Annotated in this window: 203 protein-coding genes, 2 pseudogenes and 1 riboswitch (2 of these 206 only partly in view); of the genes and pseudogenes, 115 read left to right on the top strand and 90 right to left on the bottom strand. The window is 71.1% G+C overall.

Annotated features, from left to right (window positions below; all coding sequences use genetic code 11):
• Window positions 1-1,078, bottom strand: the 5' portion of a protein-coding gene (locus MRBLWS13_RS11920) for a DUF2252 domain-containing protein (protein ID WP_349425590.1). The gene continues 320 nt to the left of window position 1, outside the view; the window shows 1,078 of its 1,398 coding nt (coding positions 1-1,078); its start codon is at window positions 1,076-1,078; its stop codon lies beyond the left edge, outside the window.
• 54 nt (window positions 1,079-1,132) lie between these two features.
• Between MRBLWS13_RS11920 and MRBLWS13_RS11915 the strand changes: the two genes are divergently transcribed.
• Together MRBLWS13_RS11915 and MRBLWS13_RS11910 are read left to right on the top strand one after the other, a co-directional pair.
• A complete protein-coding gene (locus MRBLWS13_RS11915; protein ID WP_349425589.1) occupies window positions 1,133-2,227 on the top strand; it encodes an AI-2E family transporter in 1,095 nt (364 codons plus the stop codon).
• Window positions 2,228-2,272: 45 nt separating this feature from the next.
• On the top strand, window positions 2,273-3,373 hold the full coding sequence (locus tag MRBLWS13_RS11910; protein WP_349425588.1) for a DUF998 domain-containing protein: 1,101 nt from the start codon (window positions 2,273-2,275) through the stop codon (window positions 3,371-3,373).
• Here MRBLWS13_RS11910 and MRBLWS13_RS11905 read toward each other — a convergent pair.
• A complete protein-coding gene (locus MRBLWS13_RS11905; RefSeq protein WP_349425587.1) occupies window positions 3,362-4,705 on the bottom strand; it encodes an ion channel protein in 1,344 nt (447 codons plus the stop codon). The genes MRBLWS13_RS11910 and MRBLWS13_RS11905 overlap by 12 nt on opposite strands.
• A 114-nt stretch (window positions 4,706-4,819) precedes the next feature.
• Between MRBLWS13_RS11905 and MRBLWS13_RS11900 the strand changes: the two genes are divergently transcribed.
• Window positions 4,820-5,656, top strand: coding sequence for an ion channel (locus MRBLWS13_RS11900; RefSeq protein WP_349425586.1), 837 nt, complete (start codon window positions 4,820-4,822; stop codon window positions 5,654-5,656).
• 73 nt (window positions 5,657-5,729) lie between these two features.
• Here the strand turns inward: MRBLWS13_RS11900 and MRBLWS13_RS11895 are convergent, their stop codons facing one another.
• Genes MRBLWS13_RS11895 through MRBLWS13_RS11885 form a run of 3 tightly spaced genes read right to left on the bottom strand, consistent with a single transcriptional unit; the run spans window position 5,730 to window position 6,922 of the window.
• Window positions 5,730-6,083 carry an SHOCT domain-containing protein gene (locus MRBLWS13_RS11895; RefSeq protein ID WP_349425585.1) on the bottom strand — a complete coding sequence of 118 codons (354 nt, stop codon included), beginning with the start codon at window positions 6,081-6,083 and terminating at the stop codon, window positions 5,730-5,732.
• A gap of 11 nt (window positions 6,084-6,094) precedes the next feature.
• Window positions 6,095-6,511: a DUF6325 family protein gene (locus tag MRBLWS13_RS11890; RefSeq protein ID WP_349425584.1), complete on the bottom strand. Its 417-nt coding sequence runs from the start codon at window positions 6,509-6,511 to the stop codon at window positions 6,095-6,097.
• A 24-nt stretch (window positions 6,512-6,535) separates the two neighbouring features.
• Entirely contained in the window at window positions 6,536-6,922 is a 387-nt protein-coding gene (locus MRBLWS13_RS11885) for an SHOCT domain-containing protein (protein ID WP_349425583.1), read from the bottom strand.
• A 156-nt stretch (window positions 6,923-7,078) separates the two neighbouring features.
• Here MRBLWS13_RS11885 and MRBLWS13_RS11880 point away from each other — a divergent pair, with 156 nt between their 5' ends.
• Window positions 7,079-8,206: an AI-2E family transporter gene (locus MRBLWS13_RS11880; RefSeq protein ID WP_349425582.1), complete on the top strand. Its 1,128-nt coding sequence runs from the start codon at window positions 7,079-7,081 to the stop codon at window positions 8,204-8,206.
• 239 nt (window positions 8,207-8,445) lie between these two features.
• On the opposite strand, the gene MRBLWS13_RS11875 is transcribed toward MRBLWS13_RS11880, so the two are convergent.
• Both MRBLWS13_RS11875 and cls read right to left on the bottom strand, forming a co-directional pair.
• Window positions 8,446-9,312 carry a DUF559 domain-containing protein gene (locus MRBLWS13_RS11875; protein ID WP_349425581.1) on the bottom strand — a complete coding sequence of 289 codons (867 nt, stop codon included), beginning with the start codon at window positions 9,310-9,312 and terminating at the stop codon, window positions 8,446-8,448.
• A gap of 500 nt (window positions 9,313-9,812) precedes the next feature.
• Window positions 9,813-11,312 (bottom strand): cardiolipin synthase, encoded by a 1,500-nt coding sequence (gene cls / locus MRBLWS13_RS11870; protein ID WP_349425580.1) that lies wholly within the window; start codon window positions 11,310-11,312, stop codon window positions 9,813-9,815.
• Between the two features lie 93 nt (window positions 11,313-11,405).
• Between cls and MRBLWS13_RS11865 the strand changes: the two genes are divergently transcribed.
• Window positions 11,406-13,040: a SulP family inorganic anion transporter gene (locus MRBLWS13_RS11865; RefSeq protein WP_349425579.1), complete on the top strand. Its 1,635-nt coding sequence runs from the start codon at window positions 11,406-11,408 to the stop codon at window positions 13,038-13,040.
• A gap of 64 nt (window positions 13,041-13,104) precedes the next feature.
• Here the strand turns inward: MRBLWS13_RS11865 and MRBLWS13_RS11860 are convergent, their stop codons facing one another.
• On the bottom strand, window positions 13,105-15,441 hold the full coding sequence (locus tag MRBLWS13_RS11860; protein ID WP_349425578.1) for an arylsulfatase: 2,337 nt from the start codon (window positions 15,439-15,441) through the stop codon (window positions 13,105-13,107).
• A gap of 139 nt (window positions 15,442-15,580) precedes the next feature.
• Here MRBLWS13_RS11860 and MRBLWS13_RS11855 point away from each other — a divergent pair, with 139 nt between their 5' ends.
• Window positions 15,581-16,513: an HAD family hydrolase gene (locus tag MRBLWS13_RS11855; RefSeq protein WP_349425577.1), complete on the top strand. Its 933-nt coding sequence runs from the start codon at window positions 15,581-15,583 to the stop codon at window positions 16,511-16,513.
• Window positions 16,514-16,679: 166 nt separating this feature from the next.
• Here MRBLWS13_RS11855 and MRBLWS13_RS11850 read toward each other — a convergent pair whose 3' ends face one another.
• The 4 genes from MRBLWS13_RS11850 to MRBLWS13_RS11835 form a co-directional block, all read right to left on the bottom strand.
• Window positions 16,680-17,543, bottom strand: coding sequence for a formylglycine-generating enzyme family protein (locus MRBLWS13_RS11850; protein WP_349429045.1), 864 nt, complete (start codon window positions 17,541-17,543; stop codon window positions 16,680-16,682).
• 113 nt (window positions 17,544-17,656) lie between these two features.
• Window positions 17,657-18,328, bottom strand: coding sequence for a GAP family protein (locus MRBLWS13_RS11845; protein ID WP_349425576.1), 672 nt, complete (start codon window positions 18,326-18,328; stop codon window positions 17,657-17,659).
• Between the two features lie 63 nt (window positions 18,329-18,391).
• The gene (locus tag MRBLWS13_RS11840; RefSeq protein WP_349425575.1) at window positions 18,392-19,228 is read right to left on the bottom strand and encodes an LLM class F420-dependent oxidoreductase; all 837 of its coding nucleotides are present in this window, start codon (window positions 19,226-19,228) and stop codon (window positions 18,392-18,394) included.
• 13 nt (window positions 19,229-19,241) lie between these two features.
• Window positions 19,242-19,859 carry a hypothetical protein gene (locus tag MRBLWS13_RS11835; protein WP_349425574.1) on the bottom strand — a complete coding sequence of 206 codons (618 nt, stop codon included), beginning with the start codon at window positions 19,857-19,859 and terminating at the stop codon, window positions 19,242-19,244.
• A gap of 125 nt (window positions 19,860-19,984) precedes the next feature.
• Between MRBLWS13_RS11835 and MRBLWS13_RS11830 the strand changes: the two genes are divergently transcribed.
• From MRBLWS13_RS11830 to MRBLWS13_RS11820, 3 genes are all read left to right on the top strand, one after another.
• Complete coding sequence (locus MRBLWS13_RS11830; protein WP_349425573.1) at window positions 19,985-21,196, top strand: glycosyltransferase; 1,212 nt, start codon at window positions 19,985-19,987, stop codon at window positions 21,194-21,196.
• Between the two features lie 5 nt (window positions 21,197-21,201).
• Window positions 21,202-22,605 (top strand): glycosyltransferase family 4 protein, encoded by a 1,404-nt coding sequence (locus tag MRBLWS13_RS11825; RefSeq protein ID WP_349425572.1) that lies wholly within the window; start codon window positions 21,202-21,204, stop codon window positions 22,603-22,605.
• 209 nt (window positions 22,606-22,814) lie between these two features.
• Complete coding sequence (locus MRBLWS13_RS11820; protein ID WP_349425571.1) at window positions 22,815-23,837, top strand: helix-turn-helix domain-containing protein; 1,023 nt, start codon at window positions 22,815-22,817, stop codon at window positions 23,835-23,837.
• Between the two features lie 37 nt (window positions 23,838-23,874).
• On the opposite strand, the gene MRBLWS13_RS11815 is transcribed toward MRBLWS13_RS11820, so the two are convergent.
• Window positions 23,875-24,288 (bottom strand): hypothetical protein, encoded by a 414-nt coding sequence (locus tag MRBLWS13_RS11815; protein WP_349425570.1) that lies wholly within the window; start codon window positions 24,286-24,288, stop codon window positions 23,875-23,877.
• A 162-nt stretch (window positions 24,289-24,450) separates the two neighbouring features.
• On the opposite strand from MRBLWS13_RS11815, the gene MRBLWS13_RS11810 reads away from it, so the two are divergent.
• The 3 genes from MRBLWS13_RS11810 to MRBLWS13_RS11800 all read left to right on the top strand — a co-directional run bounded on the left by MRBLWS13_RS11810 (window position 24,451) and on the right by MRBLWS13_RS11800 (window position 29,297).
• On the top strand, window positions 24,451-26,115 hold the full coding sequence (locus MRBLWS13_RS11810) for a SulP family inorganic anion transporter (RefSeq protein ID WP_349425569.1): 1,665 nt from the start codon (window positions 24,451-24,453) through the stop codon (window positions 26,113-26,115).
• Between the two features lie 84 nt (window positions 26,116-26,199).
• Window positions 26,200-28,407 (top strand): AAA family ATPase, encoded by a 2,208-nt coding sequence (locus MRBLWS13_RS11805; RefSeq protein WP_349425568.1) that lies wholly within the window; start codon window positions 26,200-26,202, stop codon window positions 28,405-28,407.
• Between the two features lie 47 nt (window positions 28,408-28,454).
• Window positions 28,455-29,297, top strand: coding sequence for a UbiA family prenyltransferase (locus tag MRBLWS13_RS11800; RefSeq protein ID WP_349425567.1), 843 nt, complete (start codon window positions 28,455-28,457; stop codon window positions 29,295-29,297).
• A gap of 137 nt (window positions 29,298-29,434) precedes the next feature.
• On the opposite strand, the gene MRBLWS13_RS11795 is transcribed toward MRBLWS13_RS11800, so the two are convergent.
• From MRBLWS13_RS11795 to MRBLWS13_RS11780, 4 genes are all read right to left on the bottom strand, one after another.
• Window positions 29,435-30,574 carry an NAD(P)/FAD-dependent oxidoreductase gene (locus MRBLWS13_RS11795; protein WP_349425566.1) on the bottom strand — a complete coding sequence of 380 codons (1,140 nt, stop codon included), beginning with the start codon at window positions 30,572-30,574 and terminating at the stop codon, window positions 29,435-29,437.
• Window positions 30,567-31,271, bottom strand: a complete 705-nt coding sequence (locus MRBLWS13_RS11790) for a methyltransferase domain-containing protein (protein ID WP_349425565.1) — start codon at window positions 31,269-31,271, stop codon at window positions 30,567-30,569. Before MRBLWS13_RS11790 ends, MRBLWS13_RS11795 begins: the two co-directional genes overlap by 8 nt.
• Before the next feature lie 94 nt (window positions 31,272-31,365).
• Window positions 31,366-32,523 (bottom strand): type III polyketide synthase, encoded by a 1,158-nt coding sequence (locus MRBLWS13_RS11785; RefSeq protein ID WP_349425564.1) that lies wholly within the window; start codon window positions 32,521-32,523, stop codon window positions 31,366-31,368.
• A 172-nt stretch (window positions 32,524-32,695) separates the two neighbouring features.
• Window positions 32,696-34,198 (bottom strand): MFS transporter, encoded by a 1,503-nt coding sequence (locus tag MRBLWS13_RS11780; protein WP_349425563.1) that lies wholly within the window; start codon window positions 34,196-34,198, stop codon window positions 32,696-32,698.
• A gap of 57 nt (window positions 34,199-34,255) precedes the next feature.
• On the opposite strand from MRBLWS13_RS11780, the gene MRBLWS13_RS11775 reads away from it, so the two are divergent.
• Window positions 34,256-34,792, top strand: a complete 537-nt coding sequence (locus MRBLWS13_RS11775) for a winged helix-turn-helix domain-containing protein (RefSeq protein WP_349425562.1) — start codon at window positions 34,256-34,258, stop codon at window positions 34,790-34,792.
• Between the two features lie 195 nt (window positions 34,793-34,987).
• Window positions 34,988-35,455 carry a ribonuclease E activity regulator RraA gene (gene rraA / locus MRBLWS13_RS11770; protein WP_349425561.1) on the top strand — a complete coding sequence of 156 codons (468 nt, stop codon included), beginning with the start codon at window positions 34,988-34,990 and terminating at the stop codon, window positions 35,453-35,455.
• Between the two features lie 138 nt (window positions 35,456-35,593).
• On the opposite strand, the pseudogene MRBLWS13_RS11765 reads toward rraA, so the two are convergent.
• Window positions 35,594-36,336, bottom strand: a pseudogene (locus MRBLWS13_RS11765) (glucose-6-phosphate dehydrogenase); the annotation flags it as partial.
• A gap of 195 nt (window positions 36,337-36,531) precedes the next feature.
• Between MRBLWS13_RS11765 and MRBLWS13_RS11760 the strand changes: the two are divergent.
• Window positions 36,532-36,942, top strand: a complete 411-nt coding sequence (locus MRBLWS13_RS11760; protein ID WP_349425560.1) for a VOC family protein — start codon at window positions 36,532-36,534, stop codon at window positions 36,940-36,942.
• Window positions 36,943-37,020: 78 nt separating this feature from the next.
• On the opposite strand, the gene MRBLWS13_RS11755 is transcribed toward MRBLWS13_RS11760, so the two are convergent.
• Together MRBLWS13_RS11755 and MRBLWS13_RS11750 are read right to left on the bottom strand one after the other, a co-directional pair.
• A complete protein-coding gene (locus MRBLWS13_RS11755) occupies window positions 37,021-38,130 on the bottom strand; it encodes an ABC transporter permease (RefSeq protein ID WP_349425559.1) in 1,110 nt (369 codons plus the stop codon).
• Window positions 38,127-39,011: an ATP-binding cassette domain-containing protein gene (locus MRBLWS13_RS11750; protein WP_349425558.1), complete on the bottom strand. Its 885-nt coding sequence runs from the start codon at window positions 39,009-39,011 to the stop codon at window positions 38,127-38,129. The genes MRBLWS13_RS11755 and MRBLWS13_RS11750 overlap by 4 nt, the downstream gene beginning before the upstream one ends.
• A gap of 271 nt (window positions 39,012-39,282) precedes the next feature.
• Here MRBLWS13_RS11750 and MRBLWS13_RS11745 point away from each other — a divergent pair, with 271 nt between their 5' ends.
• Window positions 39,283-39,852 (top strand): NADPH-dependent FMN reductase, encoded by a 570-nt coding sequence (locus MRBLWS13_RS11745; protein ID WP_349425557.1) that lies wholly within the window; start codon window positions 39,283-39,285, stop codon window positions 39,850-39,852.
• A 93-nt stretch (window positions 39,853-39,945) separates the two neighbouring features.
• Here MRBLWS13_RS11745 and MRBLWS13_RS11740 read toward each other — a convergent pair whose 3' ends face one another.
• Together MRBLWS13_RS11740 and MRBLWS13_RS11735 are read right to left on the bottom strand one after the other, a co-directional pair.
• Window positions 39,946-40,710: a response regulator transcription factor gene (locus MRBLWS13_RS11740; RefSeq protein ID WP_349425556.1), complete on the bottom strand. Its 765-nt coding sequence runs from the start codon at window positions 40,708-40,710 to the stop codon at window positions 39,946-39,948.
• The gene (locus MRBLWS13_RS11735) at window positions 40,707-42,002 is read right to left on the bottom strand and encodes a sensor histidine kinase (protein ID WP_349425555.1); all 1,296 of its coding nucleotides are present in this window, start codon (window positions 42,000-42,002) and stop codon (window positions 40,707-40,709) included. Before MRBLWS13_RS11735 ends, MRBLWS13_RS11740 begins: the two co-directional genes overlap by 4 nt.
• 192 nt (window positions 42,003-42,194) lie before the next feature.
• Here MRBLWS13_RS11735 and MRBLWS13_RS11730 point away from each other — a divergent pair, with 192 nt between their 5' ends.
• The 4 genes from MRBLWS13_RS11730 to MRBLWS13_RS11715 all read left to right on the top strand — a co-directional run bounded on the left by MRBLWS13_RS11730 (window position 42,195) and on the right by MRBLWS13_RS11715 (window position 44,006).
• A complete protein-coding gene (locus tag MRBLWS13_RS11730; protein WP_349425554.1) occupies window positions 42,195-42,632 on the top strand; it encodes a VOC family protein in 438 nt (145 codons plus the stop codon).
• Entirely contained in the window at window positions 42,633-43,373 is a 741-nt protein-coding gene (locus tag MRBLWS13_RS11725; RefSeq protein WP_349425553.1) for a helix-turn-helix domain-containing protein, read from the top strand. It begins immediately after the preceding gene.
• 69 nt (window positions 43,374-43,442) lie between these two features.
• Window positions 43,443-43,853, top strand: coding sequence for a hypothetical protein (locus MRBLWS13_RS11720; protein WP_349425552.1), 411 nt, complete (start codon window positions 43,443-43,445; stop codon window positions 43,851-43,853).
• Window positions 43,854-43,877: 24 nt separating this feature from the next.
• Entirely contained in the window at window positions 43,878-44,006 is a 129-nt protein-coding gene (locus MRBLWS13_RS11715) for a hypothetical protein (protein ID WP_349425551.1), read from the top strand.
• Window positions 44,007-44,039: 33 nt separating this feature from the next.
• Here MRBLWS13_RS11715 and MRBLWS13_RS11710 read toward each other — a convergent pair whose 3' ends face one another.
• Entirely contained in the window at window positions 44,040-44,879 is an 840-nt protein-coding gene (locus MRBLWS13_RS11710; protein WP_349425550.1) for an exodeoxyribonuclease III, read from the bottom strand.
• Window positions 44,880-45,014: 135 nt separating this feature from the next.
• On the opposite strand from MRBLWS13_RS11710, the gene MRBLWS13_RS11705 reads away from it, so the two are divergent.
• The 5 genes from MRBLWS13_RS11705 (at window position 45,015) to MRBLWS13_RS11685 (ending at window position 50,441) form a co-directional block, all read left to right on the top strand.
• Window positions 45,015-47,294, top strand: coding sequence for a hypothetical protein (locus MRBLWS13_RS11705; RefSeq protein ID WP_349425549.1), 2,280 nt, complete (start codon window positions 45,015-45,017; stop codon window positions 47,292-47,294).
• Window positions 47,295-47,423: 129 nt separating this feature from the next.
• On the top strand, window positions 47,424-48,260 hold the full coding sequence (locus MRBLWS13_RS11700; protein ID WP_349425548.1) for a hypothetical protein: 837 nt from the start codon (window positions 47,424-47,426) through the stop codon (window positions 48,258-48,260).
• A 30-nt stretch (window positions 48,261-48,290) separates the two neighbouring features.
• Complete coding sequence (gene pyrE, locus MRBLWS13_RS11695) at window positions 48,291-48,869, top strand: orotate phosphoribosyltransferase (protein WP_349425547.1); 579 nt, start codon at window positions 48,291-48,293, stop codon at window positions 48,867-48,869.
• An 83-nt stretch (window positions 48,870-48,952) separates the two neighbouring features.
• Window positions 48,953-49,543: a carboxymuconolactone decarboxylase family protein gene (locus MRBLWS13_RS11690; RefSeq protein ID WP_349425546.1), complete on the top strand. Its 591-nt coding sequence runs from the start codon at window positions 48,953-48,955 to the stop codon at window positions 49,541-49,543.
• A gap of 10 nt (window positions 49,544-49,553) precedes the next feature.
• Window positions 49,554-50,441: an RNA polymerase sigma-70 factor gene (locus tag MRBLWS13_RS11685; RefSeq protein ID WP_349425545.1), complete on the top strand. Its 888-nt coding sequence runs from the start codon at window positions 49,554-49,556 to the stop codon at window positions 50,439-50,441.
• Window positions 50,442-50,559: 118 nt separating this feature from the next.
• On the opposite strand, the gene MRBLWS13_RS11680 is transcribed toward MRBLWS13_RS11685, so the two are convergent.
• Together MRBLWS13_RS11680 and MRBLWS13_RS11675 are read right to left on the bottom strand one after the other, a co-directional pair.
• On the bottom strand, window positions 50,560-51,132 hold the full coding sequence (locus tag MRBLWS13_RS11680; RefSeq protein WP_349425544.1) for a YdeI/OmpD-associated family protein: 573 nt from the start codon (window positions 51,130-51,132) through the stop codon (window positions 50,560-50,562).
• Window positions 51,133-51,141: 9 nt separating this feature from the next.
• The gene (locus MRBLWS13_RS11675; protein WP_349425543.1) at window positions 51,142-52,581 is read right to left on the bottom strand and encodes a PLP-dependent aminotransferase family protein; all 1,440 of its coding nucleotides are present in this window, start codon (window positions 52,579-52,581) and stop codon (window positions 51,142-51,144) included.
• Window positions 52,582-52,656: 75 nt separating this feature from the next.
• Here MRBLWS13_RS11675 and MRBLWS13_RS11670 point away from each other — a divergent pair, with 75 nt between their 5' ends.
• The gene (locus tag MRBLWS13_RS11670) at window positions 52,657-53,787 is read left to right on the top strand and encodes an aldo/keto reductase (protein ID WP_349425542.1); all 1,131 of its coding nucleotides are present in this window, start codon (window positions 52,657-52,659) and stop codon (window positions 53,785-53,787) included.
• 182 nt (window positions 53,788-53,969) lie between these two features.
• Here the strand turns inward: MRBLWS13_RS11670 and MRBLWS13_RS11665 are convergent, their stop codons facing one another.
• The gene (locus MRBLWS13_RS11665) at window positions 53,970-54,779 is read right to left on the bottom strand and encodes an HAD-IIA family hydrolase (RefSeq protein WP_349425541.1); all 810 of its coding nucleotides are present in this window, start codon (window positions 54,777-54,779) and stop codon (window positions 53,970-53,972) included.
• A gap of 40 nt (window positions 54,780-54,819) precedes the next feature.
• Between MRBLWS13_RS11665 and MRBLWS13_RS11660 the strand changes: the two genes are divergently transcribed.
• Complete coding sequence (locus tag MRBLWS13_RS11660) at window positions 54,820-55,761, top strand: SDR family NAD(P)-dependent oxidoreductase (protein WP_349425540.1); 942 nt, start codon at window positions 54,820-54,822, stop codon at window positions 55,759-55,761.
• Window positions 55,762-55,905: 144 nt separating this feature from the next.
• Here MRBLWS13_RS11660 and MRBLWS13_RS11655 read toward each other — a convergent pair whose 3' ends face one another.
• Entirely contained in the window at window positions 55,906-56,553 is a 648-nt protein-coding gene (locus MRBLWS13_RS11655; RefSeq protein ID WP_349425539.1) for a metal-dependent transcriptional regulator, read from the bottom strand.
• 51 nt (window positions 56,554-56,604) lie between these two features.
• Window positions 56,605-58,077, bottom strand: a complete 1,473-nt coding sequence (locus tag MRBLWS13_RS11650) for an Nramp family divalent metal transporter (protein WP_349425538.1) — start codon at window positions 58,075-58,077, stop codon at window positions 56,605-56,607.
• Between the two features lie 389 nt (window positions 58,078-58,466).
• On the opposite strand from MRBLWS13_RS11650, the gene MRBLWS13_RS11645 reads away from it, so the two are divergent.
• Window positions 58,467-59,102, top strand: coding sequence for an RNA methyltransferase (locus tag MRBLWS13_RS11645; RefSeq protein ID WP_349429044.1), 636 nt, complete (start codon window positions 58,467-58,469; stop codon window positions 59,100-59,102).
• Window positions 59,103-59,112: 10 nt separating this feature from the next.
• Here the strand turns inward: MRBLWS13_RS11645 and MRBLWS13_RS11640 are convergent, their stop codons facing one another.
• From MRBLWS13_RS11640 to MRBLWS13_RS11630, 3 genes are all read right to left on the bottom strand, one after another.
• Window positions 59,113-60,336, bottom strand: coding sequence for an FAD-dependent oxidoreductase (locus MRBLWS13_RS11640; protein WP_349425537.1), 1,224 nt, complete (start codon window positions 60,334-60,336; stop codon window positions 59,113-59,115).
• Window positions 60,333-61,394, bottom strand: coding sequence for an NAD(P)H-binding protein (locus tag MRBLWS13_RS11635; RefSeq protein WP_349425536.1), 1,062 nt, complete (start codon window positions 61,392-61,394; stop codon window positions 60,333-60,335). The genes MRBLWS13_RS11640 and MRBLWS13_RS11635 overlap by 4 nt, the downstream gene beginning before the upstream one ends.
• Window positions 61,395-61,490: 96 nt before the next feature.
• Window positions 61,491-62,810: an MATE family efflux transporter gene (locus tag MRBLWS13_RS11630; protein ID WP_349425535.1), complete on the bottom strand. Its 1,320-nt coding sequence runs from the start codon at window positions 62,808-62,810 to the stop codon at window positions 61,491-61,493.
• Window positions 62,811-62,955: 145 nt separating this feature from the next.
• Between MRBLWS13_RS11630 and MRBLWS13_RS11625 the strand changes: the two genes are divergently transcribed.
• The 3 genes from MRBLWS13_RS11625 (at window position 62,956) to MRBLWS13_RS11615 (ending at window position 67,219) form a co-directional block, all read left to right on the top strand.
• Complete coding sequence (locus MRBLWS13_RS11625; protein WP_349425534.1) at window positions 62,956-64,920, top strand: M13-type metalloendopeptidase; 1,965 nt, start codon at window positions 62,956-62,958, stop codon at window positions 64,918-64,920.
• Between the two features lie 64 nt (window positions 64,921-64,984).
• Window positions 64,985-65,896, top strand: a complete 912-nt coding sequence (locus tag MRBLWS13_RS11620) for a serine hydrolase (RefSeq protein ID WP_331906246.1) — start codon at window positions 64,985-64,987, stop codon at window positions 65,894-65,896.
• 210 nt (window positions 65,897-66,106) lie between these two features.
• On the top strand, window positions 66,107-67,219 hold the full coding sequence (locus MRBLWS13_RS11615; protein WP_349425533.1) for a 5-methyltetrahydropteroyltriglutamate--homocysteine S-methyltransferase: 1,113 nt from the start codon (window positions 66,107-66,109) through the stop codon (window positions 67,217-67,219).
• Between the two features lie 253 nt (window positions 67,220-67,472).
• Here the strand turns inward: MRBLWS13_RS11615 and MRBLWS13_RS11610 are convergent, their stop codons facing one another.
• From MRBLWS13_RS11610 to MRBLWS13_RS11595, 4 genes are read right to left on the bottom strand one after another with little or no spacing between them, the layout of a single operon-like run.
• On the bottom strand, window positions 67,473-68,420 hold the full coding sequence (locus MRBLWS13_RS11610) for a VOC family protein (protein ID WP_349425532.1): 948 nt from the start codon (window positions 68,418-68,420) through the stop codon (window positions 67,473-67,475).
• Between the two features lie 40 nt (window positions 68,421-68,460).
• On the bottom strand, window positions 68,461-69,627 hold the full coding sequence (locus MRBLWS13_RS11605; protein WP_349425531.1) for a 4-oxalomesaconate tautomerase: 1,167 nt from the start codon (window positions 69,625-69,627) through the stop codon (window positions 68,461-68,463).
• Window positions 69,614-70,330 carry a 4-carboxy-4-hydroxy-2-oxoadipate aldolase/oxaloacetate decarboxylase gene (locus tag MRBLWS13_RS11600; protein WP_349425530.1) on the bottom strand — a complete coding sequence of 239 codons (717 nt, stop codon included), beginning with the start codon at window positions 70,328-70,330 and terminating at the stop codon, window positions 69,614-69,616. The genes MRBLWS13_RS11605 and MRBLWS13_RS11600 overlap by 14 nt, the downstream gene beginning before the upstream one ends.
• 16 nt (window positions 70,331-70,346) lie before the next feature.
• Window positions 70,347-71,102: a PIG-L deacetylase family protein gene (locus MRBLWS13_RS11595; RefSeq protein ID WP_349425529.1), complete on the bottom strand. Its 756-nt coding sequence runs from the start codon at window positions 71,100-71,102 to the stop codon at window positions 70,347-70,349.
• A 146-nt stretch (window positions 71,103-71,248) separates the two neighbouring features.
• Between MRBLWS13_RS11595 and MRBLWS13_RS11590 the strand changes: the two genes are divergently transcribed.
• On the top strand, window positions 71,249-72,655 hold the full coding sequence (locus MRBLWS13_RS11590; protein ID WP_349425528.1) for an aminomethyl transferase family protein: 1,407 nt from the start codon (window positions 71,249-71,251) through the stop codon (window positions 72,653-72,655).
• A gap of 110 nt (window positions 72,656-72,765) precedes the next feature.
• Window positions 72,766-73,626, top strand: coding sequence for an IclR family transcriptional regulator (locus MRBLWS13_RS11585; RefSeq protein WP_349425527.1), 861 nt, complete (start codon window positions 72,766-72,768; stop codon window positions 73,624-73,626).
• A 69-nt stretch (window positions 73,627-73,695) separates the two neighbouring features.
• Here the strand turns inward: MRBLWS13_RS11585 and MRBLWS13_RS11580 are convergent, their stop codons facing one another.
• The 4 genes from MRBLWS13_RS11580 to MRBLWS13_RS11565 all read right to left on the bottom strand — a co-directional run bounded on the left by MRBLWS13_RS11580 (window position 73,696) and on the right by MRBLWS13_RS11565 (window position 78,882).
• The gene (locus MRBLWS13_RS11580) at window positions 73,696-75,318 is read right to left on the bottom strand and encodes a tannase/feruloyl esterase family alpha/beta hydrolase (protein ID WP_349425526.1); all 1,623 of its coding nucleotides are present in this window, start codon (window positions 75,316-75,318) and stop codon (window positions 73,696-73,698) included.
• A 155-nt stretch (window positions 75,319-75,473) separates the two neighbouring features.
• Window positions 75,474-76,253, bottom strand: a complete 780-nt coding sequence (locus tag MRBLWS13_RS11575; RefSeq protein ID WP_349425525.1) for a DUF1932 domain-containing protein — start codon at window positions 76,251-76,253, stop codon at window positions 75,474-75,476.
• 11 nt (window positions 76,254-76,264) lie between these two features.
• A complete protein-coding gene (locus tag MRBLWS13_RS11570) occupies window positions 76,265-77,194 on the bottom strand; it encodes an IclR family transcriptional regulator (protein WP_349425524.1) in 930 nt (309 codons plus the stop codon).
• Window positions 77,195-77,514: 320 nt separating this feature from the next.
• The gene (locus MRBLWS13_RS11565; protein ID WP_349425523.1) at window positions 77,515-78,882 is read right to left on the bottom strand and encodes an aminomethyl transferase family protein; all 1,368 of its coding nucleotides are present in this window, start codon (window positions 78,880-78,882) and stop codon (window positions 77,515-77,517) included.
• Window positions 78,883-79,108: 226 nt separating this feature from the next.
• Here MRBLWS13_RS11565 and MRBLWS13_RS11560 point away from each other — a divergent pair, with 226 nt between their 5' ends.
• Genes MRBLWS13_RS11560 through MRBLWS13_RS11540 form a run of 5 tightly spaced genes read left to right on the top strand, consistent with a single transcriptional unit; the run spans window position 79,109 to window position 83,938 of the window.
• Complete coding sequence (locus tag MRBLWS13_RS11560) at window positions 79,109-79,921, top strand: ABC transporter ATP-binding protein (RefSeq protein WP_349425522.1); 813 nt, start codon at window positions 79,109-79,111, stop codon at window positions 79,919-79,921.
• The gene (locus tag MRBLWS13_RS11555; RefSeq protein WP_349425521.1) at window positions 79,908-80,618 is read left to right on the top strand and encodes an ABC transporter ATP-binding protein; all 711 of its coding nucleotides are present in this window, start codon (window positions 79,908-79,910) and stop codon (window positions 80,616-80,618) included. The genes MRBLWS13_RS11560 and MRBLWS13_RS11555 overlap by 14 nt, the downstream gene beginning before the upstream one ends.
• Before the next feature lies 1 nt (window position 80,619).
• Window positions 80,620-81,501 (top strand): branched-chain amino acid ABC transporter permease, encoded by an 882-nt coding sequence (locus MRBLWS13_RS11550; RefSeq protein WP_349425520.1) that lies wholly within the window; start codon window positions 80,620-80,622, stop codon window positions 81,499-81,501.
• The gene (locus MRBLWS13_RS11545) at window positions 81,501-82,646 is read left to right on the top strand and encodes a branched-chain amino acid ABC transporter permease (RefSeq protein ID WP_349425519.1); all 1,146 of its coding nucleotides are present in this window, start codon (window positions 81,501-81,503) and stop codon (window positions 82,644-82,646) included. The genes MRBLWS13_RS11550 and MRBLWS13_RS11545 overlap by 1 nt, the downstream gene beginning before the upstream one ends.
• A 20-nt stretch (window positions 82,647-82,666) precedes the next feature.
• Window positions 82,667-83,938: an ABC transporter substrate-binding protein gene (locus MRBLWS13_RS11540; protein ID WP_349425518.1), complete on the top strand. Its 1,272-nt coding sequence runs from the start codon at window positions 82,667-82,669 to the stop codon at window positions 83,936-83,938.
• 184 nt (window positions 83,939-84,122) lie between these two features.
• Here the strand turns inward: MRBLWS13_RS11540 and MRBLWS13_RS11535 are convergent, their stop codons facing one another.
• Complete coding sequence (locus tag MRBLWS13_RS11535) at window positions 84,123-84,782, bottom strand: GntR family transcriptional regulator (protein ID WP_349425517.1); 660 nt, start codon at window positions 84,780-84,782, stop codon at window positions 84,123-84,125.
• A 301-nt stretch (window positions 84,783-85,083) separates the two neighbouring features.
• Here MRBLWS13_RS11535 and MRBLWS13_RS11530 point away from each other — a divergent pair, with 301 nt between their 5' ends.
• Window positions 85,084-86,580, top strand: a complete 1,497-nt coding sequence (locus MRBLWS13_RS11530) for an aldehyde dehydrogenase family protein (RefSeq protein WP_349425516.1) — start codon at window positions 85,084-85,086, stop codon at window positions 86,578-86,580.
• A gap of 1,111 nt (window positions 86,581-87,691) precedes the next feature.
• On the opposite strand, the gene MRBLWS13_RS11525 is transcribed toward MRBLWS13_RS11530, so the two are convergent.
• A complete protein-coding gene (locus MRBLWS13_RS11525; RefSeq protein ID WP_349425515.1) occupies window positions 87,692-89,752 on the bottom strand; it encodes an N-6 DNA methylase in 2,061 nt (686 codons plus the stop codon).
• A 1,236-nt stretch (window positions 89,753-90,988) separates the two neighbouring features.
• On the opposite strand from MRBLWS13_RS11525, the gene MRBLWS13_RS11520 reads away from it, so the two are divergent.
• Window positions 90,989-91,567, top strand: a complete 579-nt coding sequence (locus MRBLWS13_RS11520; protein ID WP_349425514.1) for a DUF998 domain-containing protein — start codon at window positions 90,989-90,991, stop codon at window positions 91,565-91,567.
• Between the two features lie 165 nt (window positions 91,568-91,732).
• Here the strand turns inward: MRBLWS13_RS11520 and MRBLWS13_RS11515 are convergent, their stop codons facing one another.
• The 5 genes from MRBLWS13_RS11515 to MRBLWS13_RS11495 all read right to left on the bottom strand — a co-directional run bounded on the left by MRBLWS13_RS11515 (window position 91,733) and on the right by MRBLWS13_RS11495 (window position 97,553).
• On the bottom strand, window positions 91,733-93,163 hold the full coding sequence (locus MRBLWS13_RS11515; protein ID WP_349425513.1) for a DUF222 domain-containing protein: 1,431 nt from the start codon (window positions 93,161-93,163) through the stop codon (window positions 91,733-91,735).
• 341 nt (window positions 93,164-93,504) lie between these two features.
• Complete coding sequence (locus MRBLWS13_RS11510; protein ID WP_349425512.1) at window positions 93,505-94,113, bottom strand: PadR family transcriptional regulator; 609 nt, start codon at window positions 94,111-94,113, stop codon at window positions 93,505-93,507.
• 187 nt (window positions 94,114-94,300) lie between these two features.
• The gene (locus tag MRBLWS13_RS11505; protein WP_349425511.1) at window positions 94,301-95,713 is read right to left on the bottom strand and encodes an aminomethyl transferase family protein; all 1,413 of its coding nucleotides are present in this window, start codon (window positions 95,711-95,713) and stop codon (window positions 94,301-94,303) included.
• A gap of 83 nt (window positions 95,714-95,796) precedes the next feature.
• Complete coding sequence (gene purU, locus MRBLWS13_RS11500; RefSeq protein ID WP_349425510.1) at window positions 95,797-96,672, bottom strand: formyltetrahydrofolate deformylase; 876 nt, start codon at window positions 96,670-96,672, stop codon at window positions 95,797-95,799.
• Entirely contained in the window at window positions 96,669-97,553 is an 885-nt protein-coding gene (locus MRBLWS13_RS11495; RefSeq protein ID WP_349425509.1) for a methylenetetrahydrofolate reductase, read from the bottom strand. The genes purU (MRBLWS13_RS11500) and MRBLWS13_RS11495 overlap by 4 nt, the downstream gene beginning before the upstream one ends.
• 334 nt (window positions 97,554-97,887) lie before the next feature.
• On the opposite strand from MRBLWS13_RS11495, the gene MRBLWS13_RS11490 reads away from it, so the two are divergent.
• From MRBLWS13_RS11490 to MRBLWS13_RS11470, 5 genes are all read left to right on the top strand, one after another.
• Window positions 97,888-98,871, top strand: coding sequence for an ABC transporter substrate-binding protein (locus tag MRBLWS13_RS11490; protein WP_349425508.1), 984 nt, complete (start codon window positions 97,888-97,890; stop codon window positions 98,869-98,871).
• 118 nt (window positions 98,872-98,989) lie between these two features.
• Window positions 98,990-99,823, top strand: coding sequence for an ABC transporter permease (locus MRBLWS13_RS11485; RefSeq protein ID WP_349425507.1), 834 nt, complete (start codon window positions 98,990-98,992; stop codon window positions 99,821-99,823).
• Window positions 99,820-100,644 carry an ABC transporter permease gene (locus MRBLWS13_RS11480; protein WP_349425506.1) on the top strand — a complete coding sequence of 275 codons (825 nt, stop codon included), beginning with the start codon at window positions 99,820-99,822 and terminating at the stop codon, window positions 100,642-100,644. Before MRBLWS13_RS11485 ends, MRBLWS13_RS11480 begins: the two co-directional genes overlap by 4 nt.
• Complete coding sequence (locus MRBLWS13_RS11475; RefSeq protein WP_349425505.1) at window positions 100,637-101,458, top strand: ABC transporter ATP-binding protein; 822 nt, start codon at window positions 100,637-100,639, stop codon at window positions 101,456-101,458. Before MRBLWS13_RS11480 ends, MRBLWS13_RS11475 begins: the two co-directional genes overlap by 8 nt.
• The gene (locus MRBLWS13_RS11470) at window positions 101,455-102,315 is read left to right on the top strand and encodes a PaaX family transcriptional regulator C-terminal domain-containing protein (protein WP_349425504.1); all 861 of its coding nucleotides are present in this window, start codon (window positions 101,455-101,457) and stop codon (window positions 102,313-102,315) included. The genes MRBLWS13_RS11475 and MRBLWS13_RS11470 overlap by 4 nt, the downstream gene beginning before the upstream one ends.
• A gap of 120 nt (window positions 102,316-102,435) precedes the next feature.
• On the opposite strand, the pseudogene MRBLWS13_RS11465 reads toward MRBLWS13_RS11470, so the two are convergent.
• The 6 genes and pseudogenes from MRBLWS13_RS11465 to MRBLWS13_RS11440 form a co-directional block, all read right to left on the bottom strand.
• A pseudogene (locus MRBLWS13_RS11465) lies at window positions 102,436-102,815 on the bottom strand (DUF3237 domain-containing protein).
• Window positions 102,816-102,892: 77 nt separating this feature from the next.
• A complete protein-coding gene (menE, locus tag MRBLWS13_RS11460) occupies window positions 102,893-104,419 on the bottom strand; it encodes an o-succinylbenzoate--CoA ligase (protein ID WP_349425503.1) in 1,527 nt (508 codons plus the stop codon).
• A 117-nt stretch (window positions 104,420-104,536) separates the two neighbouring features.
• Entirely contained in the window at window positions 104,537-104,989 is a 453-nt protein-coding gene (locus tag MRBLWS13_RS11455; protein WP_349425502.1) for a MaoC family dehydratase, read from the bottom strand.
• 60 nt (window positions 104,990-105,049) lie between these two features.
• On the bottom strand, window positions 105,050-106,255 hold the full coding sequence (locus tag MRBLWS13_RS11450; protein ID WP_349425501.1) for an acyl-CoA dehydrogenase family protein: 1,206 nt from the start codon (window positions 106,253-106,255) through the stop codon (window positions 105,050-105,052).
• Window position 106,256: 1 nt separating this feature from the next.
• A complete protein-coding gene (locus MRBLWS13_RS11445; protein WP_349425500.1) occupies window positions 106,257-107,159 on the bottom strand; it encodes an amidohydrolase family protein in 903 nt (300 codons plus the stop codon).
• A gap of 25 nt (window positions 107,160-107,184) precedes the next feature.
• Window positions 107,185-108,129 (bottom strand): SDR family NAD(P)-dependent oxidoreductase, encoded by a 945-nt coding sequence (locus MRBLWS13_RS11440; protein WP_349425499.1) that lies wholly within the window; start codon window positions 108,127-108,129, stop codon window positions 107,185-107,187.
• Between the two features lie 93 nt (window positions 108,130-108,222).
• On the opposite strand from MRBLWS13_RS11440, the gene MRBLWS13_RS11435 reads away from it, so the two are divergent.
• Entirely contained in the window at window positions 108,223-108,687 is a 465-nt protein-coding gene (locus tag MRBLWS13_RS11435; protein ID WP_349425498.1) for a MarR family winged helix-turn-helix transcriptional regulator, read from the top strand.
• A 222-nt stretch (window positions 108,688-108,909) separates the two neighbouring features.
• Here the strand turns inward: MRBLWS13_RS11435 and MRBLWS13_RS11430 are convergent, their stop codons facing one another.
• The 3 genes from MRBLWS13_RS11430 to MRBLWS13_RS11420 all read right to left on the bottom strand — a co-directional run bounded on the left by MRBLWS13_RS11430 (window position 108,910) and on the right by MRBLWS13_RS11420 (window position 112,689).
• Window positions 108,910-110,136: an MFS transporter gene (locus tag MRBLWS13_RS11430; protein ID WP_349425497.1), complete on the bottom strand. Its 1,227-nt coding sequence runs from the start codon at window positions 110,134-110,136 to the stop codon at window positions 108,910-108,912.
• A gap of 250 nt (window positions 110,137-110,386) precedes the next feature.
• The gene (locus MRBLWS13_RS11425) at window positions 110,387-111,571 is read right to left on the bottom strand and encodes a 4-hydroxybenzoate 3-monooxygenase (protein ID WP_349425496.1); all 1,185 of its coding nucleotides are present in this window, start codon (window positions 111,569-111,571) and stop codon (window positions 110,387-110,389) included.
• Window positions 111,572-111,936: 365 nt separating this feature from the next.
• Window positions 111,937-112,689, bottom strand: a complete 753-nt coding sequence (locus MRBLWS13_RS11420; protein WP_349425495.1) for an IclR family transcriptional regulator — start codon at window positions 112,687-112,689, stop codon at window positions 111,937-111,939.
• A gap of 436 nt (window positions 112,690-113,125) precedes the next feature.
• On the opposite strand from MRBLWS13_RS11420, the gene MRBLWS13_RS11415 reads away from it, so the two are divergent.
• The 14 genes from MRBLWS13_RS11415 to MRBLWS13_RS11350 all read left to right on the top strand — a co-directional run bounded on the left by MRBLWS13_RS11415 (window position 113,126) and on the right by MRBLWS13_RS11350 (window position 125,308).
• The gene (locus MRBLWS13_RS11415; RefSeq protein WP_349425494.1) at window positions 113,126-113,884 is read left to right on the top strand and encodes an IclR family transcriptional regulator; all 759 of its coding nucleotides are present in this window, start codon (window positions 113,126-113,128) and stop codon (window positions 113,882-113,884) included.
• Window positions 113,885-114,721: 837 nt separating this feature from the next.
• Window positions 114,722-115,591, top strand: coding sequence for a protocatechuate 3,4-dioxygenase subunit beta (gene pcaH, locus MRBLWS13_RS11410; protein WP_349425493.1), 870 nt, complete (start codon window positions 114,722-114,724; stop codon window positions 115,589-115,591).
• On the top strand, window positions 115,591-116,169 hold the full coding sequence (gene pcaG / locus MRBLWS13_RS11405) for a protocatechuate 3,4-dioxygenase subunit alpha (protein ID WP_349425492.1): 579 nt from the start codon (window positions 115,591-115,593) through the stop codon (window positions 116,167-116,169). Before pcaH ends, pcaG begins: the two co-directional genes overlap by 1 nt.
• Window positions 116,159-117,676 carry a lyase family protein gene (locus tag MRBLWS13_RS11400; RefSeq protein WP_349425491.1) on the top strand — a complete coding sequence of 506 codons (1,518 nt, stop codon included), beginning with the start codon at window positions 116,159-116,161 and terminating at the stop codon, window positions 117,674-117,676. Before pcaG ends, MRBLWS13_RS11400 begins: the two co-directional genes overlap by 11 nt.
• Window positions 117,673-118,521, top strand: a complete 849-nt coding sequence (locus MRBLWS13_RS11395; RefSeq protein ID WP_349425490.1) for an alpha/beta fold hydrolase — start codon at window positions 117,673-117,675, stop codon at window positions 118,519-118,521. Before MRBLWS13_RS11400 ends, MRBLWS13_RS11395 begins: the two co-directional genes overlap by 4 nt.
• Window positions 118,518-118,919 (top strand): 4-carboxymuconolactone decarboxylase, encoded by a 402-nt coding sequence (pcaC, locus tag MRBLWS13_RS11390; RefSeq protein WP_349425489.1) that lies wholly within the window; start codon window positions 118,518-118,520, stop codon window positions 118,917-118,919. The genes MRBLWS13_RS11395 and pcaC overlap by 4 nt, the downstream gene beginning before the upstream one ends.
• A gap of 38 nt (window positions 118,920-118,957) precedes the next feature.
• Window positions 118,958-119,392 (top strand): MarR family transcriptional regulator, encoded by a 435-nt coding sequence (locus MRBLWS13_RS11385; RefSeq protein WP_163616884.1) that lies wholly within the window; start codon window positions 118,958-118,960, stop codon window positions 119,390-119,392.
• Between the two features lie 96 nt (window positions 119,393-119,488).
• Window positions 119,489-120,856, top strand: coding sequence for a prolyl oligopeptidase family serine peptidase (locus MRBLWS13_RS11380; RefSeq protein WP_349425488.1), 1,368 nt, complete (start codon window positions 119,489-119,491; stop codon window positions 120,854-120,856).
• Window positions 120,857-121,108: 252 nt separating this feature from the next.
• Window positions 121,109-121,876, top strand: a complete 768-nt coding sequence (locus tag MRBLWS13_RS11375; RefSeq protein ID WP_349425487.1) for a 3-oxoacid CoA-transferase subunit A — start codon at window positions 121,109-121,111, stop codon at window positions 121,874-121,876.
• Window positions 121,873-122,580, top strand: coding sequence for a 3-oxoacid CoA-transferase subunit B (locus tag MRBLWS13_RS11370; protein ID WP_349425486.1), 708 nt, complete (start codon window positions 121,873-121,875; stop codon window positions 122,578-122,580). The genes MRBLWS13_RS11375 and MRBLWS13_RS11370 overlap by 4 nt, the downstream gene beginning before the upstream one ends.
• A gap of 1 nt (window position 122,581) precedes the next feature.
• On the top strand, window positions 122,582-123,754 hold the full coding sequence (locus MRBLWS13_RS11365; protein WP_349425485.1) for a thiolase family protein: 1,173 nt from the start codon (window positions 122,582-122,584) through the stop codon (window positions 123,752-123,754).
• A gap of 41 nt (window positions 123,755-123,795) precedes the next feature.
• Window positions 123,796-124,101, top strand: coding sequence for a type II toxin-antitoxin system VapB family antitoxin (locus tag MRBLWS13_RS11360; RefSeq protein ID WP_349425484.1), 306 nt, complete (start codon window positions 123,796-123,798; stop codon window positions 124,099-124,101).
• Window positions 124,098-124,502, top strand: a complete 405-nt coding sequence (locus MRBLWS13_RS11355; protein WP_349425483.1) for a type II toxin-antitoxin system VapC family toxin — start codon at window positions 124,098-124,100, stop codon at window positions 124,500-124,502. The genes MRBLWS13_RS11360 and MRBLWS13_RS11355 overlap by 4 nt, the downstream gene beginning before the upstream one ends.
• Window positions 124,499-125,308, top strand: coding sequence for an IclR family transcriptional regulator C-terminal domain-containing protein (locus tag MRBLWS13_RS11350; RefSeq protein WP_349425482.1), 810 nt, complete (start codon window positions 124,499-124,501; stop codon window positions 125,306-125,308). Before MRBLWS13_RS11355 ends, MRBLWS13_RS11350 begins: the two co-directional genes overlap by 4 nt.
• Window positions 125,309-125,453: 145 nt before the next feature.
• On the opposite strand, the gene purU (MRBLWS13_RS11345) is transcribed toward MRBLWS13_RS11350, so the two are convergent.
• Window positions 125,454-126,329: a formyltetrahydrofolate deformylase gene (purU, locus tag MRBLWS13_RS11345; protein ID WP_349425481.1), complete on the bottom strand. Its 876-nt coding sequence runs from the start codon at window positions 126,327-126,329 to the stop codon at window positions 125,454-125,456.
• Window positions 126,330-126,427: 98 nt separating this feature from the next.
• On the opposite strand from purU (MRBLWS13_RS11345), the gene MRBLWS13_RS11340 reads away from it, so the two are divergent.
• A complete protein-coding gene (locus MRBLWS13_RS11340) occupies window positions 126,428-127,471 on the top strand; it encodes an acyl-CoA thioesterase (protein WP_349425480.1) in 1,044 nt (347 codons plus the stop codon).
• A gap of 46 nt (window positions 127,472-127,517) precedes the next feature.
• Here the strand turns inward: MRBLWS13_RS11340 and MRBLWS13_RS11335 are convergent, their stop codons facing one another.
• Genes MRBLWS13_RS11335 through MRBLWS13_RS11325 form a run of 3 tightly spaced genes read right to left on the bottom strand, consistent with a single transcriptional unit; the run spans window position 127,518 to window position 130,343 of the window.
• A complete protein-coding gene (locus tag MRBLWS13_RS11335; RefSeq protein WP_349425479.1) occupies window positions 127,518-127,904 on the bottom strand; it encodes a MerR family transcriptional regulator in 387 nt (128 codons plus the stop codon).
• A 58-nt stretch (window positions 127,905-127,962) separates the two neighbouring features.
• Window positions 127,963-128,967 carry a hypothetical protein gene (locus MRBLWS13_RS11330; protein WP_349425478.1) on the bottom strand — a complete coding sequence of 335 codons (1,005 nt, stop codon included), beginning with the start codon at window positions 128,965-128,967 and terminating at the stop codon, window positions 127,963-127,965.
• The gene (locus tag MRBLWS13_RS11325) at window positions 128,967-130,343 is read right to left on the bottom strand and encodes an oligopeptide:H+ symporter (RefSeq protein WP_349429043.1); all 1,377 of its coding nucleotides are present in this window, start codon (window positions 130,341-130,343) and stop codon (window positions 128,967-128,969) included. The genes MRBLWS13_RS11330 and MRBLWS13_RS11325 overlap by 1 nt, the downstream gene beginning before the upstream one ends.
• Before the next feature lie 284 nt (window positions 130,344-130,627).
• On the opposite strand from MRBLWS13_RS11325, the gene MRBLWS13_RS11320 reads away from it, so the two are divergent.
• Window positions 130,628-131,587 (top strand): FAD-dependent oxidoreductase, encoded by a 960-nt coding sequence (locus tag MRBLWS13_RS11320; protein WP_349425477.1) that lies wholly within the window; start codon window positions 130,628-130,630, stop codon window positions 131,585-131,587.
• Here MRBLWS13_RS11320 and MRBLWS13_RS11315 read toward each other — a convergent pair.
• Entirely contained in the window at window positions 131,535-132,938 is a 1,404-nt protein-coding gene (locus MRBLWS13_RS11315; protein WP_349429042.1) for an MFS transporter, read from the bottom strand. The genes MRBLWS13_RS11320 and MRBLWS13_RS11315 overlap by 53 nt on opposite strands.
• Before the next feature lie 127 nt (window positions 132,939-133,065).
• Here MRBLWS13_RS11315 and MRBLWS13_RS11310 point away from each other — a divergent pair, with 127 nt between their 5' ends.
• Window positions 133,066-133,782 carry a GNAT family N-acetyltransferase gene (locus MRBLWS13_RS11310; protein WP_349425476.1) on the top strand — a complete coding sequence of 239 codons (717 nt, stop codon included), beginning with the start codon at window positions 133,066-133,068 and terminating at the stop codon, window positions 133,780-133,782.
• A gap of 133 nt (window positions 133,783-133,915) precedes the next feature.
• Here MRBLWS13_RS11310 and MRBLWS13_RS11305 read toward each other — a convergent pair whose 3' ends face one another.
• Entirely contained in the window at window positions 133,916-134,122 is a 207-nt protein-coding gene (locus tag MRBLWS13_RS11305) for a hypothetical protein (protein WP_349425475.1), read from the bottom strand.
• Window positions 134,123-134,124: 2 nt separating this feature from the next.
• Window positions 134,125-134,931, bottom strand: coding sequence for an SDR family oxidoreductase (locus MRBLWS13_RS11300; protein ID WP_349425474.1), 807 nt, complete (start codon window positions 134,929-134,931; stop codon window positions 134,125-134,127).
• 154 nt (window positions 134,932-135,085) lie between these two features.
• On the opposite strand from MRBLWS13_RS11300, the gene MRBLWS13_RS11295 reads away from it, so the two are divergent.
• Window positions 135,086-136,006: a cyclase family protein gene (locus tag MRBLWS13_RS11295; protein ID WP_349425473.1), complete on the top strand. Its 921-nt coding sequence runs from the start codon at window positions 135,086-135,088 to the stop codon at window positions 136,004-136,006.
• Between the two features lie 107 nt (window positions 136,007-136,113).
• Here MRBLWS13_RS11295 and MRBLWS13_RS11290 read toward each other — a convergent pair whose 3' ends face one another.
• Window positions 136,114-136,347, bottom strand: coding sequence for a hypothetical protein (locus tag MRBLWS13_RS11290; RefSeq protein ID WP_349425472.1), 234 nt, complete (start codon window positions 136,345-136,347; stop codon window positions 136,114-136,116).
• Window positions 136,348-136,492: 145 nt separating this feature from the next.
• Between MRBLWS13_RS11290 and menC the strand changes: the two genes are divergently transcribed.
• From menC to MRBLWS13_RS11250, 8 genes are all read left to right on the top strand, one after another.
• A complete protein-coding gene (gene menC / locus MRBLWS13_RS11285) occupies window positions 136,493-137,626 on the top strand; it encodes an o-succinylbenzoate synthase (RefSeq protein WP_349425471.1) in 1,134 nt (377 codons plus the stop codon).
• Between the two features lie 5 nt (window positions 137,627-137,631).
• Window positions 137,632-138,555, top strand: coding sequence for a hypothetical protein (locus MRBLWS13_RS11280; protein WP_349425470.1), 924 nt, complete (start codon window positions 137,632-137,634; stop codon window positions 138,553-138,555).
• A 228-nt stretch (window positions 138,556-138,783) separates the two neighbouring features.
• Window positions 138,784-140,619: a glycoside hydrolase family 15 protein gene (locus tag MRBLWS13_RS11275; RefSeq protein ID WP_349425469.1), complete on the top strand. Its 1,836-nt coding sequence runs from the start codon at window positions 138,784-138,786 to the stop codon at window positions 140,617-140,619.
• 82 nt (window positions 140,620-140,701) lie between these two features.
• Window positions 140,702-142,063: an alpha-hydroxy-acid oxidizing protein gene (locus MRBLWS13_RS11270; RefSeq protein ID WP_349425468.1), complete on the top strand. Its 1,362-nt coding sequence runs from the start codon at window positions 140,702-140,704 to the stop codon at window positions 142,061-142,063.
• Window positions 142,064-142,116: 53 nt separating this feature from the next.
• Complete coding sequence (locus tag MRBLWS13_RS11265) at window positions 142,117-143,991, top strand: substrate-binding domain-containing protein (RefSeq protein WP_349425467.1); 1,875 nt, start codon at window positions 142,117-142,119, stop codon at window positions 143,989-143,991.
• 2 nt (window positions 143,992-143,993) lie between these two features.
• The gene (locus MRBLWS13_RS11260; protein WP_349425466.1) at window positions 143,994-145,034 is read left to right on the top strand and encodes a hypothetical protein; all 1,041 of its coding nucleotides are present in this window, start codon (window positions 143,994-143,996) and stop codon (window positions 145,032-145,034) included.
• A gap of 69 nt (window positions 145,035-145,103) precedes the next feature.
• The gene (locus MRBLWS13_RS11255; protein ID WP_349429041.1) at window positions 145,104-146,489 is read left to right on the top strand and encodes a glycine--tRNA ligase; all 1,386 of its coding nucleotides are present in this window, start codon (window positions 145,104-145,106) and stop codon (window positions 146,487-146,489) included.
• 345 nt (window positions 146,490-146,834) lie between these two features.
• On the top strand, window positions 146,835-146,960 hold the full coding sequence (locus MRBLWS13_RS11250) for a hypothetical protein (RefSeq protein ID WP_349425465.1): 126 nt from the start codon (window positions 146,835-146,837) through the stop codon (window positions 146,958-146,960).
• Between the two features lie 27 nt (window positions 146,961-146,987).
• Here MRBLWS13_RS11250 and MRBLWS13_RS11245 read toward each other — a convergent pair whose 3' ends face one another.
• Together MRBLWS13_RS11245 and MRBLWS13_RS11240 are read right to left on the bottom strand one after the other, a co-directional pair.
• Window positions 146,988-147,410, bottom strand: coding sequence for a DUF1801 domain-containing protein (locus tag MRBLWS13_RS11245; protein WP_349425464.1), 423 nt, complete (start codon window positions 147,408-147,410; stop codon window positions 146,988-146,990).
• Window positions 147,410-147,991 carry an HhH-GPD-type base excision DNA repair protein gene (locus MRBLWS13_RS11240; protein ID WP_349425463.1) on the bottom strand — a complete coding sequence of 194 codons (582 nt, stop codon included), beginning with the start codon at window positions 147,989-147,991 and terminating at the stop codon, window positions 147,410-147,412. Before MRBLWS13_RS11240 ends, MRBLWS13_RS11245 begins: the two co-directional genes overlap by 1 nt.
• A gap of 61 nt (window positions 147,992-148,052) precedes the next feature.
• Here MRBLWS13_RS11240 and MRBLWS13_RS11235 point away from each other — a divergent pair, with 61 nt between their 5' ends.
• From MRBLWS13_RS11235 to MRBLWS13_RS11205, 7 genes are all read left to right on the top strand, one after another.
• Window positions 148,053-149,630, top strand: a complete 1,578-nt coding sequence (locus tag MRBLWS13_RS11235; RefSeq protein WP_349425462.1) for an FAD-dependent oxidoreductase — start codon at window positions 148,053-148,055, stop codon at window positions 149,628-149,630.
• 100 nt (window positions 149,631-149,730) lie between these two features.
• Complete coding sequence (locus MRBLWS13_RS11230; RefSeq protein ID WP_349425461.1) at window positions 149,731-150,120, top strand: hypothetical protein; 390 nt, start codon at window positions 149,731-149,733, stop codon at window positions 150,118-150,120.
• 4 nt (window positions 150,121-150,124) lie between these two features.
• A complete protein-coding gene (locus MRBLWS13_RS11225) occupies window positions 150,125-150,526 on the top strand; it encodes a phage holin family protein (protein ID WP_349425460.1) in 402 nt (133 codons plus the stop codon).
• Window positions 150,516-150,800, top strand: a complete 285-nt coding sequence (locus MRBLWS13_RS11220) for a hypothetical protein (protein WP_349425459.1) — start codon at window positions 150,516-150,518, stop codon at window positions 150,798-150,800. The genes MRBLWS13_RS11225 and MRBLWS13_RS11220 overlap by 11 nt, the downstream gene beginning before the upstream one ends.
• Window positions 150,801-150,984: 184 nt before the next feature.
• Window positions 150,985-151,830, top strand: coding sequence for a uroporphyrinogen-III synthase (locus tag MRBLWS13_RS11215; RefSeq protein WP_349425458.1), 846 nt, complete (start codon window positions 150,985-150,987; stop codon window positions 151,828-151,830).
• Window positions 151,831-151,836: 6 nt separating this feature from the next.
• Window positions 151,837-152,835 (top strand): 2-phospho-L-lactate transferase, encoded by a 999-nt coding sequence (gene cofD, locus MRBLWS13_RS11210; protein ID WP_349425457.1) that lies wholly within the window; start codon window positions 151,837-151,839, stop codon window positions 152,833-152,835.
• 1 nt (window position 152,836) lies between these two features.
• A complete protein-coding gene (locus tag MRBLWS13_RS11205; protein ID WP_349425456.1) occupies window positions 152,837-153,580 on the top strand; it encodes a sulfite exporter TauE/SafE family protein in 744 nt (247 codons plus the stop codon).
• A gap of 227 nt (window positions 153,581-153,807) precedes the next feature.
• Here the strand turns inward: MRBLWS13_RS11205 and MRBLWS13_RS11200 are convergent, their stop codons facing one another.
• From MRBLWS13_RS11200 to cofG, 5 genes are all read right to left on the bottom strand, one after another.
• Window positions 153,808-154,239, bottom strand: a complete 432-nt coding sequence (locus tag MRBLWS13_RS11200) for a cupin domain-containing protein (protein WP_349425455.1) — start codon at window positions 154,237-154,239, stop codon at window positions 153,808-153,810.
• A 59-nt stretch (window positions 154,240-154,298) separates the two neighbouring features.
• Window positions 154,299-154,910 (bottom strand): 2-phospho-L-lactate guanylyltransferase, encoded by a 612-nt coding sequence (gene cofC, locus MRBLWS13_RS11195; protein WP_349425454.1) that lies wholly within the window; start codon window positions 154,908-154,910, stop codon window positions 154,299-154,301.
• A gap of 122 nt (window positions 154,911-155,032) precedes the next feature.
• Entirely contained in the window at window positions 155,033-156,046 is a 1,014-nt protein-coding gene (gene fgd / locus MRBLWS13_RS11190; RefSeq protein ID WP_349425453.1) for a glucose-6-phosphate dehydrogenase (coenzyme-F420), read from the bottom strand.
• Window positions 156,043-157,635 carry an NAD(P)/FAD-dependent oxidoreductase gene (locus MRBLWS13_RS11185; protein WP_349425452.1) on the bottom strand — a complete coding sequence of 531 codons (1,593 nt, stop codon included), beginning with the start codon at window positions 157,633-157,635 and terminating at the stop codon, window positions 156,043-156,045. Before MRBLWS13_RS11185 ends, fgd begins: the two co-directional genes overlap by 4 nt.
• On the bottom strand, window positions 157,632-160,346 hold the full coding sequence (gene cofG / locus MRBLWS13_RS11180) for a 7,8-didemethyl-8-hydroxy-5-deazariboflavin synthase CofG (RefSeq protein WP_349429040.1): 2,715 nt from the start codon (window positions 160,344-160,346) through the stop codon (window positions 157,632-157,634). The genes MRBLWS13_RS11185 and cofG overlap by 4 nt, the downstream gene beginning before the upstream one ends.
• 112 nt (window positions 160,347-160,458) lie before the next feature.
• Between cofG and MRBLWS13_RS11175 the strand changes: the two genes are divergently transcribed.
• Window positions 160,459-160,923 carry a hypothetical protein gene (locus tag MRBLWS13_RS11175; protein WP_349425451.1) on the top strand — a complete coding sequence of 155 codons (465 nt, stop codon included), beginning with the start codon at window positions 160,459-160,461 and terminating at the stop codon, window positions 160,921-160,923.
• Window positions 160,924-161,092: 169 nt separating this feature from the next.
• On the opposite strand, the gene MRBLWS13_RS11170 is transcribed toward MRBLWS13_RS11175, so the two are convergent.
• Window positions 161,093-161,911, bottom strand: coding sequence for an ABC transporter permease (locus MRBLWS13_RS11170; RefSeq protein WP_349425450.1), 819 nt, complete (start codon window positions 161,909-161,911; stop codon window positions 161,093-161,095).
• Window positions 161,908-164,319, bottom strand: coding sequence for an ATP-binding cassette domain-containing protein (locus MRBLWS13_RS11165; RefSeq protein WP_349425449.1), 2,412 nt, complete (start codon window positions 164,317-164,319; stop codon window positions 161,908-161,910). The genes MRBLWS13_RS11170 and MRBLWS13_RS11165 overlap by 4 nt, the downstream gene beginning before the upstream one ends.
• A gap of 151 nt (window positions 164,320-164,470) precedes the next feature.
• On the opposite strand from MRBLWS13_RS11165, the gene MRBLWS13_RS11160 reads away from it, so the two are divergent.
• From MRBLWS13_RS11160 to MRBLWS13_RS11130, 7 genes are all read left to right on the top strand, one after another.
• On the top strand, window positions 164,471-165,544 hold the full coding sequence (locus tag MRBLWS13_RS11160) for an enoyl-CoA hydratase/isomerase family protein (protein WP_349425448.1): 1,074 nt from the start codon (window positions 164,471-164,473) through the stop codon (window positions 165,542-165,544).
• A 25-nt stretch (window positions 165,545-165,569) separates the two neighbouring features.
• On the top strand, window positions 165,570-166,418 hold the full coding sequence (locus MRBLWS13_RS11155) for an LssY C-terminal domain-containing protein (RefSeq protein WP_349425447.1): 849 nt from the start codon (window positions 165,570-165,572) through the stop codon (window positions 166,416-166,418).
• The gene (locus tag MRBLWS13_RS11150; protein WP_349425446.1) at window positions 166,415-166,963 is read left to right on the top strand and encodes a hypothetical protein; all 549 of its coding nucleotides are present in this window, start codon (window positions 166,415-166,417) and stop codon (window positions 166,961-166,963) included. Before MRBLWS13_RS11155 ends, MRBLWS13_RS11150 begins: the two co-directional genes overlap by 4 nt.
• 96 nt (window positions 166,964-167,059) lie before the next feature.
• A complete protein-coding gene (locus MRBLWS13_RS11145) occupies window positions 167,060-167,986 on the top strand; it encodes a DnaJ domain-containing protein (RefSeq protein ID WP_349425445.1) in 927 nt (308 codons plus the stop codon).
• 197 nt (window positions 167,987-168,183) lie between these two features.
• A complete protein-coding gene (locus MRBLWS13_RS11140) occupies window positions 168,184-169,158 on the top strand; it encodes an ABC transporter permease subunit (protein ID WP_349425444.1) in 975 nt (324 codons plus the stop codon).
• Window positions 169,155-170,147 (top strand): carbohydrate ABC transporter permease, encoded by a 993-nt coding sequence (locus MRBLWS13_RS11135; RefSeq protein ID WP_349425443.1) that lies wholly within the window; start codon window positions 169,155-169,157, stop codon window positions 170,145-170,147. The genes MRBLWS13_RS11140 and MRBLWS13_RS11135 overlap by 4 nt, the downstream gene beginning before the upstream one ends.
• A 61-nt stretch (window positions 170,148-170,208) precedes the next feature.
• Complete coding sequence (locus MRBLWS13_RS11130; RefSeq protein ID WP_349425442.1) at window positions 170,209-171,843, top strand: ABC transporter substrate-binding protein; 1,635 nt, start codon at window positions 170,209-170,211, stop codon at window positions 171,841-171,843.
• 67 nt (window positions 171,844-171,910) lie between these two features.
• Here MRBLWS13_RS11130 and MRBLWS13_RS11125 read toward each other — a convergent pair whose 3' ends face one another.
• Genes MRBLWS13_RS11125 through MRBLWS13_RS11110 form a run of 4 tightly spaced genes read right to left on the bottom strand, consistent with a single transcriptional unit; the run spans window position 171,911 to window position 177,623 of the window.
• Complete coding sequence (locus tag MRBLWS13_RS11125; protein WP_349425441.1) at window positions 171,911-172,999, bottom strand: mandelate racemase/muconate lactonizing enzyme family protein; 1,089 nt, start codon at window positions 172,997-172,999, stop codon at window positions 171,911-171,913.
• Window positions 173,000-173,035: 36 nt separating this feature from the next.
• Window positions 173,036-174,202 carry an ROK family transcriptional regulator gene (locus MRBLWS13_RS11120; RefSeq protein WP_349425440.1) on the bottom strand — a complete coding sequence of 389 codons (1,167 nt, stop codon included), beginning with the start codon at window positions 174,200-174,202 and terminating at the stop codon, window positions 173,036-173,038.
• Between the two features lie 42 nt (window positions 174,203-174,244).
• Complete coding sequence (locus tag MRBLWS13_RS11115; RefSeq protein WP_349425439.1) at window positions 174,245-175,222, bottom strand: acetylxylan esterase; 978 nt, start codon at window positions 175,220-175,222, stop codon at window positions 174,245-174,247.
• The gene (locus MRBLWS13_RS11110; RefSeq protein ID WP_349425438.1) at window positions 175,212-177,623 is read right to left on the bottom strand and encodes a glycoside hydrolase N-terminal domain-containing protein; all 2,412 of its coding nucleotides are present in this window, start codon (window positions 177,621-177,623) and stop codon (window positions 175,212-175,214) included. The genes MRBLWS13_RS11115 and MRBLWS13_RS11110 overlap by 11 nt, the downstream gene beginning before the upstream one ends.
• Before the next feature lie 136 nt (window positions 177,624-177,759).
• Between MRBLWS13_RS11110 and MRBLWS13_RS11105 the strand changes: the two genes are divergently transcribed.
• Window positions 177,760-179,985: an alpha-galactosidase gene (locus MRBLWS13_RS11105; RefSeq protein ID WP_349425437.1), complete on the top strand. Its 2,226-nt coding sequence runs from the start codon at window positions 177,760-177,762 to the stop codon at window positions 179,983-179,985.
• Between the two features lie 106 nt (window positions 179,986-180,091).
• Complete coding sequence (locus tag MRBLWS13_RS11100; protein WP_349425436.1) at window positions 180,092-182,587, top strand: X2-like carbohydrate binding domain-containing protein; 2,496 nt, start codon at window positions 180,092-180,094, stop codon at window positions 182,585-182,587.
• Between the two features lie 62 nt (window positions 182,588-182,649).
• On the opposite strand, the gene MRBLWS13_RS11095 is transcribed toward MRBLWS13_RS11100, so the two are convergent.
• Window positions 182,650-183,330 (bottom strand): FadR/GntR family transcriptional regulator, encoded by a 681-nt coding sequence (locus MRBLWS13_RS11095; protein WP_349425435.1) that lies wholly within the window; start codon window positions 183,328-183,330, stop codon window positions 182,650-182,652.
• A 74-nt stretch (window positions 183,331-183,404) separates the two neighbouring features.
• Between MRBLWS13_RS11095 and MRBLWS13_RS11090 the strand changes: the two genes are divergently transcribed.
• Window positions 183,405-184,253: an amidohydrolase family protein gene (locus MRBLWS13_RS11090; RefSeq protein WP_349425434.1), complete on the top strand. Its 849-nt coding sequence runs from the start codon at window positions 183,405-183,407 to the stop codon at window positions 184,251-184,253.
• A gap of 268 nt (window positions 184,254-184,521) precedes the next feature.
• Here the strand turns inward: MRBLWS13_RS11090 and MRBLWS13_RS11085 are convergent, their stop codons facing one another.
• Together MRBLWS13_RS11085 and MRBLWS13_RS11080 are read right to left on the bottom strand one after the other, a co-directional pair.
• The gene (locus MRBLWS13_RS11085; RefSeq protein WP_349425433.1) at window positions 184,522-185,295 is read right to left on the bottom strand and encodes an SDR family oxidoreductase; all 774 of its coding nucleotides are present in this window, start codon (window positions 185,293-185,295) and stop codon (window positions 184,522-184,524) included.
• Window positions 185,277-186,137: a fumarylacetoacetate hydrolase family protein gene (locus MRBLWS13_RS11080; RefSeq protein ID WP_349425432.1), complete on the bottom strand. Its 861-nt coding sequence runs from the start codon at window positions 186,135-186,137 to the stop codon at window positions 185,277-185,279. Before MRBLWS13_RS11080 ends, MRBLWS13_RS11085 begins: the two co-directional genes overlap by 19 nt.
• 135 nt (window positions 186,138-186,272) lie before the next feature.
• Here MRBLWS13_RS11080 and MRBLWS13_RS11075 point away from each other — a divergent pair, with 135 nt between their 5' ends.
• The 3 genes from MRBLWS13_RS11075 to MRBLWS13_RS11065 are packed head-to-tail and all read left to right on the top strand — an operon-like array spanning window position 186,273 to window position 188,962.
• Complete coding sequence (locus MRBLWS13_RS11075; protein WP_349425431.1) at window positions 186,273-187,568, top strand: enolase C-terminal domain-like protein; 1,296 nt, start codon at window positions 186,273-186,275, stop codon at window positions 187,566-187,568.
• Window positions 187,555-188,532: an aldo/keto reductase gene (locus MRBLWS13_RS11070; protein ID WP_349425430.1), complete on the top strand. Its 978-nt coding sequence runs from the start codon at window positions 187,555-187,557 to the stop codon at window positions 188,530-188,532. The genes MRBLWS13_RS11075 and MRBLWS13_RS11070 overlap by 14 nt, the downstream gene beginning before the upstream one ends.
• A 13-nt stretch (window positions 188,533-188,545) precedes the next feature.
• Window positions 188,546-188,962, top strand: a complete 417-nt coding sequence (locus tag MRBLWS13_RS11065; RefSeq protein ID WP_349425429.1) for an RbsD/FucU domain-containing protein — start codon at window positions 188,546-188,548, stop codon at window positions 188,960-188,962.
• Between the two features lie 42 nt (window positions 188,963-189,004).
• Here MRBLWS13_RS11065 and MRBLWS13_RS11060 read toward each other — a convergent pair whose 3' ends face one another.
• Window positions 189,005-190,768 carry a D-alanyl-D-alanine carboxypeptidase gene (locus tag MRBLWS13_RS11060; protein WP_349425428.1) on the bottom strand — a complete coding sequence of 588 codons (1,764 nt, stop codon included), beginning with the start codon at window positions 190,766-190,768 and terminating at the stop codon, window positions 189,005-189,007.
• Between the two features lie 58 nt (window positions 190,769-190,826).
• A riboswitch (TPP riboswitch) is annotated at window positions 190,827-190,938 on the top strand.
• On the opposite strand from MRBLWS13_RS11060, the gene MRBLWS13_RS11055 reads away from it, so the two are divergent.
• From MRBLWS13_RS11055 to MRBLWS13_RS11045, 3 genes are all read left to right on the top strand, one after another.
• Window positions 190,929-191,573: an ECF transporter S component gene (locus MRBLWS13_RS11055; RefSeq protein ID WP_349425427.1), complete on the top strand. Its 645-nt coding sequence runs from the start codon at window positions 190,929-190,931 to the stop codon at window positions 191,571-191,573. It overlaps the preceding riboswitch by 10 nt.
• 2 nt (window positions 191,574-191,575) lie before the next feature.
• A complete protein-coding gene (locus MRBLWS13_RS11050; protein WP_349425426.1) occupies window positions 191,576-193,093 on the top strand; it encodes an ABC transporter ATP-binding protein in 1,518 nt (505 codons plus the stop codon).
• Window positions 193,090-193,896 (top strand): energy-coupling factor transporter transmembrane component T, encoded by an 807-nt coding sequence (locus MRBLWS13_RS11045; RefSeq protein WP_349425425.1) that lies wholly within the window; start codon window positions 193,090-193,092, stop codon window positions 193,894-193,896. The genes MRBLWS13_RS11050 and MRBLWS13_RS11045 overlap by 4 nt, the downstream gene beginning before the upstream one ends.
• Window positions 193,897-194,271: 375 nt before the next feature.
• Here MRBLWS13_RS11045 and MRBLWS13_RS11040 read toward each other — a convergent pair whose 3' ends face one another.
• A complete protein-coding gene (locus MRBLWS13_RS11040) occupies window positions 194,272-194,778 on the bottom strand; it encodes an SRPBCC domain-containing protein (RefSeq protein ID WP_349425424.1) in 507 nt (168 codons plus the stop codon).
• Complete coding sequence (locus MRBLWS13_RS11035) at window positions 194,775-195,500, bottom strand: aminoglycoside 3'-phosphotransferase (protein WP_349425423.1); 726 nt, start codon at window positions 195,498-195,500, stop codon at window positions 194,775-194,777. The genes MRBLWS13_RS11040 and MRBLWS13_RS11035 overlap by 4 nt, the downstream gene beginning before the upstream one ends.
• 136 nt (window positions 195,501-195,636) lie before the next feature.
• Between MRBLWS13_RS11035 and MRBLWS13_RS11030 the strand changes: the two genes are divergently transcribed.
• From MRBLWS13_RS11030 to MRBLWS13_RS11010, 5 genes are all read left to right on the top strand, one after another.
• Entirely contained in the window at window positions 195,637-196,155 is a 519-nt protein-coding gene (locus MRBLWS13_RS11030; protein WP_349425422.1) for a hypothetical protein, read from the top strand.
• Between the two features lie 112 nt (window positions 196,156-196,267).
• Entirely contained in the window at window positions 196,268-197,029 is a 762-nt protein-coding gene (locus tag MRBLWS13_RS11025; RefSeq protein ID WP_349425421.1) for an SDR family NAD(P)-dependent oxidoreductase, read from the top strand.
• Between the two features lie 20 nt (window positions 197,030-197,049).
• Window positions 197,050-197,826 carry an enoyl-CoA hydratase/isomerase family protein gene (locus MRBLWS13_RS11020; protein WP_349425420.1) on the top strand — a complete coding sequence of 259 codons (777 nt, stop codon included), beginning with the start codon at window positions 197,050-197,052 and terminating at the stop codon, window positions 197,824-197,826.
• Window positions 197,827-197,843: 17 nt separating this feature from the next.
• A complete protein-coding gene (locus tag MRBLWS13_RS11015) occupies window positions 197,844-198,683 on the top strand; it encodes an NAD(P)-dependent oxidoreductase (RefSeq protein ID WP_349425419.1) in 840 nt (279 codons plus the stop codon).
• A 43-nt stretch (window positions 198,684-198,726) separates the two neighbouring features.
• Complete coding sequence (locus MRBLWS13_RS11010; RefSeq protein ID WP_349425418.1) at window positions 198,727-199,107, top strand: VOC family protein; 381 nt, start codon at window positions 198,727-198,729, stop codon at window positions 199,105-199,107.
• Between the two features lie 39 nt (window positions 199,108-199,146).
• Here the strand turns inward: MRBLWS13_RS11010 and MRBLWS13_RS11005 are convergent, their stop codons facing one another.
• Genes MRBLWS13_RS11005 through MRBLWS13_RS10995 form a run of 3 tightly spaced genes read right to left on the bottom strand, consistent with a single transcriptional unit; the run spans window position 199,147 to window position 201,158 of the window.
• A complete protein-coding gene (locus tag MRBLWS13_RS11005; protein ID WP_349425417.1) occupies window positions 199,147-200,037 on the bottom strand; it encodes a Cof-type HAD-IIB family hydrolase in 891 nt (296 codons plus the stop codon).
• A complete protein-coding gene (locus MRBLWS13_RS11000; RefSeq protein ID WP_349425416.1) occupies window positions 200,037-200,675 on the bottom strand; it encodes a LysE family translocator in 639 nt (212 codons plus the stop codon). The genes MRBLWS13_RS11005 and MRBLWS13_RS11000 overlap by 1 nt, the downstream gene beginning before the upstream one ends.
• A gap of 9 nt (window positions 200,676-200,684) precedes the next feature.
• Window positions 200,685-201,158, bottom strand: coding sequence for a GNAT family N-acetyltransferase (locus MRBLWS13_RS10995; RefSeq protein ID WP_349429039.1), 474 nt, complete (start codon window positions 201,156-201,158; stop codon window positions 200,685-200,687).
• A gap of 117 nt (window positions 201,159-201,275) precedes the next feature.
• Between MRBLWS13_RS10995 and rlmN the strand changes: the two genes are divergently transcribed.
• From rlmN to MRBLWS13_RS10960, 7 genes are all read left to right on the top strand, one after another.
• Complete coding sequence (gene rlmN, locus MRBLWS13_RS10990) at window positions 201,276-202,517, top strand: 23S rRNA (adenine(2503)-C(2))-methyltransferase RlmN (protein WP_349425415.1); 1,242 nt, start codon at window positions 201,276-201,278, stop codon at window positions 202,515-202,517.
• A 155-nt stretch (window positions 202,518-202,672) separates the two neighbouring features.
• Window positions 202,673-204,301 (top strand): DUF4407 domain-containing protein, encoded by a 1,629-nt coding sequence (locus MRBLWS13_RS10985; RefSeq protein ID WP_349425414.1) that lies wholly within the window; start codon window positions 202,673-202,675, stop codon window positions 204,299-204,301.
• Window positions 204,302-204,527: 226 nt separating this feature from the next.
• Window positions 204,528-206,261, top strand: coding sequence for an ABC transporter ATP-binding protein (locus MRBLWS13_RS10980; RefSeq protein ID WP_349425413.1), 1,734 nt, complete (start codon window positions 204,528-204,530; stop codon window positions 206,259-206,261).
• Window positions 206,258-208,408 (top strand): ABC transporter ATP-binding protein, encoded by a 2,151-nt coding sequence (locus tag MRBLWS13_RS10975; RefSeq protein ID WP_349425412.1) that lies wholly within the window; start codon window positions 206,258-206,260, stop codon window positions 208,406-208,408. The genes MRBLWS13_RS10980 and MRBLWS13_RS10975 overlap by 4 nt, the downstream gene beginning before the upstream one ends.
• Before the next feature lie 132 nt (window positions 208,409-208,540).
• On the top strand, window positions 208,541-209,554 hold the full coding sequence (locus tag MRBLWS13_RS10970) for an aldo/keto reductase family protein (protein WP_349425411.1): 1,014 nt from the start codon (window positions 208,541-208,543) through the stop codon (window positions 209,552-209,554).
• A gap of 32 nt (window positions 209,555-209,586) precedes the next feature.
• Window positions 209,587-210,069: an NUDIX domain-containing protein gene (locus MRBLWS13_RS10965; RefSeq protein WP_349425410.1), complete on the top strand. Its 483-nt coding sequence runs from the start codon at window positions 209,587-209,589 to the stop codon at window positions 210,067-210,069.
• A gap of 100 nt (window positions 210,070-210,169) precedes the next feature.
• Window positions 210,170-210,532, top strand: a complete 363-nt coding sequence (locus tag MRBLWS13_RS10960) for a VOC family protein (protein WP_349425409.1) — start codon at window positions 210,170-210,172, stop codon at window positions 210,530-210,532.
• 107 nt (window positions 210,533-210,639) lie between these two features.
• On the opposite strand, the gene MRBLWS13_RS10955 is transcribed toward MRBLWS13_RS10960, so the two are convergent.
• Window positions 210,640-211,020, bottom strand: a complete 381-nt coding sequence (locus MRBLWS13_RS10955) for a hypothetical protein (RefSeq protein WP_349425408.1) — start codon at window positions 211,018-211,020, stop codon at window positions 210,640-210,642.
• A gap of 19 nt (window positions 211,021-211,039) precedes the next feature.
• Here MRBLWS13_RS10955 and MRBLWS13_RS10950 point away from each other — a divergent pair, with 19 nt between their 5' ends.
• A complete protein-coding gene (locus MRBLWS13_RS10950) occupies window positions 211,040-212,506 on the top strand; it encodes a PLP-dependent aminotransferase family protein (RefSeq protein ID WP_349425407.1) in 1,467 nt (488 codons plus the stop codon).
• Between the two features lie 3 nt (window positions 212,507-212,509).
• Here MRBLWS13_RS10950 and MRBLWS13_RS10945 read toward each other — a convergent pair whose 3' ends face one another.
• Genes MRBLWS13_RS10945 through MRBLWS13_RS10930 form a run of 4 tightly spaced genes read right to left on the bottom strand, consistent with a single transcriptional unit; the run spans window position 212,510 to window position 216,078 of the window.
• The gene (locus tag MRBLWS13_RS10945; RefSeq protein ID WP_349425406.1) at window positions 212,510-213,040 is read right to left on the bottom strand and encodes a ribonuclease H; all 531 of its coding nucleotides are present in this window, start codon (window positions 213,038-213,040) and stop codon (window positions 212,510-212,512) included.
• A 10-nt stretch (window positions 213,041-213,050) separates the two neighbouring features.
• Window positions 213,051-213,521: a helix-turn-helix domain-containing protein gene (locus MRBLWS13_RS10940; protein WP_349425405.1), complete on the bottom strand. Its 471-nt coding sequence runs from the start codon at window positions 213,519-213,521 to the stop codon at window positions 213,051-213,053.
• Window positions 213,522-213,538: 17 nt separating this feature from the next.
• Window positions 213,539-215,158 (bottom strand): polyketide antibiotic transporter, encoded by a 1,620-nt coding sequence (locus tag MRBLWS13_RS10935; RefSeq protein ID WP_349425404.1) that lies wholly within the window; start codon window positions 215,156-215,158, stop codon window positions 213,539-213,541.
• On the bottom strand, window positions 215,155-216,078 hold the full coding sequence (locus MRBLWS13_RS10930; protein ID WP_349425403.1) for an ABC transporter ATP-binding protein: 924 nt from the start codon (window positions 216,076-216,078) through the stop codon (window positions 215,155-215,157). The genes MRBLWS13_RS10935 and MRBLWS13_RS10930 overlap by 4 nt, the downstream gene beginning before the upstream one ends.
• Before the next feature lie 157 nt (window positions 216,079-216,235).
• Between MRBLWS13_RS10930 and MRBLWS13_RS10925 the strand changes: the two genes are divergently transcribed.
• The 6 genes from MRBLWS13_RS10925 to MRBLWS13_RS10900 form a co-directional block, all read left to right on the top strand.
• Window positions 216,236-218,956: an FtsX-like permease family protein gene (locus tag MRBLWS13_RS10925; protein WP_349425402.1), complete on the top strand. Its 2,721-nt coding sequence runs from the start codon at window positions 216,236-216,238 to the stop codon at window positions 218,954-218,956.
• Window positions 218,953-221,724, top strand: coding sequence for an ABC transporter permease (locus MRBLWS13_RS10920; protein WP_349425401.1), 2,772 nt, complete (start codon window positions 218,953-218,955; stop codon window positions 221,722-221,724). The genes MRBLWS13_RS10925 and MRBLWS13_RS10920 overlap by 4 nt, the downstream gene beginning before the upstream one ends.
• A complete protein-coding gene (locus tag MRBLWS13_RS10915) occupies window positions 221,721-222,740 on the top strand; it encodes an ABC transporter ATP-binding protein (protein ID WP_349425400.1) in 1,020 nt (339 codons plus the stop codon). The genes MRBLWS13_RS10920 and MRBLWS13_RS10915 overlap by 4 nt, the downstream gene beginning before the upstream one ends.
• On the top strand, window positions 222,737-223,576 hold the full coding sequence (locus MRBLWS13_RS10910) for an ABC transporter ATP-binding protein (RefSeq protein ID WP_349425399.1): 840 nt from the start codon (window positions 222,737-222,739) through the stop codon (window positions 223,574-223,576). Before MRBLWS13_RS10915 ends, MRBLWS13_RS10910 begins: the two co-directional genes overlap by 4 nt.
• 113 nt (window positions 223,577-223,689) lie before the next feature.
• On the top strand, window positions 223,690-224,385 hold the full coding sequence (locus MRBLWS13_RS10905) for a GntR family transcriptional regulator (RefSeq protein WP_349429038.1): 696 nt from the start codon (window positions 223,690-223,692) through the stop codon (window positions 224,383-224,385).
• A 10-nt stretch (window positions 224,386-224,395) separates the two neighbouring features.
• Window positions 224,396-224,613 carry the 5' end (the start) of an MmgE/PrpD family protein gene (locus MRBLWS13_RS10900; protein ID WP_349425398.1) on the top strand. It continues 1,309 nt past the right edge of the window, so only the first 218 of its 1,527 coding nucleotides appear in the window; the start codon lies at window positions 224,396-224,398; the stop codon falls past the right edge of the window.

The raw sequence follows: 224,613 nt of genomic DNA, 5'->3' as shown, positions 1-224,613 counted from the left end.
CCGACACCGCCTGGAGGATGCGCTGCATCCCGACCACGCGCCCGCCGTCGCCGAACTGGTCGATGAACCGCGAGACGCCTTCCGGCTGCTCGGCCTTGCCGTGCTCGATGAGCACGCTCCTGCCCGCCTCCTTGCCCTGCAGCAGCAGGACGCCGTCGTCGCCGTCCTGCATGGCGATCACGAAGCACCTCGTCCCGACGCTGCCCACTCCCACCACACGCAGGGCGATGTCCGACAGACGGTACTTCTGCAGGAGCGCTCGGATGTCGATGTTCGCCGTCTGCACGTACTGGTCGAAGACGCGGAGGACGCGCTCCTCGGACTCGGCGTCGATGTGGGTCATCGTCGGCGGCGCCTCGACGAAGACGATCCGCCCGTCGGCGTCGAGCTGCGTCATCTTCTTCGCCGCCCGCGCGCCGGTGCGCTTCTCGGCCTCCTTGATCGCGGAGTCGATGGCGGCGCGCGTCTCGTCGTCGACGGCTCGCTCGGCGGCCAGGGCGTCGAAGCGGTCGTAGTAGCGCTTGAGGGGACTGCGCTTGGCGCCCGCGCCGATCGAGCGCGCGTAGACGCGCACCGCATCGAGCGACGCCTCGCGGACCACCGAGTCGGAGCGCCCGGTCGACTGCCCGGCGATGACGATGCTGGTGACCAGTCGCTTGACGTCCCACTCCCACGGCGCCCACGCGGACTCGTCGAAGTCGTTGAGGTCGAAGACGAGGGTCCGCTGCGGTGACGCGTACAGCCCGAAGTTGGAGACGTGCGCGTCGCCGCACGACCCGACGCTCACGCCGCTGCTCGGCGAGCGGGCGAGGTCGGCGGCCATGAGGGCGGCGGTTCCCCGGTAGAACGCGAAGGCGCTGGCCGCCATGCGCTCGGTGCGCAGGGGAACGAGCTCAGGGACGCGGTCCGCGTCCTGGGCGTCCAGGATGCCCATCGGATCGCGATCGTTCGTGGGCAGCTCGGCGAGCGCCTCGCGAGGGTTCTGCTCACGTGCGGTCCGACCCTCCGCCACGTGGTCGGCATAGGACGGCAGAGGAGCCCATGTGCGCCCGATCGGCGACTCGGCGGTGGTTGACATGCGCCCAGTGTGGCACTGCGGTGCACCGCTCGTAAGTGGCGATACCCTGACCGCGTGACCCGCCCCGCGCCCGCCCCTCCGCCTCCCGCTCTCTCGCCGGGGCTGCGCGTGCTCATCGTCCTCGCGACGACGGTCGTGATCCTCGCGGGCGTGTACTTCGCCCGCAGCCTCATCGGACCGCTCGCGCTCGCGGTCGTGCTCGTCGTCATCTGCGAACCTGTCCGCCGGCCGCTCGAGCGCCGCGGCTGGCCGCGATGGACCGGCACCACCGCCGTCATCCTCGTCGCCTACCTCGTGCTCGTGGTGATGGGACTGCTGCTGTGGGTCGCCGGCGTGCAATTCGCCCGGCTGGTCGCCGACTACGTGGACCAGCTGCGCAGCAGCGCCGACGGGTTCGTGTCATGGCTGCAGTCCGTCGGACTCGACGGAGAGGCGACGGATGCCGCGGCATCCGTCCTGGATCCCTCCGCGATCGTCCGGCTCGTCTCCAGCGTCGGCGGCACGGTGATCGGCATCGCGACCGCCCTCTTCTTCGTCGTGTCCTACATCATCTTCATGGCGGCCGACGCGGCGCGGTATCGCGATGCCGAGCGCGTGTTCGGCACCGGTCGCCGCCCCGCGCTGGCCCGGATCCGACGCCTGAACACCGGCATCCGTCGCTATTACGTCGTGAACGCATCGTTCGGCGCCGTCGTGGCGATCATCGACGGCCTGGCGCTCTGGGCGCTCGGCGTGCCGGCGCCGATCGTGTGGGCCGTGCTCGCCTTCGTGACCAACTTCGTCCCGAACATCGGCTTCGTGCTCGGCCTGATCCCGCCCGCCGTGCTGGCCTTCGTGGTCGGCGGATGGCCGATGCTGCTCGCCGTGATCGCGATCTACTCTGTCGTCAACGTCGTGCTGCAGGTGCTGGTGCAGCCGAAGTTCGTCAGCGACGCGGTCGACCTCAGCCTGACGCTGAGCTTCTTCTCGGTCATCTTCTGGACATTCGTGATCGGCCCGCTCGGCGCGATCCTGTCCATCCCCCTCACGCTCTTCGTCCGGGCGCTCGTGCTCGAGGGAGATCCGGGGTCGCTGTGGCTGCGGTGGCTGTCGGGCGACCGCACCGCTACGCCGGCCTCGGCGGCGCGCGATCCGCTGATGCATCCCTGATCGACCGCTCCACACCGTCCGCATCACATCCTCACGGAGGCAGTCATGACTCAGACCTCGCTCGATCTGCCCTCACCCGACGGGCAGCCGGCGGATCCGTCGCGGCCGCACCGGCCCCGCGTCTTCGACCGGGTCAGCGAGCGCTCGCTCGAGTCCCTCGCCCTCGGCGTCGGCGCGGTCTCGTTCGTCGTCGTGGCGCTCGTGGCGATGGTCGCGTTCGGCTTCCAGGCGGCGCCGATCTCGGGCGCGGGCTCGGTGGGGCAGTTCGCGGCGATCGCGTCGGGCGCCGTGGCGTTCCTCGCGGTGATCGGCGGCCGGATCCTCGCCCACCGGCAGGGCGCGCACCGGCGCCTGAAGCCCCTCGACTATCTCGACGTCGCGGCACTGGCCTTCGCCCACGCCGTCATCGCCCTGCTCGGCTGGACGCTGCTGGCCGTGATCCTCGAAGACGCGTTCATCGGTGCCGAGGTGTTCGCGCTGCCCGTGCTCATCCTCGCCGGCGCCACCTCGGCGATGACGGCGTATCTCGCGTTCTACTCCGCAACCCACATGGATCTGCAGCTGCTCGCGGTCGTCCTCGCGGTGTTCCTCGTCTTCGGCGTGCTCGCCAGCATGCTCACCGCCAGCGACCCCAACTGGTGGAAGGACAACCTCAGCGCTCTCGGCATGTCGTCCAACGTGTCGGCGTTCGCGTTCAACATCACGATCATCGTCGCGGGCTTCCTCGTGACCACGCTCGCGCGGTACTCCACGCGCGGCATCCCCACCACCAACCCCCACGGCATCGCCCGCGTGCGTGTCTCGCTCATCGTGGTCGGCGTGTTCCTGGGCATGGTCGGCTTGTTCCCCGTGGACCGGTTCTTCGCGCTCCACACCAGCGTCGCATCGGGCATGGTGGTCGCGTTCGGCGTGCTCGTCATCGCGCTGCCGCGGTGGATCCCGTCGATGCCGCGGGCCTTCGTCGCACTCGGCTGGCTCTTCCTCGCCGTCACGCTGCTGCTCGCGGTGTTCTTCTTCATCGGCTACTACACGCTGACGGCCGTCGAGCTCGTCGCCGGCATCCTGGTCTTCACCTGGATCGTGCTGTTCATCCGCAATGCGGCCGCCCTGGCGCAGGACGCGAGCCGCGAGCCGTCAGCCGGCTGAGCGGGCTCCGGTCCAGGGGAGCGGGGCCTCCGGGCGCTCGCGCGCGAGGTCGGCGGGGGTGATGAGCATCTCGCGCGCCCAGGTGACGACGAGCCAGGTGGGCAGCACGATGATGCACAGCATCGGCAGCACCGTGATGTCGCCGACCATCGCGACGGCCACGAACAGCGCCACCCAGCCGTCGCGGGCGATCGCCAGCACGAGGCCGAGCACTCCGCACGCCACGGCGAGCGACAGCGACAGGCCCGGCAGCAGCGCGCCGCCCAGCATGCCGGCCGCCACCCCGAGGAACACGGCCGGGAAGATGCGGCCGCCGCGGAAACCCGCGGACGCCGCGACCACGAGCGCCGCCATCTTGACGAGCAGGATCACCGCCAGCTGACCGGGCGGATACGCATCGGGGTCGGCGAGGAGCTCGCCGCTCTGCTCGAGGCCCTTGAACAGCGTGATCGGTCCGCCGATCATCCCCAGCAGCCCCAGCACCACCCCGCCGAGCGTGATGTAGAGCATCGGATGCCGCAGCGCGTGGAACGCGCGATGCACGAGCGGGAAGAGGTAGATGCCCACGAGCCCGAAAGCGGCGGCGGCGCACGCGACGATCGCGCCGAGGAGCAGATCGAAGGCCTGCGGCGTCCCGTAGGGGGCGAGGGGAGTCGCCGTGCCGAATCCGCCGCCGAGGAGGAAGGTCGTCACGGACCCGGCTCCGGCCGCGACGAGCGGGAGGAACAGCTTGTCCCAGAGCGACCCGCCCATCTTGAACTCTCCGACCATGCCGGTGAACACGAGCGCTGCGGCGACGGGGGTGCCGAAGAGCGCGCCGATCGTCGCCGAGATCGCGAGCGCGCCGGTGAGCTCGGGCGGCACCGCCTTGGCGATGCGCGCGACGAGCGCGATCGCGAGCGAGACGTTGACGGCGATGATCGGGTTCTCGGGGCCGAGGCTCACCCCGCCCGCGAGGCTGAGGATCACGACGACGACGAGGCCGGGCAGCACCCACAGCTGCAGCGGCTTCGCGGCGAGTTCGGTGGTGGCGGAGTCGGGGCCGGCATGGCCGGGAACGAGCCACACGACGAGGCCGACCGCGATGCCGGTCGCCGTCAGCACCGTGAAGATCCACCACGGTGCGTCGGGGGCGATGCCCAGCGCCTGAGGCGTGTTCGTCCACAGCACGTCGTCGAGCCGATCGGCGATCTGCTCCAGCAGCCAGAGCGACAGCGCCGACAGCACGCCGATCAGGAGAGCGGGGATCGACAGCAGCACCAGGCGTCGGACGGTCAGCTGCGGACCCGGCGGCGCGGCCGGTGCGGGCGAGGCGGCGGTGGGGCCGGGCATGGGGCACACGATAGCGGTCGCGGGGCGAGTGGGGCGACTGGCGCGCGAGGCGATCCTGCGCGGCGGCGGGCGCGCCGATGCGCCGGGTGGCGACATCCGGTGCACAATTCGCATGTGGAGGAGACCGCCTGGCACAAGCGCACCGAGGTGCCGCTGATGATCGCCTCACTCGCGTACCTCGTCGCGTACTCGTGGCGCGTGATCGCGGATCTGCACGGTCCTGGCCGGGCGGTCGCGTCGACAGTGATCCTGGTCACCTGGGCCATGTTCATCGCGGACTACCTCGTGCGCCTGGCGCTCGCGAAGAATCGGCGATGGTGGTTCCGCCATCACCTGTCTGCGCTGACGTTCGCGCTGATCCCCGTCCTGCGCCTCGTTCGCCTCCTGCGCTTCATGACCCGGCTGCCGGGGATGAAGACGACCGCGGGCGGTGTGCTGCGCACGCAGATCCTCGTCTACGGCGCCGGGGCCTCCGTCATCCTGATCTACCTCGCGTCGCTCGCGGTGCTCGAAGCAGAGCGTCACGCTCCCGACGCGAACATCACGACCTTCCCTATCGCGGTGTGGTGGGCGTGTGTGACCGTCACGACGACGGGCTACGGCGACTACGTGCCGATGACGGATGCCGGCCGCTGGGTCGCCGTGGCGCTCATGCTCGGCGGGGTGGCGCTGGCCGGCGTGATCACCGCGACCCTGGCCTCGTGGGTGCTCGAGCGCGCGTCGCGCGCACACGACGACCAGGAGCCAGCGACGCGTGCGCAGGTGCGGGCGCTGATGGAGAAGATCGACGCTCTCACGGCGCAGAGCTCCGCCGGCGGAGGCGGTGCGAGCGGTGCGGGCGCAGGCGGTGCGGGCGGTGCGGGCGCGGGCGGTGCGGCCGGCGAGGGCGCGCACCACGGCGATGACCACGGATCGCTCGGCGACGGCGGAGACGAACGCCCCGGCGGATGATCGCCCGCGACCGCAGCTGACACGAAGAAGGCCGCGTCCGGATGGACGCGGCCTTCTTCGTTCGAAGCGATGCTCAGGACAGCAGCTTCGCCTTCGCTGCGGCGAACTCCTCGTCGGAGAGGATGCCCTGTGCGTGCAGCTGCGCGAGCTGCGTGATCTTGGCCATCATGTCGTCGGCCGCCGGAGCGGCGGGTGCGGCCGGAGCCGCCTGCGCCGCCTGCGCGTTGGCGACAGCCTGGGCGGCGGCGGCATCCATCGCGGCCTGCTGCTGCTGGGCCTCGTACGCCTGCTGCTCCTGGGCGCCGGCGGCCTTCTCCTGCTGGTGGCGCTGCACGCTGCCCGAGACGGCCGTCGCCGTGCCGGCGACGACAGCGGTACGGGCGGCCATGCCGATCAGACCGGGACGGCCCATTCTTCTCAGTGGCATGTCTTCCTCCTTCAGTCGGCGTTCTCGGCGAGGAACGCGTTGACGATCGGTGCCGGGATGCCCTCGCGCGCGATGACGGCGCCGCCGGCGTCGTAGAGCGCCGATGCGAACGCCTTCGCCCACAGCAGCTCGATCACGAGGATGGCTGCGGACGAACCGGGCTCGAGGCTCTCCGCGAGGAACAGGATGTCGTCCTGCCCCGCGAGCCCCGCGAGGTCGAGCGACGGTGCGCCGTCGTCGATCGTGTCGGAGAGTTCGAGGACCTCGAGCTCTCCTTCCGGCGAACGCCGGGCGAAGACGAGGTCGAGCACGTTGACCGTGCCGGAGGCGACGAGGTCGTCGATCGCCTGGAGCACCGCCGGGCCGGGGCGGTCGCCTTCGAACGCGATCGCGTAGAACTCGATGGGGCCGTAATCGAAAGTCGTCATGTCTTCTCCTGTCTCGGGTGCCGGCTAGACAGCCAGCGCCTTGGCCTTGAGGCTGTCGAACTCGGCCTGGGTGATCGCGCCGGAGTCGAGAAGCGACTTCGCCTTGGCGATGTCGTCGGCGGCGCTCGCCCCCGAGCCCGCGGTCTGCCGGATGTACGCGTCCTGAGCGGAGCGCAGCTCCTGTGCCTGCGCGATCGAGCGCTTCTGCATGCCGTTGCCCCGCGCGATCAGGTAGACCAGCGCGGTGAGGAAGGGCACGAAGATCAGGAAGAGGATCCAGACGGCCTTGAGCCAGCCGTTCAGCTTGTCGTCGCGGAAGAGGTCGCCGATGATCGAGAAGATCACCATCAGGTACGCGACGAACACGAAGATCCAGAACATCCAGGCGATGAAGTCCCAGAAGCCGCCCATGGATACCAGCTTTCTCGACGGGGTCGACCCGTCGCTGTGCAGTTGTGGCCGCCGCGTCCCTCGCGGCTGCCCTGGTCGGAGACTACCGCCAAACACGCCGGACCGGGATGACCGATTTTCGAAGCTTTCCTGACCGCTTAGCGGCATCATGGCCCCATGACCGATGAACCTGAGGGCTCCGATGCCGACGTGGTGCCTGCGGTCGTCGCAGAGCGCCCCCGGCGCTTCTCCAACGTGATGGCGGCGCTCGATCATCCGCTCGCAACGGGTTTCCTCGTGACGATCGGCGTGCTGGCGGCACTCGTGCTCGGGTCGGCGATCGGCTCGATCTCGACGATCCTCGTCTACATCGTGCTGGCGATGTTCCTCGCACTCGGGCTCGACCCGATCGTGCGGATGCTCGAGCGGCACAAGGTCAAGCGCGGCGCGGGCATCGCCATCGTGTTCTGCGGATTCGCCCTCGTGGCGGTCGCGTTCTTCGTCTTCGTGCTCCCGCCCGTCATCGCGCAGATCGTGCAGCTGGTCGCGGCCATCCCCGAGGGCGTCGAGAACATCCCGCAGTCTGACTGGTTCGCGCAGCTCACTCCCGACGCACAGACCGCGATGCTCACGGGTCTGGGCCAGCTCGCCGACTGGATCTCAGCCCCGTCGACCATCGCGATGCTCGGCGGGGGAGTGCTGGCCGTCGGTGTCGGCTTCGTGGCGGGGATCTCGGCGAGCTTCATCGTGATCGCCCTGACCCTCTACTTCCTCGCGTCGCTCTCCGCGGCCAAGCGCGCGCTCTACGACCTGGCACCGGCGCACAGCCGCGTCCGCCTGGCGGACCTCACGGAGCGCATCACCGGCTCCGTGGGCAGCGCGCTGATCGGCTCGGTGACCCTCTCGTCACTCAACGCCGCGGCCGTCTTCATCCTGCATGTGGTGATCGGGCTGCCCTTTCCGGCGCTGATGGCGGTGATCGCGTTCGTGATCACCCTCATCCCGCTCTTCGGCTCGGTGATCTTCTGGATCTTCGCCTCGATCATCGCTCTGTTCTCGAGCCCCACCCAGGCCATCATCTTCTTCATCGCGTACCTGATCTACATCCAGCTCGAGTCGTACGTCATCAGCCCCCGCGTCATGAACAAGGCGATCGCGATCCCCGCCGCCCTGGTGCTGATCGGCGCCCTGGCCGGCGGGGCGCTGGCGGGCGTCGTCGGCGTGCTGGTGGCGCTGCCCGTCATGGCATCGATCCTGCTGATCATCCGCGAGGTCGTCGTCCCCCGCCAGAACCTCAAGGTCTGACCCGCCGCAGGGGACGGATGCCGCGGCCCGCGGCATCCGTGCCCTTCGGGGTATCTCCGGTTCCTCAACTGAGGATGTGCGCCGAAATGAGGGTGCTGTGGCGTTGTTCATTCCTCACCTCGGCTCGGATCCTCAATTGAGGACCGCGAGAACCGACTTCTGCGGGCGAAGCCGCGTATGTTCCTCCGGCGGCGGCGGCGGCGGCGGCGGGCGGCGGCCCGGCTCGAGCTCTGTGGCGCTCAGCGAGCGAGGTGCAGACCCTGCGCGACCGCGTTCATCACCAGCTGCTGCACGCCGGGCCAGTCGTCCATGACCTGGCGATAGCCAACCCTGATGACGTGATAGCCACGGAGGATGAGCTCGGCGTCGTGACGGTTGTCTGAATCACGCTGCGCGCCCACATGGTGGCCGCCGTCGATCTGAAGCACGAGCCGCTGTCCGAGAAGGAAGTCGACGCGATGGCCGTGCAGCCATGCCTGCGGCACGATCCGCACTCGCAGCCAACGAAGTCGGCGCGGCACGATCGTTTCGAGCCCGGAGTCGGCGAACGGAGTGGATTCGCTGAGCAGGTCGCGCGCGATCCGCGGCAGCTTCAGCCGCCCTATCACCTCCCGATCGGCGAGGCCGGTGCGGAACGCCGACTCCCACGTGGCGAGTGCGTATTCGAAAGGCCGGCACAATGCGATCGAGATGAGCGTGTTCTCGATGCCGTCCTCGAGGGTGTGCGGTGGCCGTGGCACGACCGGTGTGAACCAATGCACCGTCGCCTTCGGATTGTCCGCGTCGTCCTGTTCGATTCGAACCCCACCCGAGCACGGCGGCGCCGCAACGTGAGGCTTCGTGAAGTCTCCATGGACCCACAGCCCGAGCCGCTCCGCACGCGTGACGCAGCTGAGTGCAACCCCTGCGCGGGCGGCGGCGACCAGGAGTGGGTCGGCATCGGGCAGAGCGAGCCAGGATCGTCGGATGCGCACGAGCGCACCGCTCGCGACGGCATCCTTGAGTTCGCGTTTGCTCGTCTGCCGGCCGAGAAGCAGGGACTGGCGAGCGATGCCGTCATGTTCTCGCAGCGTGGTCAGCCATGCCGGGTCGATGGTCGTCTGCACGATTCGAGCCTCGCGCGCGAGCAGGATCGCAGGCGGTGCTCCAGGCCGGTTCTGGTGACAGACCGTGTCGGGCAGCGACTGTGGAGGAGGCGTTGGCGCTGGCCATGGCATCCCTCTCGCCGCAGCATGGATCGCCGGAATGAGGCGCTGCTCTCGGTCCCGTCCGACGGCATCACCACTTGGGTCCTCAGTTGAGGATCAGCGCCGGAATGCGGGCCGACACCCGCATTCTGTTCCTCAACTCGGCTCAGTTCCTCAAATGAGGGGCACAGCCCACGGCGTGGACCGCCCGCGCGCGACCGGATGGATCGCGCTCGAGCTCGACGCCGCCGCTTGTCGCCAGCGTGCCTCGACTGAGGATCAGCGCCGGAATGCGGGCCGACACCCGCATTCTGCTCCTCAACTCGGCTCAGTTCCTCAAATGAGGGGTCCTGGACGGATGCCGCGGCCCACGGCATCCGTGATTCTCGGCACGCCGCGGCCTGAGCGGGAGCGGCGGGTCAGTTGAGCGCGGAGGTGAGGCGCATCAGGCCGTCGAGGAACGTGGCCTTCGCGGGCTCGCGCCGCCACTCCTCCAGCGTGAGCTCCCGCCCGGCGTCGCGGTAGCCCTGCTCGACCTCGCGCATGCCGGCGACGAACGACTCGCCGCGCACCAGCAGCGAGACCTCGCTGTTGAGGCTGAACGAGCGGATGTCCATGTTGCTCGAGCCGATCACGGCGATGTCGTCGTCGATCGAGAAGTGCTTCGAGTGCAGGATGAACGGTGCCGGGTAGAGGAAGATCCGCACACCGGCTTCGAGGAGGGCGGTGTAGTACGACCGCTGCGCGTGCCACACCATGAACTGGTCGCCGATCTCGGAGACGAACAGCTGCACTTCGATGCCGCGCTGGCAGGCCGTCGTGATGGCATAGACCATCGCCTCGTCGGGCACGAAGTACGGGCTCGTCAGGATGACCTTCTCGGTCGCGCCGTAGATGAGCGACAGGAAGAGGCGCAGGTTGTTCTCGGTGTCGTATCCCGGCCCGCTCGGCACGACCTGGCACAGCAGGCCGTCGCCGGCGGTCGCCGGCTCGCCACCGGCGCCGCGCGCCGCCTCGATGGCGGCGGGGGAGAGATGCTCGGTCGCCGACAGATCCTCGCCCGTCTCGATGAGCCAGTCCGAAAGGAACACGGCGTTGACCGAGGAGACCACCGGGCCGGTCAGGCGGGTCATGAGCTCCTGCCACTTCAGCCCGCGCTTGATGTTCTTCTCGGAGTCGTAGTCGCGCGAGATCAGGTTCTGTGATCCCATGAACGCCACACGCCCGTCGACGACCACGATCTTGCGGTGGTTGCGCAGGTCGGGGCGCTGGTATTTGCCCTGGAACGGCATCACCGGCAGCATCCACGCCCACTTCACGCCGATGCGGTCCAGTTCCGCCAGCGTCGCCTTGCAGTTGCCGAGCCTGCGGGTCGACACGTAGTCGGCGAGCAGGCGCACGGTGACGCCCCGCGCCACCGCGCGTTCCATGGCGGCGAAGAAGCCGCGCGTCGTGTCGTCCCACGCGACGATGAAGAACTCGACGTGCACGAAGGTCTCCGCCGTGTCGATCTCGGCCGCCATCGCGTCGATCGAGGCCTGGTAGTCGCCGAAGAGCGAGGCGTCGTTGCCCCCTGACGCGGGCAGGGCGGTGAGGGTCTCGTTCTGCTGCACGACGCGCTGGAACCACCGCGGCCAGTCGGCCTCGATCTGCTGCAGCCCGTTCGCGTCCACCCTGTCGCGGATGATCCCGTCGATCCGCGCCTGCTCGGCACGCCGCTTCGCCGGCAGGCGCACGCTGCCGATCACGAGGTACAGCACCACGCCGATCCCGGGCAGGATCACGATCAGCAGGATCCAGGCCATCGCCGCCGTGGGTTTGCGGCCGCGGGGGATCACGATGAGCGCGGTGATGACGATCGCGGCATGCACGAGGACGGCGAGGGACCAGGACAGATTGGCGAGGAAGGTGGAGTCCACGTCCGTAGTGTGGCACCCTTCCGACGCCGGACACAGCAACGGGACACCGCGCCGGGGCGTCGGCCGGCCCCGGTCGCTGGGTAGATTCGGCTCATGACGACGACCGCGCCCGCCCCGCGTCCGCGCCGGGTGCTGCCGACCCTGGCGAGCTACCGCCGCGAGTGGCTCGTGCCCGACACCGTCGGTGGCCTCTCGGCGGGCGCCGTCGTCGTTCCCCAGGCGATGGCCTACGCGACGATCGCGAACCTCCCCGTCGAGATCGGCCTCTACACCTGCATCGTGCCGATGCTCGTCTACGCACTCCTCGGTGGCAGTCGCGCGATGAGCGTGTCGACCACCTCGACGATCGCGACTCTCACGGCCACCACCCTCGTGTCGGCAGGGGTCGCGGCCGCGGCGGACGATCCGCACGACGCCGTCGGGGCGCTGATGATGCTGACTCTCCTGGTCGGGGCGATCCTCCTGCTCGCACGCCTCCTCACACTCGGCTCGCTCGTCGAGAACATCAGCGGCGCGACCCTGCTCGGCATGAAGATCGGCGTCGGCGCGACCGTCGCCGTCGGCCAGCTGCCGAAGCTGCTGGGCGAGACCTACGATTTCTCCGGCCACGGGTTCCTCCGCTCGCTCGCTGCCGTCGGACAGGCGTTCGGCAGCGTGAACTGGCCGACCATCGCGCTGTCGGCCGGGTCGATCGCGACACTCCTCCTGCTCGCGCGGTTCGCGCCGAAGGTGCCGGGTGCGCTGATCGTCGTCGGGGCCGGCATCCTTCTCGTCGCCTTCGCCGGGCTCGAGGAGGCGGGCGTCGACCTCATCGCGCCGGTTCCCTCCGGCCTGCCCCTCCCAGGCCTCCCGGAGCTGTCGACGCTGCCGGCACTGGTGCCGGGGGCGCTCGCGATCGCCGTGATGGCCTTCCTCGAGTCGGCGGCCGTGGCCCGCGGCATCCGTCGTACCACCGAGCCCCAGATCGACAGCAACCAGGAGCTCATGGCGACCGGCGCCGCCAACGTCGCCGGCGCGTTCTTCTCCACGATGCCGGCGGCCGGCGGGTTCTCGCAGAGCGCCGTCAACCAGAGCGCCGGCGCCAAGACGCAGGTGTCGACTCTCGTCACGGTGGCGCTGGCGGTGCTGGTCGCGCTGTTCCTCGGCCCTGTGCTGAGTCTGCTGCCCCAGGCGACGCTGGCCGCCATGGTGTTCGTTGCGGTGATCGGTCTCATCGACATCCCGGAGCTCGTCCGCTGGGCGCGGATCAGCCCGACCGACTTCTGGATCGCCGTCGTCGTCGCCCTCATCGGGCTGTCGGCCGGTCTGCTCGCCGCCGTGGGTGTCGGGGTCGTCGTGACGCTCGTGCTGGTGCTCCGCGAGCTCAATATCCCGAAGCTCGAGGTGGACGAGCGGCGGGGCGACGCCATCGCGGTGCACCTCCTGCGGGCCCTGTACACCGCCAACGCGCTCGAGAACGAGCAGGCGATCATCCGGCTCGCGACCGACGAGCAGGCGACTGCGGTCGTGCTCGACCTCGAGCGTCAGGACGTCGTGACGATGACGGTCCTCGACATGCTCGCCGACCTCGACCGGGAGCTCGCCGGCCGGGATGTCGTGCTCCACCTCGCGGCGCTCCCCGACTCGGCGGCGAGCGTCGCTGGCAAGGACTCCTGGTACGCCGGCCTTCGCGATGCGGGGCGCGCACACGACACCGTCGAGGAAGGGCTGACGGCGGCAGCCGCCTGAAGCACCCGGGAACGAAGAACGGGACGGATGCCTCGGCCGAGGCATCCGTCCCGTTCGTCGTGATTCAGTCCCGCGACATCGCGGCGGCCAGATGCGCCTCGAGGTCGATGTACGCGTCGTCGGCGATGTCGAAGACGACCTTCTCGATCTCGCCGCCGGTGAAGTCGAACCCGTAGCCGTACAGCGACGACACCGGGTCGGCGCTGTCCCGACCGATCGTGAGGCCCTCACCGCACAGCGAGAAGTGACCCAGGACCGTCCGGATCTCCTGCTCGGCGACGAGCTGGTCGTCGATGTACAGCTTGAGCGGCCCGATGCCCTCGCGGTACTCGCCCATGCGCTCCTTCGTGAACTCGACCCCGATGACGTGCTTGCCCGCGGTGGGGACGGGCGCCTGGATGCGGTCCTCGGGCGGAATGCCGAGGAAGTTGTACGCGTACGTGATGGTGCCGTCCTTGACGAACAGAGCGTGCCCGCCGAACCGGGAACCGTGCGCGAAGATCACGCCCTCGGTGTCCGGGGTGAGGTCGACGGCCGCCGCGATCTTGTACGACACGTTGTGGACGTTGGCCGCGGAGCGCTCCGGCACCTCGGAGGTCCCCGGGTAGTAGACGAACTGCCCGCTCGGGGGCGCCGGCTGATGGAACTCCATGCCGACGAACGTCTCGAAGTCCTTCGCGTTGCCGATGATCTGCAGGTCGTTCAGCGGCAGCACGTCGTTGGCTTTCGCCTCCTCGAGCCACAGCGCCTTGAGCTCTTCCAGCTTCTCGGGATGCTCGGCGGCGAGGTCGTGCGCCTCCGCGCGGTCGACGTCGGTGTGGAACAGCTGCCACACGTCGTCCTCGAACCTCGCCATACCGGCCATCGGCCCGTGCTCGGCCACGGCTTTCCAGCCCTCGTGCCAGATGCCGCGGCTGCCGAGCATCTCGTAGTACTGGGTCTTCTTGTTGGTCGGCCCGTCGGCGTCGAACGAGTAGCGCATCGAGACGCCGGGCAGCGGCGTCTGCGCGACGCCGTTGTACTCGGCCGGCATCTCCACGCCGCAGACCTCGAGGATCGTCGGGACGATGTCGGTGCAGTGGTGGTACTGCGAGCGCACCTCGCCCTTGGCGGCGATTCCCGCCGGCCAGTGGATGACCAGCGGATCGCAGACGCCGCCCTGATACGAATACCGCTTGAACATCCGATACGGGGTCGAGAACGCCATCGCCCAGCCGGTGGGGTAGTGGTTGTAGGTGTCGGGGCTGCCGAGCTTGTCGACCAGACGCAGGTTGTCCTCCAGCGAGTCGGGATAGCCGCCGAAGACCTTGCCCTCGTTGACCGAGCCGTTGGGGCTGCCCTCGCCCGAGGCGCCGTTGTCGGCGCAGTAGAGGATGAGCGTGTTGTCGAGCTGGCCGGACTCCTCGAGGTAGTCGACGATCCGTCCGACCTGGGCGTCGGTGTACTCCGAGAACCCGGCGAAGACCTCGGCCATGCGGCAGAACATCGCCTTCTCCTCGTCGTTCAACTCGGCCCACGGCCGCACGAGGTCGGTCTGGGTGAACGTGCCGTCGGGCATCGGGTTCATCTGGGTGAGGTCGGTGCCCTCGGGCAGGATGCCGCGCTCGATCATGCGCGGCAGCACCCACTCGCGGTAGGCCTCGTAGCCGTCGTCGAACTTGCCCTTGTACTTGTCGATGTACTCCTGCGGCGCGTGGTGCGGTGCGTGGTTGGCCCCAGGGCAGAACCACAGGTACCAGGGCTTGTCGGGCTCGGTCTGCTTCACGTCGCGGATCATCTTCAGCGCCTGGTCGGCGAGGTCCTTCGACAGGTGGTAGCCGTCCTCCGGCAGGTACGGCTGGTCGATGTAGTGGTTGTCCTCGGCGAGCGAGGGGAACCAGTTGTTGGTCTCGCCGCCGATGAAGCCGTAGAAGCGGTCGTAGCCCTGCGCGAGGGGCCAGTTCTTCTTGGAAGCGCCCGCGGTCCACTCGTCGATGGGCACGTTGTGGTTCTTGCCGACCCAGAACGTGGCCCAGCCGGCATCCCGCAGCACATTCGCCATCGTCGCGTTCGTCGGCGGGATGTGCGAGTTGTAGCCCGGGAAGCCGGTGGACGACTCCGAGATCGTCGCGAAGCCGTTCTGGTGGTGGTTCCGGCCCGTCAGGAAGGTCGAGCGCGTCGGGGAGCACAGCGCCGTGGTGTGCCACTGCGAGTACGTGAGGCCGTTGTCGGCGAGCCGTTCCATGGTCGGCATGTTGATCCGGCCGCCGTAGGGCGACCAGGCGGCGGTTCCGGTGTCGTCGTAGAGCACCACGAGGACGTTCGGAGCGCCCTGCGGCGCCTTCTCGGACAGGAACGCCGGCCAGTCGGCCGTGGAGTCCCTGACATCGAGCTCGATCTTTCCCTGGAAGTCACGGGGCACAGGGGTCTCCTTCGTTCTCGCATCGAAAAGGGCCTCCCGGGGGCCCTTACCAGCGACACTATGCGCCCTCCGCCGAGTGAGGAAGGGCGACACGGGCGCCGGCATGGCGTCCCCTGAGAACGTCGCTAGAGTCGCGTGCATGACCGACCAGCTGCCGTCCTGGCGCGATACGGCGAGCCGCGCCGCGATCCTCGACTTCGTCGCCGCCGTCACCGCCGAAGGCGGCCCCGACTTCGTTCCCGCGGATGCCCGCGTCGCGGTGTTCGACAACGACGGGACGCTCTGGACCGAGAAGCCCATGCCGACACAGCTCCACTACCTGCTGGAGCAGTGGAAGGCGGCGGCCGCCGCCGATCCGGCACTCGCCGACCGGCAGCCCTATCGTGCCGCCGTGTCGGGCGATCTGGCCTGGCTCGGGGCGGCCATCGACAAGCACTACAGCGGCGACGACTCCGACCTGGGCGCCCTCATCGCCGCCGTCGCGGAGTCGAGTGCCGGTGCCAGCGTCGAGGACCACGAGGCCTCCGTCGCCGCCTTCTATCGCGATGCGCGCCACCTCTCGCTCGGCAGCTCGTACGCCCACACCGTCTACCAGCCGATGGTGGAGCTCATCCGGTTCCTCGAGGCGAACGGCTTCGGCGTCTACATCGTGTCGGGCGGCGACCGCGACTTCATGCGCCCGATGACACAGGACTACTACGGCATCCCGGCGGAGCGCGTGGTCGGCACCGGGATGGGCCTCGAGTACGACGGGGACGACAATGTGGTCCGGTACACGCCGAAGCTCGCGTTCTTCGACGACGGCCCCGAGAAGCCGGTCCGCATCTGGATGCGCGTCGGCCGGCGACCGATCCTCGCCGCGGGCAACTCGAACGGCGACATCCCGATGCTGCGGTTCGCACAGGGCAGTCCCCGCAGTCTGAGCGTGCTGATCCACCACGACGACGACACCGGCCGCGGCGATGCGCCGTACGACAAGGGCGCGGAGCAGGCGCTGGAGGCCGCATCCGCCCATGGGTTCACGGTCGTCAGCGTGCGCGACGACTGGTCGCAGGTGTTCCCCAGCGCGTAACGCGTTTCGTCTCGCTCGTTCCTCGCTCGCTCAACGACCGTGAGTCCCGGTCGTTCCTCGCTCGCTCAACGACCGTGAGTCCCGGTCGTTCCTCGCTCGCTCAACGACCGTGATCCTCGATCGCCGACGATCCGACTCCCCGCGACGAGGACCTCGTAGCGCAGAGTCAGGCGTCGCTGGCGCAGCGGAACCCGATGTGCGACATGCCGGTGTCCTCCGCCTGGGGCGAGCGCGCGGCGGGCCGGAAGCGCAGGCAGTACTCCGGCGAGCACAGGTGCGATCCGCCCTTGAGCACACGCCGCGGGATGGACGGGAAACCCTCCTGGGCGCTCGCCGCGGCGAGCAGGTTCGCGCGCTTGCCCGCGTCGACGGGCTTGTCCGACAGGCGCAGGTGCCGCGGGGTGTAGTAGTCGGTGGTCCACTCCCACACGTTGCCGGTCATGTCGTAGAGCCCGTAGCCGTTCGGCGGGTACGAGCCGACCGGCGCGGCGTCGCCCACGCCCTGGTTGTCGTACGGGAAGCGCCCGAGCCACGAGTTCGCCTGCGCCACGCCCTCGGGGTAGGGCTCGTCGCCCCACGCGAAGCGGCGGCCGTCGAGCCCGCCGCGGGCGGCGTACTCGTGCTCGGCCTCGGTCGGCAGACGCAGCCCCGCCCACTCGGCGTAGGCCGCGGCGTCTTCGAAGGCGATGTGGACGACCGGATGCCGCAGCCTGTCGTCGACGGACGACTCGGGTCCGAACGGCCGACGCCAGCAGGCGCCGGCCTCCCACCGCCACCAGTTGCGCCAGTCGCGCAGATCGACAGGCCCGGGCGTCGGGGTGAACACCATCGCCCCGGGCGAGAGCGAGGTGACATCGGCGCCCGGGAAGTTCGCGGGGTCGAGCTCGCGCTCGGCGACGGTGACGTAGCCGGTGTCGTCGACGAAGGCGGCGTACTGGGCGTTGGTGACCGCGTACCGGTCGATCCGGAAGGCCGCGACCGCACGATCGTGCACCGGCTGCTCGTCGGGGTAGAACTCGTCCGACCCCATGCGGAAGACGCCGCCGTCGAGGAGCACCTGGTCGTGGGTCGGCGAAGTCACGGATCCACCGTAGCCCGGGCGGGAGCGGCCCGGTCTCGGGTCAGAGGCGCGGTCGCCGCGGATCAGAAACTGCCGACGCCCTTGCCGATGATCGCGACGCCGATGACCAGCAGCAGCACGGCCATGATGACCGCGTTCTCCTTCGCGAGCCAGCCGCGCAGCGCGTCGAGCGGGCCCCGCAGCTTCTCGGCGGCGATGAGATAGCCGACGACGGGCACGAGGACGGTGGATGCCGCGATCACGGTGAAGACCGCGATCACGACCACGATCGAGCCGGCGTCGAGGCCGGCGGCCCCGATGGTCACGCCCGCGCTCGCTGCGAGGAGCAGGTTTTTCGGGTTGACCGCCGACAGCAGGAATCCGAGGCCCAGGGCCTTGGGGAAGGTGATCGTGTCGATCGCCTGCATCCACTTCGGCAGCGCCGGCTCCGCTCCGGCCTTCGGCCGGCCGCGCCACTGCCGCAGTGCGAGGAGCAGCAGCAGGACGCCGAGGACGAGCTGGATGACGCCCTTGATCGGCTGCGATGCGTCCTCGTCCCCCTCGGGGAGCACCGACGACAGCAGGGTGAAGACGGTCACCGCGACCACGATCCCGAGCACCCATCCGAGCAGGAATCCGGTGCCGGTCACCCGCGCCTTCGGGGACAGCAGCATCAGGATGGCCGCGATGATCGGGATCGGGCTGATCGCGACACCGAGGGCGAGCGTGAGGATGTCTCCGATGACGGCGCCCATGGGCGTGGCCTCCTGATGGTCTCGAGCGACGGCGGACGTGGCTACCGTACCGGCCCGCCGCGCTCAGGCGCCGTTGATCCGGTCGCGCCACTCCAGCAGGGGCGCGAGCGGCGAGAGGTCGTAGTCCGGGCCGTCGATCGCCGGGATGATGAGGCGGAAGCCCAGCTCGTACAGGCGGGGTGCGGCATCCGTCTCGAGGAGCGGGCCGAAGCCGCGGATGGTGTAGCCGGTCGACAGCTCGATCTCGGCGGGATCGCGGCCCTCCTGCGCGCACCACTGGTGGAGCACCCCGATCTTGCGCGGCATGTCGTCGAGCCGCGTGAACGTGTGCCAGATGTCGGCATGCTGCGCGACCATCCGCAGCGTCTTGCGCTCGCCCTGACCGCCGATGAGGATCGGGATCCGCCGGGTGGGTGCGGGGTTGAGCCGCTCCCAGCGTGAGCGGATACGCGGCAGGTCGTCGGCGAGGGCGTCCAGGCGTGAGCCGACCGTGCCGAACTCGTAGCCGTACTCGTCGTAGTCGGGCTGCGCCCAGCCCGATCCGGTGCCGAAGATGAGCCGGCCGGTGCCGGTCCCGTGGGCACTGATGTGGTCGACCGTGCGTGCCATGTCGGCCTGCAGGTCGGGGTTTCGGTAGGAGCTGCAGTTGACGAGGGGACCGAACTCGACGCGCTCCGTCTGCTCGGCCATCGCAGCCAGCACCGTCCACGCTTCGAAGTGCTCGGCATCCATCGGCTCGGTGAGCGGGAAGAAGTGATCCCAGTTGAAGATCGCATCGACGCCGAGATCCTCCGCGCGCAGCACCGCGTCGCGGTACGCGGCATACGAGGCGTGCTGCGGCGCCAGCTGCACGCCGATCCGCAGCGGGCGATGGGCGGCGGGATGCCGGGGCTCGGTCATGTCGGAGCCCGCGTCAGCTCTTCGGTTTGATGCGCAGCACCTCGGGCGACTCGCCGACCGACAGGTCGTCGACGATGCGCAGCGTGCGAGCGAGGTCGTCGACGCTGCCGATCACGGTGCCGAAGCGCTCGCGGTCGGAGCACACCGCCGTCACCGTCACGAAGTGCGTGCCCGTGTCCCACGTATACGTCGCGAAGGGCGGGGTGCGCGGGTCGGGCGGCAGCGACAGCTCGAGCTTCTCGCCGACGCCGAGGTACGGGTTGCGGAACGACTCGGTGTCGTCGTACTCCATCGGCATCATCGCCCGCGCGGCGCGCAGGTCGTTCGTCGCCTGCTGCACCTGCGCCATCACGACGACGAGCTCGGCGTCGGCCTTCCAGACCCAGACGAGCACGCGGCCGGCGGCCTTGCGCATCAGGAAGGGTGCCGCCTGGCTCATCGCCCAGGCCGCGACGCCGCTGCCCGGGCGGGGACCCGCGGTCGCTGAGCCCGTCGAAGCGCCCATCGCGCTGCCGGCCTGGCCGAGCAGCATCCGTATCGCCGCCTTGCGGTGACGGCGCCCGCGGAAGCCGAGCGACTCGGTCACGGGAACCCAGAGGTTGGGATCGGCATCGGCCTGCAAACGGGGCATGCGACCAGGGTACGTGCCGGGTCCGGCGCGTTCCTGGAGAGCCTCCGGGAAGCCTCGGGTACAGTGGATCCGCGCGGCGACCCGCCCCCCGCCGCCCGCCCGCCGCACAGACAGGCCCCAACCCCGTGACCGATCCTGCGACGCCCGAAGACACCCCCGCCGCGACCCCTCACCCGTTGAAGATCGTCATCGGCGCCGACACGTTCCTGCCCCACGTGAACGGCGCCGCGCGTTTCGCCGAGCGGCTCGCCGCCGGCCTCGTGGCCCGTGGTCACGAGGTGCACGTGATGGCCCCCAGCAAGACGCACCGCGACCACGGGACGTCCATCGAGGTCATCGAGGGGCAGCCGATGACCATGCACCGTCTGCCGTCGTGGCGCTGGTACCCGCACGACTGGCTCACGTTCGTCATGCCGTTCCGCTCGAAGTACTACGCCCGCCGGGTGCTCGACAAGGTGAAGCCCGACGTGGTGCACAGCCAGTCGCACATCGTGATCGGGCGCGGTCTCACGCGCGAAGCTCGCAAGCGCGGGATCCCGGTCATCGCGACCAATCACGTCATGGCCGAGAACGTACTCGACTTCACCGTGCTCCCCGCCTCGTGGACGCGGTACGCCGTCAAGCTCGCCTGGCAGGATGCCGAGCGCACGTTCAAGATGACCCGCGCCGTCACGACCCCCACACGCAAGGCCGCCGAGTTCCTCGAGCGCACGATCGACATCCAGGGCGTCATCCCGGTCAGCTGCGGCATCGAGGCGTCGAACTACACCGCCGACCTCTCCCCGCGCGACGCGCACCGCCTGGTGTTCGTGGGGCGCCTCACGACCGAGAAGCAGATCGACGTCGTGCTGCGTGCGATCGCGCAGCTCGACCCTGCCCTCGACGTCCGCTTCGACATCGTCGGCAGCGGCGACCAGCGCCGCAACCTCGAGCAGCTCAGCTCGGATCTCGGTCTCACCGACCGCGTGCACTTCCACGGCCACACCACCGACGACGAGCTGCGGTCGTTCCTGACGAATGCGAGCCTCTTCGTGATCGCCTCGATCGCCGAGCTGCAGTCGATCGCGACGATGGAGGCGATGGCGTCGGGTCTGCCGATCGTCGCCGCCGACGCCGTGGCGCTGCCGCACCTCGTACACGACGGCGAGAACGGCTACCTGTTCCGACCGGGCGACGTCGACGATCTGGCCGGCAAGCTGACGACGGTGCTGACCCAGACGCCCGAGGAGCGCGAGCGCATGCAGCGCGCATCGCTCGAGGGCGTCAAGGTGCATGACATGCGCCGCACGCTCGACACGTTCGAGGCGCTGTACCGCGACGAACCGCTGCCCGAGTAGCCGTCGTGCACGTCGTGATGTTCGGCGACCAGCACGTCGAGTCCCTCGGCGGAGCCCAGGTCTCGATGCGGCTGCAGCGGCGCTTCCTCGAGAAGGCCGGGCACACGGTCACGGTCGTGGCGCCGGCGATGCACGGCCCCCGGGCCCGGGCGGGCGCACGACTGCTGAGCGAGCCGGCGACACGAAGCGCCGATCCGTCCTACCTGGATCTGCCGTCGATCCCGATCACGCTGGACCGCGAGTACTCGATGACGTGGCCGGGACGCCGCACCGATCGATGGCTGGATGCCGCACTCCGGCGGCTCATCCGCGAGACCGGGCGCCCTCCGGTCGATGTCGTCCACGTGCAGGCTGACTTCTGGGGCGCGTTCATCGGCCATCGGTTCGCAGCGCGCCACGGCTTCCCGGTGGTGCACACCATGCACAACCGCGTCGACGTCGGAATCGAGGCGACCGCGCCGCTGCCGAAGCTGGTGCTGCGGGTGCTGAACGCGTGGCAGCGCCGGGCCCTCGGCATCGTGGCCGAGGCGAAGCCGGTCGGTCGGGACGGCTGGGCGTACCTGCGCCGGTTCGCCGGCCGCTCGGACGCGGTCACGGCGCCGTCGTCGCACTTCGCGAGACGGCTCGAGGCGCACGGCGCGGTGCCGCAGGGCCGGCGTGGGATACTCCCGCACCTCGACACCGGGCCGGGTGCTTCCGCGCAGGTCGACGTGATCTGGAACGGCATCGACGACGACGTGCTCGATGAGGTGCTCGCCTCGATGGGCTCGATGGGCTCGATGGGCTCGATGGGCTCGATGGGCTCGGCGGGCTCGGCGGGCTCGACGGGCTCGACGGGTTCGGCGGGCGCGCCTGCGGAGCGCGCACCCGGACCGCCGCGGTTCGTCTGGCTCGGCCGCATGAGCCCCGAGAAGCGCCTGCTGCCGTTCCTCGAGGCGCTCGCGGCGTCGGGAGTCGAAGCCGAGGTCGAGGTCATCGGCGGCGGCGGGCAGCAGCGGGCGGCGCGCCGTCTGGTCGAGAAGCTGCGCCCGCGCGCGACGGTGGATTTCGCGGGACGGATGCCGTACGCCCAGACGCTCCGCCGCATCGCCGACGCCGACGCCGTGGTGCAGACCTCGATCGGCTTCGAGACCCAGGGCATGACGATCTTCGAGGCCGCGTCGCTCGGAACCCCGGCCGTGGTGAGCGACCCCGACCTGGCGGCCGAGCTCGGCGCGGGATTCTGGGCGGTCGGCGACGGTGTCACGGCGGACCCGTCGGTCGCCGCGCTCGCCGACGCGCTGCGGGAGACGGCATCCGATATCTCCGCTGGAACGGCGCGTCGGCCCGATCCGTCGGTCCGCGAGCGGTTCCGTCAGTCGTCGCGGACCGCCGCGATGGTCGAGGTCTACGAGCGCATCACCGCCTGAGCCAGGCTCAGGGGAGGCGGGTGCGGTCGGTGGGAATCCGACGGTAGCCGTCGGTGCGAAGGGCGGCGATCGTCGAGGAGAGCGCCACCGCGGACAGTGCTGCGAGAAGAATCACCATGAACATGGCAGAAACGCTACGCTTGCGGAAGAACTGCCACGAGTGGCAGAATAGCCATGCATCGCAGGAAAACTGCCACACGGAGGTTCGCATGCACACGGTCGCCTGCATCGTCACGGACGGCTTCGCGCCGTTCGAGTTCGGGGTCGCCTGCGAGGCCTTCGGCCTCGATCGCTCGGACGACGGCATCCCGAGCTTCGACTTCCGCGTCGTCACGCCCGATCCCGGGGTCGTGGAGTCGAAGATGGGCTTCTCCATCAACGTCCACGAGGACCTGTCGTTCGCCTACGAGGCGGACCTCGTCGTCGTGTCGCCCGTTCCACACCAGTACTGGGGCCGCGTCGACGAGCGCGTGCTCGACGTGATCCGCGCGGCGGTCGCCCGCGGCGCGTGGGTGCTCAGCGTCTGCAGCGGGTCGTTCGTAGTCGCTGCCTCAGGGGTGCTCGACGGGCGCCGCGCCACCACCCACTGGATGTACGCGAAGAGGATGAAGGAGATGTACCCGTCCATCGACGTGGACCCCGACGTGCTCTACGTGCAGGACGGCCGCATCATCACGAGCGCCGGCACGGCAGCCGGCCTCGACGCGTGCCTGCACCTGCTGCGCCAGGAGCTCGGCGCCGAGCTGACGAACATCATCGCCCGTCGCATGGTGGTGCCGCCGCAGCGCGACGGCGGACAGGCGCAGTTCATCGCCAACCCGCTGCCGGCCACCACCTCCCTCTCGCTCGCGCCGGTGACCGATTGGATGCTCGACAACCTGCGTCTCGAGCTCACCGTCGACCAGCTCGCCGCGAAGGCGCACATGTCGCCGCGCACGTTCGCCCGCCGCTTCAAGGCCGACCACGGCGCGACGCCGGCCGCGTGGCTCGCCCGCCAGCGCATCATCCACGCCCAGCGCCTTCTCGAGAAGACGGACCTGGGACTCGACCGCATCGCCTACGAGAGCGGGTTCGGCTCGGCGGCCGTGCTGCGGCAGAACTTCGCCCGCGTGCTCGGCACCACGCCGACCGCGTATCGCTCGCGGTTCGCGTGCAACGACGACCACATGGCGGATGCCCCGGCCTCCGCCGAAGCGGTGGCCGAGGCATCCGTGCTCGAATCCGTCGCGTGAGGTACGCGGTGCCCTCGGGCTCCGCTCGGTCACGCCACTACCCGCGGCGTGCGTCGATCTCGCGGCCGTGGACGGTGAGCGCGTAGATCACGATCACGTCGAGTGCGAGCACCGCGAGCGACAGCCACGGCTGCGCGGCGATGAGCGAGAGCTGGCCGATCGCGTTGATCGCGACCAGCACGATCGCGGTGATGCGCGCCCACTTCGCGCCGCCCAGCAGGGCGATGCCCACGAGGATCAGCAGCACGCCGGCGATGAGGTGCCACCATCCCCAGCCTTGGATGTCGACCGAGAAGAGTCCGGCGTCGCCGACGAAGTAAGCGGTGTCAGGGCCGATGAGAGCCTGAAGGCCGTGGAACGCGTCGATGGCGCCGGTGACGATCAGGACGACGGCGGCGAAGACGCCCCACCCTGCCCACCCGCTCGCGGCTGCGGTGTTGTTGTCGGTCATGTGAAGATCCCTTCGTTCGGCGAGAAACCAGTGCGGTCGAGAGGCCCGAGCCGCACCCCAGGGGTGCTGTGCAGCACTTGGGGCACACACTAGCGAACCTGAGAGAATCCTGAGTGTTTTTCTTTCGCGGTCGACGCGTCCCTCCTTCGTTAGCGTGAGACCGTGGCCTTCCATCCGCGCACCTGGTTCTCGCGCAAGACCCTGCGCAAGGACGCCGTCGCGGGCGTGATCCTCGGCATCGAGGCGGTGCCCGACGGCCTGGCGGCAGGGCTTCTCGCCGGCGTGAACCCGCTGGCCGGGCTGTACGGCTACCTCTTCGGCATGGTGGGCGCCGCGGCGCTCACGAGCAGCGCGTTCATGGCCGTGCAGGCGACCAGTGCGATGGCGCTCGTCGTCTCCGATGCCGAGCTCGGCACGCTCCCGGACCCGGATCGAGGCCTCTTCACGCTCGCGATCCTCACCGGGATCGTGATGGTCATCGCCGGGCTCCTGCGTGGCGGCCGCCTCATCAGCTTCGTGCCCACCGCGGTCATGACCGGATTCGTCACGGCGATCGGCGTGAACATCGTGCTCGGCCAGCTCTCGAACTTCACCGGCTATCAGGCAGAGGGCTCGAATCGGCTGCTCAAGACGATCGACGTGTTCCTGCACATCGGGCAGTGGAGCATCCCGTCGCTCATCGTCGGCGCGATCTCGGTGCTCGTGATCGTCGTGCTCCTGCCCACCCGGGTCGGCAGCATGGGGCTGGTCATCGCCGTGATCCTCGGCTCGGTGTGCGCCGTGCTGCTGAACACATGGGTGAGCGGCACGGTGGTGCTGCTGCGCGACATCGTCGAGGTCCCGCGCGGGCTGCCGGCCCCGGTGCTGCCGAGCATCGCCGACGTCCCGGCGCTGCTGATCCCGGCGCTGTCGCTGACCTTCATCGGCCTCGTCCAGGGGGCCGCCGTGTCCGCCGGCATCCCGACCGCCGACGGCAAGCGCGCCGACGCCAACCGCGACTTCCTCGGACAGGGGCTCGGCAACGTCGTATCGGGCCTGTTCCAGGGGATGCCGGTCGGTGGGTCGATGTCGGGATCGTCGCTGATCGTGCAGGCCGGCGCGAAGACGCGTATGTCGCTGTTCATCGCGGGCGCCGTGATGGCCGTCGTGGTGTTCGTCGCCGCGGATCTGGTGTCGTTCGTCGCGATGCCGGCACTGGCGGGGCTGCTGATGGTGGTGGGGTGGCGTGCGGTCAAGCCGAGTCGCATCTACTCGGTGGCGAAGTCGGGCGCGCTGCCGACGGCGATCATGGGCGTCACGTTCGGGCTGACCCTGATCATCCCGCTCCAGTTCGCGGTGCTGGTCGGCGTCGGACTCGGCGTCATCCTGTACGTCGCGGAGCAGTCCAACAGCGTGCGCGTGCGCGCCGTGCACCTCGCCGACGACGGGCGCATGCGCGAGGGAGATCCACCGGCGGTGGTCCCGCCAGGGGAGGTGCTGGTGCTCCAGCCGTACGGGAGCCTCTTCTTCGCGAGCGCGCCGGTGTTCGAGCGCCAGTTGCCCGATGTCAGCCGCGAGTCGAGCGGCGCGGTGGTGATCGTGCGGCTGCGGGGCACCGATGAGATCGGCCTGTCGCACGTCGAGGTGCTGCGCCGCTTCGCCCATCAGCTGCGCGACGCCGACTCGACACTGAAAGTGGTCGCGAGCGAGGAGCGGGTCATCGCGCACCTGGCGGCCGGAGGACTCACCGCCGACATCGGGGAGGACAACGTCTACCGCGGCTCCGAGTGGGTCGGCGAAGGGCTGCGCCGCGCCTATGCCGACGCGCTGGCGGAGATCCAGGACTGAGGGGACATTGATCCGCACGCCGCAACGCTGGTAAACTTGAGCCTACGCGACTCAACTTTCGCGATCAAGGATTTCAGGAGAGACATGAACGCCACACAACAGCCCGGGCAGGAGGACGCGCAGAGCGCCCTCGAGCAGTTCGGGATCAACCTCACCGACCGTGCCCGCCAGGGCAAGCTCGACCCCGTCATCGGGCGCGACAGCGAGATCCGCCGCGTCAGCCAGGTGCTGACCCGGCGCACCAAGAACAACCCCGTTCTCATCGGCGAGCCCGGCGTCGGCAAGACCGCTGTGGTCGAGGGCCTCGCCCAGCGGATCGTCGCGGGCGACGTCGCCGAGTCCCTCAAGAACAAAGAGCTCGTCACCCTCGACATCTCCGCGCTCGTCGCCGGTGCGATGTACCGCGGCCAGTTCGAGGAGCGCCTGAAGAGCGTGCTCAAGGAGATCGCCGAGTCCGACGGCCGCATCATCACGTTCATCGATGAGCTGCACGTGCTCATGGGCGCCGGAGGCGGCGAGGGGTCGGTCGCGGCATCCAACATGCTCAAGCCCATGCTCGCGCGCGGCGAGCTGCGCCTCATCGGCGCGACCACCCTCAACGAGTACCGCGAGTTCATCGAGAAGGATGCCGCGCTCGAGCGCCGCTTCCAGCAGGTCTACGTCGGCGAGCCCTCGGTCGAGGACACCGTCGCAATCCTGCGCGGGCTCAAGGAGCGGTACGAGGCCCACCACAAGGTCGCCATCGCGGATGCCGCGCTCGTGGCCGCGGCATCCCTCAGCCATCGCTACATCCCGTCGCGGCAGCTCCCCGACAAGGCCATCGACCTCATCGACGAGGCCGCATCGCGGCTGCGCATGGAGATCGATTCGGCGCCGCTCGAGATCGACGAGCTGCGTCGTCACGTCGACCGCCTGAAGCTGGAGGAGCTCGCGCTCAAGAAGGAGAAGGACGACGCGTCGAAGGAGCGCCTCGCGGCGCTGCGCGAGACGCTCGCCACGGAGCAGCAGCGTCTCGGCGAGCTGCAGGGCCGCTGGGAGCGCGAGCGCGCGTCGCTGAACCGCGTCGGCGACCTCAAGACCAAGCTCGACGCCGCCCGCATGGAGGCCGAGCGCGCGCAGCGCGAGGGCAACCTCGAGAAGGCGTCGCGCCTGCTGTACGCCGAGATCCCGGCGCTCGAGCGGCAGCTGGTCGAGGCCGAGCGCGAGGAGCCCGCCGGCGACCGCATGGTCAACGACCAGGTCACCGAAGAGGACATCGCGGCTGTCATCGCGGCGTGGACCGGCATCCCGGTCGGCCGCCTGCTGCAGGGCGAGACCGAGAAGCTGCTGCACCTCGAGGCCGAACTCGGCAAGCGTCTGATCGGGCAGAAGCAGGCGGTCAAGGCGGTCTCGGATGCGGTGCGCCGCTCGCGGGCGGGCATCAGCGACCCCGGCCGCCCGACCGGCTCGTTCCTGTTCCTCGGCCCCACCGGCGTCGGCAAGACCGAGCTGGCCAAGGCGCTCGCCGAGTTCCTGTTCGACGACGAGCACGCCATGGTGCGCATCGACATGTCGGAGTACGGCGAGAAGCACACGGTCTCGCGCCTCGTCGGCGCCCCTCCGGGGTACATCGGCTACGAGCAGGGCGGACAGCTCACCGAGGCCGTGCGTCGGCGCCCGTACTCGGTCGTGCTGCTCGACGAGGTCGAGAAGGCGCACCCCGAGGTGTTCGATGTGCTGCTGCAGGTCATGGACGACGGGCGCCTCACCGACGGGCAGGGGCGCACGGTCGACTTCACGAACGTGATCCTCGTGCTCACCTCGAACCTGGGTTCGCCGATCCTGATCGACCCGACGCTGTCGGCCGAGCAGAAGCGCGACACCGTCATGGCGATCGTGCGGCAGGCCTTCAAGCCCGAGTTCCTCAACCGGCTCGACGACATCGTCATGTTCTCGGCGCTCAGCGAGGACGACCTCGCGCAGATCGTCGAGCTCGCGGTGTTCGCGCTGCAGCGGCGCCTCAAGGACCGCCGCCTGGCGCTCGCGGTCACGCCCGACGCCCGGGCCTGGCTCGCCGAGCGCGGCTACGACCCGGTGTTCGGGGCGCGGCCGCTGCGCCGGCTCATCCAGTCCGAGATCCAGGACCGCCTCGCGATGGCGCTGCTGTCGGGCGGAGTGCGCGACGGCGACGTCGTGCGCGTGGATGTCGCGGCGGACGGCTCGTCGCTTGTGCTCACCAGCGACGGCCCGTCCGTGGCCGAGCGGGCCGCGGACGACGACGACGTGATCGAGGCCGAGCTGCTCGAAGACTGAGCTGCTCGACGACTGAGGTCGGGGACCGGGCCGTGAGAGCATCGAGCGTGCGCACCGTCCGTGCCCTGTGGGGCTCCTCGCATCCCGGGCCGACGCTCGTCGTGACGGCGCTCGCGCTCGCGCTCGGGATCGCGACCGGGCTCGAACTCTGGCGCATCGCGCTCCTGACCGTCGCGGTGTTCGCCGGCCAACTGTCGGTGGGCATCTCGAACGACGCGTTCGACGCGACCCGCGACCGAGAGGTCGGCCGCACCGACAAGCCCGTCGCGCGGGGCGACGTCGCCGTCGGCAGCGCGTGGGCGGCGGCCATCGGCCTGCTCGCGCTGGCGCTGATGCTCTCGGTGCCGCTCGGCTGGCGCATGCTCGCCACGCACGCCCTCGCACTCGGGTCCGCCTGGGCGTACAACGCCGGCCTCAAGTCGACGCCCTGGTCCATCGTCCCCTTCCTGGTGAGCTTCGGGATCTTCCCGTCGCTCGCGACCCTGTCTGCCGCCGACCCCGCTTTCGCGGCCGGCTGGGCGTGGATCGCCGGCGCGGCGCTCGGCGCCGCGGTGCACCTCACCAACGTGCTGCCCGACCTCGACGACGACGCCCGCACCGGCGTGCGCGGGCTGCCGCATCGGCTCGGCCCCCGGGCGTCGGCGGTGGTTGCGGCGCTCGCAGTGGTCGGGGGTGCGATCGCCGTGCTTCTCGGCGCGGCCGGCGGCGACCTCGCTGCTGTGTCCGCTGTGTCCTGGGTGTTCTTCGTGGCGGTCGTCGCCGTCGCGGTCGTCACCGCGTGGCGAGCGATCGCGCGGCCGCCGACCCGCACCCTGTTCCGCCTGGTGATGCTCGCGGCGCTCCTCCTCGCCGTCCAGCTCGTCGCCTCGGGCAGTGCGCTCGCCGGCTGACGTGCGGTCCCTTCGAGGTTTGGGGCGCAGCCGGTCCGTTCGGGGCGCGTGCGGTGCGCCCCAAGCGCACGGCATGCGCCCCAAACCCAAGGAAGGGCAGGAAGGGACGGATGCTGCGGCGAGGGGCCCAACGCCGGTCAGGCGTCGGCGTCGAAGTCCATCGCGTACGCCCGGGCGAACAGGCGACCGGACGGACCGGCGAGCATCGCGCGCACGGCCGTGCGGCGCAGCAGGTCGGTGTGCGGCAGCGCGCGGCCGAGGGCGGTGTTCACGGTCGCCATTGCCGCCGCGGCCCGAGCCGACCGCAGCCGGCGCTCCTCCCATCTGCGCAGCTCGGCGTCGGGCGGGGCGCCCGTGCGCATCCACGATGCGAGGAGCGGGGCCAGGGTCACGGCGTCGAGCAGGCCCAGGTTCATGCCCTGACCGCCGATCGGGCTGACCTCGTGCGCCGTGTCGCCGATCGCGAACACCCGTCCGTTGCGCAGCTGCGGCGCGACGACCCGGCGGACCCCGAACGACGTCGCCGTCTCCACGGCGTTCGCTGCCGCCTGCTCGCCGCGGCGGGCGAGCGCCTCGCGCAGCCGTCCGGCGCGGGCGTCAGGCGCGTCATCGCCGCCGGCGGCATCCCAGGCCACGAACCGGCGCCGGCCGCCGGGCAGCGGGAAGGACTCGAGCACCCCGTCGGGGTCGAGGTGCACCAGCGCGACGTCGTCGTCGGAACGGCCGGCGGTGGCGGCATCCGTCATCAGATAGCGGTCCCGGTACTCCCGCACGCCCAGGCGGCCGGGCCGGTAGACGAGGTCGCGGCCGCCCGCGCCGCCCGCGACCACCACGATGCGGCTCTCGAACTCGATGATGCGGCCGAGGTGCGTCGCCCGTACCACGACGCCGTTCGCACGCGGGATCACCGCGATGACGCGGGCGCCCCGCAGCGGCTCGGGGGCGCCGGCACCGAGCACGGACTCCGTGGTCGACTGCGGAAGCGTCGCCACGAAGGGGAACCGCGCGGCCAGCGCGTCGAAGCGCACAGTGCCGAGCACGCGTCCGCGACTGCGCGCCTCGCCCCGCCGCACGCGCACGGCGTCGGCGAGCAGCCGGTCCGTGAGTCCCGACGGCTCGAGGGCGGCGAGGACGGGGGAGTGGATGCCGATGGCCCGGGTGCCGTCGCCGAGCGCCGCCCGGCGCTCCAGCATCCTCACGTCGACGTCGCGGCGCGCGAGTTCGGTCGCCAGCAGCGTGCCCACGGGGCCTGCTCCGACGATCGTGACGTCAGCCACGACCGCGACCCGTCGCGAGCACGCGGAACGGCGCCGGTGTCTGCACAGTCCACGTTCCGAGCCTCGCCTCGTCGAGCACGGCGGCCAGCTCGGCCGGCGTGTAGCTGCGCCGGATCGAGCGAAGCCCGTCGGTCCGCAGGAACGTGCCGGGCGCGAACGGCGTGATGCCGATCGCGTACAGGGCGTAGGCGAGCCGCGAGCGCGCGATGTCGCTGTGCAGGACCAGTCCGTGCGACAGCGCCTGCGACTGGGCGACGAAGACCGGCAGATCGGCGCCGAGATGGTGCAGCACGTGATTCGACAGCACGGCGTCGAAGGTGTCGCCCTCGGCGACCAGGGTGGCGGCATCCGTGCACCGGAAGCTCACGCCGTCGATGCCGTCGCGCTCGAGCGCCACCTCGTGCGAGCGGGGGTCGGGGTCGATGCCGGTCCACTCGACCTCGATGCCGTCGCGCTTGGCGGCCGCAGCCAGCCGCATGACGAGGTCGCCGCCGCCCGAGCCGATGTCGAGCACGCGTGCGGGACGCCCCAGCGCCGCCAGGTGCGGAGCGAGCTCGCGCCGGTAGACCGTGCCCCACCCCGAGACGAGGCGGTTGATCGTGCCGAACCGCCGCAGCGTGGCGCGCAGTCGGTCGGGGTCGCACGCCGGGTCGTCCATGAGCTCGGCCAGGCGCTCGTCGCGGACGGCGAGGGTCACGCGGGCCCGCCCGCGAGCATGTGGGGCGCGGGTGACGGGCGGCACGATGCGCGGACGTCACGCTCGCCGACAGCGAGGGCGGCCACCGCCGGCATCACGCGGATGCCGCCAAGGTGAGGGCGATGTCGTCGTCCACCGCTTCGGCCACCCGCCGCTTCGTCATGAGCGCCGATTCGACAGTGAGCCCGGGACCGAAGGCCAGCCCGGCGACACGGGCGCCGTCGCTCACGGCGTCGTCGCGCAGCAGCGCCGCGAGGATGAAGAGGATCGTCGCGCTCGACATGTTGCCGAAGTCGCGCAGCACGCCGCGGGAGGCGGCCAGCGCGTCGGGGCCGAGCCCCAGCCCGGTCTCGACGCGATCGAGCACGCTGCGTCCGCCCGGATGCACCGCCCACACGGCCGGCTCGCCGTTGTCGCCCAGGAATCGCGCCACCGCGCCCTGGATCTCACGGCCGATGATCCGCGGCACCTCGGCCGACAGCACCATCTCGAAGCCGTTGTCGCCGATCGTCCACACCATGTCGGTCTCGCCCTCGTCGGTGAGCGCGCTGCCGAAGCGTTCGAGGTCGAGCCCGCCGGCGCGGCCGACGGCCGGGTCCGCCGTCACGATCGCTGCTGCGGCGCCGTCGGCGAAGACGGATGCCGCGACGATCTGCTGCGGATCGGCAGACGCGCGCACGTGCAGCGAGCAGAGTTCGGTGCAGACCACCAGCACCACGGCGTCCGGCCGCGTCGCGGCGAGCGCCGTCGCGACCCGCAGCGCCGGAAGCGCGGCCGCGCACCCGATGAATCCGAGGTGGCAGCGCTCGACGGTGGGACTCAGGCCGAGGTCGCGGACGAGGCGATAGTCCGGTCCTGGCGCGAACAGACCCGTGCAGGACACGGTGACGACGTGGGTGACGGCCGACGGCTCGATGCGCCCGTCGCGCAGGGCCTCGCGAGCCGCCTCTGCCGAGAGCGCGGGAGCGGTGGCGATGTAGAGGTCGTTGCGCGTGCCGGTCGTCGGGGAGAGCAGTCGCCCCTCCGCGTCGACGAAGGCGGGAACCCCCGCCGCCCGTGGACCGGGCGGTGTGGCCAGGTCGGTCAGGACGGTGTGACGCTGTTCGATGGCCGAGGCGTCGAACACCGCCTGGATACGCCGCCGGGTGAGGCGATCGACACCGTCCTGCCCCGCGAACAGCGCACGGACATCGTCCTGCCGGATCCGGGTCGCAGGGACCGCCGTGCCGATCGAGACGATGCGCGCCGTCATGGAGCAACCTAAGCACGACCGGGCACCCGTCAGCACCGTCTTGCCGTAATCCGGGCCGTGAGGTACCGGGCGGGGGTGCCGGCCGTGTGGCACGGCGACGTCGCGCGCGGAGCGCGGAGGCCCCGACCCGACCCTGCACGGCGGGCCGGGGCATCCGGCGATCTTCGCCCGCTCAGCGCCCGGGCTCGGCGCCCCCGCCGTCCTCGGAAGCGGCAGCGCCGGTCCCGCCGGTCCCGTGCTCCTCGTGGGCGTCGGGCAGCTCGCGCATGCCCCAGAAGGGACCGATGACGACGAAGAGGCAGGCCAGCAGCTCGCCACTCGCGGCGATCCAGAGCGTGGGCACGGTGCCGATCCAGGTGCCGAGCGCACCGGCGAGGAGGGCGCCGATGGGCATGACGCCCCACACCACGAATCGGATCGAGGCGTTCATGCGGCCGAGGAGCCGCGGTGGCGTGATGCGCTGGCGGAAGGTGACCTGCGTGATGTTGTACAGCAGGATCGTGAAGCTCATCACGAAGAACTGCACGACCAGCAGGGGGAACGCCAGTGCCGGGACGAGCGAGATCGCGGGCAGGAAGAACGGGGCGAGGGAGAAGGCGATCGCACTGATCGGGATCGCCCGCGCCTCGCCGAGCCGTTTCACGATGCGCGGCGTCGCGATCGCCCCGAGGAGCCCACCGACCGCCGACAGCGAGAAGACGATGCCGACCATCTGCGGCGTGAGGCCGAGCTCGCGCAGCGCGAAGATCGGCAGCAGGGTGGTGGCCATCGTGCCGAAGAAGTTCGCGACGCCGGTGGTGCCGACGATGCGGCGCAGCAGCGGATTGCCGAACACCCACCGCAGGCCCTCGGCGATCTCGTGCACGAGCGGCTTGTGGTCGTCGGGGGAGCGCAGCCGCTCGTGGTCGCGGGTGAACAGCAGCGCCACGAACGAGGCGAGGTAGGTGCCGACGGTGAGGAAGATCGCCAGCGGAGCGGCGAGCACGCCGACCAGCCATCCGCCGACCGCGGGACCGGCGAGGCCGGCCAGCTGCTCGGTCGACTGCAGCTTGCCGTTGGCCTCGGCGATCTGATCCGTGCGCACCAGCGAGGGGATGATGCTCTGGTTCGACACATCGAAGAACACCGTCGCGACGCCCAGGATCAGAGCGACGACGATCATGTGCCAGATCTCGAGCGCGCCGACCAGGGCGAGCACGGGCAGCGTGCCGAGGGCGACGGCCCTCACCCCGTCCGCGACGATCATGACGTGGCGCTTGCGCATGCGGTCGATCCAGGCGCCGGCGGGGAGTCCGACCACCAGGAAGGCGGCGACCTGCGCGGCGTTGAGGACGCCGACCTCCCACTCTGTCGCATCGAGCATGAGGACGGCCAGCACGGGGATCGCCAGCTCGGTGATCTGCGCGCCGAACTGGCTGAGCGCCTGCCCGCTCCAGAGGGTCAGGAAGTTGCGGTCGCGCCACAGCGAGCCCTTGCCGGCCGCCGGGGCGGGCGTGGTGGCGGCGGCGGGGGTGCGCGTCGCGGCGGCGGCTGCGGCATCCTGATCCGCCTCCACGGCTTCATCGGCACCGGCTCGCGAGGTGAGGGTCGAGGCCTCGGCACGCGCTTCGGCGAGCGTCTCAGCGGCGAGCTCCTCGGGGGTGGCGACCGCGCGCAGCTCGTCTGATTGGGACATGTCAATCAGTCTGCGTCACTGATTGAGGTCTGTCAATCGGTGGCGTACGCTGGCCATGTGGGGGACGAAGGGGAAGGCCGGGTCGAGCTGCGCCGCGGGGATCCCGAGGCGGAGGCGCGGATGCGCGCGCTGAGCTCGCCGCTGCGGCTGCGCGTGCTGCGGCTGTGCGCGTTCGAGTCGCGCACCAACAAGGAGCTGGCCGAGATGCTCGGGATGAATCCGGGCACGATGCTGCACCACGTGCGCACGCTCGTGCAGACGGGCTACCTCGCTGCCGAGCCCGAGCGCTCCGGTGCGCAGGGAGCGCGCGAGGTGCCGTACCGCGCGACGGGACTGTCGTGGCGGACGTCGATGCCCGGCGGTTCCCCCGTGCTCATCGAGACGTTCCTGCAGCAGATCGAGGGTGTCGATCCCGACGACCTCGACACCACGTGGCTCGGCCTCAAGCTCACGCCCGCGCACCGTACTGAGTTCCAGCACCGTCTCTACGAGCTCGTCAACGAGTTCAAGGAGCGCGGCCCCGACCCCGACGGCGACACGTACTCGTTCTTCAGCACGCTGCACCCCGACGAGAACCCGCCCGCGGCCCACTGACGTGCGCCCCGACGCCCGCCCACGCGCGCCCGCCCACGCGCGCCCGCTCACGCTCGTTCGCGTGCGCAACTCAGGAGATCCGGCGGAGGGTTTCTCGTCGGACCCCGGAATCCTGCATGTGCTCGGCGAAAGTCCCGCGATTCTTCCTGAGTTGGGAACGTGTGTGGGGGCGTGACCGGCGCTTAGCCTGAGGGGATGACCACCGCCACGGCTGACCTGTACGACGAGCGCGGCGACGAGCTGGACTCGCTCGCGCTGCAACTGCACGATTTCGGCGGGCGCGTGGCGTTCGACGGCCCCGTGCGAACGGTGCGGTGCCACCGGGACAACGCGCTCGTGAAGGAGCTGCTCGCGACCCCGGGCGCAGGCGCGGTGCTCGTGATCGACGGCGGAGGGTCGCTGGAGTCCGCGCTCGTCGGCGATCTCATCGCGGCGTCCGCGGTCGAGAACGGCTGGGCCGGGCTCATCGTGTTCGGCGCGATCCGCGACCGCGTGGCCATCGGCGAGCTGCCCATCGGCGTCAAGGCGCTGGGATCGAACCCCCGCAAGAGCGCGAAGGCCGGGATCGGCGAGGTCGACGTTCCGCTGGCGATCGCGGGTGTCGCCTTCGTTCCGGGCAGGCACGTGTGGGCGGATGCCGACGGGATCCTCGTGGAGCGCTGAGCGCTGAGCGCCGCGGGGACGTCCGGGGCGCCGGCCACGCTGCGCCCGGCCTGGTCGGGATGGGCCTGCCGCCGCGCTGCCGACGCGACGGCCGGGAGGTGCCGGGCGCAGGCGCTGCTGTGCCGGCCCGGGCGTGGCTCAGGGCAGGTTCTGCCAGTGATCGGGTCCGAGCGAGCCGGCCGGGTACTCGTCGAGCGGCACCTCGCCCGCACGCCAGGCCGCGAGCACCGGGTCGACGATGCGCCACGACTGCTCGGCGGCGTCCCCGCGCACGGCAAGCGTCGCGTCGGCGTCGAGGATGCCCGACAGCACCTCGCCGTACGCCTTGAGAGCCCCCGCGCCGAGGTCGGCCTCCAGGATCGCGCGCTCGAGCTCCAGGGGGTCGTCGCCGCCGTTGACGTTGAGCTCGAGGTCCATGCGGTCGGGTCCGAGCGAGAAGCGGAGCACCGAGCCGGGTGCGGCGCCCGTGAGGCCGTCCGGAACGTGGTTGACGGGCCGGAAGGTCACGGCCACCTCGCCGTCCTTGCCGGCGAGCGCCTTGCCCGAGCGCAGGGTGAACGGCACGCCCTGCCATCGCTCGTTGCGCACCTCGCAGGTGAGCTCCGCGAGCGTCTCGGTACCGCGTGAGGGGTCGACATCCGGCTCGTCCACGTACGACGGCAGCCGGCGGTCGCCGACCGCGCGCGCGGTGTACCGCGCGCGCCGCGACGCGACCGCCGGATCGTCCTGCCACACGTGCGTCGCGCGCAGCACCGCTGCGGTGGCATCGCGGAAGTCCCGCTCGTGCAACGTGGCGGGCGGCGCATCGCCAGCACCGCCATGACCTGCAGCAGGTGGCTCTGGATCATGTCGACGAGAGCGCCGGCCCGGTCATAGTACCCGCCCGAAACGCCTCTGCGAAGCCGCCCGCGGCGAACGCCTCCCGCACGGTGTCGCGCCAGCGTGCGTCGTCTCAGTCGTCCATGCCGGCCGGGAGGGGCTTGTGCGATCCCGTCCGCGATGCCGACGGCGAACCCCTCGACAGGCCGGACCGGCAGGAGGATCGTGGTCGTGGGGACACACACTGGGAGGCTGTCATGTTCACAACCGATCGTCCGTTCTCGAGCTTCGCCGTACCCGACATCGGCGAGGCCGTGGCGTTCTACCGCGACACCCTGGGGCTCGACGTGACCGTGTACGAGGAGATGGGCGGTGGGTTCACCATCGCGCTCCCCGGCGGCGGCCACGTCTTCGTCTATCCCAAGGAGGATCACGAGCCGGCCGTGTTCACGATCCTGAACTTCAGCGTGGACGATGTCGACACCGCCGTCGACGACCTCAACGCCCGTGGGGTGACCACGAAGATCTACAGCGACCCCGACTACGGCACAGATGAGAAGGGGATCTCGCGGGGCTTCGAGGGAGGGCCCGACATCGCGTGGTTCCGCGACCCTGCGGGCAACGTCATCGCAGTGGGCGAGATGGCGCCGGAGATGATGGGCGGCTGACCGCGCCGGACGGACGGAGGCCTCGATCCGGCGCCGAAGCGCCGGATCGAGGCATCCGCGTGCCCGCCATCGCGCCGCTCAGCCGGCGAGGGCCTCCGAGAGCTTCACCCGGCCGCCCATGCGCAGCAGCGAGTTCTCGTAGATCCGCGCGGCGACGAAGATCGCGGCGATGCAGGTCGCGATGAGGATCGCGATCGAGACGAGCGGCTCCCACCACTGGGCGTCGCCGAGGAAGATCCGCATCGGCATGCCGACCGGGGCCGAGAACGGCACGTAGGACATCACCGCGAGCACCACCGGGTTGTCGTTGAAGAAGATCACCAGGAAGTACGGCGCCATGATGAGCATCGTCAGCGGTCCGGTGGTCGCGCCGATGTCCTCCTGCCGCGACACCATCGAGGCTGCGGCGGCGAACAGCGACGCGAGCAGGATGAAACCGAACAGGAAGAAGATCGCGAACCAGGCGATCGGCGCACCGAGGCCCTGCAGCAGCTCCGTCTGATCGGTGACGGTGAGGCCGATCACCGCGATCGCGGCCAGGATGAGGATCTGGCCCATGGCGAGGACGGTGTTGCCGATCACCTTGCCCGCCAGGAGCGAGCGCACCGGGATGGCCGAGATCAGCAGCTCCACCACGCGGGTCTGCTTCTCCTCGACGACGCTCTGCGCGATCGTGCTGCCGAACAGCGACGCGGCGAGCAGGAACACGATGCCGAAGCCGACGGCGGCGATGTAGCCGAGCGCGGCGTTGACATCCTCAGGGTTCAGCAGCTCGACCGGCGGCAGCTGCGCGAGCTGCAGCAGCAGCTGTGTCGGCGGGGACGAGTCCGCGACCACGGCGAAGCCGAGGGGCGACGACGTGTCGGCCACCACGGCCGCGTCGACCGTGCCGTCCTCGACGAGCGCCTCGGCGGCGGATCTGTCGGCGACCTCGGTGACGTCGAGGCCTTCTGCGTTCACGACGTACTGCTGGGCATCGGCGGTGACCGCGACGGGCGTGCCGGTCGCGTTCGCCGCCTGGAGCCCGCCCCAGATCACGAGGGCGAGCGCACCGACGAACAGGATCGCGGTCGAGATGACGAACGCCTTGCTGCGCAGCTTCGAGCCGATCTCGCGCTCGGCGACGAGCCAGATGGCCTGGCCGCTGCCCAGCACCGCATGGGCCTGGCGGGTGTTGGTGGTGCTCACTGGATGACCTCCCGGAAGATCTGGGCGAGGGACGGATGCTGCGGCGCGAAGCTCGCGACATCCCCTTGTGCGAGGGCCCGGCGCAGCACCCGCTGTGCGGTCTCGTCGCTGTCCGCGTCGAACACCGCGTAGCCGCCGTCGAAGTCGAGGACATCGACTCCGGGCTCGGTCCGCAGCCACCCGGCGTCGCCGGCCGAGACGAGCTCGAAGCGGCGCGTCGAGTGCTGGGCGCGCAGTGCATCCCGGCCGCCGGCCGCGCGGATGGTGCCGCCGGCGATGATGACGAGGTCGTCGCACAGGCGCTCGACCACGTCGAGCTGGTGCGACGAGAACAGCACGGCGGCACCGGCCGCTGCGCGCTCCTGCAGCACACCCGCCACGACGTCGACCGCGAGCGGGTCGAGGCCCGAGAACGGCTCGTCGAGGATGAGCACCTGCGGGTCGTGCACGAGCGCCGCGGCGATCTGCGCACGCTGCTGGTTGCCGAGCGAGAGGGTCTCGACGTTGTCGTTCAGGCGCTCGCCGAGTCCCAGCTGCTCGAGCAGCGCGCGGGCGCGGGCCTCGGCATCCGCCTTGGCGAACCCGTGCAGGCGCGCGAGGTACACGATGTGCTCCAGCACCTTCATCTTCGGGTACAGCCCGCGCTCCTCGGGCATGTACCCGAACCGGCGGCGGTCCGCCGCCGTCACCTCGGTGCCGTCCAGCGTGACGGTGCCGGCGTCTCCGGCGAGCACACCCAGCACGATCCGCATGGTCGTGGTCTTGCCGGCGCCGTTTCCGCCGACGAACCCGGTGAGCCGGCCCGGCCGCACGTCGAACGACACGTCGTCGAGCACGCGGCGCCCCCCGTAGCTCTTGCCGATACCGCGAAGCTGCAGCATCCTGTCTCCTCTCGCCCCCCGCGACCGAACGGCCACAGGTGTCGGCCTCGTACCCCGGTGGTCGAGCCCTACGACACCGACGCTACGCACCGCCTGCGGCGGCGTCCTCCCCCCGGGGGTGGATCATTCCCGTCCCCTCCACGGGGGAGACGTGTGGGATGTCATGTTGCATGCGGGGGAATAGATGCACAGGTTCATGTGCTTGCATGGAATTGGAACGTCCACGGTGGCCCCCCACCGGGGACGCCTCTGTCTTTCAAGGAGAACAACAATGTCCGAGCGGACCATCGGCTACATCGTCGGCAGCATCTCGTCGACCTCCATCAACCGCCGCCTCGCGAAGGCCCTCGAGCGTCTCGCCCCCGAGGGCACGACGCTCGTCGAGATCCCGATCAAGGACCTCCCGTTCTACTCGCCCGACTTCGACGCGGACTTCCCGCAGGTCGCGCGCGACTTCAAGCGCGCCGTCGAGGACGTCGACGGCGTCATCATCGTCACCCCCGAGTACAGCCGCTCGATCCCGGGGGTGCTGAAGAACGCTCTCGACTGGGCTGCGCGTCCGTGGGGCCAGGACTCGTTCAACGGCAAGCCCACCGCCGTCATCGGCACCTCCGGCGGCGGCATCGCCACAGCGGCCGCGCAGCAGCACCTGAAGGCCGTCCTCAGCCACTACAACGCACCGACGCTCGGCCAGCCCGAGGGCTACGTGCAGACCACGCCCGGCCTGTTCACCGAGACCGGCGAGGTCACCAATGACCAGACCGCCGAGTTCCTCGTCGGCTACCTCGAGGCGTTCGGCGCCCTCGTGGACCGCTACGCCGCCGTTCCCGTCGCGGCCTGATTCCCCCCCCGTCGGCGTTCGCGCCGGCATCGTTCCAGCAGATCGGATGCCCCGACCCAGTGCCCTTCGCGGGCCGGGCCGGGGCATCCGTGTCTATACGAGGCCGTGGCGGTGGGCGTAGACGACGGCGGCGACGCGGTCGCGGGCGCCGAGCTTCTGCAGCACGTTCGACACATGCGTCTTGACCGTGGCCTCGCCGATGTACAGCCGCTGCGCGATCTCGGCGTTGCTCATCGCCTGCGCGACGAGCCGCAGCACCTCGCCCTCGCGCTCGGTGAGCTCCGCCCCCGCATGCTCGCCTGTCACGATGTGTTCCCGCGGGCCGCCGTTTGCGACAGCGGAGCGGTCGGTCGGCCCGGCCCAGGACTGCTCGCCTATCACGATCTGTGCGCGCGGCCCACCGTTTGCGACAGCGGAAGCAGCCGCCGGCGGCGCGAAGCGGGCGATCACGCGTCGCGTCACCTCCGGGGCGAGCAGCGCGTCGCCGGCGGCAGCCACGCGCACCGCGGCGATGAGCTCCTCGGGCCCGGCGTTCTTCAGCAGGAACCCGCTGGCGCCCGCCGCGAGCGCGTCGAACAGGTAGTCGTCGCGGTCGAACGTGGTCACGACGACGACGGCCGCCTCGACGGACGGGTCGCGCGCGATCCGGCGGGTGGCCTCCACGCCGTCCATGTCGGGCATCTGCACATCCATGCAGATCACATCGGGGCGGAGAGCGGATGCCGCAGCCACCGCCTCGACGCCGGTCGAGGCCTCGCCCACGACGGAGATGTCGCCCGCCGACTCGAGGATCATGCGGAAGCCCGCCCGCATCACGGCGTGGTCGTCGACCAGCAGCACGCGGATCGCCGCCGTCATGCGCCCACCCCCGCCGACGCGCGGGACAGCGCCGGTGCGGCCAGCGGCACCCGCAGCCGCACGAGGAATCCGCCGCGGCCCCGCGGGCCGGTCTCGAGCACGCCGCCCGACGCCGCGGCGCGTTCCCGCATCCCCACGAGGCCCAGTCCGGGTCGCATCGGCGCTGCGACGGCACGCCCTGTGTTGACGACCTCCAGCTCGACGGCGTCGCCGCTGTAGCGCAGGCGGACGTCGGCTGCGGCATCCGGTCCGCCGTGCCGGCGCGCGTTGGTGAGCGCCTCCTGCGCGACGCGGTACATGTTCACCTGCACGAGGTCGGGCAGGTCGACCCGGTCGCCGACGACCGTCAGCGTCGTCGGCAGCCCGTTGTCGTTGGCGTGCGCGACGAGGTCGGCGAGCGCCGACAGGTGCACGGTCGAGCCGCCCTCGGCATCGGCGCCGGAGGTGCGCAGGGTCTCGAGCAGCTGGCGCAGGTCGGCGATCGCCGAGCGGGCGGAGTCCTCGATGCCGTGGAGCGCCCTTCGCGCGGCATCCGGATCCCGCTCCAGCACCGCCCGGGCGGCACCGGCCTGCACGCCCATCGCCGAGACATGGTGCGCGACGACGTCATGCAGCTCGCGGGCGATGCGGACGCGGTCGAGGGCGACGGCCTGGGCGGCGGTCACCTCGCGTTCGCGCTCGAGCTCCCGGGTACGCTGCTCGAGCGCCGCGCGCGACATCGCGGCGGCGTACGCCCGGTCGCCCATGTAATAGGCCCCGCCGAAGAACCCGGCGTTGACCAGCAGCTGGAGCAGCAACATCGCCGCGAACGGCGAGAACACCCCGGCCTGCGAGAGCGCGTCGTCGGACGGATCGATCGCCGACTGGAACATGGTGACGATCAGCCACACGAACATCGCGACGATGACGCCGACGCGCACCCACAGGGCGCGGCGCCGGTCGTCGACCCAGGCGCCGACGGTGTACATCGCGATGAACATCGCGATGTTCGAGACGTAGAGATCGGGGATGCGCACCGTCACCCCGACGAAGAACACCACCGAGATGGCGACGACGACGAGCTCGGGGAAGCGGCGCCGCACGGCGAGCGGGGCGGTGAGCCCGAGGCTGTACAGCAGCGCCCACTGCATCCCCTCGGCAGCATCGGCGCCGTACACGCCCGCCACCGAGCCGAGCGCCGAGCTCAGGACGGCTGAGACGAACAGGCCGGCGGCCAGCCAGACGTCGTTGCGCAGCTCGGCACGCGTCGGCCGTGGGCGCGGGGCCGGGTGCGCGGCGGTGTGGTCGGACATCCCTCCACGCTAAGGCGGACTCGCGGTTCCGGCATCCCCCGAAAGGCGGAGTCAGGATACTGCCGGCCCCGCGACGCGAAGTGGGTTACTTGCTATTGACAAGCAGGCTTGTTTTTTGCAACCATATTCGAGAAGCTCACCAACCGAGAAGCTCACGGACCGCAGCAGTTGGAATCCAGAAGGAGCAAGGCAATGACGCACATCTTCGTCAACATCCCCACGAACGACCTCGACCGCTCGAAGGCGTTCTACACCGCCCTGGGGTGCGAGCTGAACCCGCTCTTCACCGACGACAACGCCGCGTGCGTGGTGTGGAGCGACGACATCCTCTTCATGGTGCTCACCAAGGAGTACTTCTCGACGTTCACCGACAAGGAGTTCGCCGACCCGCGCACGCACGCCCAGGTACTCCTGTCGATCAGTCGCGACTCGCGCGAAGACGTCGACAGGATCGTCGAGGCGGGCGTCGCACACGGCGGGACCGCGCCCGGCGAACCGCAGGACTACGGGTTCATGTACGGCCGCGACCTCATCGATCCCGACGGCAACGGCATCCAGTTCATGTACATGGATCCCGAGGCCGCCGCCAAGGGGCCCGACGCCTACATGGCGGAGCAGGCGCAGGCGTAAGTGGCTTCCCGCAGCTACGGGCAGTACTGCGGGGTCACCACGGCCGTCGAGCTGATCGGGGAGCGGTGGGCGCTGCTCATCGTCCGTGATCTGCTCGTCGGCCCTCGGCGATACACCGACCTCAAGCAGGGGCTGCCCAAGATCCCCACCAACATCCTCTCCACGCGGCTCAAGGAGCTGCAGGAGGGCGGCGTCGTGCGCCGGGTGCCCCTCCTGCACTGCGGCCTGGTGTATGAGCTGACCCCCTACGGCCGCGAGCTCGAGCCGATCGTGCTCGCGCTGGGCCGGTGGGGATTCCAGCAGATGGGCGATCCGGCTCCGGACGACATCGTCACCGCGGACTCGCTCACGATGGCGCTGCGCACCGCATTCCGGTCGGATGCCGCAGCCACGCTGCCGCCCGCGGACTACGAGGTGCACGTGGCCGACGTCGTCCTGCGTGTGCACGTCGATCCGTCGGGGCTCAAGATCGCGCAGCTGCAGCCCGCCGGCCGGCCCGTCGATCCGCGGCTCGGAACGCAGGCGTCGGTCGCGGACGACCCCGACATCGTCTTCGCGGCGGGTCCCGGCATCCGTCGCCTCATCTCGGGCGAACTGACCCCGGCGGCCGCGATCGACCAGGAGGTGCTCGCCGTGGTGAGCGGCGACGCGACTCTGCTCGCGCGGTTCGCACAGACGTTCTCGATCCCCGCGGCGCCGGTGGCGCAGAGCCTGGAGGATGAGCGGGTCGCGGTCTCGTAGGGAGAACTGTCCGGGCGTTGTATGGCGTGGAGCGACGGATGCCTCTCCTCGGCGCGATACCGTGCCGCTGTGACCGCGTCCGCCCCACCCGCCGACGAGCATCGCCGCCGCCGCGACGTGCCGGTGGGCGTGGCGATGGTGGGGATGGTCGCGATCGCGTGGTGGCCGGCCTTCACTCTCGGCGCGTGGGACGAGGTGTTCTTCGACGACATCCTCGCGCTCTGGGCCGCCTCCACGGCGGCCTTCGTGTTCGTGCTGGTGGAGCGCCGCCCTGTCGGCGGCAGGCTCGCGCGCGCCTTCGTCCTCCTCCTGCCGTCGGTGTGGCTCGTCCTCAACTTCGTGGTCGCCGACGACACCACCGACCTCGCGCTGGCCGTCGTCGACCTCGCCGCGATCGCGGCGGTGCTGCTCGGCATCCCGTTCACCCTGTGGGTGCTGGTGCGCGTCGTCTGGCCCGACTTCGCGACCGAGACGCGGTGACGCACGAAGTGGCTGATCGCCGTCGTGGTGCTCGGCGTCGCCGTCACCTCGTTCGTGCTCGGCCTCAACCAGGAGCACTTCCTGACGTGCAGCGACTTCGCGATCAGCGGCAACTCCGAGCCGCCCGGCTGCACGCCCGACCCGATGGACTGACGCCCGCGCTGCGCGGGCGGCGGCGGGCCGGGGTCAGAAGATCATCGGCCGGTCGTCATCGTCGGGGCTCTCGAGATCGAGGTCGACGACGACGGGCACGTGGTCGCTCGGGAGCTCGCCCTTGCGCTCGTCGCGGTGGATCGTCGCGCCGGTGACGGCCTCGGCCACCGCGTGGGAGCCGAGGACGAAGTCGATGCGCATGCCCTCGTTGCGGGGGAACTTCAAGCGCTTGTAGTCCCAGTAGGTGTAGCCGGTGGGGATCAGCGGGCGCACGACATCCTGCAGGCCGACGGCCTCGAGCGCGGCGAACGCCTCCCGCTCGGGCGGCGACACGTGGGTCGAGAAGCCCGGGACGACCGCAGGGTCGCCGTTGTCGGCATCCGTCGGCGCGATGTTGAAGTCGCCGACCAGCGCGAGGGCGAGATCGGGGTTCGCCGCGAGGGAGTCCGAGGTGTACTGGCTCAGCGCCGACAGCCAGTCGAGCTTGTAGAAGTAGTGGGGGTCGCCGAGCGAGCGGCCGTTCGGCACGTACAGGCTCCACACCTCGACACCGCCGACGGTGGCGCCGATCGCGCGCGCCTCCTGCGGCGCGTCGGGGCCGGTGTGCCCCTTCTCGAAGCCCGGCATGCCGGGGAACGCGGTGCGCACGTTCGTGAGCGGCTCGCGGCTCGCGATCGCCACGCCGTTCCACTGTGAGAAGCCGTACGCCTCGACGTGGAAGCCCGCCTCCTCGAAGCGGTCGAACGGGAACTGCTCGGTCTTGCACTTGATCTCCTGCATCGCCAGCACATCGATGTGCTCGCGCACCGCGAAGTCGACGATGCGGTCGACCCGCGCGCGGATGGAGTTCACGTTCCAGGTGGCCAGGCGCATGGAATCAAGCCTAGGCGGGGCGGCCGACGTCAGAAGGACGGGATCGGATGCCGACCCTCTGGCGTATCAGCAGTTCTCGGAGGAGTCTCCTTCTTGTCAGCGGCCGCGTCCGCGGTCGGGAAAGCGAGACCCACCATGGACCACGACTGCGGCTGCGGCCACGCGGCGCCAGCCGCCCACGACTCCGCGCCCCTGCAATTCGACGCCGACGGGGAGCTCATCGTCCCCGGTCCCGTCATCCGTCCCGAGATGCTCACCCGCGCGTGCCCCATCGGCACGCTCGACGGATCGTGGCTGCTCGAGCTCGAGCGGCGCACCGTGTTCGGCCCCGAGGTGCGCGGTGCGATGCGCATCGAGGTCGGCGCGTCGTCGCTGCGCGTCTCGGGCGACATGTACTCCCGCCGCGTCTTCCCTCCCGTGCTCACGGAGGTGGAGCGCCCGCTCCCGTTCCCGCTGCCCGAACCCCGGCCGCAGCCGTTCGGCGGGGACGCCGGCGCCGACTCCGGCGAGCGCGATCCGGGGGAGGACGACGCGCCGGTGCTGTCGGAGCTCACGGCGTTCAGCCTGCGCTGGTACCCGGCGTTCCCGGCATCGCAGTACACCTGGTACTTCCGCTCCAACGGCTCGACGTACGTCGACGGCACGCTCACCGTGCAGATCGTGCGGCACCTGTGGAACCGCACGACGCAGGAGTTCGTGTCGACCGACACCGGCACGCTCACCCTGCGCTGCCGGCGTCCGCTCGTCGTGACCGCGACCAGCGCCCTTCTGGGCTCGTCGCAGCGTATGACGGGCACGCTCTCGATCGGCGGGACGATCACCAACGTCACGGCGAGCAAGACCTCGCCGATGTATCGCGGATGCCGCATCGAGGTCGATGCCATGGTCAACCGCGTGTTCCCGGCATCCGCCACGATCGGATCGGGTGCGGCGGCGTCGGTGCGCTCCGTGTACGCATCGGCCGGATGGGACGTCACCGTCGTCACCGACCAGATCACCGTGCCGGAGGATGCGGAGCTCACCAACGCCGAGCTGGCCACGCTCATGACGGGCCATCGCCAGGCGGTGCCGGGCGACGGCTGGCGGCTGTGGCTCTTCGTCGGGTCGGCGCAGGGCGGGCTGTTCGGGATCATGTTCGACGACGACACGGTCCCACGCGAGGGGGCCGCCGGATTCGCCGACGTGCGGCTCGGCAACGACTCGTTCATCGCGGCAGCCGCACGCGGTCGACCGCTCGACGAGGTGCCCGCGGCGTTCCTGCGCACCCTGGTCCACGAGGCCGGGCACGCATTCAACCTGTGGCACCCGAAGCACGACGTCCACAACCCGGGCATCGGCACCGAGATCATGAACCAGACCGGCGACGTCATGGGCTTCGCCACCGCGGCGAACCCGTACCCCGGCAACGCCTCGTTCCTGTTCTCGGACCACGACCGCACCTCGCTGATCCATTCGCCCGACCCGCAGGTGCGACCCGGCTGGAAGAACTTCGGCTGGGGCCACGGCGACCTGTCGGCAGGGCTGCCCGCGCCGGTGGACGCCGCGGGCCTGTGGGGCGACCAGGGCGATGACGGTCTCGAGCTGACCGTCGCCATGCCGGCGCAGGCGTTCGTCGGCGAGTACGTCACCGCCGAGGTTGTGCTGACGAACGTGTCGGACCAGGCGCGCACCGTGACGACGCTCATCAACCTGTCGGAGGGCGACCTCGTCTTCCTCCACACGCCGCCCGACCACTCGCTGCAGCATCTGGTCGACGTGGCCATCGGCTGCGGCCCGCGGCCGATGACCGTTCTGCAGCCGGGGGAGTCGGTCCGCAACCACGTGCAGGTGTTCTTCACCAACCAGGGAGTGACCTTCACCGAGCCGGGACGCCACACGGTCGCGGCCCAGCTCGAGGTCGATGCGATGATTACGGTGCGCTCCGCGTCGGTGACGGTCGACGTGCGGGGGCCCGGCTCCGACGCGGAGGTCGACATCAGCGCAAAGACGCTGACGCCCGGTGTCGGTCGTGCGATCGCGCTGGGCGATTTCGCGACGGATGCCGCGGCCCGCGCGGTCCTGACCGATCTGGCTGAGCAGCACAGCGACACCGACACCGGCGCGGCGGGTGCCCTGGTGCTCGCGAACGCGCTGGCGCGGTCGTTCTCGGACTTCCGGACGCGCGACGTGCGCGAGGCAGCCCCGGACGACGCGGCGCACTTCCTCGAGCTGGCGCTGCAGGGCCGGTCGGCCGAGCGTGTCGCCGCGCTCGCGGTGACGGTCGCGAGCCCGACGGAGAAGGAGGCGCCGGTCGTCGCCGACACCATCGCCGCGCTGAAGGCGCGCACGAAGGGCGGCGCGCGCTCGGCGGCAGGCAAGGGCATCGCCGAGGCCGAGCGGATCGCGGCGGATTTCGTGGAGCCGACCGGCCGCTGAGCGGGCGGTCGCGGCGGTTCGACCGGAGAAATCGCCTTCCGCAGGAGGTTGGAACGGTTCAGCGTCCTGTGGAGTGCGGTTTCTCCTGTGGAGGGTGACACGGAGCCCTCCCAGGGGAAGGATCGAGCCGTGACACCTCTCGCAGACGGCAGCGGGCTGGAGTTGCGGCTCCGGCCGGCTGCGACCGAGCCCGTGCGCGGGGCGGCTTCCGGCGACGCGCTCGGGGCGGCTCGCGAAGACGCTCCTGGGACCGCGCCGGACAGCGACGGGCGGGCGAGTGCAGCGGGCGCGTGGACCGTTCCGCTCGATCGCATCGCGTTCGCGGACGTGGAGCTGGTCGCGCGCGCGGCCGTGACGGTCAGCGCGCGGCTGAACCTCGTCGAGGGCGACCTCGAGATCGACGTCGCCGCGCCGGGCCGGCCGCCGCTGCGAGCGACATGGCCGTGGCCGGTCGACTCCGCGCCGCGCTCGGTCGAGCTCGCGGCAGGTGAGCGCCTCGTCGCATCGGTGCCGCTGCTCGCCTCGGGCAGCGCACCGCTGTTCCCTGTCCTCGGCCGGTACGTGGTGACCGCGCGGTTCGCCGCGCGCCCCGGTGAGACGGTCCAAGCGCAGCCGGTGGAACTCGTGCGCACCGCCCCCTCCGACGCCGACGCCGACGCCGCGGCCGGCCTCGCGAACCGCGACGTGCTGCAGAGCCTCCTCGGCGCCGGGGTGATCGGCGCCGCCGCGCCGTCGCTGGAGCGCCTCGCGGCCTCGGCCGACGCCGGCACGGCGGCAGCTGCGAACCTGGCGCTCGGCCGTACCGCCGCGCTGGCCGCCGGCGCCGATGACCCGGCGGTGACACGGGCGGTCGCAGCGCTCCTCCCTCCCGGCGCGACCGGGCCCGACGCGCGGCGCGACGCCGTCCTGCCGGCCGCCGAAGCGCGGGGCGCCGCCGCGCTCACGGGCCGGGCTCTGCCCGGGTGACTGGCCCGCGGCATCCGTAGACTCACTGTCATGACCGTCGCCTCCACGCCCGCGCTCGAAGCCGATCGCCAGTACCTGATCGCCCTCATCCAGGACGAGGCGGTGTTCCACGGGGACTTCACGCTCTCGAGCGGCAAGAAGGCGACGTACTACGTCGACATGCGCAAGCTCACCCTCGACCACCGGGCGGCGCCGTCCATCGGACGCATCATGCTCGACCTCATCCGCGACGTCGACGGCATCGTCGCGGTCGGCGGGCTCACGCTCGGCGCCGACCCCATCGCGAACGCCGTGATGCACGAGTCCGCCCGCACCCACAAGCCGCTCGACGCGTTCGTCGTGCGCAAGGAGCCCAAGGACCACGGCCGCGGGCGCCAGGTGGAGGGGGCGGATGTCGCGGGCAAGCGTGTCGTCGTGCTCGAAGACACCTCGACCACGGGTCAGTCCGCGCTCAAGGCCGTCGAGGCGCTGCGCCGCGAGGGAGCGGAGCCCGTGGCCGTCGCCGTCATCGTCGACCGCAAGACCGGGGCCCAGGCCGCCGTCGAGGCCGAGGGCCTGCAGTGGCTGGCGGCGATCGACCTCGACGACCTCGGGCTCGAACCCCAGTAGTTCTTTTTGGCCGGGATGTCACAGGGCGGCGCCGGCCGGTGTCTCCATGTCGAAGGACTCGTTCCCACGACACGGAGGAAGACATGACTGCGACGACCCGCATCCCCGCGACCGAGGTCAACGGCGTCTACGGCGCCCTGGTCAAGGCGGCCGCCCGGAAGATGATCGGCCGTGTGCCCGACTCGGTCGGCGTGCTGTGGCACCACAAGGCCGTGATGAAGGACGCGATGGGCATCGGGCAGAAGGTCGAGCACTGGCACGAGCTCGACCCGGACCTGGCGACGTACGCCGCAATGGCGGCAGCGGCGACCATCGGCTGCAGCTTCTGCCTCGACTTCAACTACTTCGCGTCGCACAACCGCGGCGTCGACGCCGCCAAGGTCCGCGAGGTCCCGCGCTGGCGCGAATCTGCGGTCTTCACGCCGCTCGAGCGTCAGGTCATGGAGTACGCCGAGGCTGCGAGCCAGACGCCGCCGGCGGTGACCGACGAGCTGTCCGACGCGCTGCTCGCCCAGCTCGGAGAGGCGGGACTCATCGAGCTCGCGGCACGCGTCGCGTTCATGAACATGTCGGCCCGCATGAACGTGGCGCTCGGCATCCGCTCCGAGCAGTTCGCGGACTCCTGCGGTCTGCCGCCCCTGGCCCAGCGACCGGCCGTCGCGGCCCGCGCGTAGGCTCGCCGTCATGAGCACCGCCCACCTCGACGATCCGTTCGTGGAGCATCGCAACCTGCTCTTCACGGTGGCGTACGAGATGCTCGGCTCGGCCGCCGACGCCGAGGACGTGCTGCAGGAGTCGTGGCTGCGCTGGGCCGCGGTGGACCACGCGAACGTGCAGGAGCCGCGCGCCTACCTCGTGCGCATCGTGACGCGCCAGGCGCTCAACCACCTGCGCACGGTGTCGCGGCGCCGAGAGGACTACGTGGGCGAGTGGCTCCCCGAACCGCTGCTCACGAGCCCTGACGTGGCGGAAGACGTCGAGCTCGCCGAGAACCTCTCGATCGCGATGCTCACCGTGCTCGAGACGCTCGGCCCCGCCGAGCGCGCCGTGTTCGTCCTGCGCGAGGTGTTCGACGTGCCGTACGACGAGATCGCGGATGCCGTGGGCAAGACGCCTGCGGCCGTGCGGCAGATCGCGCACCGGGCGAAGGACCATGTCGCCGCCCGGCGACCGCGTGTGCGCGTGGTGCCCGCGGAGCACGAGGAGGCGGTAGAGCGGCTCGTCGCGGCGCTCAACACGGGCGACCTGCAGGGGCTGATGGACGTGCTCGCGCCCGAAGTCGTGTCGGTCGCCGACGGCGGCGGCAAGGTGCGGGGTGCCGCGCGGCGTCCGGTCGTCGGCGCGGAGCGCCTCGCGCGCTACCTCATCGGCGGCATGTCGAAGCTCGAGGGCACGCTCGTCGCGTCGGCGACCTGGGTCAACGGCCAGCCGGGGATCCGGGTGGAGCTCGACGGTCAGCTCGCCGGCGTCGTCAGCCTGACCGTCGAGGGCGGGCGCATCACGCGGATCTACTCGATCGCGAACCCCGACAAGCTCGGGTGGCTCGATGTGGAGGCGGAGGTCGGGCGCTGATCGCCTGATCAGTCGCCTCGTCCGCGCCCGCGCCACAGCTGCCAGACCACGACGACCAGCGCGGTCAGCGCGATGAGCGCGGAGATCGAGAGCAGCAGCGTCTGCTCGGCGGACGAGATCACGGGCGCCTCCCCTCAGCGGCATCCGCGACGACCTTCGCGATGCGCGCGGCGCGCGTCTCGGCCCGGCGGGCCGCGTCGACGCTCGCGATGCCGATCTTGCGGGTCGAGGGCGGGAAGGCGTCCCATGCGCTGCGCGCGGTCGGGACCGCGTCGAGGGCCGCGGCGAGGTCGTCGGGCTCGCGCAGCGCCTCGGCGTTGTCGAGCACGGTCCACGATCCGTTCTGCTGGGCGAGTTCGATGGCACGGATGCCGGCTTCCATGAGCAGGCCGTCGGCCTCGAGCTGCGCGACCCGCGCCTTGTTGGTCGCCGCCCAGCCGCTCGAGGGGCGTCGCGGGGCGAACCACAACCCGCCGCGGCGCTCATCGAACGAGCGCACGGGGCCGTCGATCCAGCCGAAGCACAGCGCCTGCTGGATCGCGTCCTCGTAGGCGACGAACTCGAGGTCCGAACCCGGCCGTGCCCGCACCAGCCACGCACCCTTGGACGTGCGATGGTTCGCGTCCAGCCACGCACGCCACGCCGCGGCATCCGCTGCCTCCACCATCTCGCCGTCGTCGAGCGCACCCATGCGGCGACCCTATCGAGAGGCGCCGACGCCGCGGGCGGCGAGATCGCGGACGGCGGCGGCGAGAAGGCTCACGGCCTCGTCGACGAGCGGGTCGGCGAGGTCGCCGTAGCCGAGCACGAGTCGCTCCGGTGCGGGCACGTCGGGCGAGACGCGGTAGCGGCGGATATCGGTGAGTGCGACGTCGTACGCGGCTCCGGCGCGGACCACGTCGGCTGCGCGCACGCCGGGAGGCAGATCGAGCACGAGGTGCAGCCCGGCCGCGATGCCCGACACTCGGCATTCGGGCAGGCGGTGCGCGAGCGCCGCGAGCAGCGCCTCGCGCCGGCGCCGGTAGCGCGCACGGGCGCCGCGCAGGTGTCGATCGAGGCTGCCCGCTGCGAGGAAGCGGGTGAGCGCGAGCTGGTCGATCGTCGAGGGCGTGGCCGCTCCGGCGTCGCGCACGTCATCGCGCAGCCACGGCGGCAGCACCAGCCATCCGATGCCGAGCGCCGGGGTCGCCGTCTTGCTGAGGCTGCCGGCGAGCACCACCCGGTCGGGGGCCATGGCCTGCAGTGCGCCGATCGGCCGGCGGTCGTAGCGGAACTCCGCGTCGTAGTCGTCCTCGATGACGACCCCGTCGCGCTCTCGCGCCCACGCGATCAGACCCTCGCGCCGCTCGGCCGACAGCGGCACGCCGACGGGGAACTGGTGCGCCGGCGTCACGAGCGCGGCGCGCGCGCCGGTGCGGACGGATGCCGCCAGCAGCGCGTCGACGTCGACGCCGTGCTCGTCGACGCGGACGGGCACGGAGCCGAGGCCCTCGGCCGCAGCGACCTGCCGCATGCGCTGCCATGACGGATCCTCGACGAGGAGGGCGCGGTGTCCCAGCCCGCGGAGCGCGCGGGCCAGTCGCCGCATGCCGTCGGCGGCGCCGTGCGTGACGACGACGGCGTCGGCATCCGCCCTCGCGAAGCGCGCGCGCGACAGGTATGCGGCGAGCGCGCCGCGGGCAGACGGGACGTCGCCGTCGAGCCGGAACAGCTCGGCGTCGGGAGTGTCGGCCAGCGCCTCGCTCAGGGCGCGCAACCACAGCGCGCGCGGCGCGTGCCGCAGGTCGGGAACGCCCGGCGCGAGGTCGAAGCGCGGCCGCCGCTGCGGCGCGACGGGCGGGGGCTCGCGACGTGTCGCCGCGACGCTGATGCGCGTCGCGACTCTGGTGCCCGAACCGGTGCGGGCGTCGAGGATGCCCTCGGCGGTGAGACGCCCGTACACCTCGGTCACCACCCACCGCGAGACGCCCAGAGATGCCGCGAGCAGCCGGCTGGGGGGAAGCGCCGCGCCGGCGGGCAGCCTGCCGGTGGCCACGGCATCCCGCACCGCCAGCTCGAGCCGGACGTGGCGGGGACCGTCGTAGGCCGAGAGATCGAGCAGGGTCTCCCACGCGACCGGATTGGTCTGGACTTCTGCCATGGAATCGGATCGTACTCCCAGACCGCTCAGGTCTCACGATGGGAGCACCCCCACCAACTCAGGAAAGGGAACGCCATGCAGTACCGCACCATCTCCAACGGGTCGACTTCTTTCGAGGTCTCGACCCTGTGCCTCGGCACCATGTTCTTCGGCACACGCACCGACACCGCGACATCCCTCGCCATCCTCGACCGGTTCGCCGACGCGGGCGGCACCTTCGTCGACACCGCGAACAATTACAGCGTCTGGGTCGGCGGCCACGGCCGCGACAGCGAGGACGTGCTCGGGGAGTGGATCCGCCGCCGCGGCGGCCTCGGCGACGTGCGCCTGGCCACCAAGCTCGGTGCTGCGAAGAAGGACCCCGCACTGCCGCTGCAGACCGTCGAGCCGACGAACTTCCAGGGACTCTCGGCCGAGGTCGTCGCGCGCGAGGCGCGCCTCAGCCTGCAGCACCTCGGCATCGACCACCTCGACGTGCTGTACGGGCACGTCGACGACCGCGAGACGCCGATCGCAGAGACCGTCGCCGCCTTCGGGCAGCTGCAGCGCGAGGGACTCGTCGGCATCGCGGGCATCTCGAACGTCGCGCTCTGGCGTCTCGTCGAAGCGCGCGAGGAGGCGCTGCGCCAGGGCGTCGACCCGTACGGTGTAGTGCAGCAGGGCTACAGCTACGTCTACCCGAGCCCGGCAGCCGGGCGCACGAACGACGTGTCGGTCGAGCTTCTGGACTACGTCGATTCGCTGGCCGCAGGCGCAGGCGCAGGCGCAGGCGCCGGGGCAGGGGCAGGCGCCGGGGCAGGCGCAGGCGCAGGCGCCGGGGCAGGGGCAGGCGCAGGCGCCGCCGCGGGCGTCGACAGCCGCCCGCCGCTCACCGTCACCGCATACTCGCCGCTGCACCAGGGGGCGTTCACGCGCGACGACAAGCCGCTGTGGGCGCCGATGCGCCACGCGTCGAACCGTGAGCGTGTGCGCGTGCTGCACGACGTCGCCGCCGAGATCGGCGCGCCCCCCAACCAGGTCGCGCTCGCGTGGCTGCTCGGGGGGCCGGTGCCGGTGATCCCGGTGGTCGGCATCTCGAGCGTCGCCCAGCTCGAAGAGGCGCTCGCCGCGGCAGACCTGGTGCTCGACCCCGAGGTGCGCACGCGCCTGGACGGGGCGGACCTCGTGCTGGACGCGGAACTGCGCGCGGGTCTCGAGCTGGCGTAGAGGAGGGCTGCGGCATCCGCTCCTCAACTGAGGACGTGAGCCGAGATGAGGCGCTCAACAGGCCGTTCGCTCCGCATTTCGGCATGTTTCCTCATCTGAGGACGCGCGGCACCTCAACTGCGACCGACGGATGCCGCGGCCGGCGCGTCAGAGCAGAAGTTGGGGCTGCCGCCGCTCGGGGCCTACAGCAGCTCGGGGTCCTCGGACTCGACGGGCTCGAGGTCGAGGAGGTCGGCGACCGAGTCGAGCACCTCGTCGGGGCGGAACGGGTAGCGCGCGATCTCGGCCGCGTCGCTGATTCCGGTGAGCACCAGCACGGTGTGCAGGCCCGCCTCGATGCCGGCGACGACGTCGGTGTCCATGCGGTCGCCGATCATGCCGGTGTTCTCGGAGTGCGCGCCGATGCGGTTGAGCGCGGAGCGGAACATCATGGGGTTCGGCTTGCCGACGACGTACGGCTCCATGCCGGTCGCCTTCGTGATGAGGGCCGAGATGGCGCCGGTCGCGGGCAGCACGCCCTCGGTGGACGGGCCGGTCGCGTCGGGATTGGTCGCGATGAAGCGGGCGCCGGCGCCGAGGAAGCGGATCGCCTTGGTGATCGCCTCGAAGGAGTAGTTGCGGGTCTCGCCGACGACGACGTAGTCGGGGTTCGTCTCGGTCATGATGAAGCCGGCCTCGTGAAGGGCTGTTGTGAGGCCGGCCTCGCCGATGACGAACGCCGTGCCGCCGGGCATCTGCGAGCGCAGGAAGTCGGCGGTCGCGAGCGCGGAGGTCCAGATCGATTCCTCCGGAACGATGAGCCCCGAAGCGCGCAGCCGCGCCGACAGATCCCGCGGCGTGAAGATGGAGTTGTTGGTCAGCACGAGGAAGGGCACGCCCTGGTCGCGCCACTGCTGCAGCAGTGCGGAGGCCCCGGGAACGGGGGTGTTCTCATGCACCAGCACGCCGTCCATGTCGGTGAGCCAGCATTCGATGTCGGACCGCGTGCGCATGCGTCCAGACTAAGTGGCGCGCGGGCGTAGGGTCGAAGCCGTGACGTGGGACCCCCGGAGCCTTCCCGACCTCTCCGGACGCGTGTACCTCGTGACCGGATCCAACGCCGGCCTCGGCTACTTCGCGTCGGAGCAGCTGGTGCGCGCGGGCGCACAGGTGCTCATGTCGGCGCGCCATCCGAACCGGCTGTCGGCCGCGCGCGCGGCGATCCGCCGACGGGTTCCGGATGCCGCGACCGATGCGACCGAGCCGCTCATCCTCGACACCAGCAACCTCGCATCGGTGCGCTCGGCGGCCGCGAGCGTGCGCGGCAAGGGCGGCCTGGACGGCGTCCTGCTGAACGCTGGCATCGTCCACCCCCCGAAGACCCGCGAGACCACGATCGACGGCAACGAGGTCGTGTTCGCGACGAATGCCCTCGGCCACTACGCGCTCGCCGGCGAGCTGCTGACCGCGCTGGCGGACGCCTCGGGCCGGATGGTGTGGCTCGGCAGCATGTCGACGTCGCTCACGCCCTACGACCCGGTCGACCCGCAGCTGGCCGACGGCTACACCGCGTGGCGCGCGTACGTCCAGTCGAAGGTCGCCACGGCCGCGCTGGGCTTCGAGGCCGACCGGCGCCTGCGCGCAGCGGGCGTTCCCGTGGCGAGCGTCGTCGCCCACCCGGGCTACTCGACCGGCGGCCGGACGCCCGGCATCGTCGGGGTCAACGAACCCTCGCGCGCCAAGCGGTTCCGCGACAACCTGCAGGCCGCCATCGCGCAGTCCAAGGAGCGCGGCGCCTGGTCGCTCGTGCGGGCGCTCACCGACCCCGAGATCGAGGGCGGGGAGTTCTGGGGACCGCGCACCGGCTCGCGCGGCGAGCCGCGTCGGCAGAAGGCCGCCAAAATCACCCGTGATCCCGTGGTGGGCGCACGCCTCTGGGACGTGGCCGAGACGGCCACCGGCGTGCACTGGTCCTTCGAGGTCGCGGAGCGCTGACCGTCACAGCCCGCACGTCCCACCATCGCTTGGTCCAGGCACCGCATGCGGCGCGACTCGGCGCAGTAAGGGCGGAATCCGGGACACGAGCGACCCCGGACCCCGGATCCCACGCAACAGCGCTGCCGGTGGGGGCGCGATCGCTCAGACCTCGGGGTCGACGCTGAGCCATACGGCGTCGCCGGCGGCGCGGGGGAGGATCACTTCGACCTCACCGATCCGCAGGGCTGCGGCGGACGTCACCGTCACCGTCGCGCCGACCGCGACGCCGGCCGACTCGACGGCCCGCAGCAGCTCGGGGTCGCGGTCGCTGACGCGGAGCACCCGACCGGTGTGACCGGCTGACGCCCCGCCGAGCACGACGAAGGGTTCACGGTGGACGTGGCCCGCGGCATCCGGGATCGCATCGCCGTGGGGGTCGAAGCGGGGCCGTCCGAGGCGCTCGTCGATGCCCTCGAGCAGCCGGTCGCTGATGGCGTGCTCCAGCACCTCGGCCTCGTCGTGCACCTCGTCCCAGGCGTAGCCGAACTCCCGCACGAGCCACGTCTCGATGAGCCGGTGCCGGCGGATGATGGTGGCCGCGCGGCGCTCGCCGTCGTCCGACAGGGCGATGGGACCGTACGGGCGGTGGGTGACGAGCCCCTGCGCGGCGAGCTTCTGCACCATCTCGGTGACGCTCGACGGCGCGAGTCCCAGTTCGGCGGCCAGCTGCGACGGCGTGATGCGGTCGTCCTGCCACTCGGTGTGGTGGTAGATCGTCTTGAGGTAGTCGTCGACGGCAGGAGAGGCCACGGATTCAGAGTACCGGGCTCCCTCGTGCTGCTTCAGGCGCGAGGTCGCGGCTCACGCCCCCGATAGGACGAGGAAGAGCAGCACGCCGTTGAGCGCGATGAGGAACACGGATGCCGCGATGCCGGCGATCGTCGTCCACGCCCGGTTGCGGAACCCGCCGAGGATCTCGCGGTTCGCGGTCAGCGCCACCAGCGGCACCAGCGCGAACGGGATGCCGAAAGACAGCACGACCTGGCTCAGTACCAGCGCCACCGTCGGGTCGAAGCCGATCGCGAGGATCACGAGCGCCGGGATGAGGGTCACGAGGCGGCGGGCCAGGAGCGGCACGCGGATGTGCAGCAGACCGTGCATGATCTCGGCGCCGGCGTAGGCGCCGACCGACGTGCTCGCCAGCCCGCTCGCCAGCAGCCCGACGGCGAACAGCGTCGCCACCAGCGGACCGAGCCCCGCATAGAGCGCGGCGTACGCGCCCTCGAGCGAGTCGGTGCCCGGCACGCCGGCCAGGTTCGCCGCGGCGAGCAGCAGGATGCAGAGGTTCACGGTGCCGGCGATGAGCATCGCGATGGAGACGTCCCACTTCGTCGCGCGCAGCAGGCGCCGGGTCGGGATGCCGCGCAGCTCGGCCAGCGTCGCGTCGGGTGCGGACCGGTCGCTGAGCGCGGCCCCGTAGGGGGGCGGAGCCGCAGGACCCGTGGCGATGGCGGTGTCGGGTTCGGTGTTGGTATCGGTGTCGGGTTTGGGGCGCGCGCCGTCCGTTTGGGGCGCACGCCGTGCGCCCCAAACAGACGCCGTGCGCCCCAAACCCGGGAGGTTGCCCGGCGTCGGCGTGGCCGGAGCCGGAGCGGAGGCGACGCGGGGCGCGAAGCGGTCGCGTGCCAGCGCGCTGTGCGCGTAGATGGCGTGCGGCATGATCGTCGCGCCGAGGATCGAGGCTGCCAGCAGCACGGAGTCGGTGCCCTCGAAGCGCGGCACGAGACCGGCCACGACGCTGGCGCCGTCGGGCGGCGCGACGAAGACGCCGAACGAGAAGCCGATCGCGATGATGGCGAGCAGCCCGATGATCACGAACTCGAAGGGCCGCGGGCCGCGGCGGGACTGGATCAGCAGCAGCGCGATCGACACGGTGCCGGTGATCACGCCGCCCCACAGGAGCGGGATGCCGAACAGCAGGTTCAGTGCGACCGCGCCGCCGATCACCTCGGCGATGTCGGTCGCCATCGCGACCAGCTCGGCCTGCAGCCAGTAGGCGCGGCGACCCCACTTCGAGCGGATGCGGCCGCCGAGGGTCTCGGGCAGGCTCTTGCCCGTGACGATGCCGAGCTTGGCGGAGAGGTACTGGATGAGCCAGGCCATGACGTTGCCGAGCACGACCACCCAGACCAGCAGGTAGCCGTAGCGGGCGCCGGCCGTCATGTTGCTGGCCACGTTGCCGGGGTCGAGATACGCGACGCCGGCCACGAGCGCAGGACCGATCAGCCACGCCAGGCGGGGCAGCGAGCGGCGGCTGGTGGTGGCGGGCGGCATCCTGACAGCTTCGGCAGTTTTCGGCACACCGAAACCCTAGCCGTTTTTCGGTGCACCGAAAAGACGGTTCCCGTCGTTGAGCGAGGGAGCGTCAGCGATCGAGACGAAACGCGGTGACCGGCCTGATTCCGCTCGTTGAGCGAGGGAGCGCCGGCGACCGAGACGAAACGCCTCGGGCTTGCGAGAAGGTCTGAGGCGTTTCGTCTCTGCACTTCGACTCGCAAGCTCGCTCAACGACCACGTTCCTCGCTCGCTCAACGACCGGAATCAAGCCGCGGCGGGGCGGGCGCGGATAGCCTGGGCCGGTGACCCCGCCCGACGCGACCGCGCCCGACTCCGCGCCCGAGCCCGGGCCCGACTCCGCGCCCGAGCCCGGGCCGGGATCCGGTCTGGAACCCGCTGCCGAGCCGGCCGAACCGACGCTCCCGGTGGGCGTCGGCCCTTGGCCGGGCGGGCCCGACGCGTGGCCCGACGACCCGCGGTACGACCCCGAGCTGCTGGCGCACGGCGACGCGCGAAACGTCGTCGACGCCTACCGCTACTGGACGATGGACGCCATCGTCGCCGACCTCGACATGCGCCGGCACGCGTTCCACGTCGCAATCGAGAACTGGCAGCACGACATGAACATCGGCTCGATCGTGCGCAGCGCCAACGCGTTCCTGGCCGCCGAGGTGCACATTATCGGCAAGCGCCGGTGGAACCGTCGAGGGGCCATGGTCACCGACCGCTATCAGCACGTGCGCCACCACGAGACGGTCGAGGCGTTCGTGCAGTGGGCGGATGCCGCATCCTTGCCGGTGATCGCGATCGACAACGTCGAGGGGTCGAAGCCCCTCCCGGCGGCCGATCTGCCGGAGGCGTGCGTGCTGCTGTTCGGTCAGGAGGGCCCGGGGCTCTCGCCCGAGGCGCTGGCCGCGGCATCCGCCACCGTCCAGATCCAGCAGTACGGCTCGACCCGGTCGATGAACGCGAGCGCCGCCGCGGCCGTCGTCATGTACGAGTGGTGCCGTCGCTGGGCGTGACCCGCGGCACTCACGCCGCCTCGGTGCTCACGGCGGGGCGTGAGGCCGACCGCGTCCCGACCTGAACGGCGCGCACGCGTCCGCGGCGCGGGGTGACGGCGAAGCGCGCGAGGTCGGACACGACCCCGGCCGCGCGAGCCCGCGAGGGCATGAAGCGCAGGAAGAACACCAGCCGCAGCAGCCACGCGAGCGCACCGGTGAACGGCACGCCGTACAGCTCCGAGATGCCCCGGCCGTAGCCGAACGAGGCCGCGCGGCCCAGCCCTCGATACGTGAAGGCCCGGGGCGTCTTTCCGCTCAGTCGCCGTGCGATCGCGCGGCCGATGTGGTCGCCGCCCTTGATGGCCCACAGCGCGTTGGCCGGCACGGGTTCCCGGTTCCTGGGGTGCTCCACGCGTGCACCGTCGCCGGCTGCCCACACGCCATACCTGACGGCGAGCGTGCGTCCCGTCCGCAGTCGTCCGCGCTCGTCTCGCCACGGATCGAGCCCCGGGAGGTACACGGGACGTTGCCCGGTCGCCGCGACGACGGTCGCCGTGGTGAGGGTCGTGCCGTCGAACAGCACCGCGGTCGTCGGCGTGACCTCGGTGAGACGCGCGCCCGGCATCACCCGTACGCCCAGGCGGTCGAGCTCCTTCTCTGCACGCGCTACTAGCCCCGGCTGATCGGACCACTCGCCGAGGATCCGGTTCCCTGAGTGCACGAGGGTGACCGGATGCCCGCGGTCGGCGATGGCCGCGGCGAGCTCGGCGCCCGCGATCCCGCCCCCGGCCACGACGACGGGCGATCCCGGAACCGTCCCGAGATGGTCGGCGAGTGCGGCGATCTCGTCAGGGCCCCGCAGCGTGCGGCCGTACTGCTCGAGCCCGGCGACCTCCGACGCCGGTTCCTTCGCTCCGGTGCCCACCACGAGGTGATCGTAGGTCAGCGCCTCGACCGGGTTCTCGCCGCACCGGTACGACACCGATTGGTGGACGGTGTCGATGCTCAGGGCCCGGCCGCCGATGATGCGGGCAAGCGGCATCGCCTCCGCGAGGGGAGTGGCGACGCGGTCGGAGTCGATCATCCCGGCGACGAGCTCACCCGTGAAGCCGTGGAACCGGTGCGCGTGATCGGCCGAGATCACGACGATCTCGAGGTCGCCGCGGCGGACGTCGCGCGCACGGCGCCGCACGAGCGTCGCATAGGCGTGCAGCGTCACGTAGCCGCCGCCGAGGAGCACCACACGGGTCATGCGATCACCGCCGAGTGCGACTCGAGTGCGACGGGTCTGCCGAAGCTCGTCGGCTCGGCGGCGTGGAATCCGAGGCGAGCCAGGCCGCGGGCCCGCTCGCGGACGGCATCGACCTGCTCGAGTGTCGGATTGCCCAGCGAGAAATGGCCGGAGTGGCCGGAGAGCGCGAGGATCGCCGTCTCGGCGAAGCAGGCGTACGAGCGGCCGTCCGGCAGGCCGATCTCGCCGCCGGTGAGGCGGAGGCTCGGGATCGAGACGATGCCGCCGTCGACGACGAGCACATCGGGCCGGGCCGATGCGAGAGCGGGCAACGTGTTGCGCGGCTGCGTGGCGTCGAGCACCACCGCACCCGATGCCAGGTGCTCCGGACCCAGGAGCGTGTCGGCGGATGCGGTGAGCAGCACGACGAGGTCGGCATCGCGGACCGCGTCGATCGTCTGGGCGACGTCGACGTCCACGTCGCCGGCGATCGCGGCGGCGAGCGCCTTGAGCCGCCCCTCCGTGCGCGCGATGAGCGTCAGCCGGGCGCCGGCGCTGTCGCGGGCGAGCAGCTTCGTGACCGCCGTGCCGACGCTGCCGGTCGCGCCGACGATGGCCACGTGCGGCCGCGTCGTCCGCGAGGAGACGTGAGGCAGCAGCATCCGGATCTGATCCTCCACGATCGCCGCCGTGAAGGCGTTCCCGTTCGTCACGGCGATGTCGGTGCGCTCGCGCAGCGTGAGGCCGCCGGCGGTGACCGTCGCGGTGAGTGCCCCCAGCCCGACGACGTCGGCGCCGAGAGCCGCGGCGCGGTCCACCGCACGACTCACGCGGCGCCGCCCCTCCTCGATGTCCGACAGCAGGTGGCGGGCGCCGAACGGGACCAGCACGACGTGGCCGACGCGCTCCCCGCCGATCTGCACGCCCGCCATGGTGACCGGCGGGAGCGGCAGGCGGCGCAGGGCCGTGTCGTAGACGCGCTCGGGCACGAGCCCGAGCGGCCGCCAGGCGCGCGCGAGATCCTCGCGCAGACGTGCGCGGGGGTGGACGGTGAACGCGAATGCGCCGGTCTCGGACATGTCGGCTCCTCCTGGCGTCGCCGCGTGCGCGCCATGCGAGCAAGGAGCCGTCAGCGGCGGCGCTGATACCGTCCGTCCGGAGGAAGGGTGCCGGCGTCAGGCGCCCGCGGTCAGCCAGGCGGATCCGCGCACGCGCCAGCCGAGGGTGATCAGGCGCGCGAGCATGTAGACGCCGAAGAACGACACCGCGAGCCAGGTGAGCCCCGCCGCACCGACCGGATGCAGCACCGCCACGAGCACCAGCGCGGGGACGAACGGCACCAGGTTGAGCACCCCGACGAGGGCGAGGTACTTCGCGTCGCCGGCGCCGATGAGCACGCCATCGAGCACGAACACCACGCCGCAGACGGGCTGGGCGACGGCGAGCACGATGAGCGCCGGCTGCACCAGCGCGGCGATGCCGGGGTCGCCGGTGAACAGCAGCCCGATGACGCCCGACAGTGCGCCGATCAGTGCTCCGGTGATCACGCCGAACCAGGCGCCCCACGCCACCGTGCGGCCGAGCACACGGCGGACGAGCCCGGTCTCCTCGGCGCCGAGTCCCTTGCCGATGAGTGCCTGGGCCGCGATGGCGAGCGCATCGAGCGCGAACGCGGCGGTGGAGAAGATGGTGAACGCGACCTGCCAGCCAGCCAGCTCGACCGTGCCGAGGCCCGTCGCGACCGCCACGGTCGCGAGCAGCGCGACCCGCAGCGACACCGTGCGGAGGAACAGCCAGCCGCCCGACCGCGCCGAGCCGCGCACTCCCTCGCGCTGCGGGCGGATGGATGCCTCGTGCCGGCGCGCGAGCCGCCCCACGACGACCGCGTACGCGGCGACCATGCCCCACTGGGCGAGGACGGTGCCGACGGCGGAGCCGGCGATGCCCCACCCGAAGCCGTAGATGAACGCCCAGTTGAGGACGGCGTTGGCGCCGAAGCCGAGCCCCGCGATCCACAACGGCGTCACCGTGTCCTGCATGCCGCGCAGGAGCCCGGTCGCGGCGAAGACGACCAGCATGGCGGGCAGGCCCCACATCGAGATGCCCAGGTAGATCTCGGCCTGCTGGGCGACCTCGGGCGTCGCGCCGAAGAGCCCGACGAGCGCAGGCGTGGCCGCATAGCCGACGAGCGCCAGCACCGCGCCGATGCCGAGGGCGAGCCACATGCCGTCGATGCCGACCGACACGGCGCGGGACGCGTCGCCCGCGCCGAACCGGCGCGCGACGGCCGGCGTCGTCGAGTAGGCGAGGAAGACCATCAGACCGACGATGGTCTGCAGCACCGCGGAGGCGATGCCGAGTCCGGCGAGCGGCTCGACACCGAGGTGCCCGACGAGGGCGGAGTCGACGATCAGGAACAGCGGCTCGGCGATCAGGGCGCCGAGCGCCGGCACCGCGAGCCGCAGGATGTCGCGATTCAGGGTGTCGGTCGTCACCCTCCGAGCCTAGGAGGCGCCGCCGACGCCGGCCGCACGCTCCGACGCCGGCCCTCGGCATCCGTCATCATCACAATGCGGTCACAGCCTCGGATCGATGCCTCGCCGAGGATTCGCACACCTGGGGGCGGTTACCCTGGAACGCATGACCGATGCCCCCCGCTCCGGTCTCGCGCTCGAGGAACTCAGCGCCGAGATCCGCCCTCAGGACGACCTGTTCCGCCACGTCAACGGCTCGTGGCTCGATCGGACCGAGATCCCCGAGGACAAGGCGAGGTGGGGCTCGTTCCACCTCATCGCGGAGCAGGCCGAGAAGGACGTGCACGCGATCGTCGAGGAGTCGCAGCAGGCCGAGCCCGGCACCGAGGCGCGCAAGATCGGCGACCTCTACACGAGCTTCATGGACACCGAGCGCATCGAGGCGCAGGGTGCGGCACCCCTCGCCGACGTGCTGGCGCGTGTCGACGCGGTCGTCGACATCCCCGGCTTCCTCCGCACGATCGGCGAGTTCGAGCGCGAAGGCATCGCGGCGCTCATCCACCTCTACATCGAGCCCGACCCGGGCAACCCCGAGCGCTACGTGCCGTTCTTTATCCAGGGCGGCCTCTCGCTGCCGGACGAGAGCTACTACCGCCTCGACAACTTTCAGGAGACCCGCATCGCCTTCCGCGCGCACGTGCAGCGGATCCTGGAGCTCGCCGGCGTGGCCGAGGCCGAGGCATCCGCCGATCGCATCGTCGCGATCGAGACCGAGATCGCCACGCACCACTGGGACAACGTCGCGAGCCGCGACGCGGTCAAGACCTACAACCTCAAGACGTGGGACGAGGTGCAGGCGCTCGTCGGCGTCGACCTGACGCCGTGGCGCGAGGGCGCGGCCGCCGACCACGCCGATGCGTTCGCCGAGATCAACGTGTATCAGCCGAGCTTCTTCGAGGGCCTCGGCGCCCTGCTCGTCGAGGAACGCCTCGACGACTGGAAGGCATGGCTGCGGTTCACCGTCGTGCACTCGGCGGCGCCGTTCCTGTCGGACGAGTTCGTCGCCGAGAACTTCGGCTTCTACGGCACGCAGCTCACCGGCGTGCCGGTCAACCGCGAGCGGTGGAAGCGCGGCGTCAGCCTCACCGAGGCCGCGATGGGCGAGGCGATCGGCCGTGTCTACGTCGAGCGCCACTTCCCGCCGGCCTCGAAGGTCGCGATGGACGAGCTGGTGGCCAACCTCATCGAGGCCTACCGCCAGTCGATCTCCGAGCTCGAGTGGATGACGCCCGAGACCCGCGAGCGCGCGCTCGCCAAGCTCGACGCCTTCACCCCGAAGATCGGGTACCCGGTGAAGTGGAAGGACTACTCGGCGCTCGAGATCGACGCCGAGGACCTCGTCGGCAACGTCCGCCGCGCCCACGTGTGGGAGCACGACCGCCAGCTCGCCAAGGTCGGCCAGCCGATCGACCGCGACGAGTGGTTCATGACGCCGCAGACCGTCAACGCGTACTACAACCCGCTGATGAACGAGATCGTGTTCCCGGCGGCGATCCTCCAGTACCCCTTCTTCGACGCCGAGCGCGACGCCGCGGCCAACTACGGCGGCATCGGCGCGGTCATCGGCCACGAGATCGGCCACGGCTTCGACGACCAGGGCAGCCGCTTCGACGGCGACGGGTCGCTGCGGGACTGGTGGACCAACGACGACCGCGCGGCGTTCGAGGAGCGCACCAAGAACCTCATCGCCCAGTTCGACTCCCTCGTGCCGCAGGGCCTCGCGCCCGAGAACACCGTCAACGGCGCGCTCACGATCGGCGAGAACATCGGAGACCTCGGCGGTCTCGGCATCGCGATCAGGGCCTACGCCCTGTCGCTGGGCGATGCCGACGCGCCCGAGCTGGACGGTTTCACCGGCATCCAGCGACTGCTGCTCAGCTGGGGACAGATCTGGCAGCAGAAGGGGCGGGATGCCGAGACCATCCGCCTGCTGACGATCGACCCGCACTCGCCCAACGAGTTCCGGTGCAATCAGATCGTCCGCAACGTCGACGCGTTCTACGATGCATTCGGAGTGACGCCGTCGGATGCTCTCTGGCTCGACGAGGACGAGCGCGTCACCATCTGGTGATGGCCGGGCCGCATGCGGCCCGTTCGCCCCGCAACAACATCAACGGGAGGGAAACTCCGTGGGCATCGAGCCCAGAAGGGACGCCGAGTCGCTGCGGGGGGCGCGACGGAGCACCGGCCGGCGGCTGCCGAAGAGGGCGGCTGCCGGACGTCGTTCGTTCACGTCGACGCTGAAGGCGCTCGACGATCTCGCCGCATCGGGCGCCAAGATCTCGGTGCGGATCACCGATCTCGACCGCGGCACGTCCGTGCTCTCGGGCGATGACTTCGTCACCCTGCCGGTGGCGGGGCTCGGCGTGGTGCCGCTGCTCATCGAGGTGGCCGCGGCGTTCGAGTCCGGGCGGCTCGAGCCGCTCGAGATCATCGACCGTGCGCAGCTCGAGCCTGTCGGCGTCGGGGGCGTGTGGCAGCACCTGAAGGCGCCCGCTCTGCCGCTGTCCGACCTCGCGGTGCTCACCGCCTCGACGGGTGACGCCATGGCCGCCAACGCGCTGCTGCGGCGGGTCGGCCTGCCGGCGGTGCGCGCCCGCATCGAAGACCTGGGGCTGTCGCGCTCCGCGCTCCTCGACCGCTTCCGCGACGAGCGCGGCCCCGACGACGCCCCGCACTTCGCACTGGGCTCGGCCCGCGAGCTCGCCGAGGTCTTTGCCGCTCTCGTCAATTCGCAGGTCGTCTCGCCGAGCGTGAGCGCGCAGGTGGCCGAGTGGCTGAGCCTCAACCACGACCTCTCCCTCGTGGCATCGGCGACCGGCCTCGACCCGTTCTCGCACGAGAACGATGAGCACGGTCTCCTCTTCATCAACAAGACCGGCCGGGATGCCGGTGTCCGCGTCGAAGCGGGCGTGCTGGCCGGTCCCCGCGCCGGCGTGTCGTACGCGCTCATCGTGTGCTTCGACGACCTGTCGATCTCGCATCGCCTGCGGGCGCACGAGGCGTTCCGCGTGCTCGGCACCGATCTCATGGAGTACGTGTTCTAGCTCGGGCGTCCTTCTGACGACCGGCGTCGCGCCGGGCGCGACGCCGCGCCGTGAGACGACAGTGGCGGGACGAGACCGCGGGGTTTCCCCACGGTCTCGTCCGTCCGCTGGGGTCTCGCAGCCGGGCGTCATCGGGACGGCCTGGACGCTGGGGTCCTTCCGTGACGCGGGGTTTCCCTACGTCCGGAGGCATCCCGTACCATCGCAAGGGTGTCAACACCGCCGTTCCGCGCCGACATCGTCGGCAGCTTCCTCCGTCCCGCCGAACTCGCGGAGGCCCGCCGCCGCTTCGCCTCCGGTCAGATCGATGCCGACGCGCTGCGCATCGCGGAGGAGACCGCGATCGCCGAGCTCGTCGTGCGCGAGGCCGACGCCGGCCTGAAACTCGCGACCGACGGCGAGTTCCGCCGCTCGTGGTGGCACTTCGACTTCTTCGGCCTGCTCGACGGCGTCGAGATCGTCGAGCTCGATCACGGCATCCAGTTCCAGGGTGTGCAGACGAAGCCGCGGGGCATCGAGGTCACCGGCAAGATCGGGTTCAGCGACACCCACTCGTTCCTCGACCACTTCCGCTCGCTCAAGAGCCTGCTCGAGCGCACTACCGGCGCGGTGCCGAAGTTCAGCATCCCGGCCCCGACCGTGCTCGACTTCCGCCTCGAGCCGGGGCATCTCGCCGGTTCGGGTTACGACGGCCGCGACGACATCGTCGACGACCTCGTCCAGGCCTACCGCGACGCCGTCGCCGCGTTCTACGACGCGGGCGCCCGCTACCTCCAGTTCGACGACACCGCCTGGGCGTACCTGTGCTCCGACGTCGAGCTCGAGAAGGCCCGCGAGCGCGGCATCCACACCGACGGCATCGCCGAGCGGTACGCCGGCATCCTCAACCGCATCCTCGACGGCAAGCCCGACGACCTCGTCGTCACGACGCACGTCTGCCGCGGCAACTTCCGCTCCACCTGGATCTCTTCGGGCGGGTACGAGCCGGTCGCCGAGCAGCTGCTGGGCAACACCGCGTACGACGGCTACTTCCTCGAGTACGACAGCGAGCGTGCCGGCGGCTTCGAGCCGCTGCGCTTCCTGCCCGAGGGCGACAAGACGGTCGTGCTCGGCCTCATCACGTCCAAGAGCGGCGAGCTGGAGGACGTGGATGCCGTCAAGAAGCGCATCGACGAGGCATCCGCGTTCGCGCCGCTCGAGCAGCTGGCGCTGAGCCCGCAGTGCGGCTTCGCCTCGACCGAGGAGGGCAACGTCCTCACCGAGGACGAGCAGTGGGCCAAGGTGCGCGAGGTCGTCGACATCGCCGCCGACGTCTGGCGCTGACCGCGCTTCGTCTCGGTCGCCGGCGCTCACTCACGTGGCCGACCGGCGGCCGGGGCTCCGGTCGTTGAGCGAGCGAGGAACGAGCGAGCGAGGGACGAGCGAGACGAAACGCGCCGCACCTGGCGCAGAAGAGCGGCTCGGGGCGTTTCGTCTCGGTCGCTGGCGCTCCCTCGCTCAACGACCGGGGCTTTCGGTCGCTGGCGCTCCCTCGCTCAATGACCGGGATGTTCCGGTCATTGAGCGAGACGAAGCGTCAGACCAGCGGGGTGCCGTGGGTGTGGAAGGTCTCGATCGTCTTCATGCCCCAGGCCTGGCCCTTCTTGCGCTCGGCCTCGGACCACTCGACGACGGGCTGATCGGGGTCCAGCAATAGGCGGGCGCCGGCCTGGGCGAACTCGATGCGGTTGCCGCCGGGCTCCCAGACGTAGAGGAAGAACGTCTGGTTGATGGCGTGCTTGTGCGGCCCCGACTCGATGTGGATGCCGTTCTCGAGGAAGATGTCGGCGGCCTTCAGGATGTCTTCACGGGTGTCGGGGGCGAACGCGATGTGGTGCAGGCGGTTGCCGTGCTTGGTCCAGTCGTCGGAGTACACGACGTCGTACGACTTCAGCGAGAAGCGGAACCACCACGCCGCGAACCTCCCGTTGTCGAGCCGGATGCGCTCCGACTCGCGCATGCCGAGCGCGTCGCGCAGGAACTCCCCGTTCGCCTCGACGTCCTTCGCGAGGTAGTTGATGTGGTCCAGGCGGCGGGCGTTCACGCCCCGGCCGGGGAAGCGTGAGGCCTGGTTCTTGAGCGCCGGCCTGTCGTCGGTGGCGACGTAGCGCTCGGCCTCGTAGAAGATCGCCATCGTGTGCCCGTCGGGGTCGGTGAACCCGTACGTCGGCCCGCAGCCCACGTCGCCCTCGGTCCATCCGGTGCCGTGCCCGGTCGCCTCGATGGCGGCGACGCGTCGCTCCAGCGCCTGCGGCGACGACGCGCGGAAGGAGGTGCGGCCCACGCCCGCGGCATCCGACGCGGTGAGCTTGATCGTGTACAGCTGGTACTCGTCCCACGTGCGCAGGTAGATCGAGTCGCCGTCCTCGGCGACGACGCGCATCGCGAGGAGCTCCTCGAAGAACCACCGGCTCTCCGCCGGCTTCGGGGTCAGCAATTCGACGTGGGCGAGGTGGGCGACGTCGAACGAGGTGTCGGCGGTCATGGGGCGTCCTCTCTGACGTGTTCGGGTGTCTCGGGTGCGATCAGCGGCGCGGCCGGGGGAAGACCATGCCGTCGAAGAGCTTTCGGGCGGTGCGGAGCGAGAACGACGTGGCCCGCCACGTGCCGTCGGGGTCCCGCGTGACCTCGACGCGCGACGGGAAGGTGCCGCTGGGGTGCTCGACGGGGGTCTCGTCTCCGGTGAGCGGGCCGGCGATGTCGTGCCCGACGGCACCGGGGATCCTGAGCGCTGCGGCGACGGATGCCGCCATCAGCACGCCGATCGCCGTGTGCACGCGGGCGGGGATGAAGGCGCGGGTCGAGATCGCGCCGCCTTCGCGGGGCGGCGAGAGCAGGATCATCTTCGGCACCGTCTGCCCGGAGACGTCGCCGAGCCCCATCAGCGGACCGGCGCCGAGCCGCACGCGCTCGATGCGGCCCGCGAGCGCATCGTCGGCCTCCAGCGCCGCGGGCGGCTCGGACCCGTCCACGCCGAACTCCTCGCCGCGCAGCAGCACCACCGGCATCCCGTTGTCGATGAGGGTGACCGTGTGGCCGTCGATGTCGTCGGAGGCGCGGCCGGTCGGAAGGAGCGGCTTATCGGCCCCGCCGCCGACTTCGAGCTCGATCGCGGATGCCGTGCCGGGAACGCCGTCGATGACCGCGTCGCCGTCGTACTCGGGGCGCCCGTCGATGGTCGCGAACCCGGCGGTGGCGATGTCGCCGGTGTTCAGCAGCCGGATGCGGACCGTCGTGCGCTCCCCGGTCGCGGGGACGAGGCCGCGCTCGACCGCGAACGGTCCGATGCCGGCGAGCAGGTTGCCGCAGGTCTGTGCATCGCCCACGGTCGCGGCGTCGACGCCGATCTGCAGGAACAGGTAGTCGACGTCGATGCCCTCCACCGCGGAGCGCGACACGATCGCGACCTTGCTGGTGAGCGGGTGCGCGCCGCCGATGCCGTCGATCTGGCGCGGGTCGGGCGACCCCATGATCCGCAGGAGCAGGTCGTCGCGCGCTCCGGGGTCGCTCGGCAGGTCCGAGGCGAGGAAGTACGCCCCCTTCGAGGTGCCGCCGCGCATGAGCATGCAGCGGATGCCGTCGCGCACCGCCGCCGCGACCGACGGCCACGTCGCACCCGACGGCCCCGTCGCAGCCGATGGGCCCGTCGCAGCCGATGGCCCCGTCGCGACCGGCGGCTCAGCCGCGTCCACGGTCCTGCGCCTCCCAGTCCGCCTGCGTGAGGTACTCGACGCCGAGGTCGGCCAGGAGCGGCCGAAGTCCCTTGCGGTCGAGGCTCAGCCGGCCGCCGCGGTACGCCTCACGGTCGGCCTCCTCCTTCGCGAGGCGCGCGTCCGCCGCGTCGAGCGCCGCGTCCGCGCCGCGCCGCGGGACCCGCAGCACGCCGTCGTCGTCGGCGACGATGACGTCGCCGGGGGCGACCGTGACCGCACCGAGGGTGATCGGCACGTTGACCGAGCCGGGCGTGGCCTTGACGGTGCCCTGGGCGAAGACGGCCGCCGACCACACCGGGAACCCCATCGCCCGCAGCTCCGCGACGTCGCGCACACCGGTCGTCGTGACGAGTCCGCGTACACCTCGGGCGTGCAGGGCGGTGGCGAACAGCTCGCCGAACGCCCCGTCGATCGACGGCGACGTCGTCGTCACCACCAGCACATCGCCGGCGCGGCACTGCTCGACGGCCGCGTGGATCATGAGGTTGTCGCCGGGGTGACACAGCACGGTGACGGCCGTGCCGGCGATCCGGACCCCCTCCTGGATGGGACGGATGCCGGCACCCACGAGCCCGGTCCGGCCCATGGCCTCGTGCACGGTCGCGACGCCGTGCACGCCGAGCGCGTCGGCGGTCGCGGCATCCGCACGGGCGATGTCGGTGACGACCACCGGACCGCTCATGACAAGGTCCATCCGCTCATGACAGCACCTGGGTGACCTGCGGGAAGTGCCGCATGTAGGCCTCGCCCATCGTGTCGTGGGGCAGGCCCAGGTTCGGGCCGGCGTTGCGCTTGAGCTGCACGCCGCGGCGGGTCGCGAGGTCGGTGTAGTACCACCACATGTGCTTCTGGGCGGGCAGGCACTCCATCGCCGCGCGCTTGCGCGGGAACGCCTCGGTGATGTCGAGCAGGACGTTCGGGGTGAAATCGCACTGCTCGGGCTGGTGCGGCTCGAAGAAGAAGACGGGCGGGGCACCGATGATGTCGTCCTTCGAGGGGTAGCTGCCGTCGGAGTTCGCCACGCCGATCGCCTGCGCCAGCACGCGGGCGTCGAGCGCCATGCGCGCAGCCGCGGGGTGGTCGCCGTTGTACGGGTCGCGGAGCGTGTGCGTCAGCACCACCGTGGGCTGCACCCGCCGGTACAGGTCGACCAGGCGCGCGACGGCCTCGCGCGACTCGACGAGCGGGTAGTCGCCCAGGTCGAGGAATTCGATCTCGGCTCCGAGAGCGGATGCCGCGGCCTCGGCCTCGTCGCGGCGGATGCGCTTGATCTCGTCCAGCGACTTGCCGTCGAGCCACTGGCTGGCCGACTCGCCCCGCTCGCCGTACGACAGGCAGGCGACCACCGCGCGCTCGCCGCGGAGGGCCGCGGCGGCGATCGCGCCGCCTGCCCGCCAGACGAAGTCGCCGGCGTGGGCGCTGACGACGAGGAGCGTGTCGGCAGTGTCTGTCATGGGGCCAGCGAATCACACCCATGGCGAAATGGTCAACAAATTGTCTACAATTGTGGCGACCAAATACCTCTGGACGTAGGTATAGCGGACACGTAGCATCGCGCTCAGGTCACCCCGGAACACTGGACGAGGAAGTCGAGGAACTCATGGCGAGCAATCTGCAGGAGCTCATGGAGCAACGGGGGAGCGTGGTCGACATGCTGCGGAACTCGCAGCTCGGCACCTACATCTACCCCGTCGTTCCTGCGGAGTTCACGAACTGGCGCCGCGAGCAGAGGGCCTGGCGCGAGACGGCGGTGCTCTACGACCAGACGCACCACATGGTGAACTTCTTCATGACCGGCCCCGACGCGCTGAAGCTGCTGTCGGACACCGGCATCAACTCGTTCGCGAACTTCCCGGTGAACACCGCCAAGCAGTTCGTGCCGACCTCGTCGACCGGCGGGGTGATCGGCGACGGCATCCTGTTCCACCTCGCCGAGGACGAATACGTCTATGTGGGCCGCGCGCCCGGCGCCAACTGGCTGCAGTTCCACGCCGAGACCGGCGGCTACGACGTCGAGACCCGCTACGACGACCGCTCGCCGTCGCGGCCGTACGGCGAGGCGGTGACGCGGGAGTTCTATCGCTTCCAGATCCAGGGCCCGAACGCCTGGCCGATCATCGAGAAGCTGGCGGGCCGCGAGGTCGAGCAGGTGCGGTTCTTCCACATGGGTGAGCTCGAGATCGCCGGGGAGCACGTGCGCACGCTCCGGCACGGCATGGCCGGAGCCCCCGGCCTCGAGATCTGGGGGCCGTACGCGCAGCACGGGAGGATCCGGGATGCCGTGCTCGAGGCGGGGCGCGAGTTCGGGCTCGAGCCGTGCGGCTCTCGCGCGTACTCGTCGAACACCCTCGAGTCGGGGTGGATCCCGTCGCCGCTTCCCGCGATCTACACCGGCGGAGACATCGAGCGGCGCTACCGCGAGTGGCTGCCGGCGAGCAGCTACGAGGCGATCAACGCCCTCGCCGGATCGTTCGTGTCGGACGACATCGAGGACTACTACCTGAACCCGTGGGACCTCGGCTACGGCTCGTTCGTGAAGTTCGACCACGACTTCATCGGCCGCGAGGCCCTCGAGCAGGTCGATCCCGAGGCGCAGCGCAAGAAGGTCACGCTCGCGTGGAACGACGAGGACCTCGGCCGCATCCTCACCAGCGTGCTCGACCGCGAGGGGCCGGGATACCAGTTCTTCGACCTGCCCAACGCGAACTACGGCTCGTCCAACTACGACGCCGTGATCGACGCGGACGGGAGCACCGTGGGGCTGTCGCTCTTCACCGGCATCACCGCCAACGAGAAGCGCGGCCTGTCGCTGGCGACGGTCGACAGAGACGTGCCGATCGGCGCAGAGGTGCGCGTGGTGTGGGGCGAACCCGACGGTGGCTCGGGCAAGACCACGGTCGAGCCGCACGAGCAGATCGCGGTGCGCGCCGTGGTCAGCCCGGTGCCGTACGCCGAGACCGTGCGGCAGGAGTACCACGGCGGCTGGCGCACCGCCGGAGCGGCCTAGCCTGCGGCGCCGGTGCGCGGCGCCGGTGCCGGGCGCGTCGACAGGCTCGATGACCAGGCTGAGCGGCCGGTGGGCCCGGCATCCGTCCCCCGATCCGAAGGAGGTTCGACGTGGCACGCGGCTCGGACGGTGAGTCCGTCTTGCACAAGCACCTGCGGGTGCTGCAGGCGTTCGACGTGCTGCGCCCGTTCCTCACGCTGACCGAGATCGTCGAGACGACCGGCCTCGCCGTGTCGACCACCCACCGTCTCGTCGCCGAGCTCGAGCGGGAGGGCCTGCTCGAACGGATGCCGGACCGCTCGTACCGGCTCGGCATCCGGCTGTGGGAGTTCGCGTCGCGGACCCCCGGCGCCCTCGGGCTTCGGGAGCTCGCGCGGCCGTGGCTCGAGGCCGTGCACGCGCGCGTGCGTCAGCACACGCAGCTCGGGGTGCTGAGCGGGCGGGACGTGCTCTTCATCGAGCGCCTCTCGACCAGGGAGGCGGTCGTCAACGCCACCGTGATCGGCGGCCGCGTGCCGCTGCCGGTCAGCTCGAGCGGCCTGGTGCTGCTCGCCCACTCCGAGCCGGGCGTCGTGGCGGACGTGATCGCGGCCGGCTGGCCGGCGTACACGTCGGCGACCATCCGCACCGGGGAGGAGCTGCGCGCACGGCTGCGCCGGGTGCGGGCGGACGGGTTCGCCGTCACCGACGGGCACATTCACCGCGAATCGCGGGGCATCGCGGTGCCGATCCTCGATGCGCACGGTCTGGTGCACGCGTCGCTGGGCGTCGTCGTGCCCAACGACCGCACCTCGCCGCAGGCGGCGGTCGAGCTCCTCACCGTGGCGGCCGCAGGCATCTCGCGTGCGCTCGAGGCGGCGGGCGGCGCGGGTGCGTACGGCATGCGCACGCTCGCGAGCACCTCACGGAGGTCGCTGGACTACTTCTCGTCGCTCGACGCGCACACGCTGCCGGCCGCGTCCGCCGGCTGATCGGCACGAGCGAAGGCCCCGGGGCGAACCCCGGGGCCTTCGCAGGTCACGACGAGACGGCTCGCGCGATCATCCCGTCACGCAGGAGTACGAGCTCGCGTCGTCGATCGATCCGGAGCCCGAGTACTGCGGCCACGCCGGGTACTCGCACATCGGGCGCGCGCGATCGGCGCCTGCGTTGCCGTCGCTGGCGACGAGGCCGGACGGGGCGACGCCCTGCTCGACCCAGTCGACGATCGCGTCGAGGCCGTCGTACTGCGCCACGAATCGACCCTGGCCGTGGCCCCAGCCGGGCACCATGTAGAACTGCGCGAACGAGTCGAGGCGCTTGCCGAACTCGTCCTGGAGTGCCTCCCAGTACTGCACGGTGTTGTGCGGCGTGATGAAGTCGTCGATGGTGCCGTGCGTCAGGATGATCTTGCCCCCGTGTGCGCGGAACTGGTTCAGCGAGACATCCGTCACGTCCATGATCTCGCCGACCTCCTGCACCCGCTCGGCGTAGTCCAGCGGATCGACCGTGTACGGGTCGAACCCGGGGGGATCACCCGCGACGCCGTGCCGCATCGTGGCCTCGAACACGGCGAATTGCAGGCCCTGCGCCTGCGCGCTGGTGCCGAAGCCCGCGAAGCCTTGGTACAGGGCCCCTTCGAGGAGTGCGCTCTTCGCGAAGATCGAGTTGCCCTCGATGTCGATGCCCAGGTCGTAGTCGGTGCTGATCTTCACCGCGGCCGCGATCTCGACATCCGAGAGGCAGGTGTCGACGGTGGCGGCATCCACCCCTGTCGGGCAGGCGAGGGACTGGATGTCGAACGCCGCGTCGCAGCCGGAGACGTTGCTGACGATCCCGTCCACGGCCCCGTCCAGCCCGTCGCAGGTCGCGTAGACCGCGTTCGTGATCGTCGCCGTCTCGGCGGAGTTGAGGTGCCCGGTGCCGCCCTCGAGCTGCAGCGCGTCGCGGAAGTTGACCGCGCCCACGTGCATCATCGTGACGTTGTAGGCCGGGTAGTTCGCGATGACGCCGTCGTAGTCCTTCGGGTAGCGCGCCGCCGCGTCGAGGGCCTCGTGCCCGCCCTGTGAGCCGCCGATGAAGTACGACCAGTCGGCGTCCATGCCGTAGGCCGCCTCGATGACCACCGCGGCCGCATCATGCGCCTTCTTGACCGACCACTGCCCGTAGTTGAGGAACAACTCCTCGTCGAGCTGGAAGGTGCCGTCGAACCCGGGTGCGCCCTGGTGGCCGCCGTCGGAGCCGAGGGTGACCCAGCCCTGCGACAGCGCGGTCGGGGTTCCGGTCGGCTGGGCGGTGTAGGCGCCGGTCGCGGTGACCAGGGATCCGTCGAACCCGCCGCCGCCGAACTGCAGCGTGCGCTCGTTCCAGAGGGCGGGGAGGTTCACCTGGAACTGCATGTCCTGCGGTGCCGAGACCGCGCGGATCCAGCCGGTGACCGCGCAGAAGCTGCCGGCGGCATCCCACACCGCCGTCTCGACGTCGGCGCCGTTCGTCGGCAGGCCGATGTCCTTCGCGGAGATCGTGAGGCCGGCGAGAGACGTGCACTCGGATGCCGTGAGGGTGGGCGATCCGGCGTGGGGACCGCCGGGGGCTGCCGTGGCCGACGAGACGCCGGCCGTGAGGACGAGAGCTGCGGCGACGGCCAGCGACACCGCTGACAGCCGCCTGAACGTGGATTTCATCGACGCTCCTTCGCGTTGTGAACCGCAGCCGCCGTGGGGTCGGCGCCGTGCGTGTGCGGCGACGATGACATGCGCTCGCACCGGCGGCAACGGCACTTCCGTCCAATGCGCTTCGCCGTTGTGCCGGGCGAGCGATGCGGGTATCGTGCCGCGCTTCAGTCGTGATCGCGCTCGGCGGCGAGCCGCTCGAACCACGCGAGCGTCGCGCGCGTCATGTCGGCGGGCTGTCCCGACGACTGGAGGGCCGCCAGGGCCGCGCGCACCTCGTGCTCGCGGCGCACGGCGTGCAGGGTCGAGCCGTCGACGAGCCGATCGACGAGCGCGGCGCCGTCGGGACCCAGCTCGTCCGCCATCTGCGCGCGCAGCCACTCCTCGGCTCCGGCGGCGCGCGCGGCGCCGAGTCCCTCGAGCACGAGCGCCGCCAGCCCCTTCATGAACACGCTCCGCAGCAGCCGCAGGCGCGCCGCCTCGCCCGCGTCGCCGTCGATGACCTCGACGGGCACCTCGAACGGACCGACGCGCTCGGCGAACTGGCGGGCTCCGGTCCCGCTCGCGAGGAGCGGCGTCCGGTGCCCGGCGCGCACCACAGGCGCGAGCACCGCGACATCGGCCATCGCGAGCCCGTGGTCGGCGGCGAGGCGGGCGATGCGCTGCTTGAGGTCGGGGGCGGCGGTGTTGAGATCGGCGTAGACGGCCCCCGCGGCGATGTGCGGCAGCGCCTCGCGGGCGACGGATGCCGCGGCATGCCCGGTGACGAGGCTCAGCGCCACGTCTGCCCCGGTGACGGCGTCGGCCAGCGTCGCGAACTGCGGCACGTCGGGGTCGCCGAGGTCGTGGGCGGGGTCGAAGGCGCGGACGTCGGCCCCGGCATCCGCCAGGCCGCGGGCGTAACGACGGCCGGCTTCGCCGAGGCCGAGGATCGCGATCGTCGTCATGGCCGCCAACCCTAGAGCACCGGCGCAGACCCGAGGCCTGCACCGGCGGCGGGGTCGGAGATGCCCGCGGCTGCCGCCGCGCCGGCGTCGTGCGGGTCGGTGTCGAGGCTCTCGAGGTACTCGAGCGAGCGGCGCGATCCGCTCACGAGCGAGCGGATGCCGTGGGTCCGCTCGTCGACGTCGGGCCGGTACGCGGCAGCGAGTTCCCGAGCGATGCCGGTGGCGGCGCGGCGCAGCAGCTCGGCGTACCCGTGGGTCGAGGCGCCGTCGTTGGGGACCACCACGCCGATGGCGGCGTACACGCTGCCGCCCGGTCCGGTCACGGGCACCGCGATGCCGCGCGACTCGGCGTGGATCGCCCCCTCCGTCACGGCGTACCCGTCCTCGCGCACACGTCGCAGCTGGGCGCGCAGCTCGGCGCCCGTGCGGATGGTGCGCGGCGTGTACGGACGCAGCCCGCGCGCGATCACGTCGTTCACGAGGGCGCTGTCGGCGTAGGCGAGCAGCGCGAGACCGCTGGACGACGCGTGCAGCGGGATGCGGCCGCCGATGAGCGTCGCGTTCACGACGGCCTCGCGGGTCGACATCCGGTCGATGAACAGCACGTCGCGCCCGCTCAGCACCCCCAGCTGGGCGTGCTGTCGCACCCGTTCGTGCACGGCGCCCAGCCAGGGCCGGGCGATCTCGCGGAGACCGACGGCGCCCGGCGTGCGGCTGGCGAACTCCCACAGCCGCACGCCGAGGCGGTACGTGCGGTCGGGCAGCCGCTCGAGCAGCCCCTCGCGCTCGAGCTCGGCGATCAGGCGGTGCGCGCTCGAGCGGGGCACGCCCGCGGCGTCCGCGATCTCACTGAGCGTGAGGAACGGATGCCACGCGTCGAAGCTCTCGAGCACGCGCAGGTGGCGGTGCAGGACCGACTCGCCCGCAGATCCTCGTGCCACGGCATCCTCCTCGATGACGCCGCCATCGTAACCCCGCCTGCGCCGGGGGTTCCGTTGAGCGGAAGCCCGGGGCGTTTCGTCTCGCTCGTTCTTCGCTCGCTCAACGACCGGGGGTGGGGCGTTTCGTCTCGCTCGTTCCTCGCTCGCTCAACGGCCGGGGTGGGGCGTTTCGTCTCGCTCGTTCTTCGCTCGCTCAACGACCGGGGGTGGGGCGTTTCGTCCGCTCGTTCCTCGCTCGCTCAACGACCGGATCACGCCGCCCAACGACCGGGACCCGGTCGTTGAGCGAGCGAAGCGAGTCGAAACGCGCCGAACGCGGCTCAGGCGTTCGCGCGGTACACCGTCCGGGCGTAGTCGTGGTACGGCGCGGGGGCGACGGTCGCGCGGATCCGCACCTGGCGGTGGTCGGCGTCGACCGAGTCCTTGTGCGAGATGGGGTCCTCGCCCCACACCACCTCGACCTCATCGCCGTCGCGGAGCCCCACGTCCAGGGTGGCCAGCGACATGTAGAGCTGGTCGTACGCGACGTATCCGGCATCCGTCGAGATCCCCACGCGCTCGCCGTCCTTCAGGATCTCGTCCATCTGGTAGAGCCCGTATCGGGCCTTCGGGAAGTCGAGGTACTTGGCGGGCGTGCCCGGCTCGACCTGCGAGCGCACGACCGCCGCAACGTCGTCGGCGTTCCAGATCAGCGTGACTTTGCGGCGTCGCTGGTTCTCGGCGTGCTTCTCGAGCGCCTCGCGTCCGTGGTAGTCGTGGTCGAAGCGCACCGAGCGCCCGAGCCCGATGTCGAACGGCGTCAGGTAGAAGTCGTGGACGTCGCTCGAGTACAGCGAGCCGGCGACGGAGCCGATGCGCGCGGCGGGGAGCCACGCGCGGTACTCGGCGAAGTCCTCGTCGAAGACGGCGGGGAAGGGCGTCGGCACCCAGCCGGACTCCAGCGGCGACGACGAGTACGCCTTGGCTCCGACGCGGCGGATGTCGTGCTCGGCGCCCGCCTCCATGAGCGCGTTCAGGACGATCTCGTTGTCCTCCCACGGTCCGTAGAACTCGAACCCGGGCTGGCCCGCCATGCCGTGGCGGAGCGCCTTGACCGGCCGCCCCGCGATGGTGACGTCGCCGATGTGGAAGAACTTGATCTCGGGCGCCGGCCCGCCGAACACCTTCTCCATGACGAGGTCGGCGTGGGGCCCCTGCAGCTCGTAGCGGTAGAACGTCGGCGGTCCCTGGCGCATGTGCGAGTTGGCCTCGAGGCGGTATCGCACGTCCTTGCCGGCATCCTGAGCCTTCTCGACGTTGAACCGCACCCAGTCGATGAGGATGTGGTGCCCGATGAGCACCAGCCCTTCGGGGCCCTCGGAGTTGTAGAACAGGATGCCGTCGCCGATGAGGTAGCCGTCCCGGTTCACCGAGATCAGCTGCTTCGCGACGCCGGGACGGAACGTCGCGAACGTGTTGGGCGAGATCGAGCTCAGCAGCGGGATGAGGTCGGCGCCGTCGAGGAACAGCTGCGTCATGTGGTGCGACTGGTCCATGAGCGCGACCGACGTGTTCCAGGCCCGCTGCTCGTCGCGCCAGTTCGTGAACTCCGGTGCTACCGGGAATGTGAATGCCGGCCAGTTCTGGTTGCGCAGCAGTTCCACCGCGCTGCCTGCGCGATCGATCGCCTGGGCGAGTGTCTCGGTCATCGTCGACCCTCCTTTGTTTGTTGCGGAAGCTGCGGTCAGCGTAGGAGCTCCTTCTGGTGGCTCGTCCGCGCTGTTCCGTTGAACGGAATCGGATGCCGCATCCCCCGGTCGGGCGGGCCAGCATCGAATCGCAGGGTCACGGTTGCGAAACTTCACACCAAAATCGTTGACAATCTTTCCGGGGATCCGTAGCTTTCCCAGCAGGGGGAGGACTCGAGTCCCCTTGATGACCACACGCGATGACGCGAAAGGTGGAGCCATGGGCGCTCGGCTCGCAGTCCGCGACGTCAGCCTTCATTTCGGCGGCGTCAAGGTGCTCGAGGACGTGAGCTTCACCGTGGAGCCGGGTCAGATCTTCGGCCTGGTCGGTCCCAACGGCGCCGGCAAGACGTCGCTCTTCAACTGCGTGAGCGGTCACTACCGGCCGAGCGCCGGCTCCATCACGATCGATGACGTCGAGGTCGTCGGGTCGTCCCCGGCCACGCTCGCGCGGAAGGGGCTGGCGCGGACGTTCCAGCATCCTGCGCTCCAGCTGCGCGAGACCGTGCTCGAGAACGTGCTCCTCGGCGCCCATACGCGCCTTCCCGGCGGTCCGGTGGAGTGGTCCCTGCGGCTGCCGCGCACGGTGCGCGCCGAGAAGGCGCTGCGGCAGGAGGCGCTCGACCTCCTGGAGCGCAACGGCCTTGGGTGGGCCGCCCAGATGCGGGCCGACGAGCTGTCGCACGGACTGCACAAGGGCATCGAGCTCTGCCGCGCGCTGCTCACCCACCCCGGCCTCCTCCTCCTCGACGAACCGGCGGCAGGGCTCCCGCACGCCGAGGTGGAGCAGCTCATCGAGACGGTGCGGCGGGTGCGCGACGAGGACATCACGGTGGTGATCGTCGAGCACAACATGGGGCTCATCTCGGCGCTCACCGACCGCGTCGTGGTGCTCGATCACGGCCGCAAGCTGATGGAGGGCTCGGCCGCGGAGGCGCAGGCCGACCCCCGCGTCATCGAGGCCTACATCGGGAAGGACGCGGTCGATGACGCTGCTTGAACTGGCCGACGTGCGCGCGTTCTACGGCCGCGTCCAGGTGCTCGAGGGCGTCTCGCTGGTGGTCCCCGACGGGGGCGCGGTCGGCATCCTCGGCGCGAACGGCGCCGGAAAGACCACGACGCTGCGCGCGATCTCGGGCACCGTGCGCTCGACGGGCACGATCCGCTTCGACGGCAAGGATCTGCGGGGACTGCGTCCCGACCAGGTCGCCGCACGTGGGATCGCGCACGTGCCGGAGGGGCGCGGCACGCTCGGCAACCTGACGGTGCGGGAGAACCTCAGGGTCGGCGCCTACAAGCGCAAGGACCGCAAGGGCATCGCGTCGGACATGGACTACTGCCTCGACCTGTTCCCGCAGCTGCAGGACCGGATCCGCTCCAACGGCTCGGCGCTCTCGGGCGGCGAGCAGCAGATGCTCGCGATCGCCCGCGCCATCATGTCGAAGCCGCGTTTGCTGCTGCTGGACGAGGCATCACTCGGTCTCGCTCCCGGCACCGCGAAGAGCGTGTACCAGGCGATCGGCCGGTTGCGCAGCGAATCGGGCATCGCGATGCTCGTGGTCGAGCAGAACGCCAACCTCGCCTTCACCCTCGTCGACAGCGCCACGGTGCTCGAGACAGGGCGCAACGCCCTCACCGGCTCGTCGGCGGAGCTCAAGGGCATGGACGAGATCCGCCGCGCGTACCTGGGAGGCTGACGTGGGCACGTTCATCCAGCTCGTCATCGACGGCCTCTCGACCGGCTCGATCTACGCCGCGCTCGCGCTCGCGATCGTGCTGGTGAACCAGGCGACCGGGCTCATCAACTTCGCGCAAGGCGGCATGGCGGTGCTGTCCGCCTACATCGCGTGGGCGCTGAACGGCCTCGGCATCCCGCTCCTGCTCGCGATCCTCGCAGCGGTCGTCATCTCATTCTTCCTCGGAGCCGTCATCGAGCGGTATCTCATCCGGCGCTTCGAGCGCGGCGACCCCGACACCGCCGTCGTCGTGACGATCGGCCTGCTCACCTTGATCACGGGGTTCTGCGCCTGGATCTGGACGTACAACAACCGGCTGTTCCCCTCGCTGTTCCCGCTGGAGACCATCCAGATCGCGGGGGCGGTGATCAGCGTCCGCTCGCTCGGCACCTTCATCGTGATCGTCGCATGCATGCTGCTGCTGCAGGCGCTGTTCCTGGGCACCAAGCTCGGTCTCGCGCTACGCGCAGTCGCGATCAATCCCGCGTCCGCCGCGTTCTCCGGCGTGAACGTCGGCCGCAACCTCATGATCGGCTGGGGGCTGGCGGCCGTCCTCGGCGCGGTCGCCGGCGTGCTCGTGGCACCGCAGCTGACCCTCACACCCGGGATGATGGACTCCGCCCTCGTCTACGCGCTCGCCGCGTGCATCCTCGGCGGCCTGTCGAGCCCCATAGGCGTCGTGGTGGCCGCGTGGCTCATCGGCGTGCTCGAGAACCTCGCCGCCGTCTACGTGCCGTTCATCGGTCACGACCTGAAGATCGCGGTGCCCTTCATCCTCATCTTCGTCGTGCTCTTCCTGCGGCCACAGGGCCTATTCGGACGGAAAGCGGTGGTGCGCGTCTGATGGCTGCGAACACGGACCTCTCCAACCGGTCGCCCCTCCTCGAGCGCCCCTGGGTGCGCTGGGCCGTCATCGGCCTCGTCATCGTGCTGATGATCGTGCTGCCGCTGATGCTCCCGGAGTTCGCCAACCAGACGATCGCCCGTATCGGCGTCTTCGCCGTCGCCGTCCTGGGCCTCAACGTCGTGATGGGCTACACCGGCCAGGTCTCGCTCGGCCAGATCTTCTTCGTCGGCGTCGGCGCCTACGTCACGGCGTTCGGCGTCAATGCCGACTGGAACGTCGTGCTCGTCTTCGTGCTCGCGTGCCTCGTCCCCGCGGTCATCGGCCTGGTCATCGCCCTCGCCGCCGCGCGTCTCGGCGGACTCGCCATCGCGATGGTCACGATCGCGCTGCCGATCATCGGCGTGCCCCTCGCCAAGCGCCTGTCGGACTTCACGGGCGGCTCGCAGGGCACCTCCGCCCGCTTCTCGGGCGCACCGGAGTGGACCGGCCTGTACGACGACCAGTGGCAGCTCTACATCGTCTTCCTCATCGGCGGCATCACCTTCATGCTCACGCGCAACCTCGTGCGGGGCAAGTACGGCAGAGCCTTCGCGATCGTGAAGGGGAACGAGGCGGTCGCCGGGTCGCTGGGCGTGTCGCCGTACCGCTTCAAGGTGCTCGCGTTCACGATCGCATCCCTGATCGGCGGCGTGAGCGGCTTCCTCTACATGGTCGTCATCCAGTACACCTCGCCCGAGACTCTGCACTTCGGCCACTCCATCGAGCTGCTCGCGTCGATGGTGATCGGCGGCGCCGGCAGCATCCTCGGCTCCCTCCTCGGGGGCGTCTGGTACGTGCTGCTGCCGCAGGTCACCAACCTGATCGACCCGAATATCACCGCCATGCTGCAAGGCGCCATCCTCCTGGTGGTGCTGTTCATCCTGCCCGGCGGGCTGGTCTCGCTGCCGAGCCTGTGGCGGCGACGCGGGCGCGACGCCGGCTCCGGTCGCCCGGGCGGACCGGTCGGGGGTGCCATGAAAGCGGATGCCGCGGCATCCGTCGCCGGAAGCTCCACCGTCGGCGACGCACTGGGCGCCCCTTCGACGCCATCACCACCACCACCTACGACGCAATCACCACCACCATCTACGACGCAGTCGTAACACACAGAGAGGCATGACCCATGAGCACGAATCGCAGAAGGATGCGCGTCGCCTCGGTCGTCGCGGGGATCGGCATCGTTGCCGTCCTCGCTGCCGGCTGCGCACGCGGCGGCGGATCGCCGAACGACACCGACGACGGCGGCGCCGCCGAGGCGAGCCCGGGTATCACCGACGACTCGATCACCCTCGGTATCACCACGCCGCTGTCGGGCCCGACCGCCGGACCGGGCACCTGCACGGTCGCCGGCGTCACCGCGTACTTCGGCGCCAGGAACGCCGAGGGCGGAGTCGAGTTCGGCGACGGCAACACCCGCACCGTCGAGATCGAGGCGCTGGACGACGAGTACGACCCGCAGAAGGCCAAGGCCAACTACGACCAGCTCAAGAGCAGCGTCTTCGCGATGACCGCCGGCCTCGGCACGCCCACCAACCGGGCGTGGCTCGACGCGGCGATCGCCGACGAGGTGCCGCAGGTGCTGATCATGACGGGCGACCCGATCTTCAGCAACCAGGAGGAGAGCCCCTGGCAGCTCGGCTTCGTGCCGATCTACCAGAACGAGGGCGAAGCGTTCGGCGAGCTGCTCGCCGGATCGGCCGAAGACCACAAGGTCGCGATCCTGTCGCAGAACGACGACTACGGCGAGGGCTACGTCGAGGGCTTCAAGACCGCCATCGAGGGCGCCGACAACATCGAGGTCGTCAAGGAGCTCACCTACGAGGCCACCGACACCTCGGTCGACGCGCAGCTGACCGAGCTGGCCGGCTCGGGCGCCGACGTGTTCTTCAACGCGATGTCGATCACCCCGCTGGTGATCTCGTCGCTGCAGAAGTCGCAGGAGCTCGGCTGGCTCCCGTCCTGGTTCCTGCCGTCGAACACGTCGAGCCCGAGTGCCATCCTCGAGCCGGGCGGCGCCGCAGCGTTCCCCGGCGTCTACACCGTGGCGTTCGCGCAGTCGGCGGCCGCGCCGACGTTCGCCGAGAGCGAGGAGGGCGCCGCCTTCCTCGAGCAGCTCGCGGAGTACGCGAACTACCCGGACGTGCCGGCGTTCCCGCACTGCGTCTGGTCGTACCAGATCGGGGCGACGCTCGAGGAGGTGTTCGGCAACATGACCGAGCCGACGCGCGAGAACTTCATGGAAGCGCTGCGCGACGTCTCGGGCTTCACGGCGCCGCTCATGCTCGAGGGCTCCACCGTCGACACGACCCAGGACGGACTGCCCGCCGTCTCGACCGTGCAGGTGCAGAAGTACAACGGCAAGGGCTACGCGCCCGCCGAGAGCTGGGACGAGTGACCTGAGGAGTGCGGAGGGGCGGCCGGAGCATCCGGCCGCCCCTTTGCCGTGCGCCGGTGCGTTTCGTCTCGCTTCGCTCGCTCAACGACCGGAAGCGCTACCCCGGTCGTTGAGCGAGCGAGGAACGCGGTCGTTGAGCGAGCTTGCGAGTCGAAACGCAGACACGAAACGCGCCGAGCGCGGCTCACTCCATGCTGTGCAGGACCCTGACGATGCCCGAGAGGTGCGCGCGCGTCGCGGCCTCGGCGGCGTCGGGGTCCTTGGCGAGGATCGCGTCGATGATCGCGATGTGCTCGGGGGCTGACGTCGCGGCGCGGCCGGGGTGGAACGCGAGGCGGAACTGGTGGCGCGCCGACTGGGCGCGCAGGCGCTCGAGCAGCTGCGTGGCGGTGCCGTGGCGGCTGAGGTCGCGGATACGGCGGTCGAGCTCCTGGTTGAGGCGCGAGTACGCCATGAGGTCGCCGGACGCGATCGCCGCTTCGATGTCGGCGCGCAGCGCGCGCAGGCGCTCGGCGTCGGCTGGCGTGAGGTTCTCGGCGGCCTTGCGCGCGCAGAGTGTCTCGAGGCCGATGCGCACCTCGACGATCTCGATCGCCTCGTCGACGGTGATCGCCCGCACGCGCGCGCCGCGGTTGGGCAGGCGTTCGACGAGTCCCTCCCCGGCGAGATTGAGCAGTGCGGTGCGCACCGAGGCTCGCGATGCGCCGTACCGCTCGCTCAGGTCGGCTTCGATGAGGCGCTGATGCGGTGCGAACTGGGCGTCGAGGATCGCCTCGCGGATCACCTGTGTGAGGTCGGGCCGCTCCATCGTCTCGTCGTCGCTGCGCACTGCGGCATCCGTCATCTGGCCATCCCCTTCGGTGCCCTCGTCCGTGCACTGACACTATCTCGCGACGATGGTCCCATCGGGAAGCATTTCATACGAAATCCGCGCGAAAATCGTCGACAATCTTGATTCACGCGTATGCGAGAGGCACGCTGGGAGCAGGTGTCGACGACGCACCCGGCGTCGACCCGCTGACAACCAGAACATCGTGCTTCAGCGATAGCCGGAGCAAGAGTACACAGCCCTGGCGAGAGCCGGAGCAGGGAAGCACGAGCCCCGGTGAGAGCCGGAGCCAAAGGGCACAGAGAGGTGGCGTTCCATGGGCGAGACCGCGATGGGGACATCGGTTCGGACGGGGCTGTACATCGGCGGTGAGGAGCGGTTCACGGAGGACGTGCTGCCGATCCCGGACCCCGGAAGGCCCGGAGTGGTCGTCGGCGAGGCGGCCGCGGCATCCGTCTCCGATGTGAAGGATGCCGTTGCCGCGGCGAAGGCGGCGTTCCCGGCGTGGGCGGCGCTCACGGCTCAGGAGCGCGCCGCGCAGATGGCGGCCGCGATCGCGGGCATCGCGGATGATCGCGACGAGGATGCCGCGATCCTGTCGCAGGAGAACGGCAAGATCCGGATGGAGGCGTGGATCGACGGGCTCGTGTTCGAGATCCGCTGGAACCTCGCCCTGATGCTCGCCGACGAGGTGGATGCCGCCAAGACGCTGCCGCCGGTGCCCGGCGCGATCCCGGTATCGACCGAGGTGTCGTACCAGCCACTGGGCGTCGTGACCGTGATCGTGCCGTTCAACTGGCCCATCGCGATCCTCGGCGCCGCGCTCCCGCACGCGCTGCTGGCCGGCAACACCGCGATCGTGAAGCCACCGCCCTCGGCGCCGCTGGCGACCACGCGGGTCGTGCAGCGGGTCGCCGAGAAGCTGCCGCCGGGCGTGCTGAACGTCGTCACCGGACGCGACCAGGACATGGCCGACCTCATCCAGAACCCCGACGTCGCCAAGGTCTGCTTCACCGGCAGTGTGAACGGCGGCAAGCGGATCATGGAGATGGCGTCCAAGACGCTGACCCGCGTGACGCTCGAGCTGGGCGGCAACGACGCGGCGGTCTTCCTCGACGACGCGATCCTCGACGATGCGCATCTCGACCGGCTCTACGCCGCGATCTACGACACCACCGGGCAGATCTGCATGAACGCCAAGCGCGTCTTCGTCCACCGTTCGCGGATGGACGAGTTGGTCTCGGGACTCGCCGCGCGGCTCGAGAAGGCCACGCTCGGCCACGGCCTCGACGAGGGCGCGACGATGGGCCCGCTGCATCAGCCGGCTCAGAAGGCGTTCGTCGACGAGATCATCCAGGAGGCGAAGGATGCCGGAGCCGACGTCCGCGAGTTCGGCTCCCTGCCGGAGGGTGATTTGGCGGGCGGGAACTTCGTCCGCCCCGCGATCGTCGTCGACCCGGAGCTCGGCCTGCGCGTGGTCACGCAGGAGCAGTTCGGCCCGGTCATCCCGGTGATCCCGTTCGACGACGAGACCGAGGCGGTGCGCCTTGCCAACGACACGTGGGGCGGGCTCTGCGGATCGGTGTGGACGGGCTCGCCCGAGGCTGCGCAGCGCGTGGGCTCGCAGCTCGAGTGCGGCTATGTCTGGGTCAACGACCACGGTGCGACGCGTCTCGACCTGCGGGCGCCGTTCGGCGGCATGAAGCAGTCGGGCTTCGGCCGCGAGCAGGGCATCGAGGGCGTGCGTGCCTTCCAGGACACCCGCTCGATCGCGACCATCGACCCGGAGGTGTTGGCTTCGATGGCCCACTGACGCACTTCGGCAGGCTCAGTGCCCGCAGCCTCGGCCAATGACCGAGCCTGCGGGCACTCGGCTCGGCTTCGGCGCTGATGCTGCGGCCGTGGGAGGAATCTCCCGTTGGAATCCGACCGGTAGGCCCACCTATGTGGGCGGATTCCACGCGGCTGTGCGTTCCCCTCGATGCGCTCGAGTCGGATGGGCGTCGTAGCGTCGTCGCCGGCGCGATGAGCCACCGGCATCCGCGCGCCGCTCGATGCCCTTACGAGGGCCCGATAGGTCCTAACCTTCGTCCCACAATCGGACTGCATGGGGGCGACGCCAACTGTGCCCTTCTCGATCTTCGTTCATCTTGTCGTCGGTGCTTGTGTGCGATGTGGCGGAATACTGGCGGTGGGCTTGACGCATCTATCGGCGGTCACGTTTGTGATCGACCAAAGATAACCGAGCCGACGATACCTGATTGGTGACGTCGCAGTCGGTAGCATGCGATCATGCGGGGCGATGCCTGATGCCTGTGGTACGGCCAACACTGATTGAACTTGTCGACCAAGTAAGCGCACTCGGGTCGCTAGGGCCCTCAATGAGCGACCTCGATGTGGACGCGCTGATGGAGCGAATTCCACCCCTTTTCCGCGCCCTGTGCGCCGACGAACGCCACCCTGATCGCCGAGTTGCCGCGGTGGTGACGAAGTTTCGCGATTCCGGGCGCAGATCCGCACCCACTCGGGTTTATTCCACGATCGGTCCTGGTCGCCCACAGAATGCGGCCGATGGAAATCGCGCCAATCGATGGACGCTGCCCACAGATCACCGGTATCACGCCTCGAAGCGAGATGCCCAGCTCGTCGAGATCAAGTATTTCCTGCAGAGTCTGTCGTTCGGCGGCGCCCCAGAAACTGACATCGGTGAGCTCCGAACAGCATTCATTTGGCTCCTCGGTCATGAGATCGCTCCGGGCGCCTATCTAGATCCGATCATGCGCCGGGACCTCCACTTCGGGCAGTTCTTAGGCAATCCGCGCATGATCACGTCGGGGCATTTCGTGCCGCTCGCCCGCGGTGGCCGTCACGAATACGAGAACACCTTCCTGATGCTGGATCGCTCCAACACGCTCCAGAACGACCTACGATTCGAGGAGTTCCTCGCGCTCGCTGATGACATCCTGCGCCGGCAAAGCGAGATCGGCATCTTCCCCGACAGTGCCGAACTGCCGTCCGATGAGTTTCTCGAACTGAGACCCAGCGGCGGCGAATAGCGCGATCGAATCCTCTCGGTGTTGGTTGGCGGACGTCTGCGTCGCAGCGATCTGGCGAATCTTCGCCTTGTCGCTCGGCACAGGAATTGGCATCGATGCAATGTGTTCCGGCGTGATCTCATCGATCACACTGCCGAAGATTCCTTGTGCCAGCAGGGCTTGGCCCATGTGGCTGCGCAAGTACGCTTCGACGTAGCCCGCAGGCAGCACGTCCTCATTTGGGACGATGCGAATCACATGTTCTGACATCGCGTAACCCTCCCAACTGGGCGGAACACTGGAAACGATCCCGGTCGATCCGCTCCTCGTAACGAGAATCCACCCGGCCTTCACGGTCAGCTCGTTGAGCCGTCGATCCGTTGCAGAAACGTACTTTCGATTCGTTGGTAGCATCTGCGTGACGTTCGTTCCACCTAGGAACGGGACGGCACCTGGGCCAGGGGCAACATAATTTCGCTTGAACCGGCCAGGGAAAAAGATGCCGTTGGTCACCGCACCGATTGTGGTGAGATCAAACGATCCGTCTGCCGTTAGCTCATGGAGTGAGCTGAGTGTGCGTGTACTCCGGGGCTCGTAGTACGCGGCGTTGATCCGCAGATCGCTATCCCAAGTGATCTGCGCAGCGGAGACAATGAAGGCTTCGCTGTAGGCCAGGGAAGGCTCCCCCCCTTCGCGATACAGTTTGAACGCACGGGAGATGTCGGGGAGGTCGCAGACGATCAAACCGTTATCATCCGTGATCGGGTTACCTCGACGATCGTGTCCGATCTGTCGTGACACGGCCATGAAGACGGGATACTCCTCGCCGTCCCACTGTGTGAGCGGCTCTTCGCGCCTCTCGCACACAATGACCGACGTCTTCGTACCGGTCCACGGTTGGAAAGTGTCGTCGGGCAAATCCACCACGGCGATGAGTTTGGTGTTGCGAAGCAGCCAGTCTCGTACGTACCCGAGCTTGGGTCCAGAGAGAATCTGATACGGAAGTACTATCGCCAACCTGCCCTCACCAGGGATGGCGAGATCGATATTGCGCTCGAGGAACAAGATGTCTGGCGGCGTCGGCCCCGTGCGCCTCGACTTGACCCACGACGAGGCACCCCGCGCCCAGACATGGCCAAGTTCGAACCGCTCGAGGACGCGAGGATCCTTGATCGTGATCTTCTGCCCGAACGGGGGATTGGTTGCCAAGCGACGGTGAGTTCCGGGCACAATCGTGCGCCGGAGGGCCAGCGGCCACTGCGCGGGCTCCCTAAACGAATCCGCGTTGAAGACGGCGTCCGCCGGGAAGTCGGCAAGATGGTGCAGTGTGCTGTTCGCCAGGTGAGCCAGGCTCGGATCCACCTCGACGCCCACAAGGCGGGGTGCCTGATTCGTGCCCTGAGCCTGTGCGTGCCGAGCACCAGCGATTAAGAAGCCCCCTGTTCCCGCGCAGATGTCCACGAGGTCATCCGTGTTGGCATCGAACTCCAGCAGGTCCACGGCCATCGATGTCACCCGCTGGTCGGTAAAGAACTGTCCTCCAAGTCGCTTGGCGGCGGTCGATCGAAAGACCTCGAGGGCATCGCCTAGCCAGTCTCGCGTCGCGTCGCTCATGTCAACGTCGTTTAATGCGCCAACGATGAACCCGAGGCTGGAATTGTCGAGCTTCAGCGCAGCCTCGCTCCGTGGGTATCGGCGGAGCGAGGAGTTGTAAGCGGTGAACGAGGCGCGAACATCTCTCGCGATCGAGTCGACGGTCTCTCGGTCGCCAGCCAAGGCGGCATCAACCGTCGGGCGGTCAAGCTGCGGCTCATCTCCGACTACAGCCAGCCATGTGAGGGTTTGGATCACCTTTGCGACTTCGGCTTGAAGATCCTCCGGTAGTTTTATGTTCGCGTTCGCATAGAGATGGTCGTGAACTCGCCTCATCTGGGCGTCGAAGGACTGCATGCTCCAACTATGCACTGTCTGCCACCTCCGTATAATCAGCGAAATGCACTTTCTGCTGCGCGTCGGCCAGGCAACCTAATCCGAGCATGCTAATCAGAAGGGCGGACAGGGCCCAGCCCCGCCCTGCGAGCCCGGTGGCCGTCGGCCTCAGGTTCCGACCGAGGTGCGGTGGGCGGGGCTCAAGGCCAGCCGGATTGCTTCGCCGCGTTGGGCGCGCGTCCTCGTCCGCCCTTACGCTTCATCACACATCGGCATGCAGCGCGGCACAGTCGTAGCCGGCCGCGCGTGGACCAGCCGCTTCAGAACGGCGAAAAGCCGCTGACATACGGCTCGCAGCTCTTGTGCGAGCAAGAGGTCGGCAACTAGAAGTCATCCAGGACGTCGTAAAGACGCCAGCCGGTCACTCACGTGATCTCACACGCCGTCTAGTCACACCGCCGCGAACACCCGCTCCGGGTGCGAGCAGCCGGCGGGAACTGCGACGATTGCGCGTACGTCCCTTCGACAGCGACCTCGACTGGGCCAATTGCAGTGGAACGGCCCCTCTTGCTCCAACGGGATCGCACGCGTCGTCGGCCGCAGTGCCGAGACGGAGGTTCTTAGAAAGGCCAAGGGCCGCTGCCAACTGTGTGGCTCGCCATCCGCGTCTCAAGATTTGCGCTATTGGCGCCCGCCGGGCTTGAATCCGTGCGCATGCCGATCATCCCGCGTCAACTTCACCGTCTACAGGCTCGCGCCCGCGATGTGGCGCCATGCGCGACGAACATCCCTGATCGTGCCAGTACACGCTAGGGGACCCGCAACGCGCAGCGCCCGTCTCCGCGTAGCCTGAGAACAACGCCCCAGACCCCGGCGTCCAGCCCTCGGCGGAGGGCAGCCCGCGAGAGCAGCTCATCGCACCGTTAGCGACGGAGCCCGCATCGCTCGACATGGATGCCATCGGTAGGGCGCGACATGACAGATCAAGACACTCGTTCGGCAAGGCCTTGTTCGGCGCGCGCTAGCAGGCGATCGCGCAGATCGTTCGATCGATCACGGGCGCGTGGCGGCGGACGCTTGCATCTGCTCGGCGCTCACGGTGTCCGCGGTCGCTACTGCGCCCGCGACTGTTACACGGAGGTCACGCGGCTCGGCCGCGACCGCGAGCGACCGCCGGGATAGAGTGCCCCGCAGGAGGATGCCCGTGGTCGCTGCAGGTATGGCTGTCCGATATTGAGCGTTGTTGCCATCGCCGCCATGACGGCGCTCGTCGCCGGCGGGATCACGGTAGGGCTGATCACCATCCTCCACGTGCTCGAGCCCGAGTATGATCCATCCTGGCGGATGATCAGCGAGTACTCCGTCGGGCGATACGGGTGGGTCATGCGCCTCGCCTTCGTCACGATGGCCATCAGCCCCGCCGCGATCTGCGTCGCCTTGTGGCCGTTCGGTGGTGTGTGGACGATCGGCCTTGCCGCTGTCGCAGTGAGCGCGCTCGGTGCTGCGTTCATCGACGCCGATCCGATCATGACTCCGCGCGCTCAGGCCACGCCCGTGGGCAGGGCGCACACGGTACTGGGAATTGTGCTCCTCGCCGGCTTTCCCCCTACCGCGCTGATTGCGGGGACTGGGGTGACGCCCGCGCTGGGATGGATGCTGGCGATCGCCTCCGTCGTTCCGTGGGCCGGCCTGGTGTGGTTCCTCATCGCCGCGGCTCCCGCCCACGGGCAGGGCGGCTCACCTGAGATCCGAATCGGTTGGCCGGACAGGTTCTGCCTCCTCGCCTACCTGGCATGGGTGGTGCTCGCCGCTATCGGCGTTCTGTCCGTCGGGTGATGCCAGAGGGTCGCGCACGAGTCCCACACGTGGCCAGTCCGCCATCCCTGCGAACCAATCGGTCGCAGGGGAACGCCCGCAGATCGTCGCCCGCCGTGAGTTGAGCCTCCGACCGCAGAGCGATTCGTCTCCGCGCTCTGGACAAGAGAACTCGGCGTGCCACGTTCACGTGGGCAGGGCGATGAGGTCGCGCCTTCGGGTGGGGGACTTCATGGCGGGTCGCCACTTCACTTGCGCGTCCCACCAGTACGGGCCCTTCACATATGGGATGCCGTCGAGCATGCGGATGTGCCAGCCGCCGGTGTCGATCGTCCGATGATGAAACCAGCAGAGCAAGACTCCGTTATCAGTGTGCGTCGGGCCGCCGCGGGAGTGCTCTTCGACATGGTGGAGCTCGCACCATTGCGGTGGGACATGGCAACCGGGGATGAGGCAGCCGCCGTCGCGGAGCGTGATCGCTTTGCGTTGGTGGTGGTTGAAGATGCGGTCCAGGGTCGTGATCGACACGATCCGCCCGTTCTCGCCCAGCACGACGCGTTCGATGGCACCCGTGCAGGCGATGTGCCGGGCGACCGGGAGCGGGACCGGCTGGTCGTCGCCGGGGAGGTGGGCGCGACCGTGGCCGGCTGCGAGGTCCTCCTGGCGCACCGACACCACCAGGGTGGGCGCGGCGCCGCCGAGGGTGGGTAGTTCGCCGGATGCGGCGGCGGCGGTGAGCAGCACCGCGAACGCGTCGTGCTGCTTCTGGGCGTGGCTGCGCTGATCAGCCGCCGACGCCACGGGCTCCCATGGATCGCGTTCCGGATCCTCGACGAAGCAGGGCCCTGGTGCCGGTGCGCCGTCGGCGCGCGGATTGAGAACGCTGTCGAAGCCGAGCTGCAGCTGCGCGGCCAGTTCGGGGAGGAGGCGTCCGCGAAAAGGGACGAGGCCGTCGTCGCCGCGACGACCCAGGCTGACACCCCGCCGACGGAGCGCACGGGTGTCGTCGGGTTCCGCGCCGTCCTGGTCGAGGTACGCCGCCCACACCTGCGCCAGGGCGCGCAACTCGTCCGCCGACGCCGGCGGCGCGGCATCCACTCCCTCGCCACACGCGGCGGCGGCCAGCTCGGTGTCTGCGGCGAGCATGTCGGCCCGGCCGGTCTGGCAGCCGCGGAACGCGCCGGTGACCGCGATGATCCCGTCGATGCCGACCTGCCCGGCACTCAGCGCTGCCCGCATACCCGGGAACTCCGCCGGCAGCACCTCACCGGTGGACAACGCGACAGACTGCTGCACCGCGTTCGCTGCGGCTATCAGGTCGGACGCCGTCCGCCCCGAGACGCGCGTCGCGCGCTGCACGAGTTCGCTCATGTTGCGGCATCCGTAACGCGTCGTGAGCCGGTCAGCGTGACCGACGCCACCATCACGGTCCACGATCACCGCGACAGCCTCGACCATGACCGCTTCTGCGCTGCGCCGGATCCGGCCGGCCGTCGCGAGTGCACCGAGCACGTCGGTGTCAGCGCACCCCCGCAGCCCACCGTCGGCGAGCGCCGCCGCGGACACTTTCGCGAGCGCGTCGCCGAGCTCCGTGAGAGCGTCGGCGAGGTTCGTCATGCCCCTATTGTGGCGAGGGCGTCCGACATTCAAACACCCAGATCAAGAGGCGAAACCATGCTGTGGATAACCTGGCGAAGAAGCCCGCGAGAGGCGCCTGTGGAGGAACCGAACGGGCGCACCGACGTGTGCGCCGGGTGTGCGCGTTTCGTCTCGCTCGTTCCTCGCTCGCTCAACGACCGGAGGCGGGTGCGCCGGGTGTGCGCGTTTCGTCTCGCTCGTTCCTCGCTCGCTCAACGACCGAGGATCAGGAACCGCGTTTCGTCTCTGCGTTCGACTCGCAAGCTCGCTCAACGACCACGTTCCTCGCTCGCTCAACGACCGGGAGTGGGGTACGGCAGTCAGGTGCCGGTCGCCGACTGGGCCTCGGCGCCGTCCAGGCGGTCCACGAGCTCGAGGCCGCGGCGCGCCCAGGCGATCTCGCCCTGCGCGCGCTCGACGAGGCCTTCATAGGCGAAGCGCTTGTAGGCGATGGTCCGCTCACGGTCGGCGTCGGCGGTGACCGCGAGGCGGCGCACCAGCATGGGGTTGGCGACGGCGTCGATGCGCTCGAGCTCGCCCTCCCACTGCGCCAGCTCGCCCGCCCACTGCGCGATGTGCCGCTCGAGGAACCCGCGCGCATCCTCTGGCGTGGCCGCCTCCAGGTAGGCGGCCCGCAGATGGGCGGGGTCGCGAACCCGCTGGTAGTCGAGGGGAGAGGCCATCCAGTCGAGGAACGCCCGGTTGCCGGCATCCGTCACGTGGTACATGCGGCGCGTGCCGCGCTCGCCGCGTGTCTGCTCCTCGCCCTCGATGAGGCCGAGCTCCTCCATCTTGCGCAGCTCGGGGTAAATCTGGGAGTCGGGTGCATGCCACACATGTCCGACGGACTGGTGGAACTGCTTCTGCAGGTCGTACCCCGACAGCGGGCCCACCCGCAGGATCGCCAACAGCGCGTACCGCAGACTCATGCGACTCCCTTTCGCCTCCCCGAGATTAGCGGGGCGATCCCGGTCGTTGAGCGAGCGAGGCGAGACGAAACGTCCTGCGCGTCGGAGATGGGCAGGCGCGTTTCGTCTCTGCGTTTCGACTCGCACGCTCGCTCAACGACCACGGTCCTCGCTCGCTCAACGACCGAACGGGTCGTGGCGTTCGATCTCAGGCGGGCTGGGGCTGGTATCCGGTGCGCCAGCCGCCCTGGTAGCTCTGACGCACCACCGTGGAGTACGGCACCGGCGAGACCACCGCGCGCACCTCCAGCTGCTGGTGCGGTTCGACCGAGGCCTTCGTGGCGCCGCCGTTCGGCTCACCCCAGACGACCGTCACCTCGGCGCCTTCCGGCACGTCGGGGTTCACGGTCGCGAGCGAGAGCGCGCGCTTCTCGTTGGCGCTGTACCCGGTGAACATCGAGAACCCGACGACGTCGCCTCCGGCATCCGTCACCGAGTCGTAGTTCGCCGACCCGTAGTTCGCCAGCGGCAGGTCGAAGAACTTGTAGCTGTCGCCCTCGACGTCGAAGAGCGACGCGAAGATCTTCGTGACGTCCTCGGCGTTCCACGCGAGCGTGACCTTGCGTCGCTGCGTCGCCGGGTCGATCTTCTCGAGAGCGTCCCGCCCGATGAAGTCGTGGTCGAACTTCACGAACGAGCCGTAGCCGAGCTCCCACGGCGTCAGGTAGTAGTCCTCGATGTTCTGCGACACGAACGAGCCGGCGAGCGTGCCGGTGGCCTCGTAGCTGTCGACGCCGAGCCACTCGCGGTAGCCGCGCTCGGCCTCGCCCGAATAGATCGCCGGCAGCGGCGAGGGGATCCAGCCCGACTCCAGGGTGTTCGAGGGGTAGGCGCGCGACCCCACGGGCACGAGCCCGAACTCGGCGCCGGCCTCGACGATGATGTCGCGGACGCGGTGGTGGTCCTCGTACGGCCCCCACACTTCGAGACCGGGCGCCCCGGCCATGCCGTGGCGGAGGGTGCGGACGTTCGCGCCGCCGATCTGCATCTCCGACATGCTGAAGAACTTCAGCTGCTCGAGCGGCCCGCCGTTGAGCTTCTCGATCACCTGCCACGCGGCCGGCCCCTGGATCTGGAACCGGTAGTAGCGCCGGCTCACAGCGTCGCCGTACGGGCGCGACGGCGATCGGCGGTCGACGGTGACATCGAGGTTCGAATAGCCCCCGGTCTCACCGTGGTAGAGCAGCCAGTTCGACGCCGGCGCGCGGCCGACGTACACGTACTCGTCCTCGGCTTCGTGGAAGAGGATGCCGTCGCCGATGACATGCCCCGACGCGGTCGTCGGCACGTACTGCTTCGCGCGGTTCACGGGGAAGGTCGCGACGGAGTTGATAGCCGTGTCGGAGATCAGGCGGATCGCATCCGAGCCCTTGAGGAACACATTGTCCATATGGTGCGACTGGTCGTAGAGCACGGCGGTGTCGCGCCAGGCCTTCTGCTCCTTGATCCAGTTCTGGAAGTCCGCGGGGACCACCGGATAGATGTACGAGCCGATCTGCGAGTTGCGCAGCATCTCGACGGCGTTCTGGCCGTCGAGCAGCTCCTGCAGATTCTTCGCCATGGGGAACCTCTCTGTTCGTGGGGTGTGTGGTTGTGGGACGGATGCCGTGGGCCGAGCGCTTCGACAGGCTCAGCGACCGGGGCCTAAGTGAACACGATGGTGCTGTTGCCGTGGCGGATGACGCGGTCCTCGGCGTGCCATTGGACCGCTCGCGAGAGCACGGCGCGCTCGACGTAGGCGCCGCGCGCCTGGAGGTCGCCGGCGGTCATGGCGTGTGTGACGCGGGCGACGTCCTGCTCGATGATCGGGCCCTCGTCGAGGTCTGCGGTGACGTAGTGGCTGGTCGCTCCGATGAGCTTGACGCCCCGCTCCTTGGCCTTGCGGTAGGGAGCGGCCCCGATGAACGCGGGCAGGAACGAGTGGTGGATGTTGATCACGGGAACGCCGACCTCGTCCAGGAACGAGTCCGACAGGATCTGCATGTACCGGGCCAGCACCACGAAGTCGACGTTGCCCTTCAGCAGCTCGACGATCTTCGCCTCGGCGGCCGACTTGTCGGCGCCCTGGGACGGCACGTGGAAGAACGGGATGCCGAAGGAGCGGACATCCTCGGCGGTGTTCGTGTGGTTGGAGATCACCATCGGGATCGTGACCGGCAGCTCGCCGCGGCGGTGCCGCCACAGCAGCTCGAGCAGGCAGTGGTCGCTCGTCGAGGCGAGGATCGCCATCCGCTTCGGGATGGACTGGTCGGTCACCCGCCACTCCAGCTTCAGCGGCCCGAGGGTCGCATCGAGATCGGCCTCGATGTCGGGCAGCGCCGCCTGCAGGTCGGGACGATGGAACACCACGCGCTGGAAGAACTCGCCGCCCTCGGGGTTGTCGGAGTACTGGTCGAGCGTGACGATGTTCCCGCCGACGCGCGTGACCAGGGCGGTCACCGCGGCGACGATCCCCGGCTGGTCGGGACCGTGCACGGTCAGGCAGGCGTGGTCGCGGTGCGCGTCGAGGTGCGCCGTCATCGGCGCGCTCCCGAGGACTGCGCCGCGACGAACTCGCGCGCCCAGTTGCTCGTCGCGAGCAGGCCGCCGAACGTGTAGAAGTGCAGCTTCACGTCGCCGGACTTCGGCTCGTCCGCGAGCAGCGCGGCCAGGTCCGACACGAAGCGGTCGGGGCCGGCGGTGCCCATGAGGTTGGTGAGCGAGAACCCGTACTTCTTCACGATCATCGCGTTGGCGCCCACGCCGAACCGGCGCGCGAAGCCGATCAGCCGCTTGATGCCGGCGGGTCCGGGCGTGCCGATGCGGATCGGCGTATCGATCCCGCGGTCGCGGACCTGCCCGATCCACGTCATCACGGGATCGGTGTCGAAGGCGAACTGGGTCAGGATGACAGCATCCAATCCCTGCTGCGCCAGCGTGAGCGCCTTCTCGTCGAGGTGGCGCCACAGCACGTCGGCGGGGATGTCGGGGTGGCCTTCGGGGTAGCCGGCGATCGACACCTCGCGCACGCCGAACTGCTGGAGCACGCCCGAGCGGATCACGGTCAGCGCGTCGGGGTACGGGCCCTCGGGCTCGGCAGGGTCGCCGCCGACGGCGAACACGTGCTCGGTCGCGCCGACCTCCTGCAGGCGCCTGAGGAACTCCTCGAGCTCGCCCTGCGACTTCAGCCGCCGCGCCGAGATGTGGGGGACGGGAACGAACCCCATCTCCTTGACCGCCTTCGCGGCGGCGACGCGCAGCTCGAGGTCTTCGTTTCCGAGGAACGTCACGTTGACCTTCGTCCCCTGCGGGATCGTGTCGCGCGCCTCTTCGAGACCGGCGATGTCCTTGCCGGTCATCTCCAGCGAGAAGCCGTCGACGAGAGCCGCCGCGGAGGGCGATGCGGGGGTCGCATGGGCCATGAGGGAGGTCCTTTCCTCTTCCGCGTGCGTCACTGCATCGCGGTAGTCCGAGAATACCTATCACCATAGGTAATGGCAATAGGCACGCTGTGCGTGCGCACCCATCCTGCGGGGCTTGGGCAGTGACGCACGCGACGATTTCCATTGAGCGGATGCCGACCGCTGCGGTGCGTGCTTAGTTCACGCAATCCGTGACGCGCGTCACAAAAGCATTGACAATCGATCCGGAGTGGCGCACGATGACTGTTGTCAGGCACGCCGCGGTGCCGGCGCCGACTCCGGTCGGACGGACGCGGCGCCGGCACCACAGCACCCGCTCCTGAGAGGCCCGTCAATGAAGAAGAGTCTTGCCACCCTCGGCGTTCTCGCCGCCGCCGCGCTCGCGCTGAGCGGCTGCACCGATTCCGCCGCCGATCCCGAATCCACAGCGACAGACGACGCCGGTGCCGAAGAGCTCACCGCCGTCCGGGTCGCCGCGCTGCCGATCGCCGAGTCCGGCGCCCTCTGGGCCGCCATCGACGAGGGCATCTTCGAAGACCACGGCCTCGAGATCGAGGTCGTCCCCGCGCAGGGTGGCGCCAACGCCATCCCGGCGCTGCTGAGCGGCGATATCCAGTTCGCCATCGGCCAGCCGTTCGGTCCCATCCGGGCCGACGCGCAGGATCTCGGCGTCGTGATCGTCGGCAACTACGCCAACAGCCTCGCCGAGGGCGACGACGTCAACGCGGTCGTCGCGCTGGGCGACTCCGGCATCATGCGACCGGCCGACCTCGCCGGCAAGAAGGTCTCGGTGAACACCATCGGCGCCGCCGGAGACCTCACGATCCGCAAGGCGGTCGAGGATGACGGCGGCGACCCGTCGACGATCGAGTTCGTCGAGGTCGCTTTCCCCGACGTCCCCGCGCAGCTCGCCGCCGGCACGATGGACGCCGCATGGGCGCCCGACCCGTTCCGCGGCATGGTGCTCGGCGACGGCGGAGTCTCGGTGGTTGCGCCGTACCAGGCGACGATCCCCGGGCTCTCGGTGCTCACCAACATCACGACGCAGGCGCTCCTCGATGAGGACCCCGAACTCGTCGCCGACTACTCGGCCGCGATGTCGGAGGCGCTGGAGTGGGCGAGCGAGAACGAGGACGCGGTGCGCGCCGCGATCGCGACCAACCTCGAGATCCCCGAGGAGGCTGCGGCCGGCATCACGCTCCCGACCTTCACGTGGGACCTCGCCGACGCCGGCATCGAGGACCTCGGTGCACTGGCCGTCGAGTACACCTACATCGAGGCCGAGCCCGACTTCGACCGGCTGCTCCAGCAGCAGTAGCCCCGTGACGAGATGGTTGACGGATGCCGCGGCCCGCGGCATCCGTCACCACCCGCGTCCTCGGCCGTGAGACTTCGCACCCGCCCGCACGCCCCTGACCGCACCGAACGGAGGCACCGTGACCGCCACCGCTGACGCTCCCGCGATCGCCGCCACGACGCCCGGCGCCCGGCAGCACCGCACCGTGCGCAAGCTCGTGCTCGGCGTGGCCGGCATCATCGGGTTCCTGGCGACCTGGCAACTGCTGCCGACGCTCGGGATCGTGAACCCGGCGTACTTCCCCACCGCGACCGAGACGATCGCGCAGCTGTTCGTGCTGTTCGGAGATCTGGAGTTCTGGCGCAACGTCGGCCGCACGCTGACGTCGTGGGCGCTGGGCCTCGTGATCGCGACGGTGCTCGCCGTGGTGCTCGGCACGGTCATCGGCCTGGTGCCGTTCCTCCGCCGCGCCACCCACACCACGGTGGAGTTCCTGCGGCCGATCCCGTCGGTCGCGCTCATCCCGCTCGCGATCCTCATGTTCGGCTACCAGCTGCAGGCGGCGCTCCTCATCATCGTCTACGCGAGCTTCTGGCAGGTGTTCATCCAGGTGCTCTACGGCGTCGCCGACGTGGACGCCGTCGCCCGCGACACGGCTCGCAGCTTCGGGCTGTCGCGGGGATCGCGGATCGTGAACCTGGTCTTCCCGACCGCGCTGCCGTACCTCATGACGGGCCTCCGGCTCGCGGCGACCGTCGCGCTCATCCTGGCCATCACCGCTGAGATGTTCATCAGCATTCCCGGGCTCGGGCGCGCCATCATGCTGGCCCGCGAGTCCGGGCAGTGGACGACGGTGTACGCCCTCGTCATCGTGACCGGCATGCTCGGCCTCCTCGTCAACCTCATCTTCCGGGCGATCGAGCGCCGGTCGCTGTCGTGGCACCAGTCCATCCGAGGGGAGGAGGTCCTGTGACCCTCTACACGAGCACCGTCGTCACGCCCCGCCGCCCGTCCCGGGTCTGGGCGAAGTTCGGCGAGAACACCGCGTACGCGCTCGGGCTGCCCATCCTCCTGCTCGTCATCTGGGGCATCTGGTCGTCCGTCTCGCCCGCCCCGTTCTTCCCGAGCCCGCTCGTCATCGCCGAGGCGTTCGTCGAGACCTGGGTGGGACCGGCGTTCTTCGACGACGTGGTGCCCAGCCTCGGCCGGCTCGCGATCGGCATCGTGCTGGCGGTCGGCCTCGGTATCGCGGCGGGGATCGTCATCGGCCTGGTGCAGTGGCTGCGAGAGCTGCTCGAGCCCGTGTTCGAGTTCTTCCGCGCGGTGCCGCCACCCGTGCTCATCCCGATCGTCGCCGTGCTCGTCGGCGCGAACGACCTCATGAAGGTCGTCGTGATCGTCGCCGGCGCGATCTGGCCCGTGCTGTTGAACACCATCGAGGGCGTCCGTGCGACGGACTCGGTGATGACCGAGACCGCACGGTCGTTCGCGGTGACCTCGGGTGAGCGGCTGCGCTACCTGGTGCTTCCGGCGGCGAGCCCGCGCATCATGACGGGTGTGCGGCAGTGCCTCTCGATCGCGCTCATCCTGATGGTGATCTCCGAGATGTTCTTCTCGTCCTCGGGCCTGGGTTATCGAATCGTCTACTTCCAGCGCAACTACCTCATCGCCGAGATGTGGAGCGGCATCGTGCTGCTCGGCCTCATCGGCGTCATGCTCGCGGTGATCTTCGGGTTCGTCGAGCGGCGCGTGCTTCGCTGGTATCACGGAATCAAGGAGGTGGAGCGTGCGTGACGCGCTGCGCAAGAGTGAGCCGCTGCTGAACGTCGAGCAGCTGCGCAAGGTGTACGAGTCGTCGACCGGCAACGTCGAGGCGATCGGCGACATCGGATTCCGGATGGATGCCGGTGAGCTGGTGTGCATCGTCGGCCCGTCGGGGTGCGGCAAGACGACGCTGCTGAAGTGCATCGCCGGCCTGCTGAAGCCCACGTCGGGGGTCATCGAGCTCGGCGGCCGGAAGGTGACCGGGCCGCCGCCCAACATGGCTCTGGTCTTCCAGGAGTACGGCCGCAGCCTGTACCCCTGGCTCACCGTCCGCGGCAACGTCGAACTGCCGTTGAAGCACAAGAAGCTCAGCCGCACCGACCGGGATCGGCTCGTCGACGACGCTCTGGCCGCCGTCGGGCTCGAGCACGCGACCAAGAGCTACCCGTGGCAGCTCTCCGGCGGCATGCAGCAGCGCGTCGCGATCGCCCGCGCCGTCGCGTACCAGCCCGAGGTGCTGATCATGGACGAGCCCTTCGCCGCGGTCGACGCCCAGACGCGCGCCGACCTCGAAGACCTGGTGCGCACGCTCCACCGGGAGCGCGGGATGTCGATCCTGTTCGTGACGCACGACATCGACGAGTCGGTGTACCTGGGCGAGCGCGTGATCGTGCTGTCGAAGTCGCCGACCTGGGTGCAGGAGGACCTCGCCATCGACCTGGCGCCCGACCGCGATCAGATCACGACGCGCGCGCTGCCGCGCTTCACCGAGCTGCGCACCCATGTGTACGAGCAGATCCAGCGCGCGAAGCGCGGCGAGGCCGTCCGCCCGGAGGCCGCGTGAGCATCGCGACCGCCAAGGCCGCCGTCGCGGTGTCGGCGCTCCCGGCGGTCGAGACGTCGGTGCTCACGCGCAAGCCGCGGCAGCTGCTGCTGGCGTTCTTCGGCGAGTACGTGTGCGACCGGTACTTCGAGCCGCTCCGCGCCAGCGTGCTGATCGGCGCGCTCGAGAGCGCCGGGGTCGCCGCGTCCGCGGTGCGGACCAACCTGGACCGCATGGTGCACAGCGGGCTGCTGGAGCGCCGGCGCCTGGGTCGTGAGATCGGGTTCGTGCTCACCGGGCACGGCAGCGAGGTGCTGCGCGAGGCATCCGGTCGCGTCAACGGCCCGGCGCCGTTCGAACCCCAGGGCGACGGCTGGACCCTGGTCACCTACACGGTGCCGGAGCACCTGCGGGACCTGCGCCACCGCCTCCGCGCCGCGCTGACGTGGTCGGGCTTCGCGGTGCTCCGCGACGGGCTGTGGATCGCGCCCGGAGCCGTCGACCTCGCCGCGGCGCTCGGGGCGATCATCCCCGACCTGCCGCCGGGGTCGGTCAACGCCTTCTCGGCCGCGGAGCTCGACGGGTTCCCGATGGTCGAGGCGGTGCGGGTCGCGTGGGACGTCGAGCGCATCCGCGAGGCGCACCACGAGTTCATCTCGCACTGGGAGCGTGACGACGCGGCATCCGATCTTCCCCCGCTCACCGCGCGCACGCTGCTGGTCGCCGACTGGCTCGCCCTGCTGCGTGCCGACCCCCGCCTTCCGCGGCCCTACATGGGCGACGACTGGCCCGCCGACCGCTCGGCGGAGCTGTTCACGCAGCGCCACCGCGAGTTCGCCTTCCCCGCGGTCCGCGACTTCGCCGCGCTCGTCGGCTGAGGCGACCGGGCTCGACGGTCCCGGTCGTTGAGCGAGCGAGGAACGAGCGAGACGAAACGCACTGAGCCCGGCGCAGGACGTCGGTGTGGGGCGCTCGCGCTTCCTACCGGGACAGAGGCGTCAGGTCAGGCGGTACGCGACGTACCGGACGCGGCTCGCCTCGCGGATGTACGACGCGACGTAGACCGCGCGCTCGAACTCGGGGCGGGACGCGGACTCCAGCGTGAGCGCGGCGCGGAAGTAGTAGGCGTCGGGCTCGACGTCGTCGCCGCGCAGCAGGGCCTCGAGCACGGCGGGATCGCCGCTGCGTACACCGCGGGCACGGCTGTGCAGCAGCGACCCGTCGTCGCCGCGCGCGCTGTAGCGGCCGTCGATCTCGATGGAGCCGTCCGCCCGCACGTCTGCCAGTCGGCGCCGCCGGCGAGGATCGTGCCCGTGAAGTCGCCCGTGACCGTGCCGCCGACCACCGGGATGATGCGCCGGTGGCCGGCGCGCGTCATGCCGTGGTCTTCGAGCGGGCCGAGGTCGGCGACCACCTCGAAGGCCCGCACGAGCGACGGAACCGGCGGGACGCGCGTCATCCGCTCTCCCCGAAGCGCGCGCGCAGGTCTGCCTTGCGCACCTTGCCCGACGCGGTGCGGGGCAGCTCTTCGACCACGACGACGTTCTTGGGGAGCTTGTAGCGCGCCAGCACTCCGTCGAGGTGGGAGCGCACGATCTCGGTGTCGACCTCTGCACCCTCCTTGACGGTGACGACCGCCCACGGCACCTCGCCCCACCGGTCGTCGGGCACGCCCACAACCGCCACGCCCGAGATCCCCTCGATGTCCGAGATGAGGTTCTCGACCTCGGCGGGATAGATGTTCTCGCCGCCCGAGATGATCATGTCCTTCAGGCGATCGGCGATGAAGAGGTAGCCGTCGGCATCGAGGTAGCCGAGGTCCCCCGAGCGGAACCACCCGTCGTCGGTGAACGCCGCCGCCGTCGCCTCGGGCTGACCGTGATAGCCGAGGAAGACGTTGGGGCCCGAGATCTCGATCTCGCCGACGGTGCCGCGCGGCACCACGTCGCCGTGCTCGTCGGTGATGCGCACATCGGTGAAGAAATGCGGCAGGCCGACGCTGCCTTGCTTCTCGCGGGTCATCGATGGTGAGAGCGACGTCGCGCCCGGCGAGGTCTCGGTCATGCCGTACCCCTGTGAGAACGACAGGCCGCGCTCCTCGTACGCATTGAGGATGCGGGTGGGCACGGCCGACCCGCCGCACGTGAGCTTCTGCAGCGTCGAGAGGTCGGTCGCCGCCCAGTCGGGGTGGTCGGCCAGCATCTGGTACGTGGTCGGCACGCCGCTGAGCATCGTGACGCCGTGGCGCTGGATCTGCGCGAGGGCGCGGCCGGGCTCGAAGCCCTTCTCGAGGACGAGCGTCGCGCCCTTCAGGATCACCGGGAGCGCACCCATTCCGAGCGAGGCGACGTGGAACAGCGGAGAGATCATGAGCGACACGTCGGTCGAGACGACGTCGTAGTCGACGATGCAGTTGAGGGCGACCCAGGTGAGGTTGCCGTGGCTCAGCACGGCGCCCTTCGGACGCCCGGTGGTGCCCGACGTGTAGATGATCGCGGCGGGGTCGTCGAGTCCGACGTCGGCCACCGTGTGGCCGCCGGGAGCATCGGCGACGAGGCGTGCGAGGCCGGGGTGCTCCGGCAGCCCTTCGCCGGTCACGATGACATGGGCGATCCGCCCCGCCTCGACACCCGGCATCGCCCGGTCCAAGAACTCCGGGTCGAGGACGACGGCGCGCGCACCCGAGTCGACGAGGATGTGCTGCATCTCCGGGCCGGCGAGCCGCGTGTTCAGCGGCACGAAGACGGCGCCCAACTGTGCCGCGCCGAACATGACCTGAAGGAACTGCGGGCTGTTCTCGCCGATGTAGGCGACGGCGTCGCCACGACGGATGCCGCGATGCCAGAGCGCGGCGGCGACGCGGTCAGCGGCATCCGCCAGCTGTCGATAGGTCAGCTCGTCGTCGCCGAAGACGACCGCCGTCTTGGCGGGGTCCTTCAGTCGCCGCTTGGCGAGCCAGAACCCGATTCCCTGGGTGTGCATCGTTGCGGTGTCCTCTCCTTCGAGGAGGTGTGCGGCGTTTCGTCTTTGTCGCTTCGCTCCCTCGCTCGACGACCGGGTTGCGGTCGTCGAGCGAGGGAAGCGAGACGAAACGCGCTCTCAGGCGTAGAAGCGGTAGAGGCCTCGCGCGACGACGGCGGGCTTCGCGCCGCCTTCGATCTCGATCGTCTGATCGACCGCGAACTGGTAGCCGCCGCGCACCTCGGTCACCTCGTCGATGACGGCGTTCATGCGCACGCGGGCGCCGACGGCGACCGGCGAGACGAACCGCACCTTATCGAGGCCGTAGTTCACGCGCGTGGTCACGCCCGTGACGTCGAACAGCTCGGACCAGAACTTCACGGTCAGCGACAGGCTCAGGAACCCGTGGGCGATGGGCCCGCCGAACGGACCGTCGGCCGCGCGCTCGGGGTCGACGTGGATCCACTGGTGGTCGTCGGTGGCGTCGGCGAAGAGGTTCACGCGGTCCTGCGTGACCTCGAGCCACTCGGTCCAGCCGAGGTCGGTGCCGGCGAGCCCGGCGACGTCGGCGTAGTCGACGGTGGTGGTCATGGGTTCTCCTTCGGTGGGGTCTGGCTCGGGGTCTTCGACAGGGGCGGCAGCCGGCGTCGATCAGGTGAAGGCGGACGCGCCGGTGAGCGCGCGGCCGACGATCAGGGCGTTGATCTCGTGCGTGCCCTCGTACGAGTACACGGCTTCGGCGTCGGCGAAGAAGCGGGCGACGTCGTGCTCGAGCAGGATGCCGTTGCCGCCGAGCACTTCACGGCCGAGAGCGACGGTCTCGCGGGCGAGGCGGGCGGTCTGCATCTTGGCGAGCGCCGAGTTCTCGTCGGCGAAGGCGCCGCCGACCTCGGCGGAACCGTCCTGCTGAAGGGACAGCTGCGCGACGAGGGCGAGCGACGCCACGCAGTTGCCGAGCATGCGGGCGAGCTTCTCCTGAACGAGCTGGAAGCCGCCGATCGGCCGCCCGAACTGGTGCCGCTCGCGCACGTACTGCACGGCGGCGTCGAGCGCGCCGGCCTGGAGCCCCGCGGCGATCCAGGCGACGTCGGCGCGCATGGCCCGCAGGATGCGGGCGACGTCCGCCCATCCGTTCACGTTCTGCAGCCGGGATTGCTCGGCCACCTGCACCCCATCGAGCGTGATGAGGGCGTTCTGCATCGGCCGCAGCGAGACCTTGCCGCCGATCGTCTCGAGGAGGACGCCCTCGGCACCGGTCGGGACGAGGAACGCCTTGACGGCGCTGTCGTCGACGTCTCGTGCGAACACGACGAGGACATCGGATGCCGCGGCCCCGCCGATCCACTTCTTGCTGCCGTCGATCACCCAGCCGTCGCCCACGCGCCGCGCGCTGGTGGCGAGTCCGCCCGCGATGTCGGAGCCGTGCTCGGGCTCGGTGAGCGCGAACACGCCCTTGAGCTCGAAGCTGCGCACGCGCGGGTCGAGCTCGGCCGCCTGCGCGGGCGAGCCGCCGACGGCGATCGCCGTGCGGAAGAGGCCGGACTGGGCGTTGTAGAGGGTGGCGACCGAGACGTCGGTGCGCGCCAGCACGTAGTTGCGGAAACCCGAGTAGACGCTCGACGCAGCCTCGGCGGCATCCATCCCCTTCGGCTTCATGAGATCGAGCGGGATGAGCGCGTCGAGCACCTCGGACGGCATGGTCGCCGTCTCCCACGCGTCCGCGAGGAGCGGGCGGATGTCGCGGTCCAAGGCGGTCTGCAGCCGCCCGAGTGTCGCGCGGGCGGCGGGGCTCAGGTGGGCGGCCGCGATCGCGTACGGGTCGAACCCGAACGTCGCATCCGCCTCGAGGGCCGGCATCTCAGCCGCCGAGCCCGAGGAGCCGTACCGCGTTGTCCTTGAGGATGCCGGGCAGCGCCTCGGGCTTGAAGCGCGCGGCGCCCGAGGCGGTCGGCAGCTCGGCGTCGCGCAGCCACCGGTCGGGGGTGAGCAGCGGGAAGTCCGAGCCGAACAGCACGCGGTCCTTGAGGTACGAGTTGGCGGCGCGCACCAGCTGCTCGGGGAAGTACTTCGGGCTCCAGCCCGACAGGTCGATCCAGGTGTTGTGCTTGTGAGTCGCTACCGACAGGGCTTCGTCCTGCCAGGGCACCGACGGGTGCGCCATGATGATCTGCAACTCGGGGAACCGCGCCGCGACGGGGTCGAGCAGCATCGGGTTGGACAGGCCGAGCAGCAGGCCGCGCCCACCCGGAAGTCCGGCGCCGATCCCGGTCTGGCCGGTGTGGAAGAGCGCGACGACGCCCGCATCCTGCAGCGTCTCGTACAGCGCTGAGTGCGCCGCGTCGGAGGGGTCGAAGCCCTGCACGGTCGGGTGGAACTTGAAGCCTCGCACGCCGTGGTCCTCGATGAGGCGGCGCGCGTCGTCTACCGCCGAGGGCTTCAGCGGGTCGACCGAGCCGAACGGGATGAGCACGTCGTTGTTGCGGGCGGCTCCCTCGGCGATGTCGGCGCTCGAGAGCGGCGACTGGCCGAGGTTCGTCTCGGCGTCGACCGTGAACACCACGGCCGCCATGCGCCGCTCCCGGTAGTGGGCAGCGACGGCGTCGAGGTCGGGGTTCGGCCCGTCGGTGCTGAAGTAGTTGGCCGCCGCGTCCCGGAGGTCGTCGGGCAGCGACGAGTGACCGTGATGGTCGACCTCGATGTGCACGTGCACGTCGATCGCCGTGAGCGCGTCGACGTCGATCGCGGGTTCGTAGCGGGTCATGGGCGTCTCGTCTCGCTTCGCTCGCTCAACGACCGCTCGGCGCCGGGCGCTGCAGCTCCTCCGGCAGCGGCGGGAACTTCTCGCCGACCGGCTGCAGCTCGCCTGCGGCGTCGGCGAACCCGGTCGACAGATCGTCGTACGACCAGCCGCCCTCGTGGTAGGCGGTCGCGACGGCCTCGGGGTGCGACCACAGCTGCAGTCTGTCGCCGCCGATGCCGATGGCCTGCCCGGTGACGGCGGCTGCGGCATCCGATGCGAGATAGGCGATGAGGCCCGCGACGTCGTCCGACGTGCCGAACCCGAGATCGTGGCGGAAGAACGCCGGCATCGGCTCGCCCTTCTCATCTGCCTCGACGGCGGCGGCGAAGTACGGCACGGTCGCAGTCATCGCGGTCGCGGCGACGGGGATCACGGCGTTGGCGGTGATGCCCGCCTTCTTCAGCTCGAGCGCCCACGTGCGCACCATGCCGACGATGCCGGCCTTGGCGGCGGCGTAGTTGGTCTGGCCGAAGTTGCCGCGCTGACCCGTCGGCGAGCCGATGCAGATGATGCGGCCGGGGATCTCGTTCGCACGCATGTAGGTGGCGGCCTCGCGTACGCAGGTGAAAGTGCCGCGGAGATGCACGTTGATGACGGTGTCGAAGTCGTCGTCGCTCATCTTCCAGAGCACGGTGTCGCGCAGCACGCCGGCGTTCGTGACGAGGATGTCGAGCCGCCCGAACGTGTCGACGGCGGCCTGCACAAGCTGCTTCGCGGTCTCGGTGGGGCCGACCGGCAGGGCCACGGCGACGGCACGGCCGCCTTCGGCCTCGATCGTGGAGACGGCCTCGGCGGCGGTGGCATCGTCGACGTCGTTGATGACGACGGCGGCGCCGTGGCGTGCGAGTTCCTGGGCGTAGGCGAGGCCGAGGCCACGGCCCGAGCCGGTGACGATGGCGACCTTGCCGTCGAGCGGGGCGTGCGAAGACATGCGTGAACTCCTTCGTGTCGGGTCTATTGAAGTCCTAACCGTTGAAGAAGTCAATCATTCCGTTCCTCCATGAAGTGGACTAGCATCGTGGCCATGCCGAAACCCGCCGACGCCATCGCGCCCCAGGGGCTCCGGTCGTCGGCGCTGACCGACGACGTGAGCTTCCTGCTGGCCCGCGCGAATGCGATCGCGCTGGCCGCCGGGAACGCGGCGCTCGCCGAGCACGGTCTCAAAGCACGGTCGTACTCGGTGCTCGTCCTCGCCTCGGGCGACGCCCGCCCGTCGCAGCGCGAGCTCGCGGAGTTCCTCCGCCTCGACCCGAGCCAGGTCGTCAGCCTCGTGGATGAGCTGCAGTCCCGCGGCCTCGTCGAGCGTCGGCCGGATCCGTCCGACCGTCGCGCCAACGTCGTCGTGGCGACGGATGCCGGGCGCTCACTCGTCGCGACCGCGCGCGAGTCCGCCCGCGCCGCCGAGGAGCGCGTCCACGGTCAACTGAGCGCCGAAGACCGCGAGACGCTGGGCGCACTGCTGCGGGCGCTGGCCTTCCCCAGCGAGTGAGCCCGGGCGTTCGGGGGACGCGTTGTGTGGCAACGCGTCCGGCGTCGCCGCGTGTCGTGACACCCGAATCCTTGTGTCGGGGTTCGGGGCACCTGCGACGTCGTCTCGAGCCACGGCGCGGGGGCGCGGCATCCATTCCGGCTGGCCGGGCGTTCGGGGGACGCGATGTGTGGCAACGCGCCCGGCGTTGCCGCGTGCCGTGACACCCGAATCGACGCCGGGTCAGGAGCGTTCGAGGACGTAGCGGTCGCGGCCGGCGAACACCCCGACGCCCGTGAGCGCGGCGAGCACCGCGAGCACCAGCGCGAGCGAGGCGATCCAATCGCCGGTGAGGCTGTGGAGCGCGCCGAAGGCCACAGGGCCGAACGCGGCGATCACGTATCCGACCGATTGCGACATGCCCGACAGAGCAGCCGACGCGTCGTGATCGCGCGCCCGCTGCGCCATCAGCGTCAGCGACATCGCCAAGGTCGCGCCGCCGGTCAGCCCGATGAGCGACGCCCAGAGCAGCACCGCGTCGGGCGCGAGCATGAGCCCCGCGACGCCCACGATCGCCAGCGACGGGATGAGCGCCGGCGCCCATCGCTCCAGGCCGCCGCGCAGGATCAGCGGCAGCAGCAGGCAGCCGGCCAGCGAGAACAGCTGGTAGACCATGACGTCGATGCCGGCGACCACCTCGGTGCGGCCGATCGACATCGACAGCGGAGCCAGCCAGGTCACGAACATGTAGAACATGGATGCCTGCAGCCCCATGTACACGGCGACCAGCCACGCGGTCGCGTCGCTCCAGATGCCCGTGCGTCCTCGCGGCGCGGAACCCCGGACATGGGCGTGCGCCGCGCCCCGGTGCGCCCACCACCACCCGACGATCGCGAACGGCAGCAGGGCGGCGCCCGTCACCAGGAGGGCGAACCGCCACCCGGCGGGATCGCCGCCGAGGGGGATGTGCGAGATCGGCACCACGACCCCCGACGACACCGCGCCGAGGCCTGCGAGGAGGGCCGTGTAGGCGGCCGTCACCGCCGGGACATGCGTCGGGAAGTCTCGCTTGACCACGGCGGGCATCAGCACGTTGATGATTGCGATGCCGATGCCGATGATCGCCGTGCCGACCCAGAGGCTGACGACCGGCCCCGGGATCGAGCGCACCAGCGTGCCGGCCAGCAGCACGATGAGCGACCACATCAGCACCCGCGGCTGCCCGAACCGCCGGCTCAGGTCGTGGGCGAGCGGTGAGAACAGTGCCCACGCGATCAGCGGCACGGCCGCGAGCACTCCGAGCGTCGAGACCGACATCCCGGTGTCGGCGCCGATCTGGTCGAGCAGCGGGCCGAGACCGGTGATCGCCGGCCGCATGTTCGCCGCGACCAGGCACACGGCCACGAGCAGCATCGCGATCGAGGTCGTGCGCGACGGCTCGGGTCGTGCGGTCCGCGACGATGAGGCCATGGGCACCCGACTATAGCCGAGACCGCCGCGCGGCATCCGTCCATTCCCGTTCAGCGGCAGGCGCCTGGCGGGAGCTGTCATCGCCTGGCGGGTGTGTTCGCTTGCGCTGAACGTACGCTTCCGGGCTCATTCCCGTACGTGTAGCGCAAGTGAACCTGGGTGGAGTGAGCGGGGTGGGGCGGGAGGGTGCGGGACTGCCTGAGGGGTGCGGAGACGGGAGGAGCGGGAGGGCGCGCGAGGGACGCCGGGGTCAGGCGAGTCCCTCGAGAGGCCACCCGGTGTAGGCCTCGGCGAGGAAGCGGCGCCCCGCCTCGGACTCGACGACGGAACGCAGCTCGCCGAGCTGGCGCAGGCGGTCGAAGTCCGACGCGTCGGGTGCGACGTGCAGCATGTTCGTCATCCACCACGAGAAGTGCTGCGCCTTCCAGATGCGGTGCAGCGCCGTCTCGGGGAACGCCTCGATGAGCCGGTCGTCGTTCTCGAGCAGCAGCGCCCGCAGTGCGCGCTCGAGCACGAGCACGTCGGCGACGGCCAGGTTCATGCCCTTGGCGCCGGTGGGCGGCACGGTGTGCGCGGCGTCGCCGATGAGTGCCACGCGGTTGTTCAGCAGCTCGTGGGCGACGAAGCTTCGGAACCGCAGCACGTCGCGCTGGAAGATAGGCCCCTCCTTCAGCGTCGTGCCGGGTACGCGCGACTGCAGCTCGTACCACAGTTGCGCCTCGCTGAGGGCGCCGGGGTCGGCATCCGGGTCGCACTGGAAGTACATGCGCTGCACGGTGGCGCTGCGCTGGCTGATGAGCGCGAAGCCGTTGGGTGAGTTGCTGTAGATCAGCTCGTCGGCACTCGGCGGCGCCTCGCACAGGATGCCGAACCACGCGAACGGGTACTCGCGGAAGTAGCCGCCGGTGTGCGAGCCGGTGACCGCCTCGCGCACGACGCTGCGGGAGCCGTCGGCGCCGACGACGAAGTCGGCCTCGATCTCGAGCGGCGATCCGTCGGCGTCGGTGGCGATGAGGCGTGGGCGGGCGGTCGCCGCGTCCTCGACCCGCACCGCGGTCACGCCGAAGCGGAGGTCCTGGCCCTTGCCGAGGCGCACGGCGATGAGGTCTTTCAGCACCTCGTGCTGAGGGTACAGCCACACGCCGCGGCCGACGAGCTCGGCGAAGTCGATGCGGTGACCGGCACCCGCGAAGCGCAGCTCGATGCCGTCGTGGCGGTTGCCGACGGTGCGCACGCGGCTCGAGGCGCCGGAGGAGTCGAGCACCTCGACGGTGCCCTGCTCGAGGATGCCTGCGCGGATCGTCGTCTCGATCTCGTCGCGTGAGCGCTGGTCGATGACGACGGACTCGATGCCCGCGATCCCCAGCAGGTGCGAGAGCAGGAGGCCGGCAGGCCCGGCGCCGACGATGGCGACTCGGGTGCGGATCGTGGACATGAGCGTCTCCTTCGACGTTCGGAAGCGGATGCCTCGGCCCAGTGTGGCCCCGGTGCGTCGGCGTTGCATCGGATTCCCGTTGATCGGGATGGCATCCCCGCCTGCCGCTAGCCCGTCGCGGCGGGCAGCGTGGCTCGGTCGCAAATCACTGAGCACCGGCGTCCTCAAATGAGGACGTGAGCCGGGATGAGGAGCCTTGTCGCCCTTTCCTCCCTCATCTCAGCTCGTTTCCTCAACCGAGGGCGCGCCGCTGGTTGCTTCAGCTGAGGGCGCAGGTCGCGTTTCCTCAACTGAGGGCGCGCGCTTCCCCGACTCAGCTGAGGGGACCGGCCGCTTCGTCCGTTCCTCTCGCGCGTCCTTCGAGGTCAGCGGCGGTCGGCCCGGAGCGCGGCCTCGATCCCCGCTGCGGCTTCGCGCAGCGCCGCGACGGCGGCATCCGGTTCGGTCTCTCGCGGCAGCACCACCGACAGTGCGGCGACCACCTCTCCGGCATCGCGGATGGGGACGGCGACGCCGGTCGAGACCGCCTCGATCGAGCCCGGCGCGATCACCACCCCGGCGCGGCGGACCTCGGCGAGCAGGCGACGCAGGCGTGCGGCATCCGTCACCGTCTCCGGCGCGAGGGCGCGCAGCGTGCCCGCGAGCACGCGCTCGCGCAGCGCCGCGGGTGCGTGCGCCAGAAGCACGAGGCCGGACGAGGAGGCGTGCAGCGGCAGGCGCCCGGCGATGCGGGTGATGTTCGCGCCGGCGTCGGGGTGCGAGAGGCGCTCGAGGAAGAGGGCCTCGTCCTGCTCGAGCACCGCGAGCTGCGTGTGCTCGCGGATGCGGGCCTGCACCTGCTCCATGTAGGGCAGCGCGGCCTGGCGCAGACGGAGCGCGGTCGAACCTCGGAGGGCGAGCTCCCACAGGCGCAGGCCCAGGTGGACGCGGCGGTCCTCGTCGCGCTCGAGGAGCCCCGCGTCGACGAGCTCGTCGACGATCCGGTGCGCCGTAGACGACGGGAGCCCTGCGCGCCGTCCGATCTCGGTGGCCGACTGCATCGAGCGCTCGGCTGTGAACGTCTCGAGCACGCGCACGATGCGCGACGTCATCGAGTCGCCGGAGGGCGAGTTGGCCATGCGCCCACTCTGCCATTGAGATGCGCAGGCGCGTTTCGTCTCGCTCGTTCCTCGCACGCTCAACGACCGGTGGGGTGTTGCGGTCGTTGAGCGTGGGAGCCCCGGCGACCGAGACGATACGCGTCGGGCCGAACGGGGGCGCGGGGTGTGGGCGTTTCGTCTCGCTCGTTCCTCGCACGCTCAACGACCGGTGGGGTGTTGCGGTCGTTGAGCGTGGGAGCCCCGGCGACCGAGACGATACGCGTCGGGCCGATACGCGTCGGGACGAAACGCGTCGGGACGAAACGCGTCGGGCCGAACGGGGGCGCGGGGAGTGCGCGTTTCGTCTCGCTCGTTCCTCGCTCGCTCGACGACCGGCGGTGGGGTGTTGCGGCCACTCGGCCCGAGCTCGCTCGACCACCGCGGCCAGGCGGGTAACGTCGCTCGGGGAGGAAGCATGGCGGACGGCGAGGGCGTGCTCGAGCGCATGCTGCGCGTGCTCGGATGCTTCACCGACGACGAGCCGGCCGTCACCGCGACGACGCTCGCGGCCCGTACGGGGCTCGCGACCTCGACCCTCCACCGCCTGCTCGCGACGCTCGTCGCCCAGGGGCTGCTGACGCGGGGTCCGGGACACACCTACGCCATCGGCCCGCGGCTGTGGGAGCTCGGCGAGCTCTCGCCACTCTCGCTGCGCCTGCGCGAAACGGCGCTGCCGCACATGGTGCGCCTCTACGAGGCGACCGGGGAGAACGTGCACCTCGCCGTGCTCGACGGCGCCACCCCTGAGACCACGAGCGCGCTGTACGTCGGGCGTCTCACCGGCCGCCAGTCGATCCCGACCCTCAGCCGCATGGGCGGCCGCGGACCCCTGCACACCACCGGCGTCGGCAAGGCGCTGCTCGCCACACGCGACGAGAGCTGGCTGCGGCAGTACTTCCGGGCGCCGCTCGAGCGCGAGACGGTGAACTCCATCACGGGCGAGGCCGACCTCCGCGCCGACATCGCCCGCACGCGCGCGCTCGGCTACGCCACGACGCGCGAGGAGATGACGCTGGGCAACGTCTCCGTCGCCGCCGCGCTGCCCCGCGTCGAGGGTCTGCCGCCCGTGGCCCTCGGCCTGGTCGTGCGCCTCGAGCGCGCCGATGAGCGCCGGCTGGGCCCGCTGGTCGTGCAGGCCGCGAAGGACCTCCACCACGACCTGCGTCACACCTGAGCGGAGACGGATGCCGCTGCCCGCGGCATCCGTCCGGCGCGCCGCACCGCTGTCGCCCCCGTCCCGCGAGCCGGTGTCGCCGGGGTCCCGCGCCGGCGTCGCCCTGGTCCCGCCCGGTGTCGCCTCGGGTTCGGGGCGCATGCCGTGCGTTCGGGGCGCACGGCGCGCGCCCCGAGCGGACGTATCGCGCCCCAAACCCGGATGCGGACGGATGTCGGCGCCTCTGGCATCCGTCCGACTCCGGCCACCGAGCCAGCACCGGTCTCGCACCGTGCCGCGCGCCGCGGTCGCCCCCGTCCCGCGAGCCGGTGTCGCCCTGGTCCCGCGAGCCGGTGTCGCCGGGGTCCCGCACCGGTGCCGCCTCGGTCCCGCCCGGTGTCGCCTCGGGTTTGGGGCGCATGCCGTGCGTTCGGGGCGCACGGCGCGCGCCCCGAGCGGACGTTTCGCGCCCCAAACCCGGATGCGGACGGATGTCGGCGCCTCTGGCATCCGTCCGACTCCGGCCACCGAGCCAGCACCGGTCTCGCACCGTGCCGCGCGCCGCGGTCGCCCCCGTCCCGCGAGCCGGTGTCGCCCTGGTCCCGCGAGCCGGTGTCGCCGGGGTCCCGCGCCGGCGTCGCCCTGGTCCCGCCCGGTGTCGCCTCGGGTTCGGGGCGCATGCCGTGCGTTCGGGGCGCACGGCGCGCGCCCCGAACGGACGTATCGCGCCCCAAACCCGGATGGAGACGGATGCCGACTCCCCGCGGCATCCGTCATTCCCACTGGGTGGGAATCTCTGACGCGGACCCCACCGCGCGGTGCGACGCTGGGAAGACCCGAGTCGTCGAAGGAGACCTCATGACCGCGACCCAGCCCGATCCACAGGGCGAGGAGGCGTTCTCGTCGTCGGTGGTGCTCGAGCAGAACGTGGCAGCGCCGGAGTCGCTGCTCGCCTCGCCCGACCAGCTGACGCAGAACGAGATCACGCAGGAGATCGTCGACTACCACGCCGCCGCAGCGCGGCGCGAGGAGGCGGGGGAGCGGCAGAACATCAGCCTGCACGACTTCCCGCCGTACCGGTCGAGCCTGCTGCGCCACCCGACCAAGAACCCGAAGCTCGTCGACCCCGAGACCATCGAGCTGTGGTCGCCGGCCTTCGGGCAGCGCGATGTCGCCGCCATCGAGTCCGACCTGACGCTGCAGCACATCGGCGAGCCCCAGGGCGAGCGCATGACCGTCGAGGGCCGCGTGCTCGACTCGTGGGGCCGGCCGGTCCGCAACCAGCTCGTCGAGATCTGGCAGGCGAACGCCGCGGGCCGCTACATCCACCAGCGCGACCAGCATCCCGCACCCCTCGACCCGAACTTCACCGGCGCCGGCCGCATCGTGACCGACGACGACGGGTTCTACAAGTTCACGACGATCAAGCCCGGCGCCTACCCGTGGAAGAACCACGTCAACGCGTGGCGCCCCGCGCACATCCACTTCTCGGTCTTCGGCTCGGGCTTCACACAGCGCCTCGTGACGCAGATGTACTTCCCCGGCGACCCGCTGTTCCCGCTCGACCCGATCTACAACACCATCTGGCGACAGAAGGACCGCGACCGGCTCATCGGACTGTACGACCACGACCTGTCGGTGCCCGAGTTCTCGATGGGCTACCGCTTCGACATCGTCGTCGACGGCCCCGACGCGACGTGGTTCGAGCCCGAAGAAGGAGAGCACTGATGTCGACCCGCACCAAGCGCGACCTGGGCCCGAAGACCCACGAGGCCACGGGCGGGCAGACGGTCGGCCCGTTCTTCGCCTTCGGCCTGGACTACCCGAAGAAGCACGAGGTCGTCTTCCCGCACAGCCCCGGTGCGATCGTGCTCGGCGGCACGGTGTTCGACGGCGCCGGTGCGCCGGTTCCCGATGCCGTCGTCGAGATCTGGAGCGCCGACGAGAGCGGCGAGATCCCGCGCGCCCACGGCGCGTTCCGCCGCGACGACCACTCTTTCACCGGCTTCGGCCGGGCGGCGACGACGGATGTCGGCCGCTACGAGTTCTGGACCCGCAACCCCGGTCCCATCGACGGCGATGCCCCGTTCTACTCGGTCGTCGTCTTCGCGCGAGGACTCCCCGACAAGCTCGTCACGCGCATCTACCTGCCCGAGCACGACGATCTGCTCGCGGCGGACCCGCTGCTGTCCTCGCTCGACGAGGACGACCGCGCTACGCTCATCGCGACGCGCCTGGCCGATGGCAGCCTTCACCACGACATCCATCTGCAGGGCGAGAAGGAGACCGTGTTCCTTGCCTTCTGACCGTGACCGGCCCCCGATGGACGAGGGCCTGCTCTCGCCGGTGACCGTGGGTCACGACGAGACGGTGACGGATGCCGCGTACCTCGACGCTCTGGTGACGGCCGAGGTCGCGCTGGCCAGGGCGTACGGCGAACTCGGCCTCGCTCCGGCGGAAGCGGTGGACGAGATCGAGGCGGAGTTCGGCTGGCGGGGCGGCCTGCGCGGATGCCCCGACCACGGCGTCGACCTGACGGCGCTCGTTGCGGCATCCGTGGCCGGCGGGAACCCTGTGATCCCCCTCGTGGCGCGGCTCAGGGAGCGCGTGTCGGACGATGCTCGCGTGTGGGTGCACCGCGGGGCGACGAGCCAGGACATCGTCGACACCGCCGCGATGCTGCTCGCCCGCACGGCGACCAGCAAGGTCGTCGCCGCGCTCGCGCACACCGAGGTCTCGCTGCGCTCGCTCGCGCGCTCGCGTCGCGACGAGGTGGCGGCCGCCCGCACGCTCACCCAGCACGCGGTGCCGACGACCGTGGGCCTGCGCGCAACAGCATGGCTGAGAGGCGTCGCGCGTGCGAAGGAGCGAGTGCAGGAAGTGGAGCACAACCTGCCGGCACAGTTGGGCGGCGCCGCCGGGACGCTCGCGTCGTTCGCCGAGATCGCCGGGCCCGAGCCCGCCGCCGACCTGCCCGCGGCGTTCGCGCGCGAACTCGGGCTCGCGGCGCCCGACGCACCATGGCACACGACGCGCTGGCCCATCACCGAGCTCGGCGACGCCCTCGTGCAGGCGATCGACGCGGTCGGCAAGATCGCGGGGGATGTCGCGACCCTCAGCCGCACCGAGATCGGCGAGCTCGCCGAGGGCTCGGGCGGCGGATCGTCGGCGATGCCGCAGAAGCGCAACCCCGCGGCATCCGTCCTCATCCGCTCCGCCGCGCTGCGCGCGCCGCAGCTGGGTGCGACGCTGCACCTCGCGTCGGCGCTCGCGGCCGATGAGCGGCCCGACGGCGCCTGGCACGCGGAGTGGCCGACGCTCAGGGAGCTGCTGCGTCTCGCGCTCGGCGCCACGGCCCATGCCTCTGCACTCGTGAGCGACCTGCACGTCGACACCGACGCCGTCGCGCGCAACCTCGGTGCGACCGGCGGGCTCATCGTGGCCGAGCGGCTCTCGCTCGTGCTAGGCCCCGCGGTGGGCGCCGAGGCCGTGTCGCGTCTCGTCTCGGATGCCGCAGCGGGCAGCGACCTCGCGGGCGCACTGGCCGCCGCGCCCGACGTGATCGCGCTCGCCGCCGCCCGCGGGGCGACACCCGAGGCGTTCGTCGCCGACCTGCTGGATCCCGCGAACTACACCGGCCTGGCCGGCGCGCTGGTGGACGATGCCGTCGCGCCTTCGGGCCGGTCCGGCGCCGGCGCCGACGCCGGTCCCCGGTTCGGGGCGCACGATGCGCGTTCGGGGCGCGCGGCGCACGCCCCGAACGCACGCGACGCGCCCCAAACCCCGCTCTCGGACCAGGAGGAGAACCCGTGACCCTTCCCGCCATCGCCGTCAGCGCGCCCGTGGGGCCCTCGACAAGCTCAGGCGCCGGGGGCGTCGCGGGCACCGGGGGCGGCTCAGGGACTGGGCGAGGCGCAAGCGCCGACGCGCCGACGCTCCTCCTCGGGCCGTCGCTCGGCACGTCGACGCTGCTGTGGGAGCGCGTGATCCCGGCCCTCGCCGAGCGTTATCGGGTCATGGCGTGGGACCTTCCCGGCCACGGCGCCGCGCGACCGGCGACCGAGCCGTTCACGATCGCCGAGCTCGCCGATGCCGTCGCCGAGGCGGTCGAGGGCCCGTTCCTCTACGCCGGCGTGTCACTCGGCGGCTGCGTGGGCCTCGAGCTGCTCCGGCGCCACGGCGACCGCATCGATGCCGCCGCGATCATCTGCTCCGGCGCGGCGATCGGCGCTCCCGAGGGGTGGCGCGACCGTGCCGCGCAGGTGCGCGCCCAGAGCACGTCGAGCCTCGTCGTCGGATCGGCGCAGCGCTGGTTCGCGCCGGGCACGATCGCGCGCGACCCCGACCTGACGGGGCGCATGCTGCACGTGCTGCAGGACACCGACGACGAGAGCTATGCGCTGTGCTGCGAGGCGCTCGCGGGCTTCGACGTGCGGGACGGGCTCGGCGAGATCGCCACTCCGGTGCTCGCGGTCTGGGGCGATCACGACGGCGTCACTCCGGAGGCATCCGCTCGCGAGATCGCCGACGGCGTGCAGAGCGGCCGGGCGGTCGGGATCGCGGATGCCGCTCACCTGCCGCCCGCGGACGATCCGGCCGCGACGGCCGCGGCGCTGCGAGAGTTCTTCGACGCCGTTGCGCGGGAGCGTGCGGCATGAGCCGGCCCGCGGGCGAGGGCCGCACCGACGAGGAGCGGTACGACCAGGGGATGGCCGTCCGGCGCGAGGTGCTGTCGGACGCCCATGTGGACCGGGCCATCGCCGGCACGAACGAGCTCACCGCCGACTTCCAGGACTTCATCACCCGCGTCGCGTGGGGCGACGTCTGGTCGCGCCCGGGCCTCGATCGGCGATCCCGGTCGGTCGCGGTGCTCACGGCGCTCATCGCACTCGGCCACCACGAAGAGCTGGCGATGCACCTGCGGGCGGCCCTGCGCAACGGACTGACCGTCGACGAGATCAAGGAAGTCATCCTGCAGGCGGGGCTCTACTGCGGCGTCCCCGCCGCCAACACGGCTTTCCGCATCGCGAAGGACGTGTTCGCGGAGGAACACTGACGCCGTAGGCTTCATCGCATGACGGACCCGGGGACCGCATGACGGCCGAGCACGCGCCCCGCATCCTCTATCAGGTGAAGCAGGTCGAACTGGCGGTCCGCGGGCGCCTCGATGCGGTCGTGCGGCCGCACGGCATCACCGTCACCCAGTACACGGCGCTCACCGTGCTGGAGCAGCATCCGGGAATGAGCTCCGCGCAGCTCGCCCGGCATGCCTTCGTGTCGGCGCAGGCGATGGAGGGGATCGTGCGCGCACTGGGCGAGGCGGGGCTGATCGAGCGCGTGCGCGACGCCGACAACCGCCGGCGCATGACGATCTCGCTCACTGCGGCGGGCACCGCACTGCTGGCGGCATGCCGGAGCGACGTCGACCGCATCGAGGCCGAGGCCTTCGCCGGTCTGTCGTCGACGGAGCGCTCTGCGCTCGGTCGATGGCTGCAGGATGCACGACGCGCGCTCGAGCAATCACCCTGACCCCTTGATTCATCATCAGGAAACTTGATAATTGGTCCTAGCCCCGTCGCCGACGACGGAGTCCCCGTCGATGATGACAACGGAAGGACCACCCCCATGTCCCCGCACGTACGCACGCGCGTCCTCGGAGTCGCAGCGGTCGCCGCCGGCGCGCTGCTCTCCGCCGGTCTCGTCGCCCCTCCCGCCGTGGCAGCCACCCCGGGCGATTACTCCGGTTCACTCCCCACCGGAACGACCTGGCTCGCCTCGGTGCCCTCGGACTGGAACGGCACCGTCCTGCTGTACAGCCACGGATACCGGCCCTCGTTCGTCCCCGGCAACCCGGCAGCCGTCGCCCCCGACGACGCCACGAAGACACTGCTGCTCGAGCAGGGCTACGCGCTCGTGGGCTCGTCGTACGCCGCGAGCGGTTGGGCGGTTCCCACCGCCGTCGACGACCAGCTGCAGTCGCTCGACGCGATGCTCGATGAGACCGGCCTCGATCCCGACCACATCCTGGCGTACGGCACCTCCATGGGCGGCCTCGTCACCGGCCGGATCGCGGAATCCGCGGGCGACGTCATCGAGGGCGCGATGCCCACGTGCGGGCTCATGGAGGGCGGCGTCGATCTGAACAATTACCAGCTCGACGGTGCGCACGCGATCGACCAGCTGCTGGCCCCCGCGCAGGAGATCGACATCGAGGGCTACGCCACGCTTCCCGATGCGTTCGCGGCGTCGGCGGCGCTGACTGCGGCGGTGGATGCCGGCCAGCAGACGCCCGAGGGGCGTGCGCGGATCGCCCTCGCCGCCGCCCTGTTCCACCTCTCGGACGGCGTGCTCGCGGCGGACGCGCCCACCGATCCCGCCGTGGCGCAGCAGTCGCTCTACGAGCAGCTGGTCGACACCATCGGGTTCGTCACGCCGGGGCGCTTCGACATCGAGTCGACCGCGGGTGGCAACGCGACGTGGAACGTCGGCGTCGACTACCAGAAGCTCTTCGCCCAGTCCGCGGACCGCGCGCTCGTCCAGGAGCTGTACCGGCAGGCCGGGCTGGACCTGAAGGGCGACCTGGCGACGCTGACGCAGACCGCGGACGTCGCGGCGGACCCGGGATCGGTCGAGACGCTGCGCGCGTCGTCGGGGCTCACCGGCGACCTGGAGATGCCCGTGCTGACGCTCCATACCCTCGACGACATCCTCGCCCCGGTGCAGGTCGAGCAGGAGTACGCAGAGGACGTCCGCGCAGCGGGCGACCAGAGCCTGCTCCGTCAGTACTTCGTCGACCACATCGGGCACTGCGTCTTCACGCCGGCCGAGATCGCGGCCGGCATCGAGACGCTGATGGACCGCGTCGAGAGCGGACACTGGGGCGGCCAGTCGGCCGAGCGCATGAACCGCCTCGCGGCGTCGCTGGACGAGAGCGAGTCGGCCTTCGTGCCGACGAAGCCCGGCGAGTTCCTCGCCGACCGCGAACGGCGCTGACCGGCCGCCGATCTCCGCAGTCGCAGAGAGGCCGCACCCCGACCCGGGTGCGGCCTCCGCGTCTCCCTCCGGCGGCGCGTCGCGTTCGGGAGTCACGACGCGCGGCTACGTCGTGTGCGATGCCACGTTTCGTGACACCCGAACAGTTGTCGGTCCGGGCTGTCGACTCGCGAGGGATGCCGCGCGCGGCCGGGTGCGATAGACTAGCCGCAGAACGGACGACTGTTCGCACAGCGAACACGAGGGGATCGCATGATCGACAAGACCGTGGGGTCTGTCGCGGAGGCCGTGGCCGGCATCCGCGATGGAGCGACCATCATGATCGGCGGCTTCGGCCGCGCCGGGCAGCCGGTCGATCTCATCGACGCGCTCATCGCGCAGGGCGCCACCGACCTGACGATCATCAACAACAACGCGGGCAACGGCGACGTCGGGCTCGCCGCCCTCCTCGCCAAGAAGCGCGTGCGCAAGATCCTGTGCTCGTTCCCGCGCCAGCACGACTCCTGGGTGTTCGACGGGCTGTACCGCGCCGGGGAGATCGAGCTCGAGCTCGTGCCGCAGGGAAACCTCGCCGAGCGCATCCGTGCGACCGGCGCCGGTATCGGCGCCTTCTTCTCGCCGACGGGCGTCGGGACGCAGCTGGCCGAGGGCAAGGAGCTCCGCGAGATCGAGGGGCGCACCTACGCGCTCGAGTACCCCATCAGGGCGGATGTCGCGCTGGTCGGCGCGTATCGCGCCGACCGCTGGGGGAACCTGGTCTACCGCGAGACGGCGCGCAACTTCGGCCCGATCATGGCCGCCGCCGCGACCACCACGATCGTGCAGGTCGACGAGATCGTGCCTCTGGGTTCGCTCGACCCCGAGTCGGTCGTGACCCCCGGCATCTTCGTCGACCGGGTGGTCGCGGTGGGGGAGCGCCGCTGGCTGAGCGACGGCGCGTTCGTCGGGGGAGTCGACATCGAAGGGCGCCCGCTCGTACGTGCGGACTCATCCGCAGAAGGAAGCGAGGTCGACCAGTGAGCGCCATCGAGTCATCGCCGGCCACGCGCATCACGCGCGAGCAGCTCGCCGCGCGCATCGCGCAGGACATCCCCGAGGGCTCCTACGTGAACCTCGGCATCGGGGCGCCCACGCTCGTCGCCGACTACCTGCCGCAGGACCAGGAGATCATCCTCCACACCGAGAACGGGATGCTGGGCATGGGGCCGTCTCCGGCCCCGGGCGCGGTCGACCCCGACCTCATCAACGCCGGCAAGCAGCCGGTCTCCGCGCTCGCCGGATCCGCGTACTTCCACCACGCCGACTCGTTCGGCATGATGCGCGGCGGCCATCTCGACGTGTGCGTGCTGGGTGCCTTCCAGGTGTCGCAGGCCGGTGACCTCGCCAACTGGTCCACCGGAGCGCCGGGCGCCATCCCCGCCGTCGGCGGTGCCATGGACCTCGCCATCGGCGCGAAGAACGTCTACGTCATGACGGACCTGTTGACCAAGACCGGCGAGTCGAAGCTGGTCGATGCCTGCACCTACCCCCTGACCGGCGTCAGCTGCGTCACGCGCGTCTACACGGACCACGCGGTGTTCGACGTCACGCCCGACGGCTTCGCGGTGCGTGAGGCGTTCGGCGACAACACGATCGAGCGCCTCGCCGAGCTCACCGGACTGGAACTGACCGATGCACCGGAGACAGCGGATGCCGCGGCCCGCAGCATCCGGGAGGAGAACTGACATGGCCACCTACATCTATGACGCGGTGCGCACGCCGTTCGGGCGCGCCGGCGGTGCCCTGTCGGGTGTGCGGCCCGATGACCTCGCCGCGATCGTGATGAAGGCGACGGCCGAGCGCACGGGCCTCGACCCGGCCCGCATCGACGACGTGATCTTCGGCGATGCGAACCAGGCGGGCGAAGACAACCGCAACGTCGCACGCATGGGTGCGCTGCTGGCCGGGTTCCCGACATCCGTCACGGGCGTCACGGTGAACCGCCTCTGCGCCTCGTCCGTCGAGGCCGTGGTCCAGGGCTCCCGCGCGATCGAGGCCGGAGACACCGACATCGTGCTCGCCGGGGGCGTCGAGTCGATGAGCCGGGCGCCGTACGTGGTCGAGAAGTCGCCGCGGCCGTGGCCGAGCGTGGGCAACCAGACGATGTGGAACACGTCGATCGGGTGGCGCATGACCAACCCGAAGCTGCCGAAGCACTGGACGATCTCGAACGGCGAGTCCGCGGAGCTGATCGCCCGCGAGTGGGGCATCTCGCGCGCGGCGCAGGACGAGTTCGCCGTGCGCTCGCACCGGCTCGCCGCCGAGGCGTGGGCCGCGGGCCGCTACGACGGCGAGATCGTGCAGGTGCGCGGTGCGGAGCTCGCGCGCGACGAGGGCATCCGCGACGATACCTCGGTCGAGAAGCTCGCCGGGCTGAAGGCGCTGTTCGCCGCCGACGGCGAGGGAACGGTCACGGCGGGCAACTCGTCGCCGATCAACGACGGCGCGTCGGCCGTGCTGCTCGGGCGCGAGGGTGCGCTGCCCGGCGAGCCTCTGGCGCGCATCACCGCACGTGCCGCGCACGGCGTGGACCCCGACCAGTTCCCGATCGCGCCGATCGAGGCCGCGAACAAGGCGCTGGCACGCGCCGGGCGCACGTGGGCCGACGTCGACTTCGTCGAGCTCAACGAGGCGTTCGCGTCGCAGTCGCTCGCATGCTTGGCCGGCTGGCCCGAGCTCGATCCCGACAAGCTCAACGTGCACGGCGGCGCGCTGGCGATCGGGCATCCGCTCGGCGCCTCGGGCGGGCGCATCATCGGCCACGCCGCGCACGAGTTGCGCCGGCGCGGCAGCGGCGTCGCGGTCGCCGCGATCTGCATCGGCGTCGGGCAGGGGCTCGCCGTCGTAATCGAACGGTAGACATCTACCATCGTCGTGTCTACCTCGGTAGACTCTCGCGCATGAGCCTGAACATCAAGAACGAGCGCACGCACGCGCTGGTTCGTGAACTCGCCGAGCTCACCGGCATGAGTCAGACGAGTGCCGTGGAGGACGCGGTGCGCCGGCGCCTCGACGAGGTCAAGCGTGATGTCGACCGCGGTCGCGAGCTGCCCGAACCGGACTTCTCTCCGGATGAGATCGAACGACGCAGGGTGGACATCGAGCGCATCCTCCACGCGCTGTGGGCGGAGACGACGCCGGAGCAGCGCGCGGCGTTGTCCACGGCGGAGGACGAGCTCTACGACGAACTCGGCCTGCCGAAGTGATCGTCGACACCTCCGCTGTCGTCGCGCTGCTGCAGGATGAGGAGCCGGCACCCTTCATCGAGAAGCTGCTTCTCGCCCGCCGCTCCCAGATGTCCGCCGCCACCCTCGTCGAGACGCGAGCCGTCGTGGGTGGCCGCCTCGGTGTCGCCGGGCTGCGCAGGCTCGATGCGCTGCTTCGTCGCTTCGGCACCGAGATCGTCCCGTTCGATGCGTCCCAGGCGGATGCAGCGAGCGCCGCCTACCGCGACTACGGTCGCGGGACGGGACACCCTGCGCGGCTCAACTTCGGCGACACATTCTCCTATGCGCTTGCGCACGTCCGCGACGAATCGCTGCTCTTCGTAGGCGACGACTTCTCCCGCACCGACATCCGGTCGGCACTCGAGGAGTACGGCGAATGACCGACGAATCGGATGCCTCCCCGAGCCGCGACACCGTCCAGTCGCTCGTGCGTGGGCTCGCGGTGATCCGCGCGTTCGACGCGGAGCATCCGGAGCTCACGCTGAGCGAGGTCGCGCGAGGAGCCGGGATCCCCCGCGCCGCAGCGGGCCGGTTCCTGCGCACGCTGGAGGAGCTCGGCTATGTCCGCGCATCGGCCGGCTCGGCGAACGGGTCGGGCATCGGTCGCACATTCGCACTCACCCCGCGCGTGCTCGAGCTGGGCTTCAGCTACCTGTCGGCGCTGTCGATCCCCGAGATCGTGCAGCCGCACCTCGAGCGCCTGTCGCGCGACGTCGACGAGAGCGTGTCGGCGGCGGTGCTCGACGGCGAGGAGATCGTTTACGTCGCCCGCGTGCCGACCCGCCGCATCATGAGCGTGCGCATCACGATCGGCACGCGGTTCCCCGCCTTCGCGACGTCGATGGGACGCGTGCTGCTGGCCGGGATGCCGGATGCCGCCCGCGACGCGCTGCTCGCGGCATCCGCTCTGCCCGCCCTCACCGACCGCACCGTGACGAGCACCGGCGCGCTGCGCGACGAGCTCGCGCGCGTGCGGGAGCAGGGCTGGGCGCTGGTGGACGGCGAGCTGGAGCCGGGCCTGCGCTCGGTGGCCGTCCCGCTGCACGATCGCCGCGGCGACGTGGTCGCGGCCGTGAACGTGTCGACCAGTGCCACGCGCGACAGCATCGACCACGTCGTCGCCGAGTATCTCCCCCCGCTGCAGCGGACCGCGGCGGCCATCGACGCCGAGCTGCGCCTGGTCTGAGGCCCCGGGCGTTTCGTCTCGCTCCGCTCGTTCAACGACCGGGGTCGCATTGGGCGACACCCCCGTCGTTGAGCGAGCGAGGTACGAGCGAGACGAAACGCGCCTGCTCTGACCCGTACGGATGCCGCGGGCCGCGGCGTCCATCTCAGAACACGATCGTGTGGTTGCCGTGGCGGATGATGCGGTCCTCGGCGTGCCACAGCACCGCGCGGGAGAGCACCTGGCGCTCGACGTCGGCGCCGCGGCGGGCGAGCTCGGCGGCGGAGTCGGCGTGCGTGACGCGCACCGTGTCCTGCTCGATGATCGGACCCTCGTCGAGGTCGTCGGTGACGTAGTGCGAGGTCGCGCCGATGAGCTTGACCCCGCGCTGCTTCGCCTTCTTGTAAGGCTCGGCGCCGATGAAGGCGGGCAGGAACGAGTGATGGATGTTGATCACCGGCACCCCCAGCTGCGACAGGAAGTCGCCCGAGAGGATCTGCATGTACCGCGCGAGCACGACGAAGTCGACGTTGCCTCTGAGCAGCTCGATGATCTTCGCCTCGGACGCCGACTTGTCGGGACCGGGTGCGCCCGGCACGTGGAAGAACGGCACGCCGAACGAGCGCACGTCCTCGGCCGAGGTGGTGTGGTTCGAGATCACCATCGGCACGGTGACGGGCAGGTCGCCGCGGCGGTGGCGCCACAGCAGGTCGAGCAGGCAGTGGTCCTGCTTCGACGACAGGATCGCCATGCGCTTCGGCACGGACTGGTCGGTCAGCGACCACTCCAGCTCGAAGCCGGCGAGCGTCTCGGCGATCTCGCTCTCGATCACAGGGCGGTCGGCGGCGAACCCCGGGCGGTGGAACACGACCCGCTGGAAGTACGCCCCACCGGTGGGGTCGTCGGAGTACTGGTCGAACGCGACGATGTTGCCGCCGATGCGCGTGATCATCGCCGAGACGGCGGCCACGATTCCGGGCCGGTCGCTGCCGTGCACGATGAGGCAGGCGTGGTCGGGCTTCAGGTTCGGTGAGGCTGGCACCGTTCGATTCTGCCCTGTGCGAAGGATCGCCGCTTCTTGGTGTCGGATGCGCGGATTCACAGGCGACAGCCGGATGTGGCGGCCAATACCCTGACGGCATGAACGCCGCTACCCCCACCCGTGCCGCGGGGCGCGACGACCGGATCACGCTCCGGTTCATGGCTGTCCCCTCCGACACCGCCGCCGGTGGACGATCTGTCGCCGCCGGAAGCGTCATGGAGTGGATCGACAAGGCCGGCTACGCGTGCGCGGTCGGCTGGGCGGGCGCCTACTGCGTCACCGCGTACGTCGGGAATGTCCGCCATCGGCGGCCGATCGCCCCGGGAAGCCTCATCGAGGTGCAGGCGCGCATCGTGTACACCGGCCGTACGAGCATGCACGTGGTCGTCACCGTCTCGTCGGCGCGGGTGAATGAGCGCGCCTACACGCCGGCGACGACGTGCATCCTCGTCTTCGTCGCGAAGGGCGAGGACGGCCGGCCGACCGAGGTGCCGGCGTGGGAGCCGGTCTCGCGGTCGGATCACAAGCTCGCCGACGGCGCGATCGAGCGGATCGAGTCGCGCGCCGAGATCAAGCGGCTCATGCTGGCGCAGGAGTACACGGACGCGTCGGCGGCGCCGCGCACCACGCTCCGCTTCCTCGCCCCGCCGGGCGTCGTGAACTTCGGCGGCAAGGCTCACGGCGGCACCGTCATGCGGTGGATCGACGAGGCGGACTACGCGTGCGCCGCGGCGTGGGCGAAGGACGGTCTCGGCACGCCTCGTTCCTCGGCACTCGATCCGGCGGGCGCCGACGCCAGCACGGCGGTCGGTGTCTACTCCGGCGGAATCCACTTCTTCGCGCCCGTCGTCATCGGGCACCTCGTGGATGTGGACGCGCGCATCGTCTACACCAGCAGGCACAGCATGCATCTGAGCACGCAGGTGTGGACGGCCGATCCCCGCACGCCGGCGGAGCGCATGCTGACGACCCAGTGCCTGAGCGTGTTCGTCGTGCCCGGACCCGATGGCGTCGCCCGGCCGGTTCCGCAGTGGAGCCCGGAGCTGCCCGAGGATGTGCGCCTGCAGGAGCACGTGCGCGAGATCATGAGCCTGCGCGAGGAGATCCCGCCCATCGCGGCATCCCTCACCCTCGAGCCCTGAGCCAAGCCACCGGACGTCGGGCGTCTGGACGGCGGGAAGGATGCCGCTACGCCGCCGTCCCGCTGCGCACCAGGTCGCCGTTGCGGGTGAGCGCGAGGAACTCCGCGACCGCATCGCGGCTCTTGGTGAGGCACGCGAGGCGGTCCTCGAGGGCGGCGAGCTCGGTCGCGAGCATCTCGGCGAGCTCGCGCGAGCAGGTGAGCTGTGACTGCAGCGCGCACTGCCGCTCGACGTCGAGCACGACCTTCGCAAGGCGCGTGGTGAGCCCGGCCTGGACGAGACCGCGTGCGCGTGTGGCGCGATCGACGTCGGACTCGTCGTACGACCGATAGCCGTTCGCCGACCGCCCGGAGACGAGCAGACCCTGCTCCTCGTAGTACCGCAGCATGCGCGGGGGGATGCCGGTGCGCTCCGACAGCTCGCCGATCTTCATGACGCTCGGGCCTCCGTGTCGATTGATGTCGCTCGAAAGCTTGACATTGACATTGATGTCAAAGTTTAGCCTGCGCGCCCGGCTCATCCTGAGCTTCGGCGTGCTCGTCACCGTCACCGCCGAGTCGCTGCCGGCCGGGCTCATGCCCGAGATGTCGGCGGATCTCGGCGTCCCGCCGATGCAGATCGGCCTGCTCATCTCGGTCTGGGCGCTGACCGTGATCATCACGAGCATCCCGCTCGCGAAGGCGTTCTCGCGGGTCGACCGGCGCCTGGTCGTCGGCGTCGCGCTCGGCGTGTTCGCGCTGGCGACCATCGTGACGGCCCTCGCCCCCTCGTACCCCTTCGCCTTCGCGACGCGCATCGCGTCGGCGGCGGCCCGTGGCGTCTTCTGGGCCGTGGCTCGGCGGAGTCGCCGGCGGCGAGGCGTCGCCCACCGTCACGACCGCGGTCTCGGCAGCGGCCATGGTCGTCGCCGCGGGAATCGGGGTGCTCGGCGTGGTCCTCGCCGGGCGGAGGCTCGCCGCAGCCCGCGGCTGATGCCGCACCCCGCGGCGACGCGACCACAGCGATTGACGCCGCACCCACGGCTGACGCCGGCCGAGCCGCTTCCCGGTCAGCACGTCGCCCACCGCTTCGTGGGAGTCGGCCACGATCGCGGCCCAGTCGTCGTACGACAGGCCGGCGTACGGCGGATCGGAGAGCGGGCCGTGGGGGCTGATGATACGGTCGACCGACCGCAGGCGCCCCGCCGCGTCGTCGACGATCGCGGGGTTGTGCAGCATGAAGCGGAAGCGCACGCCGGGGGTGTGCTTCACCCCGAGCCTCGACACCACGCTGCCGACGGTCACGAAGCCGTAGTCCGAGCCGTACATCGAGAACTCGCGCGTGGACTCCTCGGGCGACCACGTCGCCTGGCTCTCGAACACGCGACGCGCGGCCTCGAGCGCGGCGGTCGTGTGTTCGGCGAGATGCACGGCGAACGGGGTCAGCTCGTACGTGTTGCCGCGTCGCGCGAGGATCGGGTCGTTGAAGCGCGTGCGCAGCCGCGGCACGCCTGGCATCAGCGCACGCCGCGCATCAGCTTCAGCACGGGCCGCACCGAGGCGAGCAGTGCGAGGCCCAGGAGGATCGCGATGACGCCGAGGATCGTGAAGTACGGCACCTCGTTCGTCGGGTCGTAGAACTGCGCGAGCCAGCCGGCGATCGCGGTGCCGAGAGCGACCGATAGGAAGTACAGCGCCACCATCTGCGTGTGGAAACGCTCGGGGGCGAGCTTGGTCGTCACCGACAGGCCCGGGGGAGAGATGAACAGCTCCGCGATCGTGAACACGAGCAGGATCAGCACGATGGCCAGCAGCGGCGTGGAGTTGGGGGCGCCGTTCGCCCACGGGAGGAACAGCAGGAACGCGATACCCATGATCATCGCGCCGAGCGAGAACTTCACCGGCGCCGACGGTGCCCTGTTCCCCAGCTTCGTCCAGATCGCGGCGAACACCCCGGACAGGATGATCACGAAGATCGGGTTGATGGAGTTCACCCACGACACGGGCATCTCCCAGCCGAAGATCGAGCGATTGAGACGCTGGTCGGAATAGATCGTCAGGACGGTGAACTGCTGCTGGTACAGCGACCAGAACCCCACGTTGACGATGAACAGCGGGATGAACCCGATCACGCGCGACCGCTCGTCGCCGCTGATGTGGCGCGACGCGATGATGACGCAGAAGTACGCGATCGCCGCTGCGAGCGTGACGAGGATCACGACGCCCGCGAGGTTGTCGGCGCGGATGACGCCGGTGAGCACGAGCACGACGAGGACCAGCAGACCGGCGATGCCGATGCCGACCGCCATGCCCCGGCGGTTCGCGGGGAGCGGATTCGCGACGACGCGCGACGAGGCCGGTAGCTGCTTGCGCCCGAACGAGTACTGGATGAGGCCGATCGCCATGCCGACCGCGGCGGCCGCGAAGCCCCAGTGGAAGCCCACGTTGCTCTGCAGGAACCCCGTGACGATGGGCCCCAGGAACGCGCCGAGATTTATGCCGAGGTAGAACAGCGAGAAGCCGGCGTCGCGTCGCGGGTCCTTGGGGGAGTACAGCGTCCCGACCACGGCGGTGGCGTTGGCCTTGAGTCCGCCCGAGCCGATCGCGACCAGGACCAGCCCGACGCCGAGGCCCCACACGTTCGGAAGCACGGCGAGGGCGATGTGACCGGCCATGATGACCCACGCGCTGAAGAACAGCACGCGCTCCGAGCCCAGCAGGCGGTCGGCGACCCACGCGCCGAGGATCGTCGACAGGTAGACGGTGCCGCCGTACGCGCCGACGATGCCGGTGGCCGTCGCCTCGGGGATGCCGAGCCCGCCCTCCGCGACGGAGTAGTACATGTAGATGAGCAGGATGCCCTGCATGCCGTAGAAGCTGAACCGCTCCCACATCTCCACGCCGAAGATGTGCGCGAGCGACCACGGCTGACCGAAGAACCTCGTGTCGTGGTCTGCGCCGTCCTCTGTGCCTGTGGTGCCGGCGGCGTCGGTCCCGCTCGCGGCAGCCACCGTGCCGGTCCTCGTCGCATCGGCCGCGGCGGTCGCGCCGTCGGGTGGGCCGACCGGAACCTGGTCGGGCTTGCGCTCGCCCCGCGCCGGCTCGTCACCCTGAAAGCCCTGATCCCGCCCGCTCATCGTCTGCTCCCGTCGCCCCCGGTTTGACCGTCAGGCTAGCGATGGCGCACGCACGGCCGAAAGCCCCCGACCCGCGACCCCCTTCGTCTGAGCGCAGGCTCAGAGGCATCATCGGCGGGGGTGCAGCCGGTCTCGCGACCGCGTGGCTGCTGGAGCAGGATCACGACGTCACGCTCTTCGAGAAGGACGATCGGCTCGGCGGTCACGCGCACACCGTCGACATCGACGTCGGGGGCCGGCCGCTCAGCGTCGATGCCGGGTTCCAGTTCTTCGCCCACAGCGCCGCGTATGCCACTTTCAACCGCCTGCACGACGCCCTCGATGTGCCCCGCGCCACGTACCCGGCGACCCTCACCGTCTCTCGCGCCGACGGCACCCGGCCGGTCGTGATGCCGCCCTTCCGGCGAGGTCGACCCGTGTGGAGTTCGCTCACTCCGCGCGCGATCACGCCCCTCCTGCGGTTCCGTGCGTTCCTGTCCGGCATCCCCGCGTTCCTCGCTCGGCACGACACCACGCTGACGATCGCGGAGTACGTCGAGCGGAAGCATCTGCCGAGGTCGTTCGTCGACGATTTCCTGTTCCCGCTGCTGCTCGCGTTCTGGTGCGTCGACCTCGCCGACTTCCGCAGCTTCGCCGCCTACAACGCGCTGTACTACCTGGGCGCCAATCTCCCGCGGGGACTGCGGCCGCCCGATCTACGACGCCGAGCTGCCGCAGCCCCTTTACGCCACCGCGACCTACCGGCACGGCCTGATCGACACGGCGTACTTCGACGCGCAGCGGCGGCTGCGGCCGCTCCAGGGGCGACACGGCGTCTCGCTCGCCGGGCTCTACACCGCGGATGCCGATTCCCACGAGAGCGCGATCCTGTCGGCCGTCGCCGTCGCCGAGCGTCTGGTCCCGGACTCGTCGCGTCTCGCCCTGCTGCGAGGGTGACGCCGGGCCGGCTCACTCGCGGAGGGACGGATGCCGCTCCTCGGGCGCGTGATGACGCGGGATGAACAATGCCACCACGAGGGCGACGATGGCGGCGGCCCCGCCGAGGATCAGCGACAGCGTGAAGCCGGTCGTCGTCGGGACCGGTACTCCCTCGAAGTCGACGGTGTATGTGGCGAGAACCGCGCCGATCACCGCGGCCGCGGTGCTGGTGCCGAGCGACCGGAACAGCGCATTGAGACCGTTCGACGCGCCGGTCTCGCTCTGCGGCACGGAGCGCATGATGAGCATCGGCATCGAGGCATACCCGAAGCCGATGCCGGCGCCGATGAGGATGTTCGCGACGAGGATGTGCCACACCTCGGAGGAGAACAGCAGCGTGAACCCGTACGCGGCGATCAGTGAGAGCGCGCCGAGCAGCAGCAGGAGCTTGGGACCGGTGCGGAACGCGATGCGACCGGCGATCGGCGAGAGCAGCATCATGACGATCCCCGAAGGCATGACGATCAGGCTCGCGACCAGCAGTGACAGCCCGAACCCGGCGCCGGTCGCGACCGGCAGCTCGAGCATCTGCGGGTACACGACGTTCGAGGCGAAGAGCGAGAACCCCATCGCCACCGAGGCGATGTTCGTGAGCAGCACGGCGGGCCGGGCGGCGACCCGCAGGTCGAGCAGCGGCTCGTCGATGCGCAGCTCGAACCATCCCCACAGCAGCAGCACGACCAGACCGCCGAGTCCGCACACCAGCACCGCCGATGATCCCCAGCCCCATTCGTTGCCGCGCGAGATCGCCAGCAGGATGCCGATGAGCCCGACGGCGAGTCCGGCGGCGCCGACATAGTCGAACCGGCCGGCGGTGCGCAGGACGCTCACCGGCACGATCCAGAGGACGAGGGCGAACACGACGACGCCGAGACCTGCGGCCATCCAGAACAGCAGATGCCAGTCACTGCGTTCGGTGATCAGCGCGCTGATCGGCAGGCCGAGCGCGCCGCCGACGCCGAGCGTTGCGCTCATGAAGGCGATCGCGGAGTCGACGCGGTCCTCGTGCAGCACGTCGCGCATGATCGAGATGCCGAGCGGCACGACGCCGACGATGGCGCCCTGGAGTGTGCGCCCCACGATGATCCCGACGATGCCCGGCGACAGCGCCGCGACGACGGAGCCCGCGACCATCACCGCGACGAGCACGAGCACGATGCGGCGCTTGCCGTACATGTCGCCGAGGCGCCCCGAGATCGGGGTGATCACGGCCGCGGCGAGCAGCGTCGAGGTGACGACCCACGCGGTGTCCTCGCGGCTGGAGTTCAGCAGCTCCGGCAGCTTCGACTGGATGGGCACCATGAGGGTGAACATGAACGACGAGCACAGGCCCGCGACCGCCAGCACGGCGACGATGGCGCCCTGACGCGGCATCCGGGTGAGTCTTCTTCTCGCGTCCTCGTCACCCGTGCCCATCACTTCAGGCTATCGGCGCTGCAGGGACGCGGGCTCCGCGGGTGCGCGCTGACGGCACGCGGCTCCGCGGGTGCAGACTGGGCACATGGCCGAGACCGCGACGCCGCCCGGCATCGACATCCGTCCGCTCGACACCGTCGAGGAGGTCCACCGCGCCTCCGACGTGCTCGCCGAGGTGTGGGGCGGCGACCGCGGGGGCATGCCGCCGAACCTGCTGCGCGCCCTCGCGCACTCCGGCAATTACGCCGTCGGCCTGTACGACGGCGATCACATGGTGGGGGCGTCCGTCGCGTTCTTCGCGGCTCCGGCGGCGCGCTCGATGCACAGCCACATCACCGGCGTCCTGCCCGGCCACCAGTCGCAGGGTCTCGGCCGGGTGCTCAAGCAGCACCAGCGCGAGTGGGCGCTCGCGCGCGACGTGGGTCACATCACGTGGACGTTCGACCCGCTGGTCGCCCGCAACGCCCACTTCAACCTGCGGGTGCTCGGCACGAGGGTCACCGAGTACCTCGTGAACCACTACGGACCCATGGACGACGGGGTCAACCGCGGCGACGCGACCGACCGCATCATGGTGTCGTGGGCGCTGGCCGCGCCGCCGGTGCCCACCCCCGACGACGAGCAGGTGGTCGCGTCGGTCGAGATCCCTCACGACATCGAGACCCTGCGCCGCGAGACACCGGTGGATGCCGCGGTCTGGCGATCGCACGTGCGAGATCAGCTCGTCGGTCACCTCGCCGACGGCCTCGTGATCGGCGGTTTCGACGACGCGCGCGGCTACCTGCTCGTCCCCGGTCGTTGAGCGAGCGTGGACCTCGATTCCCGGTCGTTGAGCGAGCGTGGACCTCGATTCCCGGTCGTTGAGCGAGCGAGCGCCAGCGAGCGAGACGAAACGCCTCGAGCACGCCGAAGACGTTTCGTCTCGCGTCGCTCGCTCAACGACCGGGGGGTTCCTTCGTGGGGTCTCCCGGTCGCACGTCGGCGTCGTCGCGGATGTGGATCCGCGTGATGCCGTCGTGGTGCGTCACGTCGATCCGCGGGTCGGCGTCGGACTCGACGGCATCCGGCGCGGACGTGAGCTGGTCACGCCGCTTCTCGTCGTCGGTCATGCCGGTGGAGCCGGTCTCGTCGTGGTCGTTCATGGTCATCCTCTCCGCCACTCGTCGCTCTTCAGATGCGAGCCGGCCTGCGGGCCCATCTGCAGCATCCCGCCGTCGACGGTCCAGCTCGCCCCGGTCACGTAGCTCGCCTGCGGCGAGGCGAGGAACGCCACCACCGCCGCGATCTCCTCGGGCCTTCCCGGCCGACCCAGCGGGATGCCGGGGCGACGGGTGCGCTCGGCGTCCTCGGGATCCTGGTTCGTGAGCGGCGTCGCGATCTCCCCCGGAGCCACCGCGTTGACGGTGATCGCGTGCTCTCCGAGCTCCTGGGCCATCGTCTCGATGAGGCCGCCGAGGCCGTGCTTGGCGGCGACGTACGCCGCCGATCCGACCCGCGGCTGCGTCTCGTGCACGCTCGTGATCGCCACCAGGCGCCCGCCGCGACCGGCGCGTACCAGGTGGCGAGCGGCAGCTTGAAGGCCGGCGAAGGCGCCGTCGAGGTTGAGGGCGACGATCTGACGCCAGTCCTCGATCGAGAGGTCCAGGAACGGACCGCCCGAGCCGCCGCCGGCGTTGTTGACGAACACGTCGAGCCCACCGAGGCGCTCGACGAGGCCGTCGATCGTGCTGGCGACATCGTCGAGGGCGGTCGCGTCGAACCGCGTCACCTCGGCCCGGCGCCCGCGTTCGCGCACGCGGTCGGCCGTGCGCTCGGCGCCCTCCTCGTCGCTGTGCCACGTGATGCCGACGTCCAGTCCGGCATCCGCGAGTGCCAGTGCGGTCGCCTGCCCGATGCCCGAGTCCGAGGCGGTCACGATCGCGTGCCGCGGCGCGAAGTCGAAGGTGTCCATGTGCCCGACGCTACGAGGTGGGATCCGCTCGGGGCACGGGGTTGCGTGCTCCGTGCGGCCCCGCTAGACGCGCGTACCGGTTCGGCCGAAATCCGACGGACGATGGCGGTTCCGGCCGGCGGCCGCCGGATGCCGCAACCCTAAGCTGATCCGCATGCCCGAGTACCGCGCGCACTTCGACTTCGACATCAGCTTCGCCAACGGTGGGGGCCTCGCCGGCACGGGGTTCCGGCTCGACCTGCCGACCGCCGACGCCACGGAGGATGAGATCGCACGCCTGCTGGTCGTGCATCTCGGGCTCGCGCTCGTGGACGAGGTGTCGCTGCGCGGACTGCGCGTCGTCGAGGAGCCGCATCGCGGCAGCCGCGGCGTGGAGCAGGCGGTGGATGCTGCGGCCTCTGCCCGCCGCGTCGTCGACCTCAGCCACCCGATCCGCGCCGGGCTGGTGACCTACCCCGGGCTGCCCGCGCCGACCATCACGCCGCACCTCACCCGCGAGGACTCGCGCGCCCGCTACGCGCCGGGCACCGAGTTCGCGATGGACGTCATCCACATGATCGGCAACACCGGCACCTACCTCGACTCGCCGTTCCATCGGTACGCCGACGGCAGCGACCTGGCGGGCCTCGACCTGGCGTCGCTGGTCGGCCTCCGCGCGGAGGTCTTCCACCTCGAGGACGCGTGGGACGGCTCGCGGCGCGGCATCCGTTCGGCCACGCTCGCCGATCGCGACGTGCGCGGTGCCGCCGTGCTGCTGCACACCGGATGGGACCGCTCGTTCGGCCGACCGGAGTACGGCGTCGGTGCGCCGTTCCTGACGGGCGAGGCCGCGCGGTTGCTCATCGATGCCGGTGCGGTGCTGGTGGGCATCGACTCGCTCAACATCGACGACACCGAGTCGGGGGGCGAGCGGCCAGCGCACAGCCTGCTGCTCGATGCGGGCGTGCATGTCGTCGAGCACCTCACGAACCTCGGCGAGCTGCCACCGCGCGGCGCGCGTTTCACGGCGGCGCCGCCCGCCGTCGAGGGCTTCGGCACGTTCCCCGTGCGCGCCTTCGCCGAGATCCCCGCCTGACGCGGCGCGGCAGAGGCAGCGACGGCGTCCGTCCCCCCACCGCAGCCCGGGATCGCCGCGGGACAGTCCCTACCGAACATGGAGTCCGCCGGGGGGCTGCCACCGATTCAGATGTCGGAACCTGCGCCTACCGTGAGGTCATGGACGCGTTCGAGGGAGGGGTTGTCGACGGCGTGGGAGCGGCGCCGGTCGTCGACGACCTTGTAGCCGCGACCAGGCACGCGTTGTATCAGCGGCACCCTCGCCATCTCTTCTTCTTCGAACGAGGAGAGATCATGCGCGAGCACATCGAGACCCTGATCGTCGCCGTGGGCGACTTTATGCGGAACCCACCACAGCACGCCGCCCCCGCAGAACCGCGCAGCCGCCGCCCGCGGCGTGCACGGTCGACGTACGTCGCGGTACGTCGCGGTACGTCGCGAGATAACTACCACGCGCCTCGCCCACTGACCCGCATCCGTCGGCGGCCGGGCGTACGCTGAGCGCATGCCCATCGCCCCGCCGGCGGCATCCGTCGCCCTCGAAGGATTCGAGCTGCGGGTGCTGCACCTGCCGCTCGTCGCCCCGTTCACGACGTCGTTCGGCACCGAGACCGTGCGAGAGGTCATCCTGGTCCGTGCGCTGACCGGCGACGGTGACGGGTGGGGCGAGATCGTCACGCAGGCCGACCCGCTGTACTCCAGCGAGTACACGCAGGGCGCGTGGGATGTCGCGCTGCGCTTCCTCGCGCCCGCGCTGCTGGATCGGGGGAGTGTGGCGCCGGAGGAGGTCGCGGGTGCGCTCGAGCCGTTCAAGGGTCACCGCATGGCAAAGGCCGGGCTCGAGCTCGCGGTGCTCGACGCCGCGCTGCGATCCGAGGGGCGCAGCTTCGGCGAGTACGTCGGCGCTGTGCGCGACCGCGTTCCCAGCGGAGTGTCCGTCGGCATCCAGCGCGACCCCGCGGCCCTCGTCGACACCGTGCGCGGCTACCTCGACGAGGGGTACGTCCGGATCAAGATCAAGATCAAGCCCGGCCGCGACGTCGGCGACACGGCCGCGGTGCGCGACGCCTTCGGCACGATCCCGCTGCAGGTGGACGCGAACTCGGCCTACACCCTGGCGGATGCCGACATCTTGGCCGAGCTCGACCGCTTCGACCTGCTGCTGATCGAGCAGCCGCTGCAGGAGGACGACCTCGTCGACCATGCCACGCTCGCCCGGCGGCTGCGCACCCCGGTCTGCCTGGACGAGTCCATCGTCTCGGACAAGGCGGCTGCCGACGCGCTCGCGCTGGGCTCGGCATCCGTCGTCAACATCAAGGCCGGGCGCGTCGGCGGATACCTGGAAGCCGTGCGGATCCACGACCGATGCCTCGCCGCGGGCGTGCCGGTGTGGTGCGGCGGCATGCTCGAGACCGGCATCGGCCGCGCGGCGAACGCCGCGCTCGCCGCCTTGCCGGGCTTCACTCTGCCCGGGGACGTCTCGGCGTCGAGCCGGTTCTACACGCGCGACATCGTGACCGAGCCGGCGGTGCTCGAGGACGGCCATGTGCGCGTGCCGACGGGTCACGGCCTCGGCGTCGAGATCGACCAGGTGGCGCTCGACGACGTCACCGTCGCGCGCGAGACGCTGACGCGGTAGGTCTCGTGCGGACGTCGCCTGCCCACCGTTCCCGCCATGGGTCGCTGTCGGTGCAGGCCGGGATCGCGGCGGCTGCGGCGATCGCCGTCGCGCTGGGGTTCGTCGGCTGCGCGCCCTCGCCGACCGTCGCGACCACCGCGGCGCCCATCCGCACACTGCCGGCCGCGGTGACCGTCGAGCTCGCTCAGCTGCGGGCGGACGTCGCCCCGAGGCAGGCCCAGCTGCGGGTGGGGAACGGGTCCGACGCCGCCATCACGGTGGGGGAGGTGAGCGTCGAAGATCCGCGACTCGATGGCCCGGCGACGCGTGTCGTCCCCGACCGGGTGAGCACGATCCCGGCGGGAGGCTCCGTCGACATCCGCGTGCAGCTGCCGCCGGTGGCCTGTTCGACGTCGGATGACGGCGATTCCGACGCGGTGCTCGAGCTCGTGGGCGAGTCCGGGTCGGTCGAGGTGACGGCATCCGCTCCGGATGCGCTGGGCTTCCTCGCGCCGCTGCACGCCCGCGAATGCCTGCAGGAGCGGATGGCGGATGCCGCGACGCTGGCGTTCACCGGCTTCCGGCCGTCGGCTCCCGGGGAGCCTGCGACCCTCGAGCTGACGGTGACTCCCACCGGCACCGGTGCGGGCACCGTCGTCGGGCTGGAGCGCACGAACCTGCTGGACTTCGCCGCCACACCCGCCGAGGACGAGGTGTTCCCCCTCGACATCGACGTGTCGGCGGCGGAGGCGGAGCCCGTGGTGGTGGAGATCCCGCTCGTTCCGTTCCGCTGCGACCCCCACGCGGTGCAGGAGGACAAGCGCGGCACCATCTTCGACGTCCGGATCGAGCTCCAGGGGGAGCCCGGCGAGTTCGAGCTCTTCGTGGGCGACGAGCTGCGCGGCCGGATCCTCACCTGGGTCGCCGGTTGGTGCGGCTTCGCCAGCTGAGCGCACGCTTCGGTGGCTGTGTGGGTGGCGGCGAGCCCCCGGTCGTTGAGCGAGGGAGCGCCAGCGACCGAGACGAAACGCGCCTGGAGGTGCCGCTTCGTCTCGCTGGCACTCGCTCCGCTGCCGGCTGGACGCGCGCCACTAGGCTGGCGCCATGTCCGCGCACGTGCTCGACATCGTGCCGGCGCCACCGACGGCGGACGGCGGGCACGAGCAGGGGGCGGACCGATGAGCGAGTATCCCGACATCTCGGACCACGGGCTGATCGGCGACCTGCAGACCGCCGCGCTCGTCGACACCGAGGGGTCGATCGACTGGTTCTGCGCGCCGCGGTTCGACTCGCCGAGCGTGTTCGGGTCGCTCCTGGACGCGCAGCGCGGCGGCTTCTGCCGCGTGCGCCCCGAGACCGACGACTACGTGACGCGGCAGCTGTATCTTCCTGACACGGCCATCCTGCTCACTCGGTTCATGACTCAGGAGGGCGTCGGCGAGGTCCTCGACTTCATGCCGATCGCGGGCGACGAACCGACCGACCGGCACCGCATCGCCCGTCTCATCCGCGTCGTCCGGGGTTCCATGACATTCGTCGGCGAGATCAGGCCGGCGTTCACGTACGGGACCGTCGCCCACACCGGCGTCGAACCGGCGCTCGGCGACGGTGTGCTGTTCCGGGGCGGGGATCAGGCGCTCACTGTGCACCGCGTCGGCGAGATCATCCGCCGCGGCGAGCAGCAGGCGGGCACGATCGAACTGATCGAAGGCGGCCTGCGCGTCCACGGCACGCTGCACGCCGGCGAGCGCACCGGCGTGCTCATCGAGACGGGCGGCGCTGCGCCGCGTCGCGTCTCGATCGATGAGCTCGAGCGGATGTACCTCGAGACCCAGCGCTTCTGGCGGGACTGGGTGGGGCGCTCGACGTACCGGGGCCGCTGGCGCGAGATGGTGCACCGATCGGCCATCACGCTGAAGCTCCTCACCTACGCACCCTCGGGTGCTCTGGTCGCCGCTCCCACGGCGGGCCTGCCCGAGCAGGTCGGGGGCGAGCGCAACTGGGACTACCGCTACACCTGGATCCGCGACGCATCGTTCTCGGTGCAGGCACTGCTCGGCCTGGGCTATCGCGACGAGGCGGAGGCCTTCGTGCAGTGGCTCACCGACCGGGTGCAGGAGAGCGCGGGCGACGAGTCCGGCCCGCTCAAGATCATGTACCGTGTCGACGGATCGTCCGATCTCGCAGAGACGACATTGCCGGAATGGCGCGGCTACCGCGACTCGTCGCCGGTGCGCATCGGCAACGGTGCGGCCGACCAGCTGCAGCTCGACATCTACGGCGAGGCGATGGACTCCATCCGGCTCGCCGCCGAGCACGGCTTCCAGCTCAGCGACGGGGAATGGGCCGACGTCAGCCGCATGCTCGACTGGGTCTGCGACAACTGGGATCGGCCCGAGGAGGGGGTCTGGGAGACCCGCGGGGGACGGAAGAAGTTCACCTTCGGGCGCTTCATGTGCTGGGTGGCGCTGGACCGAGGCATCCGTCTCGCCGAATCCGGCGGCCGACCCGCCGACATCGTGCGATGGCGCGGCCAGCGCGATGAGGTCTACCGGAAGCTCATGGCCACGTCGTGGGATGCCGAACGCGGCGCCTTCGTGCAGCACGAGGGGAGCGACGTGCTGGACTCCGCGAACCTCATCATGCCGGTCATGGGCGTCGTCTCACCGCGCGACCCGAAGTGGCTCTCGACGCTCGAGGCGATGGAGGCGGAGCTCGTGTCGGACAGCCTCGTGTACCGCTACAACCCGGCCGCGTCGCCCGACGGGCTGCGCGGCTCGGAGGGCACCTTCACGCTCTGCTCGTTCTGGTACGTCGACGCGCTCACGCGCACGGGACGCACCGAGGAAGCACGCCTGACGTTCGAGAAGATGCTCACGTATGCCAACCACCTGGGGCTCTACGCCGAGGAGATCGGGCTGACCGGTGAGCAGCTCGGCAACTTCCCCCAGGCGTTCAGTCACCTGTCGCTCATCAACGCGGCCGTGAACCTGGACCGGCTGCTCGATCACTAGCACCGACGGATGCCGCGATACGTGGCATCCGCACCTTCGTGCATCTCCGGAGCCCGCGGAGGACCGTGGTTAGGCTGGCGCCATGGCTCACAGTGGCGCCGCTCCCGAAGACCCCGCCGCGGCATCCCGCGGCATCTCGCGCCGGACCCAGTCCGACATCTATCGTGCCGGCATCAGCGGCACCCGCCCGCGCGTCCCCGTCGACGTCGCGAGGCTCGAGACGGCCGCACGCAAGGCGCTCAGCGCCGAGGCCTTCGCGTACATCGCCGGGGGAGCGGGCGCCGAGCGCACCGTCGCCGCCAACCGCGCCGCGTTCGGCCGATGGCAGGTGTGGCCGAGACCGCTGCGCGATGTGTCGTCGCGTGACCTGTCGATCGACTTCCTCGGCGTGCACCGTCCGACGCCGCTCTTGCTCGCCCCGCTCGGCGTGATGGAGATGGCGCACCCCGACGCCGACCTCGCGATCGCGCGGGCCGCGGCATCCCTCGGCGTTCCGTACACGCTCTCGAACCAAGCATCCGTCCCCATGGAGGCGGTGCGGGATGCCGCGCCGAGCGGATCGCACCTGTTCCAGCTCTACTGGTCGGCCTCCGACGAGCTGAACGCCTCGCTGCTGCGGCGGGCCGAGGCATCCGGCTGCGAAGCGATCGTGGTGACGCTCGACACCCACCTGCTGGGCTGGCGCACCCGGGATCTCGACCTCGCCTACCTGCCGTTCACGCGCGCCATGGGCATCGCGCAGTACACGAGCGACCCCGTCTTCCAGCAGTTGGTGCGGGAGCGGTCGCGCGCGTCGGCGGCGTCGTCCGCCGGGGGAGCGTATGCCGCGGCCGAGCCCGCGCCGCCGGTGCGGCTGACGCCCCAGGCGGTCGCCGCCGGCGTGCGCATCGCCCGCAAGGGCGCGGCGCTGACGGGCTCGAAGAGCGTCCGCGAGAACCTGCGCTCACCGCTGCCGCGCGCCGCGGTCGAGACCTTCCTCGACGTGTTCTCGACGCCCGCGCTCACGTGGGACGACCTCGCGAAGGTACGGCAGTGGACGTCGCTGCCCGTCATCCTCAAGGGCGTCGTGCACCCCGACGACGCGATCCGCGCCCTCGACGCGGGCATGGACGGCATCTGGATCTCGAATCACGGCGGTCGGCAGATCGACCAGTCCGTACCGACGCTCGACGTGCTGCCGACCATCGCCGAGCGGGTGGCGGGCCGCGCGCCGATCATCTTCGACTCCGGCGTGCGACAGGGCTCCGACGTGTTCATCGCGCTTGCGCTGGGTGCGACCGCCGTCGCGCTCGGCCGGCCGTACGCGTACGGCCTCGGGATCGCCGGCGAGGCGGGGGTGCGCGAGGCGACGCGCAACGTGCTGGCCGAGTTCGACATCACGCTCGGGCTGTCGGGGCACACCTCGATCGCCGAGGTCGGGCGCGAGGCGCTGCGCGCGATCTAGAGCCCGTACGCTCCGTCGTGCACCGCGTCGGCCCGGGGACTTACGCTGTACCCATGGTCCCTCGCCTTCCGCGACCGTCCGCCCCTTCCGCTCCGTCGACGCCGACCGCGAGCGGCCGTCGTGCCGCCCGCGCGACGGGGATCGGAGCGGCGCTGATCGCGGTGGCCGTGATGCTCACCGGCTGCTTCGGCCCGACTCCCGACGGCGGCGAACTCGGCGACGGCGACTTCGCCGACGACGGCTGCACGAGCGTGGTCGTCGCCACCTCGTCCGAGAAGGTCAACATGCTCGACGCGCTGGCCGACGCGTTCAAGGAGTCGCCGCAGCACGAGCAGCTCGACGAGTGCGCGACGGTGCGGCCCATCAACGTCTCCTCGGGCGACGCGACGCGCTTCCTCACGGCAGGCGGCGACTGGCCCGACGACGACACCCGGCGCTGGCCCACGATGTGGTCGCCCGCATCGACGGTCTGGACCGACCGGGTCGCGGCGGCGGCATCTCCGTCCCTCGTCGGCGAGCCCGAGTCGTTCACCCACACGCCCGTCGTGTTCGGGGTGCCAGAGACCATGGCCAAGGCCCTCGGCTGGCCCGGCACCGAGATCGGCATCGCCGACTTCGAGGCGCTCTGCCAGGACCCGCAGGGCTGGGCCAGCGTCGGCAAGCCGCTCTGGGGCTCGTTCAAGATCTCGAAGACCAACCCGAACACCTCCACCACCGGGCTCTCCGCGATCCTGATGCAGTCCTACGAGGCGTCCGGCAAGACCTCCGACCTGACCGCCGCCGACGTGGCCGCCGCTGCCGAGTTCTCGCGGGTGTTCGAGGAGTGCGTCATCCACTATGGCGACACCACCGGCAAGGTGCTGACGCGGCTGTACGACGAGACCGAGAACGGTGCCGGCGGCTCGGGCTACGTGTCGGCCGTGGCGCTCGAAGAGACCTCGCTCTTGAACTACAACCAGGGCAACCCCGACTCGCACACGGTGCAGCCGGGCGAGACGCTGACGCCGCCGAAGGAGAAGCTCGTCGCGGTGTATCCCTCGGGCGGCTCGATGTGGTCCGACAACCCGATCACGGTGCTCGGCGCCGACTGGGTGACCGACGTGCAGGCCACCGGGGGCGCCGCCTTCGCAGCCTTCCTGCAGACCGACGCCGCGCAGGAGATCCTGCCCGACTACGGCTTCCGCCCGCTGGATGGCGCAGCACCCCTCGGCGAGCTCTTCACGACCGAGTACGGCGTCGACCCGGCCGGCCCCGCGGTGACGCTCCCGAAGCCTGCGGTCGACGTGGTGTCGGCGGCGATCGATCAGTGGACCCAGATCCGCAAGCCGTCGTCGGTGCTCGAGGTCATCGACATCTCGGGCTCGATGGACGAGGCGATCGGCGACGGCCGCTCGAAGCTCGATGGGGCCATCGAGGGCGCGCAGTCCACTCTCGGGCACTTCCGCTCCTCCGACGAGGTCGGGGTGTGGGCATTCACGACGGGCGTGGAGTCCGAGGCGGGCCAGAACATCGTCATGCTCCGCGATGTCGAGCCGCTCGCGTCGGACCGCGAATCGGTGGATGCCTCGCTCGACGACCTGCGGTTCGCGCATCGCGACGGCACCCCGCTCTACGACGCCATCGCCGCGGCCTACGACGAGATGATCGCGCGCGCCGAGCCCGGCCGCATCAATGCGATCGTCTTGCTGTCGGACGGCCAGGACACCGACTCGTCGATCTCGCTCGACTCCCTCGTCGCCCGGATCGGGGCGTCCGCGCGCGAAGGCGGCGACGAGGCGCCCGTGCGGATCTTCCCGATCGCGTACGGCGAGGGCGCCGACACGGCCGCGCTGCAGCGCATCGCCGAGGCGACCGGCGGGCAGTGGTTCGACGCGTCGGATGCCGCGAAGATCGACCTCGTGTTCGCATCCGTGATCAACAACTTCTAGGCGTGACCCGGATGATCGTGGCGACCGACGGGCAGGGGTACGTGGACGATGCCGTCCAGGGCATCGGAGAGGACGGCGTCTACGTCTCGTCCGAAGTGCCGGACGCGGCGGCGCTGGAAGGCCAGCTGGAGGCGCAGATCGGCGATGAGTCGATCGGCGTCGCGGTGTTCTCCGACAACGCCGGGATCGAGGCATCCGGTCCGGAGATCGTGGCGCAGCTCGCCGCGGCGCATCCCGAGTGCCAGACGATCATCGTGGCGGTAGGCGACGACCTGTCGGCCGGCTCGCGCGTGCTCGAGCAGGGCGAGGCCATGCGGATCGCCAATCAGGCGGAGGGGCAGGCGGATGACGTCGACGCTGCGCTCACCGAGACGATCCAGGGCGTGATCGCGGCGACGCCGGAATCGCCCGCGAGCTCGACCGACGCCGGGCCGTTCGTCGGCATCGCCATCGGCCTGGCGGTGCTCGTCGCCGCTGGCGGCGCGGTCTTCGGCATCGTCCGTTCCCGGTCCCGCCGTCGAAACCGACCTGCCGTCGGCCGTCACGCGCTCCCCGAGCCGGTGCGAACCCACGTGCAGACACTGCAGGCGCTGACCGCCGAGTACGCGCGCGCCGGCGCGGCCGGCGTCGCACAGGCGGGCGAGGTCGCCGCGCAGGTCGGACTCATCGCCCAGAACACGACGGAGCTGTTCGAACGCCTGGATCGCAAGGGCGAAGAGGGCCAGCGCCCCATCGCGGCGGTGGAGTACGGCGAGACCCTGCGCAAGCTGACCGGGGCGCTCGACCGCGACTACCTGCTCGACATCCTCATCCACCCCGACCTGTGGGACGACCCGGCCGAGCGCGTCCGCGAAGTCCGCACCGCGCTCTCGTCGTTCTCGACCGAGCTGGTCGAGAACATCAAGCAGGTCAACGCCCGCCGCGGCCTGCACTTCCAGGTCTCGCTCGACGGGCTGATGGGCCGGCGCAAGGAGCTGCAGGACTGGGATCGCGCGTTCGAGCGGGCGGACGGCGAGACCGGCCCCCTGCCGCACGGCGACTAGAATCGACGGATGCCGCGATTCGTGGCATCCGCACCTTCGTGCATCCCCCTCCCGACCATTGGAGCCACCGTGGCCGAGCAGTCTCGCCTCGACAAAGTCATCGCCCTCGCCCGTCATCGCGGGTTCGTGTTCCAGGCGGGTGAGATCTACGGCGGATCCCGGTCGGCGTGGGATTACGGTCCCCTCGGAACCGAGCTCAAGGAGAACATCCGCCGCCAGTGGTGGCAGACGTTCGTGCGCGGCCGCGGCGACATGGTCGGCCTCGACTCGTCGATCATCCTGCCCAAGCGCGTGTGGGAGGCATCCGGTCACGTCGCGACCTTCACCGACCCGCTGGTCGAGTGCCTGCAGTGCCACAAGCGGTTCCGCGCCGACAACCTCATCGAGGACTTCGAGGCCCGCAAGGGCCGCAAGGCTGAGAACGGCCTCGCCGACGTGCCGTGCCCGAACTGCGGCACCAAGGGCCAGTACACCGAGCCCAAGGCGTTCTCGGGCCTCGTGAAGACCTACCTCGGCGTCGTCGACGACGAGAGCGGCCTGTACTACCTGCGTCCCGAGACGGCGCAGGGCATCTTCGTGAACTTCGCGAACGTGCTCACCGCGAGCCGCAAGAAGCCGCCGTTCGGGATCGGCCAGGTGGGCAAGGCGTTCCGCAACGAGATCACACCGGGCAACTTCATCTTCCGCACGCGCGAATTCGAGCAGATGGAGATCGAGTTCTTCGTGCCGCCCGCCGATGCGCAGGAGTGGTTCGATCACTGGGTCGAGGCGTGCTGGGACTGGTTCGTCGACCTCGGCATCGACCCGGCCAACATGCGCCGGTTCGATGTGCCCGAAGAGGACCGCGCGCACTACTCCGACGGCACGATCGACGTCGAGTACCGCTTCGGGTTCGCCGGCAAGGAGTGGGGCGAGCTCATGGGCATCGCCAACCGCACCGACTACGACCTCGGCAGCCACAGCGAGGCATCGGGCCAGAGCCTGTCGTACTTCGACCAGGCGTCGGGCGAGAAGTACATCCCCTACGTGATCGAGCCCTCGTTCGGTCTGACGCGCGCCATGATGGCGTTCCTCGTCGACGCGTACCACGAGGAGGAGGCGCCGAACGCGAAGGGCGGCACCGACACCCGCACGGTGCTCAAGCTCGACCCGCGCATCGCGCCCGTCAAGGCCGCGGTGCTGCCGCTGTCGCGCAACGAGCAGCTCTCGCCCATCGCCCGCGAGGTGGCGGAGGTGCTCCGCGGCGAGTGGAACATCGACTTCGACGACGCCGGCGCCATCGGCCGCCGGTACCGTCGCCAGGACGAGATCGGCACGCCGTTCTGCGTGACCGTCGACTTCGACTCGCTCGACGACCGCGCCGTCACGGTGCGCGACCGCGACACGATGGGCCAGGAGCGTGTGCCGCTCGAGGGCCTGCACGCCTACCTCGCGGAGCGCCTCGCCGGCGCCTGACCCGCAGTGCATCGGATGCCGCGACCTGGCCGGGTCGCGGCATCCGTCGTCTCCGGCGCCTGGGCGGGTGTGGCCGGAACAGGTGATGTGGTGAGCGCAGGCCGATTCTGAGCGGATCGTCCTGCGCTCGTGAGATCACCTGATGTCGTCGCCGACCGCGGCCTCCTCGGGCGGGCGGGGCGGCAGCTCGCCGGCGTTCTGTGCGGCGCGGAAGAGGGGCGACCAGCGCGGGCATCGCGACGTGGCTCACGTCGACGAGCTCGGGCGACACCGCCGGGTGGTGCTTGGCCGAGTACATCGTGCGGAGGATCGCGGCTCGAGGCGGCGCACGGCATCACGGCGACGGTGATCCCGCTCGACCTCTCGCGGACGGATGCCGCCGCCGCCCTCCTGGCGGCACTCGACGAGCGCGGCATCCGCGTCCAGACCCTCGTCAACAACGCCGGCTTCGCGCGCCGGCAGAGCGCCTGACAGCGCCGTGACAGCGCGTCGGGCCCGTCAGTCGGTGACGGTGAGCGTCGCGGAGCCGGTGTCTCCGACGATCACACGCCGGTAGTCCTCGGCCACGATCTCTCGCAGCACCTCGGCGTCGATCGACTGGAGGTCCTTGAGGTACAGGCAGCCGACTCCGATCTCGTGGGGGCCCAGTCTCGCCAGCCGCTCGCCGTGCGCCCCGGCGTCGAGCAGGTAGACCGTCGTCGCTTGGCGGCGCGGGGCGAACGCACTGATGGGGGCGTCGCCTTCCGTGCCGGTCGGGTAGTGGTAGTGGCACGACCCGAAGCCGATGATCGTGCCCCACAGCTCGGGCTCGCGCCCGGTGACATCGCGCATGAGAGCGACCATCGTCGCGGCATCCCGGCGCCGCTTGGGAGAGCTCACGGCCGCGAGGAACTCGTCGACGTCACCACCGGTCTTCTTCATCACACGCCCCCGCCACCCGACTTGGCGGCTGCTTTCATGGCGCGCTTGTGCTCGCGCACCTTCGTCAGCGACTCCGGCGAGACGATGTCGGCGACGCTGCGGAACGACCCGTTCTCGCCGTAGGGCGCGGACGCCTCTCGCCATCCGTCGCCGGTGTACCCGTACTGCTTGCCCAGCAGCGCGAGGAAGATCTTCGCCTTCTGCTCCCCGAATCCCGGCAGGGCCCTGAGCCGCTTGAGGACCGTGGCGCCGTCCGGCTCGCCGCGCGTCCAGATCGCCGAGGCGTCGCCGCCCCAGTCCTGGCCGACGGCCGCGCACAGCGCCTGCACCCGTGCGGCCATCGATCCCGGGAACCGGTGCACGGCGGGCGTTGCCGAGAACAGTGCGGCGAACGCCTCCGGATCGAAGCTCGCCAGCGCTGCGGCATCCAGGGTTCCCGCTCGTTCCGAGATCTTCAGCGGACCGGCGAACGCGGTCTCCATCGCGACCTGTTGATCGAGCAGCATGCCGATGAGCAGGGCGAGCGGGTCGTCGGTCAGCAGGCGATCGGCGTCGTGGTCGCCCGTGATGTGGAGCGTCATGGCCCCAGTCTCGCACCCGCGGCCCCCGGCGCGGCAGGGCGCGAATGGGAGGATGGATGCCGTGACCGTCCCCACGCCCTCTCCCGACGCCGCCGGCGCGTCACCTCGAGCCGCCGGGCGGGTGGGCCCGGCCGCCGAACCGCTCCAGGACCTCGTCGACCATGCCCGCCACACGCGCGTGGTGGTGATCGGCGGCGGCATCGCCGGGCTGGTCGCCGCCTGGGAGTGCGCCAAGGTCGGCATGGGCGTCACGCTCGTGGAGGCATCCGATCGCCTCGGCGGCACGATCGACTCGGCCCGTATCGGGGACCACGAACTCGAGACCGGCGTCACCTGCTGGTCCACTCGCGGCGGCGCCGTGCGACGGCTGGTCGACGAGGTGCTGCCGGGGGCCGCCATCGTGACGCCGCGCGACGAGCGCGAGTGGATCGCCGGCCTCGTGAAGGGCGGTGCCGCGCCACTGCCGACGGAGCAGGTGCTCGGCATCCCGGCGAATCCGTGGGACGAGGACGTGCGCCGCTTGATCGGCTGGGACGGCACGTGGCGCGCCTACCTCGACCGCCTGCGTCCGCCGCTGACGATCGGCGCCCAGCGCAGCCTCGGCCGCCTCGTGCAGAGCCGCATGGGCGCCAAGGTGCGCGAACGTCTCGTCGCACCGCTCACCGTGGACCGCTTCGGCCTCGACCCCGACGACGTCGACGTCGAGATCGCGGCGCCTGGACTGAGCAACGCGCTCACCCGCACCGGCTGGCTGGGCGGCGCCGTCGCCGACGTCCGCGTGGGTGCCTCGGGTGCCGCGATCGAAGGGCTGGACGGCGGGATGCCGCAGCTCGTGGCCGCTCTGGCGGAACGGCTGGCGGAGCGCGGGGTCGTGCTGCACACGAACGCGCGGGCGTCGAGCCTCGTGCGCAGCGGCGAGACCTGGACGGTCGGCCTCGCAGCGCAGACGGCCGCGGCGCCGACGAGCTCGGCCGCGACGTCCGCCGAGCCGGACCAGGCACTCCCGGGAGACCTCCCGGCCGACGCCGTCGTCATCGCGACCGGCGAAGCCGCCGCGCGCGCCCTCGTGGCTCCTGCGCTCGGCGCCCCTGAGTTCGCCGACGTGCCGCCGGCAGGCATCGCACGGGAGGTCGTGACGCTGGTCGTCGACGCCCCCGAGCTCGACGCGGCTCCGCGCGGCGCGCACGTGCACGCCGTGCCCGGGGCGCGCGGAGCGACGGGGCTCGTCCAGGAGACCGCGCGCTGGGAGTGGCTCGCCCGTGAGGTCGGGCCCGGCCGCCACGTCCTCCGCGTCGCCTTCGGCGCACCGGGAGTCGTGCCCGCCACGGCGGGACTGGACGACGCCGATGCGGCCGCTCTCGCCGCGGCAGAGGCATCCGCCCTCCTCGGTGTGGCTCTCGACGCGGACCGGACCGTCGGCGCGCACCGTGGCGCGTTCACCCTCGCCCCGCCCGCCTCGGCCCTCGGGCACCGCGATCGCGCGGCCGGCGTGCGCGCTGCGGTCGAGCGTGCGCACGGCCTGGCGACGGTCGGTGCGTGGCTCTCGGGAAGCGGGCTGGCCCAGGTGGTCGCCGACGCGCGCGAGGAGACCGACCGGCTGCGCCGCCGGGTGCTGTGGGGCGCAGCCGCAACGGAATGAGCACGCGGTGACGACCGGTGTCAAGGGTGGATGCCGGAATCGGCATACAGGGCTACCCTGGGAGGGTCGTCAGGTGCACACCGAAGCGTGAGGAGACCTCATGAAGGGCAAGGCAGGACTGGTCGTCGGACTTGCGATCGGGTACGTCCTCGGTACGCGGGCGGGCCGAGAGCGGTACGAGCAGATCAAGGCGCAGTGGCTGAAGGTGTGGAACGCCGAGCCCGTGAAGGCGCAGGTCGACAAGGTGAAGGACTTCGCCAAGTCGCAGGCGATGGCGCTGCCGTCCACGCTGTGGGAGTCGGCGGTCAAGGTCACCCAGGCCGCCGGAGCGAAGGGCACGCCCGGGCAGAAGCTCGACGCCGCCCTCAAGGTCGGCCAGGACTCGGCCGACGACGTGGAGAAGGCGGCCCAGACCTCGGCGAAGGCGGTGAAGGACGCCGTCGAGGATGCGATCGACGACGCGTCGCAGAACGGCCGCGGCGGGGCCTGACGTGATGACCACGCCGCGTGGCTTCCGCGACCGCGCGGACGACAGCCTGCTCACGCTGATCGGCGAGATCCCGGAGCTGATCCGCAACCTCGTCATCGCGGAGATCGACGCCGCCAAGGCGTGGCTCTCCCGCACCGCGAAGGACGGCGGGTGGGGTGCGCTGTGGGTGTTCGCCGCCCTGTTCGTGCTCTTCTGGTCGGTGCCCGTCCTCGGCACCTTCGTGATCGCAGGGCTGTCGTCGTGGTGGCCGGTATGGCTCTCGGCGCTCGTCGTCTTCTTCGCGATGCTCGTCATCACGGCGGTGCTGGCCTGGCTCGGCATCCTCCGCTTCAAGAAGATCGGCGAGCGTCAGAACCCCGTGCAGTCGATCGCCCTGGATGTGAAGGAGGTGCGCGATGAGCTCTGACGCCGTCGTGCCCGTGCCCGTGCCCCGCACCGCCGTCCCGCTCGGCATCGGCGATCCCGTCGTGCAGGCGCGCACCGAGCTGAAGGCCGCGCTCGCCGCGATCGAAGAGAAGGCCAACGTGCCACGGCGCGTCGGCCGGGCCGTGGACGACGGTGTCGAGCAGGCTCGCGCCTTCCAGCGCAGCAACCCTGCGCTCGCCGCCGCAGCGGTCATCGTGGGTGCCGTTGCGATCGGCGCCGCCGTCTGGGGTTTCGTCCGCCTGTACACGCGCTGATCCCGCCGCTTCCCGCGCTCTCCACAGGTGAGGGGCACTGCTTCCGGGATGAGGGGTATGCTCGGGAGGCAAGGCAGTGCAACGGTGCGTATGCTGCCGATCGCGCGAACCCGATTCGAATCGCGCATCGGCTGCTCGAACGTGGTGAGCGGCCGACTGAGCACCATCGAGAGTCGACCCCCTTATGAACACCGCCGCAGCTCAGCACCAGTCCCTCAAACCATTGACCGGCTGGCGCGTTCTCGTCCCTCGGGGCGGCCCCTGGGGCGACGGTGTTGCGGCCACTCTCCGTCGTCAGGGAGCGACCCCCGTCATCGCCCCCCTCATCAATTTCGCGCCCACGAATGACCAGGCCACGCTCGAGCAGGCGCTCGCCGATCTGGCAGCCGGCAGGTTCGACTGGCTCACCGTCACGAGCGCTACGACCGTCGACGTGCTCTACGCGTATCGGGCTGTCGTCCCGCCGACCACCAAGGTCGCGGCTGTGGGCGAGACCACCGCGGCAGCGCTCCTCGCCGTCGGCTACCGCGTCGACCTGGTTCCTGAGCGCGACAACTCCGCGGCCGGCATGGCGGAGCAGCTCATCGGCCTCGAGCCGCAGGCCCGCGACATCCTCACGCTGCGCAGCGAGATCGCCAAGCCCGTGCTCACCCGCATGCTGACCGAGGCCGGGCACCGTGTCCGCAGCGTCGTCGCCTACCGCACCGTCGGGGTGCCGGTGACCGAGCGCATCGCGGAAGACGTCCGATCCGGACGCATCAACGCCATCCTCGTGACCAGCGGCTCGGTGGCCGAGCAGGTGCACGAGCAGTTCCCCCACATCCCTGCCACCACCCTCATCGCCGCGATCGGACCGCGCACGGCCAAGGACGCCCGCCGGGCCGGCCTCGACGTCGACGTCATCGCGGACGCGCAGACGGTCGACGCGCTCATCGACGCGGTCGCCAAGTTCTCGCTGCCGCACGCGGCCGACGAGTTCGCACCCCGCACCGGCGTGCTCCCGCAGCTCGGCATGGACGGCCGGGGCTGACGCCAGATGGCCGGCACGCCCCGCATCGTCGTGCTCGCGGGCGGCGTGGGCGGCTCCCGGTTCGTGCTGGGCGTCCGCGCTGCGCTGCGCGCGCGCGGCCTCGACGACACCGCGTCGGCGCTCACCGTGATCGTCAACACAGGTGACGACCTGTGGCTCTCCGGCGTCCGCCTCCAACCCGACGTCGACTCGATCACCTACGCGCTTGCCGGCGTGAACGACGCCGAACGCGGCTGGGGTCGTCAGGGCGACAGCGAGCGCGTCAACCACGAGCTGCAGGAGTGGGGCGCGGGATGGCCCTGGTTCACTCTCGGCGACCTCGACCTCGGCACGCACCTCGCCCGCACCGGCTGGCTGCGCGACGGCCTCACGCCCACGCAGGTGCTCGAGCGGATGTCGCACCGCTGGGACCTCGGCGCACGCCTGCTGCCGATGACCGACGCGGAGGTCGACACCATCGTCGTCCTCCAGGACGGCTCACGCCTGCATTTCCAGGAGTGGTGGACGCGCCACCGCGCCACCCTCGCGCCCGCGCGGTTCGAGAACCCCAGCGTCGGCGACGCCGTTCCCGCACCCGGCGTGACCGAAGCGATCGCGACGGCCGATGTGGTGCTGCTCGCGCCCTCCAACCCCGTCGTGTCGATCGGCCCGATCCTCGCCGTGCCCGGCATCCGTCAGGCGCTCCGCGAGACCGCGGCGCCGGTCGTCGGCGTCTCGCCCATCATCGGCGGCAAGGTCGTGCGCGGCATGGCCGACGTCTGCCTCACCGCGATCGGGGTCGAGACTTCCGCCGCCGCGGTGGCGGGGCTGTACGGTGCGCGTGCGGACGGCGGGCTGCTCGACGCGTGGCTCATCGCCGAGGAGGACGAGGCTGCGGCCGACGAGGTCGCCCGGCTCGGCATCCGATCTCTCGTCCGTCCACTGTGGATGACGGACGATGCGCGTCAGACGGCGCTCGGCGAGGCGGCGCTGACCGCCGGCCTGGCCGACGATCGAGCTCTCTGACGTGCCCGAGCTGGCGTGGTGGGCGTGGGCCCTGCTCGGCGTCGGGGCCGTCGTCGTCGGGCTGTCGAAGACCGCCGTGCCCGGAGCCGGCACAATCGCCGTCGCGATCTTCGCGGCCGTCCTTCCGGCGAAGCAGTCGACCGGCGTGCTGCTGCTGCTGCTGATCGTCGCCGACCTGTTCGCGGTCACCATGTATCGCCGCCACGCGGACTGGCGGACACTCCTGCGGCTCGCCCCTGCCGTCGTCGTCGGCGTGCTGCTGGGCGTGGTGTTCCTGTGGTTCGCCGACGACCTCTGGGTCAAGCGGTCGATCGGCGTCATCCTCCTCGCGGTGATCGCCATCACGCTGCTGCGCCGGCGGTTCATGTCGCAGGTCGACACCGCCGGACCGCACCGCATCGCCGCGGCGACCTACGGGTCGCTCGGAGGGTTCACCACGATGGTCGCGAACGCCGCCGGCCCCGTGATGTCGATGTACTTCCTCGCGGCGCGCTTCGAGGTGAAGGCGTTCCTCGGCACGGCGGCGTGGTTCTTCGCCATCGTCAACCTCTTCAAGGTGCCGTTCTCGATCGGCATCGGGATCATCACCGTGCCCGGGCTTCTCATCGACCTGGTGCTCGTGCCGCTCGTCGTCGCGTCCGCGTTCCTCGGCCGCTGGCTGGCCGACCGCATGCCGCAGTCCGTGTTCGAGAAGCTCGTGATCGCCTTCACCATCGTCGGCGCGGTGTACCTGCTCCTCGGCTGACGGGTCGGGGCGGGCGGCTGGGCCGCGGCATCCGTTCCGGCGCGTGTCCGTCACGTCACCGCATCAGGTGATATGACGTGCGCAGGAGATTCTCTGCGCGATCGTCCTGTCCTGGTGAGATCACCTGATCTCGGGACCGGGGGAGACGGATGCCGCGCTCGGCCTGCGCGCTGCGTTGCGGCTCCAGCGCCTGAGGGTTCACGCGTTCGGGGATCCGGGCCGCGGGGTCAGGTCCAGGGGGAGGCGCGGTCGGGGGCGCGCTGGCTGTCGTCGGGCAGTTGGGGCAGTTCGCGGCCGCCGGCGCGGATGCACAGCCACCGCAGCTGCTCGGGGCTGTCGGGCAGCGCGCGCCACGTGCGCAGCACGCCCTGGCCCACGCGCACCACGGTGCCAGGGCCCACGTCGATGATGTCGTCGTCGAGCGCCATCTGCCCGCGACCGGCGAGGAACACGTAGGCCTCCTCGACGCGCGAGTGCGCGTGCCAGTAGCCCGCTTCCTCACCCGGCTCGTACGCGTTCGCGGTCATGCCGATGTACTGCAGATTCAGCTCGTGGTCGACCACTCGGCGCCCGTCGCGGGAGCTGTCGGGCCGGAACCCGCCGTAGTGCGCCCGCCACTCGTCGAGCCCGCCGATCTCCAGCACCTCGTAGTCGCTCATCACGCCAGGCTAGCGCCGTGCCGGCCGACGGGCCCATCCTCATCCTCGGGCGAGACGCGTCACGCGTCGGCGTGCGCAGCCAGCAGTGCGGCCGTGCGGGGGCCGAGGCCGAGCGCGGCCGCGGCGGTCAACTGCGCGGCGGTGTCGACGTCGCGACGAAGGGTGGAGGCATCCGCGATCGGGAGCGCCTCACACCCCAGCGCGACGTGCCGCGCGAACGAGCCGTCGCCGAAAGACGTCTCCCATGCGACCCCGGCGCGTGCGGTCACCAGCGTCGAGCCCGTGCCCTCCGCGTCGGGCACGACGGCCCGGTCGACGGATGCCGCGGCCCGCAGCGCCTCGGCCAGATCGTCGGGTCGCAGAGCCGGAAGATCGCCGAGGAGGGCTGCGCGCGGCATCCGTCCGTCCGGATCGATCGCAGCCACCCCCACCGCCACCGCGGCGTCGAGCCCGCCCGCCTCGCCCTCGGGGACGAACCGCAGCGCCGGGATCATCGCCGCTTCGCGTGCGAGCGTCGCGTCGTCGGTGACGACGACGACCTGAGCGACGAGCTCGCACACGCTCGCCGCGGTGAGCGTGTCGAGGGCGATCGCGCGGGCGAGGTCGGCGCGGCCCACTCCCTCGACGTCGAGGCGCGACTTGGCGCGCGCCGACGGCTTGACCGGGACCACCACGACCCATCGAGCCGGTCGCAGCTCAGGCGGGTCAGCCGACGGGACCTCGTCGCGCCGGGCCGACGGCGGCTCTGCCTGAGTCGTGCGCGGTGCACGCCCGCGCCGCCGGAAAAGCGGGCTCACGCGCCGAACCGCGCGCGCAGCCGCGGCAGGATCTCCTCGCCGTACAGCCGCAGGAACGCGCCCTGGTCGTGGCCGGGGTCGTGGAACACCAGGTGGCGGAACCCGAGCTCGATGTACCACCCGATGCGCTCGACGTGCTCATCGGGGTCGTCCGACACGATGAACCGCGAGGCCGCGCGCTCGATCGGAAGCTGCTCGCCGAGGCGCTGCATCTCGATCGGGTCGTCGACGCCCATCTTCTCGTCGGGCGTGAGGGCGAGCGGCGCCCAGAACCGGGTCTTCTCCTGCGCGGCCTCGAGTGTCGCGTCAAGCGACACCTTCACCTCGATGAGCGTGTCAATGGCGTCGGCCGGGCGGCCCGCCTTCTCGAGGCCCTCGTGCAGCGCCGGCAGGAGCGTGTCGGTGTAGAGCTCGCGCTTCTTGCCCGACGTGGTGATGAACCCGTCGGCGATGCGACCGGCGAGGCGGGTCGCGGCGGGCCCGGCAGCGCCGATGTAGATCGGCACCGGCTCGGGCAGCTTGTCGTAGATCGTGATGTTGCGGGCGTGGTAGTAGGTGCCGTCGAAGTTGACGCGGTCCTCCGACCACAGCCGGCGGATGAGGCCGATCGCCTCCTTGAGCCGCTGGAACCGCTCGGGCGGGTCGGGCCACGCGATGCCCAGATTCGCCTCGTTGAGCGCCTCGCCCGTGCCGACGCCGAGGATCACGCGCCCCGGGTACATCACGCCGAGCGTCGCGAAGTCCTGCGCGACGACCGTCGGGTTGTACCGGAAGGTGGGGGTCAGCACCGACGTGCCGATGAGCACACGCGAGGTCTTCGCGCCGAGCGCGCCGAGCCACGGGACGGATGCCGGAGCGTGCCCGCCGTCGTGCAGCCACGGCTGCAGGTGGTCCGAGATGAACACCGAGTCGAACCCGGCCTCCTCGGCCTGGATCGCGTAGTCGAGCAGCTCGGCGGGGCCGAACTGCTCGGCGGACGCCTTGTAGCCGAAGCGCAGCGGAACGGTCATGCGGAGCTCCTTTCGAGAGCAGGTTCGCGATCGGGGTGCGGGCGCGGGTCCTCCCGGCGGCCGTGTGGGTCGTCGTGTGCGGGCAGGAATTCCGAGCCGTCCGCCCGGGCGAGCCGCTCGCGGAAGGCGTCGACGGTGCCGGGCCACAGCAGGGCGAGCCGGCCGGAGCGCTCGTCGACGTACCAGTTGCGGCATCCGCCGGTCATCCAGCGGGTGGATGCCGCCGCCCGCGCGATCTCGTCGGTGTACTGCCGTTCGGCCTCGGGGTCGACGCGAAGCACCCGGCCCGAACGGTCGTCGAGGACGCGGGTGACGTAGCCCGCCTGCTCCTCGATCATGAGCACGGACGACGAATGACCCAGTGACGCGTTCGGGCCGTTGAGCACGAAGAGATTGGGGAAGCCCGCGACGACGGTCGAGGCGAAGGCCGTCATCCCGCCCGACCAGTGCTCGGCGAGCGTCTGGCCGTGCTCGCCTGCGACGAGCTCGGCGTAGGGCTGGCGGGTCGAGGCGAAGCCGGTTGCGAGGACGAGCGCATCGATCTCGTGGCGCGTGCCATCGGAGGCGACGAGTGTCGAGCCCTCCACGGCGGCGAGCGCGGCCGGCACGAGTGACACGGCGTCGGATGCGACGGCGGGGTAGAACTCGTCCGAGAGCAGCACGCGCTTGCATCCGAACGCGTAGTCCGGGGTGAGCGCGGCGCGCAGCGCGGGATTGGCCACGTGTCGTTCGAGGTGCGCGAGCGCCACGGCCTCGGCCTCCGCCGCGGCGGCGGAGTCCCCCGAGCGCGAGGCGAAGCGCGCCTCGCCCTCGGCATACAGATCGGCTCGCAGCGCCTCGAGCGACGCGGGGTCCGTGACGAACCGGGCGCGCTCGGCGTCGGAGTACGCGTCCCCGCCGCGCGGCACGATCCATGCGGGCGTGCGCTGGAAGAGCGTGACATGCGCCGCTGCGCGCGCGAGCTCGGGCACGATCTGGACGGCACTGGCCCCGGTGCCGACGACGCCGACGCGTGCGCCGGTGAGATCTGCGGAGTGATTCCACCGCGCCGAGTGGAACAGCGGCCCCGGGAACTGCTCGAGGCCGGCGATCCGGGGGATCGTCGGCTCAGTGAGCCGCCCGCACGCGAGCACCAGCACGTCGGCGACGATGACGTCGTCATCGGTCTCGCCCTCGCGTCCGGATAACGCGCCCCGATGTCCGGCGGACCGCTGGTACGCCCCCGCAGGTGACGTGCCGATGCGCCAGACCGCGTGCCCGGCATCCCATTCGGCCCGCTGCATCGCCGTGCGCAGGCGCAGCCGGTCGCCCAGACCCTCGACGTCGACGACGTGCTCGAGGTAGGAGTGGATCTCGGCGCCCTTCGCGTACGTGCCCGACCATGACGGGTTCGGGTGCGCGGCGAAGCCGTACAGGTGCGACGGCACGTCGCACGCGACGCCCGGGTAGGTGTTGTCGCGCCAGGTGCCGCCGACGGATGCGCCGCGCTCGAGCACGACGAAGTCCTCGCGGCCGGCGCGACGCAGCGCCATCGCCATGCCGATGCCCGCGAACCCGGCACCGACGATCGCGACCTCGACGCGGGTCATCGCGTCGCCTGGCCGTACGTCGTGGTGCGCCGGCGGAACGGGCGGAACAGCCGCGCGACCATGGCGGCGGCATCCGTCACCGGCAGTTCGAGGCCGTGCTCGATGCCCGCCTCGGGCTTGACGCGGCCGTCGAGCAGCGTGCCACCCAGGTCGTCGCCACCGGACTGCAGCAGGACGACGGAAGCCTCGCGCCCGACGCGCGTCCAGGGGATCTGCACGTGCGGGATGCTGCCCGACAGCAGCAGGCGCGACACCGCGACCATCGCGCGGTGCTCGTCGAGCGACGCCCGGCCGGGGACGAGCGGCACGCCGCCGGCGGGGCCCGGAAGGGGGATCGGCACGAACTCGGTGAACCCGCCCCCGGTCGCTGAGCTTGTCGAAGCGCCTTGGATCGCGCGCAGCCGCCGGAGGTGCGCGACGCGCTCGGCGGTGGTCTCGACGTGCCCGTAGAAGAGCACGCTCGTCGAGCGGAGGCCCGCGCGATGCGCCGCGGTGATGCCCTCGATCCAGCGGTCGATCTCGAGGTCGCCGGGGGCCACGAGGCCGCGGACGCGCTCGCTCAGCACCTTGACGCCGGTGCCGGGAACGGTGTCGACGCCCGCCTCGCGCAGGGCGGCCAGCGCCGCGTCGAGTCCGAGACCGGAGCGGTCGGCGAGATCGCGCACATCCTGCGGGCGGTACGCGTGGAGATGGATGCCGGGCGCCGCCGCCTTCACCGCACGCGCGATGTCGAGGTAGCCCGACGCGTCTACTTCCGGCGGTAGCAGACCCTGCACGCACAGCTCGGTGGCGCCGAGGTCCCACGCGTCGGCGGCGATGGCGCCGACGTCGTCCAGCGTGAACGTCGCCGGGTCGTCGGTCGCCGCGGCGCGGAGCCCAGAGGACGTGAGGTTGCGGTTGACGACGAGCGTGACCGCCTCGCCCACGGTGTAGCGGCGCACGTCGTCGGCCGTCGCGGCGAGCACGTCGAGGTCGTCGCCGGTCGCCTCCAGGAGCGCGACCCACTCGGCGTCGTCGAGCGCGAGCGGGTCGGCGGCGGCCGCGTCGGTCAGGCGGCGGATGTCCGCCCGCACGGCGCCGTGGCCGGGTTGCGGGCTCGCGGTCCCTGAGCTTGTCGAAGGGCGCTCGCTCAACGACCGGGGGGCGGGTTGCGGGCGTTTCGTCTCGCTCGCGGTCCCTGAGCTTGTCGAAGGGCGCTCGCTCGACGACCGGGGGGCGGGTTGCGGGCGTTTCGTCTCGCTCGCGGTCCCTGAGCTTGTCGAAGGGCGCTCGCTCGACGACCGGGGGGCGGGTTGCGGGCGTTTCGTCTCGCTCGTTCCTCGCTCGCTCAACGACCGGGGGGCGGGTTCCGCGCTCGCTGCGGGCTCGCTCGACGCCCCGGACACGGGTTCCGGTCGTTGAGCGAAGGGCGCTCTGGCGCCCGAAGACGAAACGCCTGCACCCGGCGCACGGCTCGGTGCGGCGGCCAGGCCGGTCGCGGGGTCGGCGAGCGCCGTGACGGCGGGGCGCAGGTCGGAGTCGATCCACGTCTCGGCCTCGAGCACGAACTCGGGCTGAGCGGTCAGGCGCTCGCGCAGCTCGAAGCCCAGCTCGGCCGTCATGCGGGCGAGGTCGTCGAGGTGCGGCCACGGACGCTCGGGATTGACGTGATCGGCCGTCAGCGGCGAAACTCCGCCCCAGTCGTCGGCGCCGGCGCGCACGAGCAGGTCGAACTCGGTGGGATCCGAGAGGTTCGGCGGCACCTGGATCCGCATGCGGGGTCCCATGACCAGTCGCGCCACGGCGACCGCGGCGACGTACTCGAGCAGATCGGCGTCGGGCGCGGCCTGCATCGCGGTGCGGGGCTTCGCGCGGAAGTTCTGCACGATCACTTCCTGCACGTGGCCCTGGCCATCGATCATGTGCCGCTCGTGGGCGCCACGGATCGCGACGAGCGACTCGGCGCGGTCGGCGGCGGTCTCACCGATGCCGACGAGGATGCCGGTCGTGAAGGGCACGCGCTCGCGCCCCGCCGCATCGATCACCTCGAGCCGTACGGCCGGATCCTTGTCGGGCGAGCCGAAGTGGACCTGTCCGGGCTCTTCGAACAGCCGGCGCGACGTCGTCTCGAGCATCATGCCCATCGACGGCGCGATCGGCCGCAGCACCCGCAGCTCCTCCGAGCTCATGACACCCGGATTCGCGTGGGCGAGCAGCCCGGTCTCGGCGGTCACCAGGCGGGCGATGTGGGCGACGTATTCGATCGTCGACGCGAACCCGTGCTCGTCGAGCCACGCCCGCGCCTCGGGCCAGCGATCCTCGGGGCGGTCGCCGAGGGTCAGCAGGACCTCCTTGCAGCCCATCGCCTGACCCTGTCGCACCACGGCGAGCACCTGCTCGGGCGACATGTACGCGGGCTTGCGCTTCTTCAGCAGCTGGCCGGGGGTGTCGACGAACACGCAGTAGTGGCAGCGATCGCGGCACAGTGTCGTCAGCGGGACGAAGACCTTGCGGGAGTACGTGATCATGCCCGGGCGACCGGATGCCGCGAGCCCGGCATCCCGCAGTTCGCCTGCGATCGCGAGCAGACGCTCGAACTGCTCGCCGGTCGCGGCGAGCAGCGTCTCGGCGTCGGCCGCGTCGAGCCGTTCGCCCGTGGCGGCGCGCGCCAGCGCTGCGTCGACGGCGGCGGGGGAGGCCGCTGCGGGGGGCGCGGTGACGGAGGGGGACACGACGGTCACCGATCCAGTCTTGCACCAAGCGGAGACGCCGGGGTCGCGGATCGTTGCCCTCCCGTAAGCAAATGAGCCCGGTTCCCGGGTGACCCGCTGGCAGACTAGTCGCATGGTGACGCTGCTGCTCGACTCGACGCAGCTCGAAGTGGTGCTGTCGGTGTCGGAGCGCGCGCTGTCATTCCGCAAGGGGAACGTTGTCATCGAACGGTCCACGATCACCAAGGTGCAGCTCACCGATGACGCCTGGACCTGGCTGCGGGGCATCCCGAGCCCGGGCACGCACCTGCGCGGCGTCATCGCGATGGGGACGTGGCGCTCGGCGGGCGGCGACGACTTCGCCGTGATCCGCCGTCGCCGGCCCAGCGTCGTGATCGACCTCGAGGGCCACCCCGAGTTCCAGCGGATCATCCTGACGACCCGCCACGGCCTCGCGCTCGTGCAGGCGCTGCGTGTCGAGGTCGCCGCGGAGGCCGCCGACGTCGCTGAGATCGCGGCGGAGACGGGCACCATCCCCGTCGTGCCCGAGAAGAAGCCGCGCAAGCGCAAGACTCCCGCGCCCGCTCCCGCCGTCTGAAACCCCCGTGGCCCGCGTGTGCGGTCCGGGTTTCGCCGTTTCGGGATGCCGCGATCCTGCGTTTCCTGGACCCCTGGCGTTGCTCAGACCGCCGTCGGGCCGTGCGCGGTCCGGGTTTCGCAGGTTGGGGGCGGCCGGAAGCTGCGTTTCCTGGACCGGAGCGGCTGCGTCAGCTGACGTCGCGGCGCCAGCTCACGAGGTGGCCGACCACGACGAACACCACCGCGTAGCCGAGCAGGATGAGGCCGCCCGCCCACCACTCGAGCGGCTCCGCCGAGCCCTGCGGCATGCTCGCCGACAGCACGCTCGCTCCCACGAGGGCGTCGCTGGCGGCGCCGGGGAGGAACCGCGTGAAGCCCGACAGGCCGTCGACGAACGCCGCGGCGGTGCGGCCGATGGGCTCGACGAATTGCGTGAAGACCAGCACGCCGACGATGGCCCCGACCTGGTTGCGCACCAGGGCGCCGACCCCGACGCCGATGAGGGTCCAGAGCACGTAGGCGAGCAGCATCCGTCCGAGCATCGTCCAGGTGTCGAGCGATGTGATCTCGGTCTCGAGCCCGAAGCCGGCGAGGAAGGCGGCCGACGTGCCCAGCGCCGCCGCGATGCCGATGACGCCGAGCACCACGCCGATGAGGACGCCGACGGCGAGCTTCGCGGCGAGCACCCGGCCGCGGCGCGGCGTCGCGAGGAACGTCGGGGTCAGCGTCTTGTGCCGGAACTCCGCGGTCACCATGAGCGTGCCCACGAGGAGGGGGAAGACATACCCGACCGCGGTGGCCGTGCTGTAGAGGGTCGCGGCCAGGCCCTCTTCGGGGAGCGGTGGCGCGTTGCCAGGAAGCGCGCCCGTCGCCGCAGCGGCGAACACGAAGCCGAGGGCGGCCGCGGTGAAGGCGACGTAGGCGAAGAGGACGACGGCGAGGATCCACCAGACGCTGGTCGAGAAGAGCTTCGTCGTCTCGGCGCGCGTGGCTGCGGTCAGGCTCATCGGTCGCCCCGTTCCTGGTCGACGGACTCGCGGTCGTCGGCGGCCACGCGCTCTTCGTCACCATCGGAGGGGACGGATGCCTCGTCCGGCGTCGGCGGGACCGGCTCGGCCGTGTCGTCGGTCGTGGTCTCCGGGACCTCGGTCGCGGTCTCGGTCGTGGTCTCGGGGACCTCGGTCGCGGGGACCTCGGTCGCGGGGACTGCGTCGTCGTACGCGTCCTCGAAGGCGGCGGCCTCCGGCGGGATCCAGGGCTCGGGATCCGGCCCGGGACCCGGGTCTTCCGTCGCGGCGGGCGGGTCTTCGGGTGCGGCGTCGGGATCGCCGGCGTCCTCGGGATGGGACTCGGAGGTCGCGGAGGGCGGGTCGGTGTCGACGTCGGGTTCGGCGTCGCCGGCGTGCTCGGGATCCGCGCCGGGAGTGGGGCCGGGGTCGGCCGGGTCGGTGTCGGCCCCGGGATCGGCGTCACCGGCGGGCTGCGCTTCGGCATCCGCGTCGGGGTCGGATGCTGCATCCGCCTCGCCGCCGGGAACGGCGCGAGGATTGCCGTCGGCGTCGAACGCCGCGAAGAAGGCGTCGGCCTCGACATCGGAATCCGTCTTGACGTAGTGCTCCCACGGACGGTCGTCGTCCGCGTCGGCGGGCTCGGGGGTCGAGAGCTCGTCGTCGATCTCGCCGAGGGCCTCCACGTCGGGATCCGCGTCCTCCGGCGCCCACGGATCATCGGCGGGGTATTCGCCGGACTCCTCGAGGATCGCTGCCCGCGCCGACGGCGCCTCGGCCGCGGGCTCTGCGGCGGCGTGCTCGGCGTCGACCTGCTCGTCGTCCTGTTCGTCGTCCTGCTCCTCGGCGGATGCCGGCGCGGGCTGGGCCGCGTTCTGCGCGGCGGCGGGAACGATGTCGATCACCCCGGTGCCGGCGACCGAGTACATCGACGGCGCGGACACCGCCAGCGGTGGCTCGGCAGCAGCGGGCAGGTCTTCGCCACCGGCACCCGCGTCGTGCGCGCTCTCGGCGGAATCGGCATAGGCGGGTGCGTGGCCACGCTCCGCGAAGGGCTCCTCGTCGCGCGCCTCGCGGGATTCGCCGGCCCACGCGGCGCCGGCGGCCGCGGCCAGAGCGGCGGCCGCACCGGGGGCTCCTGTCGCCTCGGCATCGAGCGCCGCGGCGCTGAGCGCCGACTCCTCGGCCTCATCCGCCTCCGAGTCGCCGTCCTCGTCGGATGCCGGCGCCTCGACCGACTGCGCCGCGATCGCGTCCACCGCGACCGCGTCCACGGCGGTCGCCTCGGCCGACTCCGGCGGGACCGCGTCCACCGGGACCACGTCCACCGCGATCGCGTCCACCGCGACCGCGTCCACGGCGGTCACCTCGACCGATTCCGCGGAGGCCGCAGCGTCCGGCTCCGCGGAGGCCGCAGCCGCGGCGACACCGATGACCCCGGCCGCACCGGCTGCGGCATCCGTTCCCTGCACCGGCGAGAGCGAGCCGACGGCGCCGGTCGCGCTGGCGTGCACGCGGACGCCGTTCACGAGGTCGAGGAAGACCTCCTCGAGCGCCGGTCCGCGCCGGTGCAGCGACGACAGCGCCACGCCGCCGGCTGCGGCGGCCGCACCCACGGCGGCCGGGTCGACGCCGCGCACGGTCAGGCCCGAGCGGAGCACTTCGAACGGCACGCCCGCCGCCCGCAGGGCATCCATGAGCGCCGCGCGGTCGGGGGCATCGACGACCGTGGCGTGCTCGTCGGGGTCGGTGAGCTCGTCGATGGAGCCCTGGAACACCAGGCGCCCGCGCGAGATGATCAGCAGCGCGTCGACGGTCTGCTGCACCTCGGCGAGCAGGTGCGACGACACGAGCACCGTGCGGCCCTCGGCCGCGAGCTGGCGGAGGAAGCCGCGCATCCAGCGGATCCCCTCGGGATCGAGGCCGTTCGCCGGCTCGTCGAGCACGAGCACGCCCGGGTCGCCCAGCAGCGCGTAGGCGAGGCCCAGGCGCTGGCGCATGCCGAGTGAGAATCCGCCGACCTTGCGGCCCGCGGCATCCGTCAATCCCACGAGGTCCAGCACCTCGCCGACGCGCGTCTTCGCGATGCCCGCGGCCTGCGCGTAGATGGTGAGGTGCGCCGCCGCCGTGCGACCGGGGTGGAAGCTGGATGCCTCGAGCACGGCGCCGACGGTCTGCAGCGGCTGGTCGAGCTCGGCGTAGCGCTTGCCGCCGATCGTCGCGTGGCCGTCCGTGGCGCGGACGAGGCCCAAGAGGATCCGCAGCGTCGTGGTCTTGCCGGCGCCGTTCGGGCCGAGGAATCCGGTCACCTGCCCGGGCTGGACGCGGGCGGTGAGCCCGGAGACGGCCGTGACGGCGCCGAAGCGCTTGGTGACACCTGAGAACTCCAGCGACTGGCCGTGGGGCATGCCGAACCCTTCCCGTGGACGTGAGCGAGACACCCCGCGGGGCACAGGTCGGGGCCGCTTCATTGCGGATTCCTTGCGGAACCGAGTCCCATCCTGGCGGAAATCCCGCTCCAGCGTGGGAGAACTTCACTCGGCCGGTAACGTTGCGCTCGTGACCGACCTCGCCACCGACGCCGCAGAGCCTACCGTCCTCGCACGCGCGAGCGGGGGCCTCGGGCGCCTGACCCTGAACCGTCCGCGGGCGATCAACGCCCTCGACCTCGGCATGGTCCGTCGGCTGCACGAGGTCCTCGACGCTTGGGAGCACGACACCGAGGTCGACGTCGTGCTGCTCGACGGCGCCGGCGAGCGCGGGCTGTGCGCCGGCGGCGACGTGCGCGGGCTCGCCGAGCAGGTCACGAGCGGCCGCGCCGAGGACGCCGGGGTGTTCTTCCGCGACGAGTACGCGATCAACGCCCGCATCGCCGAGTACCCGAAGCCCTTCATCGCGTTCGCGGACGGCATCACGATGGGCGGGGGCATCGGCGTCGCAGGGCACGCGGCGATCCGCATCGTGACCGAGCGGTCGCAGCTGGCGATGCCCGAGACGCGCATCGGCTTCACCCCCGACGTCGGCGGCACGTGGCTGCTGGCCCACGCGCCGGGCCGCCTGGGGGAGTACCTCGGACTCACCGGGGCGGTGATGGATGCCTCGGACGCGATCTACGCCGGATTCGCCGACCACTTCGTGCCGCACGAGAACCTCGACGCGGTCCGCGATGCGCTCGAGACGCGCGCCGATCCCTCCACGCCGACCGAGCTGGTGCTGCTCTTCGACGAGACACCGGTGCGATCGAAGCTCGAGGCGGCACGCGCGTGGATCGACGACGCCTTCGCCGCCGACACTGTGCCCGAGATCGTCGAGCGACTGCGCGCGCGCCCCGAGCCCGAGGCATCCGCCACCGCCGATCTGCTCGGCGAGCTCTCGCCGACCGGGCTCGCGGTGACGCTGGCGGCCGTGCGCCGCGCGCGCGAGCTGCCGGGACTGCGCGACGCGCTCGACCAGGAGTACGGGCTCGTGATGTGGTTCGCCACGACCCAGCCCGACCTCGCGGAGGGCATCCGGGCGCAGGTCATCGACAAGGACCGCTCGCCGCGCTGGCAGCCCGCGACGCTCGCCGACCTGCCGCCGGACGTCGGTGCGACCGCGCTGGCCCACCGACCCGACATCCCGCTCTGGGGTTGACACGGGTCGGCGGACAGGAAGGATCATGGCAACCCGAACCCGGCGCCGCGCGTACTCGATCGGTGTGGCGATCGACTGGTTCTTCTTCGTCTTCGCCGGGCTGGCGGCACTGTGGCTGGCCTACCTCAGCTTCACCGAGACGTTCCACGTCGGCTGGTGGGGCATCCCGTTCTTCCTGGCGTTCTGGCTGCTGCTCGCCTACCTCGTGCTGCCCCGCCTGCACCGCATCCTCACCACCATCTACGTGCCCGAGTACTTCATCGGACGCACCCGGACCAGCGACGGGCTCCTCGGTGATCCGGTGAACCTGGCGTTCCAGGGCAGCGGCGAGCAGATCCGCGCCGCGCTCGAGGCCGCCGGCTGGACGCGCGCAGAGCCCGTCACCCTCGGGTCTTCATGGCGCATCGTCGCGTCGACGCTCACGCGGCGCAGCTACGACGAGGCGCCGGTGAGCCCGCTGTTCCTCTTCGGCCGCCAGCAGGACTTCGCGTACCAGCAGGAGGTCGACGGCAATCCCGCGCAACGTCACCATGTGCGGTTCTGGCGCTGCCCCGACGACTGGCTGCTGCCCGGCGGGCGCCGGGTCGAGTGGCTCGCCGCGGGCACCTTCGACACGCGGGTGGGCCTGTCGCTGTTCACGCTGCAGGTCACGCACAAGATCGACGCCGACACCGATGTCGAGCGCGACCACATCGTCCGGACGGTGACGGATGCCGATGCCCGCGTCGCTGTCGACGTCATCGCCGACTTCGCCACCGGCTACCACGCGCGCAACGGCGGCGGCGACAGCATCCGCACCGACGGCGACCTGCCCATCGTCGACGTGCGGGCGGTCGAGCCGCGCGTCGGCGCGTCCGGGGAGGTGGCGGCGTGAGCGCAGAGACGCCTGCTCCCCAGAAACGGCCCGCGTTCGAGCCCGCCGCGCGACTGCTGAAGCCGCCGCAGTACGACCCGCACATGAAGCGGCCGATCTCCACGACGGCCGGCGCAGCGCTGATCCTGCTGCGCGTCCTCGCCGGTGTGGCCGTGCTCGTCGGCATCGCGGCCGGGTGGGACGAGATCCTCGCCGATCCCGACTCCGTGCTCGAGGGGTTCGACCCGAGCCCGGAGGGTACGCAGGCAGCGCTGTGGCTCGTGCTGGGCACGGGCGCGGTGGTGCTGCTGCTCGACCTCGCGCTGGCATTCCTCGTATACCGGGGCATCAACTGGGCGCGCGTGGTCGTGATGCTCATCTCGGTGCTCTCGATCAGTACATCCTTCACCGCGTGGTGGGCGCAGGGCCAGGAGATCGAGATCGACGGGACGTACGTGTCGCTGAGCCTCGACATCCTGGTCCTGCTCGCCCTGTCCAGCCGCAGCGCCGCCGCCTACGCTCGGCGGAACGAGCGCCGCGACGCGCCCGACGATCGGACGCGATGAGCGCCGCGACGCGCCCGACGGCCCGGGGGTGACGTAGCCTGATCTGCGGTGTTCCGCGCGGTCGCTCCGTGCGGCAGCGGCTCGTGGGGAGGGTGCGTGTTCGACAGTCCGCTCTCGGCGTCGGCCTACGAGGTGCTCGCGGTCGACCCCGCTGTCGACGACGAGACGCTGCGCAAGGCCTATCGCCTGCGGCTGCGGCAGACCCACCCCGACACCGGCGGCGACGCCGCCGTGTTCGTCCAGGTGCAGCGCGCGTGGGAGCTCGTCGGCACACCGGACGCCCGCGCGGCGTACGACCGCGGCCACGGGTTCGGCGAGGCGGCGGCCCCCGAGTGGTCGGGCTGGCGGCCGCCGGCGGCCCGCACCGACACCCGTCCGCGTGCGCGCTCGTACGGGCACCCGGGCGGCTGGCGTCGCGAGCGCTACCTCACGCTCATCCGCGAGTGGGCCGGACGCGGCGTGACGCTCGACGACCCGTACGATCCGGCGCTCGTGCGCTCGGCCCCCGTGGCGTTGCGGCGCCTGCTCGCTGATGCGCTCGCCGAGGAGGCGACGGCCCGCATCGTGGCCGACCTCGGCATGGGCTACACGGTGTGGCACGATGTCGCCGCGGCGGGACGGGATGCCGATCCCGACGCCAAGATCGACCACGTCGTGCTCGGCCCGAGCGGCCTGTACGGCATCCTGTCGGAGGACTTCGGCGGACCCGCGCGCCTGCGGCGCGGCGAGTTCATCGGCGACGGCGTCTCGGGCGCACCGCTGGCCGAGCTGCTGGCTCACATGCGGGTCATCTCACGCGGGGCGGGCGTCCGCTTCAGTGGCGCGATCGTGGTGCTGCCCGACGAAGACGTGATCGATCCGATCCAGGAGCTCGGCAAGGTTCGCGGCGTGCGGGTCGCGGTGACGTCGCGCAGTGCGCTGGCGACCGTGCTGCGTCGTGGCATCACCGGCGCGCGCGACATCGGCGGCAACGAGGTCTTCGACATCCGCACCCGGCTGCAGCAGACCGTCCGCTTCGCATAGCCGCGCGCCCGCGCCTCCTCGACATCGTGTGCTCCCGCCGAGAGCACACGCCGTTCACGTTCGTAACGTGGGCTCTCGGCGAGAGCGTGCGTCGTCGATAGGGGCGATGCCGAATTGGCAGACATCGGATGATCCAGTAGCGGAATCGCGATCGACAACATAACATTACGTCGTAAAGTAATCCATGGAGGATCCGGATGACGCTCGACGTTGAGCATGTGACACCCGCCACGGCGGTGATCCCGCAGCCGCGAAGGCTGACCACTCGCGCACGGTTCTCCCGGAGCGTGCGGCGGTACTGGCAGCTCTATCTGCTCCTGCTGCTGCCCATCGTGTGGTTCATCGTGTTCCGGTACGTGCCGATGGCGAACGCCGTGATCGCGTTCAAGAACTACAACCCCATCGACGGGGTGTGGGGGAGCCCCTGGGTCGGCTTCGACAACTTCGAGCGGCTGTTCGGCAACCCCGTGTTCCCGCGACTGGTGGCCAACACGTTCATCCTCGCCGCGTACACCTTGATCGCCAGCCTGCCGCTGCCGATCATCCTGGCGCTCGCGCTGAACGAGGTGCGGCTGCGCTTCTTCAAGCGCACGGTGCAGCTCATGACGTACGCCCCGTACTTCATCTCGACGGTCGTGATCGTGTCGATGACGATCCTGCTGCTGTCGCCTCGCGTCGGCCTGCTGGGGCGCACGTTCAGCTTCTTCGGCGCCGGCCAGGTCGACCTGCTGGCCGACGCCGACTTCTTCCGCCACATCTACGTGGCCACCGACCTGTGGACGACGACGGGGTATTCGGCGGTCATCTACCTCGCGGCGCTCGCGTCCGTGGACGTCTCGCTCTATGAAGCGGCGAAGATCGACGGTGCCTCGCGCCTGCAGAAGATCCGGCACGTCGATCTGCCCGCGCTCATGCCGACGGCGACGATCATCCTCATCCTGGGCGTCGGAAACATCATGGCCATCGGGTTCGAGAAGGCCTTCCTGCTGCAGAACGCGCTCAACCTCTCGACGTCGGAGATCATCCCGACGTACGTGTACAAGACGGGCATCCTCAACGCGAACTTCAGTCTCGGCGCGACGATCGGCCTCTTCAACGCCGTGATCAGCCTGGTGCTGCTGCTCGTCGTCAATGCGGTGTCCAAGCGGGTCACGGGAAGCGGGCTGTGGTGAGCAACGTCATCAGCAAGGAGGCCGTCCTCGCCGAAGAGGCCGCCGTCGGCGCCGTCGCCGCTCGATCCCTCCCCAGCGCCCGGCGCAGACGGTCCGAGCCGCGCGGCGTGAAGATCCGAGAGACCAGGGGCGATCGCGCCTTCGTCGCGGTGGCCTACGTGCTGCTCACGATCTTCCTGCTGGTGGTGCTGCTGCCGCTCCTGAACATCGTCGCCAGCTCGCTGTCGAGCCCGCACGCCGTCTCGTCGGGCCAGGTGCTGTTCTGGCCGGTCGACATCACCTTCCGCGGCTACGTCGAGGCGCTCGGCAATCCGGCGATCGTGCGCGGCTTCGCGAACTCGGCCTTCTACACCGTGATCGGCACGCTCATCAGCGTGGCCGGCACGGTCGCGATCGCGTACCCGCTGTCACGCCAGAACCTGTTCGGCCGCAAGGTCATCACCGGCGCCGTCGTCTTCACGATGCTGTTCAGCGGCGGCGTGATCCCGATGTACCTGGTGGTGCAGTCGCTGGGGCTCCTCGACACCCGCTGGTCGATGCTGCTGCCGAACGCGATCGGCGTCTGGCAGGTCATCATCGCGATGGTGTTCTTCCGCGCCTCCATCCCCGACGAGGTCTACGAGGCGGCGCAGCTGGACGGCGCCAGCGAGCTGCGGATCCTCTGGTCGATCGTCCTCCCGCTCGCGAAGCCCCTGATCGCCGTCATCGCGCTCATGTACGCGATCATGCAGTGGAACTCGTACTTCGACGCGCTGCTCTACCTCCGCAACGCCGACCTGCAGCCGTTGCAGCTCGTGCTCCGCGGCCTCCTCGTGCTCAACGACGCCGGCGGCGGCGGCGACGTCGGCGAGCAGCTCCGGCGGCGGGAGCTCGCCGATCTGCTCCGCTACTCGACCGTCGTCATCGCGACGGTGCCGATGCTCGTCGTCTACCCGTTCGTCGCCAAGTACTTCAACAAGGGGATCATGGTCGGCGCCGTCAAGGGCTGACCCGCTTCCCCTCACAGACCCACCACCACGCAATATGACCCGGGCAAAGGAGATTCCGGCAATGAGACACAGCTTGATGAGGGGAGCGGTCGCGTCGATCGCGATCGCGGCGACCGCGCTCGCGATGGCGGCGTGCACGCCCTCTGCCGACCAGGACAACGGGAAGCTCGTCGCTTTCGGTCCGCAGGGCGACAACGGCACGCTCAAGGAGAACAGCTTCACCCAGGAGGTCGAGAAGAAGTTCGACATCGACTTCGACTGGCAGACCACCACCTACGACGGCAGCGTCGCGGGTGAGAAGCGGCAGGTCTCGCTGGCCAGCGGCGACTACCCCGACGCGTACTTCCTGGTGCCGTGGGTCGACGCCTTCTCGCGCAGCGAGATCCTGAAGTACGGCCAGCAGGGGGTCCTGCTGCCGCTGGAGGACCTCATCGACGAGTACGCGCCGACGCTCAAGGAGCGCTTCGAAGAGAAGCCGGACTGGAAGGAGTCGGTCACCGCCCCCGACGGGCACATCTACGCGATCACCCAGTGGAGCGAGTGCTACCACTGCAGCTTCCCGTCCAAGCTGTGGATGAACACGACGTGGCTGGAGAAGCTGGGCCTCGAGCAGCCGACGACCACCGAGGAGCTGCGGACGGTGCTGCGGGCGTTCAAGAACGACGACCCCAACGGCAACGGCGTGCAGGACGAGGTGCCGCTGAGCGGGTCGGCGACGCAGCCGATCGTCAACTACCTCATGAACGCGTTCGCCTACGCGCCGGTCGCGGGGCCGTCCAGCCCGCCTCCGATGGTGATGGACGACGGTGAGGTGCAGCTCGCCGCCGCATCGGACGAGTGGCGTGCGGGCCTCGCGTACATCAATTCCCTCGCGTCGGAGGGGCTGCTCGACACCGCGGCGTTCACCCAGAACGGCGACGGGCTCAAGGCGCTGGGAGACAACTCCGGCACCGAGATCCTCGGTTCCGCGGTCGATCTGCATCCGTACGACTTCGTGACACCCGAGTCTCCGGACGGCCGTGACAGGAACTACGACGCGGTCGCTCCTGTCGCCGGCCCCGACGGGACGCAACTGGCGACGTGGCGGTCGCCCGTGAACCCGGTGGGCATCTTCGCTGTCACCAACAAGTCGACCGAGGACGAGCGCATCAAGGCGATCAAGGTCATCGACTACCTCGTGACGGACGAAGGCGACAAGCGGGGCGCGATGGGTCCGGAGGGCGAGGCGTGGGTGCCGGCGGAAGAGGGCGACGTGGCGCTCGACCCGGAGCTGGAGCCCTCCTTCAAGCCGCTCACCTACGACGAGACCTCGAACGCCGCCTGGCGCTCGATGGCGCAGTACTGGGACTCGCTGGAGTACCGCAACTCGCAGGTCGTGCCCGAGGACGTCTACTCGCCGGACGGCTACGAGCGGCGCCTGCTCATCGCGTCGAAGGAGTACGAGCCCTACTTGCCCGACGAGAGCATCCTGTTCCCGGCCGAGAGGCTGTGGCCCGACGCCGACACGTCGGCAGAGCTCGCCGATCTGCAGACGAACATCGCCAACTACGTCACGCAGGCGCAGGCGGAGTTCGTCACCGGCCAGCGGGACATCAACGACGACGGCGCCTGGCAGGCGTACCTCGACGACCTGGACGGTCTCGGTCTCGCGCAGTTCCTGCAGATGGAGCAGGACCTGTACGACGCGCTGAAGTAGGACGCAGTACCCACGATGATGCCCGGCGGTCGCGAGACCGCCGGGCACCGTCGTGTCGCGGCTCGGGCTAGAGCACGCGCAGGTTCTCGAGCGCGTCGTCGTCCCATGAGATGCCGATGCCGGGCTCGTCGGGGGCGGTCGTGCGACCGCCGGTCACCACGAGGTCGGCGGTGGTGACCGCACGCAGCTGCGGGATGTACTCGACGATGCGACCGTTGGGCACCGCGGCGACGAGGCTGACGTGCAGCTCCATCAGGAAGTGGGGGCACACCGGCACGTTGAACGCCTCGGCGAGGTGCGCGATCTTCAGCCACGGCGTGATGCCGCCGACACGCGCGACGTCCGGCTGGAGGATGGTGGCGGCATCCCGTGCGAGGTACTCCTTGAACTGCCCGACGGAGTACAGCGACTCGCCGACCGCGATGGGGATGGATGTCGATTCCACGAGGCGGGCGTGCGCCGACACGTCGTCGGCGGGCAGCGGCTCTTCGAGCCAGGAGATCCCGGACGGCTCGATCGCGCGGGCGAGAGCGCGCGCATCGGCGAGGGTGAGCCCCTGGTTCGCGTCGACCATGAGCGGGTAGCCCGGCCCGACGGCCGCACGCACGGCGGCGAGGCGCTCGACATCGCGGCGCGGGTCGGGCGAGCCGACCTTGAGCTTGGAGCCGCGCCAGCCGCCGTCGCGGGCGGCGACGGTGTTGGCGACGAGGGTGTCGGCGTCGATGTGCAGCCAGCCTCCCTCGGTGTCGTAGAGCCGCACCTCCGGATCGCTGCCCCCGACGGCACGCCAGAGCGGCTCTCCGTTGCGCCGGCATCCGGCATCCCACACCGCCGTGTCGATCGCCGCGAACGCGAGCGAGGTGATGGCGCCCACCGTGGTGGCGCGGGTCTGTGAGAACGCATGCCGCCAGACCGCCTCGGGGCGGCGCACGTCCTGCCCGATGATCGCGGGCAGCAGGTGGTCCCGCAGCATCGACAGCACGGCGCGGCCGCCGGTGCCGATCGTGTACGAGTAGCCGCGTCCGGGCGTGCCGTCGTCGGTCTCGAGGTCGACGAGGATCGTCTCCTGCTTCACGAACGACTGCACCGCGTCGGTGCGGACGGTCTCGACGGGGATGTCGACGAGCATGGCGCGAGCGCGCGTGATGACGGGCATGGCTTCTCCGGGAAGGACGGGTGCCGCGGCGCGGCGTCAGCGGACGAGCGACTGGATGGCGGCCGCAGCGGCGCCGCGGGCCCAGTCCTGGAAGGTGTGCGGCCGCGTCACGATGCGGCAGCGGGCGGCGGCACCGAACGCGTGGGCGTCGAAGGCGTCACGCAGGTTCTTCTCGAAGAGGTCGAAGTTCGACACTCCCTCGCCGCCGATGATGACGAGCTCGGGGCCGGCGAGGTTGACCAGCGTGGCGATCGCGGTGCCGATGAGGCTGGCTGCCTCGCGGAACGCGGCCTCGGCGGCCGGGTCGCCCGCGTGCGCGAGGCGGACCGCCTCCTCGATGTCGACGTCGCGGCCGAGCGCGGCCGACACGGTGGCCGCGATCGCGGCCGTGGAGGCCACGGCCTCGACGCAGCCGCGGCGGCCGCACGAGCAGATGCGCGCGGGGTCGGCGAGCGGCAGGTGGCCGATCTCGCCGGACACCCCGAACGCGCCGGTGACGACCTGCCCGTTCAGGTGCAGGCCGCTGCCGATGCCGCGGCCGATGGTGACGATCGCGAACGACTCCATGCCGAGGCCGACGCCGAACCAGTGCTCGCCGACGGTGAGGGCGTGAACGTCGTTCTCCAGTGTCACGGGCCGGCCGAGCCGCTCCTGCAGCAGCCCGCCGAAGTCCTCGTCCGCCCACCCCATGATCGCCGACTCCCGGACGACGCCGGTGGAGGTGTCGACGTCGCCCGACACCGAGACGCCGACGCCGGCGATGGCATCGCGCTTGTCGCCGAGGCGGTCTTCGAGACGGCGCACCACCTCGATGATCGCCTCCGCCGCCGACCCCGGATCGTGCGCGGCCAGCGGCCGGGTCTCGGCGGCGAGCACTGTCGTTGCGAGATCGGTGGCTACGCCGATCACCTCGTCCACGTTGACCTTGATGCCCAGCAGCACCATCGCATCGGGGACGATCGACACCGGCGCTGCGGGGCGACCGGGGTTTCCGTCGCGGTGGGTCGCGGGCGGGGCGTCGACGAGACCGGCGGCGACGAGAGGCGAGACCGCCTTGGTGACGGCGGCCTGCGACAGTCCGGTCTGGCGGGCGATGTCGATGCGGCTGATGGGGCTGCGGGTCAGGATGGTGGCGAACACCCTCGAGCCTGCTTCCGACGCCGAACGGATGAGCGTCGTGCGCGCAGCGGTGTCGTGATCCATCGGTTCCTTCGGTCTCAGTCGATACGGTAGCGAGTCCGCGGGTCAGGCGCTGGGGCGACCGGCGGTGAGTCGGAGCGGTGCCAGGTGCGCGGCGGCGAACTCGAGCGCGTTCTCCTCGTCGAGGTCGCCGCCCGCTTCGTGGCCGTTGTACGGCCACAGCACCACCTGCTTGGGTCCGGCGTAGGCCGTGAAAGCGGGGAGCACGGATGCCGGGGGCGCGATGCCGTCGAGGAGCCCGGTGCTCAGCAGGGCCGGCGCGGTGGCGCGCGTGGCGTGGTTCACGCCGTCGAAGTACCGCAGGGTGTCGAGGGCGGTGGCCGTGTCGAGGCGCCGGTCGGCGAAGTGCTGGGTCAGCAGGGCGTACGGGTGCTCGACGCTGAGCCGGCCCGCGCGATTCAGCTCGCACAGGAACGGCGCCTGGACGATCGCGACCGCGAGGTCGGGCACGAGTCCTGCGATCGCCAGCGCTATCCCGCCGCCCTGGCTCGCACCGACGGCTCCGACGCGGGCCGCATCGACGATGTCGAGAGACCTCAGCGCCTCGACGGCCCGCACGGCGTCGGCGTACACCCGCCGGTAGTAGTACTCGTAGGGCGAGCGGATGCCGCGGGTGAGGAACCCGCCGGCGGAGGGTCCGCCGTCCGGGTGGTCGTCGTCGGTGTCGCCGTGGCCCTGGCCGCGGGCATCCACCACGAGGTGCGCGTAGCCGGCGGCCGCCCAGCGCAGGTCGCGCAGCGCGTGGCCGCGGCCGTTGCCGTAGCCGAAGAACTGCACGAGGCCGGGCAGCGGCGCCGTCGCGCCGTGCGGGACGCGCAGCCAGGCGTGGATCCGTGTGCCCCCGAAGCCGCGGAATGTGACGTCGAACACGTCGATGACCGTGAGGCCCGTATCCCGCGGCTCGACGGTGACGTCGAGCGGGTGGCGCCGCGTCTCGCCGAGGGTGTCGGCCCAGAACCGGTCGAAGTCGGGCGGCTCGGTCTGGGTGGTGGGCTCGTCGACGAGGGTGAGCTCACCGCGCACGGAGCACCCCGATCGTGAGGCCGGCGGCATCGGTGAGCGCATCCACCGGCACGTCGACAGTCCCGTCGGCGGGCACCCGGACCACCGCGCGGCCGCCCGCGCAGTCGACGATCACGTCGCGCTCGCCCCCGCGGATGCTGCGCAGCGTCGCCGACGCCAGCGCGCCGTCGCGCCACGCCAGGTCGACCACGAGGCCGGTTCGTGCGCCGAGTCCCTGCGCGTCGCCGTCGGTCCACGTGGACGGCAGGGCGGGCAGCAGCCGCACGACGCCGTCATGGCTCTGCACCAGCATCTCGGCGATGCCGGCCGGGAAGCCGAGATTGCCGTCGATCTGGAACGGGGGATGGGTGCTGAAGAGGTTGGGCAGCAGGCCGCCCCACTCCGACCCGTCCACGGGTCCGTGGCGGGTCGCATCGCCGTCGAACGGCGCGAGCGCCTCGTCCAGGAGCGCCGCGGCGGCATCGCCGTCGCCGATGCGGGCGCGCAGCGCGATCTTCCACGCCCACGACCAGCCCATCGCTCCGGAGCCGCGCGCGTCGAGCAGGCGGACGCCGGCTTCGAAGATCTCGGGATCGCGGTCGGGCGTGAGGGTGTCGAGCGGATACATGCCGACGAGGGGCGACAGGTGCCGGTGCAGCGGTTCGACCTCGACCACCTCGGCCGACCACTCGCTCAGCCGGCCGTCGGAGCGGATCCCCACCGGGGCGAGCGCGGCCAGCGCGCGATCGATCTCGGCCGTGAGCGGGTCGTCGTCGGCACCGAGCGCATCGATGGCCGTGAGGGCGCGCTCGAAGAGCGCCTGGATGAGGAAGACATCGGATGCCGCCGTCAGCCCGATCGCGGTGGACCCGCCGTCGGGTCCGATGAAGGAGTTCTCGGGCGCCGTCGACGGCGAGGTGCGCAGCATCCCGTCGGGACCGGGCACCAGCCAGTCGAGGCAGAACTCGACCGCGCCGCGCATGACCGGCCAGATGCGGGAGCGAAGCAGCTCGAGGTCTCCGCCGAACTCGTACGCGTCCCACAGGTTGTGGGTGAGCCACACGCCGCCCATCATCCAGATCGCCCAGCTGGGCGCACCGTGGCCGCCGCCGACCGGAAGGCTCCAGCCCCACACGTCCGAGTTGTGGTGCGCCACCCAGCCGCGGGCGCCGTACAGCTCGCGCGCGACGTCGGCACCGGTGCGGGCGAGATGCTCGACCAGCGCGAGCAGCGGCTCGGACGCGTCGTCGAGGCCGAGCACGGGCGCTGCCCAGTAGTTCATCTGCGTATTGATGTTGATCGTGTAATTGGACGACCACGCAGGACGCAGCTGGTCGTTCCAGATGCCCTGCAGGTTTGCGGGCGGTCCACCCGCCCGGGACGACGAGGCGAGCAGATACGCGCCGAACTCGGCGGCGATCGTCGCCTTCAGCTGCGCGTCGCCGGTGTGGAGGATGTCGCGGTCGATGTCCCACGTGCCTTCCCGTCGACCGCCGATCGCGAACCGTGCCCGAGCGTGGCGCCGACGATCGGCGATGTGCTCGGCGAGCAGCGCGGATGGTGCGCGGTGTGCCGCGGCATCCGCGCGCTGGAAGGCACGATCCCGGATCGCCTCGCGGGAGGCGGTCCGCCACTCCCCGTCCGCGTCGGCCCACCAAAACTCGGCGCGGGACGATGTGGAGAGGGCGATCAGCAGCCGGCGAGCCCCGTGGACGGCCGCGCGTGCAGGCGCGGCATCCACGAAACCGTCGGTGTCCAGCGCGACCGCGACGGCCGCGAAGGCGTCGAAGCCGGTGTCGGCCTCGGCGTACCGCAGGGGCGGTTCGACCGAGGTCTCGTGCAGGGGCGCACCGTCGACCGGGATCTCGATGTCGAGACCGAGACCGTTCGCGGTGCCGCGGAGGGGCGTCGAGAGCGAGAGGGATGCCGCGAACTCGACGTCCGCGGTGAGCTCGACGATCAGCGCCTGTGCGGGCGCCGACACCCATGAGCGCCGGCGGACGGTGCCGCCGGGAACCTGCAGTGTCTCGGTCAGTACGGCTTCGTCGAGGTCGAGGATACGCGCCGGGGTCACGGCGGTCGCGCCGGCGACCTCGACCGCGAGGTCGCCGAGCGGGAGGAATTCCTGCGAGTAGGGGCCTTCGAACGACATGAGTAGGGCTTCGGCGGTGCGGACGTCGCCGGCGTCGAGTGCCGCGCGGATCTCTGCGAGCCGCTCGGGTCCGGCGCCGGCGGCGAGCACGTCGCGCAGCGCCGCGGCGGGGCCGTCGGGGGTTCCCGACCACACGGTGGCGTCGTTGAGCGCGTACCGCCCGGTCGCGCCGCCGAAGGCCATGGTGCCGATACGGCCGTTGCCCAGCGGTGCGGCCTCCTCCCACCGATCGGCGGGGGCGCTCCACGACAGTCGCAGGGTGTCGCTCATCTCGATCCTCGGTCGTCGGTGTCCGAGATCGCGAGTGTCCGCGGCGACCTCGCCTGCAGACCTCGGATCTTTGCTTGCGACGCCAGCGTAAACGTGATTAATTACCGATGTCAAGAAACTCGATGGAGGAGTTCGAATGGTCAACGGTGAAGGCGCCGTCCAGACGTTGCCGGCCACGGACGCCGTGCCGGCAGCCGTCCACACGCTGCGAGCGGCAGGGGCTGCGCTGGTCGTGGATCTCGAGGGCGCCATGCCCCGCGTGCTGCACTGGGGCGCCGATCTGGGCGCCCTGGGCCCGCGGGGGATCGACGCGCTGCGCGCGACATCCGTGCCTGCCGTGCTCAACAACTCGCCCGACGTCCCTCGCCTCTTCTCGGTGTGGCCGACGGAGCAGGACGGCTGGGCCGGGACCCCCGCTCAGGCCGGCCACCGCGGCGGCACCGCCACCACCCCGCGCCCGCGGCTCGCGGACGTGGACATCGAACCCGCACGCGACGGCGGCGGACGCATCGCGCTCCGCTTCGACGACGCCGTGGCCGGCACGCGCGCCCGGCTGACCTACCGGTTGGATGCCGCCGGCGTGCTGGCGGTCGACCTGTCGGTGGAGAACCCGGCGGAAGCGGCATCCGCGTATCTGGTCGACGGGCTGCGGGCGCTCGTGCCCGTGCCGGACCGCGCGGGAGAGCTCCTCGACTTCACCGGCAAGTGGTGCCGCGAGCGTGCGCCGCAGCGCCTGCCCTTCTCGTTCGGCACGCACGCCCGCCGCGCGCGCCGCGGAAAGCCCGGCCACGACACACCGTTCCTCCTGGTCGCGGGCACGCCGGCCTTCGGCTTCGCGCACGGCGAGCTGTGGGGCGTTCACCTCGCCTGGAGCGGCGACGGCGAGTACCTCGCCGAGCGGCTTCCCGAGGGCGCCGGGGCGCAGTCCCGCGTCATCGGCGCCGGCGAGCTGCTGCGCTCGGGCGAGGTGGTGCTGCAGCCCGGCGAGCGCTACGACGCCCCGACCGTGCTCTTCACGTGGTCGGACCGCGGGCTCGACGGGCTCACCGCCCGATTCCACCGCCGGCTCCGCGCTCGCCGCGGTCACCCCGCGACGCCCCGCCCGCTGGTGCTCAACACCTGGGAGGCGGTCTACTTCGACCACGATCTCGACCGCCTCGTCGAGATCGCCGACCGCGCCGCCGAGGTCGGCGTCGAGCGGATCGTGCTCGACGACGGGTGGTTCCGCGGGCGCCGGGACGCGAACGCCGGGCTCGGCGACTGGCTCGTCGACGAGGGGGTGTGGCCCGACGGGCTGGGGCCGTTCGTCGACGCCGTGCGCGAGCGCGGCATGCAGTTCGGACTCTGGTTCGAGCCCGAGATGATCAGCCCCGACTCCGACCTCGCCCGGGACCACCCGGAATGGGTGCTCGCCCCCGGCCAGGGCGCCGGAGCCACCGCCCGCAACCAGCACGTCCTCGACATCGCCAATCCCGACGCCTACGCACTGGTGCTCGAGCGCATCAGCGCGCTGGTCGCCGAGCACGACATCGACTACCTCAAGTGGGACCACAACCGCGACCTCGTCGAACCCGTCGCGCGCCGCGACGGCGGCGACCGGCCCCTCGTGCACGAGCAGACGCTCGCCCTGTACCGGCTGCTGGACGAGCTGCGCACCCGCCACCCGCGCCTCGAGATCGAGACGTGCTCGGGCGGAGGCGGCCGCGTCGACCTCGGCATCCTCGACCGCACCGACCGCGTGTGGGCGTCGGACTGCAACGACCCGGTGGAGCGGGCGCGCATCGAGCGCTGGACGCGCCTCCTGGTGCCGCCCGAGCTCATCGGCTCGCACCTCGGCGCCCGCCGCTCCCACACCACCTCGCGCGAGACCGACCTGTCGTTCCGGCTCGCCGTCGCCCTCACCGCGCACGCCGGCATCGAGACCGATCTGACGGTGTCGGGCGCCGAAGACCTGCACACCATCACCGCCTGGGCGGCACTGTACCGGGAGCTGCGCGAGCTCATCCACACGGGCGACGTCGTCAACGCCGACCTCGCCGACGACGCGACCATGCTCACCGGCATCGTCGCGGCAGGCGGGGAACGGGCGCTGTTCACCTGGACCCGCCTCGCCACGTCCGCCGACGGGCAGAGCGGCCGGGTGCGCTTCCCCGGGCTCGACGCCGGATCGGTCTATCGCGTGCGGGTGCGGTCGGAGCTCGGCCCGGCCAGCCGGCACGAGGTGTCGGATCCGGACTGGATGCGTCTGGCGCTGGACGGCGGCATCGAGCTTCCCGGGTCGGTGCTCGGCGTCGCCGGCGTGCCGCTTCCCACCCTCAACCCGCAGCAGGCGCTGCTGTTCGATGTCGAGAGGCTCCCATGAGCTGCTGACGTCCGCTCCACCTTCTGGGAACCTGCGCGTACAGCGGCCACTGGGGCCAGGGCACGCGCGCGGGGTTCACCGTCGAACCCACCGCAGAAAGGAAACCATGGACACCTACGATCGCCATGCCCGCCGGCCACGCCGGCTCGCGGCATTCGCCGCCGGCGCGCTGACCCTCGGGCTCGGCGCCACGGCGGCGTATGCGGCGCCGCCGGCGGAGGCATCCGTCTCCCCGGCGACGACCGCGCCCGCCGCCTCGGCGCCCGCCGCCACGGCGCCCGCGCCCGCCGCCACGGCGCCCGCGGAAGAGCTCGGCGCCCGGCCCTACATGGGCTGGAGCAGCTACAGCATGCAGGTGTACTCGGGCAGCGGATCGACCTGGATCACCGCCGACCAGATCATCGCCCAGTCCGACGCCATGCACGAGAAGCTGCAGTCGGCGGGTTACGAGTACATCAACATCGATGCCGCGTGGAACGGCGGCACCGACGAGTACGGGCGCCCGACGCCCAGTACGACGCTGTTCCCGAACGGGCTGCAGGCCGTCATCGACCACATCCACGGCAACGGCCAGAAGGTCGGGCTCTACGCGATCCCCGGGATCTCGCCCGAGGTGCACGAGGCCGACCTGCCGATCTACGGCGCCCCCGACTGCTCCACGGGCGACATCGTCAAGCAGCCGATCCAGCAGGCGGACTACTGGAACATCGGCTACCGTCTCGACTTCGCGAACCCGTGCGCCCAGGTGTACGTGCACTCGATCGCCGACATGTTCGGCGAGTGGGGGATCGACTTCCTCAAGTTCGACAGCGTCACGCCCGGGTCGGGAATCGGCGACCTCTCCCTCGACGCCCGCGACGATGTCGCGGCCTGGTCGCAGGCGCTCGAGCGCAACGGCATCTGGTTCGAGCTCTCGTGGGCGCTCGACATCCGCTACGCCGACTACTGGGCAGAGCACGCCCAGGGCTGGCGCGTCGAGTGGGACGTCGAGTGCTACTGCGGCGACGAGGCCCTCACCACCTGGGACAACATCGCCCGCCTCTTCCCGCGTGCGGCCGACTGGTGGCGCTTCGCGGGACCGGATCGCGGCTGGAACGACTTCGACTCGCTCAACGTGGGCAACGGCTCGATGGACGGGCTGACGCGCGACGAGCGGCGCACGGCGACGACGCTCTGGGCGGTCGCGGCCGCGCCGATGTACGTCGGCAACGACATGACGCGGCTCGACGACTACGGCATCGAGCTGCTGACGAACCCTGAGGTCATCGCGGTGAACCAGGCCGGCCGCCCCGCCCACCCCGTGTCGACGGCGACGAAGCAGCAGACCTGGTACGCCATGAACCCCGACGGGTCGGTCACCGTCGCGCTGTTCAACCTCGATCGGACGGATGCCGACATGAAGGTGTCGTTCGCCGACCTGGGCCTGCAGGGATCCGCGAAGGTGCGCGACCTCTGGGCGCAGAAGAACCTCGGCAGCTTCGACGGCGAGTTCACCGCCGACGAAGTCCCGGTGCACGGCACGCGCCTGTTCACCGTCACGCCCGCCAAGGGCGGTGAGATCGCGCTGAACGACGACGACGCGCGTCTGTCGTACGAGGGCGAATGGTCCCGCAACGCGGGCAAGGAGATCGTGGCCACCTCGCAGGCGCTCACCGTGTCGTCGTACGACTCGTCGCAAGGCGGGACGGCGTCCGAGCCCGGTGCGTCGAACGTCGTGGCCGTCAACGACAGCGACTCCGCGATCGCCTACAGCGGCAACTGGGGTCACAGCACGGGCCGCGGGCTGGGCGACTACCAGGACGACGTCCACTACGCCGAGGCCGACGGCGCCGCGTTCGAGTACACCTTCGTCGGCACCGGGATCGACTGGGTGACCGAGACCCACTCATCGCAGGGTGAGGCCGAGGTCTACCTCGACGGCGTGCTGGTCGACACCGTCGACACGTATCTCGACCCGGCACAGGATCGCGGCGTGCAGCAGGTGGTGTACAGCGTGCGCGACCTCGCCGACGGCAGCCACACCATCCGCGTGGTCAAGAAGTCGGGGCAGTTCATGCTGCTCGACCGGCTCGACGTCGTGCAGCAGAGTCTGATCGACGTCGGCGCGGTCGTGTTCGACCGTGCGGTGCCCGCCGGTGCGACGGTCCGCATCCTGCGCGACCCGGGCGAGCTCGAAGGCATCTACCGCGACGGCACCGCGCTGAAGGGCGGGACCGACTACACCGTGGAAGCGGATGCCGTCACCGTCAGCGCGTCGTACCTGTCGACGCTCCCCGACGGCGACACGGCCCTGGACTTCCGCTTCCGCGGCGACCTGCGCGACGACGTCCACTGGACCGAGGACGACGGCGCCGCCGTGGAACTGACCTTCCAGGGGACGGCCGTCACGGTGATCGGCCCGACCGCCCCCGACCAGGGCGAGGTCGAGGTCTACCTCGACGGTGCGCTGGTCGACACCGTGGACCTGCACAGCGCCGCGCGGCTCACACAGCGCGAGGTCTTCTCGCAGGACGGCCTCGGCAAGGGCGAGCACACGCTGCGGCTCGTGAAGGCGTCGGGCGAAATGCTGCGCGTCGACGCCCTGTCGTACGTGACCAGATGACGTCGGAGTCCGGGTGGCGGGGCGGGCGCCCCGTCGCCCGGGCTCAGGCCGGTCGCGCTGGGTCAGGGCCGGTCGCGCGCCTGGCGCAGCCACCGTTCGATGCCCGCGATGTGCACCTGGGCGATCGAGGTGGCGAGCTCCATGTCATGGTCGGCGATCGCGTCGAGGATCGCCCGGTGCTCGGCGAGGGTGCGCTCGACGGCGCCCTCCTGGGTCAGCCCTCGCCACACACGCGCGCGCACCGTCTGGCTGGTGAGGCTGTCCAGCAGGCTGGCGAGGTAGTCGTTGCCGGCGAGTCGCGCGATGGCGCTGTGGAAGCGCACGTCGTGCTCGACCAGGGACTCGATGTCGGTGTCAGGGGCGACGCCGCTGATCTCGGCATCCAGCGCCGCGACGTCGTCGTCGCCCGCCTGCTGCGCCGCCAGACCGGTCGCATGCGACTCGAGCACGCGCCGCACGGCGAAGATCTCGAGCAGCGAGTCGTCGTCGTGGAGGTCGACGACGAACGAGATCGCCTCGAGGAGGAGCTTCGGCTCGAGGCTCGTGACGTACGTGCCGTCGCCGCGCCGCACGTCGAGCACCCGGATGACCTCGAGAGCCTTCACGGCCTCGCGCATAGAGCTGCGCGAGAGGCCCAGACGCTCGGCGAGATCCTTCTCGGGAGGCAGGCGCGACCCGGGGGCGAGCTCGCCGCGCACGATCATGTCCTTGATCTTCTCGATCGCTTCGTCGGTGACGGCCACGCGCCCATCATAGACATCGGATGTCATCCGGTCGGGATGCCGCGGCAAGGACGCGTCGGCGTCACAATGGAGGCATGCGAGTCGTGGACGGACACCTCCATCTCTGGGACCCCGAGGTCCTGACCTACGAGTGGCTGGAGGGACCGCTGCTCCGATCATTCGGACCCGACGAGCTCGATCTCGCCTTGCAGGACGCGCCCGACGACGACTTCGGCTTCGTGTTCGTACAGGCCGAGTGCGCGCCGGAGCAGTCGGTCGCCGAGGTCGACTGGGTCGCGTCACTGGCACCGCGCGTGCCGCTGCGCGGCATCGTCGCGCGCGCCCCGCTCGAGGACCCCGCAGCGACCGACGAGCACCTCGCGGCGTTCGGGAGCAGGCCGCTCGTGGTGGGGGTGCGCCGCCTGCTGCAGTCCGAGCCCGACGGCTTCTCGGCGGCGCCGGGCTTCCGGGACGCCGCGCGGGCGGTAGCGGCGGCCGGTCTCACGTTCGACGCGTGCGTGCGCTGGAGCCAGCTGCCCGACGTGATCGCCCTGGCCGATGCGGTGCCCGAGCTCACGATCGTGCTCGACCACCTCGGCAAGCCGCCGGTCGGGTCGGCGGATGCCGCGGCCCCCGCAGAAGGCACGCCGTGGGCGACGGAGCTGCGCAGGCTCGCCCGGCGCCACAACGTCGTCTGCAAGCTGTCGGGACTGCCTGCGGAGTCGCAGGGAGAGTGGACCGCCGCACAGCTGCGCCCGTTCCTCGACGTCGCACTGGACGCCTTCGGCCCGCACCGCCTCCTGTTCGGCGGCGACTGGCCGGTCTCGGGTCCGTATGGCCGCTGGGTCGAGACCGTGTCGTCGTGGGTCACGGACCGGCTCGGCGAGGACGACCGCGAGGCCGTGCTCGCCTCGAACGCCGAGCGGGTCTATCGCCTCGCCTGAGCGCCCCACCCGCCCACCCCGTCGCCGCTCCACGGAGTCTCCGGGCGTTCACTTGCGCTGAGCGTACGGCTCGGCGGGCGTTTCGCGAACATTCAGCGCAAGTGAACGGAGAGACGACGGGGTCAGGAGCCGCGGGCTGACGCGGACGCACGGGCGGACCCGCGGGCAATCGCGCGGGCCTCAGGACCCGGCCGGACGGACCCGCGGGGCAACCGCGCGGGCCGCAGGACCCGGCCGGGTGGAACCGCGGGGCAACCTCGCGCGGGCCTCAGGACCCGGCCGGGCGCAGGCGGAGGGGCGACATCCCGCCGTCCACCTCGATGTAGGTGCCCGTGGTCGAGCCGGCGCGGGGGCTGACGAGGTAGAGCACGGCGCCGGCGACCTCGTCGGCCGAGACGAGGCGCCCGTGCGGCTGCCGGGCCTCGAGCGCTGCGCGCTCTGCAGCCGGGTCGGGCGCGCTGGCGAGCAGGCGGCCGATCCACGGGGTGTCGGCCGTGCCCGGGTTGACGGCGTTGACGCGGATGCCCTCGCGCAGGTGGTCGGCCGCCATCGCCCTGGTGAGCGACAGCACCGCCCCCTTCGACGCGCTGTACAGCGCGCGCTGCGGGAGGCCCGCGGTCGCGGCGATCGACGACGTGTTGCAGATGGCCGCGGCGGGCGACTGCCGCAGCCACGGCAGCGCCGCGGCGCTCACGCGCGCGATCCCCGTGACGTTGATCGACAGCACGCGCGCCCACTCGTCGTCGTCGTTCGCGGCGACGTCGCCCTGCGCGCCGATGCCGGCGTTGTTGACGAGGATGTCGATGCGGCCGAACCGTTCGGCCACGGCAGCGATCGCGTCCTCGACGCCGGCGCGGTCCGACACGTCGGCGGCGAACGCGGCGAACCGCGGGTCGGCGCCCGAGGTGTCGCGGTCGAGCACGGCGACCTCGGCGCCTTCGTCGGCAAGTACGTTCGCGATGGCGGCGCCGATGCCCGAGGCGCCGCCGGTGACGACGGCGACCAATCCGTCCAGCTGTCCGCTCATCGTGCTGCCTCCCATGCCACGAACTCCTGGCGCTGCGCGCCCACACCCTCGATCTCGATGTCGACGATGTCACCGGGAGCGAGATACGGGAAGCGCCCCGACAGCGCGACGCCCTGCGGGGTCCCGGTCAGCACGAGGTCGCCCGGCTCGAGTGTGAGGAACTGCGAGAGGTGCCACACGATGTGGTCGACCGGGAAGATCATGTCGGCCGTCGATGAGTCCTGGCGCGGCTCGCCGTTGACGCGGCTCTGCAGCCGCAGCGCCTGCGGGTCGACCTCGTCGGGCGTGACCAGCCACGGGCCGGTCGGGTTGAACCCGGGCGCGCACTTGCCCTTGGACCACTGCCCGCCCGACACCTCGAGCTGGAACGTCCGCTCCGAGACGTCGTTGGCGGTGACGAAGCCGGCGATGTGATCCGCCGCCTGCGCGGGGGAGTCCAGGTACGCGGCGCGGCGTCCGATGACGATGCCGAGCTCGACCTCCCAGTCGGTCTTCTCGCTGCCCCGGGGGATCGTGACGGCGTCGTTCGGACCGACGACGGTGTTCGGGGTCTTGAGGAACATCACCGGGATGCTCGGCGGGGTCGCCCCGGATTCGGCGGCGTGGGCGGCGTAGTTCATGCCGATGCACACGACGGCGCTCGGCCGCGCGATGGGGGCGCCGATGCGGAGCGCGTCGGCGCCCGGCAGCTCGGGCAGGAGCGCCGCGGCGATCGCGGCGGACGTGCGGCCGACGGGATCGTCGGCGAGGAAGCTGCCGTCGACATCGGATGTGAGCGGGCGCAGATCGAGGCGACGATGGCCGTCGAGGACGACGGGGATCTCGCTACCGGACTCGCCGAGGCGCGCGAACTTCATTACTCTCCTGGATTCTCCGTGCGGGGCGGCGTCGATGCCGTCGCGGCCCGCGGGGCGTGATTGACAGTATAGACATCGGATGTTTACACTGCGAGCGGTTCGACTTCCGGACCGCGAACTGCAGGAGACCGCCCCGTGAGCCGCATCGTCGCCTTCGAGACGACAGACATCCGATTCCCCACCTCGCTCAGCCTCGACGGCTCCGATGCGATGAACCACGATCCCGACTACTCCGCCGCGTACCTCCGGATCGTGACGGATGCCGCCGACGGCGTCAGCGGACACGCCTTCGTGTTCACGATCGGGCGCGGCAACGACGTGCAGGTCGCGGCGCTCGACGCGCTCGCCGGGCATCTGGTCGGCCGCGAGGTCGAGCCGCTCCTCGACGACATGGGCGCGACCAACCGCGAGCTCATCGGCGACTCGCAGCTGCGCTGGCTCGGCCCCGAGAAGGGCGTCATGCACATGGCGATCGGCGCGGTCGTCAACGCGCTGTGGGACATCAAGGCCAAGCGCGCCGGGCTCCCGCTCTGGCAGCTGCTCTCGCGCATGAGCCCCGAAGAGATCGTGGCCCTCGTCGACTTCCGCTACCTCACGAACGCCCTCACGCCCGCGGAGGCCCTGCAGATCCTCCGCGACGCGGAGCCGGGCCGGGCCGAGCGCGAGCAGGACCTCCTCGCCACGGGCTTCCCGGCGTACACGACGAGCCCCGGCTGGCTCGGCTACTCCGACGAGAAGCTCGCGCGGCTGTGCCGCGAGGCGATCGCCGACGGCTTCGGCCAGATCAAGCTCAAGGTGGGCGCCGACCTCGACGACGACGTCCGCCGCCTCCGCGTCGCCCGCGAGGTGTGCGGACCCGACTTCCCGATCGCCATCGACGCGAACCAGCGCTGGGAGGTGTCGGAGGCGATCGCGTGGGTGAACGCGCTCGCCGAGTTCGGCATCGCCTGGATCGAGGAGCCCACGAGCCCTGACGACGTGCTCGGCCACGCCGAGATCGCCCGGGGCGTCGCGCCGGTGCGCGTGGCGACGGGCGAGCACGCGCAGAACCGCGTGATCTTCAAGCAGCTGCTGCAGGCGGACGCCATCGCCGTCATGCAGATCGACGCCGCGCGCGTCGGCGGCGTCAACGAGAACATCGCCAACCTGCTGCTCGCGGCGAAGTTCGGTGTGCCGGTGTGCCCCCACGCCGGCGGCGTGGGGCTCTGCGAGGCGGTGCAGCACCTGTCGATGTTCGACTTCGTGGCGGTGAGCGGCAGCCGCGAGGGCCGCATGATCGAGTACGTCGATCACCTGCACGAGCACTTCGTCGTGCCGACCGACGTGCACGGCGGCGTCTACCGCGCCCCGCTCGCGCCGGGGATCGGCATGGAGATGAAGGCGGCCAGTCGCGCCGCGTACGAGTTCGGGAGCACGGATGCCGCGGCCTGACCCGACCGGCTCCGACGCCCCCGCGCTGACGCGCCTCGGCTACGGCGCGGCGAACGTCGGCAACCTCTTCCGCGAGCTCACCGACGATCAGGCGTGGGCCATCCTCGACGCGGCCTGGGAGAGCGGCATCCGCTACTTCGACACCGCCCCTCACTACGGCCTCGGTCTCTCGGAGCGGCGGCTCGGCGCGTTCCTGCGGACGAAGCCCCGCGACGAGTTCGTGATCTCGACGAAGGCGGGGCGGCTGCTGCGTCCGAACCCCGACGACGACGGCGGACTGGACCTCGCCGCGGACTTCCACGTGCGCACGACGCTGCGCCGCGAGTGGGACTTCTCCGAGGCCGGCATCCGCGCGAGCCTCGACGAATCGCTCGAACGTCTCGGGATCGACCGCATCGACATCCTGTACCTGCACGACCCCGAGCGCCACGACCTCGACCTCGCGCTGCAGGAGGCCTTCCCGGCTCTCGAGCAGCTCCGGGCGGAGGGCGCCGTCGACGCCATCGGCATCGGCTCGATGACCGCCGACGCGCTCGCCGCGGGCGTTCGCGGCGCCGATCTCGACCTCATCATGATCGCGGGCCGCTACACGCTGCTCGAGCAGCCGGCCGCCGACGAGGTGCTGCCGGCGTGCCACGAGCGCCGGACCGGCGTGGTCGCGGCATCCGTCTTCAACTCCGGCCTGCTGGCGAAGGACGAGCCCACGCGCGACGACCGGTACGAGTATGGACGGATGCCGGAGCCGCTGTGGCAGCACCTGCGGCGCATCGTCGCGGTCTGCCGCGCTCACGACGTGCCGCTGCCGGCCGCCGCGGTGCAGTTCGCGCTGCGGGACCCGGCCGTCCGCTCGGTCGTCGTGGGCGGGAGCCGACCCGAGCAGCTGCGCCGCAACGCCGAGCTCATGGAGGTCGACATCCCGGGCGGCCTGTGGGACGATCTGGCCGCCGAAGGCCTCATCCGCTGACGAAGGGAATCCCATGCTCGAGGGCATCCACCCGCTGCTGACGGGGGAGCTGCTGCTGCACCTGGACCGGATGGGCCACTCGGATGCCGTCGTGATCGCCGACGCGCACTTTCCGGCGTGGGCGATCGGCGCGCGCGTCGTGGACCTGCCCGGGACGACCACGCCCGAGGTGGTGGCCGCCGTGCGCACGGTGCTGCCGCTCGACGATGCGCCCGCGCTCGACCTCATGGCGTCGGCTGACGGCGAGGTGCTCGACGTGCAGCGCGAGCTCGCCGCCGCGGCAGGCACGGATGCCCCGCGCTACGTCGACCGGTTCGAGTACTACGAGCAGGCGAAGCGCGCGTACGTCATCCTGCGTACGGGCGAGACCCGCAAATACGGCAACGCGCTGCTGCGCAAGGGCGTCGTCGGGCACCCGTCCGCCGCCTGACCTTCCTCAGGCTGACCGCGCGCCGGGTGAACGGCGGTGGTCTCAGCCGTTGAGGCCGAACAGGTCCAGCGGGTGCGTCAGCCGCCACCACGGCGACGGGTCGGTGATGTCGGCGGCGAGCTGCAGGTCGACCGTGGTGTCGTTGAGCGGTCCGGTCACGCTGAGGGAGCCGACCGCGTCGCCTGCATCGCGGCTCTCGCCGAGGTGGTAGGTCGTGGCGACGGTGCCGCTGCCGCCGTTCCACAGGACCACCGACGCGTCGCCCGAGGTCACGATGTCCACCTCGTCGCCCCACAGGGTCTCGACCTGTCCGGCGACGGTGTTCGCCGTCACCGAGGGCTTCAGCTGCAGCTCGGTCTCGAGCTGCGCGTACAGCGCGCGGGAGGCGGTGAGACGGCTCTCATCGTCGGGCTGTCCGAGCACCGACGCGTAGAGGCGCACCGTCGTGTCGCCGATCGTGACGTCCTTCGCCGACAGCAGGTTCCAGGAGTCGAGCGTCCCGGTCTTCAGGCCCACGACACCCGGGTCGGCGAGCAGCCCGTTGGTGTTCTCGACGAGGCCGGCACCGGGCAGGTCGACGGACTGCTTCGCGACGATCTCGGCGATCACCGGGTTCGCGAGGGCCTTCTGCGCGAGCACGACGAGGGCCTCGGGGCTCGCGGTGTTGCGCGGGTCCATCCCCGTCGGCTCGTAGACGGTCACACCGGGGACGCCGTGCGTGGAGAGCCAGGACGAGGCCGCCGAGGCGAAGACGGCATCCGATGGCCAGATGCTCTGCGCCAGGCGGTCGGCGTAGTTGTTCGCCGAGCCGACCAGCATGCCCTCGAGCATCTGGTACTCGGTGAGCGAGCCGCCGGCGGGCACGTTCAGCGCGGACTCGCCGTTGCTGAGGTACTGCCAATAGCGGGAGCGATCCGCCGAGGTGAAGCGGTACTCGGGACCCTGCTCGCCGAGCGCGAGCGGCATCTCCTCGAGGACGACCAGGGCGGTCACGAGCTTGGTGATGCTGGCGATGGAGTCGGGATCCGCCGTCGTGGCCAGTGTCCCCGAGATGCCTCCGACCGCTTCGGCGGCGCTGCCCTGAGCGGGCCACACCGGCGCCGCGGCAGGCGCCGCGACCGGCTGGACCTCCATGGCGGTGACCGTGGGTGCGACGGCGTGCAGCGGCCACAGCAGCGTCGTCCCCGCATACGCGCCGAGCACGGCCGCGATCGCGAGGGTGGGAACCACGACGCCGGCGCGCAGCGGCGAGCGCCGCGGCGCGTCGGAGAGCAGGTCGGCGTCGACCGTGACGTAGGGGGTGGCCGCGGCGGTCAGATCGCCGGGGGCGGCGCCGAGGCCCACGGCCGTCTCATCGACCCACGCGAGGGCGGTTCGTCCGCCGCCCGCCGCGGGGCGCGAATCCTCGGCGACCGGGACGTCGGCGAGCGCGTCGTGGCCCGCGGGATCCCAGGTGGCGACGGGGACCGACGGCTCGGGAACGAGTCCGGGGATGACGGGCCCCGTCTGCGCGTCCGAATCGAACAGGGGAATCGTCGGCGCGATCGCCGTCGGGCTGTCGCCGAGCGGCACCGTGGCGATGGTGGGCGCGACGGTGGGCACGTCTCCGGGGGCGGTGGTGCTGCCCGGGTGCACGAGTGGGCCCACGCGCCCGGAGGCTCCGCCCGACGCGCCAGCGGCGAGCGGAGGGGGCGTGTGGACAGTCTGACCGGTGGCGACGGTCAGGATGCCGCCTTCCGGGGCACCGGCCGAAGCCGGGGTCGGCACGGCACCGGTCTGCGCCCGACGCGCGCGACGCGTGGGCACGGGTGTGTCGTCCGGAGTCACCCCCTCAAAATACCCGTCATCGCGGCGGTATACTCAACGCCATAACCACGGGAGTCCGGTGAGCCGGGCTGAGAGGAAGCGATCCACGCTTCGACCGTCGAACCTGATCCGGATCATGCCGGCGCAGGGAGGAGTTCACATGCACACGTCCGCGTCCGCATCCACCCCCGTTGCGGCCACCCCTTCGGGCCCCCGCAGCCTGCGTTGGCGAGTCGTCGACATCGTCGTCGCCGCGGTGCTCGGCGTCGCCACCGGCCTCGTCTTCTGGGCCTGGAACACCGTCGGCTACGCCTGGTTCATCGCCATGGACGGCCTGACGCCCGGCCTCGGCGGACTCGCCGTCGGCATCTGGCTGATCGGCGGCGTCATCGGCGGTCTCGTCATCCGCAAGCCCGGTGCGGCACTCCTCGTCGAGGTGATCGCAGCGATCGTGTCGATGCTCATCGGCAACGTGTGGGGCGTGTCCACCCTGCTGTCGGGCCTGGTCCAGGGTCTCGGCGCCGAGCTGATCTTCGCCCTCTTCCTCTACCGCCGTTTCACCCTGCCTGTCGCGATGCTGGCCGGTGCGGGCGCCGCCGCCGGCGCCTGGGTGTTCGAGCTGTTCTACGGCAGCTCGCCGAACATCCTGAAGACGCTCGAGTTCAACGTCATCTACCTCGTCTCGCTCGTCGTCTCGGGTGCCGTGCTCGCGGGTGTCGTCGGCTGGCTCGCCGTCCGGGGGCTCGCCGCCACCGGCGCCCTCAACAGCTTCGCGGCAGGACGCGAAGCGCGCCGCGAGGTCTGACGATGGCCTCGACCCGTCCGGCCCGCCTCACGGCGGACGGCTGGGGATGGCGCTACGCAGGCCGGCGCGCGCCCGCCGTCCGCGACGTGTCGTTCACGATCGAGCCGGGGGAGCGCGTGCTGCTGCTCGGTGCCTCGGGTGCCGGCAAGTCGACGCTCCTCGCCGGCATGGCGGGCCTGCTCGGCGGGGCCGACGAGGGCGATGAGACGGGATCGCTGCTGATCGACGGCGAGCGGCCGGAAGCCCACCGCGGGCGCGTCGGCCTCGTGCTGCAGGATCCCGATTCGGGCGTCGTGCTGTCGAAGGTCGGCGACGACGTGGCCTTCGGCTGCGAGAACCTCGGGGTGCCGGCGGCCGAGATCCCCGCCCGCGTCGCCGAGGCGCTCGAGGCCGTCGGGCTCGACGTCCCGCTCGCGCGGCCGACGAAGGCGCTGTCGGGCGGGCAGAAGCAGCGGCTCGCGCTCGCCGGCGTGCTCGCGATGCGACCCGGTGTGCTGCTGCTCGACGAGCCGACCGCGAATCTCGATCCCGACGGCGTCCGCGAGGTGCGCGCGAGCATCGAGCACGCTCTCGCCGAGACGGGGGCGACGCTCCTGGTGATCGAGCACCGCACGGCCGTCTGGGCCGACCTGATGGACCGTGTGCTCGTCGTCGGCGCCGACGGCGGCCTCCTCGCCGATGGCACTCCGGCCGAGGTGTTCGCCCGTCACGGTGCGGAGCTCGCCGCCGCGGGCGTGTGGGTGCCGGGTCGCCCCGTCGACCTGCCCGTCCTGCCCGCGGCGCCGGCCGGCGCCGCCGCGGCGGTGGCGGCATCCGCTCTCTCGATCTCCCGCGATGGCCGCACCGTCGTGCGGGCGGGGCTGGATCTCAGCGTGCCGCGCGGGGCGGCGACGGTGATCACCGGGCCCAACGGCGCCGGCAAGTCCACCCTCGCGCTGACGCTCGCGGGGCTCCTGCCCGAGGCGGCGGGCGAGGTCGTCGCGGCGCCGGAGCTCGCGGGCCGCTCGGGCCGCCGCCCGTCGCGGTGGTCCTCGCGCGAGCTGCTGACCCGCATCGGCACAGTGTTCCAGGAGCCGGAGCATCAGTTCCTCGCCTCGACCGTGCGCGACGAGCTCGCGATCGGGCCGCGCTCGCGCGGCGCGGCCGCGGACGCCGTCGGCCTGATCGTCGACGAGCTGCTCGAGCGACTGCACCTCGCGCCGCTCGCCGCCGCGAACCCCTTCACGCTGTCGGGGGGACAGAAGCGCCGGCTCTCGGTCGCGACCGTGCTCGCCGACGCACCGCCCGTCATCGTGCTCGACGAGCCGACGTTCGGCCAGGACCGCCGCGGCTGGATCGAGCTCGTGCAACTGCTGCAGTCCGAGATCGCCGCCGGCACGACCGTCGTCGCCGTCACGCACGACGAAGACGTGCTGCACCATCTCGGCGGCCACCGCATCGATCTCGGTGCGGGGCCCTCAGTCCCGGAGGCCCCGTCCGGCGCACCCGGGCGATCGCGGCCGGTGGGGGTGCGGTCGTGACCGCCGTCGACGCCCGTACCGACGCGCATGACGTCGGTGCCGAACGGGCGGCCTGGCTCGACGGCGTCAACCCGGTGACCAAGATCGTGCTCGCGCTGCTGCTGTCGGTGCCGCTGCTCGCGTCGATCGACGTGACGAGCGCCCTCGTGGCGATCGCGCTGCAGCTCACCTGCATCCCGCTGACCGGTCTCGGAGCCATGACCGTACTGAAGCGGATGCTGCCGATCCTCGTCTTCGCCCCCGTCGCGGGCATCAGCATGCTGCTGTATGCCGAGCCGGGCGGAACGGTCTACTGGTCGTTCTGGTACGCCACGATCAGCGACGACTCGATCGCTCTCGCCGTCGCGGTGTGCCTGCGCGTGCTCGCGCTCGCCCTGCCGACGATCCTGCTGTTCGGCCGCACCGACCCCACCGAGCTCGCCGACGCGCTCGCGCAGGTCGCGAAGCTGCCGAGCCGCTTCGTGCTCGGGGTGCTCGCCGGCACGCGCACGCTGGGCCTCTTCCTCGACGACTGGCGCAGCATGGGCCTCGCGCGCCGCGCGCGCGGGGTGGGCGACGGCGGCGCGATCCGGCGCTTCTTCTCCATGGCGTTCGTGCTGCTCGTGTTCGCCGTGAGGCGCGGCACCAAGCTCGCGATGGCGATGGAGGCGCGCGGCTTCGGCTCCGGCATCCCGCGCACGTGGTCACGTCCCTCGCGGCTCCACCCCCGCGACCTGGTGGCGCTGCTCGGCGCCGCCGCGATCATGGCCGTGGCGATCGCCGCCGCGGTCGCCGCCGGCACGTTCCGGTTCGTGTGGTCCTGAGTCGCGCCGGCTCCTGCGGTCCAGGTTCCGCGGTTTCTGGGATGCCGGATGCTGCGCTTTCCGGACCGCACCGCGCGCGCGTGCCGACGCCGGCGCGGTGAGGTCCAGGTTTCGCGGGTTCCGGGATGCCGGAACCGGCGTTTGCCGGACTGCTGAACGTGCGCGCCGCACGCCTCACTCGGAGCGGCGCTGCGGCGAGGTTCGGCGCGTTTCGTCTCGGTCGCTGGCGCTCCCTCGCTCAACGACCGGAGCCCCCCGGGGTCGCTGGAGCTCCTCGCTCAACGACCGGAGCCCTTCCCCCGGTCATTGAGCGAGCTTGCGAGTCGAAACGCAGAGACGAAAGGCCCGGACGACGGGCGAGCGCGGTGCGCCGCGTCAGTCGGCGGCGACGAGCCGCTCGTAGGCGGGCTGCAGGGCGGGGAAGTAGTCGTCCCACGAGACGGTGCCGGCGTCGAGACCGGCCTGCGCGGCGACGAGCCGGTCGAGGTAGTACTCCCAGCCCGGACCGATCGAGCCGACGTCCTCGCCCGGGTTCAGTCGCTGGCCGAACGTGAGGATCGTGTCGCCCGGCGCCTCCTCGGCGAGCTCGAACCACAGATGCCAGGCACCTCCGGCCGCCGACGTGTCGCCGGCGAAGCGCCGGGGCCGGTCGCACTCGAGGATCGTGTACTCCTCACCCGCAGCATCCTCGGCCTCCGCCGTCATGGAGAACGTGACGTGCCCGCTCGACGGGTCGCCGTCCCACCGGCCGATCCAGCGCTCGAGCCGCGCCGACTCGGTGAGCTCGCGCCAGATCTCGTCGGCGGTCGCGCGGAAGCGCCGCAGGATCACGAGGTTCGGATGGCCGTCGATCTTGCAGACGTTGCCGGTGATCTCGGTCATGTCGCGTTCCACAGCTCTCGGTAGTACGACAGGCGCGCGCGGTCGGGCTCGACACCGTACGCCTCGATGAGGGCGTCCTCCCATCCCTCGCCATAGTTCCACGCCGTCGACATCGACGCCACGGCGATGTCGGCCCAGCGGTCGGCGAGGCCGAGTGCTCCGAAGTCGACATGCCCGCTCCAGCGGCCGTCGTCGCCGATGAGCGTGTTGGGGCAGCAGGCGTCGGCATGGCAGACCACGAGCCGGTCGACCGGCGGCGGCTCGCGCAGGGCATCGGGAACGCGGATGCCGCGGCCCGTCGCGTTCGCGATGCGGGAGCGCACGTGCCAGTCGAACGGACAGTCGGCGACCGGCAGCGCGTCGTGCAGGGCACGCAGGCCCTCGCCGACGGCGCGGACGGCGGTGGCGGGCTCGGCGACCCAGCGCGCGTCGACGGCGGAGAGCCCCGGGAGCGCCGCCGTCACGAGGTACTCGTGGCTGTCGTCGCCGCCGACCTCGAGCAGGAGCGGCACCCGTGCGTGCGGCTGCGCCCACGCCAGGCGCGCGGCCTCGCCGGCGAACGACGTCTCGGCATTGCGCGGACCGTGCTTGATGAAGCGGCCGTCGTCGGTGCGGAACGTCACGCCGCCGTAGTCGTTCCGCCAGACCGGCGTGAGCGCGGCGCCGCGCGCGAGCCGCACGACGGTCTCGGACACGGCCACGGGTTCGGCGGGGATCGACACGCTCCCATCCTGCCCGCTTGCCGGTTCCGCTCTCCCGTCACGTTTCGGGGTCCGAGCGGACCGTTTGTGACAGGCGAGCGGGAAGGGATTCACTTGAGCGGCGGAGCGTGCGCCGGCCGCATGATGGGATGAGGTCATGTCCGCCACCACACGTGTCACGCGCCGCCGAGGACCGCTCACGGCTCTTGAGGGGCCGGAGGCGGCGCTGGCGATCGGCGATGCCGCAGCCCGGCATGTGCGGTTGACCCCCGGCGGACTTGCGCCCTGGCTGGGGGACTCGCCGGGCGGCTTCATGCCGTGGGACGCGGTGCGCCTGCTCACGGTGCAGCCGCCGACGACGCTGTGGCCCCACCCTGCGATCGGCGACTCCGTCGGACCGCTGCTGGAGGGGCTCCTCAGCGGCGGCGGCTCGTTCGTCGAGGGAGCCGAGACGCCGACCTTCCCGGTGCGCGTCGGCACCGCCGGCGCCGACATCGAATGGGGCGTCACTCAGCACTATCTCTCGGGGTACCGTCGCGCCGAGGCGCGTGCGACCACACGACTGGCCGAGTACCTCACCGATCGGCCCGAGGCGCGCGTGCTGCTGGCGCGCCCCGCGGAACTCCTCGATCGCATCGCCACGCTGGTACGGGTGCGGAGGCCGCTCATCGAGTGACCGTGTGGCGGCACGACTAGCCTGGGTCGTGCGCCGCCCGGCATGACCTGGGACTCAGTCCCGCGTATGCTGATACGCGGTTCCGCAGCATCCGGACTTCGAAGGAGAATCCATGGACCTCACGGGTGCCTCCGCGCTCGTCACCGGTGGCGCGAGCGGCCTCGGTCTCGCGACCGCCCGCCGCCTCGCCGCAGCCGGCGCTGCCGTGACGATCGTCGACCTGCCGTCCTCCGCCGGCGCCGATATCGCCGCAGAGCTCGGGGGAGCGTTCGCGCCGGCCGACGTCACGGACGCGGAGCAGGTGGCCGCCGCGGTCGCGACGGCCGCGGCATCCGGTCCCCTCCGCGTCGTGGTGAACTGCGCCGGCATCGCGCCGCCCGCGAAGGTCCTTGACCGCGACGGCAGCCCGTCGCCGCTGGAGGGGTTCGAGCGCATCGTGCGCGTCAACCTCATCGGCACGTACAACGTCATCGCGCAGGCCTCCGCCGCGATCGCGAAGACGGAGCCGACCGCCGACGGTGACCGCGGCGTCATCGTCAGCACCGCGAGCGTCGCGGCGTTCGACGGGCAGATCGGCCAGCCCGCGTATGCCGCATCGAAGGGCGGCGTGCACGCGATGACGCTGCCGATCGCGCGCGAGCTCGCGCGCTACGGCATCCGCGTCGTGACGATCGCCCCGGGCATCATGGAGACCCCGATGCTCATGGGACTCCCGCAGGCCGCCCAGGACTCGCTCGGCGAGCAGGTGCCGTACCCGCAGCGACTCGGCAAGCCCGACGAGTACGCGCGGCTGGTGATGTCGATCGTCGACAACGGCTACCTCAACGGCGAGACCATCCGCCTCGACGGTGCCATCCGGATGGCACCGAAGTAAGCCCCGACCGCAGGAGAACAATGAGCGACTCGATCCTCGTCACGCGCGACGGCGCCCTCGCACGCGTCACCTTCAACCGGCCCGCATTCCTCAACGCGATGGGCTTCGAGATGGGCCGCCGCTGGCGCGACGTCGCCCACGAGATCACGTCCGACGAGTCGGTCGGCGCGGTGATCCTGGATGCCACAGGCCCGGCTTTCTGCGCGGGCGGCGACGTCCTCGAGATGGCGACGTCGGGCGCGTCCGGCCCCGACGTCACGGGCGCCGCGCAGACCATCCACGACGGCATCCGCACGTTCGTAGAGTCCGGCAAGCCCATCGTCGCGGCCGTGCAGGGTGCGGTGGCGGGCGGCGGGCTCGGGCTCATGCTCACCGCCGACTACATCGTCGCGTCGGAGCAGTCGAGGTTCGTGAGCAAGTACGCGAACATCGGGCTGACGCCGGACCTCGGCGTCTCGACGCTGCTGCCGGCGGCGGTCGGCCAACGCCGCGCGCTGCAGCTGCTGCTGCAGGACCTCACGATCGACGCCGAGACGGCGCTCGACTGGGGCCTCGTCACCGAAGTGGTGCCTGCGGCGGACGTCGCCGCCCGCGCCGAGGCGGTCGCCCGGTTCTGGCTCGACAACGCCACCGGCGCCTTCGGCCAGGCGAAGCGGCTGGTCCGCACCGGGGCGGGGCGCTCGTTCGCCGAGAACCTCGACGACGAGGCCGCCTCGATCGGCGCCCGCTTCGACACGCAGGAGGCCCGCGCCCGCGTCGCGGCCTTCGCGGCGGCATCCGCCAAGTCCCGTTCCTGACCCGAGGAGAATCCGAGATGAGCGACAAGCCCCTGGCCGGCAAGACCATCCTGATGTCGGGCGGCAGCCGCGGCATCGGCCTCGCGATCGCGCTGCGCGCGGCGCGGGACGGCGCCAACATCGCGCTGCTCGCCAAGACCGACACGCCCCACCCCAAGCTCGAGGGCACGGTGCACTCGGCGGCGGAGCAGATCCGCGCGGCCGGCGGGAACGCCCTGCCCATCGTCGGCGATGTGCGCAACGACGACGACGTCACCGAGGCCGTGCTCAAGACGCAGGGCGAGTTCGGCGGCATCGACATCGTCGTCAACAACGCCTCGGTGATCGACCTGTCGCGCTCGCTCGACCTCGACGCCAAGAAATACGACCTCATGCAGGACGTCAACGTGCGCGGCACCTTCATGCTCTCGCGCGCCGCGATCCCGATCCTGAAGGATGCCGCGAACCCGCACATCCTCTCCCTCTCGCCGCCGCTGAACCTCTCTCCGAAGTGGCTGGGCGGCCACACCGGCTACACGCTCGCGAAGTACGGCATGACGATGGCGACCCTCGGCCTCGCGGCGGAGTTCGCGTCGGCCGGCATCGCCGCCAACACGCTGTGGCCGCGCACGACGATCGCGACCGCGGCGGTGCAGTTCGCGCTCGGCGGCGACCGCATGATGAAGGTGAGCCGCACGCCGGAGATCTACGCCGACGCGGCGTACGAGGTACTGACGAAGCCGTCCCGTGAGTACACCGGGCACACGCTCATCGTCGAGGACGTGCTGGAAGCGGCCGGCGTGACCGACTTCTCGGGCTACGCGGCCGTCCCCGGTACCCCGGACTCGGCCCTGTTCCCCGACATCTTCCTGGACTGAGCAGTCCCTTTCGAGACCCACGACGGCGACGTAGGGTGGCCCCATGGGGGTACGGAGCCTGTTCCCGATCCTGTTGGTGCGAGACCTGCCGGAGCTCGTGCGGTTCTATGAGAGCGCCCTCGGCGCGACGGTGACGTATCGGTTCGGCAGCGGCGACGAGGACGATTACGTGTCGCTGCAGGTCGGCGAGACGTCGCTGGGCATCGGCCGCGACCCCGACGCCCTGCCGCCGTCGGTCGGCGACCGCGTCGCGCTCTGGTTCTACGTCGACGACGTGGATGCGACCTACGCGGCGTGGGTGCACGCCGGCGGGCGGGCCGAGCAGGCGCCCGCCGACATGCCATGGGGCGAGCGGGTCGCGCAGGTACGCGACCCCGGGGGCACCCTCGTCAACCTCGGGATGGAAGTCCGCGAGCAGCCGTGACACCGCGGCCGGGCCGCCTCGAACGGCGGCGACGCCGGATCAGATGAGGCCGAGCCGCCGGAAGGCGTGGGCGATGCCGTCGTCGAGGACGTCGGTCGTGACCATGTCGGCGAGCTCCTTGAGCTCGGGCTGCGCGTTGCCCATCGCCACCGCGACGCCGCACACCTGGAACATCTCGACGTCGTTCCAGCTGTCGCCGACCGCGACGGCGTCGGCGGCATCCATCCCGAGGTGCGCCAGCAGCAGCTCGATCGCCGAGCCCTTGGTGGTGCCGCGCTCACTGATCTCGCCGTTCGAGCCGCCGGGCAGCGGCATGCTGCCGGGGACGATGAGGAACTCGTCGCCCAGATCGGCACGGAGTTCGTCGATACCCTCCTCGTGGTCGCTGACGAACACAGCCTTGTCGATGCGGCCGAGGTCCGCCTCTTCCACACCCGGGAACCTCCGCTGGGCGAGGCCGACGAGCGAGTCCTCCGGGCGCACCTCCTGACCCGCCTGCACGCGGGCCTCGAGCGCGACGGCGTAGTCGCGCATCAGCTCGGCCATGTCGTCGCTCGCGTAGACGGCGTCACGGGTCTGCAGGAAGTAGCGGATGCCGCGGCTGCGCAGCGCCGTCAGCATCCGGTCCGTCGCCTCCGCCGACAGCGGGCGTTCGACGACCACCTCGCTGTCGGACGTCACGAGCGCGCCGGAGTTGGTGACGGCGCCGTCGAAGCCGATCTCGGCGACGACCGGATGGATGTCGGCGGCGGATCGCCCCGTGCTGAGGTACACCAGGTGCCCGGCCGCGCGGGCGGCGCGAACGGCGCCCGGGGTCGAGGGGGAGATGTGCGAGCCGTGCTCCAGGATCGTCCCGTCGACGTCGAGGAAGATGATGCGCCGACCGGGGGCTCGCTGCGGTCCGGCATCCGGGGTCGTCGAAGAGTCCATCAGTGCTTGTTCCCGGTGAAGAGGAGGATGCCGCCCAGGCCGATCATCAAGCCGCCACCGGTGGCGGACAAGGTCGAGATGCGCTTGGGCGAGCGGCCGAACCACCCGCGGGCGCCGGCGGCCACGAGAGCCCAGATGCCGTCGGAGATGAGTGCGATGACGAAGAAGACGAGGCCGAGCACGACCATCTGCAGCGGCACCATGCCCGCGTTCAGATCGACGAACTGCGGCAGCACCGCCACGAAGAACGCGATCGTCTTCGGGTTGGTCACGCCGACGATGAAGCCCTCGCCGAGCTGACGCCACGCGGAACGGGGCAGGACGCCCCCGTTCGCCTCGGCGGCGGCGCGGTGGCGGTGACGGATCGCCTGGACGCCGAGATACATGAGGTACAGCGCCCCGGCGACCTTGACGATCGTGAAGAGCACGACCGACTGCGCCACGATGCCGCCGACGCCGAGCGCGACGAGGCCGACGACCGGCAGGAGGCCGAGCGCGTTGCCGAGCACGCTGAGGAGCCCGCCGATGCGTCCGAGGGCGAGTGCGCGCCCGATCGTGAACAGCACGCTCGGGCCCGGGATCACGATCAGGACGAGCGCGGCGAGCGTGAAGGCGAGAAGGTTCTCGAGCGGGACCACACGGCGAGCCTAGCCGCGACGCTCCTGCTCGAGTCGCTTGCGCAGGAAGACCTGCTCGGTGCCGTCGTCGCCCGGCACACGCTGGGTCTCGGCATACCCGACGCGCTCGTAGAGGCGGATGTTCGCCTCGCTGAGCGACCCGGTGAACAGCTCCGCGTCCGTGGCACCCCGGTCGGCGCCGCGTCGCTCGACGGCCTCCAGCAGCGCGCTGCCGATGCCCTCGCCCGCGCGGTCCGGCGCGATCGCGATGCGGCCGACGAGCAGGAGGTCGCCGTCGATGCGCGCCCGCAGCGCTCCGATCATGCGGGTGCCGTCGAGGGCGACGACGCCGAGATTCTCCTCCAGCTCGGCCTGCACCTCCTCCAGCGTCTGCGTGAGCGGCGGCATGTCGGGCGTGCCGTAGATGAGTGCCTCCTGCACGAATGCCGCACGCTGCAGCGTCAGCACCTCGCCGGCATCGCCGGGCTCGATCGGCCGGATCATCGCGTCGCTCTTGTCGCTCACGCCGTCACGCTAGCCGGGCCGGCCGCCCGCCGGGCGGGGGTTGCGCGATGCGCCGGCATCGGCATCCGTCCAGGCGTGTCCCCTACCCTGGTTCTCATGACCGATTCGCCCGTGCGCGCCACGAAGCCCAGGCAGGTGCGTCCGGCGACCGAGGGCTGGACCCAGAAGAAGGATGCCGAGGGCCGGCCGCTCCTGCAGTTCGCCAGCCCCAAGCGCGGCAAACCGCCGGTGCACCTCGCCGACTTCACCCCCGAGCAGCGCGTCGAGAAGGTCAAGGAGCTCGGGCTTCCCGGCTTCCGGGCGAAGCAGCTCGAGAAGCACTACTTCCAGCACTGGACCCACAACCCCGCCGACATGACCGACCTCCCCGCCGAGGGTCGCGAGGAGTTCGTCCACGGCATGCTGCCGGCCCTGCTCACGGAAGTGCGGCGTCTCGAGACCGACCGCGGCGACACGATCAAGTTCCTGTGGAAGCTCCACGACGGCGCCCTCGTCGAGTCGGTGCTCATGCGCTACCCCGGCCGGATCACGCTGTGCGTCTCGAGCCAGGCCGGCTGCGGCATGAACTGCCCGTTCTGCGCCACCGGACAGGCGGGCCTCACCCGCAACATGTCGGCCGCGGAGATCGTCGAGCAGATCGTGCGCGCCAACCGCCTGATCGCCGACGGCGGGCTCGGCGGCAAGAAGAAGGACGACCACTCCGCCGAGCGGGTGTCGAACATCGTCTTCATGGGGATGGGCGAGCCGCTCGCGAACTACGCGCGGGTGATGCAGGCGGTGCGGGTCATGACCGACAAGCAGCACGGCCTCGGCATGAGCGCTCGCGGCATCACGGTGTCGACCGTCGGTCTCGTGCCTGCGATCACGAAGCTCGCGAACGAGGACATCCCGGTGACGTTCGCGCTCTCGCTGCACGCGCCGGACGACAAGCTCCGCGACGAGCTGATCCCGGTCAACTCCCGCTGGAAGGTCGACGAGGCCCTCGATGCCGCCCGCGCCTACTTCGACAAGACCGGACGCCGCGTGTCGATCGAGTACGCGCTCATCAAGGACATGAACGACCACGGCTGGCGCGCCGATCTTTTCGCCGAGAAGCTCAACGCGCGCGGTCGCGGCTGGGTGCACGTGAACCCCATCCCGCTGAACCCGACCCCTGGCTCGATCTGGACGGCCTCCGACGTGCCGGTGCAGAACGAGTTCGTCCGGCGCCTCAACGACGCCGGCATCCCGACCACCCTCCGCGACACCCGCGGCAAGGAGATCGACGGCGCCTGCGGCCAGCTCGTCGCCACCGAAGAGGACGAGGCGGTCGCGGCCGTCACCCCGCTCGAGGACTGACCCGAAGCGCTCGGTTCTCGTGTCGCTCGGTCGATTGACGACCGGAAGCACGGTCGTTGAGCGAGCGAGGAACGAACGAGACGAAACGCTTGCGGCCCCCGTCGATCCAGGATTCGTCCACCTGCCGCACAGGTTGGCCTGTCTAGGGTGTCCGGATGTCATTCTCCGCACACCGGCCGGGCAGATTCGGCTCCGACGGCCGCATCGAGTTCGAGACGGACGGCGACCGAACCGAGGATCTCTACCTCGATGACGTGCGCGCCCAGCAGGCCGCCGGGGAGCCGAGCGACCAGCGTCTCGATGCCGAGGGTCCCGAGGACCCGTACCCGGTGACGCGCGATCTGCTCGAGGACGCGCTGGCGATGAACCCGACGCAGCCCGTCACGGTGGTGGCCGACAGGGCGGCGGTGGCGGACACCGAGCCGGCGGCGGCCGTGGAGACCGCCCCGATCGGGGAGTGGGGCGCTGCGGCGGAGCCGGACCCGACCGCCGAGCCCGTTGTCGTCGAGGAGCCCGCGCCGGCGGACGCCGCTCCCACGCGCCCGGGTCGCGCGAAGCGCGTCGCGCGCCGTCGCGAGCGCGGCTCGGGCTGGCGGAGGCTCGCCGTGCTCGGCGGAGCGGACGGGTCGGTGCTCGACCAGGTGCCGACCGAGACGCCCCGCTTCGTGCAGATGTTCTTCGTGATCGCCGGCACCGCGCTGATCTCCGCGATCTCGATGTACTTCGCGCTGACCACGGGTGTCCGGATCGTCGCGTGGGGCGCGCTGCCGCTCGCGCTCGTGTGGGCGCTGATCATCTTCAACCTCGACCGCTTCCTCACCTCGACCATGCGCTCGACGCACAGTGTGGGCCGGCTGATCGGGCTCGCCATCCCCCGGGTGATCATGGCGGCGGTCATCGGCATCGTCGTGGCCGAGCCTCTCGTGCTGCAGATCTTCCACAACGACATCGCCCGCGAGGTGAACGCGACGAACATCACGCAGGCGCAGGCGGATCAGGATGCCGTCACCGCCGGTCCTGAGAAGCAGGCGCTGGATGCCGCGAGCGAGCGCGTCGCCGCGCTCGAGAGCCAGGCGGCCAGCGGCGTCGTGGCAGGTGCCGACACGACGTCTGCGTCGACCGCCTCGGCGCAGCAGACCGTCGACGACCTGACCGCGAAGCTCGCCGTGCAGCAGACGGTGATCGATCAGGCGCGCGCCATCTATGAGTGCGAGCTCACCGGCCAGGGCGCCGGTGAGGTCGCGGGCTGCAGCGGCGTCGCGGGCGAGGGCGCGAGCTCGGGCGCCGCGCAGGATCAGCTCGCCGCCGCGCAGGCCTCGTACGACGACCTGGCCTCCCAGCTGACCACCGCCCAGGCGGATCTGGCCGCGGCGCAGGCGGCGGGCACGGCCGAGGCCGGCGCGTCGGAGGCGCAGAACAAGCAGCAGGCGAACGACGAGCTCCCCGGGGCGCGCGAGCAGTACCAGGCGGCTCTGGCGGCCTACGACGCCCGCGCCGCGGAGATCGCCGGCGGCAACTCCGGCGCCGTGGGGCTGCTCAGCCAGATCAGCGGACTGGAGCGGCTGTCGCAGCGCGAGCCGATCCTCTCCTGGGCGCACTGGCTCATCGCCGGGCTGTTCTTCATGATCGAGCTGCTGCCCGTGCTCGTGAAGGTGCTGACGAGCTACGGCCAGCCGTCGCTCTACGAACAGGCCGACGCCCTGCGCCGCCAGGTGGCGCTGGATCGCGTCACCGCGCGCAGCTGGCGCGAGCGCGCCGACATCGCCCAGGGCGGGCAGGCCTGACCTGCGGCATCCCTCGCCCGCCGGCCGTGGACCGGGCGTGACATTACGCGATATATCGTGTTAGAGTGACCGGCGGACGGCCCGGGAACGCGGTCCGATCAGCCGTTCGCCCTCCGTGAACGGGACTGCCGCGATGTCGGCGGCCCGTGCAATGGTGGGTCGGCACACCACGACCACCGCATCAGGCGGTGATTCGTCATGGCCTCGTCACGTCTGGGAGAAGTCCGTGCTCGCCAAACTCCTCGTCCGCTATCTCAAGCCATCCGGCTGGCTGCTGCTCGGGGTGCTGCTGTTCCAGTCCGCCTCGGCCCTCGCCTCGCTCTACCTGCCCAGCCTCAACGCCGACATCATCGACAACGGCGTCTCAAAGGGCGACACCGAGTACATCTGGCGCACCGGCATGGTGATGCTGACGGTGTCACTCGCCCAGATCGTCGCCTCGATCATCGCCACCTACTTCGCCGCGCAGGCGGCGATGAAGCTCGGGCGAGACATCCGTGACGACGTCTTCGAGCGCGTCTCGGGGTTCTCCGAGCGCGAGGTCACCGGGTTCGGGGCCGGCTCGCTCATCACCCGCAACACCAACGACGTGCAGCAGGTGCAGATGCTGGCGATGATGGCGGCCACCTTCCTGGTCACGGCGCCTCTGCTCGCGATCGGCGGCATCATCCTCGCGATCGAACAGGCGGCGAGCCTGGCCTGGATCATCGCCGTCGCCGTGCCCGTGCTGCTGCTCGTCGCGGGCCTCGTCATCGCACGCATGGTTCCGCTGTTCCGCAGCTTCCAGTCACGGCTGGACGGCGTGAACCGCATCATGCGCGAGCAGCTCACCGGCATCCGCGTCATCCGCGCGTTCGTGCGGGAGCCGATCGAAGAGCAGCGCTTCCGCGAGGCCAACACCGAGATCATGGTGGTCGGCCGCAAGGTCGGCTCGCTGTTCGTGGTGCTCTTCCCCGCCGTCATGCTCATCCTCAACGTGACCGTGATCGGCGTGATCTGGTTCGGCGGCATGCAGGTCGATTCGGGCGAGATCCAGATCGGCACGCTGTTCGCCTTCATGCAGTACGCCATGATCATCCTCTCGGGCGTCTTGATGGCGAGCTTCATGACGCTGATGATCCCGCGCGCCGCGGTGTCGGCCGAGCGCATCGGCGAGGTCCTCGACACGTCATCATCGCTCGCGCGACCGGCGGATGCACCCGCCGAGTTCCCTGCGCCAGGCACCGTCGAGTTCACGGACGTCACCTTCACCTACCCGGGCGCCGAGCACCCCATCCTCTCGGGCATCAGCTTCCGCGCCGAGCCGGGTGAGACCGTCGCGGTCGTCGGCTCGACCGGCGCGGGCAAGACCACGCTGATCTCGATGATCCCGCGTCTGTTCGACGTGACGGACGGCGTCGTGGAGGTGGGCGGCCTGGATGTGCGCCGCGCCGACCTCGAAGCGCTCTGGGCCACGATCGGCCTGGTGCCGCAGCGGCCGTTCCTGTTCTCGGGGACGATCGCCTCGAACCTGCGGTTCGGGCGTGAAGAGGCGACGGATGCCGAGCTCTGGCATGCGCTCGAGATCGCCCAGGCGAGCGACTTCGTGAGCCAGATGGACGGCGGGCTCGACGCCCCGATCTCGCAGGGCGGCACCAACGTTTCCGGCGGTCAGCGCCAGCGCCTCGCCATCGCCCGGGCGATCGTCCACCAGCCGCGCGTGCTCGTCTTCGACGACTCGTTCTCGGCGCTCGATCTCACCACCGACGCGAGGCTGAGGCAGGCGCTGTGGCGGGAGCTGCCGCACGTCACGAAGATCGTCGTCGCCCAGCGCGTCTCGACGATCACCGACGCCGACCGCATCATCGTCCTCGACGACGGCGGCATCGTCGGACTCGGCACGCACGAGCAGCTGCTCGAGACGAGCCAGACCTACCGCGAGATCGTCGAATCCCAGCTCGGAGCGGAGGTCGCCCGATGAGCGCCGAACAGCCCTCGAACCCTGAACCCCAGTCCGGCACCGGCAGGTCCACCCGCCGCCGCCGCGCACGCGACGTGATCGCAGAGCTGAGCCCCGAGGAAAAGCTCGAGATCGAGCTCGGCGAGCAGGCCCGCATCTCGGCCGACGACTGGAGCGGCGCCGTCGCCCCGGGCAAGGCCGCGCGCTTCGGGCCCTCCTTCCGCCGCCTCATCGGGCGGCTGCGTCCCAACGCGGTCGGCTTCATCTTCGTGTCGATCCTCGGCTCGATCGGCGTCGTGCTGGCGGTGCTCTCGCCGAAGGTGCTCGGAGAGGCGACCAACATCCTCTTCGAGGGCGTCGTGTCGTCGATGGCGCCGTCCGGCGCCACCAAAGAGCAGGTCATCCAGGGCCTCGAGGCCTCCGGCGAGCAGGACCTCGCCAACATGGTCGCGGCAATGGAGCACTTCGTGCCCGGCGCAGGCGTCGACTTCATGGCGCTCAGCCGCGTGCTGCTCATCGTGCTCGCGCTGTACTTCGCGTCGTCGCTGCTGATGTGGGTGCAGGGCTACGTCATCAACGTGATCATGGTGCGCGTCATGTGGCGCCTGCGCGAAGACGTCGAGGCGAAGATCAACCGGCTGCCGCTGCGCTACTTCGACCGGGTGCAGCGCGGCGAGCTGATCTCCCGCGTCACCAACGACATCGACAACATCACCCAGATGATGCAGCAGTCGCTGTCGCAGGCGCTCACTGCCGTGCTCACCGTGATCGGCGTGCTCATCATGATGCTGACGATCTCGTGGCAGCTGACCCTCGTGGTGCTGGTGAGCTTCCCGCTCATGGCGGTGCTGTTCGGCGTCATCGGCCCGCGCTCGCAGAAGGCGTTCGGCATCCAGTGGCGCAAGGTCGGTCGTCTCAACGCACGTGTCGAGGAGTCGTTCTCGGGCCACGCGCTCGTCAAGGTCTTCGGCCGTGAGCAGGCGTCCCGCGAGGCATTCCGCGCCGAGAACGAGGAGCTCTACGCGGCATCCTTCAAGGCGCAGTTCCTGTCGAACATCATGATGCCCGCGATGATGTTCATCGGGAACCTGACCTACGTCGGCATCGCCGTCTTCGGTGCGCTGATGGTCGCGGGCGGACAGCTGCGCCTCGGCGACGTGCAGGCCTTCATCCAGTACTCGCAGCAGTTCACCCAGCCGCTGTCGGAGCTGGGCGGCATGGCCGCGGTCGTGCAGTCCGGAACCGCCTCGGCCGAGCGGGTGTTCGAGCTGCTCGACGAGGACGAGCAGGAGCCCGACGCGCAGGATGCCCCGGCGCCTGTCGACGGCGACGGCACCATCGAGTTCCAGGACGTGGCGTTCTCGTACTCGCCCGACCGTCCCCTCATCCACGATCTGTCCTTCCGGGTGGAGCCGGGGCAGACGGTCGCGATCGTCGGCCCGACCGGTGCCGGCAAGACGACGCTCGTGAACCTGCTGATGCGCTTCTACGAGCTCGACGGCGGCCGCATCCTCCTCAACGGGCAGGACATCGCTCAGCTCACGCGGCGCGACATCCGCGCCAAGACGGGCATGGTGCTGCAGGACCCGTGGCTGTTCGCCGGCACGATCCGCGAGAACATCCGGTACGGCCGCGCCGACGCCACCGACGACGAGATCCTCGCCGCCGCGCGGGCGACGTACGTCGACCGCTTCGTGCACTCCCTCCCGGATGGCTACGACACGCTCCTCGACGAGGACGCGTCGAACATCTCGGCCGGCGAGAAGCAGCTCATCACGATCGCCCGCGCGTTCGTCGCGCAGCCGTCGGTGCTGATCCTCGACGAGGCGACCAGCTCCGTCGACACCCGCACCGAGCTGCTGCTGCAACACGCGATGGCGGCGCTGCGCGAGGGCCGGACGTCCTTCGTGATCGCGCACCGCCTGTCGACGATCCGCGACGCCGATCTCATCCTCGTGATGGAGAACGGCGGCATCGTCGAGAAGGGCACGCACGACGAGCTCATCGTCGCCAAGGGCGCGTACTTCCGGCTCTACAACTCGCAGTTCGAGCAGGCGGCGACCGATCTCGACGAAGAGGCGCATGCGCTCTCCGAGGCCGAGCGCGGCGAGCCGTCGGCCGGGGCCGCCGATGACGCCGTCGAGGACGAGTCGGCCCGCGTCGTCTGACCGACTCCTGACGACGGATGCCGGTCATCACCCCCGACCGCTCGCCTGTCACGAATCGGGGACGGGGCTCACCATTCGTGACAGGTGAGCGGGATCGCCGGCACCTCTGCGGAGGCAGGTAGCGTTTTCCTCATGGTCAATTACCGGTACCTCGGAAACAGCGGTCTCAAGGTCAGCGAGATCACCTACGGCAACTGGGTCACCCACGGCTCGCAGGTCGACGACTCGGCCGCCATCGCGACGGTCCATGCGGCACTGGATGCGGGGATCACCACGTTCGACACCGCAGACGTGTACGCCAACACGCTGGCGGAGGAAGTCCTCGGCAAGGCGCTGACGGGTCAGCGCCGCGAATCGCTCGAGATCTTCACCAAGGTCTACTTCCCGACCGGCCCCCAGGGCCCCAACGACACCGGCCTGAGCCGCAAGCACATCTTCGAGTCGATCAACGGATCGCTCACACGCCTCGGCACCGACTACGTCGACCTGTACCAGGCGCATCGCTTCGACTACGAGACGCCGCTCGAGGAGACGTTCCAGGCGTTCGCCGACGTCGTCCGCCAGGGCAAGGCGCTCTACATCGGCGTCTCGGAGTGGACGGCGGAGCAACTGCGCGAGGGTCACGCGCTCGCCAAGAGCTACGGCGTGCAGCTCATCTCGAACCAGCCGCAGTACTCCGCGCTGTGGCGCGTGATCGAGGGCAAGGTCGTGCCGGCCGCCGAGGAGCTCGGCATCTCGCAGATCGTGTGGTCGCCGATGGCGCAGGGCGTGCTCTCGGGCAAGTACCTGCCCGGCCAGCCGGTGCCCGAGGGCTCGCGCGCGACGGACGAGAAGAGCGGCGCACGATTCATCAAGTCCTTCCTCCGTGACGAGGTGCTCCAGGCGGTCCAGGGCCTCAAGCCGGTGGCCGAGCAGGCCGGGCTGTCGATGCCGCAGCTCGCCATCGCCTGGGTGCTGCAGAACAAGAACGTCGCGTCGGCACTGGTCGGGGCATCGCGTCCCGAGCAGCTCGCCGAGACGGTGAAGGCCTCGGGCGTCGTGCTCGACGCCGACACCCTCGCCGCGATCGACGCCGCCCTGGGTGACGTGGTCTACAGCGACCCGGAGGACACGTACACCGTGTCGCCCGAGACCCGTCTGGTCTGATCCGGCAGCCTCGACGACCCCGCGACCCCGACATGGCGATCACCAGCGCCGGCATCCTCCTCTTCCGGATCACGCCCGAACCCCACGTGCTCATCGCACACATGGGCGGGCCGTTCTGGGCGAGCAAGGATGCCGGCGCCTGGTCGATCCCCAAGGGCGAGTTCACCGAGGGCGAGGAGAGTGCGCTGGATGCCGCACGGCGGGAGTTCCGCGAGGAGCTCGGCGTCGACCCGCCCGAGCCGCCGTACGCCGAGCTCGGCACGTTCGCATACTCGTCGGGCAAGCGGGTCACGGTGTTCGTGGCGGACGGATCTGCGTTCTCGCTGGACGGCATCGCGTTCAGCGAGTTCGAGCTGGAGTGGCCGCCGCGCTCGGGGCGGACGGCGCGGTTCCCCGAGGTCGACCGCGTCGAGTGGACGGACCTGGATGCCGCCCGCGAGCGCCTGGTGAAAGGTCAGCGTCCGGCGATCGACGCGCTCGAGAAGCATCTCGGCGACGCCTCTTCCGGGCGCTGAGTCCCTTCGGGCAGCCCCGGCCGCCCGGCGTCGGGGGTCTTGTGGCCGCATTGCCGTCGGCGGAGACTGACCGGGTCGGATCCGCACGAGAGGAACCACCATGGCTCACGGCGACATCACGCACATCGACATCCCCGTCACCGATCTCGGCAAGGCGACGGAGTTCTATTCGGGCCTGTTCGGCTGGCAGATCGCGGAGATCCCCGGCTTCGAGGGCTACCCGATGTGGCAGGCGCCCAACAAGATCTCGGGAGGCGGCCTCGCGCCGCGCGAAGACGGCTTCACGCAGCCCCGCTCGTACGTCGAGGTCGACTCCATCGATGAGACCGTCGCGGCGGCCAAGGATGCCGGCGGCACTGTGCTCATGGAGAAGAGCCAGATCTCTCCGACGAGCTGGTGGGCCGTGCTCGCCGACCCCGACGGCAACGTGATCGGCCTCTACGAGGGCATGACCGAGAGCTGACCCCCGGTCGCGTGTCGGCGACCGTGCGCGGCAGCTCCCGGGCCCGAGCGCGCCACTCGGACGGGGCGCGCTCGCAGGGAACGGCAGCCCTCAGCACGGGCGCGGGCTCAGGTGAGTCGCAGGCTCGGGCGGCGGACGGATGCCGGTGCCGGCGTCGGCGCGCGGCGGCCGGCGGTGGCCGCCGTGACCGGTGCAGACCCGGCGCTGATCGCGTCCCCCACGAGATCGCGGACCGCGACGTCGCGCAGCTCCGGCGTGGCGCGCAACCGAGCCGCGACCGCGCGCACGAGCGCCACCGGCGACCGCGGAGACAGTGACGGCGGGGCGTCGGGCGCGAGGTCGGCGAGGACGGCCGAGAGCAGGGGCCGGAGCGTCTCGTCGTGGGAGCGGGCGTCGTCGTCGGAGATCCACGCGATGAGCTCCTGAATGGTCCAATCAGGAGCAACTGGCCCGAGCGTGGCGGAAGCGGTGGCGTCTGACGGGAACATTGGACCAGAATGCGGTGCTATGACGACTGTTCACAGGGCCAATGAGCGGCTGGTGGACCACCGGGTGGCACTCGGCGGCACCGTCGAGGCGTCTCGGCTGGCCGGCCGGCTCGGCCGGTGGGCGCAGGGCGAGGGCACGCTCACTGTCCAGCTCGCGCAGGCGATCGCCGCGCTCATCGAGGGCGGCGAGCTGCGTCCGGGCGACCGCCTTCCCGCCGAGCGCGCGCTGGCCGGCGCGATCTCCGTCTCGCGCGGCACCGTCGTCGCGGCTTACGCGCTGCTGAGCGAGGACGAACTCGTCGAGCGGCGGCAGGGGAGCGGCACGCGGGTCGCCGGTCACGTCGGCGCGGCGCTCCCGGTCCGGGAACGGACGGCCCGCGGCGAGGGACTCTTCTCCGCTCTGCCGTCGGGCATCGACCTGCTCCGCGCCGTGCCGGCGATGCCGCCGCTGGCGCTCGACATCGTGCGCGCGCACGCGCCGACCCTCGATCCGGTGACGCTGGCCGAGACCGATCCCGCGGGGCTGCCGATCCTCCGTGCGCGCCTGGCCGCGCTGCTCGAGGAGGAGGGAACCCCGGCGACGGCCGCCCAGATCCTGGTCACTCACGGCGCCCAGCAGGCGATCAGCCTCGTGGTGGACGAGCTGGTGTCGCCGGGCGACGTCGTGCTCACCGAGTCGGTTACGTGGCCGGGGCTCGCCGACTCGGTGCGCCGCCGCGGGGGCCGCGTCCACGGCGTGACGATCGGTCCCGACGGCATCGACGTCGACGAGCTCGAGGCGGCGATCGTGGCGCTGCGCCCGGTGCTCGTCGCCGTGAACCCGCATCACCACAACCCGACGGGCACGCGCCTGCCGACGGCGGGGAGGCAGCGGATCGCCGACCTGTCCGCGGAGTACGGCGTGCCGGTGCTCGAGGACCGGGTTCTCGCGCACATCTCGTTCGACGGGGTGGTGCCGCCGACGCTCGCCGCCCTGCGCCCGGACGCCCCGATCATCGTCGCGGACTCGCTGTCGAAGTGGTGCTGGTCCGGGCTGCGGATCGGATGGCTGCGCGCCGACCCCGTGCTGGTGCGGCGCCTCCGCGCCCTGCGCCAGCTCGTCGATCAGTCGACCAGCGTCCCCGCGCAGCTGCTCGCGCTCGATCTCGTCGACGAGGCCCGGGCGCTGCGCCGCTCCGTCGGCGAGACGCACGCAGTCGCCTCGGCCCAGCTGCTCGCAGCGATGGCCGAGCACCTTCCCGATTGGCAGGTGACGCCGCCGCGCGGCGGCCTGGCGGTCTGGGCGCGGCTGCCCGTGGGCTCAGCGACCGCGCTCTCGCGCGTCGCCTCGATGCGCGGGGTGGCCGTGGCGGGCGGCACCGAGTTCACGGCATCCATCACGTACGACGATCACATCCGCGTGCCCTACACCGCGCCGGAGGCGCTGCTGCAGGAGGGCGTGCGGCGGCTCGGCGAGGCCTGGCAGGAGTACCGGGCGCAGCTCTGAGGCTCAGCGGCCGTTCTTGGGGCGTGTCGAGACGTCGATGCGGTCCTGCGCGCCGAGTGACGACCACGCGCTCGCGACGCCCTTGGCCGCGTGCTCGGACGCCCGCACGGCGCGCTCGTCGGCCCACGCGTTGAGCACGTGCCCGGAGTGCCCGCGGACGTGCTCGAGCACGACGTCGGGCATGCCCGCCGCCCGGCGTGCGTCGCGGGCGACGATCAGCTGCTCGAGGATGTCGACGTTCTTGGTCGGAGCCCCCGTCGAGGTCTTCCAGCCTCGCCGGCGGTGGCCGTCCATCCACTTCGTGTAGGTGTCGATCGCGTACTTCGAATCGGCCTGCACCACGAGGTTCTCGACGTCGGCGTGGTCCTCGATCGCCTTGAGAAGACCCATCAGCTCGCCGACGTTGTTGGTGCCGAGCGGGATCGCGCCCGCGGCCCAGTGCCCGTCCTCGCCGACCCACGCCCAGCCGGTCGGCCCGGGGTTGCCCTTGCAGGCTCCGTCGGTGGCAACGATGTAGCGCGGCGCGTCAGTCACTCGGGCAAGGCTACCGTGCGCCCGTGGAGCGCTCGGCCCGCCATTCCGCCGCGAGGTGCGGCATCCGCTCTGCGAGATACCTCAGGAAGTCGGCGACGTCGCGCGCCCTCGCAACGGATGCCGGTGCGCCGTCGTTGGCGTCGGCGATCCGGTCGATGTGGCCGGCGAGGGCGGAGTACAGCGGCGCGTTCGCCGTGATCATCCCCGACCAGGCGTCGTCGGTGAGGTCGTATCGGTCACGCCGATCCCCGGGTCGCGAGAGTCGCTGGATGAGTCGCATCGACACCAGGTACCGCACCGCGCCCGACACCGCCGCCGCCGACACCCCGAGGCGGTCGCCGAGCTCGGCCGCGGTGTAGCCCTCGTCGGGCGAGCCGACGAGGGCCATCATCACGCGTGCGGGCATGCGCGCCATGCCGGCGCTGGTCAGCATCGCGGCCGCCTGCTCGGCGGACTCGACGCCCGGATGGTCGCTGCTCACATCGCCCCCTTCGATGACTATCCTCCCGCTTCCAGTTCGCGCCGCCGCATCAGCCCGAGCGAGGCGACGGCGCCCGCGCCGGTCGCGAGCAGGAGCCACCACAGCCCGCGCACATCGAGGTCGTCGCCGTCCAGCAGCGGTGTGACGGCGATGGGCGAGAGGTGCACCAGCCAGTCCGGGAACTGGAACAGCGGGCCGAAGAGGCCGAGCATCATGCCGACGACGACCAGGGTCCAGCCGACGGCGATGGTCAGCCGGGGAAGGACCACGAACACGAGCGCCGTCACGACCAGGAACACGGATGCCGCGGCGACCTGTCCCGCGCCGGTGACGAGCACCGTGCGCATGAGGCCCAGGTCGCCGTCCTGCGAGGCGATGCCGATCGCCGCGCCCCCGATCGCGGCCGCGATCACGAGGACGATCGCGAGCAGGGCCACGACGAGGTAGTCCACGAGCCACCGCACCCGCCCGACGGGCGCGGCGAGCAGCGGCTCGGCCGTACCGTGCGCCTCCTCCTGCCGGGCACGGCAGACCACCTGCACCGCCGCGCAGGCCGCGAGCACGCCGAGCATGGTGAAGAAGGTCGTGACCGTGCCCTGTTCCACGCTGCCTTCGCCCGAGATCTGCCGCAGGATCTCCTCCACCGCGGGGTTGGCGGCGCCGACCTCCTGCACGATCGACGCCAGCGACGTCGAGAGGATGCCGACGAGCAGCCCGCCGACGGTCCAGCCGATGACCGCGCCCCGCGTGAGGCGCCAGACGAGGCCGGTGGGAGTCGAGAGGGCGGCGGAGGCATCCGCCCGCGCCCGCCGCTCGGCGATGAAGCTGCCGCCCAGATCGCGGGCCGAGACCAGCACCGCCGAGATCACGACGAGCAGGACGCCCACGCCGAGGCAGAGGGCGGCGGGCCACCACAGGTTCTCGTCGAAGGCCCGTGTGTTCTCGCCCCATCCGAACGGGGAGAGCCAGGTGAGCCACGAGCTCTCCATGCGCGTGAGGTCGTCGTTCGGCGTGCCGATCGCGTTGCCCATGCCCGAGAGCACGAACGTGATGAGAAGGGTCCAGACGGCCAGGGAGTTCGCTCCGCGCGACGTGCGCACGAGCTGCGCAGCGACGAGCCCGACACCGAGGAAGGTCACGCCGACGGCGCCGACGGCCGCGCCCGCCAGGAGCGAGCCCTCGACGCTGAGGCCGACCGCGAGGAAGGCGCCGGCCGTCAGTGCGCCGAGCAGGAGGTTCGTGAGCAGGCCGTGGGTCGCGGTCGCGACGAAGGGGAGCGTACGCGACGCCGGAGTCGCGGCGACCAGCTCGGCGCGGCCGGCTTCCTCGTCGCCGCGGGTGTGCCGCACCGCGAGGAAGGTGCTCATGAACGCCGCCAGCATGGCGAGCCACGGGAAGATCAGGAAGACCATGAACGCGCCCTGATCGGTGCCGGAGGGCAGGCCGCGGAACAGCAGGATGACGGGGTTCGCGAGGGCGGCGGCGAGCAGCGAGGTGCGGTCCTGCTCGGTGCCGTAGGAGCCCGCCACGCCGACGTACGACGCGTAGGCGAGCAGGCCGGTGCCCGCCGACCACAGCAGCACCTGCACCCAGTCCCGGCGGACGCGCTGGCCGAGCAGCGCGAGGAGGCGCGTCATCGCCCGTTTCCGTCCATCTCGGCCAGTTCGTCGCCGTAGTGGCGCAGGAAGAGCTCCTCGAGCGATGCCGGCGCGATGCGCAAGCCGGCGGCTTGACGTGCGGCCAGGGCGGGGAGGGTGGATGTCACGGCGTCGCTGTCGACGGTGAACTTGATGCGGCCCTCCTCGACGACGACGTCGTGGGCACCGGGGATGCCGGCGATGGCCGCGGCATCCGTGCCCTGGAACGAGACCTCGGTGCGGGTGAGGTGGCGCAGCTCGGCGAGCGTGCCCGCCTCGACGATGCGGCCGGAGCGGATGATCGACACGCGGTCGCAGAGCTGCTCGACCTCCGACAGGATGTGGCTCGACAGCAGCACGGTGGCGCCCGCCGCCCGGACCCGTGCGATCTCGTGGCGGAACATCACCTCCATGAGCGGGTCCAGGCCGCTGGTCGGCTCGTCGAGGATGTACAGGTCGGCGGGCACCGCGAAGGCGGCGATGAGCGCGACCTTCTGCCGGTTGCCCTTCGAGTACGCGCGGCCCTTCTTGCGTGGGTCGAACTGGAACGCCTCGGCGAGGCGCTCCTTCTGCGCCACGAATGCCGGGTCGTGCCGCGAGGCCCCGCGCAGGCGTGCCATCAGGTCGATCGCCTCGCCGCCCGACAGGTTGGGCCAGACGCTGACATCCCCCGGCACGTACGCGATGCGACGGTGCAGAGCGACGGCGTCGCGCCACGGATCCTGACCGAAGACGGATGCCTCGCCGCTGGTCTTGCGCGCGAGCCCGAGGAGAACGCGGATCGTGGTGGACTTGCCGGCGCCGTTGGGTCCGAGGAATCCGTGGATCTGACCCTCGTCGACGGTGAGGTCGAGCCCGTCGAGGGCGTGGACGCGGCCGTAGTGCTTGGTGAGGCCGCTGGTGCGGATGATCGTGGACATGGCGCTGATGCTACGCGTAATTCACAAATTTGTGAATACTCCTCACGCTTTCCTCACGGTCCCGCCGCGCGGGGCGTCGGAGCGGCCGCGATCGGGCAGGATGGGACCCTAACCGCCGCCGGGCCGCCAACGGGCGGCCGCCCTCCCCGGAACGCGAATGACGACGACTCCCCTCCGCCGCCCCGCGGTTTCTGCGGGACGCCTGGTGCGGGCGCGGCTGCGCTCCCGGGTGGGGCTGGCCGCGAGCATCGCCGCCGCGATCGCCGTGGCGATCGGCCTGCTGTGCGCGCTGCCGGCCGCGGCCGCCATGGCATCCGCTGCGTCGATCCGCGCCGCGATCCCCGACCCCGGGACGCCCGAGGGCTGGCTGCAGGTTCACACGCGACCGGCGACGGACGCCGCCGCCCAGGACGACGCCGGGCGCGCGGTGATCGCGGACCTCCTCGCGGACGACGTGCGGATCGAGACGGTGCGCGTCGGTGAGCCGGGCTCGGACTTCGAGCGCGTCGCGTGGCGCCTCACGCCGACGCCGGCGGCGCTGAACGCCGACGGCGTGGAGCGGCTCGCACGCGGACTGGCCCGGGTGCCGGAGGCGATCCGCGAATCGGACGCGGCCAAGGGCGGCATCGTCGTCTCGGGTGGGCTCGCCGACGCGATGGACGGTGTCGCTGTCGGGGCGATCGCCGCCGCCGCGATCACCCCCGTGCCGATCGTCATCCTCGCGGTGCTCGCGTGGTTCGCGGTGCTGCAGCTGGCGCGCCTGCTCGGTGCCGCGCGTGGCCGCGAGACTCGCGTCCTCGTCGCCCGCGGCCTGTCGGCCGGTCAGGACACCGCCCTCGCCGGCATCGAGGCGGCCGTGCTCGTGACAGCGGGGACCGTGGCCGGGGTCGCGGGTGCCGTCGCGGCCGTCGCGACGGCCTGGGGTGCCGCCGGGATCGGCGCACTGACGCGTACCTGGCCGCTCGTCGTCGTCGCGGTGGTCGTTCTCGGAGCGACGCTTCTCGTCTCGCAGCTGCGGGGGGCGAAGACCGCTGCCGGCGCGGACTCGGTCGTCGGCCGGATCGCACGCGCGGCATCGCCCGGTGTCGCCGTGCTGCTCGTGCTCGTCGGCGTCGTGCTCGTCTGGCAGGCGTCGCAGATCGCGGCGGGCGCCCGCGATCCGTGGTCGGTCGCCGTCACGGTGCTCGCCCCCACCGTGGGCATCGCCGCCGTCGCCGTCCTCGCGGTCATCCTGTTCGCGCCGCTGTCAGCCCTGGTCGCGCAGGCGGCGGCGCGGGGTGCCGGTGCGACGCCCTCCTATCCCGCGCGCCAGGTCGCGCGCCGGCTGAGGTCGTTCTCGGTGGCGGTCGCCCTCGTCTCCATCGTCAGCGCCGGGGCGGTGCTGGCAGGCGCCTACGGTGCGACGTGGAGCGCCGCATCGGCCGACTCGCAGCAGGTCACTGCGGGGGCTGCGCTGCGAGCCGCCGTCGATCCGGTGCCTCCCGGGGCCGTCGCGACCGCGGGCGACACCTCGGGGGTGACCGCCGTCGCCCCTGCGCTGAGTGCGGCTGTGGTCGCCGGCGGTGTCGCAGGGACCCTGGTCGCACTGCCGCCGGACAGCATGCCCGATGTGCTCTTCGAGGTGCCCGGCGTGATGGATCCCGTGACGCTGGCCGCCGAGATCGCCGCGCCGCGGCTGGCCGTCGAGATGCCCGACGACGCGACCGGCCTGCGCTTCGAAGCGCGCGTGTCGACCTCCGAGCCCGCGGCGGCGGAGGCGATGCAGGTGCGGGTCTGGCTGGACGACGACGCCGGCGTGCCGGTGACCGTGCCGCTCGATGTGAGCGTCGACGAGGCCGACGGCGCCTTCGCCCTCACCGCGGCCGCGGAGCTGCCCGGGGGCGAGGCACCGTGGCGGATCGTCGCCCTCGAGATCGGCCAGGGACGCGGATGGCCGGGCGCCGAGCTGCTGGTCACCGGCATGCGGATGCTGTCGACCGGCGACGACGAGAGCGAGCTGGTGACACCGGTGCCGCACACCCGGCTTCACTCCGCCGCGCCCGGCGGTACGGCGGTGCGATCCGCGATGGTCTGGACGGCCGGCGGTGAGACGCCTCCGCGCATTCCGGCCGTCGTGACGGACGCCTTCGCCGAAGGGCTCGGCCTCGGAGTGGGCGACGACGTCGACGTGCGCATCGACGGGGGCGGCCGCACGATCGCGGCGACCGTCGCATCGATCGTCGCCGCGCTGCCCGGGGCAGGCGCCGGCGCAGGCGTCCTGGTCTCGCTCGACGCGGCGATCGACGCGGCTTCCGCGACCTCGGTGCCGGACGGCTCGGCGGACGCCGAGGTCGTCACGCCCCCGCTGGCGAACGAGGTCTGGGCGGCGGGCGACGAGTCCGCCGCCGCGGCGCTGAGCGGTGCGCTCGACGCGCCCGTCGCGACGGTCGGCTCACCCGCCTCCGCGGTCGCCGGCGAGGTCGTGACACTGTGGGACGCCGCAGCCGTCGGCGGCGCACTGCTCGCCGGTGTCGCACTGGTCGCGCTGCTGGCGGCCCTGACGGCGCAGCGCGCCGGCGAGGTGCTGGTGCTGCGGGCTCTCGGGGTCCCGCCCACCGCGCAGGCGCGCATGCGCGGCATCGAGGTCGTCGTGGTGGTGGTGCTCGGCGTCGTGCTCGGGGCAGCGGGCGGTGCGAGCCTCGCCGCCCTCCTCGTACCGCGGATGGCGGAGCGCGCGGTCCCGGATGTGCAGCTGCCGCCGACGCTGTCGTTCTCGCCGTGGCCGGTCATGATCGCGCTCGCCGTCGTCGGCGTCGCCCTCGCCGTCGCAGTCCTGGGGTCGTGGCTCGCCGTGCGGCGGCAGGGCTCGTCCACCCGCATCGAGGAGGCGGCCCCGTGACCGGCGGACTTCGGACCCGGCGCCTGCTCCGCGTGCACCTGGTCTCGGGGCTGGGTGCCACGGCGACCGTGGCCGCCGTGGTCGCGGTGCTTGCAGGGCTCGCCGTGTTCGCCCCGCTCGCCGTCGGGTCGATGCTCGACGCGTCGACGCGTTACCTCGTATCGTCCCTGAGCGGCCCCGTGCGCGACCTGAGCACGTCGATCGCCACGATCCCGGTCCCCGGGGCGGGAGCCGCACCGACCGGGTCGCTTCCCGAGGAGTACCACGACACCTGGGGTACGTGGGACTCGGGTCTGCGCGACATCCTCACCCAGGCGCCCACCTCGGTCAGGGCCGTGCACGGCGACGCCGACTACTACGTCCGTCTTGGCGAGCCGGCACGCTACGCGTCGGCGACGAACGTTGACTTCGACCCTCGCTTCGCCTCGCGCATCACGGTGACGGAGGGAAGGCTGCCCCAGGCGACCGTGACCGAGCAGGAGTGGAACGTCGCGCTCGATGCGCGCATGGACGAGAATTTTCGACCGGTCGACGGCGCCGAGCCCCTTCCGGCGAGCGAGATCGTGCTGTCGGCGGCGTCCGCCGACGAGGTCGACTGGAAGATCGGCGAGACGCGCATCTCGGGCGATGAGTCCGGGTGGGTGCTGCCCGTGCCGCTCACGCTCGTCGGCACCTTCGAGGCCGTGGACGCGAGCGACCCCCACTGGGCGCGAGAGGTCGGTGTGCTCGAACCGTCGATCGCGTTCGACCCCGACGGCGTCCCCTACGTGCGGACCGCCGCGTTCGCGGCGCCCGAGACCTTCGGCGACTTCGCGCTCCTCAACGCCGGCGCCATCACCGAAGCCTGGTACCCGCTCGAGCCGGAGAAGGTGACCGCGGCCGCCGCACCGCAGTTGCTGGCCGACCTCCGCGGCTTCCTCGCGACACCGCACCGCGCTCCCGGGTTCGGCGGCGCCGGAGTGCCGATGAGCTTCCAGGCCGGAGTCGTCCCCACCCTCGAAGCCACCATCGCCCAGAACCGGGCTCTGGTCTCCGCGCTGGCCATGCTCGTCGCCGGGCCGATCGGCGTCGCGCTCGCCGTGCTGGTGCTCGCCTGCCGGCTGATGCACGAGCATCGCCGCTCCTCGCTCGACCTCCTCGCCGCGCGTGGCGCTGCGCCCGGGCAGCTGCGCGGCGTTCTCGGTCTCGAGGGGCTCATCGCCGGGCTCGTTCCGGCGGCCGCGGGTGCGGCGCTCGGGCTCGCACTCGCCGTCGCCACGCTTCCCGGTCCGGCACCGGCATCCGCTCTCCTGCTGGTCCCGGCCATCCTCGCGCTCGTGCCCGCCGCCGTCGGCGTCGCGACCGCCACGCTGTCGCGCGGACGCGAGCGGGCGGATGCGCCGGCCCGGCGCTCCCGCCGGCGCCCGGTGGTCGAGGCCGGGGTCGTGGCGCTCGCCGTCCTCGCCACCGCGCTGCTCGTGCTGCGGGGCACCGACGCCACCGCGACGGTGGACCCGCTCGCCGTGGCGGCGCCGTTGCTGCTCGCGCTGGTGGCCTGCGTCCTCACGCTCCGGCTGTACCCGGTGGCACTGCGATCCGTGCTCGCGCGGGAGCGATCCCGCGACGGATTCCTCGGTGTCCTGGGCGCCGCCCGCGCGCTCCGCGACCCCGCGACCGGCGTGGCGCCCGTGCTCGCCCTCATCGTCGGTGTGTCCTTCGCCGTCGCGAGTGCGGTCGTGCTCTCGATGGTGCAGACGGGGGCGGTGCACGCCGCCCGAGCCACGGCGGGTGCGGACATCCAGCTGTCGGCGAGCCGCTTCGACGCGGAGGCGGTCGCGACCGCCGAGGCGGTGGACGGCGTCGCGGCCGTCGCGCGCGTCGATCTGCTGCGCTCCGCCCAGCTGAAGGTGGAAGAGCGACTGTCGCGCGTCTCCCTCTACCTCGTCGACCGGGAGCGACTCGACGAGGTGCAGGGCGACTTCCCGCGGATCGTGCCCGCCGACGTCTCGCTCGGTGACGGCTCGGGCGTGCCGCGGCTGCTCTTCTCCGAGGAGGTGGCAGACCGCATCGATGCGGCCGAGCTGCCGGTGCACATCGTCAAGGCCGACGCCGCGTTCGCCGGTGCCGTCCGCGAGGCGGTCCCTTTCACCTCCTCCTCGTCGTCGTGGGTGCTCGCCGACGTCGCGTACGCCGAGCAGATCTCGGACGACGCACCCATCCCGGTCCGGCTCCTCGTCCGCGTGGCACCCGGTGCCGACCCCGCCGCGGTCGCCGCAGAGCTGCAGGAGACGTTCGGTGCAGGGGTGCGCGTCGCGACATCCGCCGATGCCCTCGATGCGGTGTACGCGGATCCGGCCTTCGCCGGGCTGCGCGGTGCGCTCGTCGCCGGCGTGCTGGTGTGCGCGGTGCTGAGCGCCGTGGCGGTGGTGGTGACGCTCGTGCTGGGGACGCGCCCGCGACGCCGGATCCTCGCCCTCCTGCAGACGCTCGGTGCGCCGCCGCGCGCGGCCCGCGGCCTCGTGGCGTGGGAGCTCGCGCCCGCGGGGATCGCCGCGCTGATCGTGGGCGGCATCCTCGGGATGCTGATGCCGGTGCTGCTGGCATCCGTGGTCGACCTGCGGCCGTTCACCCGGGGCATCGACCCGCCGTCGTACGCGGTCGACCCCCTCGTTCTGCTGTCGACCCTCGGCGGATTCGCCGTCGTGACACTGCTCGTCACGGGCGCCGCACTCGCCATCACCCGACGCGCCCGCGTCGCCGCCGTCCTGCGTACCGTAGAGGAGACATGACCACCACCGTCACCCACGCGCCCGCGGTGGCGCACACCGTCGAGCCCGACATCGTGTGCGCCGATCTCGTGCGCATCTTCACCACCGAGGCCGTCGAGGTGCAGGCGCTCCAAGGGCTGAGCCTCGTCGTCGAGCGGGGCGAGCTCGTGGCCGTCGTGGGTGCCTCGGGCTCGGGCAAATCGACCCTGCTGTCGATCCTCTCGGGACTCGACACCCCCACGGCCGGGGTCGCGCGGGTCGCCGACCGCGACCTCTTGACCCTCTCGCGGCGCGAGCGCGTGCGCTTCCGGCGGGAGTGCGTCGGATTCGTCTGGCAGCAGACCTCGCGCAACCTGCTGCCCTACCTGACCGCGGCGGAGAACGTCGCCGCGGTCCTCGCGATCACGGGATCCGTCAGGGGTGCGGCCCGCGCCGAACGGGTGGGCGCGCTGCTCGACCTGCTCGAGGTCTCCCATTGCGCCGACCGCCGTCCGGCGGAGATGTCGGGCGGCGAGCAGCAGCGCGTCGCGATCGCTGTGGGCATCGCCAACGAGCCCCGCGTGCTGCTGGCCGATGAGCCGACGGGGGAGCTGGACGACGAGACGAGTGCCCACGTGCTCGAGGCGATGCGGGTCGTCAATCGCGAGATCGGGATCACGACGCTGATCGTGACGCACGACCCCGCCGTGTCGGAGCACGTCGCGCGGACGGTGCAGATCCGCGACGGGCGCACGGCGACCGAGGTGCTGCGCTCGACCCGCACCGACGAGGACGGCGCCGAACACGACGTCGCCGAGGAGTACGCCGTCCTCGACAAGGTCGGCCGCCTCCAGCTGCCGGACGACTTCGTCACGACGCTCGACCTCCGCCAGCGGGTGCGCCTCGCCCTCGAGCCGGACCATGTCGGGGTGTGGCCCGGGCACCGCCGCGAGGCGTCGGCCGATCCCGCGCCGGTGGTCGCCGGCGGGACCTCGCACGACGGCGACGTGACGGATGCGCCGGCGACGCCCGACAGCCCGACGGAGGAGGAGCGATGACCATCGACCAGGCTCACGACGCCCGCGTGGCACTGCGGGGGGAGCGCCTCGTGCGGGTGTTCCCATCCGCGGCGGGCGACGTGCACGCAGTGGACGGCATCGACATCGAGCTCAAGGCCGGCGAGCTCCTCGCCGTCCGCGGTGCATCGGGGGCAGGCAAGACGACGCTGCTGAACCTCCTCGGCGCGCTCGACCGCCCGACAACGGGGCGGGTGTGGATCGGCGACGTCGACACCACCGATCTGCCCGAGGACGAGCTCGCCGCGCTGCGGCGGGATGCCCTGGGTTTCGTGTTCCAGTCCTTCGGGCTCATCCCGGTGCTGTCAGCCCGCGAGAACGTGGAGCTGCCCCTGCGGATCGCCCGCACCGACCCCGCCGAACGCGACGAGCGCGTCGCCGACGCCCTCGCGATGGTCGGGCTCGCCGCGCATGCCGAACAGCGGCCGGCCGAGCTGTCGGGCGGCCAGCAGCAGCGCGTCGGCATCGCGCGCGCGATCGTGGCGCGCCCGCGCGTGCTGATCGCCGATGAGCCGACCGGGCAGCTCGACTCGCGCACCGCCGCGACGATCATGGACCTTCTCGGTGAGCTCGCCCACCGCCAGGGCCTCGCGGCGATCGTCTCGACGCACGATCCCCTGCTCGTCGCGCGCGCCGACCGGGTCATCGAGGTGCACGACGGCCGGATCGCCGGCGACGGTGTCCGGGTCGGTGTCGACGGCGGCGACCGCGGGGGAGCGGATGCCGCAGCCCGGCCCGCGCCGCCCGCTGCCGCGTCGGTCGCCGTCCCGCGCACCCGGGCCGAGGCGCGCCGCGACCGGGAGGGTTCGGGTGCCTGAAGCTGCTGGCGCAGCGGTAAATGTATACCTAAAGCGCTCCCGCTCCACCCACAGTGGCGCCAGACGGGAACAATGTAAACGCTGGCCGGATGTCGAACGAGGAAGTGATGCGTATGCGCGCCAGTGACCGCGCATACGCGACTCTCCTCGACGAGATCCAGTCCGGCATCCTGCGCCCCGGCGCCGTCCTCGGTGAGGTGGAGCAGGCGGCCCGCCTCGGCGTCAGCCGCACCCCGCTGCGCGAAGCGCTCGGCCGCCTCGCGGCAGACGGGCTCGTCGCACAGCAGTCCCCGCGGGTGACCGTCGTGACCGCGATCGACGCCGGCGACATCCGCGAGATCTTCGAGGTGCGGCGAGCCCTCGAGGAATCCGCGGCGCGCCTCGCCGCCGAGCGCGGCGACGCCGCCGCATTCGCCGATCTCGCGCGCGACTTCGCACAGGTCGACCTTGCGGGCGACGAGGCACCGGGCACCGCCTCGCCGCGCGCGGACGGCACCGATGCCTATTACGCGCTCATCGAGCGCTTCGACCTCGCGCTGGACGCCGCTGTCGCCAACGACTACCTCACCGCAGCACTGCGCACGGTGCGCACGCACCTCGTCCGCGTGCGGCGCCTGGCACGCGACAACCCCGGGCGGCTCGCGGCGTCCGTCGCCGAGCACCGCCTGATCGCCGCCGCGATCGCGGCGCGCAACGCGGATCTCGGGGCCCACGCGACGCACGTGCACCTGCACAACGCCCTCCACAGCATCCTCGAGTCGCTCCGCGCCGCAGCGCTCACGAACTCCTCGACTCCTCGTTCGATCTGAAAGGCCGGTCATGACCGTCATCCACCACCTCCGTGTCCACCGCAGCGACGAGAACCTCGTCCGCGAAGGGCAGCTCGCCTGGCACATCGCCGAAGTCGCCGCCGACCCGGTGGCAGTCGACGAGGACGTGGTCGACATGATCATCAACCGCGTCATCGATAACGCCGCAGTGGCCGCGGCATCCCTCACCCGTGCACCGGTGAGCGCCGCCCGCCAGCAGGCCCTCGA

This window comes from Microbacterium sp. LWS13-1.2, assembly GCF_040144835.1.
Classification (GTDB): domain Bacteria; phylum Actinomycetota; class Actinomycetes; order Actinomycetales; family Microbacteriaceae; genus Microbacterium.
This window is presented reverse-complemented; position numbering and strand designations above follow the sequence as displayed.

Excerpts from the sequence above, each read along its gene's own strand:
- MRBLWS13_RS11910 (WP_349425588.1), top strand. The coding sequence starts at position 2,273 with ATGACTCAGACCTCGCTCGATCTGCCCTCACCCGACGGGCAGCCGGCG.
- MRBLWS13_RS11905 (WP_349425587.1), bottom strand. The coding sequence starts at position 4,705 with ATGCCCGGCCCCACCGCCGCCTCGCCCGCACCGGCCGCGCCGCCGGGT.
- MRBLWS13_RS11895 (WP_349425585.1), bottom strand. The coding sequence starts at position 6,083 with ATGCCACTGAGAAGAATGGGCCGTCCCGGTCTGATCGGCATGGCCGCC.
- MRBLWS13_RS11890 (WP_349425584.1), bottom strand. The coding sequence starts at position 6,511 with ATGACGACTTTCGATTACGGCCCCATCGAGTTCTACGCGATCGCGTTC.
- MRBLWS13_RS11885 (WP_349425583.1), bottom strand. The coding sequence starts at position 6,922 with ATGGGCGGCTTCTGGGACTTCATCGCCTGGATGTTCTGGATCTTCGTG.
- MRBLWS13_RS11880 (WP_349425582.1), top strand. The coding sequence starts at position 7,079 with ATGACCGATGAACCTGAGGGCTCCGATGCCGACGTGGTGCCTGCGGTC.
- MRBLWS13_RS11865 (WP_349425579.1), top strand. The coding sequence starts at position 11,406 with ATGACGACGACCGCGCCCGCCCCGCGTCCGCGCCGGGTGCTGCCGACC.
- MRBLWS13_RS11855 (WP_349425577.1), top strand. The coding sequence starts at position 15,581 with ATGACCGACCAGCTGCCGTCCTGGCGCGATACGGCGAGCCGCGCCGCG.
- MRBLWS13_RS11850 (WP_349429045.1), bottom strand. The coding sequence starts at position 17,543 with ATGGGGTCGGACGAGTTCTACCCCGACGAGCAGCCGGTGCACGATCGT.
- MRBLWS13_RS11845 (WP_349425576.1), bottom strand. The coding sequence starts at position 18,328 with ATGGGCGCCGTCATCGGAGACATCCTCACGCTCGCCCTCGGTGTCGCG.
- MRBLWS13_RS11840 (WP_349425575.1), bottom strand. The coding sequence starts at position 19,228 with ATGACCGAGCCCCGGCATCCCGCCGCCCATCGCCCGCTGCGGATCGGC.
- MRBLWS13_RS11835 (WP_349425574.1), bottom strand. The coding sequence starts at position 19,859 with ATGCCCCGTTTGCAGGCCGATGCCGATCCCAACCTCTGGGTTCCCGTG.
- MRBLWS13_RS11820 (WP_349425571.1), top strand. The coding sequence starts at position 22,815 with ATGCACACGGTCGCCTGCATCGTCACGGACGGCTTCGCGCCGTTCGAG.
- MRBLWS13_RS11815 (WP_349425570.1), bottom strand. The coding sequence starts at position 24,288 with ATGACCGACAACAACACCGCAGCCGCGAGCGGGTGGGCAGGGTGGGGC.
- MRBLWS13_RS11805 (WP_349425568.1), top strand. The coding sequence starts at position 26,200 with ATGAACGCCACACAACAGCCCGGGCAGGAGGACGCGCAGAGCGCCCTC.
- MRBLWS13_RS11785 (WP_349425564.1), bottom strand. The coding sequence starts at position 32,523 with ATGACGGCGCGCATCGTCTCGATCGGCACGGCGGTCCCTGCGACCCGG.
- MRBLWS13_RS11780 (WP_349425563.1), bottom strand. The coding sequence starts at position 34,198 with ATGTCCCAATCAGACGAGCTGCGCGCGGTCGCCACCCCCGAGGAGCTC.
- rraA (WP_349425561.1), top strand. The coding sequence starts at position 34,988 with ATGACCACCGCCACGGCTGACCTGTACGACGAGCGCGGCGACGAGCTG.
- MRBLWS13_RS11760 (WP_349425560.1), top strand. The coding sequence starts at position 36,532 with ATGTTCACAACCGATCGTCCGTTCTCGAGCTTCGCCGTACCCGACATC.
- MRBLWS13_RS11750 (WP_349425558.1), bottom strand. The coding sequence starts at position 39,011 with ATGCTGCAGCTTCGCGGTATCGGCAAGAGCTACGGGGGGCGCCGCGTG.
- MRBLWS13_RS11745 (WP_349425557.1), top strand. The coding sequence starts at position 39,283 with ATGTCCGAGCGGACCATCGGCTACATCGTCGGCAGCATCTCGTCGACC.
- MRBLWS13_RS11740 (WP_349425556.1), bottom strand. The coding sequence starts at position 40,710 with ATGACGGCGGCGATCCGCGTGCTGCTGGTCGACGACCACGCCGTGATG.
- MRBLWS13_RS11735 (WP_349425555.1), bottom strand. The coding sequence starts at position 42,002 with ATGTCCGACCACACCGCCGCGCACCCGGCCCCGCGCCCACGGCCGACG.
- MRBLWS13_RS11730 (WP_349425554.1), top strand. The coding sequence starts at position 42,195 with ATGACGCACATCTTCGTCAACATCCCCACGAACGACCTCGACCGCTCG.
- MRBLWS13_RS11710 (WP_349425550.1), bottom strand. The coding sequence starts at position 44,879 with ATGCGCCTGGCCACCTGGAACGTGAACTCCATCCGCGCGCGGGTCGAC.
- MRBLWS13_RS11705 (WP_349425549.1), top strand. The coding sequence starts at position 45,015 with ATGGACCACGACTGCGGCTGCGGCCACGCGGCGCCAGCCGCCCACGAC.
- pyrE (WP_349425547.1), top strand. The coding sequence starts at position 48,291 with ATGACCGTCGCCTCCACGCCCGCGCTCGAAGCCGATCGCCAGTACCTG.
- MRBLWS13_RS11690 (WP_349425546.1), top strand. The coding sequence starts at position 48,953 with ATGACTGCGACGACCCGCATCCCCGCGACCGAGGTCAACGGCGTCTAC.
- MRBLWS13_RS11685 (WP_349425545.1), top strand. The coding sequence starts at position 49,554 with ATGAGCACCGCCCACCTCGACGATCCGTTCGTGGAGCATCGCAACCTG.
- MRBLWS13_RS11680 (WP_349425544.1), bottom strand. The coding sequence starts at position 51,132 with ATGGGTGCGCTCGACGACGGCGAGATGGTGGAGGCAGCGGATGCCGCG.
- MRBLWS13_RS11675 (WP_349425543.1), bottom strand. The coding sequence starts at position 52,581 with ATGGCAGAAGTCCAGACCAATCCGGTCGCGTGGGAGACCCTGCTCGAT.
- MRBLWS13_RS11670 (WP_349425542.1), top strand. The coding sequence starts at position 52,657 with ATGCAGTACCGCACCATCTCCAACGGGTCGACTTCTTTCGAGGTCTCG.
- MRBLWS13_RS11665 (WP_349425541.1), bottom strand. The coding sequence starts at position 54,779 with ATGCGCACGCGGTCCGACATCGAATGCTGGCTCACCGACATGGACGGC.
- MRBLWS13_RS11650 (WP_349425538.1), bottom strand. The coding sequence starts at position 58,077 with ATGCCGCCCGCCACCACCAGCCGCCGCTCGCTGCCCCGCCTGGCGTGG.
- MRBLWS13_RS11640 (WP_349425537.1), bottom strand. The coding sequence starts at position 60,336 with ATGACCCGTGTGGTGCTCCTCGGCGGCGGCTACGTGACGCTGCACGCC.
- MRBLWS13_RS11635 (WP_349425536.1), bottom strand. The coding sequence starts at position 61,394 with ATGTCCGAGACCGGCGCATTCGCGTTCACCGTCCACCCCCGCGCACGT.
- MRBLWS13_RS11625 (WP_349425534.1), top strand. The coding sequence starts at position 62,956 with ATGACCGATGCCCCCCGCTCCGGTCTCGCGCTCGAGGAACTCAGCGCC.
- MRBLWS13_RS11610 (WP_349425532.1), bottom strand. The coding sequence starts at position 68,420 with ATGACCGCCGACACCTCGTTCGACGTCGCCCACCTCGCCCACGTCGAA.
- MRBLWS13_RS11600 (WP_349425530.1), bottom strand. The coding sequence starts at position 70,330 with ATGAGCGGTCCGGTGGTCGTCACCGACATCGCCCGTGCGGATGCCGCG.
- MRBLWS13_RS11595 (WP_349425529.1), bottom strand. The coding sequence starts at position 71,102 with ATGACAGACACTGCCGACACGCTCCTCGTCGTCAGCGCCCACGCCGGC.
- MRBLWS13_RS11590 (WP_349425528.1), top strand. The coding sequence starts at position 71,249 with ATGGCGAGCAATCTGCAGGAGCTCATGGAGCAACGGGGGAGCGTGGTC.
- MRBLWS13_RS11580 (WP_349425526.1), bottom strand. The coding sequence starts at position 75,318 with ATGAAATCCACGTTCAGGCGGCTGTCAGCGGTGTCGCTGGCCGTCGCC.
- MRBLWS13_RS11575 (WP_349425525.1), bottom strand. The coding sequence starts at position 76,253 with ATGACGACGATCGCGATCCTCGGCCTCGGCGAAGCCGGCCGTCGTTAC.
- MRBLWS13_RS11565 (WP_349425523.1), bottom strand. The coding sequence starts at position 78,882 with ATGACCGAGACACTCGCCCAGGCGATCGATCGCGCAGGCAGCGCGGTG.
- MRBLWS13_RS11560 (WP_349425522.1), top strand. The coding sequence starts at position 79,109 with ATGACCACACGCGATGACGCGAAAGGTGGAGCCATGGGCGCTCGGCTC.
- MRBLWS13_RS11555 (WP_349425521.1), top strand. The coding sequence starts at position 79,908 with ATGACGCTGCTTGAACTGGCCGACGTGCGCGCGTTCTACGGCCGCGTC.
- MRBLWS13_RS11545 (WP_349425519.1), top strand. The coding sequence starts at position 81,501 with ATGGCTGCGAACACGGACCTCTCCAACCGGTCGCCCCTCCTCGAGCGC.
- MRBLWS13_RS11540 (WP_349425518.1), top strand. The coding sequence starts at position 82,667 with ATGAGCACGAATCGCAGAAGGATGCGCGTCGCCTCGGTCGTCGCGGGG.
- MRBLWS13_RS11535 (WP_349425517.1), bottom strand. The coding sequence starts at position 84,782 with ATGACGGATGCCGCAGTGCGCAGCGACGACGAGACGATGGAGCGGCCC.
- MRBLWS13_RS11530 (WP_349425516.1), top strand. The coding sequence starts at position 85,084 with ATGGGCGAGACCGCGATGGGGACATCGGTTCGGACGGGGCTGTACATC.
- MRBLWS13_RS11525 (WP_349425515.1), bottom strand. The coding sequence starts at position 89,752 with ATGCAGTCCTTCGACGCCCAGATGAGGCGAGTTCACGACCATCTCTAT.
- MRBLWS13_RS11520 (WP_349425514.1), top strand. The coding sequence starts at position 90,989 with ATGACGGCGCTCGTCGCCGGCGGGATCACGGTAGGGCTGATCACCATC.
- MRBLWS13_RS11515 (WP_349425513.1), bottom strand. The coding sequence starts at position 93,163 with ATGACGAACCTCGCCGACGCTCTCACGGAGCTCGGCGACGCGCTCGCG.
- MRBLWS13_RS11510 (WP_349425512.1), bottom strand. The coding sequence starts at position 94,113 with ATGAGTCTGCGGTACGCGCTGTTGGCGATCCTGCGGGTGGGCCCGCTG.
- MRBLWS13_RS11505 (WP_349425511.1), bottom strand. The coding sequence starts at position 95,713 with ATGGCGAAGAATCTGCAGGAGCTGCTCGACGGCCAGAACGCCGTCGAG.
- purU (WP_349425510.1), bottom strand. The coding sequence starts at position 96,672 with ATGACGGCGCACCTCGACGCGCACCGCGACCACGCCTGCCTGACCGTG.
- MRBLWS13_RS11495 (WP_349425509.1), bottom strand. The coding sequence starts at position 97,553 with ATGGCCCATGCGACCCCCGCATCGCCCTCCGCGGCGGCTCTCGTCGAC.
- MRBLWS13_RS11490 (WP_349425508.1), top strand. The coding sequence starts at position 97,888 with ATGAAGAAGAGTCTTGCCACCCTCGGCGTTCTCGCCGCCGCCGCGCTC.
- menE (WP_349425503.1), bottom strand. The coding sequence starts at position 104,419 with ATGCACACCCAGGGAATCGGGTTCTGGCTCGCCAAGCGGCGACTGAAG.
- MRBLWS13_RS11455 (WP_349425502.1), bottom strand. The coding sequence starts at position 104,989 with ATGACCACCACCGTCGACTACGCCGACGTCGCCGGGCTCGCCGGCACC.
- MRBLWS13_RS11450 (WP_349425501.1), bottom strand. The coding sequence starts at position 106,255 with ATGCCGGCCCTCGAGGCGGATGCGACGTTCGGGTTCGACCCGTACGCG.
- MRBLWS13_RS11445 (WP_349425500.1), bottom strand. The coding sequence starts at position 107,159 with ATGACCCGCTACGAACCCGCGATCGACGTCGACGCGCTCACGGCGATC.
- MRBLWS13_RS11440 (WP_349425499.1), bottom strand. The coding sequence starts at position 108,129 with ATGTCTTCGCACGCCCCGCTCGACGGCAAGGTCGCCATCGTCACCGGC.
- MRBLWS13_RS11435 (WP_349425498.1), top strand. The coding sequence starts at position 108,223 with ATGCCGAAACCCGCCGACGCCATCGCGCCCCAGGGGCTCCGGTCGTCG.
- MRBLWS13_RS11430 (WP_349425497.1), bottom strand. The coding sequence starts at position 110,136 with ATGGCCTCATCGTCGCGGACCGCACGACCCGAGCCGTCGCGCACGACC.
- MRBLWS13_RS11425 (WP_349425496.1), bottom strand. The coding sequence starts at position 111,571 with ATGTCCACGATCCGCACCCGAGTCGCCATCGTCGGCGCCGGGCCTGCC.
- MRBLWS13_RS11420 (WP_349425495.1), bottom strand. The coding sequence starts at position 112,689 with ATGGCCAACTCGCCCTCCGGCGACTCGATGACGTCGCGCATCGTGCGC.
- MRBLWS13_RS11415 (WP_349425494.1), top strand. The coding sequence starts at position 113,126 with ATGGCGGACGGCGAGGGCGTGCTCGAGCGCATGCTGCGCGTGCTCGGA.
- pcaH (WP_349425493.1), top strand. The coding sequence starts at position 114,722 with ATGACCGCGACCCAGCCCGATCCACAGGGCGAGGAGGCGTTCTCGTCG.
- pcaG (WP_349425492.1), top strand. The coding sequence starts at position 115,591 with ATGTCGACCCGCACCAAGCGCGACCTGGGCCCGAAGACCCACGAGGCC.
- pcaC (WP_349425489.1), top strand. The coding sequence starts at position 118,518 with ATGAGCCGGCCCGCGGGCGAGGGCCGCACCGACGAGGAGCGGTACGAC.
- MRBLWS13_RS11385 (WP_163616884.1), top strand. The coding sequence starts at position 118,958 with ATGACGGCCGAGCACGCGCCCCGCATCCTCTATCAGGTGAAGCAGGTC.
- MRBLWS13_RS11380 (WP_349425488.1), top strand. The coding sequence starts at position 119,489 with ATGTCCCCGCACGTACGCACGCGCGTCCTCGGAGTCGCAGCGGTCGCC.
- MRBLWS13_RS11375 (WP_349425487.1), top strand. The coding sequence starts at position 121,109 with ATGATCGACAAGACCGTGGGGTCTGTCGCGGAGGCCGTGGCCGGCATC.
- MRBLWS13_RS11365 (WP_349425485.1), top strand. The coding sequence starts at position 122,582 with ATGGCCACCTACATCTATGACGCGGTGCGCACGCCGTTCGGGCGCGCC.
- MRBLWS13_RS11360 (WP_349425484.1), top strand. The coding sequence starts at position 123,796 with ATGAGCCTGAACATCAAGAACGAGCGCACGCACGCGCTGGTTCGTGAA.
- MRBLWS13_RS11350 (WP_349425482.1), top strand. The coding sequence starts at position 124,499 with ATGACCGACGAATCGGATGCCTCCCCGAGCCGCGACACCGTCCAGTCG.
- MRBLWS13_RS11340 (WP_349425480.1), top strand. The coding sequence starts at position 126,428 with ATGAACGCCGCTACCCCCACCCGTGCCGCGGGGCGCGACGACCGGATC.
- MRBLWS13_RS11335 (WP_349425479.1), bottom strand. The coding sequence starts at position 127,904 with ATGAAGATCGGCGAGCTGTCGGAGCGCACCGGCATCCCCCCGCGCATG.
- MRBLWS13_RS11330 (WP_349425478.1), bottom strand. The coding sequence starts at position 128,967 with ATGCCAGGCGTGCCGCGGCTGCGCACGCGCTTCAACGACCCGATCCTC.
- MRBLWS13_RS11325 (WP_349429043.1), bottom strand. The coding sequence starts at position 130,343 with ATGTGGGAGCGGTTCAGCTTCTACGGCATGCAGGGCATCCTGCTCATC.
- MRBLWS13_RS11320 (WP_349425477.1), top strand. The coding sequence starts at position 130,628 with ATGGCGCACGCACGGCCGAAAGCCCCCGACCCGCGACCCCCTTCGTCT.
- MRBLWS13_RS11315 (WP_349429042.1), bottom strand. The coding sequence starts at position 132,938 with ATGCCGCGTCAGGGCGCCATCGTCGCCGTGCTGGCGGTCGCGGGCCTG.
- MRBLWS13_RS11310 (WP_349425476.1), top strand. The coding sequence starts at position 133,066 with ATGGCCGAGACCGCGACGCCGCCCGGCATCGACATCCGTCCGCTCGAC.
- MRBLWS13_RS11305 (WP_349425475.1), bottom strand. The coding sequence starts at position 134,122 with ATGAACGACCACGACGAGACCGGCTCCACCGGCATGACCGACGACGAG.
- MRBLWS13_RS11300 (WP_349425474.1), bottom strand. The coding sequence starts at position 134,931 with ATGGACACCTTCGACTTCGCGCCGCGGCACGCGATCGTGACCGCCTCG.
- MRBLWS13_RS11295 (WP_349425473.1), top strand. The coding sequence starts at position 135,086 with ATGCCCGAGTACCGCGCGCACTTCGACTTCGACATCAGCTTCGCCAAC.
- menC (WP_349425471.1), top strand. The coding sequence starts at position 136,493 with ATGCCCATCGCCCCGCCGGCGGCATCCGTCGCCCTCGAAGGATTCGAG.
- MRBLWS13_RS11275 (WP_349425469.1), top strand. The coding sequence starts at position 138,784 with ATGAGCGAGTATCCCGACATCTCGGACCACGGGCTGATCGGCGACCTG.
- MRBLWS13_RS11270 (WP_349425468.1), top strand. The coding sequence starts at position 140,702 with ATGGCTCACAGTGGCGCCGCTCCCGAAGACCCCGCCGCGGCATCCCGC.
- MRBLWS13_RS11265 (WP_349425467.1), top strand. The coding sequence starts at position 142,117 with ATGGTCCCTCGCCTTCCGCGACCGTCCGCCCCTTCCGCTCCGTCGACG.
- MRBLWS13_RS11245 (WP_349425464.1), bottom strand. The coding sequence starts at position 147,410 with ATGAAGAAGACCGGTGGTGACGTCGACGAGTTCCTCGCGGCCGTGAGC.
- MRBLWS13_RS11240 (WP_349425463.1), bottom strand. The coding sequence starts at position 147,991 with ATGACGCTCCACATCACGGGCGACCACGACGCCGATCGCCTGCTGACC.
- MRBLWS13_RS11230 (WP_349425461.1), top strand. The coding sequence starts at position 149,731 with ATGAAGGGCAAGGCAGGACTGGTCGTCGGACTTGCGATCGGGTACGTC.
- MRBLWS13_RS11225 (WP_349425460.1), top strand. The coding sequence starts at position 150,125 with ATGACCACGCCGCGTGGCTTCCGCGACCGCGCGGACGACAGCCTGCTC.
- MRBLWS13_RS11220 (WP_349425459.1), top strand. The coding sequence starts at position 150,516 with ATGAGCTCTGACGCCGTCGTGCCCGTGCCCGTGCCCCGCACCGCCGTC.
- MRBLWS13_RS11215 (WP_349425458.1), top strand. The coding sequence starts at position 150,985 with ATGAACACCGCCGCAGCTCAGCACCAGTCCCTCAAACCATTGACCGGC.
- cofD (WP_349425457.1), top strand. The coding sequence starts at position 151,837 with ATGGCCGGCACGCCCCGCATCGTCGTGCTCGCGGGCGGCGTGGGCGGC.
- MRBLWS13_RS11200 (WP_349425455.1), bottom strand. The coding sequence starts at position 154,239 with ATGAGCGACTACGAGGTGCTGGAGATCGGCGGGCTCGACGAGTGGCGG.
- fgd (WP_349425453.1), bottom strand. The coding sequence starts at position 156,046 with ATGACCGTTCCGCTGCGCTTCGGCTACAAGGCGTCCGCCGAGCAGTTC.
- MRBLWS13_RS11185 (WP_349425452.1), bottom strand. The coding sequence starts at position 157,635 with ATGACCCGCGTCGAGGTCGCGATCGTCGGTGCCGGGTTCGCGGGCATC.
- MRBLWS13_RS11175 (WP_349425451.1), top strand. The coding sequence starts at position 160,459 with ATGGTGACGCTGCTGCTCGACTCGACGCAGCTCGAAGTGGTGCTGTCG.
- MRBLWS13_RS11170 (WP_349425450.1), bottom strand. The coding sequence starts at position 161,911 with ATGAGCCTGACCGCAGCCACGCGCGCCGAGACGACGAAGCTCTTCTCG.
- MRBLWS13_RS11165 (WP_349425449.1), bottom strand. The coding sequence starts at position 164,319 with ATGCCCCACGGCCAGTCGCTGGAGTTCTCAGGTGTCACCAAGCGCTTC.
- MRBLWS13_RS11155 (WP_349425447.1), top strand. The coding sequence starts at position 165,570 with ATGGCAACCCGAACCCGGCGCCGCGCGTACTCGATCGGTGTGGCGATC.
- MRBLWS13_RS11140 (WP_349425444.1), top strand. The coding sequence starts at position 168,184 with ATGACGCTCGACGTTGAGCATGTGACACCCGCCACGGCGGTGATCCCG.
- MRBLWS13_RS11130 (WP_349425442.1), top strand. The coding sequence starts at position 170,209 with ATGAGACACAGCTTGATGAGGGGAGCGGTCGCGTCGATCGCGATCGCG.
- MRBLWS13_RS11125 (WP_349425441.1), bottom strand. The coding sequence starts at position 172,999 with ATGCCCGTCATCACGCGCGCTCGCGCCATGCTCGTCGACATCCCCGTC.
- MRBLWS13_RS11120 (WP_349425440.1), bottom strand. The coding sequence starts at position 174,202 with ATGGATCACGACACCGCTGCGCGCACGACGCTCATCCGTTCGGCGTCG.
- MRBLWS13_RS11110 (WP_349425438.1), bottom strand. The coding sequence starts at position 177,623 with ATGAGCGACACCCTGCGACTGTCGTGGAGCGCCCCCGCCGATCGGTGG.
- MRBLWS13_RS11105 (WP_349425437.1), top strand. The coding sequence starts at position 177,760 with ATGGTCAACGGTGAAGGCGCCGTCCAGACGTTGCCGGCCACGGACGCC.
- MRBLWS13_RS11100 (WP_349425436.1), top strand. The coding sequence starts at position 180,092 with ATGGACACCTACGATCGCCATGCCCGCCGGCCACGCCGGCTCGCGGCA.
- MRBLWS13_RS11090 (WP_349425434.1), top strand. The coding sequence starts at position 183,405 with ATGCGAGTCGTGGACGGACACCTCCATCTCTGGGACCCCGAGGTCCTG.
- MRBLWS13_RS11085 (WP_349425433.1), bottom strand. The coding sequence starts at position 185,295 with ATGGGAGGCAGCACGATGAGCGGACAGCTGGACGGATTGGTCGCCGTC.
- MRBLWS13_RS11080 (WP_349425432.1), bottom strand. The coding sequence starts at position 186,137 with ATGAAGTTCGCGCGCCTCGGCGAGTCCGGTAGCGAGATCCCCGTCGTC.
- MRBLWS13_RS11070 (WP_349425430.1), top strand. The coding sequence starts at position 187,555 with ATGCCGCGGCCTGACCCGACCGGCTCCGACGCCCCCGCGCTGACGCGC.
- MRBLWS13_RS11065 (WP_349425429.1), top strand. The coding sequence starts at position 188,546 with ATGCTCGAGGGCATCCACCCGCTGCTGACGGGGGAGCTGCTGCTGCAC.
- MRBLWS13_RS11055 (WP_349425427.1), top strand. The coding sequence starts at position 190,929 with ATGCACACGTCCGCGTCCGCATCCACCCCCGTTGCGGCCACCCCTTCG.
- MRBLWS13_RS11050 (WP_349425426.1), top strand. The coding sequence starts at position 191,576 with ATGGCCTCGACCCGTCCGGCCCGCCTCACGGCGGACGGCTGGGGATGG.
- MRBLWS13_RS11040 (WP_349425424.1), bottom strand. The coding sequence starts at position 194,778 with ATGACCGAGATCACCGGCAACGTCTGCAAGATCGACGGCCATCCGAAC.
- MRBLWS13_RS11030 (WP_349425422.1), top strand. The coding sequence starts at position 195,637 with ATGTCCGCCACCACACGTGTCACGCGCCGCCGAGGACCGCTCACGGCT.
- MRBLWS13_RS11025 (WP_349425421.1), top strand. The coding sequence starts at position 196,268 with ATGGACCTCACGGGTGCCTCCGCGCTCGTCACCGGTGGCGCGAGCGGC.
- MRBLWS13_RS11020 (WP_349425420.1), top strand. The coding sequence starts at position 197,050 with ATGAGCGACTCGATCCTCGTCACGCGCGACGGCGCCCTCGCACGCGTC.
- MRBLWS13_RS11015 (WP_349425419.1), top strand. The coding sequence starts at position 197,844 with ATGAGCGACAAGCCCCTGGCCGGCAAGACCATCCTGATGTCGGGCGGC.
- MRBLWS13_RS11010 (WP_349425418.1), top strand. The coding sequence starts at position 198,727 with ATGGGGGTACGGAGCCTGTTCCCGATCCTGTTGGTGCGAGACCTGCCG.
- MRBLWS13_RS11005 (WP_349425417.1), bottom strand. The coding sequence starts at position 200,037 with ATGGACTCTTCGACGACCCCGGATGCCGGACCGCAGCGAGCCCCCGGT.
- MRBLWS13_RS10995 (WP_349429039.1), bottom strand. The coding sequence starts at position 201,158 with ATGATCCGGCCGATCGAGCCCGGCGATGCCGGCGAGGTGCTGACGCTG.
- rlmN (WP_349425415.1), top strand. The coding sequence starts at position 201,276 with ATGACCGATTCGCCCGTGCGCGCCACGAAGCCCAGGCAGGTGCGTCCG.
- MRBLWS13_RS10985 (WP_349425414.1), top strand. The coding sequence starts at position 202,673 with ATGTCATTCTCCGCACACCGGCCGGGCAGATTCGGCTCCGACGGCCGC.
- MRBLWS13_RS10975 (WP_349425412.1), top strand. The coding sequence starts at position 206,258 with ATGAGCGCCGAACAGCCCTCGAACCCTGAACCCCAGTCCGGCACCGGC.
- MRBLWS13_RS10970 (WP_349425411.1), top strand. The coding sequence starts at position 208,541 with ATGGTCAATTACCGGTACCTCGGAAACAGCGGTCTCAAGGTCAGCGAG.
- MRBLWS13_RS10965 (WP_349425410.1), top strand. The coding sequence starts at position 209,587 with ATGGCGATCACCAGCGCCGGCATCCTCCTCTTCCGGATCACGCCCGAA.
- MRBLWS13_RS10960 (WP_349425409.1), top strand. The coding sequence starts at position 210,170 with ATGGCTCACGGCGACATCACGCACATCGACATCCCCGTCACCGATCTC.
- MRBLWS13_RS10955 (WP_349425408.1), bottom strand. The coding sequence starts at position 211,020 with ATGTTCCCGTCAGACGCCACCGCTTCCGCCACGCTCGGGCCAGTTGCT.
- MRBLWS13_RS10950 (WP_349425407.1), top strand. The coding sequence starts at position 211,040 with ATGACGACTGTTCACAGGGCCAATGAGCGGCTGGTGGACCACCGGGTG.
- MRBLWS13_RS10935 (WP_349425404.1), bottom strand. The coding sequence starts at position 215,158 with ATGACGCGCCTCCTCGCGCTGCTCGGCCAGCGCGTCCGCCGGGACTGG.
- MRBLWS13_RS10930 (WP_349425403.1), bottom strand. The coding sequence starts at position 216,078 with ATGTCCACGATCATCCGCACCAGCGGCCTCACCAAGCACTACGGCCGC.
- MRBLWS13_RS10925 (WP_349425402.1), top strand. The coding sequence starts at position 216,236 with ATGACGACGACTCCCCTCCGCCGCCCCGCGGTTTCTGCGGGACGCCTG.
- MRBLWS13_RS10915 (WP_349425400.1), top strand. The coding sequence starts at position 221,721 with ATGACCACCACCGTCACCCACGCGCCCGCGGTGGCGCACACCGTCGAG.
- MRBLWS13_RS10910 (WP_349425399.1), top strand. The coding sequence starts at position 222,737 with ATGACCATCGACCAGGCTCACGACGCCCGCGTGGCACTGCGGGGGGAG.
- MRBLWS13_RS10905 (WP_349429038.1), top strand. The coding sequence starts at position 223,690 with ATGCGCGCCAGTGACCGCGCATACGCGACTCTCCTCGACGAGATCCAG.